Origin of the sequence: Aliisedimentitalea scapharcae (assembly GCF_045277565.1) — a bacterium.
GTDB classification, from domain to species: domain Bacteria; phylum Pseudomonadota; class Alphaproteobacteria; order Rhodobacterales; family Rhodobacteraceae; genus Aliisedimentitalea; species Aliisedimentitalea scapharcae.
The window spans coordinates 812,170-1,041,656 of sequence record NZ_CP123584.1; the positions used below are offsets into that span (position 1 = coordinate 812,170).

206 protein-coding genes, 3 tRNA genes, 1 other RNA gene, 3 pseudogenes and 1 riboswitch (1 of these 214 running past the window's edge) are annotated in these 229,487 nt (G+C 57.7%); of the genes and pseudogenes, 115 read left to right on the plus strand and 98 right to left on the minus strand.

The window, feature by feature from the left end; genetic code table 11:
• The 8 genes from aroA to trpB all read left to right on the plus strand — a co-directional run.
• A protein-coding gene (gene aroA, locus QEZ52_RS03800) for a 3-phosphoshikimate 1-carboxyvinyltransferase (RefSeq protein ID WP_406648098.1) crosses the window boundary here: on the plus strand, window positions 1-513 show its 3' end. It extends 837 nt beyond the left edge of the window; 513 of the gene's 1,350 nt are visible here — the last part of the coding sequence; its start codon lies off the left edge, out of view; it ends in the stop codon at window positions 511-513.
• Entirely contained in the window at window positions 510-1,124 is a 615-nt protein-coding gene (locus QEZ52_RS03805; RefSeq protein ID WP_406648099.1) for a (d)CMP kinase, read from the plus strand. Before aroA ends, QEZ52_RS03805 begins: the two co-directional genes overlap by 4 nt.
• Before the next feature lie 116 nt (window positions 1,125-1,240).
• Complete coding sequence (locus tag QEZ52_RS03810; protein WP_406648100.1) at window positions 1,241-1,774, plus strand: hypothetical protein; 534 nt, start codon at window positions 1,241-1,243, stop codon at window positions 1,772-1,774.
• Between the two features lie 794 nt (window positions 1,775-2,568).
• Complete coding sequence (rpsA, locus tag QEZ52_RS03815) at window positions 2,569-4,245, plus strand: 30S ribosomal protein S1 (protein ID WP_406648101.1); 1,677 nt, start codon at window positions 2,569-2,571, stop codon at window positions 4,243-4,245.
• 312 nt (window positions 4,246-4,557) lie between these two features.
• Window positions 4,558-4,839 (plus strand): integration host factor subunit beta, encoded by a 282-nt coding sequence (gene ihfB / locus QEZ52_RS03820; RefSeq protein WP_406648102.1) that lies wholly within the window; start codon window positions 4,558-4,560, stop codon window positions 4,837-4,839.
• A gap of 9 nt (window positions 4,840-4,848) precedes the next feature.
• Entirely contained in the window at window positions 4,849-5,199 is a 351-nt protein-coding gene (locus QEZ52_RS03825) for a lipopolysaccharide assembly protein LapA domain-containing protein (protein WP_406648104.1), read from the plus strand.
• Between the two features lie 5 nt (window positions 5,200-5,204).
• Window positions 5,205-5,852: a phosphoribosylanthranilate isomerase gene (locus tag QEZ52_RS03830; protein ID WP_406648107.1), complete on the plus strand. Its 648-nt coding sequence runs from the start codon at window positions 5,205-5,207 to the stop codon at window positions 5,850-5,852.
• A 414-nt stretch (window positions 5,853-6,266) separates the two neighbouring features.
• On the plus strand, window positions 6,267-7,520 hold the full coding sequence (trpB, locus tag QEZ52_RS03835) for a tryptophan synthase subunit beta (RefSeq protein WP_406648109.1): 1,254 nt from the start codon (window positions 6,267-6,269) through the stop codon (window positions 7,518-7,520).
• 103 nt (window positions 7,521-7,623) lie between these two features.
• Here the strand turns inward: trpB and QEZ52_RS03840 are convergent, their stop codons facing one another.
• From QEZ52_RS03840 to QEZ52_RS03860, 5 genes are all read right to left on the minus strand, one after another.
• Window positions 7,624-7,998, minus strand: coding sequence for a DUF2237 family protein (locus tag QEZ52_RS03840; RefSeq protein WP_406648110.1), 375 nt, complete (start codon window positions 7,996-7,998; stop codon window positions 7,624-7,626).
• A gap of 9 nt (window positions 7,999-8,007) precedes the next feature.
• Window positions 8,008-9,171, minus strand: a complete 1,164-nt coding sequence (locus tag QEZ52_RS03845; RefSeq protein ID WP_406648111.1) for a serine hydrolase domain-containing protein — start codon at window positions 9,169-9,171, stop codon at window positions 8,008-8,010.
• A gap of 103 nt (window positions 9,172-9,274) precedes the next feature.
• Window positions 9,275-10,012 (minus strand): aminoacyl-tRNA hydrolase, encoded by a 738-nt coding sequence (gene pth, locus QEZ52_RS03850; protein WP_406648113.1) that lies wholly within the window; start codon window positions 10,010-10,012, stop codon window positions 9,275-9,277.
• Window positions 10,013-10,150: 138 nt separating this feature from the next.
• The gene (locus tag QEZ52_RS03855; RefSeq protein WP_406648114.1) at window positions 10,151-10,789 is read right to left on the minus strand and encodes a 50S ribosomal protein L25/general stress protein Ctc; all 639 of its coding nucleotides are present in this window, start codon (window positions 10,787-10,789) and stop codon (window positions 10,151-10,153) included.
• A 249-nt stretch (window positions 10,790-11,038) separates the two neighbouring features.
• Window positions 11,039-12,202, minus strand: coding sequence for an L-lactate dehydrogenase (locus QEZ52_RS03860; protein WP_406648115.1), 1,164 nt, complete (start codon window positions 12,200-12,202; stop codon window positions 11,039-11,041).
• 635 nt (window positions 12,203-12,837) lie between these two features.
• Here QEZ52_RS03860 and QEZ52_RS03865 point away from each other — a divergent pair.
• Window positions 12,838-14,220, plus strand: a pseudogene (locus QEZ52_RS03865) (IS3 family transposase).
• A gap of 147 nt (window positions 14,221-14,367) precedes the next feature.
• On the opposite strand, the gene QEZ52_RS03870 reads toward QEZ52_RS03865, so the two are convergent.
• The 12 genes from QEZ52_RS03870 to QEZ52_RS03925 form a co-directional block, all read right to left on the minus strand.
• Window positions 14,368-15,753 (minus strand): FAD-binding oxidoreductase, encoded by a 1,386-nt coding sequence (locus QEZ52_RS03870; protein WP_406648118.1) that lies wholly within the window; start codon window positions 15,751-15,753, stop codon window positions 14,368-14,370.
• 51 nt (window positions 15,754-15,804) lie between these two features.
• Entirely contained in the window at window positions 15,805-17,328 is a 1,524-nt protein-coding gene (locus QEZ52_RS03875; RefSeq protein WP_406648120.1) for a malonate--CoA ligase, read from the minus strand.
• An 11-nt stretch (window positions 17,329-17,339) separates the two neighbouring features.
• Window positions 17,340-18,629 (minus strand): malonyl-CoA decarboxylase, encoded by a 1,290-nt coding sequence (locus QEZ52_RS03880; RefSeq protein WP_406648121.1) that lies wholly within the window; start codon window positions 18,627-18,629, stop codon window positions 17,340-17,342.
• Between the two features lie 99 nt (window positions 18,630-18,728).
• Entirely contained in the window at window positions 18,729-19,256 is a 528-nt protein-coding gene (locus QEZ52_RS03885) for a TRAP transporter small permease (protein ID WP_406648123.1), read from the minus strand.
• Window positions 19,257-19,313: 57 nt separating this feature from the next.
• The gene (locus QEZ52_RS03890) at window positions 19,314-20,288 is read right to left on the minus strand and encodes a TRAP transporter substrate-binding protein (RefSeq protein ID WP_406648124.1); all 975 of its coding nucleotides are present in this window, start codon (window positions 20,286-20,288) and stop codon (window positions 19,314-19,316) included.
• A 23-nt stretch (window positions 20,289-20,311) separates the two neighbouring features.
• Window positions 20,312-21,595: a TRAP transporter large permease gene (locus tag QEZ52_RS03895; protein ID WP_406648125.1), complete on the minus strand. Its 1,284-nt coding sequence runs from the start codon at window positions 21,593-21,595 to the stop codon at window positions 20,312-20,314.
• A gap of 4 nt (window positions 21,596-21,599) precedes the next feature.
• Window positions 21,600-23,132, minus strand: coding sequence for an amidase (locus QEZ52_RS03900; protein ID WP_406648126.1), 1,533 nt, complete (start codon window positions 23,130-23,132; stop codon window positions 21,600-21,602).
• A gap of 111 nt (window positions 23,133-23,243) precedes the next feature.
• Complete coding sequence (locus QEZ52_RS03905) at window positions 23,244-24,224, minus strand: LysR substrate-binding domain-containing protein (RefSeq protein ID WP_406648127.1); 981 nt, start codon at window positions 24,222-24,224, stop codon at window positions 23,244-23,246.
• 233 nt (window positions 24,225-24,457) lie between these two features.
• Window positions 24,458-25,063, minus strand: coding sequence for a sulfite oxidase heme-binding subunit YedZ (locus QEZ52_RS03910; RefSeq protein ID WP_406648128.1), 606 nt, complete (start codon window positions 25,061-25,063; stop codon window positions 24,458-24,460).
• 38 nt (window positions 25,064-25,101) lie between these two features.
• A complete protein-coding gene (locus QEZ52_RS03915; RefSeq protein WP_406648130.1) occupies window positions 25,102-25,602 on the minus strand; it encodes a cytochrome b in 501 nt (166 codons plus the stop codon).
• 9 nt (window positions 25,603-25,611) lie between these two features.
• Window positions 25,612-26,499: a VOC family protein gene (locus QEZ52_RS03920; protein ID WP_406648131.1), complete on the minus strand. Its 888-nt coding sequence runs from the start codon at window positions 26,497-26,499 to the stop codon at window positions 25,612-25,614.
• A gap of 66 nt (window positions 26,500-26,565) precedes the next feature.
• Window positions 26,566-26,994, minus strand: a complete 429-nt coding sequence (locus QEZ52_RS03925; RefSeq protein ID WP_406648132.1) for a DoxX family protein — start codon at window positions 26,992-26,994, stop codon at window positions 26,566-26,568.
• Window positions 26,995-27,111: 117 nt separating this feature from the next.
• Between QEZ52_RS03925 and QEZ52_RS03930 the strand changes: the two genes are divergently transcribed.
• From QEZ52_RS03930 to QEZ52_RS03940, 3 genes and pseudogenes are all read left to right on the plus strand, one after another.
• Entirely contained in the window at window positions 27,112-28,008 is an 897-nt protein-coding gene (locus QEZ52_RS03930) for a LysR family transcriptional regulator (RefSeq protein WP_406648134.1), read from the plus strand.
• Between the two features lie 523 nt (window positions 28,009-28,531).
• Window positions 28,532-28,648 (plus strand): annotated as a pseudogene (locus QEZ52_RS03935) (IS481 family transposase); the annotation flags it as partial.
• Window positions 28,649-29,738: 1,090 nt separating this feature from the next.
• Window positions 29,739-31,121, plus strand: a pseudogene (locus QEZ52_RS03940) (IS3 family transposase).
• 163 nt (window positions 31,122-31,284) lie between these two features.
• Here QEZ52_RS03940 and QEZ52_RS03945 read toward each other — a convergent pair.
• The 3 genes from QEZ52_RS03945 to ychF all read right to left on the minus strand — a co-directional run bounded on the left by QEZ52_RS03945 (window position 31,285) and on the right by ychF (window position 33,952).
• Window positions 31,285-31,374 (minus strand) — tRNA-Ser (locus QEZ52_RS03945).
• Window positions 31,375-31,924: 550 nt separating this feature from the next.
• Window positions 31,925-32,842: a nucleoside hydrolase gene (locus QEZ52_RS03950; RefSeq protein ID WP_406648136.1), complete on the minus strand. Its 918-nt coding sequence runs from the start codon at window positions 32,840-32,842 to the stop codon at window positions 31,925-31,927.
• Window positions 32,843-32,854: 12 nt separating this feature from the next.
• Complete coding sequence (ychF, locus tag QEZ52_RS03955; RefSeq protein ID WP_406648137.1) at window positions 32,855-33,952, minus strand: redox-regulated ATPase YchF; 1,098 nt, start codon at window positions 33,950-33,952, stop codon at window positions 32,855-32,857.
• 232 nt (window positions 33,953-34,184) lie between these two features.
• Here ychF and trpA point away from each other — a divergent pair, with 232 nt between their 5' ends.
• From trpA to QEZ52_RS03980, 5 genes are all read left to right on the plus strand, one after another.
• Entirely contained in the window at window positions 34,185-34,976 is a 792-nt protein-coding gene (trpA, locus tag QEZ52_RS03960) for a tryptophan synthase subunit alpha (RefSeq protein WP_406648138.1), read from the plus strand.
• A gap of 363 nt (window positions 34,977-35,339) precedes the next feature.
• The gene (gene gmd / locus QEZ52_RS03965) at window positions 35,340-36,461 is read left to right on the plus strand and encodes a GDP-mannose 4,6-dehydratase (RefSeq protein WP_406648139.1); all 1,122 of its coding nucleotides are present in this window, start codon (window positions 35,340-35,342) and stop codon (window positions 36,459-36,461) included.
• A 6-nt stretch (window positions 36,462-36,467) separates the two neighbouring features.
• Complete coding sequence (locus QEZ52_RS03970; RefSeq protein ID WP_406648141.1) at window positions 36,468-37,442, plus strand: GDP-L-fucose synthase family protein; 975 nt, start codon at window positions 36,468-36,470, stop codon at window positions 37,440-37,442.
• Between the two features lie 88 nt (window positions 37,443-37,530).
• Window positions 37,531-38,853, plus strand: coding sequence for a CoA transferase (locus QEZ52_RS03975; protein ID WP_406648142.1), 1,323 nt, complete (start codon window positions 37,531-37,533; stop codon window positions 38,851-38,853).
• A gap of 159 nt (window positions 38,854-39,012) precedes the next feature.
• On the plus strand, window positions 39,013-41,259 hold the full coding sequence (locus QEZ52_RS03980) for a heavy metal translocating P-type ATPase (protein WP_406648144.1): 2,247 nt from the start codon (window positions 39,013-39,015) through the stop codon (window positions 41,257-41,259).
• A 25-nt stretch (window positions 41,260-41,284) separates the two neighbouring features.
• On the opposite strand, the gene QEZ52_RS03985 is transcribed toward QEZ52_RS03980, so the two are convergent.
• Genes QEZ52_RS03985 through QEZ52_RS04005 form a run of 5 tightly spaced genes read right to left on the minus strand, consistent with a single transcriptional unit; the run spans window position 41,285 to window position 45,445 of the window.
• A complete protein-coding gene (locus QEZ52_RS03985; protein WP_406648146.1) occupies window positions 41,285-41,782 on the minus strand; it encodes a DUF2478 domain-containing protein in 498 nt (165 codons plus the stop codon).
• 12 nt (window positions 41,783-41,794) lie between these two features.
• The gene (locus tag QEZ52_RS03990; RefSeq protein ID WP_406648148.1) at window positions 41,795-43,018 is read right to left on the minus strand and encodes an NnrS family protein; all 1,224 of its coding nucleotides are present in this window, start codon (window positions 43,016-43,018) and stop codon (window positions 41,795-41,797) included.
• Between the two features lie 6 nt (window positions 43,019-43,024).
• A complete protein-coding gene (locus tag QEZ52_RS03995) occupies window positions 43,025-43,921 on the minus strand; it encodes a U32 family peptidase (RefSeq protein WP_406648149.1) in 897 nt (298 codons plus the stop codon).
• Window positions 43,922-43,925: 4 nt separating this feature from the next.
• Complete coding sequence (locus tag QEZ52_RS04000; RefSeq protein ID WP_406650298.1) at window positions 43,926-44,903, minus strand: peptidase U32 family protein; 978 nt, start codon at window positions 44,901-44,903, stop codon at window positions 43,926-43,928.
• Window positions 44,903-45,445, minus strand: coding sequence for an SCP2 domain-containing protein (locus tag QEZ52_RS04005; RefSeq protein ID WP_406648151.1), 543 nt, complete (start codon window positions 45,443-45,445; stop codon window positions 44,903-44,905). Before QEZ52_RS04005 ends, QEZ52_RS04000 begins: the two co-directional genes overlap by 1 nt.
• A 138-nt stretch (window positions 45,446-45,583) precedes the next feature.
• Here QEZ52_RS04005 and QEZ52_RS04010 point away from each other — a divergent pair, with 138 nt between their 5' ends.
• Window positions 45,584-47,092: a UbiD family decarboxylase gene (locus QEZ52_RS04010; RefSeq protein WP_406648152.1), complete on the plus strand. Its 1,509-nt coding sequence runs from the start codon at window positions 45,584-45,586 to the stop codon at window positions 47,090-47,092.
• A gap of 5 nt (window positions 47,093-47,097) precedes the next feature.
• Entirely contained in the window at window positions 47,098-47,655 is a 558-nt protein-coding gene (locus QEZ52_RS04015) for a UbiX family flavin prenyltransferase (protein ID WP_406650301.1), read from the plus strand.
• Here QEZ52_RS04015 and QEZ52_RS04020 read toward each other — a convergent pair.
• Window positions 47,650-48,540: a LysR substrate-binding domain-containing protein gene (locus QEZ52_RS04020; RefSeq protein ID WP_406648153.1), complete on the minus strand. Its 891-nt coding sequence runs from the start codon at window positions 48,538-48,540 to the stop codon at window positions 47,650-47,652. The two genes, QEZ52_RS04015 and QEZ52_RS04020, sit on opposite strands and share 6 nt — an antisense overlap.
• A gap of 121 nt (window positions 48,541-48,661) precedes the next feature.
• Here QEZ52_RS04020 and QEZ52_RS04025 point away from each other — a divergent pair, with 121 nt between their 5' ends.
• Together QEZ52_RS04025 and ltaE are read left to right on the plus strand one after the other, a co-directional pair.
• Window positions 48,662-49,339, plus strand: a complete 678-nt coding sequence (locus QEZ52_RS04025; RefSeq protein WP_406648154.1) for a hypothetical protein — start codon at window positions 48,662-48,664, stop codon at window positions 49,337-49,339.
• Window positions 49,336-50,388 carry a low-specificity L-threonine aldolase gene (gene ltaE / locus QEZ52_RS04030; protein WP_406648155.1) on the plus strand — a complete coding sequence of 351 codons (1,053 nt, stop codon included), beginning with the start codon at window positions 49,336-49,338 and terminating at the stop codon, window positions 50,386-50,388. Before QEZ52_RS04025 ends, ltaE begins: the two co-directional genes overlap by 4 nt.
• Window positions 50,389-50,678: 290 nt before the next feature.
• On the opposite strand, the gene recR is transcribed toward ltaE, so the two are convergent.
• The 4 genes from recR to QEZ52_RS04050 all read right to left on the minus strand — a co-directional run bounded on the left by recR (window position 50,679) and on the right by QEZ52_RS04050 (window position 55,052).
• Window positions 50,679-51,275, minus strand: a complete 597-nt coding sequence (gene recR, locus QEZ52_RS04035; protein ID WP_406648156.1) for a recombination mediator RecR — start codon at window positions 51,273-51,275, stop codon at window positions 50,679-50,681.
• A gap of 464 nt (window positions 51,276-51,739) precedes the next feature.
• Entirely contained in the window at window positions 51,740-52,084 is a 345-nt protein-coding gene (locus QEZ52_RS04040) for a YbaB/EbfC family nucleoid-associated protein (RefSeq protein WP_406648157.1), read from the minus strand.
• 208 nt (window positions 52,085-52,292) lie between these two features.
• Window positions 52,293-53,162, minus strand: a complete 870-nt coding sequence (locus QEZ52_RS04045; protein WP_406648158.1) for a TauD/TfdA dioxygenase family protein — start codon at window positions 53,160-53,162, stop codon at window positions 52,293-52,295.
• 108 nt (window positions 53,163-53,270) lie between these two features.
• Entirely contained in the window at window positions 53,271-55,052 is a 1,782-nt protein-coding gene (locus tag QEZ52_RS04050; RefSeq protein WP_406648159.1) for a DNA polymerase III subunit gamma/tau, read from the minus strand.
• 177 nt (window positions 55,053-55,229) lie between these two features.
• Between QEZ52_RS04050 and QEZ52_RS04055 the strand changes: the two genes are divergently transcribed.
• Window positions 55,230-55,778, plus strand: a complete 549-nt coding sequence (locus QEZ52_RS04055) for a protein-tyrosine phosphatase family protein (RefSeq protein WP_406648160.1) — start codon at window positions 55,230-55,232, stop codon at window positions 55,776-55,778.
• A gap of 6 nt (window positions 55,779-55,784) precedes the next feature.
• On the opposite strand, the gene QEZ52_RS04060 is transcribed toward QEZ52_RS04055, so the two are convergent.
• Together QEZ52_RS04060 and QEZ52_RS04065 are read right to left on the minus strand one after the other, a co-directional pair.
• The gene (locus QEZ52_RS04060; protein ID WP_406648162.1) at window positions 55,785-56,189 is read right to left on the minus strand and encodes a hypothetical protein; all 405 of its coding nucleotides are present in this window, start codon (window positions 56,187-56,189) and stop codon (window positions 55,785-55,787) included.
• Between the two features lie 102 nt (window positions 56,190-56,291).
• A riboswitch (cobalamin riboswitch) is annotated at window positions 56,292-56,508 on the minus strand.
• Between the two features lie 18 nt (window positions 56,509-56,526).
• Window positions 56,527-57,108, minus strand: coding sequence for a TetR/AcrR family transcriptional regulator (locus QEZ52_RS04065; RefSeq protein ID WP_406648164.1), 582 nt, complete (start codon window positions 57,106-57,108; stop codon window positions 56,527-56,529).
• Window positions 57,109-57,188: 80 nt separating this feature from the next.
• Here QEZ52_RS04065 and QEZ52_RS04070 point away from each other — a divergent pair, with 80 nt between their 5' ends.
• Window positions 57,189-58,055 carry an alpha/beta fold hydrolase gene (locus QEZ52_RS04070; protein ID WP_406648166.1) on the plus strand — a complete coding sequence of 289 codons (867 nt, stop codon included), beginning with the start codon at window positions 57,189-57,191 and terminating at the stop codon, window positions 58,053-58,055.
• A 568-nt stretch (window positions 58,056-58,623) separates the two neighbouring features.
• Here QEZ52_RS04070 and QEZ52_RS04075 read toward each other — a convergent pair.
• A complete protein-coding gene (locus tag QEZ52_RS04075; RefSeq protein WP_406648168.1) occupies window positions 58,624-59,094 on the minus strand; it encodes an Lrp/AsnC family transcriptional regulator in 471 nt (156 codons plus the stop codon).
• A gap of 90 nt (window positions 59,095-59,184) precedes the next feature.
• Here QEZ52_RS04075 and QEZ52_RS04080 point away from each other — a divergent pair, with 90 nt between their 5' ends.
• The 3 genes from QEZ52_RS04080 to QEZ52_RS04090 are packed head-to-tail and all read left to right on the plus strand — an operon-like array spanning window position 59,185 to window position 63,949.
• Complete coding sequence (locus tag QEZ52_RS04080) at window positions 59,185-60,381, plus strand: methionine gamma-lyase (RefSeq protein ID WP_406648169.1); 1,197 nt, start codon at window positions 59,185-59,187, stop codon at window positions 60,379-60,381.
• 52 nt (window positions 60,382-60,433) lie between these two features.
• The gene (locus QEZ52_RS04085; protein WP_406648171.1) at window positions 60,434-61,546 is read left to right on the plus strand and encodes a glycine cleavage T C-terminal barrel domain-containing protein; all 1,113 of its coding nucleotides are present in this window, start codon (window positions 60,434-60,436) and stop codon (window positions 61,544-61,546) included.
• Window positions 61,547-61,564: 18 nt separating this feature from the next.
• Window positions 61,565-63,949 (plus strand): transketolase-like TK C-terminal-containing protein, encoded by a 2,385-nt coding sequence (locus QEZ52_RS04090; RefSeq protein ID WP_406648173.1) that lies wholly within the window; start codon window positions 61,565-61,567, stop codon window positions 63,947-63,949.
• A gap of 214 nt (window positions 63,950-64,163) precedes the next feature.
• Here QEZ52_RS04090 and QEZ52_RS04095 read toward each other — a convergent pair whose 3' ends face one another.
• Both QEZ52_RS04095 and QEZ52_RS04100 read right to left on the minus strand, forming a co-directional pair.
• Window positions 64,164-66,749 (minus strand): ATP-binding protein, encoded by a 2,586-nt coding sequence (locus QEZ52_RS04095; RefSeq protein ID WP_406648175.1) that lies wholly within the window; start codon window positions 66,747-66,749, stop codon window positions 64,164-64,166.
• 38 nt (window positions 66,750-66,787) lie between these two features.
• Entirely contained in the window at window positions 66,788-67,279 is a 492-nt protein-coding gene (locus tag QEZ52_RS04100) for an oxidoreductase (RefSeq protein ID WP_406648177.1), read from the minus strand.
• 300 nt (window positions 67,280-67,579) lie between these two features.
• On the opposite strand from QEZ52_RS04100, the gene QEZ52_RS04105 reads away from it, so the two are divergent.
• The gene (locus tag QEZ52_RS04105; protein ID WP_406650304.1) at window positions 67,580-68,179 is read left to right on the plus strand and encodes a response regulator transcription factor; all 600 of its coding nucleotides are present in this window, start codon (window positions 67,580-67,582) and stop codon (window positions 68,177-68,179) included.
• A gap of 57 nt (window positions 68,180-68,236) precedes the next feature.
• Here QEZ52_RS04105 and QEZ52_RS04110 read toward each other — a convergent pair whose 3' ends face one another.
• From QEZ52_RS04110 to QEZ52_RS04170, 13 genes are all read right to left on the minus strand, one after another.
• The gene (locus tag QEZ52_RS04110; protein ID WP_406648179.1) at window positions 68,237-68,881 is read right to left on the minus strand and encodes a sugar transferase; all 645 of its coding nucleotides are present in this window, start codon (window positions 68,879-68,881) and stop codon (window positions 68,237-68,239) included.
• A gap of 25 nt (window positions 68,882-68,906) precedes the next feature.
• Entirely contained in the window at window positions 68,907-70,964 is a 2,058-nt protein-coding gene (locus QEZ52_RS04115) for a hypothetical protein (RefSeq protein ID WP_406648180.1), read from the minus strand.
• A gap of 4 nt (window positions 70,965-70,968) precedes the next feature.
• Window positions 70,969-71,814 carry a glycosyltransferase gene (locus QEZ52_RS04120; protein WP_406648181.1) on the minus strand — a complete coding sequence of 282 codons (846 nt, stop codon included), beginning with the start codon at window positions 71,812-71,814 and terminating at the stop codon, window positions 70,969-70,971.
• The gene (locus QEZ52_RS04125; protein ID WP_406648182.1) at window positions 71,811-72,353 is read right to left on the minus strand and encodes a glycosyltransferase; all 543 of its coding nucleotides are present in this window, start codon (window positions 72,351-72,353) and stop codon (window positions 71,811-71,813) included. Before QEZ52_RS04125 ends, QEZ52_RS04120 begins: the two co-directional genes overlap by 4 nt.
• A gap of 26 nt (window positions 72,354-72,379) precedes the next feature.
• Entirely contained in the window at window positions 72,380-72,778 is a 399-nt protein-coding gene (locus tag QEZ52_RS04130) for a UDP-N-acetylglucosamine--LPS N-acetylglucosamine transferase (protein WP_406648183.1), read from the minus strand.
• A 160-nt stretch (window positions 72,779-72,938) separates the two neighbouring features.
• A complete protein-coding gene (locus QEZ52_RS04135; RefSeq protein ID WP_406648184.1) occupies window positions 72,939-74,189 on the minus strand; it encodes a glycosyltransferase family 4 protein in 1,251 nt (416 codons plus the stop codon).
• Window positions 74,186-75,121, minus strand: a complete 936-nt coding sequence (locus tag QEZ52_RS04140) for a glycosyltransferase family 2 protein (RefSeq protein ID WP_406648185.1) — start codon at window positions 75,119-75,121, stop codon at window positions 74,186-74,188. Before QEZ52_RS04140 ends, QEZ52_RS04135 begins: the two co-directional genes overlap by 4 nt.
• 22 nt (window positions 75,122-75,143) lie before the next feature.
• Window positions 75,144-76,379 (minus strand): hypothetical protein, encoded by a 1,236-nt coding sequence (locus tag QEZ52_RS04145; RefSeq protein WP_406648186.1) that lies wholly within the window; start codon window positions 76,377-76,379, stop codon window positions 75,144-75,146.
• A gap of 75 nt (window positions 76,380-76,454) precedes the next feature.
• A complete protein-coding gene (locus QEZ52_RS04150; protein ID WP_406648187.1) occupies window positions 76,455-77,432 on the minus strand; it encodes an acyltransferase family protein in 978 nt (325 codons plus the stop codon).
• Window positions 77,429-78,688 (minus strand): Coenzyme F420 hydrogenase/dehydrogenase, beta subunit C-terminal domain, encoded by a 1,260-nt coding sequence (locus QEZ52_RS04155; protein ID WP_406648188.1) that lies wholly within the window; start codon window positions 78,686-78,688, stop codon window positions 77,429-77,431. Before QEZ52_RS04155 ends, QEZ52_RS04150 begins: the two co-directional genes overlap by 4 nt.
• Window positions 78,685-79,923: a lipopolysaccharide biosynthesis protein gene (locus QEZ52_RS04160; protein ID WP_406648189.1), complete on the minus strand. Its 1,239-nt coding sequence runs from the start codon at window positions 79,921-79,923 to the stop codon at window positions 78,685-78,687. The genes QEZ52_RS04155 and QEZ52_RS04160 overlap by 4 nt, the downstream gene beginning before the upstream one ends.
• Before the next feature lie 4 nt (window positions 79,924-79,927).
• The gene (locus tag QEZ52_RS04165) at window positions 79,928-81,175 is read right to left on the minus strand and encodes a polysaccharide pyruvyl transferase family protein (RefSeq protein WP_406648190.1); all 1,248 of its coding nucleotides are present in this window, start codon (window positions 81,173-81,175) and stop codon (window positions 79,928-79,930) included.
• A 145-nt stretch (window positions 81,176-81,320) separates the two neighbouring features.
• Window positions 81,321-84,311 carry a calcium-binding protein gene (locus tag QEZ52_RS04170; RefSeq protein WP_406648191.1) on the minus strand — a complete coding sequence of 997 codons (2,991 nt, stop codon included), beginning with the start codon at window positions 84,309-84,311 and terminating at the stop codon, window positions 81,321-81,323.
• Window positions 84,312-85,016: 705 nt separating this feature from the next.
• On the opposite strand from QEZ52_RS04170, the gene QEZ52_RS04175 reads away from it, so the two are divergent.
• The 6 genes from QEZ52_RS04175 (at window position 85,017) to QEZ52_RS04200 (ending at window position 91,910) form a co-directional block, all read left to right on the plus strand.
• On the plus strand, window positions 85,017-86,513 hold the full coding sequence (locus QEZ52_RS04175; protein ID WP_406648192.1) for an ABC transporter substrate-binding protein: 1,497 nt from the start codon (window positions 85,017-85,019) through the stop codon (window positions 86,511-86,513).
• Window positions 86,514-86,607: 94 nt separating this feature from the next.
• Window positions 86,608-87,558 carry an ABC transporter permease gene (locus QEZ52_RS04180; RefSeq protein ID WP_406648193.1) on the plus strand — a complete coding sequence of 317 codons (951 nt, stop codon included), beginning with the start codon at window positions 86,608-86,610 and terminating at the stop codon, window positions 87,556-87,558.
• A gap of 1 nt (window position 87,559) precedes the next feature.
• Window positions 87,560-88,402, plus strand: coding sequence for an ABC transporter permease (locus QEZ52_RS04185; RefSeq protein WP_406648194.1), 843 nt, complete (start codon window positions 87,560-87,562; stop codon window positions 88,400-88,402).
• A gap of 10 nt (window positions 88,403-88,412) precedes the next feature.
• Window positions 88,413-90,464, plus strand: a complete 2,052-nt coding sequence (locus QEZ52_RS04190) for a dipeptide ABC transporter ATP-binding protein (protein ID WP_406648195.1) — start codon at window positions 88,413-88,415, stop codon at window positions 90,462-90,464.
• A gap of 16 nt (window positions 90,465-90,480) precedes the next feature.
• Window positions 90,481-91,113, plus strand: coding sequence for an HAD family hydrolase (locus QEZ52_RS04195; protein ID WP_406648196.1), 633 nt, complete (start codon window positions 90,481-90,483; stop codon window positions 91,111-91,113).
• The gene (locus QEZ52_RS04200) at window positions 91,110-91,910 is read left to right on the plus strand and encodes a metallophosphoesterase (RefSeq protein ID WP_406648197.1); all 801 of its coding nucleotides are present in this window, start codon (window positions 91,110-91,112) and stop codon (window positions 91,908-91,910) included. Before QEZ52_RS04195 ends, QEZ52_RS04200 begins: the two co-directional genes overlap by 4 nt.
• A gap of 232 nt (window positions 91,911-92,142) precedes the next feature.
• Here the strand turns inward: QEZ52_RS04200 and ffs are convergent.
• Window positions 92,143-92,241: signal recognition particle sRNA small type (ffs, locus tag QEZ52_RS04205), an RNA gene on the minus strand.
• A 51-nt stretch (window positions 92,242-92,292) separates the two neighbouring features.
• Window positions 92,293-94,203 (minus strand): bifunctional 2',3'-cyclic-nucleotide 2'-phosphodiesterase/3'-nucleotidase, encoded by a 1,911-nt coding sequence (locus QEZ52_RS04210; RefSeq protein ID WP_406648198.1) that lies wholly within the window; start codon window positions 94,201-94,203, stop codon window positions 92,293-92,295.
• Window positions 94,204-94,423: 220 nt separating this feature from the next.
• Between QEZ52_RS04210 and nudC the strand changes: the two genes are divergently transcribed.
• Window positions 94,424-95,407, plus strand: coding sequence for an NAD(+) diphosphatase (gene nudC / locus QEZ52_RS04215; protein WP_406648199.1), 984 nt, complete (start codon window positions 94,424-94,426; stop codon window positions 95,405-95,407).
• 37 nt (window positions 95,408-95,444) lie between these two features.
• Window positions 95,445-95,912 carry an SRPBCC family protein gene (locus QEZ52_RS04220; protein ID WP_406648200.1) on the plus strand — a complete coding sequence of 156 codons (468 nt, stop codon included), beginning with the start codon at window positions 95,445-95,447 and terminating at the stop codon, window positions 95,910-95,912.
• 41 nt (window positions 95,913-95,953) lie between these two features.
• On the opposite strand, the gene QEZ52_RS04225 is transcribed toward QEZ52_RS04220, so the two are convergent.
• Window positions 95,954-96,787 carry a prephenate dehydratase gene (locus QEZ52_RS04225; RefSeq protein WP_406648202.1) on the minus strand — a complete coding sequence of 278 codons (834 nt, stop codon included), beginning with the start codon at window positions 96,785-96,787 and terminating at the stop codon, window positions 95,954-95,956.
• A gap of 121 nt (window positions 96,788-96,908) precedes the next feature.
• Here QEZ52_RS04225 and QEZ52_RS04230 point away from each other — a divergent pair, with 121 nt between their 5' ends.
• From QEZ52_RS04230 to QEZ52_RS04255, 6 genes are all read left to right on the plus strand, one after another.
• Window positions 96,909-97,412, plus strand: a complete 504-nt coding sequence (locus QEZ52_RS04230) for a cytochrome c family protein (protein ID WP_406648204.1) — start codon at window positions 96,909-96,911, stop codon at window positions 97,410-97,412.
• A gap of 318 nt (window positions 97,413-97,730) precedes the next feature.
• On the plus strand, window positions 97,731-99,656 hold the full coding sequence (locus QEZ52_RS04235) for an extracellular solute-binding protein (RefSeq protein ID WP_406648205.1): 1,926 nt from the start codon (window positions 97,731-97,733) through the stop codon (window positions 99,654-99,656).
• 9 nt (window positions 99,657-99,665) lie between these two features.
• Window positions 99,666-100,757 carry a microcin C ABC transporter permease YejB gene (locus tag QEZ52_RS04240; RefSeq protein ID WP_406648206.1) on the plus strand — a complete coding sequence of 364 codons (1,092 nt, stop codon included), beginning with the start codon at window positions 99,666-99,668 and terminating at the stop codon, window positions 100,755-100,757.
• Window positions 100,758-101,870 carry an ABC transporter permease gene (locus tag QEZ52_RS04245; protein WP_406648207.1) on the plus strand — a complete coding sequence of 371 codons (1,113 nt, stop codon included), beginning with the start codon at window positions 100,758-100,760 and terminating at the stop codon, window positions 101,868-101,870.
• Window positions 101,867-103,447, plus strand: coding sequence for an ABC transporter ATP-binding protein (locus QEZ52_RS04250; RefSeq protein ID WP_406648208.1), 1,581 nt, complete (start codon window positions 101,867-101,869; stop codon window positions 103,445-103,447). The genes QEZ52_RS04245 and QEZ52_RS04250 overlap by 4 nt, the downstream gene beginning before the upstream one ends.
• A 137-nt stretch (window positions 103,448-103,584) precedes the next feature.
• A complete protein-coding gene (locus QEZ52_RS04255; RefSeq protein WP_406648209.1) occupies window positions 103,585-104,325 on the plus strand; it encodes a LuxR family transcriptional regulator in 741 nt (246 codons plus the stop codon).
• Between the two features lie 219 nt (window positions 104,326-104,544).
• Here the strand turns inward: QEZ52_RS04255 and hemN are convergent, their stop codons facing one another.
• Complete coding sequence (hemN, locus tag QEZ52_RS04260; RefSeq protein WP_406648210.1) at window positions 104,545-105,900, minus strand: oxygen-independent coproporphyrinogen III oxidase; 1,356 nt, start codon at window positions 105,898-105,900, stop codon at window positions 104,545-104,547.
• 61 nt (window positions 105,901-105,961) lie between these two features.
• Between hemN and fnrL the strand changes: the two genes are divergently transcribed.
• On the plus strand, window positions 105,962-106,705 hold the full coding sequence (fnrL, locus tag QEZ52_RS04265) for a transcriptional regulator FnrL (protein ID WP_406648211.1): 744 nt from the start codon (window positions 105,962-105,964) through the stop codon (window positions 106,703-106,705).
• A 151-nt stretch (window positions 106,706-106,856) separates the two neighbouring features.
• Here the strand turns inward: fnrL and QEZ52_RS04270 are convergent, their stop codons facing one another.
• Window positions 106,857-107,462 (minus strand): cytochrome P460 family protein, encoded by a 606-nt coding sequence (locus QEZ52_RS04270; protein WP_406648212.1) that lies wholly within the window; start codon window positions 107,460-107,462, stop codon window positions 106,857-106,859.
• A 122-nt stretch (window positions 107,463-107,584) separates the two neighbouring features.
• Here QEZ52_RS04270 and QEZ52_RS04275 point away from each other — a divergent pair, with 122 nt between their 5' ends.
• The gene (locus tag QEZ52_RS04275) at window positions 107,585-108,472 is read left to right on the plus strand and encodes a LysR family transcriptional regulator (protein WP_406648213.1); all 888 of its coding nucleotides are present in this window, start codon (window positions 107,585-107,587) and stop codon (window positions 108,470-108,472) included.
• An 84-nt stretch (window positions 108,473-108,556) separates the two neighbouring features.
• Here the strand turns inward: QEZ52_RS04275 and QEZ52_RS04280 are convergent, their stop codons facing one another.
• Complete coding sequence (locus QEZ52_RS04280; RefSeq protein WP_406648214.1) at window positions 108,557-109,396, minus strand: universal stress protein; 840 nt, start codon at window positions 109,394-109,396, stop codon at window positions 108,557-108,559.
• Between the two features lie 195 nt (window positions 109,397-109,591).
• Here QEZ52_RS04280 and ccoN point away from each other — a divergent pair, with 195 nt between their 5' ends.
• The 8 genes from ccoN to ccoS all read left to right on the plus strand — a co-directional run bounded on the left by ccoN (window position 109,592) and on the right by ccoS (window position 118,369).
• Window positions 109,592-111,199, plus strand: coding sequence for a cbb3-type cytochrome c oxidase subunit I (gene ccoN, locus QEZ52_RS04285; protein ID WP_406648216.1), 1,608 nt, complete (start codon window positions 109,592-109,594; stop codon window positions 111,197-111,199).
• Window positions 111,200-111,213: 14 nt separating this feature from the next.
• The gene (gene ccoO, locus QEZ52_RS04290) at window positions 111,214-111,942 is read left to right on the plus strand and encodes a cytochrome-c oxidase, cbb3-type subunit II (protein ID WP_406648217.1); all 729 of its coding nucleotides are present in this window, start codon (window positions 111,214-111,216) and stop codon (window positions 111,940-111,942) included.
• An 11-nt stretch (window positions 111,943-111,953) separates the two neighbouring features.
• Window positions 111,954-112,139 (plus strand): cbb3-type cytochrome c oxidase subunit 3, encoded by a 186-nt coding sequence (locus tag QEZ52_RS04295; RefSeq protein ID WP_406648218.1) that lies wholly within the window; start codon window positions 111,954-111,956, stop codon window positions 112,137-112,139.
• Window positions 112,136-113,005: a cbb3-type cytochrome c oxidase subunit III gene (gene ccoP / locus QEZ52_RS04300; protein ID WP_406648219.1), complete on the plus strand. Its 870-nt coding sequence runs from the start codon at window positions 112,136-112,138 to the stop codon at window positions 113,003-113,005. Before QEZ52_RS04295 ends, ccoP begins: the two co-directional genes overlap by 4 nt.
• Window positions 113,006-114,115: 1,110 nt before the next feature.
• On the plus strand, window positions 114,116-115,546 hold the full coding sequence (gene ccoG, locus QEZ52_RS04305; RefSeq protein ID WP_406648220.1) for a cytochrome c oxidase accessory protein CcoG: 1,431 nt from the start codon (window positions 114,116-114,118) through the stop codon (window positions 115,544-115,546).
• 3 nt (window positions 115,547-115,549) lie between these two features.
• Window positions 115,550-116,020, plus strand: a complete 471-nt coding sequence (locus tag QEZ52_RS04310) for a FixH family protein (protein WP_406648221.1) — start codon at window positions 115,550-115,552, stop codon at window positions 116,018-116,020.
• Between the two features lie 6 nt (window positions 116,021-116,026).
• Window positions 116,027-118,204 carry a heavy metal translocating P-type ATPase gene (locus QEZ52_RS04315; protein ID WP_406648222.1) on the plus strand — a complete coding sequence of 726 codons (2,178 nt, stop codon included), beginning with the start codon at window positions 116,027-116,029 and terminating at the stop codon, window positions 118,202-118,204.
• A 6-nt stretch (window positions 118,205-118,210) separates the two neighbouring features.
• Window positions 118,211-118,369 (plus strand): cbb3-type cytochrome oxidase assembly protein, encoded by a 159-nt coding sequence (gene ccoS, locus QEZ52_RS04320; protein ID WP_406648223.1) that lies wholly within the window; start codon window positions 118,211-118,213, stop codon window positions 118,367-118,369.
• Here ccoS and QEZ52_RS04325 read toward each other — a convergent pair.
• The 4 genes from QEZ52_RS04325 to QEZ52_RS04340 all read right to left on the minus strand — a co-directional run bounded on the left by QEZ52_RS04325 (window position 118,335) and on the right by QEZ52_RS04340 (window position 121,842).
• The gene (locus QEZ52_RS04325; protein WP_406648224.1) at window positions 118,335-118,892 is read right to left on the minus strand and encodes an REP-associated tyrosine transposase; all 558 of its coding nucleotides are present in this window, start codon (window positions 118,890-118,892) and stop codon (window positions 118,335-118,337) included. The two genes, ccoS and QEZ52_RS04325, sit on opposite strands and share 35 nt — an antisense overlap.
• Before the next feature lie 59 nt (window positions 118,893-118,951).
• Complete coding sequence (locus QEZ52_RS04330; RefSeq protein ID WP_406648225.1) at window positions 118,952-120,310, minus strand: D-alanyl-D-alanine carboxypeptidase family protein; 1,359 nt, start codon at window positions 120,308-120,310, stop codon at window positions 118,952-118,954.
• Window positions 120,311-120,616: 306 nt separating this feature from the next.
• Window positions 120,617-120,949, minus strand: a complete 333-nt coding sequence (locus QEZ52_RS04335) for a hypothetical protein (RefSeq protein ID WP_406648226.1) — start codon at window positions 120,947-120,949, stop codon at window positions 120,617-120,619.
• Between the two features lie 179 nt (window positions 120,950-121,128).
• On the minus strand, window positions 121,129-121,842 hold the full coding sequence (locus QEZ52_RS04340; protein WP_406648227.1) for an HAD family hydrolase: 714 nt from the start codon (window positions 121,840-121,842) through the stop codon (window positions 121,129-121,131).
• A gap of 127 nt (window positions 121,843-121,969) precedes the next feature.
• On the opposite strand from QEZ52_RS04340, the gene clpS reads away from it, so the two are divergent.
• The 13 genes from clpS to QEZ52_RS04405 all read left to right on the plus strand — a co-directional run bounded on the left by clpS (window position 121,970) and on the right by QEZ52_RS04405 (window position 133,498).
• Window positions 121,970-122,293, plus strand: coding sequence for an ATP-dependent Clp protease adaptor ClpS (clpS, locus tag QEZ52_RS04345; protein ID WP_406650306.1), 324 nt, complete (start codon window positions 121,970-121,972; stop codon window positions 122,291-122,293).
• 113 nt (window positions 122,294-122,406) lie between these two features.
• Entirely contained in the window at window positions 122,407-123,393 is a 987-nt protein-coding gene (locus tag QEZ52_RS04350) for a class I SAM-dependent methyltransferase (protein WP_406648228.1), read from the plus strand.
• Between the two features lie 131 nt (window positions 123,394-123,524).
• The gene (locus QEZ52_RS04355; RefSeq protein WP_406648229.1) at window positions 123,525-124,334 is read left to right on the plus strand and encodes an SDR family NAD(P)-dependent oxidoreductase; all 810 of its coding nucleotides are present in this window, start codon (window positions 123,525-123,527) and stop codon (window positions 124,332-124,334) included.
• 23 nt (window positions 124,335-124,357) lie between these two features.
• Complete coding sequence (gene hemF / locus QEZ52_RS04360) at window positions 124,358-125,251, plus strand: oxygen-dependent coproporphyrinogen oxidase (protein WP_406648230.1); 894 nt, start codon at window positions 124,358-124,360, stop codon at window positions 125,249-125,251.
• A gap of 70 nt (window positions 125,252-125,321) precedes the next feature.
• Complete coding sequence (pheS, locus tag QEZ52_RS04365) at window positions 125,322-126,395, plus strand: phenylalanine--tRNA ligase subunit alpha (protein ID WP_406648231.1); 1,074 nt, start codon at window positions 125,322-125,324, stop codon at window positions 126,393-126,395.
• Window positions 126,392-126,913 (plus strand): hypothetical protein, encoded by a 522-nt coding sequence (locus QEZ52_RS04370; protein WP_406648232.1) that lies wholly within the window; start codon window positions 126,392-126,394, stop codon window positions 126,911-126,913. Before pheS ends, QEZ52_RS04370 begins: the two co-directional genes overlap by 4 nt.
• 316 nt (window positions 126,914-127,229) lie before the next feature.
• Window positions 127,230-128,036 carry an alpha/beta hydrolase family esterase gene (locus QEZ52_RS04375; RefSeq protein WP_406648234.1) on the plus strand — a complete coding sequence of 269 codons (807 nt, stop codon included), beginning with the start codon at window positions 127,230-127,232 and terminating at the stop codon, window positions 128,034-128,036.
• A gap of 88 nt (window positions 128,037-128,124) precedes the next feature.
• Window positions 128,125-130,521: a phenylalanine--tRNA ligase subunit beta gene (gene pheT / locus QEZ52_RS04380; RefSeq protein ID WP_406648236.1), complete on the plus strand. Its 2,397-nt coding sequence runs from the start codon at window positions 128,125-128,127 to the stop codon at window positions 130,519-130,521.
• 35 nt (window positions 130,522-130,556) lie between these two features.
• Window positions 130,557-130,964, plus strand: a complete 408-nt coding sequence (locus tag QEZ52_RS04385) for a GNAT family N-acetyltransferase (protein WP_406648238.1) — start codon at window positions 130,557-130,559, stop codon at window positions 130,962-130,964.
• Window positions 130,965-131,067: 103 nt separating this feature from the next.
• Complete coding sequence (locus tag QEZ52_RS04390) at window positions 131,068-131,700, plus strand: class I SAM-dependent methyltransferase (RefSeq protein WP_406648240.1); 633 nt, start codon at window positions 131,068-131,070, stop codon at window positions 131,698-131,700.
• A gap of 91 nt (window positions 131,701-131,791) precedes the next feature.
• The gene (locus QEZ52_RS04395) at window positions 131,792-132,241 is read left to right on the plus strand and encodes a YtoQ family protein (RefSeq protein WP_406648242.1); all 450 of its coding nucleotides are present in this window, start codon (window positions 131,792-131,794) and stop codon (window positions 132,239-132,241) included.
• 239 nt (window positions 132,242-132,480) lie between these two features.
• Window positions 132,481-133,281: a mechanosensitive ion channel family protein gene (locus QEZ52_RS04400; RefSeq protein ID WP_406648244.1), complete on the plus strand. Its 801-nt coding sequence runs from the start codon at window positions 132,481-132,483 to the stop codon at window positions 133,279-133,281.
• A 140-nt stretch (window positions 133,282-133,421) separates the two neighbouring features.
• Window positions 133,422-133,498, plus strand: a tRNA-Met gene (locus QEZ52_RS04405).
• Between the two features lie 163 nt (window positions 133,499-133,661).
• Here QEZ52_RS04405 and ald read toward each other — a convergent pair.
• Window positions 133,662-134,780, minus strand: a complete 1,119-nt coding sequence (gene ald / locus QEZ52_RS04410; protein WP_406648245.1) for an alanine dehydrogenase — start codon at window positions 134,778-134,780, stop codon at window positions 133,662-133,664.
• Window positions 134,781-134,918: 138 nt separating this feature from the next.
• Here ald and QEZ52_RS04415 point away from each other — a divergent pair, with 138 nt between their 5' ends.
• Window positions 134,919-135,377, plus strand: a complete 459-nt coding sequence (locus QEZ52_RS04415) for an Lrp/AsnC family transcriptional regulator (RefSeq protein ID WP_406648246.1) — start codon at window positions 134,919-134,921, stop codon at window positions 135,375-135,377.
• Between the two features lie 4 nt (window positions 135,378-135,381).
• Here the strand turns inward: QEZ52_RS04415 and QEZ52_RS04420 are convergent, their stop codons facing one another.
• Entirely contained in the window at window positions 135,382-136,224 is an 843-nt protein-coding gene (locus tag QEZ52_RS04420; RefSeq protein ID WP_406648247.1) for a lysostaphin resistance A-like protein, read from the minus strand.
• Window positions 136,225-136,553: 329 nt separating this feature from the next.
• Between QEZ52_RS04420 and ppk2 the strand changes: the two genes are divergently transcribed.
• Window positions 136,554-137,471 carry a polyphosphate kinase 2 gene (gene ppk2 / locus QEZ52_RS04425; RefSeq protein ID WP_406648248.1) on the plus strand — a complete coding sequence of 306 codons (918 nt, stop codon included), beginning with the start codon at window positions 136,554-136,556 and terminating at the stop codon, window positions 137,469-137,471.
• Between the two features lie 38 nt (window positions 137,472-137,509).
• Here ppk2 and QEZ52_RS04430 read toward each other — a convergent pair whose 3' ends face one another.
• On the minus strand, window positions 137,510-138,031 hold the full coding sequence (locus QEZ52_RS04430) for a MarR family winged helix-turn-helix transcriptional regulator (protein WP_406648249.1): 522 nt from the start codon (window positions 138,029-138,031) through the stop codon (window positions 137,510-137,512).
• A 108-nt stretch (window positions 138,032-138,139) separates the two neighbouring features.
• Here QEZ52_RS04430 and QEZ52_RS04435 point away from each other — a divergent pair, with 108 nt between their 5' ends.
• The gene (locus QEZ52_RS04435; protein WP_406648250.1) at window positions 138,140-139,321 is read left to right on the plus strand and encodes a cytochrome P450; all 1,182 of its coding nucleotides are present in this window, start codon (window positions 138,140-138,142) and stop codon (window positions 139,319-139,321) included.
• Window positions 139,322-139,463: 142 nt separating this feature from the next.
• Here QEZ52_RS04435 and rpsU read toward each other — a convergent pair whose 3' ends face one another.
• The gene (rpsU, locus tag QEZ52_RS04440) at window positions 139,464-139,670 is read right to left on the minus strand and encodes a 30S ribosomal protein S21 (protein WP_005614280.1); all 207 of its coding nucleotides are present in this window, start codon (window positions 139,668-139,670) and stop codon (window positions 139,464-139,466) included.
• A gap of 169 nt (window positions 139,671-139,839) precedes the next feature.
• Here rpsU and QEZ52_RS04445 point away from each other — a divergent pair, with 169 nt between their 5' ends.
• Together QEZ52_RS04445 and QEZ52_RS04450 are read left to right on the plus strand one after the other, a co-directional pair.
• The gene (locus QEZ52_RS04445; protein ID WP_406648252.1) at window positions 139,840-140,520 is read left to right on the plus strand and encodes a COQ9 family protein; all 681 of its coding nucleotides are present in this window, start codon (window positions 139,840-139,842) and stop codon (window positions 140,518-140,520) included.
• 118 nt (window positions 140,521-140,638) lie between these two features.
• Window positions 140,639-141,622, plus strand: coding sequence for an NAD(P)H-quinone oxidoreductase (locus tag QEZ52_RS04450; protein ID WP_406648253.1), 984 nt, complete (start codon window positions 140,639-140,641; stop codon window positions 141,620-141,622).
• A 62-nt stretch (window positions 141,623-141,684) separates the two neighbouring features.
• Here the strand turns inward: QEZ52_RS04450 and QEZ52_RS04455 are convergent, their stop codons facing one another.
• Both QEZ52_RS04455 and QEZ52_RS04460 read right to left on the minus strand, forming a co-directional pair.
• Window positions 141,685-142,542, minus strand: a complete 858-nt coding sequence (locus QEZ52_RS04455) for a DUF2189 domain-containing protein (RefSeq protein ID WP_406648254.1) — start codon at window positions 142,540-142,542, stop codon at window positions 141,685-141,687.
• Window positions 142,543-142,800: 258 nt separating this feature from the next.
• Window positions 142,801-143,445, minus strand: coding sequence for a ribonuclease T2 family protein (locus QEZ52_RS04460; protein WP_406648255.1), 645 nt, complete (start codon window positions 143,443-143,445; stop codon window positions 142,801-142,803).
• 142 nt (window positions 143,446-143,587) lie between these two features.
• Here QEZ52_RS04460 and QEZ52_RS04465 point away from each other — a divergent pair, with 142 nt between their 5' ends.
• The gene (locus QEZ52_RS04465; protein WP_406648256.1) at window positions 143,588-144,367 is read left to right on the plus strand and encodes a DUF1013 domain-containing protein; all 780 of its coding nucleotides are present in this window, start codon (window positions 143,588-143,590) and stop codon (window positions 144,365-144,367) included.
• A 209-nt stretch (window positions 144,368-144,576) separates the two neighbouring features.
• Here QEZ52_RS04465 and QEZ52_RS04470 read toward each other — a convergent pair whose 3' ends face one another.
• On the minus strand, window positions 144,577-146,826 hold the full coding sequence (locus QEZ52_RS04470; protein WP_406648258.1) for a molybdopterin guanine dinucleotide-containing S/N-oxide reductase: 2,250 nt from the start codon (window positions 146,824-146,826) through the stop codon (window positions 144,577-144,579).
• Window positions 146,827-147,321: 495 nt separating this feature from the next.
• On the opposite strand from QEZ52_RS04470, the gene QEZ52_RS04475 reads away from it, so the two are divergent.
• The 3 genes from QEZ52_RS04475 (at window position 147,322) to QEZ52_RS04485 (ending at window position 150,838) form a co-directional block, all read left to right on the plus strand.
• Window positions 147,322-148,593 carry an imelysin family protein gene (locus tag QEZ52_RS04475; protein ID WP_406648259.1) on the plus strand — a complete coding sequence of 424 codons (1,272 nt, stop codon included), beginning with the start codon at window positions 147,322-147,324 and terminating at the stop codon, window positions 148,591-148,593.
• A 126-nt stretch (window positions 148,594-148,719) separates the two neighbouring features.
• Entirely contained in the window at window positions 148,720-149,742 is a 1,023-nt protein-coding gene (locus tag QEZ52_RS04480) for an imelysin family protein (RefSeq protein WP_406648260.1), read from the plus strand.
• A gap of 1 nt (window position 149,743) precedes the next feature.
• Window positions 149,744-150,838: a DUF1513 domain-containing protein gene (locus tag QEZ52_RS04485; protein WP_406648261.1), complete on the plus strand. Its 1,095-nt coding sequence runs from the start codon at window positions 149,744-149,746 to the stop codon at window positions 150,836-150,838.
• A 291-nt stretch (window positions 150,839-151,129) separates the two neighbouring features.
• Here QEZ52_RS04485 and QEZ52_RS04490 read toward each other — a convergent pair whose 3' ends face one another.
• Together QEZ52_RS04490 and QEZ52_RS04495 are read right to left on the minus strand one after the other, a co-directional pair.
• The gene (locus QEZ52_RS04490; protein WP_406648262.1) at window positions 151,130-156,901 is read right to left on the minus strand and encodes a pre-peptidase C-terminal domain-containing protein; all 5,772 of its coding nucleotides are present in this window, start codon (window positions 156,899-156,901) and stop codon (window positions 151,130-151,132) included.
• A gap of 85 nt (window positions 156,902-156,986) precedes the next feature.
• Window positions 156,987-157,397: a peptidoglycan-binding protein gene (locus QEZ52_RS04495; protein WP_406648263.1), complete on the minus strand. Its 411-nt coding sequence runs from the start codon at window positions 157,395-157,397 to the stop codon at window positions 156,987-156,989.
• 269 nt (window positions 157,398-157,666) lie between these two features.
• Between QEZ52_RS04495 and QEZ52_RS04500 the strand changes: the two genes are divergently transcribed.
• The 4 genes from QEZ52_RS04500 (at window position 157,667) to QEZ52_RS04515 (ending at window position 163,527) form a co-directional block, all read left to right on the plus strand.
• Window positions 157,667-158,830 (plus strand): acyl-CoA dehydrogenase family protein, encoded by a 1,164-nt coding sequence (locus tag QEZ52_RS04500; RefSeq protein ID WP_406648264.1) that lies wholly within the window; start codon window positions 157,667-157,669, stop codon window positions 158,828-158,830.
• 253 nt (window positions 158,831-159,083) lie between these two features.
• Window positions 159,084-161,114, plus strand: coding sequence for an acetate--CoA ligase family protein (locus QEZ52_RS04505; RefSeq protein ID WP_406648265.1), 2,031 nt, complete (start codon window positions 159,084-159,086; stop codon window positions 161,112-161,114).
• 4 nt (window positions 161,115-161,118) lie between these two features.
• The gene (locus tag QEZ52_RS04510; RefSeq protein WP_406648266.1) at window positions 161,119-161,904 is read left to right on the plus strand and encodes a carnitinyl-CoA dehydratase; all 786 of its coding nucleotides are present in this window, start codon (window positions 161,119-161,121) and stop codon (window positions 161,902-161,904) included.
• Window positions 161,905-161,979: 75 nt separating this feature from the next.
• Window positions 161,980-163,527 carry a trimethylamine methyltransferase family protein gene (locus tag QEZ52_RS04515; RefSeq protein ID WP_406648267.1) on the plus strand — a complete coding sequence of 516 codons (1,548 nt, stop codon included), beginning with the start codon at window positions 161,980-161,982 and terminating at the stop codon, window positions 163,525-163,527.
• A gap of 149 nt (window positions 163,528-163,676) precedes the next feature.
• Here QEZ52_RS04515 and trpS read toward each other — a convergent pair whose 3' ends face one another.
• Window positions 163,677-164,705, minus strand: coding sequence for a tryptophan--tRNA ligase (trpS, locus tag QEZ52_RS04520; protein WP_406648269.1), 1,029 nt, complete (start codon window positions 164,703-164,705; stop codon window positions 163,677-163,679).
• An 88-nt stretch (window positions 164,706-164,793) separates the two neighbouring features.
• Here trpS and QEZ52_RS04525 point away from each other — a divergent pair, with 88 nt between their 5' ends.
• Entirely contained in the window at window positions 164,794-165,480 is a 687-nt protein-coding gene (locus tag QEZ52_RS04525) for a rhomboid family intramembrane serine protease (RefSeq protein WP_406648270.1), read from the plus strand.
• A 126-nt stretch (window positions 165,481-165,606) separates the two neighbouring features.
• Here the strand turns inward: QEZ52_RS04525 and murJ are convergent, their stop codons facing one another.
• The 3 genes from murJ to QEZ52_RS04540 are packed head-to-tail and all read right to left on the minus strand — an operon-like array spanning window position 165,607 to window position 171,081.
• The gene (gene murJ, locus QEZ52_RS04530) at window positions 165,607-167,145 is read right to left on the minus strand and encodes a murein biosynthesis integral membrane protein MurJ (RefSeq protein ID WP_406648272.1); all 1,539 of its coding nucleotides are present in this window, start codon (window positions 167,143-167,145) and stop codon (window positions 165,607-165,609) included.
• Window positions 167,142-169,946 (minus strand): [protein-PII] uridylyltransferase, encoded by a 2,805-nt coding sequence (locus QEZ52_RS04535; RefSeq protein ID WP_406648273.1) that lies wholly within the window; start codon window positions 169,944-169,946, stop codon window positions 167,142-167,144. Before QEZ52_RS04535 ends, murJ begins: the two co-directional genes overlap by 4 nt.
• A complete protein-coding gene (locus QEZ52_RS04540) occupies window positions 169,906-171,081 on the minus strand; it encodes a penicillin-binding protein activator (RefSeq protein WP_406648275.1) in 1,176 nt (391 codons plus the stop codon). The genes QEZ52_RS04535 and QEZ52_RS04540 overlap by 41 nt, the downstream gene beginning before the upstream one ends.
• A gap of 89 nt (window positions 171,082-171,170) precedes the next feature.
• On the opposite strand from QEZ52_RS04540, the gene rsmI reads away from it, so the two are divergent.
• From rsmI to gshB, 3 genes are all read left to right on the plus strand, one after another.
• Window positions 171,171-172,031 (plus strand): 16S rRNA (cytidine(1402)-2'-O)-methyltransferase, encoded by an 861-nt coding sequence (gene rsmI, locus QEZ52_RS04545; protein WP_406648277.1) that lies wholly within the window; start codon window positions 171,171-171,173, stop codon window positions 172,029-172,031.
• Between the two features lie 2 nt (window positions 172,032-172,033).
• Window positions 172,034-172,402 carry a YraN family protein gene (locus QEZ52_RS04550; protein ID WP_406648278.1) on the plus strand — a complete coding sequence of 123 codons (369 nt, stop codon included), beginning with the start codon at window positions 172,034-172,036 and terminating at the stop codon, window positions 172,400-172,402.
• 85 nt (window positions 172,403-172,487) lie between these two features.
• Window positions 172,488-173,420 carry a glutathione synthase gene (gshB, locus tag QEZ52_RS04555; RefSeq protein ID WP_406648279.1) on the plus strand — a complete coding sequence of 311 codons (933 nt, stop codon included), beginning with the start codon at window positions 172,488-172,490 and terminating at the stop codon, window positions 173,418-173,420.
• 63 nt (window positions 173,421-173,483) lie between these two features.
• Here the strand turns inward: gshB and QEZ52_RS04560 are convergent, their stop codons facing one another.
• The 4 genes from QEZ52_RS04560 to cobU all read right to left on the minus strand — a co-directional run bounded on the left by QEZ52_RS04560 (window position 173,484) and on the right by cobU (window position 176,966).
• Window positions 173,484-174,992 (minus strand): YifB family Mg chelatase-like AAA ATPase, encoded by a 1,509-nt coding sequence (locus QEZ52_RS04560; RefSeq protein ID WP_406648280.1) that lies wholly within the window; start codon window positions 174,990-174,992, stop codon window positions 173,484-173,486.
• Window positions 174,993-175,117: 125 nt separating this feature from the next.
• A complete protein-coding gene (locus tag QEZ52_RS04565) occupies window positions 175,118-175,804 on the minus strand; it encodes a glutathione S-transferase (RefSeq protein ID WP_406648281.1) in 687 nt (228 codons plus the stop codon).
• 59 nt (window positions 175,805-175,863) lie between these two features.
• Window positions 175,864-176,442, minus strand: coding sequence for a histidine phosphatase family protein (locus tag QEZ52_RS04570; RefSeq protein WP_406648282.1), 579 nt, complete (start codon window positions 176,440-176,442; stop codon window positions 175,864-175,866).
• On the minus strand, window positions 176,439-176,966 hold the full coding sequence (gene cobU, locus QEZ52_RS04575; protein WP_406648283.1) for a bifunctional adenosylcobinamide kinase/adenosylcobinamide-phosphate guanylyltransferase: 528 nt from the start codon (window positions 176,964-176,966) through the stop codon (window positions 176,439-176,441). The genes QEZ52_RS04570 and cobU overlap by 4 nt, the downstream gene beginning before the upstream one ends.
• 187 nt (window positions 176,967-177,153) lie before the next feature.
• On the opposite strand from cobU, the gene QEZ52_RS04580 reads away from it, so the two are divergent.
• The 3 genes from QEZ52_RS04580 (at window position 177,154) to coaBC (ending at window position 180,118) form a co-directional block, all read left to right on the plus strand.
• Complete coding sequence (locus QEZ52_RS04580) at window positions 177,154-178,032, plus strand: RNA polymerase factor sigma-32 (protein ID WP_406648284.1); 879 nt, start codon at window positions 177,154-177,156, stop codon at window positions 178,030-178,032.
• A 23-nt stretch (window positions 178,033-178,055) separates the two neighbouring features.
• Window positions 178,056-178,853 carry a ChaN family lipoprotein gene (locus QEZ52_RS04585; RefSeq protein ID WP_406648285.1) on the plus strand — a complete coding sequence of 266 codons (798 nt, stop codon included), beginning with the start codon at window positions 178,056-178,058 and terminating at the stop codon, window positions 178,851-178,853.
• 68 nt (window positions 178,854-178,921) lie between these two features.
• Window positions 178,922-180,118: a bifunctional phosphopantothenoylcysteine decarboxylase/phosphopantothenate--cysteine ligase CoaBC gene (gene coaBC / locus QEZ52_RS04590; protein ID WP_406648287.1), complete on the plus strand. Its 1,197-nt coding sequence runs from the start codon at window positions 178,922-178,924 to the stop codon at window positions 180,116-180,118.
• A gap of 851 nt (window positions 180,119-180,969) precedes the next feature.
• On the opposite strand, the gene QEZ52_RS04595 is transcribed toward coaBC, so the two are convergent.
• Both QEZ52_RS04595 and QEZ52_RS04600 read right to left on the minus strand, forming a co-directional pair.
• Window positions 180,970-181,045: transfer RNA gene (locus QEZ52_RS04595), tRNA-Ala, on the minus strand.
• A gap of 151 nt (window positions 181,046-181,196) precedes the next feature.
• On the minus strand, window positions 181,197-181,523 hold the full coding sequence (locus tag QEZ52_RS04600) for an FYDLN acid domain-containing protein (RefSeq protein WP_406648288.1): 327 nt from the start codon (window positions 181,521-181,523) through the stop codon (window positions 181,197-181,199).
• Window positions 181,524-181,621: 98 nt separating this feature from the next.
• Between QEZ52_RS04600 and QEZ52_RS04605 the strand changes: the two genes are divergently transcribed.
• The 3 genes from QEZ52_RS04605 (at window position 181,622) to QEZ52_RS04615 (ending at window position 184,586) form a co-directional block, all read left to right on the plus strand.
• A complete protein-coding gene (locus QEZ52_RS04605) occupies window positions 181,622-182,302 on the plus strand; it encodes a M48 family metallopeptidase (protein ID WP_406648290.1) in 681 nt (226 codons plus the stop codon).
• Between the two features lie 252 nt (window positions 182,303-182,554).
• Entirely contained in the window at window positions 182,555-183,202 is a 648-nt protein-coding gene (locus QEZ52_RS04610) for a GntR family transcriptional regulator (RefSeq protein ID WP_406648291.1), read from the plus strand.
• 136 nt (window positions 183,203-183,338) lie between these two features.
• Window positions 183,339-184,586, plus strand: coding sequence for a lytic murein transglycosylase (locus QEZ52_RS04615; protein WP_406648292.1), 1,248 nt, complete (start codon window positions 183,339-183,341; stop codon window positions 184,584-184,586).
• A gap of 6 nt (window positions 184,587-184,592) precedes the next feature.
• Here QEZ52_RS04615 and QEZ52_RS04620 read toward each other — a convergent pair whose 3' ends face one another.
• From QEZ52_RS04620 to QEZ52_RS04630, 3 genes are all read right to left on the minus strand, one after another.
• Window positions 184,593-185,567 (minus strand): helix-turn-helix transcriptional regulator, encoded by a 975-nt coding sequence (locus QEZ52_RS04620; protein WP_406648294.1) that lies wholly within the window; start codon window positions 185,565-185,567, stop codon window positions 184,593-184,595.
• Window positions 185,564-186,316, minus strand: coding sequence for a hypothetical protein (locus QEZ52_RS04625; RefSeq protein ID WP_406648296.1), 753 nt, complete (start codon window positions 186,314-186,316; stop codon window positions 185,564-185,566). The genes QEZ52_RS04620 and QEZ52_RS04625 overlap by 4 nt, the downstream gene beginning before the upstream one ends.
• A 497-nt stretch (window positions 186,317-186,813) precedes the next feature.
• Window positions 186,814-187,776, minus strand: a complete 963-nt coding sequence (locus QEZ52_RS04630; RefSeq protein ID WP_406648297.1) for an acetyl-CoA carboxylase carboxyltransferase subunit alpha — start codon at window positions 187,774-187,776, stop codon at window positions 186,814-186,816.
• Window positions 187,777-187,900: 124 nt separating this feature from the next.
• On the opposite strand from QEZ52_RS04630, the gene QEZ52_RS04635 reads away from it, so the two are divergent.
• A complete protein-coding gene (locus QEZ52_RS04635; RefSeq protein ID WP_406648299.1) occupies window positions 187,901-188,734 on the plus strand; it encodes a GyrI-like domain-containing protein in 834 nt (277 codons plus the stop codon).
• A 19-nt stretch (window positions 188,735-188,753) separates the two neighbouring features.
• Here the strand turns inward: QEZ52_RS04635 and QEZ52_RS04640 are convergent, their stop codons facing one another.
• A complete protein-coding gene (locus tag QEZ52_RS04640; protein WP_406648300.1) occupies window positions 188,754-189,347 on the minus strand; it encodes a LysE family translocator in 594 nt (197 codons plus the stop codon).
• A gap of 73 nt (window positions 189,348-189,420) precedes the next feature.
• Between QEZ52_RS04640 and QEZ52_RS04645 the strand changes: the two genes are divergently transcribed.
• A complete protein-coding gene (locus QEZ52_RS04645) occupies window positions 189,421-189,873 on the plus strand; it encodes an Lrp/AsnC family transcriptional regulator (RefSeq protein WP_406648301.1) in 453 nt (150 codons plus the stop codon).
• 31 nt (window positions 189,874-189,904) lie between these two features.
• Here QEZ52_RS04645 and QEZ52_RS04650 read toward each other — a convergent pair whose 3' ends face one another.
• Window positions 189,905-190,522: a hypothetical protein gene (locus QEZ52_RS04650; protein ID WP_406648302.1), complete on the minus strand. Its 618-nt coding sequence runs from the start codon at window positions 190,520-190,522 to the stop codon at window positions 189,905-189,907.
• Between the two features lie 78 nt (window positions 190,523-190,600).
• A complete protein-coding gene (locus QEZ52_RS04655) occupies window positions 190,601-191,560 on the minus strand; it encodes an L-malyl-CoA/beta-methylmalyl-CoA lyase (RefSeq protein WP_406648303.1) in 960 nt (319 codons plus the stop codon).
• 221 nt (window positions 191,561-191,781) lie between these two features.
• Here QEZ52_RS04655 and QEZ52_RS04660 point away from each other — a divergent pair, with 221 nt between their 5' ends.
• The 6 genes from QEZ52_RS04660 to QEZ52_RS04685 all read left to right on the plus strand — a co-directional run bounded on the left by QEZ52_RS04660 (window position 191,782) and on the right by QEZ52_RS04685 (window position 198,967).
• Window positions 191,782-193,065 (plus strand): alkene reductase, encoded by a 1,284-nt coding sequence (locus QEZ52_RS04660; protein ID WP_406648304.1) that lies wholly within the window; start codon window positions 191,782-191,784, stop codon window positions 193,063-193,065.
• Window positions 193,066-193,232: 167 nt separating this feature from the next.
• Entirely contained in the window at window positions 193,233-194,483 is a 1,251-nt protein-coding gene (locus QEZ52_RS04665; protein ID WP_406648305.1) for an MFS transporter, read from the plus strand.
• Window positions 194,484-194,618: 135 nt separating this feature from the next.
• Window positions 194,619-195,620 (plus strand): N-acetyltransferase DgcN, encoded by a 1,002-nt coding sequence (gene dgcN, locus QEZ52_RS04670; protein WP_406648307.1) that lies wholly within the window; start codon window positions 194,619-194,621, stop codon window positions 195,618-195,620.
• 142 nt (window positions 195,621-195,762) lie between these two features.
• Window positions 195,763-196,728, plus strand: coding sequence for a dipeptide epimerase (gene dgcA / locus QEZ52_RS04675; protein ID WP_406648308.1), 966 nt, complete (start codon window positions 195,763-195,765; stop codon window positions 196,726-196,728).
• A gap of 10 nt (window positions 196,729-196,738) precedes the next feature.
• Window positions 196,739-197,599, plus strand: coding sequence for a D-amino-acid transaminase (locus QEZ52_RS04680; protein WP_406648309.1), 861 nt, complete (start codon window positions 196,739-196,741; stop codon window positions 197,597-197,599).
• A 180-nt stretch (window positions 197,600-197,779) separates the two neighbouring features.
• Window positions 197,780-198,967, plus strand: a complete 1,188-nt coding sequence (locus QEZ52_RS04685; protein ID WP_406648310.1) for a CaiB/BaiF CoA transferase family protein — start codon at window positions 197,780-197,782, stop codon at window positions 198,965-198,967.
• A 14-nt stretch (window positions 198,968-198,981) separates the two neighbouring features.
• On the opposite strand, the gene QEZ52_RS04690 is transcribed toward QEZ52_RS04685, so the two are convergent.
• The 3 genes from QEZ52_RS04690 to QEZ52_RS04700 form a co-directional block, all read right to left on the minus strand.
• Complete coding sequence (locus QEZ52_RS04690; protein WP_406648311.1) at window positions 198,982-199,296, minus strand: DUF1244 domain-containing protein; 315 nt, start codon at window positions 199,294-199,296, stop codon at window positions 198,982-198,984.
• Between the two features lie 117 nt (window positions 199,297-199,413).
• Window positions 199,414-199,653 carry a DUF6868 family protein gene (locus QEZ52_RS04695; RefSeq protein ID WP_406648312.1) on the minus strand — a complete coding sequence of 80 codons (240 nt, stop codon included), beginning with the start codon at window positions 199,651-199,653 and terminating at the stop codon, window positions 199,414-199,416.
• Between the two features lie 113 nt (window positions 199,654-199,766).
• Window positions 199,767-200,504: an N-formylglutamate amidohydrolase gene (locus tag QEZ52_RS04700; RefSeq protein WP_406648313.1), complete on the minus strand. Its 738-nt coding sequence runs from the start codon at window positions 200,502-200,504 to the stop codon at window positions 199,767-199,769.
• A gap of 153 nt (window positions 200,505-200,657) precedes the next feature.
• Between QEZ52_RS04700 and pyk the strand changes: the two genes are divergently transcribed.
• The 4 genes from pyk (at window position 200,658) to rplT (ending at window position 203,055) form a co-directional block, all read left to right on the plus strand.
• A complete protein-coding gene (gene pyk / locus QEZ52_RS04705) occupies window positions 200,658-202,106 on the plus strand; it encodes a pyruvate kinase (RefSeq protein WP_406648314.1) in 1,449 nt (482 codons plus the stop codon).
• A gap of 30 nt (window positions 202,107-202,136) precedes the next feature.
• On the plus strand, window positions 202,137-202,361 hold the full coding sequence (locus QEZ52_RS04710; protein ID WP_406648315.1) for a hypothetical protein: 225 nt from the start codon (window positions 202,137-202,139) through the stop codon (window positions 202,359-202,361).
• 113 nt (window positions 202,362-202,474) lie between these two features.
• A complete protein-coding gene (gene rpmI, locus QEZ52_RS04715; RefSeq protein ID WP_406648316.1) occupies window positions 202,475-202,675 on the plus strand; it encodes a 50S ribosomal protein L35 in 201 nt (66 codons plus the stop codon).
• Between the two features lie 14 nt (window positions 202,676-202,689).
• A complete protein-coding gene (rplT, locus tag QEZ52_RS04720; RefSeq protein WP_406648317.1) occupies window positions 202,690-203,055 on the plus strand; it encodes a 50S ribosomal protein L20 in 366 nt (121 codons plus the stop codon).
• 104 nt (window positions 203,056-203,159) lie between these two features.
• Here rplT and QEZ52_RS04725 read toward each other — a convergent pair whose 3' ends face one another.
• From QEZ52_RS04725 to hemC, 3 genes are all read right to left on the minus strand, one after another.
• Window positions 203,160-204,380 carry an FAD-dependent oxidoreductase gene (locus tag QEZ52_RS04725; protein ID WP_406648318.1) on the minus strand — a complete coding sequence of 407 codons (1,221 nt, stop codon included), beginning with the start codon at window positions 204,378-204,380 and terminating at the stop codon, window positions 203,160-203,162.
• A gap of 128 nt (window positions 204,381-204,508) precedes the next feature.
• Entirely contained in the window at window positions 204,509-205,450 is a 942-nt protein-coding gene (locus QEZ52_RS04730) for a fatty acid desaturase family protein (RefSeq protein WP_406648319.1), read from the minus strand.
• A gap of 80 nt (window positions 205,451-205,530) precedes the next feature.
• Window positions 205,531-206,490 (minus strand): hydroxymethylbilane synthase, encoded by a 960-nt coding sequence (hemC, locus tag QEZ52_RS04735; RefSeq protein ID WP_406648320.1) that lies wholly within the window; start codon window positions 206,488-206,490, stop codon window positions 205,531-205,533.
• A 295-nt stretch (window positions 206,491-206,785) separates the two neighbouring features.
• Here hemC and hemE point away from each other — a divergent pair, with 295 nt between their 5' ends.
• The 3 genes from hemE to QEZ52_RS04750 all read left to right on the plus strand — a co-directional run bounded on the left by hemE (window position 206,786) and on the right by QEZ52_RS04750 (window position 208,583).
• Window positions 206,786-207,820 (plus strand): uroporphyrinogen decarboxylase, encoded by a 1,035-nt coding sequence (gene hemE / locus QEZ52_RS04740; protein WP_406650309.1) that lies wholly within the window; start codon window positions 206,786-206,788, stop codon window positions 207,818-207,820.
• Window positions 207,798-208,346: an N-acetyltransferase family protein gene (locus QEZ52_RS04745; protein ID WP_406648321.1), complete on the plus strand. Its 549-nt coding sequence runs from the start codon at window positions 207,798-207,800 to the stop codon at window positions 208,344-208,346. Before hemE ends, QEZ52_RS04745 begins: the two co-directional genes overlap by 23 nt.
• Before the next feature lie 69 nt (window positions 208,347-208,415).
• Window positions 208,416-208,583, plus strand: a complete 168-nt coding sequence (locus tag QEZ52_RS04750) for a hypothetical protein (RefSeq protein WP_406648322.1) — start codon at window positions 208,416-208,418, stop codon at window positions 208,581-208,583.
• Between the two features lie 9 nt (window positions 208,584-208,592).
• Here the strand turns inward: QEZ52_RS04750 and QEZ52_RS04755 are convergent, their stop codons facing one another.
• The 5 genes from QEZ52_RS04755 to QEZ52_RS04775 are packed head-to-tail and all read right to left on the minus strand — an operon-like array spanning window position 208,593 to window position 212,605.
• Window positions 208,593-209,687, minus strand: coding sequence for a CaiB/BaiF CoA transferase family protein (locus QEZ52_RS04755; RefSeq protein ID WP_406648323.1), 1,095 nt, complete (start codon window positions 209,685-209,687; stop codon window positions 208,593-208,595).
• A 42-nt stretch (window positions 209,688-209,729) separates the two neighbouring features.
• A complete protein-coding gene (locus QEZ52_RS04760) occupies window positions 209,730-210,554 on the minus strand; it encodes an SDR family NAD(P)-dependent oxidoreductase (protein ID WP_406648324.1) in 825 nt (274 codons plus the stop codon).
• An 18-nt stretch (window positions 210,555-210,572) separates the two neighbouring features.
• The gene (locus QEZ52_RS04765) at window positions 210,573-210,974 is read right to left on the minus strand and encodes a MaoC family dehydratase (RefSeq protein WP_406648325.1); all 402 of its coding nucleotides are present in this window, start codon (window positions 210,972-210,974) and stop codon (window positions 210,573-210,575) included.
• On the minus strand, window positions 210,971-211,417 hold the full coding sequence (locus QEZ52_RS04770) for a MaoC family dehydratase N-terminal domain-containing protein (RefSeq protein ID WP_406648326.1): 447 nt from the start codon (window positions 211,415-211,417) through the stop codon (window positions 210,971-210,973). The genes QEZ52_RS04765 and QEZ52_RS04770 overlap by 4 nt, the downstream gene beginning before the upstream one ends.
• Before the next feature lie 3 nt (window positions 211,418-211,420).
• Window positions 211,421-212,605: a lipid-transfer protein gene (locus QEZ52_RS04775; protein WP_406648327.1), complete on the minus strand. Its 1,185-nt coding sequence runs from the start codon at window positions 212,603-212,605 to the stop codon at window positions 211,421-211,423.
• 83 nt (window positions 212,606-212,688) lie between these two features.
• On the opposite strand from QEZ52_RS04775, the gene QEZ52_RS04780 reads away from it, so the two are divergent.
• Window positions 212,689-213,378 carry a TetR/AcrR family transcriptional regulator gene (locus QEZ52_RS04780; RefSeq protein ID WP_406648328.1) on the plus strand — a complete coding sequence of 230 codons (690 nt, stop codon included), beginning with the start codon at window positions 212,689-212,691 and terminating at the stop codon, window positions 213,376-213,378.
• 87 nt (window positions 213,379-213,465) lie between these two features.
• On the plus strand, window positions 213,466-214,326 hold the full coding sequence (locus tag QEZ52_RS04785) for a crotonase/enoyl-CoA hydratase family protein (RefSeq protein WP_406648329.1): 861 nt from the start codon (window positions 213,466-213,468) through the stop codon (window positions 214,324-214,326).
• A gap of 2 nt (window positions 214,327-214,328) precedes the next feature.
• On the opposite strand, the gene QEZ52_RS04790 is transcribed toward QEZ52_RS04785, so the two are convergent.
• Complete coding sequence (locus tag QEZ52_RS04790) at window positions 214,329-215,309, minus strand: DMT family transporter (protein ID WP_406648330.1); 981 nt, start codon at window positions 215,307-215,309, stop codon at window positions 214,329-214,331.
• A gap of 148 nt (window positions 215,310-215,457) precedes the next feature.
• On the opposite strand from QEZ52_RS04790, the gene QEZ52_RS04795 reads away from it, so the two are divergent.
• The 11 genes from QEZ52_RS04795 (at window position 215,458) to QEZ52_RS04845 (ending at window position 225,878) form a co-directional block, all read left to right on the plus strand.
• Entirely contained in the window at window positions 215,458-215,982 is a 525-nt protein-coding gene (locus QEZ52_RS04795; RefSeq protein ID WP_406648331.1) for a CoxG family protein, read from the plus strand.
• A gap of 103 nt (window positions 215,983-216,085) precedes the next feature.
• A complete protein-coding gene (locus QEZ52_RS04800; RefSeq protein ID WP_406648332.1) occupies window positions 216,086-217,036 on the plus strand; it encodes an ABC transporter ATP-binding protein in 951 nt (316 codons plus the stop codon).
• Entirely contained in the window at window positions 217,033-217,794 is a 762-nt protein-coding gene (locus QEZ52_RS04805) for an ABC transporter permease (RefSeq protein WP_406648333.1), read from the plus strand. The genes QEZ52_RS04800 and QEZ52_RS04805 overlap by 4 nt, the downstream gene beginning before the upstream one ends.
• A gap of 143 nt (window positions 217,795-217,937) precedes the next feature.
• On the plus strand, window positions 217,938-218,735 hold the full coding sequence (locus QEZ52_RS04810) for a S49 family peptidase (RefSeq protein ID WP_406648335.1): 798 nt from the start codon (window positions 217,938-217,940) through the stop codon (window positions 218,733-218,735).
• 171 nt (window positions 218,736-218,906) lie between these two features.
• On the plus strand, window positions 218,907-219,860 hold the full coding sequence (locus tag QEZ52_RS04815) for a calcium/sodium antiporter (protein WP_406650312.1): 954 nt from the start codon (window positions 218,907-218,909) through the stop codon (window positions 219,858-219,860).
• A gap of 449 nt (window positions 219,861-220,309) precedes the next feature.
• On the plus strand, window positions 220,310-222,184 hold the full coding sequence (gene uvrC / locus QEZ52_RS04820; RefSeq protein WP_406648336.1) for an excinuclease ABC subunit UvrC: 1,875 nt from the start codon (window positions 220,310-220,312) through the stop codon (window positions 222,182-222,184).
• 138 nt (window positions 222,185-222,322) lie between these two features.
• Window positions 222,323-222,994, plus strand: a complete 672-nt coding sequence (gene pgsA / locus QEZ52_RS04825; protein WP_406648338.1) for a CDP-alcohol phosphatidyltransferase family protein — start codon at window positions 222,323-222,325, stop codon at window positions 222,992-222,994.
• Entirely contained in the window at window positions 222,994-223,239 is a 246-nt protein-coding gene (gene moaD / locus QEZ52_RS04830) for a molybdopterin converting factor subunit 1 (protein WP_406650314.1), read from the plus strand. The genes pgsA and moaD overlap by 1 nt, the downstream gene beginning before the upstream one ends.
• Before the next feature lie 5 nt (window positions 223,240-223,244).
• On the plus strand, window positions 223,245-223,694 hold the full coding sequence (locus QEZ52_RS04835) for a molybdenum cofactor biosynthesis protein MoaE (protein WP_406648340.1): 450 nt from the start codon (window positions 223,245-223,247) through the stop codon (window positions 223,692-223,694).
• A gap of 468 nt (window positions 223,695-224,162) precedes the next feature.
• Complete coding sequence (locus QEZ52_RS04840) at window positions 224,163-224,990, plus strand: class I SAM-dependent methyltransferase (protein WP_406648342.1); 828 nt, start codon at window positions 224,163-224,165, stop codon at window positions 224,988-224,990.
• Between the two features lie 213 nt (window positions 224,991-225,203).
• On the plus strand, window positions 225,204-225,878 hold the full coding sequence (locus QEZ52_RS04845; RefSeq protein ID WP_406648344.1) for a class I SAM-dependent methyltransferase: 675 nt from the start codon (window positions 225,204-225,206) through the stop codon (window positions 225,876-225,878).
• 329 nt (window positions 225,879-226,207) lie between these two features.
• On the opposite strand, the gene QEZ52_RS04850 is transcribed toward QEZ52_RS04845, so the two are convergent.
• From QEZ52_RS04850 to ubiA, 3 genes are read right to left on the minus strand one after another with little or no spacing between them, the layout of a single operon-like run.
• Complete coding sequence (locus QEZ52_RS04850; protein WP_406648346.1) at window positions 226,208-226,522, minus strand: hypothetical protein; 315 nt, start codon at window positions 226,520-226,522, stop codon at window positions 226,208-226,210.
• Window positions 226,509-228,446, minus strand: a complete 1,938-nt coding sequence (locus QEZ52_RS04855; RefSeq protein WP_406648348.1) for an OmpA family protein — start codon at window positions 228,444-228,446, stop codon at window positions 226,509-226,511. Before QEZ52_RS04855 ends, QEZ52_RS04850 begins: the two co-directional genes overlap by 14 nt.
• A gap of 59 nt (window positions 228,447-228,505) precedes the next feature.
• The gene (ubiA, locus tag QEZ52_RS04860) at window positions 228,506-229,483 is read right to left on the minus strand and encodes a 4-hydroxybenzoate octaprenyltransferase (protein ID WP_406648349.1); all 978 of its coding nucleotides are present in this window, start codon (window positions 229,481-229,483) and stop codon (window positions 228,506-228,508) included.
• Window positions 229,484-229,487 lie beyond the last annotated feature (4 nt).

Here is a 229,487-nt window from a genome sequence, read left to right on the forward strand (position 1 = left end):
ACACTGCGGGATATGGGCGCTGACCTGACCTATGAAAACGAACGCATAGAAGGGGGTGAACCAGTGGCGGATCTTCGGGCCCGCTATTCGCCCAATATGAAGGGTTTTGTGGTGCCACCTGAACGGGCTGCATCCATGATCGACGAATATCCGATTTTGTCCGTCGTTGCCGCCCATGCAAGCGGGCAGACCATGATGGCCGGGGTCAAGGAACTGCGGGTCAAGGAATCCGATCGCATTGACGCGATGGCCGTGGGTCTGCGGGCCTGTGGCGTGACTGTCGATGAGGCGGAAGACTGGTGGGCCGTCACGGGATTGGGTCCAGAAGGTGTTCCCGGGGGCGCGATCTGCGAAAGCCATCTGGATCACCGTATTGCCATGTCCTTCATGGTTCTGGGGATGGCCGCGCAAAACCCCGTGACCGTAGATGATGGCAGTCCGATTGCGACTTCCTTCCCGATTTTCACGCCGTTGATGGCTGCTCTGGGTGCCAAGCTGGACACTCAAACATGAGGTTCACGATTGCCATCGACGGTCCGGCTGCTGCTGGAAAGGGAACCCTGTCCAAGGCGATTGCCGACAGGCTTGGATTTGCTTATCTGGACACAGGTTTGCTGTACCGTGCTGTGGGGGCCAAAACCCTGCAAGGTGTTGCGGCAATCGAGGCGGCGCAGGTTTTGGTGGCCGACGACCTGGACGGTGATGCTTTGCGTTCCCCAGATGTTGCCCAGGCAGCGAGCAAGGTAGCGGTTTTGCCCGAAGTGCGGGCCGCCTTGGTCGATTTTCAGCGCGCATTTGCGCGACGCGCGGGGGGGGCTGTTTTGGACGGGCGTGACATCGGGACGGTGATTTGCCCCAATGCCGAGGTCAAATTGTTCGTGACGGCCAGCGCAGACGTGCGCGCCCGCCGACGATTTCTGGAGTTGAGCGACAAGGGGCTGGTCACGTCGTTCGAAGATGTTCTGGCGGATGTGCGTGCCCGAGACGATCGTGATATGAACCGCGCTGAAGCTCCATTGAAGCCCGCCAAAGATGCTGTGATTCTGGATACCAGCACGTTGGACATTCCAGGTGCACTGCGTGTGGCGCTGGATGCCATTGAACAGCAGATGCCGACCTCTTGATCGCTCCAACCGGTCTTCTCCCGACCGCCAAATGGGTCACTTGATGTTCACCGATCTGTGCATCGCGCGGATGCCGCAGGTCAATTAGGCTGGTCCGGGTGAAGAGGAGAGCACATATGCCCCGTGTATTGTTGAGCCTGTTGAGTGTCATTTTGGCGGCCTTGGCCGGCGCGGCCTCGGCGCAGGAAGCGCCAGAGCCACCGATGAGCTATGAGCGATTGGGCAAGATTATTTTTGCCCTTGATCCCGAAGCGCAACCGCAGGGAACTGGGTTTCGCTTGACCATTGCGGATGTCGGTGTGCTGGTTGTCACCGATACACGGGCAGATCGGATGCGGGCCATGGTTCCCATACGCGATGCAGCCGGTATCAGCGCACAGGAATTGATGCGTATGATGCAGGCCAATTTTGATAGCGCGCTGGATGCACGTTATGCGGTGGCAAATGGAACCTTGTGGGCTGTCTTCATCCACCCGTTGTCGCCGTTGGAGAAGAATGAACTCATCTTGGGGCTGGGGCAGGCCGTGAATGTGGCCAAGACATATGGGACCTTGTATTCAGGCGGCGGTGTCCAATTTGGCGGCGGAGATAGCAATGATTTGCAGCGGCAGCTTATCGAAGACTTGTTGGAACGGGGCGAGGAAATTTGATCTGCGCCCCGCTTGCACATGTTGCGGTGCAATTTTCTTGAAAAGAAAATTGCCAAAAGTTTTTCCTAAAACTTTTGGCACACTGGGGTGATGTTTTTCGCAAAGGCGGGCTTTTGCGCAACCGGTCTGGTTCGGAGGATGTTGGTGTATCGGTGAACACGCACGCAGTTCGACTGGTGTCCACGCCTCCCAATTTGGCGATCCGGTGTTCTTGGTCGGAGCAGGCATGGGCCTTGACCGCATCGGGATTACAAATCGCACGTAGTCGTGTCTCCCTTTCTGATGGTATAGCGACGATGGCCAGATCCGTTCCGGCATCTCCGGCCCGGTCATCTTGTTCCTGCGGATCGTTGGCAAGGCCAAACAACTGATGGGCCTGGCCGACGTCGTGAGCAGACTTTCACGCCCCCAGACCGGCATGAAGCCCACTGTCTTTGATCCGCCATCGTTAAATTTACTGCCTCCGGTTCTGTCATGGTCTGACTTGTTCCCGTTTTCGAACCACAACAGTCCGGTTCCTTATCCTCGCCAACCATGGTCTGGCCGCGACGCCCGGCGTGTGGCTTTTCCCTTGCGAATGTGGGGTGGAATCGCTATAGAGCCCCGGTCGACAAGGCGATTTGAGCCATAAAATAAAGAGACGAGCAGGGTCGGACCACCGGCCCTCTTTGTTTTGCGGCACGATATCAGGTCGTCTGACCAACCTGTTCCGCTGTTTATGCGGGACGTCAAACAAGACCGGCGGAGACAACCGCACGGCCAGTTAAATGACTAAAAAAGGAAATGAACGCCAGATGGCTGATACAACTATGGAGGAATTCGAAGCCCTCCTGCAAGAAAGCTTCGAAATGGACACACCCGAAGAGGGTTCTGTTGTCAAAGGCAAGGTTCTCGCGATTGAAGCGGGCCAGGCCATCATCGACGTCGGCTATAAAATGGAAGGCCGCGTTGATCTGAAAGAATTCGCTAACCCCGGTGAAGCACCTGAAATCGCTGTTGGCGATGAGGTCGAAGTGTACCTGCGCGCGGCTGAAAATGCCCGCGGTGAAGCCGTCATCTCGCGCGAGATGGCCCGCCGCGAAGAAGCATGGGACCGCCTGGAAAAAGCATATGCCGACGACCAGCGCGTCGAAGGCGCGATCTTTGGCCGTGTCAAAGGTGGCTTCACCGTCGATCTGGGTGGCGCAGTTGCGTTCCTGCCCGGCTCGCAGGTTGATGTGCGCCCCGTGCGCGATGCTGGCCCATTGATGGGTCTGAAGCAGCCGTTCCAGATCCTGAAAATGGACCGTCGCCGTGGCAACATCGTTGTATCGCGTCGTGCCATCCTGGAAGAAAGCCGCGCCGAACAGCGCGCCGAAGTCATTGGCAACCTGTCCGAAGGTCAGGCCGTCGATGGTGTGGTCAAGAACATCACCGAATACGGTGCGTTTGTTGACTTGGGCGGCGTTGATGGTCTGTTGCACGTCACCGACATGGCATGGCGCCGTGTGAACCACCCATCCGAGATCCTGGCGATCGGCGAAACCGTCAAGGTTCAGGTCATCAAGATCAACAAAGAGACCCACCGTATCTCCTTGGGCATGAAGCAGCTGCAGGAAGATCCATGGGATCTGGTTGGCGCCAAGTACCCGCTGGAATCGGTACACAAAGGTCGCGTGACCAACATCACCGATTACGGTGCATTTGTTGAGCTGGAGCCCGGCGTTGAAGGTCTGGTTCACGTGTCCGAAATGTCCTGGACCAAAAAGAACGTTCACCCCGGCAAGATCGTTTCGACCAGCCAGGAAGTCGACGTCATGGTTCTGGAAATCGACGGTTCCAAGCGTCGCGTTTCCCTGGGCCTGAAGCAGACCATGCGCAACCCATGGGAAGTGTTTGCAGAAACACACCCCGAGGGCACTCAGGTCGAAGGCGAAGTCAAGAACATCACCGAATTCGGTCTGTTTGTTGGTCTCGACGGCGACATCGACGGCATGGTTCACCTGTCCGACCTGTCGTGGGACGAACGTGGCGAAGACGCGATCCAGAACTACCGCAAAGGCGACATGGTCTCGGCCGTTGTCTCCGAGGTGGATGTGGACAAAGAGCGCATCTCGCTGTCGATCAAAGCCGTTGGTGGTGACAAGTTCGCCGAAGCCGTTGGTGGCGTGAAGCGTGGGTCGATCGTGACCGTGAACGTGACCGCAATCGAAGACGGTGGCATCGAAGTCGAGTATGAAGGCATGAAATCCTTCATCCGTCGTTCGGACCTGTCGCGCGATCGTGCCGAACAGCGCCCTGAGCGGTTCAGCGTTGGCGACAAGGTCGACGTGCGCGTCACCAATGTCGACGGCAAGACCCGTCGTCTGGGCCTGTCGATCAAAGCACGGGAGATCGCCGAAGAGAAAGAAGCCGTGGAACAGTACGGTTCGTCGGACTCCGGTGCATCGCTGGGCGACATCTTGGGTGCAGCGCTGAAAACCGGCGACTGATCCAGTCTTCTGACTCACAAGAATTCAAAGGCGGCCTCGCATATTTGCGGGGCCGTTTTTGGTTGTGCGGGGCGATGTGGATCGGGTGCCGGGAGTGAAGTGAACCGAATCAATAGGTTATTGCGCCAATCCAATTCGAGTGAGTGGGGGCGGGAAATGACGCGCAGTTGGTGACCTGGACGGCAGAAACATGCCGGAGAGGGGAAATTTGCGGGTTCTAGCGCATACTCGCTGTTTCGGGATCGTCAAATTCTTCCTATAGTTCAGAAAATGGGCGCAATGCCGCCAGGTCTCTGGGGAGGGAACACGAAAATGATTCGATCCGAATTGATCCAAAAGATCGCAGACGAGAATCCGCATCTGTTTCAACGCGATGTCGAACGTATCGTGAATACGGTCTTCGAAGAAGTGACTGATGCAATGGCCCGGGGTGATCGGGTCGAATTGCGTGGGTTCGGCGCATTTTCGGTCAAACAACGGGACGCGCGCATTGGTCGCAATCCAAGAACCGGCGAAACGGTTCATGTAGAGGAAAAGCACGTGCCGTTCTTTAAGACCGGTAAGCTGCTGCGGGACCGATTAAACGGAAAGTAGAACGAAAACATGCGCTATATTCGCTATGCCTTTCTCGCCACGCTGGGAATTATTCTGATCTCGGTGTCGCTGGCCAATCGCGCCATGGTCGAGCTGAAGCTGATGCCTGATGCTGTCGCGGAATTGCTGGGTTTCAATCTCGGGATCACGCTGCCGTTGTTCGTGGTTGTTTTGGGCGGGATTGTTGTCGGGTTGATTGTTGGATTCATCTGGGAATGGTTCCGTGAACACAAACATCGCCGCGAAGCCGGGTCTCAGGCCCGTGAAGTGCGCAAGCTGTCTCGCGAAGTGAGTAAGCTCAAAAAGCAGAAGAACCAGGGCAAGGATGAAGTGCTGGCCATTCTGGACGAGGCAAGCTGAACACCATGTCCCAGGATGTCAGGGTCAAGATTTGCGGGCTGCGCACACAGGCCGACGTGACAGCTGCGGCACAAGCTGGCGCAGCCTATGTGGGTTTTGTGTTCTTTCCCAAATCTCCCCGACACTTGACGGTGACTGTGGCGGCAGAATTGGCTGCGGCAGTGCCCGCGGGGATCTGCAAGGTTGCCTTGACGGTGAATGCCACTGACGACGATCTGGATGCGATTGTTGCGGCTGTGCCGCTGGATATGCTGCAATTGCACGGCTCCGAGAGCCCGGATCGTGTGGCCGAGGTCAAGGCACGTTTTGGCTTGCCGGTGATGAAGGCGATTGGTGTTGCTACGGCCGAAGATCTGGGCAAAATTGACCTCTATTCTCAGGTGGCTGATCAGGTGTTGATCGATGCCAAACCGCCAAAAGGCTCTGATTTGCCAGGTGGTAACGGGCTCGCGTTTGACTGGCGGTTGCTGGCCGGGCGGAAATACTGGCAGAAACCCTGGATGCTGGCCGGTGGCCTGACCCCCGGCAATGTGGCCGAAGCGGTGCGGATGACTGGCGCGCGGCAAGTGGACGTTTCCTCCGGGGTGGAATCCGCTCCGGGTGTCAAAGACCCCGAAATGATTGCGGCTTTGGTGCGTGCGGCTCAAGCGTGACGAGACTTTGCCCACGCGCTGATGATGCTTGGGCATCTCACGTGTGTTTGACTATCTGACCCCGGAAACGTGGCTCCGCCAGGTCTTCAGGCCGACCAAAGCGATGCACGGTGGAATTGTGCAACGTCAGGTGGGGGCGTGGAACGTTTGTTTGACCGACAGGTTTTCGTGCGTGCGGCGGAAGGGCCTGGATTTCAAGCTGTGGAACACAGAAGGCATTTTGTGATTTTCTGCAATAAGTGTCCCATGCGTCGTGTGCGGTAGGGCCTGCGGGAACAGGGGTTTTGAAAGCGCTCGTGAACGTCGCTTGCGAGCGGCTTTGACGCGGTTTGCCAGGCATTTTGAAATGCCTTGGCTTGCCCTTGGCGGCTTTGCGCTCTAGGACATAAGCAAAGCCAACAGAGGGCGTGACATATGGCCGACGATCTTTTCAACAGCTTCATGAATGGTCCCGACGAACGGGGTCGCTTTGGCATTTTTGGGGGACGTTTCGTTAGCGAGACCTTGATGCCGCTGATCCTGAGCCTCGAAGAGGAGTACGACCGGGCCAAGGATGATCCGACCTTTTGGGCGGAAATGGATGATCTTTGGAAGCATTACGTCGGCCGTCCGAGCCCGCTGTATTTTGCGGAACGACTGACCGACCATCTGGGTGGTGCCAAGGTCTATATGAAGCGTGACGAGTTGAACCACACCGGCGCGCACAAGGTCAACAACGTGTTGGGCCAGATCATTCTGGCGCGTCGCATGGGCAAGACCCGTATCATCGCGGAAACCGGAGCAGGCCAGCATGGGGTGGCCACCGCCACGGTTTGTGCCAAATTCGGTTTGAAATGTATTGTCTATATGGGTGCTCATGACGTTCGGCGGCAGGCCCCCAACGTTTTCCGAATGCGTCTTCTGGGGGCCGAAGTCATCCCGGTGACCTCTGGCCGCGGAACGCTCAAGGATGCTATGAACGACGCCCTGCGCGATTGGGTGACCAATGTGCGCGACACCTTCTACTGCATTGGTACTGTTGCTGGTCCGCACCCTTATCCTGCGATGGTTCGTGATTTTCAGTCGATCATCGGCAAGGAAGTCCGCTGGCAGCTGGCGGAACAGGAAGGCGAGGGACGTCTACCGGATACAGTGATTGCGGCCATCGGCGGTGGCTCGAACGCCATGGGGCTGTTCCATCCGTTCCTCGATGACAAATCTGTCGGGATCATCGGTGTCGAAGCTGGCGGCAAAGGCGTGGACGAAAAAATGGAGCATTGTGCTTCGTTGACTGGCGGTCGACCGGGCGTGCTGCACGGCAATCGCACCTATCTGCTGCAGGATGAAGACGGTCAGATTCAGGAAGGCTTCTCGATCTCGGCTGGGCTCGACTATCCTGGTATCGGGCCGGAACATGCCTGGTTGCACGAAATTGGCCGCGCCGAATACGTGTCGATCACCGACAAAGAAGCGCTGGAAGCCTTTCAGGTCAGCTGTGCTCTGGAAGGGATCATTCCCGCGCTCGAACCGTCTCACGCCTTGGCGCATGTGATGAAGATCGCACCGAACCTGCCAAAGGATCACATCATCGTCATGAATATGTGTGGGCGGGGCGACAAGGACATCTTTACCGTTGCACGGCATTTGGGTTTTGACATGTCCGACACCGAAGGCCGCGATACGGATTGATTTTGCACTGACGGGTCAACCGCGACGAGTACAAGGGCGGCGCCTCCGGGGGGATGCGTCGCCCTTTTTTCGCCTGGAATGGTCGGGGCAGTGCCCCGGCGCATCAAACGTCAGTGCCGTGTCGCTTCAAAACGTCTAACGGCACAATTTCAAGCGCGCGTTGGTGAGTTCCCGCCAAATGGACCCCAGGGCCGCACCCCTCATCGGCCGCTTGCAGAAAGCGAGCGGCACACAAGCACCAACGGTCTCCTGGCTTTAGTCCGGCAAAGTGAAATTCCGGGCGTGGGGTGCTGAGGTCGTTGCCGACATATTTCGAGAATGCCAGGAATTCGGCCGTCATCACCGCACAGACGGTGTGGCTGCCCTGATCCTGTTCGCATGTGTTGCAGTGGCCGTCGCGAAAGAATCCGGTGATCGGATCAGTCGAGCAGGAGTGCAGCGGGCCTCCCAAAACGTTGATAGACGCATCTGGTTTCATGGGGGCAGCCTACAGGCTTTGGGCGATCTTGCGAAACATTTCCACGTTCTTGTCGCTTATTCCTGTGTCCCGAAACCGCCTGTCGGCACCGGTGGTCACGATCAGCACGTCATTGGCCCGGTCCACATACAAATACTGCCCATACACACCGTGGCCCATGAATTCGCCTTGGTGAGCGCCCTTGGGGATCCACCATTGATAGCCGTAGCCAAGCTTGCCTGGTTCTGTGGGGGCGGTAGCCGTTGTTGATGCTCTGATCCAGTCGGCGGGAACAATCTGTTGCCCGTTAAATTGACCATCTTGCAGGATCATCTGCCCAAAACGGGCATAGTCCCGTGTGGTGAAGTTCAAGCCGCCCAGAACAAAGGCGACGCTTGCACCATCGGTGACGTAATAGCCATCTTGTTCCAATCCGAGCGGGGCAATGATCTTTTCTGCCAGCAGATCGGAAATGTTGCGCCCAGTGGCACCGCGGATCACCATGCTCAGCACATGGGTGTCGATCGACACATACTCCCAGACTTTGCCTGGATCGGCAAAGCGGTCGGTAAAGCTGGCTGTGAAATCATCCAGGGTTCCGCCCAAAGCCACGACATATCCCATGCGATTGATATCCGACAGCTTGTCAAAGTAGTCTTCGTCGAATGTCACGCCGCTTGTCATGTTCAGCACATCGCGGATACTGGCACCGTCATAGGCCGACCCGACCAGTTTGGGCGCGTATTTGGTGACGGGATCCGTTATGGACGTCACGGTACCGTCGTCCAGCAGGACCCCGAACAACGCCGAAAGATAGCTTTTGGCAATGGACCAGGAAATGCGCCTGTCATCAGGGTTGGTGCCGAGGTAATAGGCCTCAAATCGCACCTCGCCGCCGTGCATCACCAGCATCGAGGTGACGCTTCTGTCTATTACCCACTGATCGACACCATCGGGCAATTCCATCTCGGCCCCCTGGAGTAGGGGAGAGACCGGCGCATTGCCGCGGGACACTGGCGTGCTGAGGAACGCGGAATCCATGTTGGAGAAGTTGTGAACAATCTTCTCCGGTGAAAACAGCGAGTTGACCGCGAGCAGGCGATTGACTTCTTCGCGTTTCCAGAACCCGACCAAGGCCGCGGCCAAAACCAACAAGACCAGGATACGCCCCAGCCATTTTCCGAATCTGCGCATGTGCGTTCCTCCCCGCAGGTCAAGGAAAGCGGTCTGGGCCTGACTTGGCAATCGGGACCTTGCGGCAACCGCCCTGATGCCCCCGCCTTGGGGTCACCGGGAGCTATCGAAATTTATCAACCAGTCGCTGCAAGGGGGATTTGGCGGATGCCGCATCTTCTTTGGCTTCGGGCCGCGGTTGTTGCTGTTGTGGCTGCTGGTGCGGGGCCGTTTGGTTCGGCTGGGGTGTTGCAGGTTTTGGGCCGGTAGACTTTTGCCCACCTGAGGAGCGCGGCGGTGCCGTGCGCAGCGAGACGGCATTCATGAACTTGCCACCGTCGCCTTTTGCCAACGCTCCAGCCCCATCAGAAATGCCACGCATCAGATCATCCAGCCAATCAGCATCCGCTTTGGCGAAATCGTTGAGCACGTAGCGCGCCACCTGGTCCTTGTGGCCGGGATGCCCGATTCCCAGCCGCACCCGGCCATAGTCCGCGCCGATGTGGGCGTGGATCGACCGCAATCCGTTGTGGCCGGCGTGGCCGCCGCCTTGTTTGACGCGGGCCTTGCCCGGTGCCAGATCCAATTCATCATGAAGGACGAAAACATCATCCGGTGTCAGTTTGTAAAACCGCATGGCTTCGCCGACCGACTGCCCGGACCTGTTCATGAAAGTCTGTGGCTTGAGCAGAAGCGTTTTCACACCTTGCAACGTTCCTTCGGTGATGAGGGCGTTGAATTTGGATTTCCAGGGACCGAACCCATGATCTGTTGCAATCTGGTCCAGCGCCATGAATCCGATGTTGTGGCGGTTCCCGCTGTATTTGGACCCTGGATTGCCCAGGCCGACAAACAATTTCATGGCAGAGTTCTCCGACAAACCTATGGGACGTCTAATGCCTGTAAACAGCTCGAAATTCCAGTGACAAGGCAGATTAACGAAAAACGGGACCCGACTGGGTCCCGTTCACAATCATCATGCCACAGGGGCAATGAGATCTTATTCTTCTGCAGCCACTTCGACTTCTGCTTCGCCTTCTTCGCTCTCTTCATCGTCAGCCGACCGCAGGCCCGACGGAGCCTGAAGGTTGCCGATGACAAAGTCACGGTCGATGGTCGGCTTGCTGCCCTGGGGCAACGTGATGGACGAGATCGTTACGGTGTCGCCGATTTCCAGACCTGTCAGATCGACGGTCAGTTTCTCGGGGATGTCGCCAGCGGTCACGACCAGCTCGACTTCGGGGCGAACAATAGTCAGAACGCCGCCCTTTTTGATGCCGGGCGCTTCTTCCTCGTTGATGAACTCAACCGGGATGAACAGGTTGATTTTCGAGGTGCGGCGCAGGCGCATCAGGTCCAGGTGGGTGGGCAGGTCTTTGACAACGTCACGCTGAACGTCGCGGCAGATCACACGCACATCGTCGTGGCCTTCAACCTTCAGGTTGAACAGGGTCGACTTGAAACGGCCTGCTTTCAGCTTCTTCAGCAGTTCGTTGAACGGGATGTTGATTGCCAGCGGGTCAACGTCACCACCAAAAACGATACCCGGAACCATGCCGTCGCGGCGTGCCTGACGAGCGGCGCCCTTGCCTGTCCCCGTCCGTTCCAGAGCTACGAGATCAGGAATCTCTCCAGCCATGATAATTCTCCAAATGTTAGGGCAGGGATCCTCCAAGGCTGTATCCCCGCGTGAAGCCGCGCATATAGACGGTTTTGCCGGGGTTGGGAAGGGGCAATCGCTGCAAATTCGGCGGCCTGTTCGTGTTCAGGTGACGCCGGGTTCGGGCCCCAGTTGAGGACTGGTTGTGCACCTCACCATTCAAGGGTGTTCCGCGCACGCTTTCCCGGGGCATGAAATCCACCCGGGAAAGCAAGTTTACCAATCTCCTCAGGCCCAACGACCGGCGAAATCTTCGGGGACCAGCATGTTGTCACGGCCAAGATCGGACACCTTGCGCACGCCGCACAGGCCCATCGAGGTGTCGAGTTCCTTGTGGATGACCTCCAGCGCCTTGGTGACGCCCTGTTCCCCCATCGCGCCCAGTCCGTAAACATAGGCACGTCCGATATAGGTGCCTTTGGCACCCAGCGACAGGGCCTTGAGCACGTCCTGGCCAGAGCGGATGCCGCTGTCCAGGTGGACCTCGATCTTGTCTCCCACCGCATCCATGATGGAGGGCAGGGCACGGATGGCGCTGAGTGCGCCGTCCAATTGGCGCCCCCCATGGTTGGAGACGATAATCGCATCCGCACCGACATTCAGCGCAGCCTTGGCGTCTTCGGCGTCCAGGATGCCCTTGATGATCAGCGGTCCGTCCCACATTTTGCGAAACTCGCGGATTCGATCCCAATCCAGGGCCTGATCAAAGGCTTCGGCGGTCCATGTGCTGAGCGACGAAGGATCTTTGACACCCTTGGCGTGGCCGACGATATTGCCAAAGAAGCGCCGTTTGGTTCCCAGCATTCCAAGGCCCCATCGGACCTTGGTCATCATGTTGGTGACAGATTTGACAGTGAGTTTGGGGGGAGCCGACAGGCCGTTTTTGAGATCCTTGTGGCGTTGACCCAAAAGCTGAAGGTCCACGGTGATCACTGCGGCGGAACATTTGGCGTCCTTGGCCCGGTCAAACAGCCGTTGCATGAAATCATCGTCCTTGAGGGTATATACCTGCATCCAGAACGGTTTTGACGTGTGTTCGGCGACATCTTCGATCGAGCAGATCGACATGGTGGACAGTGTGTAGGGAACCCCGAAATTCTCAGCAGCGCGGGCGGCTTTGATTTCGCCATCGGCGTGCTGCATACCGGTCAATCCAACAGGTGCCAATGCGACGGGCATAGAAACGTCCTGACCGATCATCTGGCTGGCCGTGCTGCGGCCGGTCATGTCTATTGCCACCCGTTGGCGCAGGCGCAGTAAGTCGAAGTCGGTGGTGTTCTCACGAAAGGTAAGCTCGCTCCAGCTGCCGCTTTCCGCGTAGTCATAGAACATCCGGGGGACCCGGCGCTGATAGATGCGTTTGAGATCATCAATATTCGTAATCACGGGCATAGAAGCGATTCCTCTCGAGGTGGTAAAGCTTTTTTACCAATATTGACTATAAGACGCAACGCACGAATGGTCGCGGCCGAATTGCGCGGGCCCCGACGACAGGCCGCGGACTCCCGTTTTCCCTTTTAGACACGAACAATAGTAGGGAACCCACCCCGGTTCGTTGGGAGGGGTGGTGCCTCGTTTTCACACACGGCCACTAAGGAAGCTGTCCATGGCCAGCGGTCATTGTGACCACTGCGAGAGGACGGTTCTTTCACCCATCGCCGGTCCTTCTCCGCAGTCGCCAAGCAATCAGGCAGCAATGCTGAAAGCTGATCTTCAATCAGTGAGGTTTCAGAGGGGCCTGCTGTGGCACCGCATGACAGTTCTGAGCTCAAACTGAAGAACGCTGTGCAGGGTATCAATGGTGGTTTGTGAGGTTTCGGCTTAAATTTGGGTCACCTTGGTAAAACGTATTCCTGGCAAACAGAATATGGATTTGAACGTTGGTATCAGCAGCGTGATGTTCCTGATGCTCAGCTGGCACTTACCTTAGAATGGTTCGATTGTCTGACGTCAGCGCTTATGGGTCCAAATAGGGTTATTTGCTAAGAGAGGGTTTGTTGCTCATCGTAGCCACCGAGGAGTGGACGATGAGAAAGACAACGAAGAGCCCTGGCGAGAAGATCGTCAAAGATATCAAACGCGGCACGCGCAAGCATTATTCCAGCGAAGAGAAGATCAGGATCGTACTGGATGGGCTGCGCGGCGAAGACAGCATTGCCGAGCTGTGCCGTCGTGAAGGGATATCGCAGGGCGTCTACTACAAATGGTCAAAAGACTTCATGGAAGCTGGCAAGAAGAGGCTTGCTGGCGACACAGCACGAGCAGCCAACACCGATGAGGTCAAGGCACTCCGCCGCGAGGCAAAGGATCTCAAGGAGGTCGTCGCAGAGCAGACGCTTGAACTGCGTCTTCTCAAAAAAGCATGCTCGGGGATGGGGACGACCACGAATGAGATATGCCGCATCAGAGAAGCTGGAGATCATTCGGCTGGTGGAAGAAAGCCACCTGTCAGCGCGTCGGACACTGGCCAAGCTGGGCATTCCCCGCACCACATTTTACCGCTGGTACGACCGGTATCTGCAGCGTGGTGAGGCTGGTTTGCAGGATCGATCTCCCAAGCCCAATCACGTTTGGAACCGCGTTCCCGTCGAAGTGAAGCGCAAGGTTGTCGACCTCGCCTTGAAAGAGACAGAGCTATCGCCCCGCGAGCTGGCCGTGACGTTCACCGATCAAGACCGTTATTTTGTCTCGGAATCTACGGTGTATCGCACCCTCAAAGCCCATGATCTCATCACCAGCCCGGCGTTCATCGTCTTGAAGGCGGCCCCCTCTCGGCAGATTGCTTTGCAATCGCCTGCCGGGCAATGGATGAGTTCCAGCATAAGACAACTGGTATCAACCAGCTTTGGCAGACAGACTTCACCTACATCAAGGTTCTGGGCTGGGGCTGGTTCTATCTCAGCACGGTCCTGGACGATTACAGTCGCTACATCGTCTCTTGGAAGCTCTGCACGAACATGCGGACAGAAGATGTAACGGACACACTGGAATTGGCGCTACAGGCGTCTGGCTGTGATCAAATCCACGTCGTTCATAAGCCGCGTCTTCTTAGCGACAACGGCTCCAGTTATGTCTCAGGCGACTTGGCCGAATGGCTAAAGGACAAAGGTATGAAGCACGCGCGCGGTGCGCCATATCATCCGCAAACGCAGGGCAAAATCGAACGATGGCATCAAACCCTTAAGAACCGCATCCTGCTGGAAAACTACTTCTTACCGGGTGACCTCGAAGCTCAGATCGAAGCCTTCGTCGACCACTACAATCACCAGCGCTTCCACGAGAGCATCAACAACGTCACACCCGCCGACGTCTACTTCGGGCGCGACAAAGCCATTCTAAAACAACGTGAAAGGATCAAACGGAAAACACGCGAAGCGCGACGCTTGCATCACCGCCAGCACGCCGCATAATCAAACCAAACAGATGAGCCAAACTCTCTCTTAGTTTAGGCAGCCACTGGTTCCAAAAACTCTGACGACGGACAAACCACCGAGGAGTGGACGATGAGAAAGACAACAAAGACACCCGGCGAGATCAACCACTTTCCCTATGATGTGTCAGTTGATGTCGACGGTTTTTCCCGGGTTCATGATATTCTCCGGATCCACCGCACGCTTCAACGTCGCCATTAGCGCATAGGCTGCGCCGTGTTCTTCGACCATGTATTTCTTCTTGCCCGTACCGACGCCATGCTCGCCGGTTACGGTCCCGCCAAAAGACAATGCGACTCGGTTTACATCAGATGCAAGCTGCTTGGCTTTTGTCAGTTCCTCGGGATCGTTGGGGTCAAACAGGATCAACAGGTGAAAATTGCCGTCCCCCACATGCCCAACGATTGGGGCGATCAAACCAGCCTCGTCGATAATCTCCTTGGTGCGAACGATGCAGTCCGCCAGTTCCGAGATGGGGACACAGCAATCAGTGACAACGCTCTCGCAGCCTTTGCGAAGGGACTTCCCCGCGTAATAGGCGTTATGCCGAGCCGCCCACAGGCGAGCGCGATCCTCGGCCTTTGTGGCCCACGCGAAGTCCGAAGCGCCGAATTCCTCACCGACACCTTCGAAAAGCTCCACCTGCTCCTTCACGCTGGCGTCTGAACCATGAAATTCCAGAAAAAGATGGGGTTTTTCTGGCAGATTCAGATCCTGATTGAAGATGTTCATCCCTTTCATCTGGACCTCATCCAGCAATTCGATCCTGGCCATTGGAATACCCATCTGGATGGCCATGATGACGCTATTAACGGCGGCGTCGACCGTTTCAAATCCGCAGGTGGCGGCAAGTATCGTCTCTGGTTGGCCGAACAGGCGCACTGTCAGCCGTGTAATGATCCCAAGCGTGCCTTCTGAGCCGACAAAGAGATGCGTAAGATCATAGCCGGCCGAGGATTTTCGCGCCCGCGATCCAGTTTCGATTATCGTGCCGTCGGGCAAAACAACTTCTAGCGCCAAGACATTCTCGCGCATCGTGCCGTAGCGAACCGTGTTCGTGCCTGATGCGCGTGTGGCAGCCATCCCGCCAAGCGTCGCATCGGCGCCAGGGTCGACGGTGAACATCAAACCGGTGGCGCGCAGCTCCTGGTTTAGCTGTGTGCGTGAAACCCCAGGCTGCACAACCGCGTCGAGATCGCTTTCATGGATTTCGAGAATCTTGTTCATCCGGCTGGTATCAACACTGATCCCGCCATGGGTCGGGATGACGTGACCCTCCAGTGATGTGCCGATACCGAACGGCACCACCGGCACCCTATGTTGTGCGCAAATCTTCACAATCGCCGAAACCTCTTGGGTGCTTTCCGGAAACGCGACTGCGTCTGGCAAAGCGGGTTCGGAATAGGCCTCATCCCTGCCGTGGATTTCCCGGATGGACTCGCCGGTGGACAGACGATCTCCTAGCAGGTCTTTCAAGGCGGCAATAGCCAAAGCCGTATTGTGCTGTGTCATACCAATTCCCTATTTCTCATTTGAATGTTCGATCAGCTTTGTCGGCGCGCTTTACTGGAAAACCCCGTCATAAGCCTCGCGCAGAACGTTTTTCTGCACTTTGCCCATGGCGTTGCGTGGCAGGGCTTGGACAAACTCGATGCGCTTGGGTTGTTTGAAGCGGGCCAGATTATCTTTGATCATGTTGGAGACGTCTTTCGCCGAAATCTCGACACCATCCTGGGCGACAATGACCGCCAAGACGGCTTCGCCAAAATCCTTGTGCGGGACACCAATGACCGCGCTTTCAACGACGCCCGGCAGATCGTCGATCACCAGTTCGATTTCTTTGGGATAAATGTTGTAGCCGCCCGATATGATCAGGTCTTTTCCGCGTCCAACGATGTGAACATAACCGTCTGTGTCGATGCGCCCAAGATCACCAGTGATGAAAAACCCATTGTCGCGCAACTCTTCCGCAGTTTTATCAGGCATCTTCCAATAGCCTGCAAATACGTTGGGCCCGCGCACTTCCAGCACGCCGATTTCACCCTGCGGCAAGGGCGCGCCAGTTGCCGGATCGGTGACGATCACCTCAACCCCTGGCAATGGGAACCCCACCGTTCCGGCGCGTCTATCGCCGTCATATGGGTTCGAGGTGTTCATGTTGGTTTCGGTCATCCCATAGCGCTCCAGAATCGCGTGTCCGGTCACATCGCGCCAGTGATCATGTGTTTCGGCCAGCAATGGAGCCGAGCCGGATACGAACAGACGCATGTTGACTGAAGCCTTGCCCAGCCCTTCGGTTTCAAGAAGGCGCACATAAAAGGTCGGCACGCCCATCAAAACCGTGGCGTCCGGCATGTAACCAAGGATGTCATCGGCATCGAACTTGGACATGAAGATGCAGGACGATCCGGCCAAAAGCGTGATATTTGTTGCAACGAATAAGCCGTGCGTGTGAAAAATCGGCAAGGCGTGGATCAGGACATCATCCGCGCTGAAGTGCCAGCTGTCTTTGAGTGTCTGCGCGTTCGACGCCAGCGCCCGATGCGTCAGCATGGCCCCTTTGGAGCGTCCCGTCGTGCCCGAGGTATAGAGGATTGCGGCCAGATCGTCGGGCCCGCGCGGGGCGGGCGTGAACCCGGGGGCTGCTGCATCGCGTCGCTCTGGCAGCGATCCGCCTTCATCAGCGCCAATGGTCAGAACTTGGGCCACACCTGCGTCTTTTGCGACAGTTGATAGCTCATCTTCGCACTTTGGATCGCAGACAAAAATCCACGGCTTCGCATCGGTCAGGAAATAGGTGATCTCGGAAGCAGTATAAGCTGTGTTGAGGGGCAGAAACACTCCCCCTGCCAGAACTGTTGCAACGTAAAGCTCTAACATTGCCTGCGTCTTTGGGGCCTGCACGGCCACGCGGTCGCCGGGCTTTACGCCTGCGTCCACCAAGGCCTGCGCCATACGTTCGGCGTTGGCGAAAAACGCCTTGTACGAGACCTCTTCGCCGGTCTGATGATTGTGCAGAAACAGGCTGTTTTCAGCGCCTAGGCTTGCTGCACGCAATTTCTCGGCCAAGTGGTTTGCGTGATACATGGAACGCCCTTTTACCCTTTGCTCAGTGCGGTGACGCGTGGTGATGCCGAGACATCGTGATCGCTTGCGTAGGCCTGATGGTTTTGTTCGATCGTCTCACCGTCATAAAGATAGTTGACCATCACGCCCCACGAATTTTCGGTGCCGCGCAGGCTTAGGTCCGCGCCCGGATGAATGCGCAACAGGGTGGCCCCGTTGCCGAGGTGAAAATGGGCCACCGGGTCGGCTACCGTGCCCGACGCCCTTTTGGCTTGCGTCAGAAAACGCGCTGCAAGCTGGGTGATGAAGTCATCTTGCGGCAGGTCGTGTTCGCCAAGCTCGCTTAGCGTCTCCTTGTCGGTATCGCTTAGCAAGGCGTCACCGTTCAGCAAGGATTGCTCGGCCCATTTCCTAAGGCCCGGCACCGGCGACAGCGTGACGAATGTCTTTAGGTTCGGGCGCAATTTTTGCAGCTCCGCGACCACCTGTTTGATCAGGAAGTTGCCGAATGACACGCCGCTCAGCCCCGCGTGGCAATTGGAGATCGAATAAAAGGTCGCAACCGTGGCGGTGTCGAGATCGGTCTGCTTGCGATCGATCGCAAGGATTGGCCCGATTGCATTCGGAACCTCGCTCAGCAAAGCGACTTCAACAAAGATCAGTGGATCGTCTGGCATCGCGGGGTGGAAAAAGGCGAAGAGCATCCGGTCAGGATCCCCGACGCGCTGGCGCAAATCATCCCAGTCAGCGATTTCGTGGACCGCCTCGTATGTGATGATCTTTTCCAGAATTTGCGCCGAGGTTGACCAATTGATCTGCCGCATCTCAAGAAAGCCGCGGTTGAACCAAGACGCAAAGAGGTGCTGAAAGTCCGAATCCAGCCCGCGCAGCTGTGGGTTCTGTTTCGCAAGCGCGAGCAAATCAGCCCTCATCGCGACCAATTCAGCAGTTGCCCCAGGAACGCGGTTGATGGTGCGGATCAACTCTTGGGTTTGCGGCTCTGCCACGAAATGCAGTGCGCGTGCAGCGTCGATGTCTCCGGGGGTCCAATCGGCGACGGCTGCGCTCAGCGCTGCATCATCGGGCCCGAATTCCTGGCTGACAGCGGAAAAGAAGGCCGCCTTTTCTGCGACGTCTGCCGCCGCGTAAATGTCGAGGATTTGGCGCGATATCTTCAGCCCCTCAGCCTCGCTTACGTCGCGGACCAGGGAATGACACAGCGATATCAGGCTGGCTGCGGTATCTTCTACTGCTTGTGTCCGGCTGCGACCCGCCCCCGCGATCCTTGCAAGGATCTCGCTTAAAAAGCTCTGCTGCGTCATCGAGATCAGTCCTCTGAATGAATCAAGTTCGGATCAAGGGTCCACATGGCACCCGACAATCACTCCAAACGTGTTCTCGTTCTTGATTAGTCAAATCGTTCAATCGAGCTGAGCGCCCGTTTCATCCAAAACGTCATCCCCAGCCCAACGGGCGAAAAGATGGATGAGAATGATGATCATGGACAGGGGCACGGCCACTGATATCCACACCATTGGTATCCCAAGGGTATCAGCTGTCAGCCCCGATTGGCGCGCAAGGTAGCCCTTTGCGAAACCGCCCCGCAGGCCGATGAAGCAGAAATAAACCACAGGCAAGACAAAGATCAGCACCGCCGCGCTTTGGATCACGTCCGCGAGATACCCCAGGTAGTTAGGGCGTTTTGGAAAGACGCTGTCCATCAGAACAGCATCCGAGCGTGTCTTGAAGGACAGGGTCGCGCCCAGCAATCCGGTCCAGACCATTGCATAGCGGGCGACATCTTCGGTCCAGACGGGAGGAGAAGAGAAGACATAACGCGCGATAATCTGCACGACGACCGTCAGGAACATCACACAGACCGCAAACACAGCCACGCGACGCATGATCAAGTGCAGGCGGTCGCTGGTGCTGATGATGAAATGTCGCATCTGGCGTCTCCGGTTAGGCAAGAGGCGGGCCACGTCATGCGGCCCGCCCATATCAGTTTAGCGATTCTCGTCAGAGAGTTTCTTCCACAGAGCCGTGTCTTCGGCCGACATCAGGTCGGAGTTGTAGACAGGCAAAGAGGCTTCACGGAAGACCGCGCGCTCTTCGTCGGTCAAGCGCTGGACGGTCACGCCTTTTTCTTCAAGCGCAGTCAGGCCATTCTCAGACGCTTCGGCAAGCCATGTACGGGTCGCCGCATCGGCTGTTTCAACGGCGGCATCCACTGCGGCGCGGTCGTCATCAGACAGACCGTCATACCACGTTTTGGACACGATCACAGCGCGCAGCGGCCAGATCACATCTGCCGTGGCGAAGTTCTTCACGAAGTCGGTTTGTCCAAACATCACGGGGATGAAGGGCGAGTTCAGGTAACCGTCGATCACGCCGGTTTGAAGACCTGCAGGTACTTCGCCCCACGGAACGATTGTGCCGCTGGATCCCCATGCCTGATACATCGCGATCTGTGCATCATCCAATGCGCGCATACGCAACTCGGACATATCAGCAGGCGAACGCACGGCTTGGGTCGTGGTGATTACGCCCGACGCAGGGCCAAGCGGCGCGAGCGCCAGAAGGATCGCGTCCTGCTCGGCCAGGTTTTCATTGACGCGTGTGTAAACATCACCAGCGGCCAATGCCCGGTCCATATGGTCAATGTTGGCAAAGATATAGGGCAAGCGGACGCCGTAGATAAACGGATCAACCTGCGCAACTGCGCGCACGTCCGAGAGCGAGACTTCAAGCAGACCGGTTGAGACCTGATCGAATTTTTCGGCTTCATTGCCCACAGAACCGCGCGGCATTTCCCGCACTTCCATGCCCGCCTCTTTCAGCGCATTGCCAAAGGCATATGCCCAGTTATACGAGCCAGAGGTTTCCAGGTCCGGCTTGCTGTCCAATGCGATTTTTACCTCTGCGGACGCAGTTGTGGCCATCGCTAGCAATACAGCGAGTGTGAATGTCCTGAGTTTCATTGGTAGTCCTCCCTTGGGTTTGATTAGTTCACAGAAAATCCGAACAAGCGCGGCAAGGTCAGGCTGAGCGCGGGCCAATAGACCAACGCCAGCAGAAGCAGCACCTGAACGAGAATGAAGGGCAGCACAGCGTAAGCCAGCCGCCAGTAGTTAAGATTTGTCAGCGCAGAGACGACAACAAGGCATTTGCCCAATGGGGGCGTGATCAGACCGATGCACAGATTGAAGCATAGTACGATACCAAGCTGGATCGGGCTGATGCCTTGCTCCATTGCCTGCGGAGCAAAGAGCGGGATCAGCAGAGTGAGGGCGACGGGCGTGTCCATGAACATGCCCGCGATCAGGAAGATGATCACAAGGAAAAACAGGTACTTCGTACCTGTCAGTCCGAAGGACTCCACCCAATTGGCCAGTGCGCTGGACCAGCCTAACTGGCCCGCAAGATACCCCAATACTGAAATCGCAGCGAGGATAATAAAGATCGTCCCGGTCATCTTTGCAGTGGCTTCGACCGCGTCAAAAATCATGCGCCAGTTCAGCCCCTTGTAGAACTGGCCGGCCATGAGCGCGAAAAACACAGCGATGGCAGAGCCTTCAGTCGGGGTGGCAAGCCCAAAGACCAGCGAGCCAAGGATCACTACAGGCAAGCACAAAGCAGGGGCTGCGTTCAGCAAGCTGGGCAGAAAGCGCGGCAGGTCGTCGGATGCACCGCCTGGATGCCCCTTCACATGCGCGATGACTGCGTTCAAGATCATCAGCGCAGCGGCAAGCATCAGGCCGGGGATCACGCCTGCAATGAACAAAGCTGCAACAGAAGCACCCGTCAGGCCGCCATAGATGATCATGATGATCGACGGAGGAATGATCGGGCCGATCATCGAAGACGCCGCCGTAATCGCGCCTGCATAATAAGGATCATAGCCGCGTGCCTTCATCTCGGGCACAAATGTGCGGGACAAGGCGGCACTATCGGCAATCGCAGAACCTGAAATGCCTGCGAAGAATACACTCGTGAGAATGTTCACATGACCCAGACCACCGCGAAAGCGTCCGACAATAGACATGGCGAAATCAATCAGGCTGCGGGTCACCCCTGCGCGGCTCATGATCTCTGCGGTCAGGATGAACAGAGGCATCGCCATAAAGGCAAAAACGTCCAACTGGGCAAAAATGCGCTGCGGCAGAACTGAAAGGAACTGGGTTTTATCAACGGCGACGAAGGTCAGAACCGACACCGCCCCCATGAGATAGGCAAAAGCCGTGCCACTGATCAGCAGGATGATGAAAACTATCGGAACATACCACATCACGCTACACCGCCGTTTGCAGGGACGCGCGCGCCGATTGCCCGGATTCGGCTAGGATCGGCGGGTGCGTCACGATCGACCGCAGATTGATCTTCGAAAGGGCAAGGGTCTTCATATCGGCCAAGGGGCGTTCCGTTTCTGTTTTTGCAGCAAAAAGACCTTCGAGGGCCTTGGCTGCGCTGAGAAGCCGTTCATCGCCTCGCACCGCTCCGAGCATCTGGAGCCCAAAGGGCATGCCAAAAGCGTCGCGTCCGCAAGGCAGCGTAATCGCAGGACCCCCGCTAAGCGATCCGCGATAGCACAGCGCCAGCCAGCGATAGTAGATGTCCATGTCCTGCCCGTCGATTTGGGTAGGGTGTGATTGGGTCCACGCAAAAGGTGACACCGGCGAAGTCGGCAGCACAATCACATCGACTTCGCGCATTAGGGCGTTGAAACGGCGCAGAATGCGAGTCTGCTCATTGTGCGCCCAACCGCGATCCGCCAAGGACATGGTCTGACCGAGCGCAACATTCTCTTTGATATGCGGGCCAAAGCCTTCGGGATCTTCTCGGACACCCGCGCCAAAGGCGACAGCAAAGCTTTCAGCACGCAGGATGTCAAAACAGCGATCCATGTCCCCGAGATCAAGGTCCACGGGGCGGCACTCTTTAACGTGCGGGCGCAGTGTTTCCACACGGGCTTTAAAAGTCTCGCGAATGGCCGGGTCGACGGGGGCACCGCCAAAGTCTTCGCTGTACCCGACACGCAAGTCTTGCAAAAGCACCTCGGGCAAGTCGTCGAAGCGAGCCGATACTGGAGCCGACAAAGGATCATCAAGGTCGTGCCCGCGGCACACCTCCAACATCAACGTCAGGTCATCGATTGTACGCGCCATCGGACCCAGTACAGAAATCCCTGACCACCCCAAGGGGCGCGTGGGGTGGGCGATCACACAAACTGACGGGCGATAGCCAACGATGCCGCAAAGGGCAGCGGGCATCCGGAGCGAGCCGCCCGTATCAGAACCTGTGCAAAGCGGCAGCAGGTTGGCCGCCAGCGCCGCGGCCGAGCCACCCGACGATCCACCCGCAACCAAATTGGCATCAAACGGGTTGCCTGTCGCACCCCAGACTGGATTACAACTGTTTCCTCCGGCCCCCACCTCGGGAACGTTTGTCTTGGCAAGAATAATGGCGCCCGCCGCGCGCAGACGTGCGACCATTGGCATATCCTCGTCAGGCACATGGCTTCGTGCGCGGATGCTGCCATGTGTGGTCAGCAGCCCCTTCGTGTCCTGCAAATCCTTGACGCCAATTGGCAGGCCGTCCAAAGGCCCCATCGGCGTGCCAGACCGCCAGCGCTTTGTCGCACCTTCGGCACGGGCAATAGCCCCTTTGACGTCCATCGCCGCCAAGGCATTAATTTTAGGATTGTACTGCGTTATCTGCTCTAGACAAGCTGTCAGGTATTCACTCGGAGTCAGGGTTTTGGCCGCAAAAGCAGCTAGAACCTCACACGCGGAGAGCGCGCAAAGCCTAGAGCCGCTCACGAGCACGCACGATGCATTGAGGTGAAACGAATAGACACAATAGCCCTCCCAAACCGTGTGTTTGGTTAAGGTAAGAGAGGATCCTGACAATTAAAAATGAAAAATTCGCCGGAAACCTTAACCAAATGGAATGGTTTCGATATCTTGCGTTGCTTGCTCCAGACACTTCAGGAACAAGACAAGCGCCGCATTCTGTGCGAAATGCTCCTTGCGCCAAAAGCACCGCGCCTCTGATAGCAAATCATGTGTATCCAGCGGCAGCGTGACGAGCTCGCCTCGCCTCGCCTGTGTGTGCGCCAGCCGCTGTGGCAGCAACCCAAGGGCAGGCATGACCCGCAATAGCTCGACATTCAGCGCCAGCGACAGGGATGAAATTGTATTCGTGGGTGGTGATAGCCCATTGGCGGCAAAAAGCGCGTCCACGGCCTGTCGGGCTACCGAGTTTGGTTTCGGGAGTATCCAAGGGAAATTTGCAACATCCGCCCACTTGACGGCCGTCTCTTGTGCTAGCGGGTGATTATGCCCTGCGACAACGACGACAGGCTCGGAGAACAAGGCCATTTGGTTAATACCAGCCACTTCCTGAGGCTGCCAAACCCGTGCTATCAACAGATCCAGGGCGCCAGCTTCAAGTTGCGGCAATAGTTCGACGAAATGTCCTTCGGAGACCGAAACGTTTGCCTGTGGTGTGCTGCGCTTGAACAAGGAAATCGTGCTGGGCAAGAGTGTCGGCGCAACGGAACTGACGACACCGACCGCAACAGAGCCCGACACACCGCTTGTCATCGCCTCGATATCAAAGGCGGCGCGATCAAGTTGCCCAAGCGCCTGACGCGCATGTTCAGCAAGCCTCGCGCCGATCGGCGTCAGGTAAAGCCTGTTGCGATCCCGGGTCACGACGGGCACGCCAACGATCTTTTCCAACTCGGCAATTTGTTTTGACACGGCTGGCTGCGTCACCCCAAGCGCTTCAGAAACCCGCGCGACCAGTTTCAGATCCGACAACGCAACAAGAGCACGCAAGTGCCGAAGTGTAATCCCCTGTTGAAAACCCTTACGCAAAACTTGCGCTACCTCCGCATCCATAATTTGTGCCAACGCCGCATCTATACTGCCATATGTTACCTTGGACAGGCAAATGATTGGCTTTCAAAACTCTGGAACCAACCATGTCTAATAGAACGGCGTTCAGCAGCACACATGCGTTGCCAGCGCTTGGTTCATAACTCTCCTTGCTACATCTTCTTTGGCGACAGCTGATGCAAGGCATCGTTTGTGGATTTTCCCCTTCGCTCTACATCATGCATTGGTTCAAGGTGTCGAGGCAGTCGCTATGCCACTGTGGGCCGTGGCCGAAGGTACCAATACCAAATACGGTAGGCTTCAAGCGCGATCAGGGGGCCAAAGTGGATGAGGGCGGGTGCCGCGCCGTTCCAATCGTTCAAAGCGGCCCAGTGCACGAGTGTCAGCACGGCTGCTGCATAGGTCCAGCGTTGCAACCACTTCCACCATGTTCCCATCTTGCGCACCAAGTAGTCCATTGATGTCAGGGCGAGCGGGACGAAGATGATAAACGCGACCCAGCCGGTCCAGATGTAGAGGCGTGGCAGTTCATCGACCACTATGGTCAGTGACGCCTTATCCAGCAGGTAGAAAATCGTGTGTAGCAACGCATAGCCAAAGGAGGCAACGCCCAGATAACGGCGGTTGCGTTTCAACCATTGCGGCCCTCGCCATCCTTTCAGCAGCATCGCCAAAGGGGTCGCCATCATCAGCACGATCAACAACCGTGCGGAGGTTTCGCCGGATGGGTGCACAAGCTGGTGGAAAACCCGCGGATCATCGGATGTCAGTGCGGTGAACGTCATCATGACCCCGAGGGAAGCCAGCACTGCCCATGTGAAGTAAGGTGAGGTTGCTTCAAAGAAACGTTTCATATCGGGGTCCAAACTCATTTGGGTTTCGGGGCGATATTTTACTTTTTGAGAGCGGGGATCATGCGCGCCAGCGTGCCGTCCTTGCGCACGAACTGGTTGAAAATGGCCGCAGCCGCATGGGCGGTAATCAGGGCAAAGAGCATAGTGTTCAAAAGCCAATGCACATAGCCCAGATCAGCGACGCCGTTCCATGTCATACCGCCTGTGATCACCATACCAATCAGTGTGCCGTAAAGCGCGCGGTGCACCCATGTCGCAATCTTCGCCTGCGTTTCGGATGTTCCAGGGGCATGGCCAGGCGCACCAAAGCGGTAGCGCAGATAAAGCCGTGCAAGCACTGCCAGCAGGATTGTCGATCCAAAGCCCACATGAACCAACGCCATTGTGGCGTCGCTGCCTTCGGGTGTAGCGCCGGTCTGCATGGCCTCAATGGTGCGTTTCATCGGCTCGTTGAAAAGCCATTGCACCCAGATGGCCGCAAAAACGACCCAGTGCAAAATGATCTGTGCGGGGCGGTAGGCTGTGGGGGTATCTGTCATAATGCTCTCCTATTTTGCTGGGCGCAGGGTCACTGCGACGCCTGCGGGATCGGTTCCGCGCAAGGCATTGCCGTCTTGCTGCAGATGGGGTGAGACGACGGCATCGCCATGTGTGAACAATTCGTAGTGCACCAACCCAGCAATATTTTGCGGCATGGGTGGGTTGTTGGGACCGGCCCAGATGTTCATGGCCAAACGGTGCGTGTTGGGGGCACCCGCGCCCATATCGGCAAAGCCCCAAGCGTCCAGCGTCAGGTGGCGTTCAAATCCAAGGGTTTCGAACCAGTCCAGGGCAGGCTCGAGGGCTGGCACTTTAAAGTGCAGATGCGCGAGGTAACTGTCGTCCGCCAACGGTGCCAACGGGTCTGTTCCCGCCGCATGTACCAACTCGGCCCTCACGTCCAGCGGTCCGCGCCCAGAATGGGCGTTGCCGTCAACATCGAACAAAGTCAGGCCCTTAGACATATCGCCAAAATGACTAAACCGTTCGGGTGTCTCATAGGTGATCTCAATCTCCAGCCCATCAGGATCATGGAAATATAGCGATTTCGCCATCAAGTGATCCGTCGGCCCGACCTGCACATCCAGTTGGATCAAACCGGCAAGCATCCGGGAAAATTCGGCCTGACTGCGGACGCCAATCGCGACGTGATACATGCCCGAAAAGGGCGCTTTGACAGGGGTTTCCGCGCCGGAGTGAAGGACGATTAGCGTGCGATCTCTTGTTCCAAGTCCAATACCGGGCGCTGAGTGATCGCGTTCGATCAAACCCAAGGCCGAGCTCCAGAACGCAACTGCGCGATCAAGTTCGGTCACCCGAAGTTCGACCTGGCCCCAAGACAGGCGGTCAGTTTGCGGGGAAAGGTTTGTGTTGGCGGCAAGCGCAGTATTGAACATGGGAAGGTACCCTATTGCAAAAGAAAGTGCGCCCTGGCGGGAGGAACCGGGGCGCGTCGGGGTGGATCAAGCGCGTGGTGCGATCGGCGCTTTATTTGTGCGCCCCCAGATCACAAAGGCGGCCAGTGCGAACAGGATCACGTTGACCGGCACCACTTCGAATTCGCCGCGTGTGATGTGCAGGCCAGCGGCCAGAACCATGATCACGGCAAGACCGGCTGCAGCCCATTTCGTCAGGTGCGGCATGATGCGTGTGGCAGCAGGTAGGATCAGACCCAGCCCGCCAGCGACCTCTGCAAGGCCAATGAATTTGATCAGTAAGAAGGGTGCGTTTTCTGCCCAGCCCATGCCCATCGCGACCAATTCGGCTGATCCGGAAATCAGCTTCGTCGCGCCTGCCATCAAGAACATTGCGGCCAAAGGGATCTGGGCGACCCATAGGCCAATCGTCCAGCCCTTGCCAGTTGGTACGGGGTTTGTGTCAATCGTTGTCATGTCGTTCTCTTTCTAAAAATCGCTTCTGCAGCGCGTTGTGATGAGAACAGGAATAAATCATTCCCATAGAGACATCATTAGGGTATTTGTTTATCCACTATTTACTGTGAGTTGATAATGGACACACTTCTAAGCCTGCGTGTTTTTGCCGAAGTTGCAGAACAAAAGAGCTTTTCTGCCGTAGCGGAACGACTTGGCCTCTCGCCCGCAATGACCAGCAAACACGTCAAACACGTCGAGGCGCGCGTCGGCGCCCGCCTGCTTAATCGAAACAGTCGGAACGTGAGTCTGACCGAGGCAGGCGCGCAGTACTTGCAAACGATCCGCCCCTTGCTTGATGGGCTGGCCGAAGCTGAAGCGCAGTTGACCGCAGACAGCCTGTCGCCGCGCGGTACACTCAGAATGTCGATGCCTGTTTGGATGGCAAATCCGGCCTTTGCGAGAATTCTGGCCGCCTACCATCATCAGAACCCGCATGTGACTTTTGATGTCGACTTAAGTGGCCGTAAGATAAACATGATTGAAGAGGGTATCGATCTGGCGCTGCGTGTTGCTTTCAAGTTGGACGAGGGTTTGATCGCGCGGAAACTGGCAGAGGTCACGTTCCAATTGGTGGCGGCGCCCGCGTTCCTAGACAGTTTTGGCCGCCCCAAAACCCCCGAAAATCTGATCAACGCCCCGATGCTTGCCTATTCTCAAGTGGCAGCAGACGGGCGCATAAAATTTGGTGGCGAGAAAGGCGTGGATCTCAAACTCAGGCCGATTTTGGTAAGCTCGAACGAAAGTATTCTTCATCAAGCTGCCGTTGCCGGCATGGGCTTTGCCATGCTTCCGACCTGGGCCGCTCAGGACGATGTGAAAGACGGCCGACTTGAGGTCGTGTTGCCCATGGTTGAATGGCCGAACTTGCATATTCAGGCTATTTACGCTGATCGTAGCTATCTACCTGCCAAGGTAAGAAGTTTCCTGGACTTTTTGGCTGGACCAGATGGGTTCACCGCCGTTTTGAAGTAGTGTCTCGACAACCAAACGTATGACCTGAGCGGCAAAACCTTTTAGCTTAACAAAATGGTGCCGCGCATCGCAGGCTACGGCGTTGGTCCTATTCTTGTCGTTGCTCTATTGCGACTGGCGAAAGGCGGAAGGCGAGGATAGCGGCCGTTTATACCAAAAGTTTCGACGACTGCTTCGTCCCGCTCACCGGTCTGTCAGACATCGCGCGGCAAAGGTCCGGAATGAGCCCGATCTACCAAGTCTCTGCGATGTGGCGAATGACGGCTTATCCAGTGGTTGTGATCGTCAATCAGGATGAGAACGTCTGTTACGGGTTTCTGTCGGAAAGCTTCAAGACCCTTGGAGTTCGCAGGTTTCTTCGAAAGGGCGATCCGTTGCCAGCATCGGCGACTCGGGAATTCAACACAGACGGAACGAATATCCGATCTGGCAAATCAGCATGTGCTGTAACTGACTTATCATGTTGGTTTCAGGGACCTTCGAGCGTTTTACTGGATGAAGAGATCGTCGGCCTTGGAAGCTATGGCTGCATCACTACAACCACCAACGCACTCATCAGGGCAAAATGTGTTGCGGCAGAACGCCGTTCCAGACCATGATCGAGGGCAAAGAAATCTGGAAGGAAAAGTTCGTGAACTGAACTTGGCCTGACAGACGCCGCCGGAAAAACGGCCAGCTGTCAGATCACATCTGAACCACTACAGGTAAAACGCCTATGCAGACCTTCCGGGAAACGATACACATCGCCGTGGACAAGACCATCAGGGCTTCCGAGCCATCAGACAGCCAACAACCCATTCTCAGCGCAGTTCGCTGAGGTGTCCGTCAGATCAAGTCTGAAGTTTTACACGTAACTATAGGAGGATCCTCCTCCAAGCGAAGAAAAGAAGTCGGCACGGCTCCAGGTCCCAAGCTCCTCTGGACGAACTGGCGAACACGAAATCCACCAGCCTGTGAATTCCAGGCCAACTGCCTCCTTGCTACAGGTCCAAGCCCCGCGACTGCTGTGCTCCGGCCGCGTCTACTTTCAAGCGCATAGCCCTTATGCATTTCCCAGCATCTCAGGTGCGTTGTGCGCGTTACTGAGCGTGATCCGCGACCTTTCCGCATCTCTTGCTCTTTGCGCTGTTTCCGGCTTCCTGTGCGCATTTCTGGTGCCCCGGTGTCAATGTTCTGTTCTAAAAGCCCCTTGTTTTCTTGGTCTGCTGGGTTCGTGATGTTTACATTTTACGGCAAAAAACCGTTTCCCGGCTCAGATTTGTCAACTTAATGTAAACATAGTGTAAACGTTGGGGCCCGAAATCGGGGTCAAATTACCCATTTTGGCGCCCAAAAGGTTTCCAACTATTTTACTCATGTAAACATTAGGCAACCGCATGTAAACGTCGTCCCGGGATCCGGCGAAGTGCTCCGATCCAGCCATTCCTCGCCGATAGGCCTTTCCCGGATTCCGTCACTTCCGCCGAGGTTCATAGATTCGTCTGAGAAGCTGCACACGACGTAACGTGGGTCGGGGATCACTGTTGTTGCTCACCTCGCGCAAAAAGCGCAGCTAGGCACGCTCATTGAGTGTCAGATCATCCTGCTCGTCTATCGTGATCACCTCCCGAAGATAGTCCTGATCGCCGACTGTGACCTACTGGTTGTCTGACGTCAGCGCTTATGGGTCCAAATAAGGTTATTTGCTAAGAGAGGGTTTGTTGCTCATCGTAGCCACCGAGGAGTGGACGATGAGAAAGACAACGAAGAGCCCTGGCGAGAAGATCGTCAAAGATATCAAACGCGGCACGCGCAAGCATTATTCCAGCGAAGAGAAGATCAGGATCGTACTGGATGGGCTACGCGGCGAAGACAGCATTGCCGAGCTGTGCCGTCGTGAAGGGATATCGCAGGGCGTCTACTACAAATGGTCAAAAGACTTCATGGAAGCTGGCAAGAAGAGGCTTGCTGGCGACACAGCACGAGCAGCCAACACCGATGAGGTCAAGGCACTCCGCCGCGAGGCAAAGGATCTCAAGGAGGTCGTCGCAGAGCAGACGCTTGAACTGCGTCTTCTCAAAAAAGCATGCTCGGGGATGGGGACGACCACGAATGAGATATGCCGCATCAGAGAAGCTGGAGATCATTCGGCTGGTGGAAGAAAGCCACCTGTCAGCGCGTCGGACACTGGCCAAGCTGGGCATTCCCCGCACCACATTTTACCGCTGGTACGACCGGTATCTGCAGCGTGGTGAGGCTGGTTTGCAGGATCGATCTCCCAAGCCCAATCACGTTTGGAACCGCGTTCCCGTCGAAGTGAAGCGCAAGGTTGTCGACCTCGCCTTGAAAGAGACAGAGCTATCGCCCCGCGAGCTGGCCGTGACGTTCACCGATCAAGACCGTTATTTTGTCTCGGAATCTACGGTGTATCGCACCCTCAAAGCCCATGATCTCATCACCAGCCCGGCGTTCATCGTCTTGAAGGCGGCCCCCTCTCGGCAGATTGCTTTGCAATCGCCTGCCGGGCAATGGATGAGTTCCAGCATAAGACAACTGGTATCAACCAGCTTTGGCAGACAGACTTCACCTACATCAAGGTTCTGGGCTGGGGCTGGTTCTATCTCAGCACGGTCCTGGACGATTACAGTCGCTACATCGTCTCTTGGAAGCTCTGCACGAACATGCGGACAGAAGATGTAACGGACACACTGGAATTGGCGCTACAGGCGTCTGGCTGTGATCAAATCCACGTCGTTCATAAGCCGCGTCTTCTTAGCGACAACGGCTCCAGTTATGTCTCAGGCGACTTGGCCGAATGGCTAAAGGACAAAGGTATGAAGCACGCGCGCGGTGCGCCATATCATCCGCAAACGCAGGGCAAAATCGAACGATGGCATCAAACCCTTAAGAACCGCATCCTGCTGGAAAACTACTTCTTACCGGGTGACCTCGAAGCTCAGATCGAAGCCTTCGTCGACCACTACAATCACCAGCGCTTCCACGAGAGCATCAACAACGTCACACCCGCCGACGTCTACTTCGGGCGCGACAAAGCCATTCTAAAACAACGTGAAAGGATCAAACGGAAAACACGCGAAGCGCGACGATTGCATCACCGCCAGCACGCCGCATAATCAAACCAAACAGATGAGCCAAACTCTCTCTTAGTTTAGGCAGCCACTGGTTCCAAAAACTCTGACGACGGACACAATAGAATGATCTATGGTGGCAATAATGGTGGCAAGAAAATCTCATCAAGTATTAATTTAAGCAAAATCAATATCTTGGTGAGATTTCTGGCGGAGCCGAAGGGATTCGAACCCTCGAGACGATTCCTCGCCTACTCCCTTAGCAGGGGAGCGCCTTCGACCACTCGGCCACAGCTCCGCTGACGGGTATATCCTCGCAAGCAACGGAAAGACAAGGTCGATTCTCTAGGGATTTTGATTTTTCTTTGAGAACGCAGAACCTCCTGAAATTACTCAAAACCGGATAGACAGAGAGCGATCCCGAATAAGTCACGGACATGTTTTTGCACCGACTTTGCACGCCGGGGGGCCTGCAATTACCGAGTCGCCTTTGTACAATGCAGGGACAGGATAGCTGGTCACACGTCGCCATTCAGACTTGCACGATGCCAGGCCCTTTCTGGCCGAAAGCCCGAGGTCCAGTGCCGAACCATCAATGCACACAGTCTTCCCAAAAGGCTTTCCTGCGATACTTCGCGAACATATCTCTGTGGGCTTGATGCTGTCGCACCACCCGTTGCCAGAGGAAGAGAAATTTTGCGGGGAAAACAAAAACGCCCAGGTTCTGGATCGCGTGCAGTTCCAGTCAGCGATCGAGGCAGGATGTAATTGGTGTGACCGGTGTGAGGCCGACGTCTTCGGAGCCATGGCGAAATGTGACCGTGGTCCTGAAGACACCAGTCGGACAGTCAGTCCAGCAACGCCAAACGGTCCAAAAAGAGCTGTTTGACCGCGTCAGATTTCACATCCATGCAAACCTGAATGGCGGATCGGTCCAGATTTTGTGCTGTGATCGTGCGGCCTGCGGTGGATCCCTCGCAATCCACTGAAATGACCATATCACGGATGTCGAACAATTCCGGATGGGTGCAGGCGATCACCGCGGCTGGATCATGCAATGAGCACCCATCGAATTTCCCGACGCTTTTGTAAAACGCAAGATAGAATTCGGCCATATCGCCCAACATCCCGCCGAGGCGAGGTGCACGATCCGCAATCGCAGCGAAATCGCGCGGCGTGCACAGAATCATATGCGTGACATCCAAACCTACGAGCACCACATTTGCGCCCGAAGCCATCACGACGTCTGCTGCATGGGGGTCGTGATAGATATTCGCCTCGGCATCGGGTGTAATATTACCGCCTTCTTCGATGGACCCGCCCATGATCACGATCTGGGATACGTTCCGCGTGAAATCCGGGTCCTTTTGCAGGACCATGGCGATATTTGTTAGCGGTCCAATGGCGCAAACCGTGATCTCGCCTGGGTGTTCTCGTGTTACCTGGCTGAGAAAGTCCACAGCATTTTGCGCATCAGGTGTTCCCCGAGGGTCAGCTGCGGGAATGGCACCAAACCCCTGATCCCCATGTACCTGAGAAGAAGGGGGAAACGGAGGGAGCATCAAAGGTTGATCTGCGCCTGCGGCAACCGGAATATTCAACCCAGCCGCTTCGACCAACCGCAACGCATTCCGGGTCGCGATTGGCGTCGTGACATTGCCGAACACTGTGGTCAGACCAATCAGGTCTATCTCCGGCGCGGCAGCGGCATAGAAAATGGCCATTGCATCGTCGATGCCGGGATCTGTATCAATGACCAGCTTCACGACGGCACTCGATCAGGTGTTGAACAGGAAGTGCAGAACATCACCGTCCTTGACCAGGTACGTTTTGCCTTCGGCGCGCATTTTACCCGCTTCTTTGGCCCCTTGTTCCCCATTGCACGCAATGTAGTCGTCATAGGCGATGGTTTCGGCCCGGATAAACCCCTTTTCGAAGTCACCGTGGATCACACCGGCAGCCTGTGGTGCTGCAGTGCCCTGGCGAATGGTCCAGGCGCGGGCTTCTTTGGGGCCAACCGTGAAGTAAGTCTCCAAGTGCAACAGCTCATAGCCAGCCTGGATCAACCGGTCGAGACCCGCTTCTTCCAACCCCATTTCAGAGAGAAACATTTCAGCCTCTTCGTCTTCCAGCTGGCTGATCTCTTCTTCTATCTGGGCTGAAATGATGACGTGGCTGTTGCCCTGGCTTGCGGCCATTTCCGCCACCTTGGCAGAATGCTCATTTCCGTCGGCAGCCTCGGCTTCGCCCACGTTGCAGACATAGAGGACAGGCTTGGTGCTCAGCAGTTGCAACAGCTTCCAGGCTTTGGCGTCTTCGTCATCGACTTCGACCAGACGTGCGGGTTTGCCATCTTCCAGCACCGCCTGCGCTGCTGCCAGCAAACGGTCCTGCTGTTGGGCTTCCTTGTCGTTGCCCTTGAGTTTGCGCACCAGGTTCGCACGTCGTTTTTCAATACTTTCCAGATCCGCCAGCATCAGCTCGGTTTCGATGGTTTCAGCATCTGCCACCGGGTCAACACGCCCATCGACATGGGTCACATCGCCATCTTCGAAACAGCGCAACACATGGGCAATGGCGTCGGTTTCGCGAATGTTGGCCAGGAACTGGTTGCCCAGCCCTTCGCCCTTGGAGGCACCTTTGACCAGACCGGCGATATCAACAAATGTCATCCGGGTGGGAATGATCTGTTTGGAGCTTGCAATCGCGGCCAGCTTGTCCAGACGCGCGTCCGGAACCCCGACTTCGCCCACATTGGGTTCGATCGTGCAGAACGGAAAATTCGCAGCCTGCGCAGCTGCGGTTCTGGTCAATGCGTTGAACAAGGTCGACTTACCCACATTGGGCAGGCCCACGATTCCCATTTTAAAGCCCATCTCGGCCTCCTGATGCCTATCAGAGGCCGCTTCTAGGCAGCAATTGCCGCTGACGCAAGCGCCGACACCGGTACTGACATGCCCTGCTGTGACGGGTCATGCGGTCTGGGGGTATCTTGCGAACGTGAAGAATCCCGAATTTTGCTGCAAAGACCCGATCCGCCGTTCGGCCGGGATTGATTTCCGGTCCAAGTTTCGGCACACCAAGGCGGATCACAGGAGAGACCCGACCATGACCCGTATCGATGCAAAGTTTGCCGAGTTGAAAGCAGCCAACAAAAAGGCATTTGTGTCCTATGTGATGGCCGGCGATCCGGATTTCGAAACCTCATTGGACATTGTCAAAGGTTTGCCCGCTGCCGGTGTCGACATTATCGAACTGGGGCTTCCGTTTACCGACCCAATGGCCGACGGTCCGACCATCCAGCTGGCCGGTCAGCGCGCGCTCGAAGCGGGGATGACGCTCAGCCGCACTTTGGAGCTGGCGACCGAATTTCGCAAAACCGATGACACGACCCCGATTGTGCTGATGGGCTATTACAATCCGATCTACAACCGTGGCGTAGAAACCTTCCTGTCGGATGCCAAGGCCGCCGGGATTGACGGGCTGATCGTCGTGGATCTGCCGCCCGAAGAAGATGATGAACTGTGCATTCCAGCCCAAAATGCGGGGTTGAATTTTATCCGCCTTGCGACCCCGACTACGGATGACAACCGCTTGCCGCGCGTGCTTCAGAACACGTCAGGCTTTGTTTATTATGTTTCGATCACAGGCATCACCGGCGCTGCCGAAGCGGAAGCCACCGATGTCGGCCCCGAAGTTTCCCGAATCAAATCGCAAACCGATCTGCCTGTCATCGTCGGATTTGGCATCAACACTCCCGAAAAATCCCGTGGCATCGCCAGCGTGGCCGATGGTGCCGTTGTCGGATCGGCCATCGTCGCCAAGATCGGCGCTGGGGATAGCGTCGCAGATGTGCTGAGCTTTGTGAAAACTCTGGCGGACGGTGCGCACTCCGCCTGAGGCCAGGTTTCAGACAACTGCAATTTCCGACCGGGCAGCCCAATGGCTGTCTGATGTCGTACCATGTGCCGAGATGGTGCCCACCCGTTCATCAGACCAGACATCCGGCACAGGGACCAGAACGCTGCCTTTGGGCCCGTGTCCGGGGCCATGCAAAGTTTGATCCCTTCTCCGGAACAAATGCCTTTGGCATGGCACACATCAGGATTTGCTGCGAGATGGCCCGCGCAATCTGGGCAAATGGCTGTGATGGGTCTATATCTGGGCCAACATGATACGAGTTTGAGCGAGTGGACGAAGCTCGAACGGGGCAGACCCTTTTTTCAAGAGGGGCGAATATTGGACAAGGATTAAAGCCTTAACATGACAAAGCGCGCATTGATCACCGGGGTGACCGGTCAGGATGGATCTTATCTGGCGGAATTTCTGCTGGAAAAGGGGTATGAGGTTCATGGTATCAAACGCCGGTCATCGCTGTTCAATACCCAGCGGGTGGACCATATTTACGAAGACCCGCACACCGACAATGCCCGGTTCAAGCTGCATTATGGGGATCTGACAGACAGTTCGAACCTGACCCGGATTATTCAGGAGGTTCAGCCAGACGAGGTCTATAACCTCGGTGCGCAATCCCATGTGGCGGTGAGCTTTGAGAGCCCGGAGTACACGGCGGATGTGGACGGGATGGGCACTCTGCGCCTGCTTGAAGCGATCCGGTTCCTGGGGCTGGAGAAAAAGACCCGTTTTTATCAGGCGTCAACATCCGAGCTTTATGGCCTGGTGCAGGAGACACCACAGAAGGAAACGACACCGTTTTACCCGCGTTCCCCCTATGCGGTGGCCAAGCTTTATTCCTATTGGATCACGGTGAACTATCGTGAAGCCTATGGAATTTATGCCTGCAACGGGATCCTGTTCAATCACGAAAGCCCACGCCGCGGCGAAACCTTCGTTACGCGCAAGATCACTCGGGGTCTGGCCAATATTGCCCTTGGGCTCGAGGATTGCCTGTATATGGGCAACATAGATGCCTTGCGCGATTGGGGCCACGCCAAGGACTATGTCCGTATGCAGTGGATGATGCTGCAACAAGACGCGGCCGAGGATTTCGTGATCGCGACCGGGGTGCAATATTCCGTTCGACAGTTCATCACCTGGTCGGCGGCAGAACTGGGTGTGACATTGGAATTCACCGGTGAAGGCGTGAACGAAATTGCCACCGTCGCCGCAATCGACGGGGACAAGGCCCCAGCGCTGAAGGTCGGCGACGTGGTTATGCGTATTGATACGCGCTATTTCCGCCCTGCCGAAGTGGAAACCCTGTTGGGGGATCCATCCAAAGCCAAGAACAAACTGGGTTGGACACCCGAGATCACTGTTCAGGAAATGTGTGCCGAAATGGTGATCGAGGATCTCAAGACAGCCAAACGCCATGCGCTGCTCAAGGATCACGGCATGGATTTACCGGTTTCGGTCGAAGGGTAACAGACGATGAAGATCTATGTGGCAGGTCATCGGGGCATGGTCGGCGGTGCTATCCTGCGCCAATTGCAGGCGCGCCGGGATGCGGGCGAGAATCTGGAGCTGATCACCAGAACCAGTGCCGAACTGGACCTGACCGACCAGACTGCGGTGCGGATGTTCATGCAGGCCGAACAGCCCGATCAGGTGATTCTGGCTGCGGCCAAAGTGGGTGGCATCATCGCCAATAACAGCTATCCGGCGCAGTTTATCTATGAAAACCTGATGATCGAATGCAATGTAATCCATCAGGCGTTTGACGCGGGTGTGCGGAAACTGCTGCAGCTGGGCAGTTCTTGCATCTATCCCAAGTTGGCGGACCAGCCGATGCGCGAAGACGCGCTGTTGACCGGCACGCTAGAGCCGACCAATGAACCCTATGCGGTGGCAAAAATTGCCGGGATCAAGCTGTGTGAAAGCTATAACCGGCAGTATGGCACCGACTATCGTTCGGTCATGCCGACCAACCTGTATGGGCCGGGAGATAACTTTCACCCGGAAAACAGCCACGTGTTGCCGGCGTTGATCCGCCGGTTCCATCAGGCAGTACAGGACGAAGTCTCCGAAGTGGTGATCTGGGGTACCGGTACGCCGATGCGCGAATTCCTGCATGTCGACGACATGGCGGCGGCATCGCTGTTTGTGCTGGGTCTGGATACCGAAACCTATCAACGCGAAACCCAGGAAATGCTGAGTCACATCAATGTCGGTTCGGGCACAGATGTCAGCATCCGCGAACTGGCTGAAATTGTGGCCCGTGTGACCGGCTACCAGGGAAAACTGTCTTTTGATGCCAGCAAGCCCGACGGAGCCCCGCGCAAATTGATGGACGTTTCGCGCCTCGCTCGCCTTGGCTGGACCGCCCAAACACCGCTCGAAACAGGTGTTCGTGAAACATACGAGTGGTTCAAGGCACAAAAATTGCAGGACCTCAGAGCGAAGTGACCGAGAGGCGCCGCATTTGCATTCGCGCCAGATTGTAGATTGCAAGACTGGTATAAATCACAAGCTGAGCGGGAAGAGGGGATCGCAAGTGAGAGTTGAAATCGACCAGAACTTGAGAGGCCCCGTACCGGATCGGATCGCAGTGCAGGTGCGGGGTGAAGCGGCATTCGCCTCCTGCTTTGCGACCGATGAACTCGCCCTCGAGTCGCTGTCTGCCGCCGCCCGCGCTTTGGCGGCTTTGAGCGGTGTATCCGGCGTCGAAATCGACAGACGGTTGGCGTTGAAATGGTTTGATATGACTTTGCGCCCGTCCGGGTGGACAATGCCAAGCGCGTGGGATCCGATTGCCGGGGACTATCAGGCAGCTGATGGCTGGGTTCGCCTGCACACGAATGCACCTCATCACCGGGATGCGGCCTTGGAGGTTTTGGGGTGCGCACCAGACCGGGATTCTGTGGCTCGGGCGGTATTGTGCTGGGACAAGGCTGATCTGGAACAGGCTGTGGCAGTTGCGGGCGGGTGCAGCGCGGCCATGCATACATTGGATCAGTGGATGGCCCATCCGCAGGGACAGGCCGTTGCCAGGGAACCTTTGGTTGCGTGGGAGACGCATGAACACGGACGGGCGGCCGTGGCCGACTTGTCAGATGTCAAAGTGCTCGATCTGACACGGGTGTTGGCAGGCCCGGTTGCCACCCGGTTTCTGGCCGGTTTTGGTGCGCAAGTGCTGAGAATTGATCCCCCGTCCTGGGGCGAACCAGGGGTTGAACCGGAAGTCACCTTGGGCAAGCGCTGCGCCGGACTGGAACTGCGGGACAGGAATGATCGCACGACGTTTGAAAGACTGCTGGGCCAGGCGGATATTTTGATCCACGGTTATCGTCCTGGTGCGCTCGCCCGGCTGGGCTATGATACGCTGGATTTGCAGCGGTTGTCGCCGGGGCTGATCGACGTCAGCCTGTGCGCCTATGGCTGGACCGGGCCAATGGCGGGGCGGCGTGGGTTTGATAGCCTGGTTCAGATGAGCAGTGGCATCGCAGCCGAAGGTATGATGCGAGCGGGTGCTGAGCGCCCTGTTCCGCTCCCTGTTCAGGCGCTTGACCACGCCACCGGGTATTTGATGGCCGCAGCCGGGTTAAGAGCGTTGAGCTGGCGCAATCACGGCCGGGGTGGCGCGTCGGCGCGGCTGTCACTGGCTCGGACGGCGGGTTTGTTGACCGGGACGGGCGCGCGAACGTTCAGCACGGATACGATTGGTGCAGAGATGGACGCCGATCTGAGCCAGGATGTCGAATACACCGGTTGGGGCACGGCATACCGGGTGAAATTTCCGCTGACGGTGGCGGGTGTGGGGCCAACATGGCGATATCCGGCCGGCCCGTTGCGCCGAGATGGCACAACCTGGGAATAAGAGCCCCCACTGGGGCCCTGAAAACAACGCCTTTTCGGTGGGCGCTTAAGGCGCAACAGGAGCTGAGCGTCTGGGTTGAAAAAAATCGAAAATACCTCTTGAAGCTACAGGAACTGTAGATCCTATCTTGGGCGTGTCTCAGAAATCGGAGCCCACGCAATGCCGCACGACACGAGTTTACAAACCCCGCCGCAGCCCCATGCAACCCAGTCGGCAGCTGGTGGGTGTTGTGGCACTGCTGCTCCGGTCACCAATCAGGCCCCGCCGCTTGGAACTGGCCGCAGCTTTCGGGTGAACGGGTTGGATTGCGCCGAAGAAGTCGCGGTTCTGAACAAGGTCCTGGCACCGCGATTGGGCGGAGAAGAACACCTGACTTTTGATGTTCTGAACGCCCGAATGACCATTCTCGACAGCGCTGAGCCAATGACGGATACAGACGTCTTGCGGTTGGTGGCGACAACCGGGCTGTCAGCCAAACTGTGGGATGCCACCAGCGCCGAGGCAGATCACGCCGCGCATTTGGCGCGTCAGAAACGGTTCACCGGACTGTCCGCCGCGTTTTGGGCGTTTGGATTTGGGTACCATGTTGTCGAAACCGGGGTGCCCGGGTTGGTGGGGATTTTTTCGGGCCATGGCAACAGCCCCATGCCTCTGCTCGAAATCGGAGCGTTCCTGTTGGCGGTTGTTTTTGGGGCCTGGTTGGTGGCACCCAAGGCGTGGTTTGCTGCGCGGCGTCTGTCGCCGGACATGAACCTGTTGATGATTGTCGCCGTGATCGGAGCCATTGTTCTGGGCGAATTTTTCGAGGCTGCAACCGTTGCGTTCTTCTTTGCACTGTCTCTGACACTCGAAAGCTGGAGTGTCGGGCGCGCGCGCACTGCTGTGTCGGCGTTATTGGATCTTGCCCCCCCGACGGCGCGTGTGATCGGACCGGACGACGCAGAACGGGATGTACCTGCTGTGCAGGTCGGTGTGGGGGATCGTTTCGTGGTGCGCGGTGGCGATCGTATTCCGCTGGACGGCCAGGTTGTTGACGGGGCAGGGGCCGTTGATCAGGCTCCGATCACAGGGGAAAGCGCGCTGGTCGCCAAAGAGCTTGGGGACGACGTGTTTGCTGGGACGATCAATGGAGAGGGAACCTTGATCGTTCGTGCAACCAAACCGTCAACCGATACGGTGCTGTCCCGCATCATCCGCATGGTCAGTGACGCCCATTCCCGCCGGGCCGAGGTTGAACAATGGGTAACACGGTTCGCCCGCATCTATACTCCGGCTATCATGGGATTGGCGATTTTGATCGCGGTGGTTCCCCCGATCCTGTTTGGGGGGGAATGGGCGAATTGGATCTATAACGCGCTGGTATTGCTGGTGATCGCCTGTCCCTGTGCGTTGGTTATCTCCACACCGGTTTCGATCGTGGCTGCCTTGGCGTCCTCTGCCCGCAATGGGGTGCTGATCAAAGGCGGGGCCTATGTCGAAATTCCAGGTCGGCTGACCGCTTTGGCCATGGATAAAACCGGCACGCTGACCGAAGGCGAGCCCGAAGTCGCAAACATTTTCCCGCTGGGGACCGACGAAAGTTCCCTGTTGACTGTGGCGGCAGCGCTGGAGGCGCGTTCCTCCCACCCGCTGGCGCGGGCCATCCTGGCCCGAGCAAGCCATGTTCCCGCAGCCAAGGAAACATGTATCGTTCCCGGTCGAGGGGTCGAGGGTCTGGTCGATGGTCAATCTGTCTGGCTGGGGTCGGATCGGTTTGCTACAGAAAAACGGGCGACTTTGCCGATCGATGTGCGCGACAGAATTGAAAAGGCGGGCAGCACCTTGGTTGCTGTTGGCACAGGGGACCGTCTGTTGGGAATTCTGGAGTTGCGGGACCGGGTCCGTCCAGACGCAAAAGCAGTCGTGGCTCGACTGCACGCGCAAGGCATCGACAAGATCGTTATGCTGACCGGCGACAATGCGCGCACGGCCCAGGCTGTTGCAGATCAGATCGGCATAGACGAGGTGCATGCCGAATTGCTGCCGCAGGATAAGGTCGTGGCCATTGAAGAGCTGACCGCCGGGCATGACGTGGTGGCGATGATCGGGGACGGAGTCAATGATGCCCCGGCGATGGCGCGGGCGCATTTTGCCATTGCCATGGGTGCAGTCGGGTCGGATGCGGCCATTGAAACTGCTGACATTGCGTTGATGAGCGATGACATCACCAAACTGCCGTGGCTGGTGAAACATTCGCGCCACACAATGGCGATCATTCACCAGAATATTGGTGTTGCCTTGGTGACCAAGGCCATCTTTGTTGGTCTGACGGCCTTGGGTATGGCGTCGATGTGGGGTGCGATCGCGGCTGATGTCGGTGTGTCATTGGCCGTGGTGGCCAATGCGCTGCGATTGCTCAGGGCCTGATGGAAACCGGGTGGACCTGTTCCGGTCAATCCCCGCGACACCAGGCGCGGATTGCATTCGGGTCGGCCGGTAGATCGGTGGCCAGTCCGCTGGCAAAACTGTCAAAATTCGCCCGGCTGGCACCGACGCCGACCAGAACAGGGATGCCGCGTTCCAAGGCCTTGCCGATGACTGCACAGAATCCGCGTCCTGCCGCCTCTTCAGGGCCGAATTTGTTCAGAATAAAAACGCTGGCTTCGTCCAGTTCGGCGTTCTCGACAGTGGAAACCGCCTGGGCAATTGCACCAGGGTCCAACCGACAGGCGTCAGACCCTTCTCCGAGGGACTGGGTGATCTTGATCTGAGGGCCGTCCGGCAGAACCCGCACCACCATGTCACAGCCATTGGCAAAGGCGCTTTCGTGGTCCAGAACCTTGACGATCCCAGATGTGCGGATCCCGTCCCGTTCGAGCAACGCAGCCGTTTGGGCCAGAATGCGGTCGGTTTCTCCGCGACCTTCGGCGCTGACACATGCGAGTTTCATGAGGATCTCCTTTCAAACTTTCGGGCGCAGAGTTTGGGCCGGATTTGTTTTGCGCCCACTCAGAACCGGACGCCGCGGTGGTCCGGTCAGGGCCGCGCGAAATCCAAAAATGAACACGGCCCAGCTGAGACACCAGAGCAATCCTGACAGAGCAATGAACGCCATGTATTGATCTGGAGCAAGCGGGGCCAGGAGCCGGACAACAAGCGAGGCCCACAGCGACGCAAAAGCAATCAAGAACCAGCGACCAACGCTCAGCCGATCGTCGCGCAGTGTTGCAGCGGCACGGGCCGAGATGGCCATGATCAAACCGGACATTGCACCAACGGTCAGAATATGCAGGCCATCGGCGATGGGGTATGGGGTTAGATCCAACAGGGCAAAGCCCACAATCGCGCACCCCAGCGGAACCCAGAAAAAGTTCACATGCAGCATGAGAAGCAAGGGGTCGTGAAGGGTTTCGCGGGTTCGCCATTGGCGAATCCCGCCCAGCATCAGGAGAGCAGCCAGGCCCAACAGAGCCCCGGCGCAGTTGGGCAACTCAAAAATCTGGAACGACAGCGATGCGGCCAACGAGACCTGTGCCGGCCGCCAACAGCGTGAGGTCAAGTCATCGTCAGAAAGACTGTTGCCCCGTTTCCGCAATGCGTTCCGAGTAAAGCCCGGAATGGCGCGGCTGGCAATGGTCGTGATCAGCAACGCAAAGGCAATTGCCCCTGCCTGTGCGGCGATCTTCCCTTCCCACAGATCCGCTTTGGCCATTCTGCTTAGAAATATTGCATCCCCCAGACCAAAAACCAGTATTGCTGCCACAAAACCCAGCTTGTGAAAGCTTCGGGCGGCCAGAATTGGCAGGCCGATGAGCATTGCAAGATAGAGGAAGAAAGCCGAGTTCACCGCGACTTGGAGCAAGGGTGGGATTGCGAGTGTCGTGGACAGGCGCCCCAACACCCAGAGGATCAAAAGGGCCTGCAAGGGGCGACCTTGCAACGGTTCTGTGCCGGTCCAATTGGGCAGCGCGGTCAACAGGTATCCGGCGACCGCGGCCCCGCCAAACCCGACGAGCATCTCGTGGGCGTGCCACAGCGATGGTGTCGCCAACCCGACGGGGGCTTGCAGCAAGGGCCACCAGATGATGGCGACCAGGGCCCAAATAATCCCGGCGAGAAACAAGGGGCGGTGCGGCGCAGCCCAAAAGTGTTTGAATGGACCGATTTGGGCAGGATCGCGTGTCATAACCGTTTAACTGGATCCAGAGAATTCCACACCGGTGGCACCCGTCAAAAACCCATCGCTCAATCGAATGCCTGGATCGACAGAGCGAACCGAGGCAATCAGGGCATCGGCCTCGATCTGACCATCGACCCGTTGCCGATAGAGCCGGCACAGGTCGGCGAACCCTTTTGACTGTGGTGACAGGCGCAAAGCACTGACCCCGGCTTGCTTCAGCGTCTCGATCTGGTGGGCGGTACAGGCGTAGGTGTCGGACAAGGTCTGCACCCCGTTCATGGTCAGAAATGGTTTGTGATCCAGCGTCTTGACGTCCAGTCCGTCTGGGTCATCTTCGCAGGCGAATTGGCAGTTGTCCTTGGTCCGCCCATGCAGGCGGGCGTGATAGCAACGGCCGGATATGGCCAGCGGCAATCGGCCATGTCCCCAAATCTCAACCGTCACACCCAGTTTCTGGGCCGCATCACACAACGCCTGAACCGAACCCAAGGGAAGTTCGGGCGGTAGACAGATCTGAGTTGCGCCACGTGATGCCAGCCAGGCGAGGGTGCCTTCGTTGTAGACATTGACCAATGGGCCGACGGCAAAATCGATCCCCTGCGGGATATAGGCCAGAGCAGTCAGGTCATTGACTTCGATCTCGATGCCCATGTCGACCAGATCGGCCATCAATTTGCGTTCACGTTTCAGGGTGATCAGGGCCAAGCTGGTCAGAGATACCTTCTTGCCCGCCTCAAACAGGATGGTGATCGCGTTTTCGATCCGGTCTTGAAAATAGGGTAGCCGCTTGGAGCAGACCAATTCGCCCAGGACGACGCGGTCAACCGGAGCCCCGGCAAGGCCCTGATAGAATTCAGACCAATGGTCCGCCTTCCAAAAGTATTGAATGGGTCCGACAGTCAATTCCATGCCGCTATCTCCAAGTCTTTTTATAAGCACCGGCCGTGGTGGCCTGGCCTTCGGACAGGCGTGCCAACATGCCTTCTGGCAGGGGCAGGCCCGCGTCCAGCGCATCCACAGCCTGACGGAAATTGCGCACAACCTGCGCCACATAGGACCGTGACCTTTGTCGGCCTTCGATTTTCAACGCTGTAACCCCTGCCTTTTGCAGTTGAGGGATCAGATGTTCGGCGTTCAGGCTGACCGGGTCTTCGAACAGGTGACCGGTCTTTTCGCCTGCACTGAAACAGCCCTTGCACAGTGTCGGGTAGGGCGCGGGTTCGTCTTTGCCGACACGGTGGATGGTGTATCCGCCAAGCTCGGCGTCCAGCACGCCGGCCTTTTCGTGGTATTCCACGTGGCTGGCAGGGGAACACACGCCATTCATGTTTGGGGACAACCCGGTGGCATAGGAGGACAAAGAACAACGCCCCTCGGCCATCACGCACAGCCCACCAAAGACAAAGACTTCGGTTTCGACTTTGGTTTCGGCATTGATGGCCTTGATTTCCTGTACTGACAAAACGCGGGGCAGGACCACCCGTTTGACGCCGAATGTGTCCGCGTAAAAGTTTATGATGTCAGCATTGGCCGCTGCTGCCTGAACCGACAGATGCCGTCGCAGGTTCGGATGATTGCGCGCAGCGTGATCCAACAGGCCCACATCGGCCAGGATCACGGCATCTGCATCGCAGGATTCGGCATCGGCGACGGCGGCGTGCCAGATCTGTTCGGCACCTGCGCGGGGGTAGGTGTTGATCGCCACCAACACCTTGGCCCCGTGCCCATGGGCAAAGGCCACCCCTTCGCGCATCTCGGCGCGATCAAAATTCAGTCCTGGAAAGTTGCGTGCATTGGTTTCATCCGCAAAGCCGCAATAGATTGTGTGTGCGCCTGCCTTGACCGCGGCGCGCAGGGCGGCTGGGGTTCCCGCCGGACAGACGATTTCCATCACCATGCCATACTCTCCTCGGGGCGGGACAGGCAAACGCCGGTGCGTCGTTCAGCAAGGGCCGCCAATTGTTTCAAAGGCTGGGCAAGGGGGCGGGGCAGATTGGACAGCTCCTGGGTCATGTCCAATTCTGCATCGTCGACCGCATTGCGCAGCGCCAACGCGGCAGCGGTATCGCCCTGGACCACGAGGTCCCGTGAAAAGAACAAAGCGTCCCCATCATAGGCCCCGTGGACCAACCCCAGCAGGGCCGCCATTGGCCCGGCGATCTTTGCATCCTCTCCCCCGGATTTCCGGGTTACGGTGACCTTGGGGCTGCCCTGTCGTGGTTCCAGCAAGATGGCAAAGGGCAGATCCGTTGGGTCCAGCAAAAACCGCGCGTTGGCGTGCTCTCCCAGACGGCGAAACAGACCGGGGTGATGTTTGGCCACAGATTTGGCATAGGCGGTCAGAGACAGGGACAGCGGGGCAAGCGGCAGCAATCGCAACACCCGGCTGGGCAATTGCGGAAAGACCGGAATCGGCATGGCGGGGTCTGGCAATACGAATCCTTTCGGGTCGCGGGAGCTGCGCGTTCCATCATTGGTCTTAAGCAGGTCCACACCATCCGGAATTGACGATCGTCAATTAGGCTGGCGGAAATTGCTGATAGGTGCTGGAAAACTTTTGGAGTGGTCTCTATGCGCGACTATCCTGCTTTTCCCAGCCTGCGCAGCTATCTCGACTGGTGTCGCGAGAGTGGGCAATTCTGCATGATTGATGAACCTGTTTCGGTGCGGCATCAGATGACAGCGGTGCATCGGGCGGTATTGGAAAAATCGGGCCCTGTTCTGGAATTCGCGCACCCGGTGCTGGACTGTGGGGCACGCGCCGACGTTCCGGTGATTGCCAACCTGTTTGGAACCAAGGAACGGGTGGCCGCCGGGTTGGGGGTGACATTTGACAGGCTGGAGGATCTTGGGGCCTTTCTGGCAGACCTGCGATCACCCTCTCCCCCCGAAGGCGTGCGGGATGCGCTGTCGCGCTGGCCGATGCTCAAGGCGGCATTAACCACCCGGCCCAAGATCGTTTCCAGCGCACCGGTGCAACAGGTGGTGCATGACGGTGATCAGGTCGACCTGAGCGCACTCCCGGTCCAGACTCATTGGCCTGGTGACGCAGGGCCGTTGATCACCTGGCCTGTTGTGATCACACGCCCGCATGGGACCCAGGCGCAAGATGTGGGGACTTATAATGCTGGTGTCTACCGGGCGCAGGTTTGGGACGAGAACCGGATCATCATGCGTTGGTTGCCGCATCGTGGTGGTGCCAAACACCATCACAGTTGGACCAGGGCGAATGAACCGACCCCGGTGGCCATCGTTTTGGGGGCTGATCCGGCAACCCTGCTGTCAGCGGCGTTGCCATTACCGGAAACCGTGTCGGAACTGTCCTTCAGTGGTGCGTTCAGCGGGTGTCGGCCCCGCCTGGTCCCGGCCAAGACGGTTCCGTTGCTGGTCCCGGCAGAGGCCGAGATCGTTTTGGAGGGCTGGGTTTCCCCCACGGAAACCGCCCCCGAAGGCCCCTTTGGCGATCATACCGGTTATTACAATCCGGCCGAACCTTTCCCGGTTATGCAGGTGACGGCAATCACGCACCGCAAGGACGCGTTATACCTGTCCACCTATACGGGGCGCCCGCCAGATGAACCCGCGATCATTGGCGAAGTGTTCAACACGTTGGCATTGCCCACCATACAGGCGCAGATCCCAGAGGTCCGCAAACTGTGGTTGCCGCCTGCTGCTTGTTCCTATCGCATGGCGATTGTCAGTATCGACAAACGATATCCCGGTCAGGCCCAACGGGTGATGATGGCGTTGTGGGGAATGTTGCCACAGTTCAGCTTTACCAAGATGATCATCGTGGTCGATGCAGACATCGACCCGACCGATTGGGAGGACGTGGCCTGGGCGTTGGCCACGCGGATGGATCCGGGACAGGATGTCACCCTGTTGGAGCGCACCCCTATGGATTACCTCGATTTTGCGTCTCCGCAGCCGGGGTTGGCCGGCAAGATGGGCATTGATGCCACGACCAAGATCGGCAGTGAAACCAACCGGGTCTGGGGCAGGGTAATGAAAACTGGCGATGCCGATGCGAATTTTGCTGCCGATTTGGTGGCGCGCGTTTTGCCGGGGATGGGATCATGACAGCAATACGGGTTGTTCTGGGCATTTCCGGTGCGTCGGGGGCGGCGCTGGGTCTCTCTGTTGCCCGACAACTGGCGGGGCTGGATGTAGAAACTGATCTGGTGATCAGTCCGGCTGGCAGGCGCACAATTGCTCTGGAATGTGGGGACGGCGGTTTTGAAAAATTGCGAGACTGCGTCGCCCGGCTGCATCCCGCGGGCGATGTAGGGGCGTCGATCGCCTCGGGTTCAGTTCCGGTCGCCGGGATGATCGTGGCCCCGTGTTCAATGCGCAGTCTGGCCGCCATTGCGAATGGGTTGGACGATAATCTTTTGACACGCGCCGCCGGGGTGCAACTGAAGGAGCGGCGTCGCCTGATCCTGTTGACACGCGAGGCACCGCTGACCCTGGCACATCTGCGCAACATGACGTCGGCAACCGAACTGGGGTCTATCATTCTGCCGCCGGTCCCGGCCTATTATCTGGGTCCGCTATCGGTGCAGGAGATAACGGACCAGATCGCAGCGCGTGCCATTGACCTGTTGGGGCTGGCCCCGCCTTTGGCGCGCAGCTGGGGCTCATGACGTTTCGGATCCCTGCGCCAGCAGCCAGCTCCGGGTCTTTTCGATCCGGTTGATCCCGACCTTGGCCTGTGGGGTCAATAGGTAATACGCGCTAGCGGGGTGGCTGACATGGGGGTGAACACGATGGAGCTGTCCGGTGTCCAACTCTCGCCGGACCAGGATTTCCGGCAGGATTGCGATACCATGCCCGTAACAGGCCGCGTCGATCAACATCTCGAACTGGCTGAACAGGGGGCCGGTCGGCGGAGCAGGCAATTCGGTTCCCTGGTCCCTGAACCAGATATCCCAGCTTAACGGGCGCGTGCGGTGCAACAGTGCCGGGAAATGCAAGAGATCAAAGGGGTCTTGTGCCGGGGCTGACAGCAGGCTGGGGGCGGCCACCGCAATCAGGCTTTCTGACATCAGGAAATCCACCCGGAACCCTGGCCAGGGCGGATCGCCCTGCACGATGGCAAGATCGACAACGCCTGCATCCACTCCGGCGTTGTTCAGATAAGTGATTGTGTTGACGGTCAGTCGTGGTTGAGTTTGTGCCAGACCAGCAAGGCGTGGCATCAACCAGCGGCTGCCCAGAGTCGGATAGGTGCCGATGTTCAATGCGCCGTCCGGGTTGTCCCGCGTGCGCAGTCGATAGAACGTGGCTTCCAAAGCTTCGAGCTGAGGCGACAATTCGCCCAGCAGCATTTGACCGGCATCTGTCAGGCTGACCCGCTGGCGCACCCTGTGAAACAGGGTTTGGCCCACCTGCGCCTCAAGCGACTGGATTTGTCGCCCCAGCGCGCTTTGCGACAGGTTCAACATCTGGGCTGCCTGGGTAAAGCTTTCCGTACGGGCCGCTGTTTCGAAACACAGCAACGCGGTGATAGGTGGGATTTTGCGTCGCATAGGAATTCGGTCAGTTGTTGCGTTTGTTGCAATAAGTTATGCAAATTCTCGACTTTTTTCCACATTATTTGTGAGTATTTTGTCGTGTAACGCAAAACCCAAAGGGCCGGAGCCTTTAAACATGACTTTTGTTCCCACAATTCGCGACGCTGATGTCGACATGATCGCCAGCCAAATGTCCACCATGCCGGAAACCCAATCGGTTGCCCATTTCAAACCGGGCCCCGGGATCGAGCGGCTGGAGCTGAAATTCGATATCGAAAAGTTGCGCGGTGCGCTGGAGGAATGCCAGAGGCGCGAGGCGATGATGGGGCATATGCAGGATCAGGGATTTGCTGCCCTGCCGCTGACCCAACGCCCGGGGCAGACCGAATGGACCACCAATGATTTGTCGGGGCGATACTGGCTGCGTGGAGACGATCGCTATGTCGAAGAGTCCCGTGAGGATCTGGTGCCCGAGATCGATTTTTCCGAGTTCAATCCAAAATTTGCGGGAACCTATTTCGAGCACATTCACCAGGAGCTGAGCAAACGCTTTCCTATCGGGCGGACCCGGATCCTGTCAAAGGGGTTGTACAACTGCAATTCCTGGCATCGAGACCCGGAACCGCGCCTCCACATCCCGATCATTTCGAACCCTGGATCGCTGTTCATCGTCAACCATCATGTGACGCATTTGCCAGCGGATGGGTCCGTGTATTTTACCGACACACGCGGCTATCATACCGCGCTGAATGGTGGTGAAACCCAGCGTGTGCATATCGTAGCGGCGTTGGCTTATGATCAGGTGACGGAATGAACCAATACGCAGGAATGACCCGAACAGACCGAGGCAACGCACCGGTCTGTGACTTGCGCAGTGATACGGTGACACAACCGGATGCAGGGATGCGTCAGGCCATGTACGAGGCCGAGCTCGGGGATGATGTCTATGGCGAAGATCCGCAGGTCAATCGGCTGGAAACCGAGTTGGCCGAAAGGCTGGGCAAGGAGGCCGGTCTGTTCCTGCCAACCGGGACGATGAGCAATCTGGTTGGATTGCTGGCCCATTGCGCACGGGGAGAGGAGATTATCGTCGGCACTGGGTACCACGTGTATGCCTACGAGGCCGCGGGGGCGTCGGTGCTGGGCGGGATTGCCCTTTGCCCGGTGCCGGTTCGGGCAGATGGGGCGTTGGATCCCGCGGTGATTTCCGGCGCAGTCCGGGATGATGATTCCCATCTGGCGGTCAGTCGCTTGGTGTCACTGGAAAACACGCACAATGGTTTGGTTGTCCCATTGGCCGACATGTCGGCGTCAGCCCGAACCGCACGGTCACATGGATTGTCAGTGCATTTGGATGGAGCTCGTTTCTTCAATGCGATTGCGCAGCTTGGGTGTCGTGAGACGGAATTGGCCGGGTTGGTTGATACCGTGTCAATCTGCCTCTCCAAAGGTCTGGGCACACCGGCGGGATCCGTTTTGGTTGGGCCTCAGGATCTGATTGCGCAAGCGCGTCGCTGGCGCAAGATGCTGGGTGGCGGGATGCGCCAAGCCGGTGTTCTGGCGGCAGCGGGGTTGTATGCATTGAAACACAATGTGGAAGGTTTGAGTGAGGATCACGCGCGGGCCGATCGCATTGCTCAAACGCTTCGAGAGTTGAAGGTCGGGACTGTGACACAGGCCACAAACATGGTGTTCTTCACCCCGACAGACGGTACGAACGACCTACTGCGTGCGCAGCTGGCCAAGCAGGGTGTTGTGTTGGGAGGTGGTTCAAACGGGGCAATTCGTATGGTTTTCCACAAGGATATTGACGACGTGGCAATGGAACGGGTCGAAGACGGCCTGCGGGTATTTTTTGCATAGGCGTGGATGCGCTGGTTGATGGCCAGTGTGAAAGATACGCATAAGTGGTGCCAGGCATCATTTGGACGGGAAATTTGGCAAACTGGGGCTCCCGCCCGTCGTCGGGTTCCTGTCGGAACCTCTCCTCCCGTTGGGCCGGGCGCTTTGCGGGGCAAGCCCCGCAAAGCGCCCGGCGTGGCCCAAGACCAGCGACGACGCATCTTTGATGCTGCGTCAGGGCGCGGGAGCGCGTTGGCGGGGGGCAGGTTACAGGTTTTCCGGCAATGGGTGCGCACCAAACCCAGCTGAGGTCAAATCTCTTTTCGGGCTCTGAGAGCTGCGGTGATTGTGCCATCGTCCAGATAGTCGAGCTCGCCGCCGATGGGCACGCCCTGAGCCAGAGATGTCAGGCGAACCTGGGATTGCAGTTGATCCGCGATGTAGTGTGCCGTGGTCTGTCCGTCGACGGTTGCATTCAGTGCCATGATCACTTCGGAGATATCTTCGGAGATGACCCGGTCGAGCAATCGAGGGATCCGCAGTTCGTTTGGTCCGACTGAATCCAGTGCCGACAGGGTCCCACCAAGCACGTGGTACCGACCTTTGAATACCCCGGACCGTTCCATGGCCCATAGGTCGGCCACATCTTCGACGACGCAGAGTTCGCCCGTTGCGCGTTTGGGGTCTTCGCAGATATCGCAAATTTCCGAAGTCCCGACGTTTCCACAATTCAGGCACTCGCGCGCGCTGATTGCGACCTGGCTCATGGTGTCTGCGAGCGGTGTTAGCAGCAAAGCGCGCTTTCGAATGAGATGAAGCACAGCACGCCGGGCTGATCGGGGGCCTAATCCGGGAAGCTTGGCCATCAGGGCAATCAGGTTTTCGATCTCGTCGGTCGAACCGCTCATCCAAAAGTCTCCTGCGGCATGACGATCACCGCACGTCGTGATCGGGTTGGGCTTTTTTGATCATGGCTTGATTGCGTGACAAAGGAAATGGGTTGCGCTGGATCATCGGGGGATACCACGCTTGTATCGCTGGCGGATATTGCCGCGCACCTGGGGAAGCGTCTGACGGATCAGATGAGCGATGCGCTTCTGCCCAAATGTTTTCCGGGATTTCCTGGGTCCGGCCTGGGTCCAGAAGGACCGCCAAAAACCGATCTGCACCTGCCTCTGAATGGGAAACATGCGTGGCAGGCTTGGCCCTCCCTAAGTCATCCAATCGCAATCCCGCGCAATTGGTCGACGCGGACATCGACATTGGCCAAAAACGCTAATCATGAAGACACGGGCGGTTGGCCTTCCAGGTTTCAGCCTGGCCCATCAGGGCCAGGGCCGTTCAATCCTGCCAATGCACAAGTCAGCCTTGATCAGAAGGGAAGCTTGATGTCCTTCGGCAGTCCCATGCTTTCGGTCAGGCGTGTCATTTCTTCCTGTGCTTTGTCTGCCGCTTTTGACTGTGCGTCTTTGATTGCGGCCAGGATCAGGTCTTCGACAACTTCCTTGTCGTCGCCGTTGAAGATCGAAGGATCAATGTCCAGACCTTTGAGCTCGCCTTTGGCGCTGGCTGTCGCTTTGACCAACCCCGCGCCGCTTTCGCCGACAACCATGACATTATGCAGTTCATCCTGCATCTGGGCCATTTTGGTTTGCAGCTCCTGGGCCGATTTCATCATCTTGGCCATGTCGCCAAGTCCACCGAGACCTTTTAGCATTGGGTCACTCCGTCAAAATTAGGTTGCCGATTAGATACGGGCAGGCGGCCTGATGTACAAGTGTTCTGCGCGTCCTCAGGCAGAACGTTGGCAAAGCTGGGCGGCGCTGGACTCCCGTCGGTCGTTCGATATCCGAGGAAGACAAAGCCGATTTTGTGCAGGGGTGAAAGTGGTTCGAGCCGCTCAACTTGGCCGCATACAAGCGCAGCTAGACTACTCGCACAGATGGGACACCGTCGGCGTCCGTGGCAGAGCAACAAAGGCTTTTGAGGCTGCGTTCCTGCGCGTAATCCCAGGGTCTGCCCCGATGCATCGTCGCGCGTTCGTCCCAGATCAGGACATCGCCGACCTGCCATTTGTGGCTGTAAACATAGTCGGCCTGAGTACAATGGGCGATGGCCCTGTCGATCAGCGCCTGCCCTTGTGCCAGTCCACAGCCTTCGATGGCAAAGGCGTGGCTCGCGATCAGCAGGGCTTCTTCGCCGGTCACCGGGTTTGGCCATACGGCACGCCAAGGGCGGTCAGGCCAACGTGTCATGCGGGGCAGGGTTGCCAGCTTTTCAGAGATGCGCGATCGGGAATGCGATAGGCGGTGCCAGATCACGGCGTCCCGCAATTGCGCTTTCAATTCTTCGGGCATCTCGGCCCAAGCAACCCGTGTCGAAGCGATTTCGGTCTCTCCACCGGTGTCCGGGACGACTTTGGCGGTGATGATATTGACCAGCGATGGGATCGGCAAAAAAGTGCTGTCGGTGTGCCACAACATGTTGGCCTGCAAATCCAGCAATCGTAGGTCGTCAGCTTCGCGCAAGCCTTTGGCCGTGCGGTTCGATAGCGCCGAGACCTCAAAAGCCACATCTGTACCCAAGGCCATCGACTCGCGGTTTTCCAGCGGGCCAAACAGGTGCCCCAACCGCGTGTGTTCCGCGTCTGACAGATCCTGCCCACGAAACAGCAGGGCCGAATGGGTTTCGAAGGCCTGGCGAATTTCTGGAAACAGGTGGTCGGCGGTAACGTCTGATAGATTGACGTCATGAAAAACCAACCCGAAACGGGGATGAAGCGGCGTGGTGTGCATGATTCTGAACCCTGTCTTTTCGAGAACTATTCGCCAGGACGTTGATTCGACCAAGCCCAAATTCGAGGCAAGGCCAGAATGGGCTGATCCAGAGGCGCGCGGGCGTGATTACCCGTCCTCGAAGGGGTCCCATTCGTCTTCGACTTCGGGCAGGGCTTCGGCTTCGACTTCAGCCAGAATGTCCTGTGCGGATCGAATTTCCTTGATCCGGGCCTTGGGGAAGTTGACCAGAACGGCCTGCACTAGCGGGTGTTCTTCAGCTTCTGCGCGCAATGCGTTTTCGGCGGCGTCTTCGCGTTCGCGAATGGTGTCACCACCGCCCTGATTGACCACGATGACAGCCCAGCGGTTTCCAGTCCATCGTTGCAACTGTGCCCCGAGCCTTTGTGACAGATCAGCAGGGGCATCTTCGGTAGGTTGAAATTCTACGCGGCCGGGCTGGTACGAGGCCAAACGCACATAGCTTTCGACTTGGGCCAGCAATACGCCATCTCGATGTTTGCGGATCAATTCGATGACATGTTCGAAGGTGGGATAGCGGGCCAGAGCCAAGGCCGGATCGCCCGCCAATTCCGCCATGGGTGCGCCCGATCCGGAAGCACCAGGTGTAACACTGCTTGCGGCGGGTCCGCCGGCCGGCAGGTTGCCCATAGCAGACTGGGAGGAATATCCGCCATTGCCCCCAGGTGCAGCCATGCCGCCACCTGGATTCGGGGGGGGCGGAGGCGTGTCCTGCAGTCGGCGGATCAGCTCTTCGGGGCTGGGCAGGTCGGCCACATGGGTCAGGCGGATCACTGCCATTTCAGCTGCCATCATGGCGTTAGGCGCAGCGGCGACTTCCTCTAGGGCCTTGAGCAGCATCTGCCACATCCGTGTAAGAACCCGCATGGGCAGAGCTTCGGCCATCTGGCCGCCCCGGGCGCGTTCGTCGGGAGAGATCGTGGGATCTTCGGCGGCATCTGGGGTGATTTTGACCACAGACACCCAATGGGTGATTTCGGCCAGATCCCGCAGCACTGCCAACGGGTCGGCCCCTTCGGCGTATTGCGACCCCAGTTCAGTAAGCGCCCCGGCAGCATCGCCGCGTAGGATCATATCCATCAGGTCCAACACCCGGCCCCGGTCGGCCAGCCCCAGCATGGCCCGGACCTGATCGGCAGAGGTTTCGCCAGCTCCATGTGAAATGGCCTGATCCAGAAGCGATGTCGCGTCTCGGGCCGAACCTTCGGCGGCCCGCGTGATCAACGCCAACGCATCTTCTGCGATCTCGGCGTTTTCTGCGGCGGCTATCTTGCGCATCAGGGCGATCATGTCTTCGGGTTCGATGCGACGCAGGTCGAACCGCTGACACCGCGAGAGCACCGTGACGGGGACTTTGCGGATTTCGGTGGTGGCAAAGATGAACTTCACATGCGCAGGGGGCTCTTCCAGCGTCTTGAGCAGCGCGTTGAACGCACTGGTCGACAGCATGTGAACTTCGTCGATAATATAGATTTTGTAGCGAGCCGAGGCCGCGCGATACCGCACCGAGTCGATGATCTCACGGATGTCGCCCACACCGGTGCGGCTGGCAGCGTCCATTTCCATGACGTCGACATGGCGTCCTTCCATGATCGCCGTGCAATGTTCGCATTGTCCGCAGGGTTCGGTTGTCGGGCCGCCGGTCCCATCGGGACCGATACAGTTCATTCCCTTGGCGATGATCCGTGCTGTCGTGGTTTTGCCGGTGCCCCGGATCCCGGTCATGATGAATGCCTGGGCAATCCGGTCCGCAGCAAAGGCATTCTTGAGTGTGCGCACCATCGCGCTTTGTCCGACCAGGTCGGCAAAGGTTTCAGGGCGGTATTTGCGGGCCAGCACTTGGTACTGGCTGGCGGTGTGATCAGTCATGCAATGCTCGCGCCGGGATTCGTGAGGTCAGGGTCGCCGCTCAGGGTACGGCGGTAGGCCCGTGACGTCCACCGGTCATAGGGGCCAAATGCCCGGTCTGCCGATTTCTCTTTGGGATCTCGCAAAGCTGCTGCACTATTGGCTCCCAAGGAGGCGATAGCAGGCTTGAGGCGACACATGCAGGCACAGGACAGTCAAGACGGTTCCCCGGATGCTGGCCACACAGGGCTGGTCATCCATGCGATTTCGGTCGCAGATGGGATTCTTGCGATCACCCAGCTGCCAGGGGCTTCGGGGTGTTACCAGACCGATATGAACCATATTCGTGAATGGAGACCGGGCCTGGTGATTTCAATGACCACTTATACGGAAATGGAGGCGGTCGGGGCGTCGGCCCTGGGGCAGGACGTGCAGCGTGCAGCCAGCCGCTGGGCGCATCTTCCGGTCGAAGATTTCGGTGCGCCGGGCCCCGGTTTTCTGGCCCGCTGGCCCGAGATCAGCCATATGGCCCGCAAGGCGCTGGTCGGTGGGGGGCGCGTGCTGGTGCATTGCAAGGGTGGGTGTGGCCGGTCCGGCATGGTTGCGCTGCGGTTGATGATTGAATCGGGAGAGGTCCCGGCCCATGCACTGGCCCGGCTGCGCGCAGTGCGCCCGTGTGCGGTGGAAACCACCGAGCAAATGAATTGGGCGTATGGGGAGCGCAGGTTGCCCCACGCTCCGACCTGACAGGCGTCAGGGAACCGCCACCGAGAGAGCGGGCGTTGCGGGTTGAGCCGGTCGGGTTCGCGCCTGAAGCATGGCGCAGGGTGTATGCGCCGCACCGGGGGAGGCCATCGCACCGGTCATGTCAAACAATGCATCGGCAATGCGATCAAGCGTGGCGTTCGCGGTATCGCCCGAGACCCCGCAAAACAACCGGATCTGGTCCTGTGTCGCCACAAAACGCGCCGTACAGACACGATCGCAGCCCTGGACATCCGCAGATCCGTCGATTTCAAAATCAGGCGATGTGGCTGCTCCGGCGCGATGTACCGCCTGGGTCAGTCGTTTGACGATCCGCGCAGCTGCCGGACAAGGGCGTCCGGTGTGCTGGCACAAGGTTGCAGCATAAGAATACGTTTTGTCAGTCCAGATCATAGCGCCCTCCGCGCAGTTGAACGGGTGGACCTGACAGGTGTTGCGATGTGGTATTGGCGCGTTGTGCCATCATCGAACCCTGCCCAGACACCCCGTCCAGGTACAAGTTTCAGTTCCGATGGCAGGTCTCCTGACTTGCGGGTCAAAACTTCCCCGATCCTTCCCACGCCGGATCTGGCGCAGTGGTGATCATTCGGGGTCGCTCGCCGCCTACAGTTGCGGGGGCAGTCGTGGACTGGGCCCTTTTCGGGGCCGCACCACATTCCCTTTTCATCCCGGCCACGTGAGCAACGCGGGAACCATCGGGTTCATCGCTAATGCCTGCGACCCCGCAGCGTCAAGCGGATTCGAAGTGGCACATCTGGTCTGGGAGGCGGCGCAGGATATCCGAATCGCGTTGGACCCGTGCCAATTGCCAGCCACCCTGCATCAGCAAATACAGGTTCTCGGCTGATCGGTGCGCCTGTTCGGGGGATTGTCCCAGACGCAGGGCGTGTTGTTCGACCTCGGTAATCCAGCCCTGAAACAGATGTGCTGCGTGGGTGTGAAAATCTTCGTTTTCCGGCCCTTCGAACAGGGTTGCAGAGACCGGGCAACCGCTCCACTTTCCGGCGCTATCAAACAATTTGGCGAGCTTGTGACACAGAGTCGTGGCCCCCGCTGCAAATGTATCCGCAGGGTCAAAACTGCTGGCGATCAACCGCAACATCTGGTCGGATGCCCAGGTGGCCGATGCCAACGCTAAGTCGGCCTTGCCGTTGGGAAAGTGGTGATACAGCGATCCTTTGGGTGCCTTTGCTTCGACCAGCAATTCATTCAATCCAACGCCATGATAGCCCCTGTTGCGGAACAGATTGGCCGCAGCTCGGATCAGGCGATCCTTGGTCGATAGCGGTTTTGGCGGCGTAACGTCAGTCATGGTGCCAGCTTGACAGAACTGGACCGATTGGTCCAGAGAGTGAATAGACCAAACGGTCTAGTTCGAAAGCGGGGTGGAAGATGCGAGATTTGCAACCTGATGTCACGGAACAAGATGTCAGTTTTGATGCCGGTTCAAAACGCCTGCACGGCACCTTGTTCCGCCCCAAGGGCGATCCTGTTGCCGCCGTTGTCCTGAACCCGGCGACCGGCGCACCGCATGGCTTTTATCGACATTTTGCCCGTTGGTTGGTTACGGACCGCAATATGGCCTGTCTGACATATGATTACTCGGATTTTGGGGCTTCGGCTACGCGGCACCCGCGAGATTCGGATGCGACGATGTCCGATTGGGCGTTGGTTGATCAACCCGCGGCGCGGAATGCCATGCGCGATCTGCTGCCTGGCGTGCCAATTTGGGTGGTGGGACATTCACTGGGGGCGATGCTGATGCCTTTGCAAGACGGGCTTGAGGATGTGCAGCGCATGATCGGTGTCGCCAGCGGCCTGGTGCGCCACACGGACCACCCCTGGCCTTATCAGCTGTTTGCCCGGTTGTTCTGGTTTGGACATGCGCCAATGCTGGTGAAGATGCTGGGGTACCTGCCGGGGCGGGTGGTCGGTTTCAACGTGGATCTTCCATCGGGTGTCTATTGGCAGTGGCGCAGGTGGTGCACGAAACCCAAGAGTTACTTGCCAGAAATGGGGCAAGGGTTGCCGGTCGCTGATTGGTCTCGGTCAGGTGCGCCGGTCTCGCTATTTGCCTTTGACGATGACGAAACGATTCCGCCGAAATGTGTTGCCCGTCTGCAGGATGTATATGGCCCCGAAAAAACCAAGTGTACGACCGTTGTGCCGTCGGATTTTGGTCTGTCCAAAATCGGCCATATGGGGGCTTTTGCTCGTGCTTCCGCTTCCCTGTGGCCCACGTTGATTCCGCAGGCGTGATAGATCGCCAGTTCGCAATGTCAGATCTCACACAACGGTAAAGTATTTTAAAACAATAGATTGGGCGGATATTTGTCGCCGTGTTTTCGGCCAAAGAATGGACCTTCTGATGTTGCGTTTCGACAAGTCTCCAAGAAGCTGTTCAACTGACCCCGGTTTTGAGAGCCTTGCTGCAATTTGGAGATGAGAGCCACGTCTTGAGATCGCTTGCTGCCATTTCGACTGGGAGGGGGCGCTCCCCCAGACCCAAGTAGACACGACCAGAGCGCTGAATTGCCTGCACGATTTTGAGAAAAGGCGGACTCCGGCCATTCGCCGTGATTTGAACCACAGCCTGCTATGCGAACAAAGCGGACTTGTGCATCTGCCGCGATCGCTAACGCAGCATATGGTCGTATGTGCAGAGTCACTGATGCTAAGCCAGAGATTATAACACTAAAGAGGTCGTTCTTTTTTGCGAGCCGACCTATCCTGCAAGACCATTGCGTTGCTCGTGTCACTTCATGAAATGCCGAGCCTTGCTGCAGTGGCATGGTAGATCAACAGCTACCTTATTCGGGAGCTTCATCTAAATCGGAAATGCGGCTGCTTCTTTTACAACGCCATAGGCAAATCGCGTATCGATAGAGGCCAGACCGCCAATACGCTGCAACCTGTCGCGGACGAAGTGCTCGTACCGCTCCAGATCGGCCACGGCGACGCGCAATTGATAATCCGCTTGGCCAGCCATAACATGGCAGTCGAGCACTTCATCCATTCGCATGACTTCGCCTTCAAAGCGATTAACGGTGTCCTCGTCGTGCCTTTCAAGCCGGACGTTCACAAAGGCCGTCACAGCAAGCCCATAGGCTTTGGCATCCACCCGGGCACTGTATCCCCGGATAATTCCAGCCTTTTCAAGGTTCTTCACCCGCCGCAGACAGGGCGATGGGGAGAGGCTGACCGCCTCGGCGAGATCTTGGTTCGTAATCCGGCCATTCCTTTGAAGGGCGCGGATGATCTGACGATCTTTGTTATCTAAATTGCCCATTCTTGGCATAATCTGCTAAAGATTGAGAAAAACAAGCCATATTTGGCGACTTTTGCTCTTTGCGTCTTGGTAAAGTCACCAGAACAAAGGAGAGCCAAAATGACTCAAGGATTTGCAACCCGTGCCATCCACCTGGGATATGATCCAAAAGATAACGAAGGTGCGCTGACCCCCCCATTGCATCTGGCCTCGACCTTTGCGTTCGAGACCGCCGAAGCAGGCGGCGAGATTTTCGCCGGAGCGCGTGAGGGGTATTTCTACTCCCGTATTTCGAACCCCACGCTTGACCTTTTGGAACAGCGCATCGCGTCGCTTGAAGGGGCCGAAGCGGGGCTTGCCTTGGCCTCGGGCATGGGTGCGATCACGGCAACGCTTTGGACGTTGCTCAGCCCCGGTGACGAATTGATCGTCGACAAGACGCTTTACGGTTGCACGTTTGCATTCATGAACCATGGGCTGGCCAAGTTCGGGATCAAGGTTACCCATGTGGATCTGAGCGACCCGGGGAACCTTACCAAGGCCATCAGCAGCAAAACCCGGATCGTTTATTTCGAGACGCCGGCCAACCCCAACATGCGGCTGGTGGACATTGAAACTGTTGCCAGAGTCGCGCATGCCAGCGGCGCCACCGTGATCGTCGACAATACCTATGCGACGCCCTACATCACGCGCCCGATTGATCACGGCGCGGATATTGTGCTGCATTCGGCAACCAAATATCTGGGCGGGCACGGAGATCTGGTGGCGGGACTTGTCGTGGGTACAGCAGAGCAGATTTCCGAGATCCGTTTGGTTGGCATGAAGGATATGACAGGGGCCGTCATGGCACCGTTTAATGCCTTGCTGGTCCAGCGCGGTCTCAAGACGCTGGCGCTGCGGATGGAACGGCATTCGGCTACGGCAATTCAGGTTGCCAATTGGCTCGAAAGCCACCCGGATGTGGGTGTGGTCAGCTACCCGGGCCTGCCGTCATTTGGGCAACATGACGTTGCTCAAAAACAGATGTCCTTGCCCGGTGGCATGATCGCTTTTGAGATGAAAGGCGGGATCGAAGCGGGGCGGGCCCTGATGAATGGTCTCACAATGATCCAGAGGGCGGTATCTTTGGGGGATGCCGAGACATTGATCCAGCATCCGGCATCAATGACACACTCGACCTACTCACCAGAAGAACGCAGCGCTCATGGAATCAGTGACGGATTGGTGCGTCTGTCCATTGGGTTGGAAGACCCCGAGGATATTCTCGACGATCTGGATCAGGCCTTGTCATTGCGGCGCGTGGCCAAGGCAGTCTGATACTGCCCTTCGTCATAATTACCGAGAAATACACCCTTGCGGGAGGACCCCTATGACACATCACATCGGCATCGGCCCGAACCTGCGCAAATCAGCGTATTTTGACGCGACCGTGCGCGACGGCGTGCGCAGCTTTTCGGTCTACAACCACATGCTCATTCCGGGTCACTTTGGTGATCCGGAAGCGGAATATGACCGCCTGTTGAACGGCGTCGCCATGTGGGATGTCGCGGCACAACGGCAGGTGCAACTTCAGGGGCCTGATGCGGGTAAACTGGCGCAATTTTTGACGCCGCGCAACCTGAGCAAGACAAAGATCGGTCAGGGTCGCTATGTGCCGCTTTGCGACCATGATGGGTGGTTGATCAACGACCCGGTCCTGCTGAAACTGAAGGAAGATCGGTATTGGTTTTCTGTGGCAGACAGCGACATTCATCTCTGGACCGCCGCCATCGGGCGGGAGCGCGGATGGGATGTCGACGTGAGCGAGCCCGATGTTTCACCGCTCGCGATACAGGGACCACGGGCCGAGGATGTGACCGCCAAGCTTTTTGGCCCACACATCCGGGATTTCAAATATTTCGGCTTTGCCCAGACAGTGCTGGACGGCATCCCGCTGGTTCTGGCACGCTCTGGGTGGTCGAAACAGGGCGGGTTCGAACTGTATCTGCAAGACAGCCGGCACGGTAACGCCCTTTGGGACAGGGTCAAAGAGGCGGGTCGGGAATTCGACATCGGCCCAGGAGCCCCGAATGACACCGAGCGTCTGGAAAGCGGTCTGATTTCCTATGGTGCAGATATGCGTTTGCAGACACACCGTGCCAATCCGTTCGAGATGGGGATGGGCGCGTTGGTTGATCTGACTGGCGGTCACGATTTTGTCGGCAAGGCCGCGCTGGCGCGGATTACAGAAGAAGGTGTTGTCCGCGCCCGAATAGGGCTGGTCATCGACGGCCATCCGACACCGCCGGGCCATCAAGTGCCCCTCCGGCTGAACGGGGATGAGGTCGGTTACGTCAGTGAGTTTGCCTTTTCCAAGCGGCTTGGCGCGACTATCGGCGTGGGCCTGATGCGCGCGGATCTGGTAGGCACCGACCAACCGCTCTGCGTTGGCGTGGGGTCGATGGAATACTCCGCCAAACTCTCCGAACTCCCCTTCGTCTGAGCGGAAAGGTCCAGCAACATGACACATATTCAGGCACAACACCTTAAAACGATCGAACAGCGGCTGCTTTGGCTGTCGCACTGGATGATCCACAATGCCAACCACATCCGCCCCAAGGCAGATGGCATCAAGGTGGGGGGACATCAGGCCAGTTCTGCGTCGATGGTATCGATCATGACGGCGCTGTATTTCTCGGCTCTCAAACCCCAGGATCGTGTGGCGGTCAAACCCCATGCAAGCCCGGTGTTCCATGCGATCCAATACCTGATGGGCAATATGGATCGCGAGCGAATGGAGAATTTCCGTGGGTTTGGCGGAGTTCAGAGCTATCCAAGCCGCACCAAGGATGTTGACGATGTGGATTTCTCCACCGGCTCTGTCGGGCTGGGCGTGGCAATCACCTCGCTCGCTTCTCTGGTGCAGGACTATATCGCAGCCAAGGCGTGGGGCAGGGATATCATCCAAGGCCGCATGGTCGCGCTTGTTGGGGATGCCGAACTTGACGAAGGCAATATCTACGAGGCCCTGCAGGAAGGGTGGAAAAATGATCTGCGCAATTGCTGGTGGATCATTGACTACAACCGTCAATCCCTTGATGGGATCGTGCGCGGAGGCCTGTTCGAGCGGGTAGAGAAGATCTTTGACGCCTTCGGCTGGCAGGTTGTGCGGGTCAAACATGGCACCTTGCAACGTGCGGCCTTTAATGAGCCTGGCGGTGATGCCTTGCGCAGTTGGATCGATGATTGCCCCAATCAGGATTATTCTGCGCTGACCTATCAAGGCGGTGCCGTTTGGCGGCAACGGCTGATGGATGATCTGGGCGATCAGGGTTCTGTGACTGCGCTTTTGGACAAACGCAGCGATGATGAGCTTGCCGCGCTGATGGAAAACCTCGGTGGCAACTGTGTTGAGACGATGGCTGAGACATTTGCCAGCATCGACCATGATCAGCCGGTTTGTTTTCTTGCCTATACCGTCAAGGGTTGGGGCACGCCGATTGCCGGACACAAAGACAACCACGGTGGTCTGATGACCAAGGCGCAGATGGCGGGATGGCAGGCCCAAATGGGCGTGCCCGAAGGTCAGGAATGGGAACCGTTTGCGGCGGTGAAAGACACATCCGCTTTGCAATCCTTTTTGGACAAGACCCCCTTCTTTGCCAAAGGAACGCGGCGATATGCGGACGCAAAACTACCGGTTCCAACGATCGACTTTGCCGCTGATCGAGAGATTTCGACCCAAGCCGCGTTCGGAAAAATCCTAAATGATTTGGGCAAAGTGGACAGTGCGCTGGCCGCCCGCATCATGACCACATCGCCGGATGTCACGGGCACAACGGGTCTGGGGGCTTGGGTGAATCGGCGCAAGCTCTTCTCACGTTCGGAAGAGGCAGACGCCTTCATTGAACACCGCATCCCATCGACCGCGAAATGGAACTTTGCGCCCGACGGCCAACATGTGGAGCTGGGCATCGCAGAGATGAACCTCTTTCTGTTGCTTGGGGCTGCGGGCCTGTCCCATTCTCTGTTTGGCAAGCGGATCATACCCATTGGTACCGTCTATGACCCCTTTGTTCACCGTGGCCTCGATGCGCTAAATTATGCTTGTTATCAGGATGCACGGTTCATGATCGTCGGTACGCCATCGGGCGTGACCCTGGCACCAGAGGGTGGCGCGCACCAATCCATCGGCACGGCTCTGACAGGCATGGCCCAAGATGGGTTGGCCAGTTTCGAGCCTGCGTTTGCCGATGAACTGGCGGTCATCATGGAATGGGCATTCGATTACATGCAGCGGGATGGTGACGGCGATCCCGATGAGCGCACATGGCTGCGCGATGAAACGGGCGGCTCTGTCTATCTGCGTTTGACGACCGCACCGCTTGAACAACCTGGAAAACGCGTGGATGACTCGTTTCGGCAGGGGGCAGTTGATGGGGCCTATTGGCTTCGCAGGCCGGGGCCGAGTTGCGATGTTGTTATCGCCTATCAAGGGGCTGTGGCCCAAGAGGCGATCGCAGCTGCTGGACAATTGTCTGAAGCGCGCCGTGATGTAGGTGTGCTGGCCGTGACGTCTGCGGACCGGCTGAACGCGGGTTGGACGGCGGCGCAGCGAGACCGGGCGCGTGGTAACGCGTCTGCGCAATCCCATATCGAAACCTTGCTGGGGGATTTGCCGAACTCCTGCTCGATTGTCACAGTGATGGACGGTCACCCTGCCACGCTCGGTTGGCTGGGGTCTGTTGCAGGTCACCGCGCCATCTCACTCGGGGTAGAACACTTCGGCCAGACCGGGTCGATCCAAGATCTCTATCGCCACTACGGCATCGATCGGCGGGGCATCCTGACTGCTGTGGAGGGGCTTACGGTGGGACGGCGTGTTCCCTTGCAGTCTGTCGTCTGATCAGTTGAAAGGACACGGCATGGTTTTTTTGGGGGACGTTTGCGCGGCGGATGTCGCCGCGATCGCCAATGAAACTCTGCTCTACCCCTTCATCAGAAGGTGGAGCTGACCCCTGTCGCAGCAGGATATAACCGCATAGCGCGACAACGGACAAGATCGCAAAAACCTATTTCGGGTGGCAGGGGCCGGCGGCAAAGTCGTCGGTTTCCAAGCCTTAGGTCAAATCCGTTTTTCCAGGAGCAGCCAAATGTTGTTCTAACCGCATTTTTTCACTTGCCCATTCGAAATCCAATTCCTGGCCCAGCTGGCTGAGGTCAGATGATCCCGACTGCACGCCGTCCTCCAGTTGACCAAGTATTTGTGAGACTGTTTCGCATCCAAGAACTGCGGCAGAGCCGGCACATTTATGTATGAGCGACGCGAGTTCAGGGTGCTCTGGCGATGTCAGCGTCGGGTTTGAAATCCTCGAAAGCACAAGGTCCATACTGGCGATAAATTCTGTGACAAGTGCGCGGGCTGCCTCTGGTCCCTTATTCGCCGAAAGGACGTCTAATACCGCTTTCAACTCATGCGTAGATCGCGCATTCGACGTGGATGCGGCACCAGCATGTGTTTGGATTGCCCGCATTAACACGTCGGAGGTCAGCGGTTTGACAACGGTTTCCGAAATACCCGCACTCCTAAACCGGTCTTTATCTTGTGGGAGCGCGTGGGCCGTTAAGGCGAGTATGGGGGTGCCGCGATTAGGCCCCGAACCGCTGCGAATTATTCCAGTTGCCTCTAATCCATCCAACTCCGGCATACTGATGTCCATCAAGATAAGGTCATAGGCGCGTGTGTTTGCCATGCGCACGCCCTCGGCCCCGTCTACGGCAACTTTGGGAAAATGCCCAATTTTCTCAAGCATATCCATAACGACCAATCGATTTATCTCGTTATCCTCTACAACCAGAATTTGCAGCGGAGAAAAGTCGGTATCTGATTGCGAGGCTTCTGAAACATCTTCCTGATCGGTTCTCTGATCCGCTTCTTTGGACATCGGGTGTCCAACCGGCAATCTGATCCAAAAGATGCTGCCGACCCCTTCTTCACTTTCCAGCCCAATGGTGCCGCCCATCGCGGTGACAATTCGCCGTGCGATCCCAAGGCCAAGACCGCTGCCTTCTGCAATCCGGCCATAGCTGGAATCCAGAGTCCGAAAATCTTCGAATATGGTGTCGTGATACTCTGACGCGATTCCAATGCCGGTGTCAGACACGCGGAACTCGATGGTTTCACCGTCAGACATCTGATCACAATCGACCGAGATTTCTCCGTTTTTTGTGAACTTGTTCGCGTTGGCAACAAGGTTCAGGACAATTTGCAAGAGCTTGACCCGATCGACCCAAATTCGACGGGGCGCATGTTTGGCGTCGTATCTGATCGTGTTGCCATTTGCCTCAAATGCAGGGCGCTGGCTCTCGACCAGCTCTTCCAAAAAGGCCCTGGGTTCAAGTTCTGTATTTTCGATTTCCATGAGCCCGGAGTCAGCACGTGAAATGCTCAGCACGCCATTGACGTGGTGCAATAGCAGGTTGGCCGATGTCTCCATTCCCGACAGGTATTTGCTTTGAGAGGCATCCAGACGCGTGCCGCCCATTAGCTCCATCGTTCCGACAAGCCCATTCAGCGGCGTGCGCATTTCATGGCTCATCACCGCGATCAGGTCGGCCTTGGCTTTCTCTCCGGCTATCGCCTTGTCCCGCGCCTCAATCAATTCCTGTTCGACCTCAAAACGCTTGGATATATCGCGCAGGTAGGACACAAAAATCGTTTTTCCATTTACCGTTGCTGACGAAATGGACAATTCCACGGGAAAAACGGTGCCGTCCTTTCGTTTGGCCTCCAGCAGCAAGAGACCTTGCCCAACTACGCGATGTTCTCCGGTTTCACGATAGCGTGCCATTCCTGCTTCGTGGGCGACTTGCAAATGTTCGGGAACAACAAGCCTGCTCATCAGCTGACCAATGGCTTCTTGGCGGGTGTAGCCAAAGATCCGCTCGGCGGCCCCGTTATAGTCAATGATACACCCCTCTGTGTCGATGGTTAGAATGCCATCGATCGACGTGGAGATGACTTCCTGAATGAGATTGCGGGACTCTGCGGCCGAATTCTCAGCCAATGAACTCCGTTGAACGAGCTTGAGTAGGAAAAGGACCACCACAAAAAAGATCGTCACCAGCGCCAAGGTCAAAAATGCGATCTGCCCCAGCAGGGCACCAACGGAGTTTCTGTGTGCATCGGCACCGGCTGCGAATTCGCCCATGCCGGTCAGGGAAAACTGCCGTGCTTTTGGTGCGATATCCATCAAGGTCGCTTCGATGTCAGGCAATCGTTGGCGCAGTTGCGCATCGTCGCCATCAAATACGGGTGCAAAACTGTCCAAAAAATCGGTCAGTGCGTCCAACGCGGCCTGTGCATCCGACTTTTTGCGAATGTCCTGGAATTGCTGGCCATCAGAGATTGTGAGGACCCGGCTGTAAAAGATATCGAAACGGTTGCGTAGGTTCTGTAGCCCGGTGTTTTCATCACGCGATGCCACCAAAACGGCGTTTTGAAGCCGCTGCAGGTCAACTTCGGTTTGGGCAAGCGACCATTGCGTCGTATCCGCAGTGGCGGTCGTCTGATCGTCGATTTCCTGTCTCAGGCTTCCCGCAACAACAAATATCATGATCCCAATGACCGCAATAGCAACGGTCGACGCAAACGGACCTGCGCCTTGGATGCCGCGAATTGGAAGAGTGGAAAGGGTGTTTTTCAAATTTCAATGCGCCTTTGACCAGGGGGCGGCAAATGTGCCTATTCGCTCACCACAATCCGATCAAGCTGCCAAATACTGCGGGAATACACAATCTCGGTGCGAAATTTGGCGTTGGAATCGTAGGGGTATACAATCCAGAGAGGTCCCTTTTCGCGCACTGACATGCGTTCGTCGTTTCTCAGGAACGCGATAATCGGTCCTTCCAATAGAGCATCGGAGATCGGGATCTCGACCGAGTAGTCGTTGACGGCCGTCGCCCTCAACTTACCCGTCTTGATGCCGAGCGAGGATACAAACGATGACAAGGGGACGCCCGTGAATGTCTGTTCCCCTTCGGTCCACGGTGTCGTCGTGGTAAAAGTTACCTCGCCGTCACCCCGAAGGTCCGAAAATGCGTACTCATACGTGGCTGTGGTCTCAGTGGATGTTGAAACCCCGGACACTGTCAAAACGGTGTCGCTTGCCATTGCAGGAATGGTGGAAAAGAACAGGAGCGCGACGGCTGCTGTAAATTGCGTTAGATATCCCATTGTTCACCTCTTGGGCCATTTTTTGATGGCCCTGAAAATGCCATGGACATCTGTGCAGGTCACAGGCGCATAGGTCGGTTCACACTCTACTTTGGTATAGGAGCTAGAGCAAAATCGCCGAAATCGCCGCCTTTTGATCGGGAGAATGCGAAAATCACATCTGTTACACCTTGGGTGAGAAAAATTTCTAAAAAAAACCTCAATTGAGTGCAAATTGGCAGAGGACTGGTTATGCATAATTTACAAATTCAAAACCCTCCACGCGTACAGTCTCAAGCCCGCCAATCAGGTAAATTGACGATGCGGGTACTTATTGCCGATGATCACGATCTCGTTCGAGAAGCGATTGCGTCTTTGTTGATGCAGGAAGGATTCGAAGCTGTCGAAACAGTCTCGGATCTGGGGGAAGCGATTGCACAAGTCGAACAAAGCGGCGCATTCGATCTGGTCCTCCTTGATTACAAAATGCCCGGCATGAATGGTCTGGAAGGGTTAGCCAGAATGAAGGCTGCCAACGACGGGAAACCTGTTGCGCTTTTGTCGGGCAACATGTCCCGTGCTGCGGTTCAGGATGCTATCAACCAGGGCGCGGCCGGTTTCGTTCCCAAAACCATCGCCTCGATATCTTTGAGCAATGCGGTGAAATTCATGATCGCGGGGGAGATTTTTGCGCCCTACAATTTCATGCAAGAACCGGATTCCGCAGCTGGCAACCTAAGCACGCGCGAAACCGAAGTGTTGCGCGGTTTATGTGATGGGCTGTCGAACAAGGAGATCGCACGCAATCTGGATTTGCAGGAGGCGACGATCAAGCTTCACGTGAAGACGTTGTGCGGGAAACTCGAGGCGCGCAACCGTACCCATGCGGCCATGATCGCGCGGGATCAGAACCTGCTTTGACGTGAACACGCCAGAATCGGTGCCCTAATTTGCTTTGCTCCATAGCGGCCATGGCTCTCAGTATGCGCCCTGGCCGCCCATCACCACACGCACTGTTCGAAATAGGATGCGCAGGTCAATCCACAGCGAAATCTGCCGAACATACTCCAAATCCAGCTCGATCATTTCGTCAAATCCAATCTCAGCGCGACCCGAAACCTGCCACAACCCAGTAATTCCCGGCAATACATCGTGACGCTGATGCGCCGCCTCTGGATATTGCGCCACCTCGCAGGGTAACCCCGGCCGCGGCCCCACAAACGACATGTCTCCCGTGAGGACGTTGATCACCTGCGGTAGTTCGTCCAAAGACCAGCGGCGCAGGAAGCGACCAATGGGCGTGATCCGAGGGTCGTGCTTCACTTTTAGGCAAATGCCCTGACGGTCGCTGAGGTGCCCAACCTCGTTACGACGGCTTTCCGCATCCACGTACATCGATCTGAATTTCAACATTTCAAAGGTATCGCCCGCCAGCCCCACCCGCGTTTGCACAAAAAACGCAGGTCCTCGCGATGTGACCATCACCGCAAGGCCGATGAAAAACAGAACCGGAACCAAGGCCGGTAGGGCGATCGCGCACAACACGAGGTCCAACAGTCGCTTGTGTCGCCAACCGCGTGTTTTGGGTTTCGAGCAGACAGAATTCACGGTCATCATGGTCATTGGGAAACCTCCGTACGGGAAAAACTCAGGTGCGCACCGCCAGCCAGGGATCACCTGGCAAGGCGTGACGCATCACCGCAATGCTGCCGTTGGCAGGTAAATGGTCGAGCTGGTCGACCAGGTTCAGAACAGTTGCGCGGGTGACGTCGGGCGTGACGAAAAGAACGCCAACATCGGCATTTGACAGGACGAACCGGGCGGACAGGCAATCCTGCATTCCGCCGGTCGAGACAACGACAACGTCAAACGGTTTTGCTGCCCGGGTTAAAGCGGACCGAACCATTGTGACCGACACGGCTGTGTCGTCCAACTGATCGGCAAACCCCTTGCCAATAGACACCAGACCTGGCTTGTCGTCGGTCCTGTGCAGTTTGATCTTGGAACCTAATAACAGGTCACGCCATCCTGTTGTTCCATCTCCCCTGCTTGCATTTGCAATATCCGCATCGATGAACAAAACCTTCATCCGAGCGCGCGCAAAGCTTTCCGCAAGTGCGCGTGCACAGTCCGTCGACGGGCCTGACTGAACACTGGTGACCGCGATGACAGGTGCCGATCCCACCAACCGTGGTTTTCTCAGGCATTGCACCTGCAATTCGTTGCGCAGCAGATCGGCGGCATGGGAGTCATCGGCACCCGCATCCGACACTTGACGAACCGGTAGCTGCTTTTTGACAGGCAAGAGGTTCTCGGCGAACCGCACGCCTCGATCGCTGAACCCAAGCACCAGCATAACAGCCAGCGCCACCCCAATGCCGCCGGCAAACCCGGTGGCCATCATCATCTTTTGGGTGTCTTCTGCGGGCTCCAAAGTGCGCGATGGCGGAGACATCACAACTGCATACCCCGGTAGGGCACGGCCGGATTCAAGCCGGATCACCTCCAGCGCTCGACGGGTTTCTTCCAAAAGCCGTTCGGCGGCGGTGATCTCTGTTTCGATCCCGTCCAGGTCGATACGGCGTCGATTGAGGTCTCTGGCTTCCCGACGGGCGTTGTCCAATTGTTTGGATACTTTTACGAGCAGGGATCTGATTTCGGCAAGCGTGGTGTCTTCGCCAGTGTTGCTGGCTGCGGTCAGGGCTCCGGTTTGGCCCAGAACACGGATCTGGTCGCGGCGATTTGACATCGCCAGTTCAATGACCGCGATCTCGTCGATTTTTGACGCGATCTTGCGCTGGAACCGCAGGTTGCTCTTGTCGCCATAGCCCGCGCGAAATCCGGCCAAGTGGCTTTTGAGCTTTGCGCGCTCAAAGCTGAGGTCGGCCATGGCCCGGTCCAACAGGGTCGCGCGCATGATTTCCTGGTCCGACGTATCCGCCGATGAAGATATGTCTTCGGTCTCAAGCGCTGCAAGCGTGGCGGTCACTTCCGACTTGCGGGCGGCCAGTGCATCGACCTGTGCGATCTTTTCAATATGCGCTTTGGCCAAGGCGTTCAGCCCAAACTCTCCGCCGGTTTCCAGTTGGTTCGCGCGCAATGCCGCAAGCCGTTCGATTAGATCCATTTCCCGCGCGTGCAGTTCGGACAACCGCACCGTCGAGCGTGCCTCTTCGGCCTCGGATTTCAGGGCCAGATACGAGGCAATCACCGCGTCCAGCTTCTGGGCCGCAAACACACGGTCCTTGCTGAGCGTCTTGAGTACAATCAGGCTGTCGGATCGTCTGATGTTCACCGAGCGTGCCATATCGGTTGCCGTCAACCCGTCAGCCAAATCGGGGCGGGTGACCGACAGCTTTTGAACCGACCGCTCCATGACCGGATGCGAGGCCACATAGGTCGTTTCGGCCTTTACGAAGCTGGAAAAAATCTTCAGGACCGAGTCTTCTCCAGTCGCATAGAGGATGTTGGATTCTTGCGGGTAGACACGCAAAATCGCTTGAGATTCAAAGAGTTGCGTGCCGGAAATGTAGCCAATAATTGCAACGGCAGGCGACAGGAACGCGCCGAGCGCAACTGTCTTGATCCACCGTCCACGCATTGCGCGCGCGACAGCTGCGAAGGGATTTGCCTGCACCGGCTCTTCGGCTACAGCGGCCTGAGCTTCGAACACCTCATCAGAGTTTATTGCGGCGACGCTGACCATTACATCACCCCGCTGAACGGGTTGTCAGATCCCGCTCCCACTGTTCTGCACCGGGTCTTGCTCTGCCCCATGACATGGATACCCGAGACCAGACATTGACACAGGCATAGACAGAGAGCGGCAACGCCAATGCAGGATTCCGAATTGCCCGCTTGATCACTGTGCCGGGGCTTCCGGTCTCGGGGCTTGGCAGGCCCATGGATGTCACCGCGCGGGCACCGCGCAGGCTGCGCCGCCGAACGGCGATCAGGCTGCGGACAGTCTTCGGCGCGCGCGCCGTAAACCGGCATTCCGGCACAAAAGCGATGTTTTGTTTGGGGATACTGCGACGAATGTATTCGTCATCGGCCGTGATGTGGGGCAAGGGGAATATCTGTGCTGCGGCTTGTGATGAAAGTGCAAACAGACCACCGAATTTCCCATTGTCAAAATAGGGGTTCGTCCGCCACCCTTTGTAGTAGGCGCGCACGACCGCAGAGGCTTCGGTGGCCTGAACATCCATTTGTCCGCAGGCTGCCTGGATCGCATCACCGTTCAATGCGGTGATCAGTGCCTTCAGGCTTTCCGAGGTCACGTCCAGATCGGCGTCCAGGCAGACAACCGGTATGTCCTTGGCGGCAACTTGGTAGCCAAGATTGAGCGCGTTGCATTTACCCGGCGTATCGGTTTCAAGAACGGTTGCTTGTGGTTGGGCTGACAAGGCTCGACCCACAGTGCCGTCAGTACAAGCATTTGCAATGACGACAATACGAAACCTGTCCAGTGGCAAACCACGCGACAGGTGCTGCAAGGTGCGCCAGATGACCGCCGCCTCGTTATGGGCTGGGATAAGGATGGTTGCTTCGGTCACGCCGCTGACCTCCTTCGCTGAGAGGTGTCCACCGCCTTCTCCGAGGCGTCCGCCCACACAAATTCTCGAATGACCTCGATCAGAGGGGCGAGTTCGGCCGCTTGAGGTACCCCGGCGCAGTGAGCGCCGCCTGTTTGCCCTGACATGGCGAGATCCAAGGCGTTGTGTAGCCCGTCCTGATCCTGAACAACCGTGACATTGGACAACCGCGACATCTCGCGTGCGGTGTCTTGCTGATGGTTGTTGCGATGTTCGCCAAAACGCGCGCGTCGAGGCATAAGGATCACCGGTTTGCCAAGCTCTGCCGCTGTCAGGATGGTACCCATCCCGGCGTGGGCAACGATCAGAGAGGCGGCTTGAAAACGTCGGTGAAATTCGGACATGCCCAGCATGCTGGCCGTTTCGATGCTCGTGACCTTGGCCGCGCTCTCCCCGCATTGGGCAAACACCGGCACATGAGAGTTGTGCTTTGCCCAACGGTCCAGACCAGTTAGCAGTCGATCAAAAGGTAGCTGTGTTCCGACAGTGGCGAAGATCATGGCATTCCCCCAGGTTTGCGTGAAAATCAGATCACCGCACCGCGATACTCGGCCCCGGCCTTTGACGCGACGCCAGGCCATTGGGACAGCACACGATCGGCAACGTTCAGGGCCAATCGCGCCGAAGCCGACAGGCTGCGCGCATTCGCGATCGAGTCGATAAACATGGTGCGTGCACCGAGAAGCCGCCCGATCCTGATCGCGAGAAATCCACCCGCAGCACCCGTTGAAACGATCACGTCCGGGCGCACACGCACAACGATCCATGCCAGCGAAAGTGCACACAGAAGCAGGCGCACCGGCGTGTCCTTGTTGGCATCCGGAAAAACATGGAAGTTTCGCCCGGCAACCTGCTCGGACGCAGACGCGTCAGTTGTGGCATAATGGATCTGGGCCCCGGAAAACGCTGGTGCCAAACGTTGCATTTGTGTCCAGTGACCACCGCCCGACGAAACGGCAAGGACAACGGGTTCAGTTCTTTTTTGGGAGGGCATAATGGATGTTCCACTTTCAGACGACTGGTTCTGAAAACAGAATACCCCCACTTAAATGTTTGATGTTAATGTGTAAAAGTGTTGATTGAGGTCACAAAGGGAATGCGTAGCTATCCTTAAGTGGTAGACCTGTGACCCTTGGGCGATGCACAACCGACCCATAGAGCGCGACCAGCTTGTCTGCCTTGTTGTTCCACAGCCCGTCGCGCAGAACCTTGCGGCGCGCACCCTCGCCCAGCTGAATTCGAAGCGCGGGGTTTTCTGCCAAAGTACGCAGCGATTCTGCGATGTCCTGCGCGAACATATCTGGTGTTTTCACTGGAATTCGGATGCCCGTCGCATCATCAATGATCCACCCAGGTCCGCCCCGATTTGCGGTGACGGTGGGCAATCCGTGCCGCATGGCTTCATACAGCACGCCACCGGCAGGTTCGCGGAATGAAGGGAAACAAAAAACATCGTGAGAGGCATAGAGTGCCTCAACCTCACTGCGCGGGATCCTGCCAAGAAAACGTACACGGTCTGCAACACCCAAACGCGCCGCCTCGGCACGGCAAAGGTTGATTTCTTCGCCAGCCCCTGCGCTGGTCAACGTGATGCCTGGCATTTCCTTGAGCTGCCCCAGTGCCCGCACCGCATCGCGAAGGCCTTTGGTGCGCACCCCCCGTCCAACGTGCAATACGCGCAAATGCCCGGTTTTTATGGGGCGATGATGAACCGGTGCAACATCATCGATGCCCAGTTCCAGAACCGGTTCAAATCGTTGCAAAGGAATATCCCCCAGAACGTCCTGTACATACGGGGCCACCCCCAGAACACAGGCCGCGCGTTGATAGGTATCACGCAAGAAGGGGTCATATTTGAACCGCAGTCGATCCAACTGTCGTAAACGGGTAAAAACTGGCGCGCTGGCAGCTTCGGATCGAAAGCTCGCAGGCGTTTCCAAAGCCCCCCCGAGAGGACCTATCAGGTATGGTATGGCAAAGCGACGCAGCGGTGATGCATAACGCGCGGCCTGCGGCATCAATTGATGTGCCAGATCAAAATGCGCGCCCCTGTTCAACGCTGATCGAAGCCAATGCCCAACGCAGCGCGCAAAATACGGCCAGGCCGGTTTCAGCATGGCATTCAGCCGCTCGTGCTTGCGGACCCAGGCTGGTTCAGCCCAGGTCACGACCCGTGCCTTGGGCAGTTGCGTGGCCAGATCCGGTCGTCCGGGACGCTGGAACGCCAGAACCGTCAGATCCACCCGTTCGGACAATGCGTTGGCCCATTTAAAAGCCACGAATGCTTCGCCTACGTCGGTTGCGTCAATGTTGGGTGCGATCAACAGGATTTTCAAGAACGTACCTCCCGGTTTGCTGTTGGCCACGCCTTCGGCAGATCGCCGACCACCCGCAAAAAGTGTCGGGCACGTTGACGGGCCCCGGGCCTATCCAATACCCCCAGCGCTGCCCAGAAGACGGCGCGCGAGACATTGTGTGCCGCCAGCATCACAAAGCAAATCATGGCTGCCGCCAGGCCGCCATGTTTCAGATGCAACCGGGTTGTGCCCTCTGTCATGAGCACGTCACGCCGGTGGTTCAGTTTGTTGGCAGATCCGTTTCCGAAATGTGTAACCTCGGGAATGGGCGCAAACACCACGTCCCAACCTTCGTGCCGAAACCGCCGGCACCAATCGGTTTCTTCGCCGTAAAAGAAGAACGCTTCGTCCAACAGGCCAACATTTTGCACTGCCGACCTGCGCACGAACATCGCCGCCCCGGAAATCACGTCGACCTGACGTTCTTGGCACCGGTCCCATCCCGTCATCCGATACCCGTCAAATTGGCGAAACCGCGTCAGACCCGCCGTTTGCATTGCGAGGTTTCGCAAGCTGGGAAAGGCACTGCACGAGGGCTGGACGCTGCCGTCGGCGTTCAGAACCCGCGGCCCCATGATGCCCGCGTTGGGATGTGCATCCATCCATGCAACAGCGTTTTCCAAGACAGTCCCATGCACCAAAGTGTCGGTGTTCAACAGCATTACATAGCGCCCGCTCGCGCTTCGCAGTGCCGCGTTGTTGCCGCCCGCAAAGCCCATGTTCCGGCTGCTTTCGATCAGCTGCACCCATGGAAATTCGGTCCTCACCATCCGGGGCGAGCCGTCTGTCGAAGCATTGTCGACCACGAGAACCTCGGCGTGCAATTGTCCCAATCCCCGCTCTACTGTGCATAGGCAGTCGCGCAACAGGTCCTTGGTGTTCCAGTTTACGATGATAATCGACAGGTCCACGGGATTTCCCCCTTGTGAGTGGTCAAAACAGCCGTACCGGGCGGATGGCGTGCAAAAATGCGGGCGTTCGCCGCAGGGTGCGGCTCCGGGTGGGTGATGCGTCCAGCATCCAGGCACCTGTCCCGATCAGAAAGAAAAACAAAACAAACAGGGCGTTCCAAAGATGCACGGTGGCGGCAGCGACGCAAATGCCAAACAGCGTAAAGGCCCATGCGTGTCGCGCCCGCCGCCACGCGGGCGGGAAACCCTGCCTTTGACCCACAGCCCAGACGATCCCAAGCACCAGCCCGACCTGAAGAAAAAAAGCGGGCAGCCCATACCGCACGGCCGTCACCAGCCAAAAGTTATCTATGCTGTCAGACATCCAGACCGGGCGAACCCAGTCACCCAGCCCGATACCAAAAAGGGGATGGCGTGCGACTTCGGCGGACCCGTATTCAAAGACCAAGATCCGGTTGTAAGCGGACTGTTTGGAGAAGGTCAGATATTCGACGAACACGTGAAATGGTGTCCGGTTCGACAGAAGATCGATGGCCAGATAGGCGATTGCGAACAATGTAAACAACGCCGCCCACCGTCCCTGAACAGCGCCCAGAATCCGCTCCCATGCGCAGACAAACATCTGCACCATGAGCACCACATAAGGGCCGCCGGACGCTGACATGAACGTCGCCATCCCGACACCTGCAACCTTGGAAAAATTGCCGAATTTACCCAGCTGACGCTCGGCCAGAACGAAATAGGCCAGCGAAAAGGCGGACGCGCTGAACACGCCATAAAGGATCGGATGATCAAACGGACCAAAGGTGCGTTCGATCCCCATGCGTGGCTCGATATAGGCGGCCTTTGGCCCCCCGAAAGCGCTGGCAAGACTGTCGTGCAGAAAATGGATACCCGTCAGCGCCTCGGGCACGGTGAACACCAAGGTTGCCAGAACAAGCCCGACATAGACCCGCGCCATGGCCACAAAGTCTTCGCACGACCGGATGTAGAGCCGCCCCACCAAATAGGCCCCCGCGCATTCGACCACATAAATCCCGCCGGACTCGATCCCCTGCACAAGGCCACCCCATTTGATCAAGGCCAGCAATGCCCAGAAGCAATGGACCAGAACCAATGCGTCAAACAGGTGCAGGCGACCTCGCTGGTTGGTCAAAAGCTGAAACAGCATTGGCAGGAACAGGGCCAGCAAAACCAATCGACATGCCGACAATCGCAACCCGCCCAGGTTCAGGGACACCGCTGTTGGCAGCATCATTGCGAACAATAGGCAAACCACAGGCAAAGGTGTGCCCCAAATCGATCTGGATATCGAACGCACGCCAGCCAATGTTCAGACCTCCACCCTGCGCCACGTCAGGCCTGGGCTCTCGGCGTATGTCCAGCTGATCCAAGCCAATGGATAGGTGGCAAATACGCTGATGATGGCCAGCGCTTCGGGGGAAAGCCCCGGCAAAAGCGCGACGACAGTCTGTGCCACGGGCCAGCCATAGATGTACAGTCCGTAGGAGACGTCTTTCATTGGCGGAAAAATGGGGCAGCGCAGGGCGAAAATTACCAGGCCGCCTGCTACAACTCCGGTCACAATGGTCCAGGGGAGAACAAGTGCCAGCGTCATTCCAGCCAGCGCCAGAAACAGGTTCACCCTGATCCGATCCCGAAACACATATGCTGCCATCCCCCAACAGAACGCGGCAAACAGCGGCGCGAAAGTTGCAAGACGCCCCGGTAGAACATCATGACCCCACGCCAACGCAGTCGTCACAACGACCAAGGCGATGACCAAGGTGGTCCGACGTGTCCCACCTGCCAAAACAAACGCAGCGCAAAGCGCATAGGCGACCACCTCGTGAAAAAGGCTCCATAGCGGCCCGTTGACGACCTCGGGATACGGGTTCAGTGCAAAGGCACCCGCTATGCGGTGTTCAATTGAAACAAGGGTGATCGCCCGCAGATACCATTCGGTGAGCTGTTGTAAGTTCGTACTCGCGCCGCTGGCCAATGCAAGGCTTGCCGTCACTATCAGTGCCACCGCCAGCCCCGGAAAAATTCGGCATACCCTGGCTTGCCAAAATCGTGCAACGTCGTTGCGCTCAGCGCTCCCTGTGATGAGCAGGCCCGACAGAAAGAAGAACACGCCCACGGCCCACCCACCAAGCGAGCGCCCGGTCAGATACTCCAGCGGCTCTCCCGTTCCCGCACCCAGCGCAAGTGGCCATGCGTGGCTGACGATTACCGCAACCGCCAGCACGATGCGCAAGAGAGTCAGATTTTCACTGCTTGGGGATCGCAGCGCCCGTCCCAAAGTCATCGGATACGATCCGAGATCGAAACGACCCGCCAAAGCCGTTCTCTGACCACGCGCTTCCATGTGCCCAGCAGGGACTGGGCTTTTTGCCTGGTCGACAGTTTCATCCAAAACGGAAACAGCTTCTGGCCTTTGTCATTTGGCGTACTCATGCCAACCATCCGCATCGCCGCCCGGCGCCCCCAGACCGCGCCATTCGTCGCCAACAGGTTGGGTTGCGCGCGCGCTATCACGTCACGTTTCGCAGGGGCGGCAATCAACGCCCCCTCGCGGATCGCCGCCTCGACAATGCGCCGACCACGCGCCGTCCGCGCCACGATCAGCGAACGCCCGGCGTCGGTATCTCCGCCGGGTGGCGTGTGCCAGGGGTCGCCGACGGAAATATCTGCAAACGCACCGGTGTGATCGGCGCAAATCCGGCATCGCCAGCGACGGCTCGCTTGCAGGATTGTGCCCCAGCCTTCGCCATACGAAATACCATCGCTGGTGTGCTGTTCACCGCGCGGCGTTTTCCACTTGGCTTGCATAAGACCCGGCCAGCCGTTTCCGCGATACCTGAGGTCCGTGAGTGTGTGTTGTTTGGGAACTCCGAGACGTGTCAGCAACCGATCCGTTGCGGCCAGATTAGGTGCCCCAGCACAGAAGATCGCGATGGTCAGCGGAATGCGACCTGCCAGCTCTTGGTCCTGTGATACAGCCTTGTGAACCGACGCGACATCGCAGGGTTTCCCAACAAAGACCACCGGCTCCGGGCGCGTGGAAATCTCACTCAGCGCCTCGGCGGGACTGGCTTGTGCATATCGCGACCCGGCCCCGCGCAGCAGCCCGGCCCGATCCCGACTGATCACCGTTTCATTCAGGCGCGGGTCATCTTTTTGACCGACGATGTGGACGACACCTGCCGCCAGACCGGTTTCAACCGCATGTGTTGCCAGGGCCGTGACAGCACCACCAGAAGAGCCGCGATGCCGGATCTCGGGATCCTGGGCGCAGCCCTCCCAGACCGCCAGAACGGGGCCCCATGCCATATCGATACTGTCCTGGATCTCCAGTTGCCCCCAATCCGTTCCGATACCGGCGCAGCGTTTCACTGCCGCGTGCGATGCACGCACGCCTTCGGGAGATGGATCTACAACAGGGCGACGACCGTTTTCAGGGTCGTCCAACATTTTGATGAACTTGTCATTGCCGGTCGCGCAGGCGCCGCAGCCCGTGCACAGGTTGCGTTGAACGATGGAGGTGATTGGATCCGTGTTCATACCAGAACCTCGTGTGATGTTGTGGGACGCCGTGCTTCGGTTGCCAGGAAATACGCGCGCAATGTTGCCCCGGCTTCGCCCAGTGCCGCCGAAGCGGCAATCATGACCAATGGCCACCCTGCCGCCGCAAAAATTGTTGCCGGAATTAGTGCCAAAACCCGCACGATGTTGGCCCGTGCCGGATCCGCGGTGCGGCCAACCGCGATCGCCAATTGTGAATACGGGGTGCGCAGGATGCGAAATGCGCCGGCCATTGCGAGCGCCAAAGCCAGGCCTGGACCCGGGCGAAAATCACCGCCGTAAACCAGCGCGATGAGAGTTGGTGCAAAGGCTGTAAAGCCAACCACCATGCAAATCGCAATGGCGACATGTGCCGCTAGTGCTTGGGGCCAAATCCGCGCAAAGGTATCAGCCGCGAGCGCGTCCCGCAGTCGTGGCAAAACCAGGGAACCCGCTGCGCGGCCAACGATCTGGGCGGGCAGCATCGCCAGTTGAAGCGCGACGCCGTAAAGCGCCAGCACACTCCAGTCAAAGCTGTGCGCAACGATCAGGCGGTCCGCGTAAAAGGTCAGGAACATCAATCCCGCATTCAGGATCAAGGGCGCACCAAAGGTCCAGGCCCGGCGTAGGAAACGGAAACAAAAACGAACTTGATAAACCCGCGTTGCCACCAAGTGGGACAGCACCGAAAACGCCATTGCATGCGCGATCAGGACGGCGGCCATCGCCCGGTGATCTTCGTAAATCCAGAGAGCCGGAACAAGGCAGAGAACCATCACAACCGTCGCGCCGCATTCGACATATGCCATACGCGCATAAGAAAACCACCGTTCCGTGCGCCTGAAGTCAAGATGCACCAGACCGCGAAACACCGGGATAATCGCCAGCGTTGCATAGGTGCCCGCGTCGGGACCGTCGGGAAAGGCAGCTGCCAGCAGCGATGCCAAAGCCAACAAGACTGCTCCGCCAATCAGACCACGTAAAACCGCAACACCGTGCAAGGCAGATTGAAACTGATACCCATCTCCGTCCGGGGCCTGCAGGATCAGGCGATCCACACCAACGTCGCTGATCATTTCGACCAGTCGAACAGTCAGTACCAGCATCATGGCGCGTCCCAGCTCGTCCGCTCCAATCGCCCAAGCAAAGGCGACCGAGCGCACCAGCGCAGCCGCCTCTGCCGCGATTGGCACGGCCCACGCCAGGGATCGGCCGGTCAACGACACGCGCTGCATTGGCTCAGACCCCGGACTGGGCTGCGATGCAGTCCATCTCGCGTGTGGCACGCGCGTGAATGCTTCCAAGCCGCATCGAGAGCTGTTCCCGGACCACGTGGCGACCAGCAAACGAGGCCACGGCACGGTCGGCCAAGGCACCGGGTGTCAAGCGCCGCAGGTCGGCGACATTTTGGCCTATGCCGCACTCGTCAAAAACACCTTGCGCCTTGTCGGTGTAGCCGAGACTTAACGTCGGCACGCCGGATGAAAACGCACCGATACTTGCGTGCATCCGTGCACCGGCGAACCAGTCCAATTGCGCCAGAACCCATTTCAGCTCCATCGCGTTCAGGCGTTCTTCGACGATACGCACCCGTCCCGTGGCAAGAGGTCCCAGCCTTTGAACCAGCATGCGGGCAGCGGCGAGATCGCTTTCCATCTCTGTTTCCGGCTTGTGGACATGCGATATCAAGAGAAGCCGCGGATTAGGGTCACTGTTCAACAAGGCCCGCGCGAGGGTTTCGACCTGATCGCTGTGCGAAGCTGCAAGGCCAAACGCAGTGCGCGCATTTTCGACGTCATGGCACAAGAGACCCGACACGTTCAGCCCTGCGAGGGGAAAGGACCGTGTTGGGGTCAGCCAAGCCCACAGATCTTGCGCCAGTTTGGCAGGCTTGCTTGCGGGCAAAGTCACGGCGACATCAACACCAAGCTTGTGTTTTGACGGATCAAAATCCGCACCCAGTTGGGTTTGAAGATACTCAAAGCTTTGCGCATCCCTGACCCAAACGGCCGTGGACCGGCGCAGGATTTCCGCGGCCTGCTTGGCCAATTTTGGCGATTGAAACGGCCCCAGCTTCTGGGGCAGCAGGATCAACGGAACGCCTGCATCCAGCGCCATCTTTTTGGTCAGGACCATCGCTTCAAAGCGTTTGGGGCCGTAAATATCCGTAAAGCTGTCGCCGCCCGAAATATCCAGCACTGCGCGTGCGCGCGAAACCGCCCGGGCCGAGGCGCTGAAACCGCCACCTGAACGCACCAATGCATGTGCAGTGCGAAGGCTATCCCCACGCCAGAACCGCCGATTGTGCGTCAAACCCACGAGATCAACCGATGCGTAGCCCCAATCAGCGCGCCGCCGACCACGCCCGTGATCGGCAACGGTCACAGATGTTGCGCCTCTTTGCGTCAAACCGGATACGACCGAATGGCACAGGGCGCTCACACCTTGGTTTCCGGTGTCTGGGGCCGCGTTCAATAACGTAATCATAATAGACCTCACTCTCTTAAACTGGTTTTACCGGGTTCTTTCAGGGCGAGGGTGCGCGCATAGGCCGAAAGCAGATTGCGAAAGCACAGCACGCGCTATCCAAAAGTATGGCGGGCAGATGCAACAGGGGCAATTTTGCCCGACTTCAAAGGAAAACGATGTTGGCGGTTTCCAATTCTTGAGCCGTCACGCCCAAAAACAGCACACTGTTTTCGGCATCAAACGTCAGGCGAACGCTCTGGCTTTCTTCAGAGAAGGAAAGCGAATCCGCCTGAATGCCAATGAAATGGAGGATGTCCTCGGAAACGTCAAAGGCGCGGATTTCGTCGTGTCCATGATTTGCGCTGAACTCAAAAGTATCAGCCCCTGAATCACCGCAGATAAGGTCGTCTCCGGCCCCGCCGGACAAGACGTCGTCACCGTCACCCCCGGCAAGGGTGTCGTTGCCTGCGCCACCTGCCAGGATATCGTTGCCGCTGCGCCCCAACAGCTTGTCCACACCGGCACCGCCGGAGATCTCGTCGTGGCCTGTCCCCCCATCAAGGTGATCGTTGCCGGCGTTCCCGGCCAAGACGTTGTTGTTGGAATTGCCGGTTATCCGGTTCGCGCCGTCATTCCCAGTTCCATGGAAATCACCTGAGCCAAGCAGAACCAGATCTTCGACGTTGGCGGAAAGTGAAAAACTCGCGAATGCATGAACAACGTCGTGGCCTTCGTCGGCGTATTCGATAATCGTGTCCAAGGCGTCGGTCACCTTGTAGGTGTCGTCACCAAGCCCACCATAAGCTGTATCCGCCCCCGCATTCCCGGAAAGCAGGTCACGGCCATCGCCCCCATACATCACGTCATCGCCATCACCGGGGCAAAGGACGTCGTTTCCGTCGCCACCAAATGCGGTATCGTTGCCCTGACCACCGTGCAGTTTGTCATTTCCGGAGCCGCCGTAAAGCATATCCGCACCGTCGCCACCATGCAGCTTGTCGTGGTCGCCGCCGCCGTACAGGGTATCGTCGCCATCACCGCCTATCATGTTGTCATTGCCTGACAAACCGCGCAGGAGATTGTCGTTTTGATTGCCGACGATCATATTCCGGGCCGCATTTCCCGTCCCATTTGTTGCGTCTGACCCTTTGGCCAGCCACAGATGCTCCAGCCCGTCACCCAGGACAAAATCCACTTTGGACTTTACGGTATCGGTTCCGTCTCCCCCCTGTTCCGAGACCTGATCCCCAATGCTATCTACAAAGTAGATGTCATTTCCCGTGCCGCCGAACATCCGGTCATGTCCTGCGCCACCGTCCAAAACATCGCGGCCAGCCTCACCATAGATAAGGTCATCTCCTGCCGCTGCGCGAATAAAGTCATTCCCTTCACCGCCATAGATGTCATCATTTCCCGATCTGGCAAAGATCTTGTCGTTTCCCCCATACCCAAGGATCACATCATCCAGCCCATCCGGCCCGTCGATATGGGTGCCGTCAGCATCGACAAACCCCACCATATGGTCATTTCCGGCCGTGCCCTGCACCGGCGACGTTTGTATCGTCAGCGTTGCGGTATCCGTGATCCCGCTCTGGTTCACGATGCTATACGTCAGTTCGGCTGAAACATCTCTGGGCGTGCTGCCCGGCGTCACCGACACCTGGCCATTGCCGAGGTATGTCACGACCTCACCGTTCGCCAGAACCACCTCGTCCCCAATCTCGACAACCTGACCATTCAGATGCGTCAATGTCAGGGTCTCACCCTGTGACACATCATCATTGGCCAGCAAATCTATGGTGACGCCATCGCCTTTTGCGGCAAGTTGAACCAGATCGTCTTCGGCAACGGCCACGGACAGGACGGGTGCGCGAAGCAGCACGGTAGAAGAGCTGTCGATCCCCAGAAATGGGTCGACGCCACGGGTATCCATTGCGCCATCGTTGCTGCTGACGCGCGGCGCGTCAGCAAGCAGCTGCAAATAAAGACCCCCATCATCGCCGGTGACAACGCGATAGAACCCGCCGGAGGCAGGTGTTGAACTGTCCAGATCGTGATCGGTGTTGTTGGCACCGATATAGACGTTGCCGTCCCCGTCGACGATTGTGGCACCAAATGCGCCGGTTGGAATACCGGGGCGCATTTCGCCGTCAACAAGTGTGCCCGAAATCGTCTGTGTCGTAACGGACGGCACGCTGCCCACGGCCACTTCGGTGACATCGATGGCCACCAGCAGGCCGGGTTCCCCAAGAGCCCCGGAATGAGCCACCCCATAAAAAGTCTGGGTAGGAGCATGGAATGCCAGGTCGGCCAGACCGCTAGTCGCAAATCCGATTGATGGCAAATCGATCTGCTGATGCGGCAGGGACCCGTCCGTGTTTGCACCTGAAAGGTCATAGACCACGGCCCGGCTTAGGTTGCCGCTAAAAGTCCAGAGGTTTCCCTGATCATCAAGATCGCCGATATAGGAGCCCATGACGTCATCCGAGACCACATAGGTCGCCCCCCTTGCATCAATTGCGACAACGTCGTTTCGCGCAATGGCGGCACCGGCCGCATCAACACCGTTCGATCTTGCAATCCCGTAAATCAGGTTGTCTTCGGTGGAAAAGCCGATGGCGTTCACATTCACCGCGGCGGGGGTTTCCGCCTGGGTATAACTGTTGGTCTCCAAATCGAATTTTACGAGTTGCCCATTCAGGACCTGATACACGAAATTCTGCCCCGGTGCGAAGGCGTCCACTGTCACGTCTGCACCCATGAAAGTCATGACCACAGAGTAACTGGGCACCACACCGGATGTGTCGATGGTGTCAGGTCCGCTTTGCGAACTGCTGGAGATATGGAAGGAGAGTTCGGCCGTACCGCCCGTCCCGGTCAAGTCAAAGACATAGGTCTGGAAAATACCCCCTGTGTGCACAAATTCACCGACGTTCAGGCCACCGAAAAAGACGTCAACGGTAACGCTTTCCACGTCTGCCGAAAGGTTGGCCGCCAGATTGAATTCAAGCTCGTATGGAACGCCAGCGACAGTTTCGACTGATGTTGACAATGTGGCGACTCCGTCGTCTCCAGTTCCGCCAACCCAATGATCTGAAACGGCATACTGGTCAAAGGTCAGCCGCTCTTCCACGTCTTGTAACAAATTATCCATCGTCGAACGCTTTCTCTAATACGGTACATACGCTGTGGTCGGGCGAATAGGACATCGCCCCTCACACATCCAAGCCGCCTTAGGCTGCCCGCATTACGAACAGCGCGCACCGGCGCAAACGGTCCATGGCTGGTAAATTTGGACTCTCGGTGCTTTCAAATTTGAAGCGGGATGCGCCTTTTGATTAGGAAGGACGATCTTTGGAAGCTCTTGTTTTCAATCAGTCGAGTATTTTCTTACTGAAAGTGAACCAGTCTACGTGCGCCGATGCAGTAGCGAAACGCTATGCTAATTGGTCGATTCCAGGACGATCGAGCTATGCAAGGTTTCAATTCTGAGACGAACACTCTTCAAAGTGGCGACCGCTGCCCAAAGCACGACAGCGCAACTTTTAAAAATCCACTCGGCTGCAGATATTGCCCATGAGATCCCGCGCCGTCATTTCGTCTGGGAGGGGGCCACCTTCAGATCCGAGTAGACAGGAACAAGGCGCTGAATTGCGTGCACGATTTTGAAGGTGAGCGGTGAGCCGTCATTCACCGCTACCGCGAAGAGGGTTTGCTCCCGAAGTTGGTGCGAATGGGTTCTGTCATCTGAGTTTCATCTGGCTGACATCTTGCGTTTACCATGAGTCAATAGTGGGGCCGAGACGAGTGGATCGATCCATTCGGAACTTCTCTCAGACTTTCACCTGAAGGTATCAAAATGAAAAAGTCTCTCCTGCTTTCGGCAGCCGTTGCACTGTTGGGTTCTGCAGCCTCCGCCGAAACGCTGCGTATTCCACATGAATTGGGGTATGGCGGATCTGAGTCGATCGACCCGATTTCGCCTCAGCGTTTTTACGAGGCTATCCAGAACGTATATTCGCGTTTGGTACGTCAGGGCGATGATGGTCACCCTTCTGCCGATCTGGCGCTGAGCTGGGAGCCAACACCAGACGCCAAAGAGTGGACCTTTAAACTGCGCCCCGATGTGACGTTCCATAATGGCAACGCTTTTACAGCCGAAGACGTGGCATTTTCTCTGATGCGCACCCAGTCTGAGACGATCGACAGCCCCACCAAAGGCGTGATGGAGGTCATCGACCACGTTGAGGTCATCGACGCGCTGACCGCCAAAGTGGTTCTGAAACAAACCCACGCCGATTTCCCGCTGTTGGTCATGGATTACCGGATCAAGATGCTGGACGCCGAGACCTGTGGCAATGATCTGGATGCATTGTGCGAAAGCGGTATCGGCACTGGTCCCTATGCGATGGTGAGCTATGATCCGCTGGGCACAACGACGCTGAAGCGTTTTGACAACTACTATGGCGGCACTGTTGGTACCGAGAACATGGAACTGATCGCGATTGCAGATCAGGATGCCCGTGTTGCGGCGCTGCAAGCGGGGCAGATTGACTTTATCTACGCATTGTCGGCCGAACAGGTTCCGCTGTTTGCAAACAACCCGAATTTCACGGTTCAATCTGTTCCGACCGGCCGTTGGGTTGGGCTGGTGATGAACACCCAAGAAGCGCCGTTCGACGATCCACGTGTCCGCAAGGCGATTCGCATGACCGCTGATCGCGATGCTTTGGGCAAACTGGTTTATGGCAAGGGTGGCTATATCACATCTTGTGACCATCCTGTCTGGTCTGGCGACCAGTACCGCGCCGAAATCGAATGCGCCCGCGACATCGAAGGCGCCAAAGCGTTGCTGGCCGAAGCCGGGTATGCCGATGGTCTGACCGTTGAGCTGTTCGTGTCGGATATTTCCGAAGGGGCCGTGAAGATGGCCGAGGTTTTGCAAAACCAGGCCAAAGACGCCGGTATCATCATCGAACTGGTCCCCGCTCCGTCAGATGGATACTGGGGCGATGTCTGGATGAAAGAGCCATTCTTTGCCACAGGCTGGTCCCAGCGCCCAACCGATCAGATCCTCAATGAGGCCTATCGGTCAACCGCAACCTGGAACGAGACCGGGTGGAACAGTGCCGAGTTTGACGCCAAGCTGGACGCCGCGCGCGGCGAGCTGGATTTTGACAAGCGCAAGGCGCTGTATGGTGAGCTGCAGAACGAACTGTGGGAAACCGGCGGATCCTTCATCCCTGTCCACTTGAACACTGTGCGGGCCTTTAGTGCCAAACTGTCGGGCATCCAGCCGGTCGAAGACTTCTCGATCCGGTACGAAGACGTTGTGAAATCGGCGTCCGGTTCCTGATCGGGATCAGCATTTCCGACATACTTCCCTGCGTGGCCTGCTTTGCAAAAAACAGGCCACGTTGGCTTTTCAATATCCTGAACAGGGCCTGCTCATGCCAACCCTCATTCTGCGCCGCTTTGGTTTTGCGGCGTTCACCGTTGCATTTGTCTCGATCATCATGTTTCTCGCCGTCGAGGCGCTGCCCGGCAACGTGTGTACCTCTTTCCTGCAACGGTTCGCACAGGGCCCCCGGTTAGAGCGCTGTATTGAACAACAGGGCCTGAACCGCCCGGCTGTGGTGCGCTATGGCGAATGGGTGGCAGGGGCCGCACAGGGGGATTTCGGCTATTCCCTGAAGAAACGCAAACCCATCAACGAGCTGATCTGGGAGCGGTTCCGCAATACAGCCTTGTTGGGCGGATTTGCCGCGCTGCTGGCGATTCCGCTGGCGATCATATTGGGGATTGCTGCAGGGGTCCGACGCGATAGACCGCTGGATCTATCGTTGTCTGGGGCTGCAATGCTGGCAATGACAGTTCCCGAATTCGTGACCGCGACCGCTCTGATCTATGTTTTTGCCATCACGCTACAATGGTTTCCGGCTGTAACCATCATCTCGCCCGGGGCGGGTTTGATGCAGATGCTGCCCAATATCGTGCTGCCCGTGATCGTTCTGAGCGCGGTTTTGATCGCCCATATCATGCGGATGATGCGGGCCAGCGTGATTGATGTGATGACCAGCGACTACGTGCAGATGGCGCGTTTGAAAGGGGTGCCTGAACGCCAAATCATCTGGAAACACGTTGTCCCGAACGCGATGATCCCGGCCCTAAATGTGATTGCTCTGACCATCGCCTGGTTGTTGGTCGGAGTCGTGGTGGTCGAAAAAGTCTTTAATTACCCCGGCCTTGGTACCTTGATGATCCAGGCCATTTTCGACCGCGATTTGCCAATGGTGCAGGCCATCGCACTGATTTTTTCGGTTATTTACGTGGGTGTGAACCTGCTGGCTGATCTTGCCGCGGTGGCCTTGGATCCCCGTTTGCGCCGCAAAGGACATTGATATGCTGAGCCTCATTCAAAACGTGGCCGCGCGCCCGTCGGGGGCCATTGGCCTGATCCTGACCCTGTTTCATGTGGGTATGGCGCTGTTGGCACCTGTTCTGGCCCCGTATGGTCCCACCATGCAGGATGCGGATGCAATTCTGTTGGCCCCTTCAACGGCCCATTGGATGGGCACCGATACGCTGGGCCGGGATGTGTTTTCCCGTGTGATCTATGGTGGGCGACTCGCGATTTCCGTGACCTTTGCGGCGGCTGTCATTGCAACGCTCTGGGGCGGGTTCGCCGGTATCTTTTTTGGCACCGTTGGCGGGCGCGTAGATGAATACTCGATGCGGATTGTCGATGCATTTTTGTCGATGCCATGGCTGCTGTTTTTGTTGCTGATCATCTCGATTGGTGGCGCAGGGCCGGTGACCATCATCCCGACACTGGGGTTCTTCTATGGCGTTGCGGTTTTGCGCGTGGTGCGCGGGGCGGCGATGCAAGTGGCGGCGCGGGATTTTGTCACCGCGGCCAAGGCGCGGGGCGAAAAACTGTGGCCCATTATCACCCGCGAGATGTTCCCGAACTTGTCCGACATCCTGCTGGTCGAGGGAGCAATGCGGTGGAGCTGGATGTTGCTGGCGTTCTCGTCCCTGTCGTTTCTGGGATTTGGCGCCACGCCGCCCACGCCTGATTGGGGGCTGATGGTTGCACAGGAACGCGGACTTTTGTCGACGGCTCCGTGGGGGGTGTTCTGGCCCTGCCTGGCCCTGTCGTCGTTGATAATCGGGATCAATCTGCTGGCTGATGCTGTTGGCAAGGCGCTGGGCCTTGACCGTGCAACCGCCAATGCTGTGTGAGGGATGTGATATGACAAAATCATTGATCCAAATCGAGGATCTGTCGCTGGGGTTCGTTGCCAAAGGCGGTCGCGAAGCCCCCATTCTACGCGGTGTGTCGCTGGAACTGGCAGCTGGGGAAACCCTTGGGATTGTGGGGGAAAGCGGATCGGGGAAGTCGACTGTGGCGCTGGCGATGATGGGGTATCTGAAACCCGGCCTGTCCGTGTTTCGCGGTCGTGCCGTGTTTGACGGCCATGATATGTTTGCCCTGCCAGAAAAAGAGCGTGCCAAATTGCGCGGCGGAGCGATCGCGTTGATCCCACAAAACGCAGGACAGGCGCTGACGCCAACGCTGAAGATTGGTCAGCAAATTGACGAGGCCCTGAGGCTGCATTCCGATCTGGACGCAACGGGACGCGCAGACCGCGTGGTTGAATTGCTGGCCCGTGTGCGCCTGCCCAGCCCCGCAGATATGGCGCGGCGGTACCCGCACGAATTGTCCGGTGGGCAACAACAGCGCGCGGCCGTTGCCATGGCGCTGGCGGGCAATGCCAAGGCGTTGTTGCTGGACGAGCCGACCACGGGATTGGACGTGACAACCCAGGCGCATATCCTCGAATTTCTACGCACATTGGCCCAAGAGATGGGCGTGGCGATGATTTACGTCAGTCACGACATGGGCGTGATTGCCCGCGTCGCGGATCGTGTCGCGGTGATGTATGCGGGGCAATTGGCTGAAGAAGGGCCCACGCGTGATGTTTTGCGCGCGCCAAAGCATCCTTACACGCGCGGTCTGCTGGCCTCGATCCCCCGATTGGGTGATCCCGGAATTCCTGCCTCAATGCCGGGCACACCGCCTGCAGTTGGATCCGCATTGACGCAATGTGCCTTTGCAGACCGCTGTGCGTTGGTGCGTGATGATTGCCGGCAACGCGTGCCGGATCTGCAAAAGATGGGGTCGTCTCAGGCCCGCTGTCTGCATTCCGACAAACCAGATTGGCCACGTCCGCAGACCCACCGGGAACCAGATGTGCAAGACGCGTCAGCGTTGCAGCTTCGGGATGTAGCGATCAGCTACAGCAAGCCAGGTCTGCTGGATCGGGTATTCAAACGCCCACATAAAACGCCGACCGTCGAGCGCGTGGATTTTGTCCTCAAAAAGGGCGAAACCCTTGGGTTAGTTGGTGAAAGTGGTTCTGGTAAATCCACCATCCTGCGCGCAATCGCCGGTCTGGTCGGGACCCAGGCGGGATCGGTGACGCTGGGCGATGACCAGGATCTGACGTCATCAGTCTCCAAAAGAGATCGCGAAACTCTGCGGCGGGTTCAGATGATTTTCCAGAACGCGGATGCATCCTTGAACCCACGCCAGACCATTGGGGAAATCCTTGGGGCGCCGTTGCGGTTGTACCACGGCGTAAAAGGGTCAGAGGCGCAGGCACGGACCAAATCGCTTCTGGAAGCCGTACGCCTGCCGGCACGGTATATATCACGGTTTCCCGGACAATTGTCCGGGGGCGAAAAACAGCGTGTTGGTGTGGCCCGGGCCTTTGCTGCCAATCCAGAGGTAACCCTGTGTGACGAAGTGACCTCGGCTCTGGATGTGTCGGTACAGGCTGCTGCATTGGCGCTGTTGACCCGATTGCAAAAAGAAAACGGATCCTCCTACATTTTTGTCAGCCATGATCTGGCGGTGGTGCGGGCCGTGTCGGATCGGGTGGCTGTGCTGTATCAGGGACGGATCTGTGAAATTGGCCCCGCTGCCGACGTCTATGCTCCCCCCTACCATCCCTATACGCAAACGCTGATGGGCGCTGTGCTAGAGCCCGATCCAGATGCAGCGCCTGCGTTGCTGGCAGATGACGTGACTGAAAAATCTCCTCCGGCGACGGGTTGCCCGTTCAAACGGCGGTGTCCACGCCATGTTGGATCAATCTGTGACACCACCGTGCCGCCCCGGCGCGAGATGACGGCTGGGCATGTGATCCACTGCCATTTGGAAACACGAGACCTGATGCCTCAACCCGATGTGCCAGACCGCACACATGTTTTGGCGCAGCCCGAGCCGGTATGCGGATAGCGTAAGAAGAAGATTGATGATTATTTTTGACTTTGACGGCGTGCTTGCGGATTCACTGACCACTTGTCTGGCTGCTTGCACCAAAGCCGCACATGCCCAAGGCGTGGATCTGAAACTGACAAGGGACGCCTTTGCCACACTGGATCCGTTGACCTTCGAGGCGCTGGCCGAGCGACACAACCTTGAACCGGTACAATTTGCACAGGACGTCGCGCAAACAGTATCTGGCTGTGCGCAGCCGTCGCCGTTATTTGGCGGGGTTGCGCAATCGTTGACCACCCTGGCCAAGGATCACGATCTTGCTGTGGTCAGTGCCAGCCACAGTGATGTCATCCGCACGGTCCTTGCGACACAGGGATTGGACCTCCTGATGTTTCGTATCATTGGCGGCGATACACCCGGCCAGAAGTCCGAGAAGATCTCTGGGCTAATCGCGCTGCGATCAGATGGTCCGCATATCATGGTTGGCGATGCGAGCAGCGATATTCAAGCGGCGCGTACCGCCGGCATTAGTGTCATAGCGGTTGCTTGGGGTTGGCAGACGCCAGAGCATCTAAGGTCCTTTGCGCCTGATGCAATGGCTGAAACTCCGGCGGAACTCTGTCGGGTGTGTTTGGAACTCTTGAACCCGCAAGGGGAACAATCATGAAATTCATACATTTGACGGATCTGCATATCTGTGTGGGCGCGCAGGAAAAGCCCCTTGCCCGTGCTGTCGAACAGACCCGCGCGGCGATCGCAGAAATCAACCGAATGCATAGCGATGCCGAGCTGTGTGTCATAACCGGCGACATTGTCGCCGACCCTGACCCGGCGGCATACCGTCTGGCCGAAGAGCTCCTTTCAACGCTGCGGATGCCGACCTATTGCCTGCTGGGCAATCACGACGACAGGGACATGGCCGGTCATGCGCTGTCGACCGTTTCCATGGACGAAAACGGGTTTCTCCAAAGCGCAATTCGCACGTCCCAAGGTCTGTTCCTGACGTTGGACACCAAAGCAGGCTTCGGCCACGGTGGAGAGCTGTGCATGCGTCGCTTGGACTGGATTGCCGATCGGCTTGCGTCCAATCCCGGTCCGGTATGGGTGTTCATGCACCATGCGCCTTTTGCGACAGGCTTGGCGGCTATGGATACAATCGGGTTGGAGGCAAAAAGCGCAGAGGCTCTTGGGCAACTCATTGACGCTCACGGAAACATCCAGCATCTGTTCTTTGGGCATTATCACAGGCCCATGTCCGGGGTTTGGCGGGGGGTCCCATTCTCGTCGCACAGATCGATGATGTTGCAATGCGCGTTGAATTTATCTGAAATTGACCTTGTTTCCGCGATTTACGAAGAACCTCAATTCGCCGTTGTTCTGGCCCACAAAGATCGGACAATTGTGCATTACCACGACTTTGCGGCAGCGGTGGAGGGCGCAAACATGGGACCAGCTTCTGGGTAGTTCCGTACAGCAGATCTGCCACTGCTCAGAAAATTGCACAGTTCATTTTTCCGACGATTCTACGTAAGTCTTTAGGCACAACTGGCTGGGCATGATACCGCCCTTTGCGGTTGGCCATGTTTGCTTTGCTTGTCATGGCAAACCCGCTTGAAACCAGAGTTGTTACCTCGAAACGGGCAAAGAGCCTGTGATGCAAGGGAATTATTTTGTTTCAGCGGGTCAGGGAGGATGAAGGTGAGAGGCTGGACAACGACCCAAGCGGGGCTCGTTACGGCTGCTTCCTTCCGGATCTGACCGGGTTGGCGAGGCGCTTACCCGCGCCAACCTCTCACCGGTGGATATAGTGCGGGCAGGCGGGCTTGGCAAGTCCTGGAAATCCGGCTCAGAGCGTCAGGATCAGGGACAGAAACCCGTCACCGGTGATCCCTTCAACCACGACGTCCTGGCTGTCCAGTTCGGACAGATATTTCTGAGCACCCGGCCCGGTCAGAACACGGGCACGCGCGCGGGCATTGAGAGAAGGAAAAAATCGCCACCCCTTTTCGGTTGCCTTCAGCCTGTCCCGATGGGGGGCTGCGGCGATATGTGCGCGAATGACGTCCGACAACGCGAGATTTGGCAATGGCAGAATGCGCATGTTCCCCAAGATGGGAAAGCAGCCTCCACCGGCCAATCTGTAACTGTTGGTTGCGACAACGAACTCCTGGTCCGCCGAAATGGGCCGACCGTTCCATGTGATGTCACGCACGCGGCGGGCGTCTGATGCGCAAACGCCGCCATCTGCGGCGAATCGAGCCGGCTTGGACAAATCAATGGCATAGGACAGCCCGTGGAGAACGTCGAAATTGTGCCCGGCCCGTTGGTTGCACAGCAGATCAATAGGGGGCATCTCTTCGGCGGCTGCTGTGGCCGGGATTTGGTTGAATACACTGGCCGACATTTCGAGCCAATCCATAACAACCTGCCCGGAAACAACAACCGCTTTGAGCTGGTTGGGATAGACGTGCAGGTCCGCAACATTTCTCAGCCGCATTGGACCTGGGGAAATATCGGTGAAATTATCAGGTCCGGCACGTCCCCCGAATTTCCCCGGTGCAACGGCCGACAGCAACGGCAGCGCGGCTTCGGGTTTCCCTGCCAAGGTCTTTTGCACAGCAGCAGACTGAGCAGTGGCAACCAGTGCCATCGCCCTGTCGGATGCAAAGAAAGTGAAATATGAATGCAGGGAGGCATCGGTTTGCCCGACCGGCTCCTGCATCCGGGCCTTGGTGGCGGTATGGGCTGGGGCCAACGTTTGGGTCAATGCGTTGTCTTCAGGGGCAACATAAACCAACTCTCCCTGCTTGGATCGACGCAGAATTGGGCGTAAACTCGCCTGCGACTGGTCTATTGCCCAGCCCGTATTGGCAGCCCAGGTCAGATCCAGGTCGATTATGCCAAGATGTGACCCACCAACGCCAGGCAAAACCGTGGCCGCCGCCCCGGGAGCCATGTCATCTCCGGATGCGCTGAACGGCAAATGGGTGTGCCCGCCAATCACGACATCGACGCTGCCGGACTGTGCCAAAGGGTGGACAATATTCTCCATTCCGGTGTCCGCAGTTTTTGGGCCAAGCCCGCTGTGAGCCAGCGCAATCACGACATCGCAGCCAGCATCGCGCAGTTCGAGAGATACCTGTCGGGCAGTGTCGAGCATGTCGTGAAACGCGACTTTGCCAGCGATCAGATGGGCGTCCCATTGCAGGGTCTGCGGTGGCAACACTGACAGCACACCGATTCGGACAGAGCGGGAACTCCCTGTCGTGGAGGGAACCGCGCGCTCCAGAATGAACGACCTGTGAACCGGCAGGGGGGGAGCCGTTGCGAAAAGTTCGAGATTCGAGGCCACAACCGGACAAGGTGCGTCTCTGAGAATTCGATCCAGAGTTTCCAAACCGAAATTAAAGTCATGATTGCCCAGCCCGATAGCATCGTAATTCAAACTTCGCATGGCCTGCATCAGCGGGTGCGGGCGGGTGCCAAGAGAAATTGCCAGATCCCCCATCGGCGTCCCTTGCATTCCGTCTCCGTTGTCGAACAACAGGCATTGACCACCCCGTTCGGCGGTTTCGGCGCGGGCCTCGCGGATCAAAGATGCGGTGCGGGTCAAACCAACGGCGGGGTTAGAACGGTCTGCATAATAATCAAACCCGCACAAGTTCATATGCAGATCGGTTGTCGAAAGTATGCGGAGCCTGGCTGAGGATCGGGATGTGATCGGTGCGCGCTGGGCCTGTGCGTTCTTGCTGGGCATCCTGTTCCGGTTTTTTGTTTTTCTTGCTGTCGGGGTTTCGGACGAATAACGCGAAAAGAACTCTTAAGTCGCAAGGTTTAACCGTCAGACCGGATCGGTAATGATGCGCGTCCTGCGGCGGTCTACCTGTGATTGCCATACGTTGGCTCTTGCAACTTGGACATTGGCAACCGATGTTCCTCCACGCAAGCGGCGTAGACGTAAAACCGGGAACTGTAACATGAAAACAGCAGAGCAAGTCACCTTTGGTGGTGCAGGTTTGGACCGGGCCGCCCATTTGCGGGAACAGCCGGAGATGCTTGCCAGCATGTTGGCCGAGGGAAATGCGCAATGCCTGATCCTGTGGCGCGGCAAGATACTGGTGCGCGGAGAACGGCTGGACCGTTTGGCACCGCTTGCGGCACATCACGACATTGTCGTGAATGGTCCGGCGGGACCTGTTTCATCGCCGCTTTTTCTGGGGATTGCCGCCGATGGTCTGCCCTGGTTTGTGCGCGATATTTCTGCCTGGGCACCAGGCGATCTGGAGACCGCCGCACTGGACAGTTTTCTGGACCAAAGCGAACAACAGCATCCCGATCTTCCGACAGGCCATGTTTTCGCTGAATTGCGGCGGATCATGACCCGCCTGTCTGCGGAGGAGGCCGAATTGGCCGCAACGGCCAAGGCAATTTTGGGTTGGCATCATACGCACAAGTTCTGCGCAAAATGTGGCGAACCCAGCGAGAGCACCATGGCAGGCTGGCAACGTATCTGTCCCAGCTGCGGGGGCGCACATTTCCCGCGCACAGACCCCGTTGTCATCATGTTGATCACACATGGCAACAAGGTTTTGATGGGCCGGTCGCCGGGTTGGCCGGAAGGGATGTACTCCCTATTGGCTGGTTTTGTAGAGCCAGGCGAAACGCTCGAGGCGGCAGTTCGGCGCGAGGTTTTCGAGGAAGCAGGTGTGCAAGTCGGGGCCGTGACTTATCTGGCAAGCCAACCTTGGCCCTTCCCTGCATCATTGATGTTTGGTTGTGCTGGGGAGGCATTGAGTTCCGATCTCAACATCGACCCGGTGGAAATTGAAGATGCGCTGTGGGTGACTCGCGAAGAAATGATGACGGCCTTTGCGGGAGAGCATCCCGTACTGTTGCCTGCGCGGAAAGGTGCAATTGCACATTTCCTGTTGCAGAACTGGCTTGCGGATACGCTGGATTGAGGGGACAATCGCGTCAAACAAGAGGCGCAGTCAAACCATGGAATTCATCAGCAAGGAAGATATCGAAGCTCCGATCGGTGATGTGTTTGCCGCATTGAGCGAATTCGAAACTTTTGAGCGTCAGGCGATTCGTCGTGGCGTGGAATTGCAACGGCAGGGGGATCTGCACCACCCCGTTCCCGGATTGTCGTGGGACGCTGAATTCACGATGCGGGGAAAGCTACGCAAGATACGGGTGCTTTTGACCGAATATGAGCCGGACACGTCTATTCAGCTGGAAGGCGAAGGATCGGGCCTGAAGGGTCATTTTGATCTGGACCTGATGGCGCTGTCGCCAAAACGTACGCGCATGACCGTGACCCTGACGGTGGATGCCAAAAGCCTGTCTGCACGCCTGTTTCTGCAATCGCTGAAACTGGCGCGCGGGAATTTGACAAAGCGGTTCAAGTTGAAAGTGGCCGACTATGCCAAAACGATGGAAGACCGGTTAAGTCGTCTGGCTTGAAACGGGCCAATTGGTTTTATTTGCGTCAGGATAGCCTGGGATCAATCGCGGGCTTGATGCACAGGATAAACCCCCAGGATTTCGACATTCGTCGTGAAATACCCCAGTTCATCCATAGCCAGCTGCACATTGTGATCGTCGGGATGGCCTTCGATTTCCGCATAGAACTGGGTCGCGGTAAAGGAGCCATCGACCATATAGCTTTCCAGCTTTGTCATGTTGACGCCATTGGTCGCAAACCCACCCATTGCCTTGTACAGGGCAGCGGGAATGTTGCGGACCTGAAAGACAAAGCTTGTAACCATGCCGCGATCACCACGCCGGGAATGGTCGGCTTTTGGGGACATGACCAGAAAGCGAGTGGTATTGTTGTCCTCATCTTCGATATGACGGGCCAGAACACTCAACCCATAGATTTCTCCAGCCAGCTCACTGGCCAGAGCAGCGGAATGGATGTCGCCCGCTTCGGCCACTTCGCGTGCTGCGCGGGCATTGTCCGGGCTGACCCGTCCACGAATTCCGTGATGGCGCAGGAACCCGGCGCATTGTGGCAACAGGACCAGATGGGAATGAGCTTCGCGAACATCTTGAATCGTCGCACCCGGAACAGCCAGCAGGTTGATGTGGACCCGGACAAATTCTTCGTCGATGATATGCAGCCCGCTCTGGGGCAAAAGCCGATGAATATCGGCGACGCGCCCGTAGGTTGTGTTTTCAACCGGTAGCATCGCCAGATCAGCATTGCCTTCCTTGACCGCGTGAATCACATCCTCGAACGTGCGGCAGGGCAAGGCCTCCATATTGGGCCGCGCCTTGGCGCAGGCTTCGTGACTATAGGCTCCGGGTTCCCCCTGAAAGGCGATACGATTGGTCATTTGCCGCTTTTCCCTGCAAAATTGTTACACCGGGCGTTTGGTCGCGCTGTCTATACCTTGCCTAAGCCAAGGGGAAGCCTTAGACACTCCCGCAAACAGATCTAATGGAACAGCGATCACGATGGACACGATGACCCTTACCAAAGCCGCTGCAGCTCTTTGTGGCGCGTTGCTGGTGCTCCTGCTGGGCAAATGGGCCGCAGAGGGGCTGTATCACATGGAGAGCCACGGTGAGGCTGCCTATGTGATCGAAGTCGAAGAGACAGCCAGTTCTGAAGAAGTTGAAGAAGTTTCGTTCGACGAACTTTATGCGCAGGCCGATGTTGGCAAAGGTGCCAAGGTCTTCAAGAAATGCGGTGCCTGCCACAAGGTCGAAGACGGCGTGAATGCCACTGGACCGTCTCTGTACGGTGTTGTGGGCCGGACCATGGGTGGCTTGGACGGCTTTGGCTATTCCGGCACCATGGCGGGCATGAGCGACGGCACTTGGACCCCCGAAGAGCTGGATGCCTTCCTGACCAAACCGTCGGCCTATGCAGCAGGTACCTCGATGAGCTTCTCGGGCCTCAAGAAGCAAAAGGACCGGGTGAACCTGATTGCTTATCTGGATAGCCTGGACGACTGATCCGGTTTCTTGTGAATGCTAAAAAAGCCACGGCAATTTGCCGTGGCTTTTTTTGTCTCGCCCAAAGTCGCTCGAACGATGTCGTTACACAAGTTGCAACGTCTTTGGGCCGCTTCCCCCCAAAGATTGTTATCAAAGTCTTCGAAGCGCCCTGTTGCGCGCAGGTTTGCCTGTTGCGGGCTCTCAAATGGGCGCGCGCGGTCAATTCACGGCTTGTTCATGGAAACGGAACTTGAATATCCCTACTGCGGACCATTAGCTTGGCCATGACACAATGCGCGCCCGATCCAAGAGGTGCGTCCAAGGAGGAAGAGCCTGATGACAGCCCCCCGCACCGCTGTGCGTGTTCGCGTAATGGACCCGAACCCTGCTCAGAGGGTCCTGATGAATGCTCTGGCCGTTCTGGGGCTGGCACTGATCGTCCTGTTCAGCGTGACCTCGCTCAGCTGGGCCGATGACAAGATCATCAAGAGCCACGGGTTTTCGGAATTTGGAGATTTGAAATACCCGGAAGGGTTTGCAAATTTTGACTATGTCAATCCTGATGCGCCGCGCGGTGGAGAATTGTCCTATGCGGCCGAGGGGACTTTCAGCAGTTTCAACCCCTTTACTCGCAAGGGGCGTGCCGGTGCCCGGTCCGCCGATCAATATGAATCCCTCCTGACTCCTTCCTATGATGAACCCGCCGCCTATTACGGGCTGCTGGCCGAAAGCCTGGAATATCCTGAAAGCCAGGATTGGGTGATCTTCAACATGCGTCCCGAAGCGCGGTTCTCAGATGGCACACCGGTAACTGCCGAGGATGTCGTGTTTTCGCATAACATCCTGCTGGACCAGGGGTTGAAGTCCTATGCCGATGCAGTGCGTGCCCGAATCCCAAAGGCCGAGGCACTGGGTCCGCTTAGGGTCAAGTTCTACTTCTCCCCCGACTTTCCGCGCCGCGCGATGATCAGCCAGGTGGGGGGAACTCCGGTGTTCTCCAAGGCCTGGTTCGAAGAGGATGCGGAAAACCGGCGTTTGGATGAACCTCGACTGCAGCCCGGCGTCGGTTCAGCACCCTATGTGTTGGACAGCTATGACATCAATCGTCGTGTCGTTTACAAACGTAATCCCGATTATTGGGGCGATCATGTGAACGTCAACGTGGGCCGCAATAACTATGACAGCATCCGCATCGAATATTTCAGCGATTCCATTGCCGCGATGGAAGCGTTCAAGGCCGGGGAATTCACCCTGCGACAGGAAAACAATTCCAAAAGCTGGGCCACCGCCTATGACTTCCCCGCCATTTCCAGCGGGCAGGTGATCAAGGGCGATTTTCGCGATGGTGACGTTCCGCCTGCCAGCGGCTTTGTCATGAACATGGGACGTCCACAGTTCCAGGACATCCGCGTGCGCGAAGCGGTTCAGCTGGCCTATAACTTTGAGTGGACCAACGAGAGCCTGCAATACGGACTTTTTCAACAACGCAGTTCGTTCTGGGAAGGCACTGATCTAGAGGCAACGGGCCTGCCGGAGGGGCGCGAACGCCAAGTTCTGGACGCCATTGGCGATGCGTTGGATCCTGCTGTGTTGACCGAAGAGCCGGTCGTGGCGCACAGTTCGAAACCCAATCGCCAAACCGACCGGCGCAATCTGCGCCGGGCGATGAAGCTTCTGGATGAGGCCGGGTGGATGGTTGGCGATGACGGGGTGCGCCGCAACGCGCAGGGTGAAACGCTGAAAATCGAATTCCTGGCAGATCGCCCATCTCTGGACCGCTTGATTCAACCGTTTGTCGACAACCTGAAATCCATGGGCATCAACGCTGTCTACAGCCGCGTGGACAGTGCCCAGTTCACTCTGCGTCGTCGCGAACGTGATTATGACATGATGATGGGCAGCTATCCGATGTCCCTGCAGCCCTCGACTGGGCTGTATCAAAGATTCGGGACCAAGGATGCCGAGTATTCAGTGTTCAACACCGCCGGTGTGCATGGTCCCGATATTGAGCCTCTGATTGACAATATTGTCGCCGCTAAGACAACCGAGGACCTGACCGCCAATGTGCGCGCGCTGGATCGGGTGCTGCGCGCGAAGCGGTTCATGGTGCCGACGTGGTATTTGGGTAAGTACTGGGTGGCCTATTGGGATCAATACGCGTTCCCTGACAACCTGCCGCCGTTTGCCCTGGGGATCGAAGACCTGTGGTGGGTGGATGCCGACAGGGCTGCAGCCTTGAAGTCCTCTGGCGCGTTGCGGTAACCCGCGATCATGGGAGCATATATCCTCAGACGCCTGTTGTTGGTGATCCCGACGCTGATCGGGATCATGATCATCAACTTTGCCCTGGTGCAATTTGTCCCCGGTGGCCCGGTGGATCAGGCCATCGCACAGCTTCAGGGCGGCGGAGATGTTTTTGAAGGCTTCGCCGGGCAGGGCAATGATGTCCAGTTGGACACCCAGACCACCGCGGCCAGCGAACGCTATATCGGTGCCCGAGGCTTGCCGCCCGAGTTCATCAAAGAGCTTGAAGAACTCTATGGGCTCGACAAACCTGCGCATGAACGGTTTTTCGCCATGATGGGCAATTACATGCGTCTCGATTTTGGCGAAAGCTATTTCCGCAAGATCGAAGTACTGGATCTGGTGTTGGAAAAAATGCCGGTGTCGATCACGCTGGGCCTGTGGTCCACGCTGATCGCCTATATCATTTCTATCCCCTTGGGCATTCGCAAGGCCGTACGCGACGGATCGCGGTTTGACACCTGGACCAGCGGCATCATCATCGCGGCGTATGCCATCCCGGGGTTTCTGTTTGCGGTGATGTTGCTGGTGCTGTTTGCTGGCGGATCCTATTGGCAAATCTTCCCGTTGCGGGGGCTGACATCGGATAATTTCGAAACGCTGTCGCTGTGGGGAAAGATCGTCGATTACCTGTGGCACATCACCCTGCCTGTTGTGGCCTCGACCATATCGGCCTTTGCCACGCTGACGCTGTTGACCAAGAATTCGTTCCTGGACGAGATCAAGAAGCAATATGTGATCACCGCACGTGCCAAGGGTTTGAGCGAGAGCAGGGTGCTGTATGGCCATGTATTCCGCAATGCGATGTTGATCGTGATTGCCGGGTTTCCGTCTGTGTTCATTGGTTTGTTCTTTGGCGGGTCGGTGATTATCGAAACGCTGTTCTCTCTGGATGGTCTGGGGCGGCTCGGGTTCGAAGCGGCTGTGGCGCGGGATTACCCAGTGGTCTTTGGCACGCTGTTCATGTTCGGGATCATCGGGTTGGTTGCTGGGATTCTGTCGGATCTGATGTATGTGCTGGTCGACCCGCGCATCGACTTTGAAAAGAGGGAGGGGTAAATGGCGCTCTCTCCGATTGCCAAACGCCGCTGGCGCAATTTCCGACGCAATGGGCGGGCGTATTGGTCGCTGATCATATTCACCGTGCTGTTCACCATTTCGCTGTTTGCCGAATTCATCGCCAACGACAAACCGATCCTGGTCAGCTATCGCGGTGAGTTGCGAATGCCGGTGTTCAACTTTTACCCTGAAACGGCCTTTGGCGGTGATTTCCAGACCGAAGCGAAATACAGCGACCCCGAGGTGAAATGCCTGATCGCAACCGGTGGGGTTGAGGAATGTTTGTACGAACCCGAAGAGGTCATGCAGGGCGTCACCGATGGGACCTATTCCGACGGCGTCCAAGGCTATCAAAAGGGTTGGGCCATCTGGCCGGTCATTCCGTATTCCTACAAAACCTCCGTAGATCGACCCGGCGCAGCGCCTTTGCCACCCAATGGGCAGAACTGGTTGGGCACGGATGACACCAAACGCGACGTGTTGGCGCGGGTGATCTATGGGTTCAGGCTCTCGATCTTCTTCACGCTCATCGTGACCACAGTGGCCAGCGTGATCGGCATCCTTGCCGGTGCGGTTCAGGGGTATTTCGGTGGATGGCTGGACTTGATCTTTCAACGCGTGATCGAAGTCTGGTCGGGCACGCCACAGCTTTATGTGATCATCATCATGTTCGCGGTGTTCGGGCGCAGTTTCTGGCTGCTGATCATCCTGATGATCGCCTTTGGCTGGATGTCGCTGGTCAGCGTGGTGCGGGCCGAATTCCTGCGCGCGCGCAATCTGGAATACGTTCGTGCAGCCAAGGCGCTGGGCGTGGGCAACTGGACCATCATGTTCCGCCATATGTTGCCCAATGCAATGGTCGCCACGGTGACCTTTCTGCCGTTCATCGTGACTGGCACCATCGGATCTCTGGCGGGATTGGATTTTCTGGGTTTTGGTCTGCCGCCGTCGTCACCGTCGCTGGGCCAATTGGCGCTCCAGGCGAAACAGAACCTTCAGGCACCCTGGCTGGGCTTCACCGCGTTTTTCACCTTTGCCATCATGCTGTCGCTGCTTGTCTTTGTCTTTGAAGGTGTGCGCGACGCCTTTGACCCAAGAAAGACTTTTTCATGAGCGCGCTGTTAGAGGTTAAGGACTTGCGGGTTTCGTTCCGCCAGGACGGCAGAATCACCCAGGCGGTGCGAGGCGTGTCGTTTACCGTGGGGCGGGGGGAAACCGTGGCACTGGTGGGGGAATCCGGATCAGGCAAATCGGTATCTGCCCTGTCCACTGTGTCCCTGCTGGGCGACAGTGCCATCGTTGAAGGATCGGTGACCTATGACGGTGACCAGATGATCGGAGCCAGCGAACATCGCCTGATGGAGGTGCGGGGCAATGACATCAGCTTTATCTTTCAGGAGCCGATGACATCGTTGAATCCGCTGCACACGATTGAAAAGCAGTTGGCAGAATCGCTGGCGCTGCATCAGAGTCTGGAAGGCCAGGCCGCCCGCGCACGCATTTTGGACTTGTTGACACAGGTTGGAATTCGCGACCCGGAAACCCGGCTGGGCGCTTATCCGCATCAGCTGTCGGGGGGGCAACGCCAACGCGTGATGATTGCCATGGCGTTGGCCAACAAACCTGACATCCTGATTGCGGATGAGCCGACAACAGCGTTGGATGTCACCATTCAGGCGCAGATTCTGGACCTGCTGGCGGATCTGAAAAAACAGGAAGACATGGGCCTGCTGTTCATCACCCATGACTTGGGCATCGTGCGGCGCATCGCCGATCGGGTCTGTGTGATGAAGGACGGTGAAATCGTCGAAGCCGGCCCCACCGAAGAGATTTTCAATAACCCGCAACACGCCTATACCCGCAAGCTGTTGGAGGCCGAACCCGGCGGTCGTCCTGATCCGGTGGCCGAATCCGCGCAGGAGATCGTGGCGACCAGGGATCTCAAGGTCTGGTTCCCAATTCAGAAGGGGTTCCTGAAGAAAACCGTCGGCCATGTAAAGGCAGTCAACCCCAGCTCAATCTCTGTGCGCCAGGGTGAAACCCTTGGCATTGTTGGAGAATCCGGATCTGGAAAAACCACCATGGCCTTGGCGATCATGCGATTGATTGCATCAGAGGGGGCGGTCACCTTTCAGGGAGATGATCTGCGTAAATGGTCCACCCGCGATCTGCGCCGTTTGCGCAAGGATATGCAGATCGTGTTCCAGGATCCGTTCGGGTCATTGTCACCACGTATGACATGTGCACAGATCATTGCCGAAGGACTGCCGATCCATAATGTGGCCCGGGATCGCGCCCCGCGTGATTTGGTTGCCGAAGTGATGACTGAAGTTGGCTTGGATCCGGCGGCGATGGACCGCTATCCGCATGAATTCTCGGGAGGGCAGCGCCAGCGTATTGCCATTGCGCGGGCCATGATCTTGCGGCCCAAGCTGGTGGTGTTGGATGAACCGACCAGCGCGCTGGACATGACGGTGCAGGTGCAGATCGTCGATCTGTTGCGCGACCTGCAACGCCGCTATGGGTTGGCCTATCTGTTCATCAGCCATGATTTGAACGTGGTGCGGGCGATGTCGCACCAGGTGATTGTGATGAAACAGGGGGATGTTGTCGAACATGGCGACGCCGAGACCTTGTTCAAATCTCCCCGGACGGATTATACGAGAACGCTGTTGCAGGCTCTGGTGTAGCCGCGGATCCCAATGCTCGGTCTTCGAGAGGGCATTGCGATTCCATACCTCAAACCAGTCGGTTATCGTTTCCAAGCGATGAAGAAGTAGGCTTCTCCTTACTGTCTTCGCACCGCCCCGTTGTCTAGGGTAGGGGCATGTTGAATACGTCAATTGACCTTCTGGACAGATTCTCTGCGGTGCAAACGCCGGAAGACCGCTGGAAAATCGCCAACGAAGTTTTCGCGGAATTGGGTGGATGCGGGTTGACCTATGCCATGGTTGATGTTCGCAATCTGATCCCTCATTGGGTGCAAAGTTCACTGAGCGAGGAATGGTTGTCGGAATATGTCGAACAGGACTACCATAGGGTGGATCCGTTTCTTTTGGACATGCGCCGCGAACCTATTGGCAGTCTGGCTATCGGAGGCAGCCTGAGCCGCGACACCGCACCATCGGAAAAGGCGTTGCAGCTGAATTGGGGGTTTCGCGACGCGGGGTATACGTTGATGCGATCGAACCTATTTGCTGGCGATGCCAGCCATAGCCGAAAATGCGTGACCTTTTGCACGACCGAAGATGTGTCACATTTTGGCGAAGATCAGGTCAGAAAGATTCGCCAAGCTTCTACAATGGTTGCTGCTTTTGTTACGCCACTGGCAAGTTCCAAGGATGATGTGATTTCCAAAGGAATCCGCCACAAGAAGCTGAGCGGGCGAGAGCGTCAAATTCTGGCCGAGCTGGCCAATGGAAATCAGAATACCCAGATCGCGCACGACCTGGGCATTGCCGAGGTGACAGTGCGCAAGACGCTATTGTCGGCACGGGAGAAGTTGGGAGCAAGTACCCGCGAAGAAGCTTTGGCGATCGCAGTGCGTCTGGGAATATTAAGCCTCTAGGCGGATCAAAAAAGTGACCGGAGCTCACGGACCCCGGCCACTCTGATCAAAAGTGATTGTTTGCTAAATCCAAGACGATCCGGTGTTTATTGCCCCAATTGGGATGGCGGAACGTACAACCGAGTGGTCTTTCGCGCTCAAGGATAATCCTGAACTTGAACAAGAAAAGCCACCTATCGAATTCGATAGGTGGCTTTGAGATTTCGTTGCTATGCAGCCTTAGATCGCCGAACTGTGACCGGCCTTGCTTAGGTCATAGGCATCAAAGGACCGTGCGATCATCCGCGTCAAGGGACGAGACGACATCGGTACGGACAATCCTTCAGGCGTGACCCGCAGCATGTTCGGGAATTCACGGTCTACATTGCTGAACATCGCGGCCAGCTTTTCGGCGGAGATGTCAAAGGTGCTCAGAATTTCCTGCGAATCAATCCGGAAATCACACATCAGCGCTTCGATCAGGCGGGACCGCAGTTTGTCTTCGCCTTGAAAAACATGACCACGAGAGGTCGAAAAACGGCCTTCGCGGATGGCTTTGGTGTGGGCCGATGTCGCCGGGGCGTTCTGCGCGTATCCTTGGGGGAATCGTGCGATCGAGGATGCGCCAACTGCCAGCAGGACGTCGGACTGATCGTCTGTGTACCCCTGAAAATTGCGCTTTAGATTGCCCGCCTTTTGCGCAATGGTCAGGCCGTCTTCCTGGGTTGCAAAGTGGTCGATGCCAATTTCGGCATACCCATCCCAGGTGAACAACTTGCGGGCGGTTTCAAACAGATCCAGACGCGCTTCGGGCGTAGGGAGCGCCTCGGACGGGATCATGGTCTGGCGCCTGGCCATCCACGGCACATGCGCGTAGCCGTACAGGGCGACACGATCCGGATTCAGCGACAAAAGCTTTTGGACGCTTTCTGTCATCCGGGCCTGTGTCTGATGCGGCAGGCCGAACAGGATGTCGGCGTTCAGGCTGTAAATCCCGCGGGCGCGGATTTTTTCGACGGCCTCGCGGGTGATGTCGAATCCTTGAATGCGGCCAATGGTCTGCTGGATCTCGTCGTCGAAGTCCTGCACCCCGATAGAGGCACGGTTCATCCCCGCTGCGGCCAACGCATCCAGGCGGGCGTCGTCGATTTCATTGGGATCGATTTCAACGGAAAACTCGGCGTCAGGAGCAAGTGGAGCGACTTCTCTGATAGCCTGCGCCAAATCTGTCATCATGTCCGGGGCCAGCAGGGTCGGTGTACCTCCCCCCCAGTGCAGTCTGGACAATGAGACGTCTTCGGGCAGATGTTGCCCCAACAAGGTCAGTTCGGCTTTCAGCACTTCCAGATATGCCCGCACCGGAGCGTCGCTTTGGGTGCCTTGGGTCCGGCAGGCGCAGAACCAGCACAAACGCCGACAAAACGGGACGTGAACATATAGCGAAACCTGGGAGCCAGGAGTGATCTGGCTGATCCAGTCGGCATACAGGTCGGGACCCACATCGTTGTGGAAATGCGGTGCCGTTGGGTAACTTGTGTACCGCGGCACTTTGGCATCGAATAAACCGAGCTTGGCCAATTGTGATTTCTGTGTCATGGCGCTACCCTATAAAGCGCCTTCTCGGCTTATCCTTGACCCAGATCAATTGGGACCGCTAATGAACGCCCCTAGTTTTAATGTGCACATCAAATGTGGGGATTGTCCCATTCGTCATCGCGCCGTTTGTGCCCGATGCGATACGGATGAACTCGAAGCATTGGAAGAGATCAAGTACTACCGTACGTATGAGGCGGGGCAGACTGTTATCTGGTCTGGAGACAAAATGAACTTTGTCGGTTCTGTCGTATCCGGAATCGCAACTTTGACCCAAACCATGGAAGATGGTCGGACGCAGATGGTCGGCCTGTTGCTGCCATCGGATTTTGTGGGCCGACCTGGACGTGACGGTGCAGCATATGATGTTGTTGCCAAAACAGACCTGACCATGTGTTGCTTTCGCAAGAAGCCGTTCGAAGATCTGATGGGCCGCACCCCACACATCGCGCATCGTCTTCTGGAAATGACGTTGGACGAATTGGATGCAGCGCGGGAATGGATGCTGGTTCTGGGACGCAAAACGGCCCGGGAAAAAATCGCATCCTTGCTGGCGATCGTCGCACGGCGTGACGCATCGCTCAGCCCCGGTGGACCGACGGATCGGATCGTGTTTGATTTGCCACTGACACGCGAAGCCATGGCAGACTACCTGGGTCTGACCCTTGAGACGGTCAGTCGACAGATGTCGGCATTGAAAAAGGACGGCGTGATCCAGCTGGAAGGCAAACGTCACGTCACCGTGCCCGATATGAGTATTCTAATGGATGAGGCGGGCGATGACAGCGACGGCGGCTATCTCGTTTAAGTCGTCTGCATTGCCTGTTCTTTCTTCTTGTCGACAGATTGTGCCAAACAATGCCCGCGGAGCTCCCGTCCGTAGCCGCTGCTTTTAAAAAGCAACGGCTACAGTTGGGCCGGGCATTGCCCGGGCAGTGCCCGGACAATGCAGCGGTTGATCAGTTGGGGTTTGCCGCGCTCAAAACCGGGTAAAATTGGGTAAAGACAAAATCAGTGTCGGCGTTGGCTTCGTGGCAGGCATTGCAACTGTCTGTGGGAAAGGCCTGTGCTATCGTTGCATAGGGTTCGCCGTCGTGGCCAAACGAGAAATATGCCCAACCTCCGGGTTCCTCAGCATAGCGAACGGTGTCTTTGACGGTCAGCTCCAGCCCGACGAAGTCCCCTTGAAAATAGCCGACCCCGGACACTTCCGAACTCGCTCCTGTCGCGGGGTCAGTCGTGTCGTTTGTGCGGATTGTCACCAGTTCCTTGGCAATTTGGGTGCCATCCGCCCATGTCCCGGTCGCGGACCAGTGTTCAAAAGCGCTGGGTTCAACGTAAACATTGTGAAATTCCGGAAACGGTGCAGAGCCTCCATTCAGCGTGTTGGGCGTGAGCGGTGCGCCGACAAAAACCCACGTGCGATAATCCTGGGGGACATGGACCGCGCCATCCGCTTGGAAGGTCGCCGTGTTGATCGACGGGCTCTGTGCAACCACAGCGCCGACGGTCAATGCGGTCAGGGCCAATCCAGCCAGAACATGGGTCGAGGTTTTGATAATCATGACGTCATCCTTGCGTGTTTGGGTGTTCCAAGTAGCTAGGTAGCTGGCATCCCGCTTTGTGTTATGGTTTCCATAACGCAGGCGGGCAGGGAACCGGTATAGACACCGCCCAGGAGGCCCATATGGACATACGACGCGTTCGCCAGTTCCTGATGCTGGTCGAAACTCTGAACTTCTCCGAAGCGGCCCGCCGCTGTGGGGTGTCTCAACCTGCGCTGAGCAAATCAGTGCAAAAGCTGGAAGAGGAATTCGGAGGCACCTTGGTGCGCCGAGAGGGGCGTCTGACGCATCTGACCCATCTGGGGCACACCATGGCGCAACATCTCGCCGAAGTAGAGCGCGCGTCAGCTGCCGCCGAGTCGGCGGCCAAACGGTTGAGCAGCGGACAGGTTCAACCGCTGGCGATCGCGGTGATGTGTACGGTCGGGCCGTATCAGCTTTCTCCCTTTTTTCATGAGTTCCAAGTTTCGCATCCGGATGTGGAAGTGTCGCTGCATGATGTGTCCGCAGGCCGGATTGGGGATGATCTGCTGAGCGGTCGGGTTGACCTGGCAATTCTGGGTGCGCCCGTAGCGGAATCCGATAGATTGCGCCACACGCCGCTCTATTCCGAGAACATGGTCATGGCGTGTGCGGATGATCATCCTTATGCAAATCGGACGTCGGTGACGCTTCAGGATCTGTCACGCCAGCCGTACCTGGATCGTCTGCACTGTGAATTTCGCGACACATTCATGGCCGCTGCGTTGCGCGAGAACGTACCGCTGCAGGTTTCTCTGCGCAGTGAACGGGAAGACTGGATTCAGTTTTTGGTCAAGACAGGCAGGGGCGTTACGATACTGCCTGAACATTCCGTCGTGCTAGGCGGGATTTCGACGGTGCCGTTGGACCGTGAAGACGCGCGGCGCAATGTGATGTTGGCGGTCGCGACCGGGCGGGAAGACAACCCGGCGGTACGCGATGCGGTGGCCATGGCCCGGCGTCGCGATTGGATTGCCGGGAGCAGCTGAAACGGACTTTTGAGCCCATCGCCGATCAAGCCGCTTTCAAGCGGCTTGAAGCGTGCGCGGGTAGGACGGCAGTTACGATGCCGATCAGTGGGCCATAAAGACTGGAACTTTGGCCTGTTCCAGCATGTTGCGGGTCGCACCGCCCAGAATGGCTTCGCGGAATCGCGAATGCCCATAGGCCCCCATCACGATCATTTCCGAACTGGTATCGGTGGCGTGACGGTTCAGTATGTCTGACACTCGGGTCATGGTTTTACTGAGCACATCAATCTCGCAATTCACCCCGTGACGGGCCAGCAGTTGGCTCAACAGGCCGCCCGGGTCCGACCGTTCGGGGCCGTGTTGGGGTGGATCGATGATGACAACCCGCACCAATTCTGCCTGCCGCAGGAAGGGCAGCGATCTACGGATCGCGGCCATGGCTTCGACGCTCTCGTTCCATGCAACCATCACGGTTTTGGGTTTTGAGATCGGGGCCGCATCGTCGGGCAACACCAGAACTGGGGCGCGGCCTTCGAACAGGGCAGCTTCCACAATTGGCTCAGCTTCGGCCCCGCGGTCCTTGCCATAAGGTTTGGCCAGAACAACCAGGTCCGAGAACCGGGCATGCTGCGCGACATGGCGCCCGAGATCGGCAATCTGTGCCACACCATCCTCTGCTGACCAGCGGATATTCGTTTTCCCCAATTCGTCCTGAGCGTATTTCAGAAGGTCACTGGCTTCGGCCTGGGCACGGGACAAGGTTTCTTGCAGGACCATCGCGTTGGCCCCGGCGTAGTAATATCCCGTCTGGGTTCTATCCACCCCAAGGCACAGGGCGTCTGCATGAGCATCCTGCGCTTCGGCCAGCGCAACCATTTGTGCCAATGTTGCCTTGGCCGTGTCTGAATTGGTTAGAACCGTCAGCAGGGATTTATAAGCCATATTGCCCTCATACATTCTGTTGCACCCATGTCACGGGCGGTACATTATCATCTGATAATTTCCTTCTCACAGAATGCCGCATCATGTCTTGATGCAGATCAAAGCAACTTTGTCACCTGTTTTGCATCAAACGCACAGTCTAAATCCGTCTGGCGCGGCGTGAGAATCGCGCGGGACAAGGCAAAGGGACGCACAATGTCAAATTACCTCAAGCTTATCGTGCTTGGTCTGGTCGTCATCTTCGCGATGATTGCGGCCGGAAACGCACGCGATATAGCTTATCAGGTGCACGCCATCCTTGTGATGCTCGTGTCTGGTGGGCTTTTCATCTACACCTTGCGCCACACTGACGAACCTGTTTCGACCCGGTCCGTGGCAAATGAATATATGGATGGCGTTGTTCGCGCCGGCGTGATCGCAACGGCCTTTTGGGGTGTTGTCGGTTTCCTGGCGGGTACATTCATCGCATTTCAGCTGGCCTTCCCAGCCCTCAACTTCGATTGGGCGCAGGGGTATGCCAACTTTGGCCGGTTGCGTCCGTTGCACACTTCGGCTGTGATTTTTGCCTTTGGTGGCAACGCGTTGATTGCGACGTCCTTCTTTGTGGTCCAGCGGACTTCGGCCGCGCGTTTGTGGGGCGGCAACCTCGCATGGTTCGTGTTCTGGGGGTATCAACTGTTCATCGTGCTGGCGGCAACCGGCTATCTGCTGGGTGGAACCCAGTCCAAGGAATACGCAGAACCCGAATGGTATGTTGACCTGTGGTTGACTGTTGTCTGGGTGGCGTATCTGGCCGTGTTCTTGGGCACCGTGATCAAGCGTAAGGAACCCCACATCTACGTGGCCAACTGGTTCTACCTGTCGTTCATCGTGACCGTTGCCATGTTGCACCTGGTCAACAACGCGTCCATTCCGGTCAGCATCTGGGGATCCAAATCCGTGATCCTGTGGGCTGGTGTTCAGGATGCAATGATTCAGTGGTGGTACGGTCACAACGCTGTGGGCTTCTTCCTGACTGCGGGTTTCCTGGGCATGATGTACTACTTCATTCCGAAACAGGCCGAACGTCCCGTGTTCTCGTACAAGCTGTCGATCATCCACTTCTGGGCTCTGATCTTCCTGTATATCTGGGCTGGCCCGCACCACCTGCACTATACCGCGTTGCCGGATTGGGCATCGACCCTGGGTATGGTGATGTCGGTTATCCTGTGGATGCCGTCGTGGGGTGGCATGATCAACGGTCTGATGACTCTGTCGGGGGCCTGGGACAAGCTGCGCACCGACCCGGTTATCCGGATGATGGTGATTTCGGTTGGCTTCTACGGCATGTCCACATTTGAAGGTCCGATGATGTCGATCCGTGCGGTGAACTCGCTGTCGCACTACACTGACTGGACTATTGGTCACGTGCACTCTGGGGCGCTGGGTTGGAACGGCATGATCACCTTTGGTGCGCTGTACTATCTGGTTCCGGTCCTGTGGAAGCGCGAACGCCTGTACTCGCTCAGCCTCGTGTCCTGGCACTTCTGGCTGGCCACTATCGGCATCGTTCTCTATGCCGCTTCGATGTGGGTGACCGGTATCATGGAAGGCCTGATGTGGCGCGAAGTTGACGCCAACGGCTTCCTGGTGAACTCGTTCGCTGACACCGTGGCTGCCAAGTTCCCGATGTATGTGGTCCGTGGTCTGGGTGGGGTTATGTTCCTCGCTGGTGCCGTGATCATGTGCTACAACCTGTGGATGACTGTACGTAAGGCACCGGCCAAAGAGGCCAGCCTGTCCGTCGCAGTTCCTGCTGAATAAGGAGGGCCCGAGCAATGGGAATTCTCGACAAACACAAGATCCTCGAGACCAACGCGACCCTCCTGCTGGTATTCAGCTTTCTGGTCGTGACCATCGGTGGCATCGTGCAAATCGCACCGCTGTTCTATCTGGAAAACACCATCGAGAAGGTGGAGGGCATGCGCCCTTACACCCCTCTCGAAATGGCCGGTCGCGAAATCTATATTCGTGAAGGGTGCTATGTGTGCCACAGCCAGATGATCCGCCCCATGCGGGACGAGGTTGAGCGCTATGGTCACTATTCGCTGGCGGCGGAGTCGATGTACGATCACCCGTTCCAGTGGGGCTCAAAGCGGACCGGACCAGACCTGGCCCGTGTCGGTGGTCGCTATTCGGATGATTGGCATGTCGACCACCTGCGTGATCCGCAATCGGTGGTTCCGGAATCGGTGATGCCAAAATATGGCTTCCTCGAAGACAAGAAGATCGATGGTAAGTATATGGGTGACTTGATGGCGACCAATGCCATGCTTGGCACACCGTATTCGGACGAGATGATCGAAAATGCCATGGCAGACTTTGCTGCACAGGCCGATCCGGACAGCGATTACGATGGTCTGTTGGAGCGGTATGGTGACAACGTCAATGTGCGCAACTTTGATGGTCAACCTGAACTGACCGAAGCTGATGCGCTCGTGGCTTATCTGCAAATGATGGGGACTTTGGTTGACTTCTCGACCTTTACCCCGGTCGCAAGCCGTTAAGGGAGGGTCAAATGGAAATTTACACTCTCCTGCGGCAATTTGCAGACAGCTGGATGCTGTTGGTATTGTTCCTGTTCTTTATTGGTGTCGTGGTCTGGGCGTTTCGCCCAGGCAGCACCAAGGTCTACAAAGACACGGCCAATATCCCGTTCCGGCATGACGACAAACCCGCCACATCCGAGGAGGCGAGGACATGAGCAAAAAATCGAAAAAGTTCGATGGTGATCCGAATACCACCGGTCACAGCTGGGATGGTATCGAAGAATTCGATAACCCCATGCCGCGTTGGTGGCTTTGGACTTTCTATCTCTGCATTATCTGGGGCATTGGTTATACGATTGCCTATCCGGCCTGGCCGATGATCAATTCGGCCACTGCCGGTGTGTTGGGCTGGTCGACTCGTGCGAATGTTGCGGCTGATATCGCAGCCGTTGACGAAGCCAACGCTCCGATCAATGCCAAGCTGGAAGCGGCAGAATTGACCGCGATTTCGGGCAATACCGAGCTGAACACATACGCCGCGTCTGCCGGTTCTGCTGTGTTCAAGACCTGGTGTGCCCAGTGTCATGGATCCGGTGCCGCCGGTGCCAAGGGATATCCTAACCTGTTGGACGACAGCTGGCTGTGGGGTGGTGACATCGAAGCCATCCACGGCACGATCACCCATGGGATCCGGAATGAAGAAAGCGACGATGCGCGCTATTCCGAAATGCCTGCTTTTGGACGTGATGAGCTGTTGGAAAAGGACGAAATCGACCAGGTCGTGAACTTTGTCATGTCGCTGTCAGGTGATCCAATGGATGCATCCAAGGTCGACGCCGGCAAGGTCGTGTTCGAAGACAATTGTTCGTCGTGCCACGCCGAAGACGGCACTGGTGACCAGTCTCAGGGTGCGCCGAACCTTGCGGATGCGTTGTGGCTCTATGGTGGGGACTATGAAACCATCAGCGAGACCGTCAACAACAGCCGCTATGGTGTTATGCCAGCTTGGAATACACGTCTGACAGAAGCGGAAATCCGCGCTGTGTCGGTCTATGTTCACCAGCTGGGCGGCGGGCAGTAAGCCAGGTTCAAGAATTGAAGCGAGGGGGCCGTGTTCTGCGGCCCCTTTTTTGTGTTTGGGTGCGTGTTCAAGAAACTTCGAACTTGCTTGCGGCCACAAACTGAACGCTCGGCCGCCGCGTGGGCCCAGTGAACCATCCGGCGCAGTGAACTGACCATGCTGCCGACTTTGATTTGGTGCCTCAAAGCGTTTTGAAACACCTTGGGCCTTGGGTCTGTTGCACACGTGCCAAACCTGCGACGGGATTTCAGTTTTATCTTCGGCGAGGGTCAAAAAAGTCAGGAGTTTGATCTTGGTCAAACACGGCCCGCCCAAAAGGTGATTGTGTAGCGGTGTGGCAGGTTCCGGTTCGGATGGTCCCCCCCAAACGGGCCGGTATGTGTCAAAGAAATCCTGTGTTGATCCTTCGGGGTTTTCACGAGGAGCAGGCGTCGGTTTTTCGATCTGTTCGCGCGTTTCCTGGAAAACCGACGCCCATTTTCTCCTTCGGTTCCGCCCTTGGCGGTCCGATCACTTGAATCAGAATCTCTGAGTGTTCCTCGCCGTTCTGGGCATGAGCATGTTCGGTTGTCTGGTTATTGGCCCCTGTACCCAATAAGATCCATGTCCCAACTCTTGGACTGGGAGACGCTGTCAGCGTCGGTCACACAATTTTCCAACTGTGTCTGAACCCACCGCTGACCAAATCAATTCCGGGGTCTTTCTTGCAAAAAGACGGTTTTGATCCGATGCCTCCAACGGTGACGTCTCGTCGAAGTCGTGCTCCAATGGTCAGGGGCCCGTCTGGAAAGAAACTATGTGTCGCGCCCTGGCGCAGAACGTTTCCCACATCGTTCAAAGGGCGTTCCAGGTTGCCTTTGAAATGAGTGTCCGCCATGCCGCCAGGGTCCCCGAAATTTCTGAAATCAATGCATTAATTGTCCGCGACGCAAAAATTCTCGCGCAATTGCGGGGTCATTGGGAACCTTCTTGGACTGGATGTTTTGATCAACGCTGATATGAATTGGATAAAACGTGCTTCCTAGATACGCTTTTTGACCCATATCAAAGTTTGAAGCCCGCCCATCTGTGACAACCCGCGGGAGTGAGCCACTAACCCGGAGTGATTCCGTGAGCGATTCCAATCCAGCCCCCAGCCTTTATGCCGCCAGGGAGCCTGTCTTCCCAAAACGTGTGTCAGGGAAATTCCGCAACCTAAAATGGATCATCATGGCGGTGACGTTGGGGATTTATTACCTGACGCCATGGATCCGCTGGGACAGGGGGCCTTCCCTGCCGGATCAGGCGGTGCTGCTGGACTTGGCCAACCGCCGGTTTTACTTCTTCTGGATTGAGATCTGGCCCCATGAATTCTACTTCGTGGCTGGCCTGCTGATCATGGCCGGTCTGGGGCTGTTCCTGTTTACGTCGGCTTTGGGTCGGGTGTGGTGTGGATATGCGTGTCCCCAAACAGTGTGGACCGATCTATATATTCTTGTGGAACGATGGGTCGAAGGCGATCGAAACGCCCGTTTGCGTCTGCATCGTCAGAAGAAATGGGATTTTCGCAAATTTCGACTGCGGGCAACCAAAACAATCCTGTGGCTGCTGATCGGTCTGGCAACCGGCGGGGCCTGGGTGTTCTATTTTGCCGACGCGCCGACGTTGTTGGTGGATCTGGTGACTCTGAACGCCCACCCCATCGCCTATACGACGATGGCGGTGCTGACTGGCACAACTTTCTTTTTCGGTGGCTATGCGCGGGAACAGATCTGTATCTATGCCTGTCCCTGGCCGCGTATTCAGGCCGCAATGATGGACGAAGACACATTGGTGGTCGGTTATCGCGACTGGCGCGGAGAACCGCGCAAGGCGTCCGAAGAGGTCAAGGCTGGTGAACCGCAGGGTGACTGCATCAATTGTATGGCTTGTGTGAACGTCTGTCCTGTCGGCATTGATATTCGTGACGGGCAACAGCTGGAATGTATCACCTGTGCGCTGTGCATCGATGCCTGTGACGACATCATGGAAAAGATCGGCAAGCCGCGTGGTCTGATCGACTATATGGCAGTCAGTGACGAAACCAATGAACGTGCAGGCAAACAACCGGTCGATGTCTGGAAGCACATCCTGCGGCCACGTACCATGCTGTATACCGGATTGTGGACATTGGTCGGTGTGGGCTTGGTCTTTGCGTTGTTCATCCGTTCTGATATCGACTTGACCGTCGCCCCGGTACGTAACCCGACCTATGTAACGCTGTCTGATGGGTCGATCCGTAACACCTATGACGTGCGACTGCGGAACAAACATGGCGAAGCTCGCCCGTTCAAACTGTCGCTCAAAGGGGACCCGACGATGCGGGTTCAGATCGAAGGGACACCTTATGACTCGGTGAGCGTGCCTGCTGACACGGCCCTGTTTCAGCGGGTATATATCGTAACACCCAAAGGTGCGGCGGCATCCAACGCCAAGGCTACGGATGTGCGGATCTGGGTCGAAGATCTGACCAATGGCGAACGCGCCCACAAGGACACGACATTCAATGGCAGGGGGAACTGAGCCATGACAAATGACAAACCCGAGCGCCAATTCACTGGTCGCCATGCTTTGATGGTGTTCGGAGGCGCATTTGCCGTGATCATCGGCGTCAACATCGCACTGGCGGTCAGTGCGGTCAAAACCTTCCCCGGCCTCGAAGTCAAAAGCTCTTATGTGGCAGGGCAGGAGTTTAATTCCCGCCGCTCGGCGCAAGAGGCCCTGGGCTGGTCGGTGCTTGCGTCATCCGGTGGCGGTTTGGTCGTTTTGGAAATAACCGATGAAAACGGCCATCCGGTCGAGGTTGCATCCCTGGATGCGACCCTGGGCCGGGCAACGCAGATCAAGGATGACATGCGTCCCGATTTCAAATTTGACGGATCAGCCTATGTGGCCCCCGCCGAGCTGGCACCCGGCAACTGGAACATCCGGATGAAAGCGACCGCTAACGATGGGACTGAATTTACCCAACGTGTTGTCCTGTATGTAAAGGGCTGATTGCGCATGACCGCCCAACTCCGTCCCTCTGTTGCTGTCTGTCCCGGATGCGTGGCTGGCCCCGACGGTCCAGTACAAGACGCGCCGAAAGAGGCGCGCATCGCACTGTCTCTGCCAAGCATCCATTGCCAGGCCTGCATTTCGGCGGTGGAGCGGGGGTTGAGCGCGACGCCGGGTGTGCATTCGGCGCGGGTGAATCTGACATTGAAACGCGCCATGATCGAGGCCGACCCGGAGGTGCGGGCGGTTGACCTGATTCCGGTGGTCGAAGGGTTGGGGTATGAAGCGCATGAACTGGACGCCACTGCGCTGAGCGCGACACAGAATGACAAGGCGGGCCGTGATCTGCTGATGCGTTTGGCGGTTGCAGGATTTGCGTCGATGAACGTTATGTTGCTGTCGGTGTCGGTCTGGTCCGGTGCGACGGATGCCACGCGGGACATGTTCCATTGGATTTCCGCCGCGATTGCCCTGCCTGCCATCGCCTTTTCGGCGCAGCCGTTTTTCGTGAATGCCTGGTCGGCCCTGCGCGTGCGACGCCTGAACATGGATGTGCCGATTGTTCTGGCCATCGTCCTGGCGCTGACCACGTCGCTGTGGGAAACGTCGCTGTCTGGGGAACATGCGTATTTTGATGCTGCGCTGACTTTGACTTTCTTTTTGCTGGCCGGGCGTTATTTGGACTACCGCACTCGTGCAGTGGCGCGATCGGCAGCCGAAGAGCTGACCGCATTGGAAGTGCCCCGAGCGCTCCGGGTGATAGATGGCGATGAGTACGAAGTGCCGGTCGCGGATCTTGCCATTGGGGATCTTGTTCTGGTGCGCCCAGGTGGTCGCATGCCGGTGGATGGAGAGATTGTTGAAGGTCAGTCCGAGTTGGATCGCTCGCTGTTGACCGGCGAAACATTACCGGTCTTTGCTGCGCCGGGCACGTGTGTGTCCGCGGGCGAAGTGAATCTCACAGGCCCGCTGATCATTCGCGCGACCGCTGTGGGCGAAGATACATCGCTGCATCGCATGGCGGATCTGGTTGCCATCGCAGAATCCGGGCGGTCTCGGTATACTTCTTTGGCGGATTCTGCAGCCAAGCTGTATGCGCCGGGCGTTCACATTCTGTCGGCGCTCAGCTTTTTGGGCTGGCTGGCCTATTCCGGAGACATGCGCACTGCGCTGAACATTGCGGCTGCAGTTTTGATCATCACCTGTCCCTGTGCGCTGGGGCTCGCAGTGCCTGCGGTCACCACCGCTGCGTCAGGGAGATTGTTCAAAAAAGGCATGCTGATCAAACATCCCACAGCTTTGGAACGCCTGGCCGAAGTAGACACTGTGGTGTTCGACAAGACCGGAACATTGACTGCTGGGACTCCCGAAGTGACGAATCTGGGTGATCATGGCCGGGGAGATCTGCAAATTGCCCTGGCCCTGGCCGAGGCATCTTCCCATCCGTTGTCCCTGTCCTTGGTCCGGGCGGCCCGCGATGCAGGGATCAAGCCGGCGAAGCTGGTGGATGTGACCGAAGTTCCCGGATTTGGAACCGAGGCGACATACCGGGGAAATCGGGTGCGTCTGGGGCGGGCTGCCTGGGTCGGCGCACAGCAAGGCAGTCAGACGGCGGCCTGGTTGGATACGGGGGCAGGGGACCCTGTTGGGTTCCTGTTCGTCGATGCCCTGCGACCCGGAGCCGAAGACGCGGTCAAGATGCTGCGTGCCTCGGGCAAGGACGTGCTGTTGATATCGGGCGACACCACCGGAGCAGTCGAGGATTTGGCGCAGAGATTGGGACTATCCAAATGGGTGGCCGAGGCGCTGCCTCAGGACAAGGTACAGAGGGTTCAGGCGCTGACAGATGACGGGTGCAAGGTGTTGATGGTCGGGGATGGGTTGAATGACACTGCGGCGCTTGCGGCGGCCCATGTGTCGATCTCGCCGGCTTCGGCGTTGGATGCGGCCCGGGTGGCTTCGGATATTGTGCTGCTGGGACAGGATTTGGCTCCAATAGCCGATGCGGTTGATACAGCGCAAAGGGCGACGCGTCGCATTCGGGAGAACTTTCGAATTGCAACAGTCTATAATCTGATTGCCGTGCCCTTGGCTGTTGTCGGTTTGGCAACGCCGCTGATCGCGGCCTTGGCCATGTCCAGTTCCTCTATTACAGTGTCGCTGAACGCGTTGCGGCTGAGGTGAAGTGCCATGGAAGTATTGTCTTACTTGATTCCGATTTCCCTGATCCTCGGTTCGATCGGTTTGGCAGGGTTCGTCTATACCGTGCGGTCCAACCAATACGATGATCCCGAAGGCGATGCACGGCGCATTCTCAGTGATGATTGGGACGACCATCCCAAGCCTTGAGCTCGTGGGGCGAGGGAACGGTGCGTGCAAGCACACACCCTACAGCCTGGCGATGGAAGGAACTGTAGGGCCAGTCGGCGGGGTGATCGCACAGGCCGCGCCGGGTTGGGAGAGTACGACAGATTTCCATATGGGTGCGATAGTCGGATTGGGAGGCAATATGGTGTTCCCAATACCGACGCTGCCAGATTCCGCGTTCACGACGCGCTAGCTGGCTAGCCGTTCGCGGGGCACGCGGGAGCTCGCGTGAAAAGCGTGATTTGATTTGTCGCCATCGGGTTGGATAATCAAAATCCCCTTCCGGCAACGTCCATATCGCATGCATCTGGTCAGGAAGTACGACCCAGGCGTCGACATGAAACGGCCGTGTCCTGCGCGTGAGCCCCACGGCCGAGCGCAGTTGATCGATTTCATCCGTCAACAAGGTTGATTGGGGGTCCTGCAGACAGACTTCGAAATAGATGGTTGCGCCTGGGCGACGTGGTCTGAGATAATTGGGCATGACACCAATGTTGGCGATCATGGTTAAGATTTAGTGAAGGGCGTGTAGGGTGCGTGCTGGCACGCACCTTTGCTTTCAGGTCAGGATTTGGGGCCGATCATCGAGCAGGTGACGTTGCGGGCCTTGAGGCGTCTGCAGGCCAGATCTGCGCGTTCCTGACTCATCCCCAGAAAATTCGCCTCATATCCCTTGTTGGACTGCACGACTTTTCGCAAGGACCCATCCAAGGTTGCCATTTCCGCGAGGGCGGTGCGCAGCAAAACCTTTTCAGCCTGGTACCGGTTGGAATAGCGCCCGACATTGATCCCCCAATACTGCCCACCCGAAGTGGATAGACGGGTCACAACTTCCTGAACCGTTTCTTCTTTGACGCTGACGTTTGATGCCAGAACGGCCGTTTCTACAGCCTCTGCGGCCACCTGTGGGCGCTGCGCGGGTCGTGTGCCAGGGGTCACCGCCGCGACATCCTTGGCTTCGGCCAATGCGGCGTCGATGCTGGCTTGAATGGCTGCCCGCTGTTCGTCCGTTGTATTTGCATTGGCGAGTTGAACGGTTCCCTGATCGCCTGGACGGACCATGGGGCGTAAACTTTTGTCGACGGCGGTCGTGACACGCACGGTCTTCGCTCCAGTGCCGACCTCATTGCCGACATAGGCCGGCCGCTGGGGCTTGCGCAGCGGTGCGCGCGACGGAGACCGGCGGAAACCCATATCCAGAAGCTCGGCGACCTTGGCATTGCGCGCGGTCGATGATTTACCGCCAAAGACAGTCGCAATCACGCGTTCATTGCCGCGTTGGGCCGACGCCACGAGATTGAACCCGGCCGCCCGTGTGTATCCGGTCTTGATGCCGTCAGCGCCCTTATAGGCAGCCAGAAGACGCCTGTTTGTATTGTTGACGGTCTTGATCCCGGCGTTGGTCGAAGTCCGTGAAAACAGGTTGTAATACTGCGGGAAGTCATACAGCAGATGCCGCCCCAAGGTGGTCATGTCCCGGGCTGTCGACAAATGTCCGCTTTCCGTCAAACCATGGGCGTTCTTGAATGTCGTCCGGGTCATCCCCAAAGCTTTGGCCGTTCGGGTCATGCGGCGCGCAAAGGCGGCTTCGGACCCGGCGACAGCTTCACCCAGCGCGGTTGCCGCGTCATTGGCCGATTTGACGGCCGCCGCACGGATCAAATAGCGCAGCGCAATTTTCTGCCCGGCCCGCAACCCCAGTTTGGACGGAGGCTCGGATGCGGCATGTTTGGAAATACGCACTTTGGTATCCAGGGTGAGCTCCCCGTTGCGCACGGCTTCAAAGGTGACGTAAAGCGTCATCATCTTTGTCAGCGATGCGGGGTGGAGACGGGTATCCGCGTTGCGGGAATGCAGCACCTCTCCGGTGCGTGCGTCAATCACCATTGCAGCATAGGGTGCCGCCCAAGCACCCAAGGGCATGATCAAACACACCCACACAATAGCGAATACATAAAGACCCCAACGGGTCGGACTCAGATGCCGAACCTGCACGATCGCTGCCTTTTTCTGCCTCACGCCGCTGCATTTTTGCAGCTGACTTTTGATTATTACCAAAAGCGTAACACAGCATTTCTCTGAAATAAACCAAAAGCTTTTATGACGTTCCTCAGCTAATTATGAGACAGGAGGCAACATGTTGTGGCCGTGTTTCACGAAACCTCTACACCCGGCGCAAGGCACAGGATCTGTCCCTGTCCCCAGAGTGTCGGCAGGTCGTAACGTCAATTAGGTGTGACCAGAATGCATGTTTGTGACATAGGCTGGCCCGCTGAAAGTCAGCTCCAGGGAAAATGCACAAGGCTGAGCGATTCGCGCCTTTATCTTACGCTCCAGGTCATCTAGCAGATCCTGAAGAAATGCTGCGTCGCGATGTGCCTTTGGCAACAACGACACGTTGATGATGATATGCGTGTGATGGAACTGCTCGACGGGCCAGGCGCGACCTTTGCAGGCACCGGCGCTATTGTCATGGTTCAGAATTGTGGCCTCGATATCGGCCAGAATGGCTGGGGCGTTGATGTTCAAATCCGACGAATATTTGATTTCGGCGTGGGGCATGGTCCGGGTTCCCTGAAATGACGCTGCTGTCAGGCGTGTTTACCGGGAAAAATCCAAAAGAGAAGGGCCCGCCAATGGTTCGCGCCGGTGTCGGCAAACCAAAAGGCCCCAAAACCATAGGCCCTTGGATATCTGTTCAAACGACTCCCAGTGATCGCTAGGTGCGCCGGGGCATACCTCTACGTATTGCGGGGGTCGATCTGTGCAACCAGTTGCGGCAGGTCCGCGAGGGTGGAAACCTTGTGGTACCGCAGGGCGGAACGCGGTTCCTCGGCGTGTTCGATTTCCCAAACCATCCCGTGGGGCACGTAGATTCCCCATCCGCCAGCTTGCACGACGGGAACGACATCAGAGCGCATTGAATTGCCCACCATCATGGCCCGATCCGGTCCTTCGCCATGGCGCGTAAAGATGTCGATATAGATATCCGTCGTCTTTTCTGACACGATTTCCACCCCGTCGAACAGATCGCCCAACCCGGACTGGGCCAGCTTGCGTTCCTGGTCCAGCAGATCGCCTTTTGTGATCAACAGCACCCGGTAATCCTGGGCCACCGTTTCAACGGCCCGCTGGGCGTGGGGCAGCAACTCGATCGGGTGGCGCAGCATCTCCTGACCGGCCTCGATCAATTCGCGGATCACTCGGGCAGGGACCCGGTCTTCTGTCACTTCGATAGCTGTTTCGATCATCGACAGTGTGAACCCTTTGATCCCGTACCCATAGTGGCCGATATTGCGTTTTTCGGCCGCCAGAAGCCGATTGGCCAAATCGTCGGCGTCGGCGTAATCGCATAGCAATCCGGCGAACCTGTCCTGGGTCAGGCGAAAGAAGCGTTCGTTGTGCCAAAGCGTATCATCAGCATCAAAGGCGATGGTGGTCAGCGGACTCTTCATTTTTGACTGTTCGCTTTCTCTTTTCTAAACTGATTGCGAGGCTATATAAGCATAGAAACAAAAACCACGGGCCGCTTGGCCCAAAAACCGGATAGACCCTGACGTGACCTTGCAGCCTTTGCCCCTGATGATGTCGGACAACGCGGACGATGACACCGAAAGCGGCCTGATGACCAAAACGCGGGCCAAGACCAAACGCCCGCCGCGTTACAAGGTGCTGTTGTTGAACGATGACTATACACCGATGGAATTTGTCGTGCATGTTCTCGAACGGTTCTTTGGTTTGAACCATGCGCAGGCCTTTGAAATCATGTTGACTGTCCACAAGAAGGGATTGGCGGTGGTTGGAGTGTTCAGCCACGAGATCGCTGAAACCAAAGTCGGGCAGGTTATGGATTTTGCCCGCAGGCACCAGCATCCGCTGCAGTGTACGATGGAAAAAGAAGAATAAATCTGCCGCAGTCCTGAATGTATTGCTCTCGCGGGTTGGCACGTGTGATCGCTTGTTCTTGGCCGTAACACCGCCTAAGAAGCGCGGATCTGTCAGCGCGAGAGGGCCTGCCTATGTCTCCCCGTCTTTCCCTAGCCATCCAGGCCGGTGTCCCGATTCCTGATGAGGGCCGCATAGCGGTCTTCCATCCTCGTGGGGATGCGGACCTGTCGGTGCTGCCTGCCGACCGCGTTTTAGCTATTCAACCTATGCGACCCGATCATGATGCGCTGGTCGCACGCGGATTTGCCTGTGCAGCGACCCTGCCCGAAGGTGAGCGGTTTGCGGCATCGGTTGTGTTCGCGACACGGGCCAAGGGGTTGGGACGGGATCTGGTGGCGCGGGCCAGTGCCTGCACAGAGGGTCCGGTTCTGGTGGATGGGGCCAAAACCGATGGAATCGATTCTCTGATCAAACCGCTGTTGAAACAGGCCCAGGCCCATGCGCCGATTTCCAAGGCCCACGGCAAGATCTGCTGGTTTTCCGGTGGCGTGGAGATGCCGGATTGGCGGGCTGCGGACTTTACCGATATCGGCGGATATGTAACCGCACCCGGCGTGTTTTCGGCAGATGGAATTGACCCGGCCTCGGCATTGCTGGCTCAGAGTTTACCAGTCAAACTGGGCCGTAGGGTTGCCGATTTGGGGGCCGGGTGGGGCTATCTGTCTGCTCAGATCCTGACACATGACGCAGTAGAGGTTCTGCACATGATCGAAGCGGATCATGCGGCCCTGGATTGTGCCCGTCGCAATGTAACGGATGCGCGCGCGCAGATGCATTGGGCCGATGCCTGTGGATGGGCTGCGCCCGAACCGCTGGATACCGTTGTGATGAACCCGCCATTCCACACGGGTCGCGCGGCCGAACCGGCGCTGGGACAGTCCTTTATTGATACAGCGGCCCGCGTGTTGACGCCGTCGGGGCAGCTGTGGCTGGTTGCCAATCGGCACTTGCCGTATGAAACCCGTCTGAGCGAAAAATTTGCCCAAGTCGAGGAAATCGCCGGCGACAACCGGTTCAAGGTCCTGCACGCCAGCCGACCGAAACGACAACGTCGCTGAGCCGAATAGCAACACCGGCAGAAATGCGCTGGCCTCATCGGTGTGGAAACTGCAACGACAAAAACCGGTTTCAACCTTGGACCAACCTGATTAGCCTGCCCTCTCGAGACCCACAGACGGAGCGTTGCCCCATGTCCTTTTCCATCTCAGGAAAAACCGCAATCGTCACCGGTGCCTCCAGCGGCATTGGTTTGGCAATCGGCAAGCAATTCGCCGAACAAGGTGCCAATGTGATGTTCGCCGATCACAGCGAAAAGGATCTGATCAGCGAGTTGGACAAATATGCGGACGATGACAATGTCGCATATTTTGCGGGGGACCTGCGCGAACGTCTGACCATCGCCAATCTGTTGTCGGCAACGATTGATACGTTCGATCAGATCGACATTTTGGTGAATGGCGCGCGCCAGGTTGTGCCGTCGGATCCGTTGGACCCAAACGATACGTCAACGGAAATTCTGTTGGGGCAAACTCTGTTGCCGACATTGCGCCTGTCTCAACAAGTGGCGCGCCGCATGATGAAGCAGGCCGAAGATCGTGACGAAGACGACAACACACCCGCCGGGTCAATTATCAATCTGTCCTCGATTGCGGCACGCCGCACCCATCCCGAACTGCTGGCCTATTCGGTGACTTCGGCGGCCTTGGATCAGGTGACCCGGTCACTGGCCGTGGCGCTGGCCCCGCACAAGATCCGGGTGAATTCCGTTGCCTTCGGGTCGGTCATGAGCGCGTCAATGAAGACAATTCTCAAGGAAAACCGATCCTTCCGACAGGACATCGAACAACACACCCCGTTGGGTCGGATTGCATCGCCAACGGAATTGGCGGATGCGGCGCAATTCCTGGCTTCGGATGCAGCAGGTTTCATGACCGGACAGATCGTGACGCTGGATGGCGGGCGCACTCTGCTCGACCCGGTTGCTGCGCCGGTACACTGATATTTCGACACAAAGGACGACCTATGACCGCTTCGATGGACATTGAAAAAGCCACCGCCTCTGCCTGGTTCCGCCAGCTGCGTGACGACATCGTTGCCGCATTCGAAGAGCTGGAAGACAACCACGCTACCGGCCCCTTGTCCGACGCAGCGCCGGGGCGGTTCGACGTCAGTGAAACCAAACGTGCCTCGGAGGATGGATCTGATGCGGGCGGCGGATTGATGAGCGTCATGCGGGGCGGGCGTGTGTTCGAAAAGGTCGGGGTCAATATCTCGACTGTCTATGGCACCTTGGGGGAGCGGGCACAAAACGCAATGGCCGCGCGCAAAGGCATCCCGGGAATGAAGGATGATCCGCGGTTCTGGGCCTCGGGCATCAGTCTGGTTGCGCATATGCAGAACCCGCATGCGCCCGCCGTTCACATGAATACCCGCATGTTCTGGACCCCGCACGCCTGGTGGTTTGGTGGCGGATCTGACCTGAATCCGTGCATCGAATATGACGAAGACACCGCGCATTTTCATGCCACGCAGAAATCGCATCTCGACCCGCATGGCCCCGGCCACTATCCCCGGCTCAAGGAATGGGCGGATGAGTATTTCTATATCCCGCACCGCAATCGCGCCCGTGGCGTGGGCGGCATTTTCATGGATGACTATTGCAGCGACGACTGGCAGGGTGATTTCGCTCTGACCCAGGACATTGGCCGTGCCTTCCTGCCCGCCTTTCTTCCGCTGGTGGAAAAACGTCGGGCGCAGGATTGGTCTGACGCCGACAAGGACGCGCAACTTGTGCATCGCGGGCTCTATGCCGAATACAACCTGGTCTATGACAGGGGCACCAAATTCGGCCTGGAAACCGGCCATGATGCCAATGCGGTGCTGATGAGCCTGCCGCCGATGGCCAAATGGGTCTGATCCGCGACGCCTGACTTGCATTCATCGCAATTGGCCGATAGCAGGTTCACGATTAATTCGGGGACCGGTCATGGACGATCTTAAGGCAAAATACCTGGCACAGATTGCAGATGCCGCGGACGAAGCCGCGCTGGAGGCGATCCGCGTGGCCGCTGTCGGCAAAAAGGGCGAAGTCGCGTTGAAGATGCGCGAGCTGGGCAAGATGACCCCGGAAGAGCGTCAGGTTATGGGCCCGGCGCTGAACGCGCTCAAGGATGAGATCAATTCGGCCCTGGCCGCGAAAAAGGCCGGGTTGGCCGATGCGGCACTGGACGAACGGCTGCGCACCGAATGGTTGGATGTGACCCTGCCATCGCGCCCGTCGCGTCAGGGATCGTTGCACCCGATCAGCCAGGTTCAGGAAGAGATCACTGCGATCTTTGCCGAGATGGGGTTTTCGGTTGCCGAAGGGCCGCGGATCGACACCGATTGGTATAACTTTGATGCGCTGAACATCCCCGGTCACCACCCCGCACGGGCCGAGATGGACACGTTTTACATGCACCGCGCGACAGGCGACGATCGCCCGCCGCATGTGCTGCGCACACACACCTCGCCAGTCCAGATCCGGTCGATGGAGAAGATGGGCGCGCCGCTGCGCATCATCTGCCCGGGCGGTGTATATCGCGCCGATTATGACCAGACCCACACGCCGATGTTCCATCAGGTCGAAGGTCTGGCGCTGGACAAGAACATTTCGATGGCGAACCTGAAATGGGTGCTCGAAGAGTTCGTGAAGAGCTTCTTTGAGGTCGACGATGTTGAGCTGCGCTTCCGCGCCTCGCACTTCCCGTTCACAGAACCATCCGCCGAAGTCGACATCCGATGTTCCTGGGAAGGTGGCGCGCTAAAGATCGGCGAGGGCGACGACTGGATGGAGATCCTCGGCTCGGGCATGGTCCACCCCAAGGTCATCGCCGCCGGTGGTATCGACCCCGATGTCTATCAGGGCTTTGCCTTTGGCATCGGCATCGACCGTCTGGCGATGCTAAAGTACGGCATCCCCGACCTGCGCGCCTTCTTTGACAGCGACCTGCGCTGGCTGCGCCACTACGGCTTTGCCGCGCTGGACATGCCAAACCTGCATGGTGGCCTGTCGCGTTGAGCGACGTTGAAGTAATCACGGCATGCGAGAATGTGTGCCGTGATTTCTCTTGGCTAGAAAATTTTATTCCTCAGTTAGCCAGTGCGGCACCGATCTTTGCTGTGATTTGGGGGATTTTCGTATTTTACGAACAACGTAAGCGGGACCGCAATGATGCGCTTAGAAAAACTAGGCAAGAATTGTATCTCGCCTTTTTAGAAATTGCTGACCAAAAACACTCAAGCACACCTGACGGAATTCTTGGTCAAATGTTGTTGCTAACAAAATTTCAGGGCAAATTTACTTTAAACTGCCCAAAGGAGGTTTTGGTTAAATCAGCGGAATATATAAAGTTAGTTGGTCGAGAACATCTTGATGGCGTTGCACTTGATGGGTTGAAGAGAAAGCCTAGCAGAAGCGAGTTTGATAAGTATTTTGCATATCAACAAAAAATTGCGCATTCGCGTAAGGAACTACTGGACGCAATGAGGCGAGATGCACTGCAAGGTAGTGATGTTGAGCTTGAGCTGAACTACTAGCTATCACTGCATAGAAGCAAGGTTTTGCCTTTTGGATTTGCTTTCATCTTGCGTGGAGGGTGAAAAAGGCGAGCGCGGAATCAAGGCCGATAGGCCGTCGCGCAATCGCCAGACCGCCCGCACGGGCTGGCGATTTTGTGGGGGCAGTGACACGCTCAGGTGTCTTTCGGACTTGGTAAGATAAACTGCCCCGTACCAGCCTGGGATCGCCACCCCGCGGTCTGGCGATGGGGCGGCTTGTGCCTTTGAGCGTCGTTCACCTCTTGCCCACAGACATGTGAGATGACTCCGCCGGTACGGACGCTATCGTTCGGGAATGACGCGACTTCTCCTGATTATCGCTGCGCTATGGGCGCTTCCTGCCGCCGCTATGGGGCCGTGGCAGAACCGCTGCCACGGTGACACCCCCTGTGAAATCGACGGGCGGTCTTATCACATCCGCGAACCGGATGGTTGGGACGGCAAAACCCCGTTGCCGGTGTTGATGCATTTCCACGGTTGGATGCGGCAGGGCAGTTTGATCGTCAAGCACCAGCGTATTTCTGGCGCGACGCGGCGGCGGGATGTGTTGCTGGTGGCACCCAATGGTCAGGATCGCAGCTGGGATTTCTGGGCCTCGGGGACGGCGGATGTCGAATTTGCCCGTGCCGTGCTGGAAGATGTCAAACAGCGGTACCCTGTCGACCCTGACCGCATTTATGTGTCGGGGTATTCCTGGGGCAGCAATATGGCCTGGCGGTTTGTTTGCGAGGATGGCACCGACATTGCCGCGCTGCTGGCGATCTCGGGCACGTTGGATCAGAACGAAGTCTGTACCACCGCCCCGCGTGAGGTGCGCCAGGTCTATGGGTTGAACGACGATGTGCTGCGGTTCCCCTATGGCCCCGGTGGCGACACCACTTATCCGGTGCAGCTGTGGCGCGCGGCCTATGACTGTGGCACCGGCATCGATGCCGGGGCGTGGAACGCCGTCTCCTTTCTCACGCTGCACCGTACCACATGGGACGATTGCGACCAGGGGCGGGTCAGCCTGGACATTCATCCCGGTGGTCATTTCATCCCGCATGGCTGGATCGCGCGCCAGTTGGACGAACTTTTGGGTCGCACTCCCAGCTATCCGTGAGCTTGGCCGCGTGCCAAGGCTTGAACCTTGGGCCATTCTTTGTCATTGCCTCTGGCAACCGCTAGTTTCTGCCAAAGGGCGCTGACCGATGAAATTCACTCTCTCCTGGCTCAAGGATCACCTGGACACCGACGCATCGGTGGCCGAAATCGCTGACACGCTGACCGATCTGGGCCTTGAGGTCGAAGAGATCGTGAACCCGGCCGAGCGGCTGAAGGAATTCACCATCGGCAAAGTGGTGCACGCCGAGAAACACCCGGACGCGGACAAGTTGCGCGTATGCAAGGTGGAAACCGATGAGGGCGAGATGCAGATCATCTGTGGCGCTCCCAATGCACGCGAAGGTATCACGGTCGTGGTCTGCAAACCGGGCATGTATGTGCCAGGGTTGGATATCACCATCGGTGTCGGCAAAATCCGCGGCGTCGAGAGCTATGGCATGATGGCGTCCGAGCGCGAGCTGGAACTGTCGGACGAACATGACGGCATTATCGAACTCCCGTCGGGCGCGGTGGGTGACAAGTTCATCGACTGGCTGGCCGAAAATGACCCCTCCAAAGTCGACACGATGATCGACATCGCGATCACGCCGAACCGTCCCGATGCGCTGGGCGTCTTTGGCATTGCCCGCGATCTGGCAGCCCGGGGTCTGGGCACGCTGAAAACCCATGACCACACTCCGGTGCCAGGTGATTTCCCGTGCCCGATCAATGTGACAATTGACCAAGACACAGCCGATGGCTGTCCGCTGTTCACAGGGCGGATGATCCGGGGGGTGAAAAACGGTCCCAGCCCACAATGGTTGCAGGACCAGCTCAAGGCGATTGGGCTGCGCCCGATTTCGGCGCTGGTGGATGTGACGAATTACTTCACTTACGATCAGAACCGCCCGTTGCACGTGTTTGACATGGCCAAGGTGCAGGGTGACCTGAGGGTGCACCGCGCCGCTGGCGGTGAGAAGCTGGTGGCGCTGGACGACAAGGAATACACACTGGGCGCGGGGCAGATGGTGATTTCGGACGACAATGGTCCCGAAAGCATCGCAGGCATCATGGGGGGCGTGGCCACCGGCTGTACCGAAGAAACCGTGGATGTCTTCCTGGAAAGCGCCTTTTGGGATCACGTGCAGATTGCCATGACTGGCCGTGCGCTGAAAATCAACTCGGACGCGCGGTATCGTTTTGAACGTGGCGTGGACCCCGAGTTCACTATCGAAGGGTTGGAGCGCGCCACGCAGATGATCCTGGATCTGTGCGGGGGGGAGCCGTCCGACGTGGTCATTGCTGGTGACGTGCCCAGCCATCACCGTGCCTACAAGCTGGACACAGATCGGGTGCAGTCGTTGGTGGGGATGGATATTCCCGAAAGCGAACAGCGCCAGACGCTGACTCGTCTGGGATTTCGGCTCGAAGGCAGCATGGCGCATGTGCCGTCTTGGCGTCCGGACGTGCAGGGCGAAGCCGATCTGGTCGAGGAAGTCGCCCGGATCGCATCGTTGACCAAACTAAAAGGCAAACCGCTGTCGCGACTGACCGATGGCATCACATCAGCTGTCATGACCCCGATGCAACGCCGTCAGCAGATGGCGCGCCGTACCGTGGCTGCGTTGGGTTACAATGAATGTGTCACCTACAGCTTCATCGACCAGCCTTCGGCGGCGTTGTTCGGCGGCGGCGATGACGCCAGCATGTTGGCCAATCCGATCAGTTCGGAAATGTCGCATATGCGTCCCGATCTTCTGCCTGGCCTGTTGCAGGCCGCCGCCCGCAATCAGGCGCGCGGTTTTATGGATCTGGCGTTGTTCGAGGTCGGTCCGGCCTTTACCGGTGGTGAGCCGGGCGAACAGGTCACTCAGATTTCCGGGATTTTGATCGGACGCACCGGCCCCAAGGACACCCATGGCGCATCGCGCCCGGTGGACCTGTTTGATGCCAAGGCCGACGCCGAAGCGGTTCTGAGCGCTATCGGGGCCCCGGCCAAAGTGCAGATTCTACGCGATGGGGCGGCATGGTGGCATCCGGGGCGTCATGGTCGGATTTGTCTGGGTCCGAAAAAGATGCTGGGCGTCTTTGGCGAATTGCACCCCAAGGTGCTGGCCGAGATGGACATCAAAGGGCCTGCCGTTGGCTTTACCATTTGGCCCGAAGAAATTCCGTTGCCGCGCAAGGGCAAAACCACCCGCGCTGCTCTGAACCAGAGCGATCTTCAGGCGGTTGAACGGGACTTTGCCTTTGTCGTCGATGCATCTGTTGAAGCGTTGACGTTGGTCAATGCCGCTGCCGGTGCTGACAAGGCGCTGATCGAAGACGTGCGTGTGTTCGATGAATTTATTGGTGGCAGCCTGGGTGAGGGTAAGAAATCCCTGGCCATCACTGTGCGATTGCAGCCCAAGGACAAGACGTTGAAGGAACAGGACATCGAGGCCGTGAGCGACAAAATCATTGCCAAGGTGACCAAGGCCACCGGCGGCGTGCTGCGGGGCTGATGGAACGGGGCATTCACATCCGGCCGGCAACGCCTGTGGATGCTCCAACTTTGACCCGCTGCATTGATGCGGCCTATGCCAGCTATATCGCCGAGGGGCTTGATCTGCCCCCGGTGTCTGATGGTGTTGCACAGGACATTCAGGATCACGTCGTTTTGGTGGCCCAAGCAGATGGCGCGGTTGTGGGCGGTGCGATCCTGTCGGTGACGGGCGGAACGGCGCACCTGATGAATCTGTTTGTCGACCCCGAACACACCGGCCGCAAAATCGGCTCGCTTCTTCTGCAATCGGTCGCTGACGTTGCCCGCGCTGCCGGGCACACCCGCATGCGGCTAGCCACCCATCGGGATATGCCGCGCAATGTCAGCTACTACCAACGCAGGGGGTGGCAGGTTTCGGGATCCGAAGATGTGCGAATATTCATGGAAATTGATCTGACCTGAGCCCGGTCATACCCTGACGAAGCGTCAAGTCACAGGTCTTTGCAGTCGCGGTAATTTCAATTGTGCGGTGAGGTGCTTATCTGCCTTTCAAAGGAGAGCACAAATGCAAGCAAGCGCAAAATTCTGGGACGGTATTGCCGAAAAATACGCCCGCAACCCGATCAGTGACATGGCTTCCTATCAGCACACCTTGGACCGGACGGCGTCCTATCTGGGCGCAGAAGACACGGTGCTGGAGCTGGGGTGCGGCACTGGTTCGACCGCCTTGGAGCTGGCGTCTGGTGTGCGACAGTTCGTGGCCAGCGATGTGGCAGAGGGCATGTTGACCATTGGCAAGAACCGCGCATCTGAACAGGGGGTTGGCAACGTTGATTTCGTTCAGGCGGATGTCATGGTGCCCCCCAAAGGACCGTTTGATGCGGTGCTGGCGTTCAACGTACTGCATCTTCTTGACGATCTTGATACGGCGCTGATCAGCATTCGCGACAGCGTCAAGCCGAATGGCTTTTTCATCTCCAAAACATTCTGCACGCCTCAGGATGGTGGCAGTTGGAAGTACAAGCTGTTGCGTATGGGCCTGCCGATTCTGCAGCTGGTGGGTAAAGCACCCTATGTACGGTTCTTGCAGGTGGAGGAATTGGATAGTGCACTGGAACGCGCCGGATTCGAGATCGTAGAGCAGGACAGCTTCCCGGCACGAAACGCGCGCCGGTTTCTTGTCGCCCGCAGGCTTTGACTGGAAATTCCAAAGACACTTCCTTGTTCCCCGGGGCTTGGTCCCGGGGCAGTCCCGCAGTAGGTAGGGGACAGCGAACAAGGAGATGAACATGGGACTGAAGGTATACCTGTCGGGCGAGATTCACACGGATTGGCGCGAACAGATCATCACGGGTGCCGATGGGTTGGATGTCACGTTTGACAGCCCGGTTACCGATCATGGTGCTAGCGATGATTGCGGCGTGCGTATTCTGGGCGCGGAGCCGAATAAATATTGGCATGACCACAAGGGAGCGATGGTCAACGCGATCCGAACCCGCAAGGGGATCGCCGATGCAGATGTCGTGGTTGTCCGTTTTGGGGACAAATACAAACAGTGGAACGCCGCCTTTGACGCAGGATACGCTGCGGCGCTGGGAAAATCCCTGATTGTTCTGCATGGTCCGGACCATCAGCACGCGCTCAAAGAGGTCGATGCAGCTGCGCTGGCTGTGGCCGAAGAGCCCGGACAAGTCGTTGAAATCTTGCGATACGTTCTGACAGGTGCCTTGCCCGCCTGATCGCAACATTTGGTCAATCAGAACACCCATTCCCCTGGTGACCCTGGGGAATGGAACCAAACCCCACCATTTTCCCCCTGAAACTGACGCTGTTTACGCTCATTGAGCGGCGAACTATCGTGAACACGCGAACTGAAAACACAAAGAGCCTGCGTTGAGATCCGAATGCTGATTGGGGCTTTGACTGCCTGATCGGGGACGGTTTCTGTAGGGGCGAATACAGAAAAGAGAGACGGGAAATGGAACAGATTATGGAACAGGCTGGTGCCTACTGGCCACTGATGGTCAATGGTGCCAAGGCGTTGGCAGTTCTGATCGTTGGGTGGATTGTTGCTGGGATGATTGCTGGCGCGGTCCGCCGGCGGATTGCGGCAAACCCCGAGATTGATCAGACTTTGGGTAATTTTGCAGCCAGCCTTGTACGCTGGGTCATCCTTGCGATGGTCTTGATTGCGGTGCTGAACCTGTTTGGTATCGAAGCAACTAGCCTGGTTGCGATGATGGGCGCGGCGACGCTGGCCATCGGTCTGGCGCTTCAGGGAACGCTTAGCGACCTGGCGGCCGGATTCATGTTGGTTCTGTTTCGCCCATACAAGATTGGCCAATATGTGGATATCGGCGGCACAGCGGGAACTGTGAAAGACCTGAACCTTTTTGTGACCGAACTGGCGACGCCGGACAATGTGCAGATCATTGTTCCAAATGGTCAGGCCTGGGGCGCGATCATTACCAACTACTCGCATCATGATACCCGTCGCGTGGATTTTGTCTTTGGTATCGACTATGGCGATAACGCGGACAAAGCCATGCAGATCATTACAGAGCTGGCAGAGGCGGATGCACGGGTTCTGGACGACCCTGCGCCCTGGGTCCGAGTGACCAATCTGGGCGATAGCTCGGTCGATCTGACTGCGCGCATTTGGTGTCAGGCGGCAGACTATTGGGATATCAAGTTTGAATTGACCAAAGCTGTCAAAGAAGCCTTTGACGCCCAAGGAATTTCGATTCCCTATCCGCACCGGGTCGAAATCCGCAGATAACCCGGTTCTGGCGACCTCTTGCTGGCAAGGGGTCGTCGACCATTGTTTGGCGCGGTATTTTCCTGCGCAGGAGAGCGAAAAAGTTGCGTTTTCCGTTTGACACCTGCGCGCGCTTTGGATACCTCACGCCTCGTGGTCACGGCGTGATAGCTCAGTTGGTTAGAGCACAGCACTCATAATGCTGGGGTCGGCGGTTCAAGTCCGCCTCACGCTACCACCCTCCCTGTATGTATCCGATTTTGTGGCCAAGCCGCTGTGATGAGCTGCACCGACCTTGGCAAACGCCTTGGCGGGTGGGGAGAACAAGCGCCGTTTGCCAGACATGAAAAAGCCCGATCAAATGATCGGGCTTTTCCTGGCAGTGGTGTTGTTGGTACGGATCAGCCTTGGACCAGCGAAGAAGCCGAGACGACATCCAATCCAAGCGCCGCGCCAACCGCATCATACGTCAGCTTGCCTGCGTGCACATTCAAGCCATTCAGCAAATGCACATCATCGGCACAGGCTTGCTTCCAGCCTTTGTTGGCCAGGTTCAGCATGAAGGGCAGGGTGGCATTGCCAAGCGCTTGGGTCGATGTCCGTGCCACGGCTCCGGGCATGTTGGCCACACAATAGTGCATGACACCATCGACTTCATAGATAGGATCGGCGTGAGTGGTCGCCTTGGAGGTCTCAAAGCAGCCGCCCTGGTCAATAGCAACATCCACCAACGCCGCGCCGGGCTTCATGTCGCTCAGTTGTGCACGAGATATCAGCTTTGGCGCTGCGGCGCCGGGGATCAGAACCGCGCCGATCACCATGTCAGCGTCACGTACCAGCTCGGCGGTGGCACCTGCGGTCGAATACTGGTTCTTGAATTCACGGCCGAAGACATCATCCAGATACTTGAGGCGCGTCAGTGAGCGGTCCAGGATGGTGACATCCGCGCCCATACCGGCCGCGATTTTGGCTGCGTGGGTGCCAACAACGCCGCCGCCGATGACAACGACCTTGGCAGGCGCAACACCGGGAACGCCGCCCATAAGAACGCCACGACCGCCATTGGCCTTTTGCAGGGTCCAGGCCCCAACCTGAGGCGCCAGACGACCGGCCACTTCGGACATCGGTGCCAACAGTGGCAAGCCGCCGCGGGCGTCTGTCACGGTTTCATAGGCAATTGCAGTACAACCGCTTTCGAGCAGGTCATGCGTCTGGTCCGGGTCGGGGGCAAGGTGCAGATACGTAAACAGCAGTTGGCCTTCGCGCAGCATCTTGCGTTCGACAGCCTGAGGTTCCTTGACTTTGACGATCATGTCGGCGGTGGCAAAGATTTCTTCGGCTGTATCGATGATTGTAGCGCCCGCAGCGACATAATCTTCGTCACTGAATCCAGCACCGGTTCCGGCACCCTTTTGGATCAGGGCCGAATGGCCGTGGTTGACGGCTTCGCGCGCGGCGTCAGGCGTCATGCCGACCCGAAATTCCTGTGGTTTGATTTCTGTAGGGCAACCGATTTTCATTTTGTGTCTCCTCCGGGGCTTGTTGGATCCAATCTGGGGGAGCTCACGGAAAATGTGCTGCTTTTTTGAGCAGAATAAAAACGTGCGTTTCGAAGAATCTTCGAATATTTTGACCGTGTCAGCAAGGAGCTTCGCAAAATGTCGTTGGACGAAACAGATCGTCGCATTCTATCGGTACTACAAAAACAAGGGCGGATTTCCAATGCCGACCTGTCCGAGCGGGTGAATCTCTCTCCGTCGGCCTGTCACAGGCGGGTGCAAAGGTTGGAGAAGGATGGGTTCATTCGAGATTATGTTGCGTTGCTGGATGCCCGAAAAATGAGCGTTCCAACCACGGTTTTTGTCGAGATCACACTATCAGGGCAGGCGGATGAGGTTCTGGATGCCTTTGAAAGGGCAGTGGCACGCATTCCCGATGTGCTGGAATGCCACTTGATGGCCGGAACCGCAGATTATGTGCTCAAGGTGGTTGCGGAGAACACCGAAGATTTTGCCCGCATCCACCGCCAGCATTTGTCCCGGCTGCCCGGTGTCGCCCAGATGCAGTCCAGTTTTGCCTTACGCACGGTGTTCAAGACCACGGCGCTGCCGGTTTGACTGATCATCCCAACGGCGCAGGGTAAGTGAAGAAAATCAGGTGAACCGCGTTGAATGCAAAATGCATCAGCACCGCAACCCACAATCGCCCACTGAACCACAGTCCCAGGCCACAGGCCGCACCCAGCAAGGTGGCTAAACCGGCGATCAGCGGCCCCCCGGCCAGATGCGCCGCTCCAAAAAGAAGGCTTGCTGACACAATGGCACCAAATGGCCCTATTCGATCAGTCAGGAATTTCTGCAGGTACCCGCGAAAGAAGGCTTCTTCGACGAGACAGGTTTGAACAAGATTGGCAAACAGGAACAGTCCCGCCCAATGCGGCCAAGACAGGTCTGAATGGATGACACCGAGACCTGTGGCCAGGGGGAAAAGCCCGGCCAGAACAAGGAAACTGACCAGCAAGGGGCCCCATCGCACTGCACAATCCCGGGCCAGTAACGCAGGCCAGGCCAGCAGCAACATCAGAAAGATCTGCGGCTTGTCCAGGTTCAAATGAAGCGAATAGGGAATGGCAAAAGGGCTGGATTGCACGGCGTCCAGACCCACGGCGTTGGTGAAGCCGGGAACCATGTGCAGAGCAAGCGCCATGGCCCAGCCAATCAAGACCATATGACCAGCAAACGCGATGGCCCCCTTTTGGGTTCGCAAGATCCAAGCCGCCAGAAGCCCACCGCCGCTCAGAGCGACCGCAGTCGGTGTCATGGCGCCGAATGCCAAGGCCGCACCGCCGGCCAGCATGGCGAGCATGATACTGCTGCGTGTCATTGCAAAAAAGCCGGTGATCAGGCTGCCCATCAAAAGAAGCCAAGGCAAGGGCAAAGCGGCAATAGCGAATGGGTCAGACATGATGGGACTCAAATCGCACAGGCAGGCACCTGTCTGTTTCTGGTGAAAGGGTTGTGGGGGTCTGCCCTGGTATCAAGACTGTGTCCTTTGTCTGTGCGCCCGAGATGGGGGGGGTGATCGCAGTCGAATTATTTGCGGCAGATCAAGGTATGAGGGGTGCAATAGATCAATAATGGATGCGTGTTCTTGGATTCATGTATCGCAAGGGCGTATTTTCTGGTAGCAATCGCATCTTTGGGCCATAGCGTCAGTGTTGGCATGTTTGTGTGACATTGATCGTTTACAAGGTTGCATTATGTGGTGCGAAAAAGTTGAAAAGGAAGCAACAGGTGACAGACGAATTCGAGACCACGACCTTTGACTGGCTTGAGGCCGAGCTTCAAGACACGCTGGACGAAGATTTCGAAATCGAATTTGCCGAGCCGATGTTGTCGATGGAGCTGCGCAAGATTTATCGGGCTCAACATCCTGAAATGCTGGATCGCAAGGTCTATTTCCGCAACTTGTTGCGGTTGCAGGCCGAATTGATCAAGCTCCAGGATTGGGTTATCGAAACTGGCGCCAAGGTTCTGGTGATCATGGAAGGGCGGGATTCGGCAGGCAAAGGCGGTGTGATCAAACGGATCACCCAGCGTCTGAACCCCCGTGTAGCCCGGGTCGTTGCCCTGCCGGCACCCAACCGGCGCGAACAAAGCCAGTGGTATTTTCAGCGCTATGTGCCGCATCTGCCAGCAGGCGGCGAGATCGTTCTGTTCGACCGGTCCTGGTACAATCGCGCCGGGGTCGAACGCGTGATGGGATTTGCTGACGACACTCAGGTCGAGCAGTTTTTCGAAGATGTTCCCGAATTTGAACGCATGTTGGTGCGGTCGGGGATCATTGTTCTTAAATACTGGTTCTCGATCACCGACGAAGAACAGCAGTTGCGGTTCCTGATGCGGATCCATGATCCGATGAAGCAGTGGAAACTGAGCCCGATGGATCTGGAAAGCCGTGTGCGTTGGGAGCAATACACCAAGGCCAAGGAAGAGATGTTTTCGCGCACCAATATTCCCGAGGCACCGTGGTACATCGTTGAAGGCAACGACAAGAAGCGGGAGCGTTTGAATTGCATCGAGCATTTGCTGACGCAGATTCCCTATACAGACGTTGCCAGCGAACGGGTGGCGCTGCCGGACCGGGAGTATAATCCCGACTACGAGCGTCGGGTGCTGCCTGACGAGTTATATGTCCCCAAGATCTATTGACCTGGAGCTGCGCGCAGCGGTGCGTGCAAGCACGCACCCTACGGTGTGGGAGCCTCGGACTCTGAATCGAGGTTTTGTAGCATACGGCTGAGGAAGCCAGTCAGGGTGACAACGTCTTGGGCGCTGAACCCCTCTAGAAGAGCGCGCTGTCTGGCCAGGGCTCCTGGCAGGACGCGAGCGTGCAGCTGAGTGCCGCTGGGGGTCAGCGACCAGACCTTGCGCCGGTCGTCGTCTCCCCGCACCTCGGCCAGAACCAGACCGGAAAGCTGGAGCCGTCGCAGCGAACGGCTGACGGCTGCCTTGTCAATGCCTATGGTGCGGGCCGCGTGGCTGACCGAGCTGCTTGGTTCGCGGGTCAGCATGACCAACATGCGCCAATCCATGGCCCCCAGGCCGAATTCCTCCTGATAGAAGCGGGCAGCAGAGCGGGTGAACCGGTTTCCTGCAAAATTCAACAGAACCGTGGGGCTTCGGGAAAAGCTGAGCGTTGACGCCGCGGGGCCTGCTTCACCCTCTGTCGGGTGAACGAGAAACATGTCATCGGGCAGATCGTCAGTCATGGTGCCCCCTGTAGGTGAGTTTGAGGGATCGTAAATCAAATGTGTTGACATGACAACACGTCAGCGGCGATGCTCTCACATGTTGTCATGTCAACACGTGGAGTTCTTATGTCAGATGCCCCGATCTTTGAAATTGATGTGCCCTGTTTCTGGCAGGATCCCTATCCAGACCTGGCGCGGATGCGTGCAGAAGCTCCGATTGCTTATGTGCCTCAGCTGGGGGCAATATTGTTAACCCGCCGCGATGATATCTTTATTAACGAGAAGAAAGTCGAAGTTTTCTCCTCGGATCAGCCAAATGGTTTGATGACTGTCCTGATGGGCCAAAACATGATGCGCAAGGACGGGGCGGCACATATGGCCGAACGCAAGGCAATCTTTCCCGCGGTTTCGCCAAAGACGGTGAATCGTGTTTGGGCCGAACAATTTCGCGCTGCAGCGCAACGGGTTCTGGATGACCTGAAAGACAGCCACAGCGGAGATCTTGTGCGCGATTTTGCCCTGCCAGTCTCGGCCGAAGCGCTCAAATGCATTACTGGATTGACCAACATGACGGCGGTCCAGATGGACAGGGTCAGCCAGGGCATGATTGACGGGTGTTCCAATTATTCGGGCGACCCGGTTGTAACGGCGCATTGCAACGACTGTACGGCCGTAATTGATGCTCATATTGATGCAATGATCCCGATTCTGGAGCCCCGCCCGGATCATTCCCTGCTGTCTGTTCAGCGGCAGGCCGGCCTGTCGGATGCACAGACACGGGCGAATATCAAATTGGCCATCTCAGGTGGACAAAATGAACCACGCGATGCAATCGCTGGAACAGCCTGGGCGCTGCTGAAACACCCAGACCAATTGTCTGATGTTCTGAGAGGGCGGGCCACCTGGCTGCAGGCCTTTGAAGAATACGCCCGGTGGATATCCCCCATCGGGATGTCGCCCCGGCGCGTTGTGCAGGCATATGACTTTGGTGGCGTGACCTTTTCCCCCGAAGACAGGGTGTTCCTGATGTTTGGGTCGGGAAACCGGGACGAGGCCGTGTTCGACAGCCCCGAAAGGTTCAATATTCACCAGAACTGTAGTGCAGCGATTTCCTTTGGGGCGGGGCCGCATTTTTGTGCTGGTGCCTGGATCTCGCGGGTGCTGATCGCCGATGTGGCGTTGCCGATGCTGTTTGCACAGTTCCCGAACCTGACGCTAGATGGGGAAACCAGCTTTGGCGGGTGGGCATTTCGCGGGCCCTTGAGCATGCCCGTTGTGTGGGGAAAGCACGTAAGACCGTCCATGTGAATGTGGGCTGCAAAGGCCGGGGGAAAGACCGGGGATGCGAAACACCGGGTCCACAACAGCATAGGGATCAAAAAAACAAACCCCCGGGCAAAGCCACGGGGGTCGGTAATTCTTGTGTGTCCAAAGCTGGAAAAGGGCTCTCTTAGAGCAAACCTTCGCGCTGTGCTTTCTTACGTGCCAGTTTACGGGCACGACGGATCGCTTCAGCTTTCTCGCGCGCTTTTTTCTCGGACGGCTTTTCGAAATGTTGCTTGAGCTTCATTTCGCGGAAGACGCCTTCACGCTGCAGCTTTTTCTTCAGGGCGCGGAGCGCCTGATCGACGTTGTTGTCGCGAACACTAACCTGCATGTGGTTTTCACCACCTTTCTAATTTGAAGTTGCAAGGATTTGCAGGAGCCCGCCCTATAGCAAGTCAGCCCTGACTTGTCTATACCGTTTCATGGACCCGTCTGGACAGACGCAGAGCTGTTTTTGGGGGCGACACGCCGTTGTTCAGGCCGCTTATGAGGAGCCATTTATGTCTTATCACGAAATTCGCGACCAGTTGGTGAATGCGGCGCTGGTGCATGTGGCCTTTGACGGTTGGACGGATGCCACGTTTGACGCAGCGGTCCAGGATGCCGGGCTCGACGCAAATTTGGCCCGCGCGATTTGTCCCCGAGGTGGGGTCGATCTGGCGCTGGCGTTTCATGCGCGCGGCGATCAGCTGATGTTGGAACGCCTTCGGGCGGCGGATCTCAGCCCGTTGCGGTTTCGTGACCGGATTGCCTTGGCGGTGCGGCTTCGGCTTGAAGTGGTGGATGACAAGGAAGCAGTACGGCGTGGAACGACCTTGTTTGCGCTGCCGGGTTATGCAGCGGATGGTGCCCGGGCGATCTGGGGCACCTGTGATCTGATCTGGAACGAGCTGGGTGACGGCTCGGACGATCTGAATTGGTACACCAAACGTGGCACCTTGTCGGCGGTATATTCATCGACGGTGTTGTTTTGGCTGGGCGACGACAGCCCGGACCATCACGCAACCTGGGAGTTCCTGGACCGGCGTATTGATAACGTGATGCAGTTTGAAAAACTGAAGTCTCAGGCGCGTAAGAACCCGCTTCTGAAACCGTTTCTGGCGGGCCCGGAATGGCTGGCCAGCCAGATCCGTCGACCTCGATCGCATGATGATCTGCCAGGATCTGTGCGATCGGATTGAATCGGGGCCGCGTGCGGGCGCTGGCCGGAATGTCGGTTTTCGCGCCTCGTGTGGCGGCGAACCTGTTCAAATTGCGGGCGACCGGTGCTAGGCAGTATCCAAACAAAAGGATCCAGCCATGACACAAATGATGCGCGCCGTGGAAATTTCACAACCCGGCGGACCCGATGTTCTGAAACTGACCGAACGCCCGATACCAACAGCGGAACAGGGCCAGATCGTGATCAAGGTCGCCTATGCCGGTGTGAACCGCCCGGATGCCTTGCAGCGGGCCGGCGCTTATGCCCCACCTCCCGGAGCCAGTGATCTGCCAGGGCTTGAGGCATCGGGCGAAGTTGTGGCTGTTGGGCCGGGCGTTAGCGACTTTGTCATTGGCGATCAGGTTTGTGGCCTGTTGCCGGGTGGTGGATATGCCGAATTTGTTGCAACGCCGGCCGCGCATTGCCTGCCAATTCCTGCGGGCTTGGGCCTGAAGCAGGCTGCATGCTTGCCTGAGACGTGTTTTACGGTCTGGTCGAATGTGTTCTCACGCGGGGGGTTGACCGCCGGCGAGCGGTTTCTGGTCCATGGTGGGTCTTCAGGGATCGGGACGACGGCGATTCAGCTGGCCAACCAGCTGGGCGCGCGGGTGTTTGCCACAGCTGGGTCGGATGAAAAATGCCAGGCCTGCCTGGATTTGGGGGCGGAACGGGCAATCAACTATAAAGAAGAGGATTTTGTTGCCGTACTGAAGGCTGAAGGTGGGGCCAACCTGATTCTTGATATGGTTGGTGGGGATTATATTCCGCGCAATATCAAAACATTGGCGAACGATGGTCGGTTGGTTCAGATCGCCTTTCTGTCAGGTCCCAAGGTCGAACTCAACTTTGCTCAGATCATGACGCGTCGCCTGACCGTCACCGGATCGACCTTGCGCCCACAGAGCGACCAGGCCAAAGCTGCGATTGCTCAGGATTTGCGCGACGTGGTCTGGCCGTTGATTGAAGCGGGCAAAGTTGCGCCAGTCATGGACAGCGAGTTCGATTTGAAGGATGCAGCAGCTGCGCATTCACGGATGGAAAGCTCGGGCCATATCGGTAAAATTGTTCTGAAAGTCGCCTGACATCACACGCCCCGGATTACGCCTCGGCGGGCGATCCGGGGCGTGATCGGATGTTGGTAAGGTCAGACAACCGCTTTGCGGTACAGGTGCCATGTTGCGTGACCCAGAACAGGAAGCACCACAATGAGCCCCAACAGGATTGGGAGCGATCCCGCTGCCAGCAATACGCCGACAATCAGCCCCCAGCTCACGGTGACCAATGGGCTTTTGCGCAGCACGCGAAAGGAAGTCACCACGGCGATTGGCAATCCAATCTGGCGATCCAGAAGCAAAGGGAATGATACGAGGCTGGTGGCCAAGGCGACAATTGCAAAAATAACACCTGTTCCTGTGCCCAGAATAATCATGGCCCACCCCTGAGATGTTGTGAAAACATCATGAGCAAACATGGCGATGGAAACCGGCGGCTCCGGCCCCAGTGTCGAGGCGTATACAAATTGCGCAACGATCATCCAGATGATGAACAAGAGAGCCAGGAATAGACCCAGAACAACGATGCCGCCAAAAGATGGAGTGCGAATGATCCCAAACGCGTCCAGCCAATCCGGGTTCTCGCCAGCCTCGCGCAAGCGGCTGATCTCGTACAATCCGACGGCGGCAACCGGCCCGAGCAATGCAAATCCCATGATCATCGGTACAACCAGTGGGATCAGGTTCATGCTGAGCCCCATGGTGATCATGACCAACCCGGCCAGCGGATAGATCAGAGCGATAAAGATTACGTCAGCCCGGGCTGCCATGAAGTCTTCAAACCCGGCTCTTAACGCGTTGGTCAGGTCCTCAAACTCCAGTTTCCGGACAAGCGGGGCCGTGGTTTGATCTTTGCTGCCGATCCCTTCCATTGACGCCCCCACATGCGAGCCCGTTTCGCGCATGGCATGCGCGGTCCAGCTTGCCGGATTTCCGATCGTCTTTGCCATGTCGTGTCCTCCGTATCTGCTTGAATAAGCTGAGCCGGAATGGCCTGTCGTGGCCACGAGGCCAGCGTTCTATATATTACTATAACAGAATTTGGGGGATTTGACTTTCACTGTTTCGCGACGCCGTCCAAAGGGCGGAGGAATTTTCTTAGCTTAAGAAAATTTGCCAGAAAATTACGTAATTTTCTGGCGCGTTGGATGCTGTCCCGCGTTTGAGAGGCGTCGGCTTTTTTTGGGGGGGAATGTTCGTGAACAGGGTCAGCGCACGGGATCGAACCGAGCGTTTCCTGATCTGCAATCGCGAATGGCATCACGCCCGCAGGGAGCCGGTATCAAATCTCGGGTCAAGCAAATGCGAACTTCTTGAATGAAATTGTCTTTGCAGGTCACGGTCACCATGTCCTTCTCCATTTCCGGATTGGCCTTCAGGAACGCTTCTTCAACGACTTGAACTGGTAGGGACACCGGCTGGGTGAGCTTGCGGAATATGGGGGGGCGTTTCACCAGGCCATAGGCGTGTCGCGACAGGTTGAAATAGCTCTCGGCCGACAGCCCTGAACAGGTTCCGTGCTTTTTCCACTGATGCCAGGCCAGTCCAGAGGAGCCCATGATGTCAACCATTTCTGCGGTCATGCGCCGCGATGGGGCGGGTTCGTTGCTGCGGCAATAGCTGGGCCAGCCACGATGATATTGCGGCCACAACCCGTGCAGGATCCATCCGTAATCGTGGCGTGGATGGCATTGGTCCGCATTCCTTTGGTCCCCGTCTGTTGCACACCAATTGGGCGACCAGCTGAGCGCCAGAACGTAGTAATCAAAATCTCCGGGCTTTTCTTCCTGTGCATTTGCCGGCAGGGTCAGGCCCGCCCAGACTGCTAGAACCGTTATAAACAACCTGTGCATTCGCCTCTTTCCTTATTTGCTCGGGCCTACTATATAGGCGGGAAGTTCCCCGACAACGGAATCCAGACCCCAAGCCGGGGCAGCCTGTTTCAGGCGACAGGAAAGATGTGTTCGGGATGATGTGTATTAAGGAGATGAGCGCATGGCAAAACCGTTGATGGCCAAGGCGACCGCCGTGTGGCTGGTGGACAATACCACGATCAGCTTCAAGCAGATCGCCGATTTCGTGGGGATGCACGAGCTGGAGATTCAAGGCATTGCTGATGGCGAAGTTGCTGTTGGTGTAAAAGGCTTTGATCCGGTTGCGAACAACCAATTGACCCAGGATGAAATCGACGCTGCGCAGAGCAGCCCCCTGCACAAGCTCAAGCTGAAGTTCAATGCGGCTGCGGCTGGTGAAGAAAAGCGCCGCGGCCCGCGTTATACCCCGCTCAGCAAACGGCAGGACCGTCCGAATTCGATCTTGTGGCTGGTCAAATTCCACCCGGAACTGGCTGACGGGCAAATCGCCAAACTGGTTGGCACGACCAAGCCGACCATTCAGTCGATTCGCGAACGCACCCACTGGAACATTTCCAACATGCAGCCGATCGACCCGGTTGCATTGGGGCTGTGCAAACAATCCGAGCTGGACGCCGCCGTCCAAAAGGCCGCTGCCAAGAAGGCGGCCGAAGGTGGTGTGATGAGCGACGATGAACGCCGCAAGCTGGTGAGTACGGAGCAGTCACTGGACATGCCCGCCGAACCCAAGATCCCGACAGCGATCGAAGGTCTGGAAACCTTCTCGTTGGGCGGTGGTGCGCAGGATGACGATCAGCCCAGCCACGAACCGATTCTGGACGCGGACAGCTTCTTCAACCTTCCTGCCGGCGACGACGACGAAGACGAAGAGGAAGGCAACGGAATCGACCCACGGTTCTGATCGCGTTCCAAGCGATTTTGCCCTGAGTGTATGGGCTATTTCCAACCGAGGCCGCAATGTTTGTATTGCGGCCTTTTTTGTTCGAACGGCGCTCTTCGCTCTGCCCCGCGAAGCTTTGGGACCAGAACCAAGGTGTCGCTGAAACGTTGACACCCAGGGCCTGGCAGCGACCGGTCGCGGGGCGTGGTGAAGCCGCCCCTCAACTCCGATTACTCAAGACGTTCAATGCGCACCAGACAGGAATGCGCCGTGGGTCCCTGACCCAATTTGGACGTTCCCTTGTCCGCGCACAGCACATTTGGGTTGCCGTTTCGGCACAGGTTGGTCTCCTCATCCGGGCGATACCACGCACCGGTGCTCACCTGAACCACGCCGGGACGGATTGCATCTGACAGGATCGCACCGCACAGGCACGCACCACGATCATTGAAGACCCGGATAACATCGCCGTCTTGAATGCCCCGGTCGGCTGCGTCAGATGGATGGATCATTGCTGGCTCGTGGTGGGCGACACGGTCCGCCTGAGAAAGTGGGCCGTGATCAAGCTGGCTATGCAATTTGTTTTTGGGTTGGTTCGAAATCAGGTGGAGTTGATCGCTTTGCGCGGCACCCAACCATTCCAACGGGTCCATCCAGGTCGGATGTCCAGGGCAATCTGCGTAACCAAAACTGGCAATCTTCTCCGAGACTATTTCGATTTTGCCGCTGGGTGTTCGCAGGGGGTGCAATTCGGGATCTGCCCGGAATTTTGACAGCATGACATGGGGGGCTTGTGGCACTGGCATCTTGTGCCACCCTGTCTGGCGCAACGTGTCAAACGGCGGCAATTCGATATCGGCTCGGGTCGCTGATTGTCTGGATTTTTCGTACAGCCACCGAATCCAACTGTCTGTGTCTCGATCTTGGGAATAGGCGCTTTCTATACCCAGGTGCCGGGCAATTCCCCTGAAGATATCATAGTCGTCGCGGGCTTGGCCGGCCGGGTCCACGACCTTTTCCATCATCAACACATAAGGGTCACGGGGTGACAGCGTGATGTCGTTTCGTTCCAGTGGCGTGGTACAGGGCAGCACGATATCGGCATGTTGGGCCAGGCTGTTCCAGCACCAGTCATTGACAATCACAGTCTCAGGGCGGGCCCAGGCGCGGCGCAGACGGTTCAGGTCCTGATGATGATGAAAGGGGTTTCCACCCGCCCACCAGATCAATCTGGTGTCAGGAAAGTTGTAGCGTTTTCCGTTGTAGTCAAAATATCCACCGGGGTTTTCCAGCATGTCAGTGATCCGGGCGACGGGAATAAAGGTTTTAACCTTGTTTCGTCCCTGTGGCAGCGCCTGAAAACGGGGGGAGGGTCTTTCTAAACCTACGGTGTTGACCGCGCCATATCCAAACCCGACACCACCGCCCGGCAACCCGATTTGGCCGAGCATGGCGGCCAGAACCGTTCCCAGCCAAAAGTTCTGCTCGCCATGATCCTGACGGGTCAGCGCCCAGGCCAAAGAGATCATCGTGCGCCCCTGGGCCATGCGCCGGGCAAGATCCCGGATCGTTTCGGCGGGAAGGCCACAGATGTCCGAGGCCCAATCGGCGGTCTTTGGTATTCCGTCGGTTTCGCCGGTCAGATACGCGGCAAAGTGATCAAAGCCGACAGTGTAGCGATCCAAGAATGCCCGATCGATCAAACCTTCGCCCAGCAACACATGAGCCAGCCCGATCATCAGCGCGGCATCGGTAGATGGTCGCGGTGCCAACCAGTCGGCCCCCAAGGTTTCCATGACATCGGATCGCAAGGGCGACACATTGACGAATTCGACACCTGCCGCCTTGGCTTCCAACAGGGCAGGGCCGGTGCGATGGGCACCCAGCCCGCCTTGGCCGATCATGGCATTTTTAACGGGCAAGCCGCCAAAGGCGACCATCAGGTCACAATTTTCGATGATCGACTGCCAACTGGTTGCGTCATAGATGAATTCGGCCCCACCCAACACATGGGGCAGGATCACTTCCCCCGCGGCGAGACTGTAAGTGTTCACTGATTTGGTGAATCCGCCCAGCACATTCAGAAAACGTTTGAGATGACCCTGTGCATGGTGAAACCTCCCGGCGCTTGCCCAGCCATATGAGCCTGCGAAAATGCTTTCATTGCCGTGGGTTTTGGTGACTCTGGTCAACTCGGCGGCAACCAGTTGCTCGGCTTCTTCCCAACTGATCTCGACAAAACCATCCCTGCCACGCAAATCGCCGGCTGTTCCCGGGCCGCCATCCAGCCAACTTTTGCGTACCATCGGGGCCGTGATCCGGTCTGGTCCGTTGAGAACGCCGACATACCCCTGACCAATAGGTGACGGATCTGGATCCTCTTCAAACGGATGCAGCGCCGTTACTTCTCCATCTTGGGTCTCGACCCGGTAACAGCCCCAGTGAAAGCTGGTCAGGGGAAGGTCGGTAATGTCGGTCATTTGTCGATCCTCGGCTGGGTCTTCATGGCGGTCCCGCCCGCCTTCGATAGCGGGTTCGTGTCCATTTCGACAAGACCTGCGCGGGCAAATGGTCGGCGGGCGGGATGTGTGCGGTTGGTTCGACCGTGATGCGGTGGCCTGTCGGATGTCTCAGTAGACGCGAAAAACCGCGGGACAAAAAGTGGATTGACAATCCTGACAGATTCACTCAGTTAATGCGCATTACCTAGCCACCCCGACTGCAAAATGGGGAAGCCCTGACCTTGAAACGGAGCGGAGACATGCAGTTGGGAACGCCAATTTATCGGGTAGAGCGGGACGCGCCGCCTCTTCCGGACCCAAGAAACGCGATCCTTCGAGAGCTGATGTCCACTGTGGAAACTGCTTGTGGGCTTAATTTTGAATGGCTGTTTGATCGGCTCGAAACCCCCTCTGAGTGATCTGTATCACGCCGCAGACGCGGCAATGGACGAGAATTGAAAGGAAAGATCTGAAATGAAACGCGCCCTTTTGGCAAGCTGCGTAATACCTCTTTCGATGGCGGGGCACGCGGCCCTGGCTGAAGAGATCACCAAGGTGGCTGTTCTGGAAAACTATGCCGATATTGCGCAGGCCGGATATGCCGACAGCGCAATCACTGTGGACAATTTGCGCCGGGCCATTGCGGCGCTGGTCGATCAGCCGAATGGGATCAATCTGGCCGCTGCGCGGTCCGCCTGGATTGCGGCACGGGTGCCGTATCAACAGACCGAAGCGTTCCGGTTTGGCAATCCGATTGTCGACGAGTGGGAGGGCAAGGTAAACGCCTGGCCGCTGGACGAAGGGTTGATTGATTATGTCGCAGACGCCTATGGCGGCCCGACAGATGACAATCAACTGGCTGTGCTGAACGTGATTGCCAACCCGCGCTTCAGCCTATCGGGAACAGAGATTGATGCATCCGTGATCACGCCAGAGCTGTTGGCAACAACCCTGCACGAAGCGGATGGTGTCGAGGCCAATGTCGCCACGGGCTATCATGCCATCGAATTTCTTTTGTGGGGGCAGGACAACAATGGCCATGCTCCGGGCGCAGGGGATCGTCCCTGGACGGATTTTGCCGCTGGTGATGACTGTACGGGCGGGAATTGCGACCGCCGTGCCGATTACCTGATGGCTGCAACTGATCTGTTGGTGTCGGATCTGAACTGGATGGCCGAACAATGGGCTCAGGGGGGGGCGGCACGCACGCATCTGACCCAGACACCGGACGCCGGGATTGTTGCGATCCTGACCGGCATGGGGTCGCTGTCCTATGGCGAGCAGGCAGGTGAGCGGATGCGGCTCGGGCTGATGCTGAACGATCCGGAAGAAGAACATGACTGCTTCTCGGACAACACGCACAACAGCCACTATTACGACGGCCTGGGGATTCAGAATGTGTATCTGGGCGAATATGTCCGGGTGGACGGAACCCTGGTGTCCGGTCCTGCGGTCAGTGATTTGGTGGCTTTGGCGGACGCGGATGCGGACGCCGAATTGAAAACCAAACTGTCGGATACGATGCAGGCCCTGGCCCGGATCAAGACAGCCGCCGAATCCGGCTTTGCATATGACCAGATGCTGGAACGCGGCAATGCCGGGGGAGAGGCGTTGATCATGGGTGGGGTCAACGGGTTGACCGATCAGACCCGGTCAATTGAACGTGCGGTGACAGCCCTTGGGCTGAACCAGATCGCGGTCGAAGGGTCGGACAGCCTTGATAACCCGTCGGCTGTGTTCCAGTAGACAGCTGAGCGATCAATCCCCCGGTTTTGTGCCGGGGGACTTGCTCATTTGGTGCCGGTTTCAATGCCCTGAAAACCAGAGCCGGCTATCTGTCCTTTTCAAGGTTGAACGTCCCAAAGGTGCCTGATGCGTGAATTTCTCAAAACTGCGGCCCTGATCGTGTTGCTACCTGTTGGGTTGTGCGCCGCTGAACCAGAAGAAACCGTGCGTAACGTTGTTGAACAGCACGTACTGCCCGGGTTTTCCACACTGAGGGACCGTGCCAATGATCTGATGCGCGCCACGGACACGGGCTGTTCGGCAAAGCCTGACGGGATCAAAGCCGCCTATCATCACGCAGCGGACGCCTGGATCTCGGTCAGCCATTTGCGATTTGGCCCCAGTGAAATTGATGATCGCGCGTTTGCCATCGCCTTTTGGCCTGACACCAAAGGGTTCACCCCAAAGGTCTTGGCCAAATTGCTGGGCGCTGAGGACCCGATCGTGACAGACCCGCAGAAGTTTGCCACCCTTTCGGTTGCCGGGCGGGGGCTCTATGCGCTGGAGTATCTGCTGTATGATGAACAGCTCAGTCAGACCGGCACACCCGAGTACCGTTGTGACCTGATCCGCGCCATCGCCCACGACGTTCAACAAAACGCCACGTCCATTCAACAGGGTTGGGAATTGGAATTTGCGCGGACTTTGCTGGAACCCGGAATGGGGCAGGGACGGTACGAGACAACCGAAGACTCGTTGCAGGAACTGTTCAAGGCACTGGATACCGGCCTGCAGATAACCTCTGACATGCGGCTGGGTCGCCCGCTGGGCAGCTTTGATCGCCCCCGTCCCAAACGGGCCGAAAACTGGAGATCAGGACGGTCGCTGCAAAATGTTGTCGTTGCTTTGCAGGCCCTGCGCAATCTGGCGGGGCTTTTGGCGGCTGAGGATCCGGCGTTGGCTCTGGATCTGGGTCAAGGTTTCGCTGCGGCGATTTTGGCTGCTGAGCGGTTGAATGATCCGATATTCGCGTCGGTTGCGGATCCACAGGGACGGTTTCGGGTCGAATCCCTGAAGCAGCGCATAGACGATGTTCGCGTGGTTGTAACAACCCGATTGGGTCCGGCGCTGGGCGTTGCGGCGGGGTTCAACTCTCTGGATGGAGATTGATTTGACATCGCGCCGTGCGTTCATGATCGGAATGATGGCGACAGGACTGTGTCCAGTGCCATCCTGGGCCGAGGCTGGCAATCCCAACTATCTGGCGGCTGCGCGCCGCCCGGACGGCGGGTTTGAATTGGCCGGATTGGACGCCGCGGGAAATCGGGTGTTTCGTGTGCGGTTGCCCGACCGTGGCCATGCTGCCGCGGCACATCCCGTCCGACCAGAAGCCGTTGCCTTTGCCCGTCGGCCGGGAACCTTTGCCATCGTGCTGGATTGCCGAACCGGGCGCGAGATTGCCCGGCTAGAAACCCCAGGAGGACGGCATTTTTACGGTCACGGCAGCTTTTCCACCGACGGGCGGGTGTTGTTCACCACCGAGAATGACTTTGAGGCTGGTCAAGGTGTGATCAGCCTGTGGGATGTGACGAAAGGGTACGGACGGATCGGAGAATACCCCTCTGCCGGGGTCGGGCCGCATGACATCTGCGTGATGTCGGAAGGGGACGTCATGGTGGTGGCCAATGGCGGGATCGAAACCCATCCCGATATGGGGCGTGCCAAGTTGAACTTGCCGCTGATGCGGCCCAACCTGACCTATCTTTCGCTGGATGGAGTGGTGTTGGATCAGCTGGAATTGGCCCCGGCGTTGCACAGGAACTCGATCCGCCATCTTGCCGTGCGCGCAGACGGGTTGGTCGGCTTTGCGTTGCAATGGCAGGGGGAGGGAGGTGAATCGCCGCCGGTGTTGGCAGTGCACCACCGTCTGGGTGGCTTGGCACTGCGCCTGTTTGAGGCACCGATGCCTGAACAGCGCCGGACCAAGGGATACGCCGGGAGTATCGCATTTTCCGAAGGTGGCGATCTGGTGGGCTTTACCTCGCCACGCGGCGGGGTCCTGCATGTTTTCAATGTCACGAGCGGCGCACTGGCGGGCGCACACAGGATCCATGATGTCTGTGGGCTGAGCAGTGCCCCAAACGGGTTTCGGTATACGTCGGGGACAGGCGACATCGGCCGTGCGGGGGCGGGTGCAAAGACGCTGACCGTTGTGGCAACCCATGACTGTCAATGGGACAACCATTTGGTCCCAGTGCCCGTATGATGTTTCGCGTTTGGGAAAGAAAAGGCGCGCCAGAGGGAACCTGGCGTTGTTCGACAACCCAATGGTGACGGTCAAAGATCAGCCATAACACCCCGCCGTGCCAGACAAGGGCGCTGGCAATCCGACAGGACCGCGACCGGGCATGTGCCGCGAATTCATGGTCCTGCACCTTTCTCAATACCCAGACGCATGAACAAACGTGCTGCGGCGCACGGGTTCTGCCCCTAGGTTGCCGCCTGGACGAGACAGGGTTTTCCCAACATCTCGTCCAATTGGTCAGGTCTCGCTTGCTCAGGCCAGCAGGTCGAACACCGCGCCGCCGATCTGGATGTTGATCGAACTTTGACCGCCGCCGTCAACCAGGGCCCACATGATCTGTTCGGTGGGTTTGTAGATGACAAAGGCTTCTTGGACCGCGTCATCGCCCGACCGTTCCCCAGCGTCATTGGCGGTATGGGCAAGGTTGACCTGGAAGTCGCTGGCCGTGGCAGGTGCGCCACCCCACAAAAGGACGTCGCCTTCGGTGGACAGATAATCCTGCACCCAGTCCGACCCGTGACCTTCGACACCGACGTGAAAGAACTTGTCCGCGCCGGATCCGCCGTTGATGCGGTCATGGCCAAAGCCGCCGTTGACGAAATCATTTCCGGCCCCGCCGAATACCAGGTCGCTGAAGTTCGAACCGGTTATGACGTCATTGCCATCCTGACCCTGCAGTTCATCCACGCCCGCACCTCCGGCGATCGTGTCATTGCCGCCCTGGCCGAACACCAGATCATTGCCCGCGCCTGCGTCGATGTTGTCATTGCCGTCGCCGGCATAAACCACATCGCGCAGATCATCGTCTCCGGGGCCGCCGATGATGATGTCATCGCCGGTGCCACCATTCAGCGTATCTGCGCCAGGCCCACCATCGAGCCGGTCATTGCCCGCGTTGCCCAACAGCCGGTCGTTGTCGCCAAGCCCAAGCAGCGTGTCATTGCCATCTTCTCCAACCAGCACATCCGGATTGGGTGTGCCCGTCAGTGTCAGATCTCCGCCACCAGCCAGCGCGGTCATTTCCGCAAGAGTCAGTATGCGGTCGCTGAACTGGAATTGCTCAAAACCGGTGGCTTGATCTGTGCCTTGGGTCGATACGATGGTGAAGACGCCGTCGCTGAGCGAAACGGTTGCATCACCTGAAGCAACGTCAATACCAACCGTGTCGTTTCCGGTCCCGCCATCAAGCGTATCGTCACCCAACCCGCCAATGATAAAGTCATCGCCACCCAGACCATTCAGCACATCATTCTGCGCCGTTGCAGATCTGTTTTCCAAGAGGTTGTTCCCGGAAAGATCAAAGCTGCGCCAGGCATCCAGAACTCCGGTCACGTCTGCGGGTGTGGCCAAAATATGCCGGGCGACCAGCATGCCATCACTGAAAAAGGCGATTTCGGAGACGGTGCCTTTGACATCTCCGGCATTGGCCGGATCATTTTTGTCAAAGGTGCCGGTCAACTCGACCAGATGGTCGTTGCCGGTGCCGTTTTCAAAGAACAAGACCGTGGTTTCATCAGCGCTGGAAACTGGCCCGTTCAATTTGACCGGATCCGGGGTCGCCGTGATGGACAGGAACTTGTCTTGGAAATTGATGAAGCTGTGCCCTGCGAACCCGTCTGTAGCAATCGCTGATGCAACCATCATTGTCGGTGCTGCTGCGCCGGCACCGCTATCAACACCAGGGCCGGATACCAATGCGCCCGTAGACGGCAACGTATACGGCTCTGCGGCGTTATAGTTGACCGCATACCCCATGTCCTCGAGCGAGCCGATGGTCAACCGGCTCAGCGGCATCGGCGGGCTGTTCTCGGCATAGCCGGTCATCAGTTCCGTCCGAAAGATGTTTTCGGCCCAGTGACCGCCTGCGGTACCTGGTCCGCCCGTGGTCTCCAGCGGAACCGAGGTGGCTGACGTGCCCAGAAGCGTGCTGTATTCGCGTATTGCGTTTGCCCCAGTGTAATTGAACCCGGACTTGAGCCCCAACGTGGACCAGAGTGTGCCAAGACCCAGCACATGCCCCATTTCGTGCTCGATCACATCCTGGAGAATTCCTTTGGAAACCATGCCAGCAAGATCGGCCGAGTCGAATTGCATCATGCCGTTGAAAGGCAGGCTTGATCCGGAGCGGACGTCGCGCGGGCCTGCCTGACCCAGGATTCGACCGGGGCCGTCAATTTCAACAACCGAGGCATCAATCCGCAAGTCGTCAATCAGGCCATAGCGCGCGCTTGCCACATCCGGCAAATCGCCGGTGATGACGTCCTCCCAAACTGCAGCGGCATTCTCAAAATAGGACCGATAGGTGCTGTCTCCGGAATAGTCGATGGTGATTTCAAAGCCGGAGGTGGGCGGCGCAACTGTCGTTTCCGCGACGGACACCTTGTATGTACCGGTTCCGCTATAGGCCCCAGCTTCGACATAGTAGGTGCCCGACGTGGTCGGCGTGAATTCGATCCGGGCGTTTTGTCCCGTCCCGCCATCATCGTTGAACACGCCCGGGATCGTGGCACCGGATGCATCGTACAGACCCCGGATATAGGGATCGGTCAGCGTGCCGCCGCCTGTCGCGGTGCCTTCCAGGTCAACAACATAGGTGCGACCAGCCGTCAGGTTCATGCCGAACCAGTCCTGGTCCCCTACCGTTTCAATCGACCCGTTCGCAGTTCCGCCCGGCGAGACAGTGCCAGCGGATGTCGTGGTTTGACCAAAGTCATCTCCGGGTGTCCCGGTGCTGGTCTGGGCCAGCGACACTTTGTATGTGCCGGTGCCGTTTCCAAAGGACGCAGCAGAGACATAGTAGGTTCCGGAAGCGGTCGGTGTGAATTCTGTGAGGCTGTTACGGCCGGTGCCTCCGTCATCATTGCTGGTTCCGCCGATCAGGGCACCCGTACCGTCATAGATGCCTTGGATCAGGGGATCGGCCAATGTCCCGCCCGAGGTTGCAGCGCCTTCGAGAGAGATTTGGTATGTGTTTCCGGCAACCAGGCTGACCGCGAACCAATCTGCGTCACCTGCGGTTTCAATGTTGCCGGTCGTCGATCCACCGATCGGCAGAGCACCGCTGCCACCAGCAGTTTGTGCATAGTCGTCGGTCGTGCCCTCTTGCGAGACGGACACTTTGTAGGTGCCCGTGTTGTTCCCGAACCCGCCGGCGGCGACGAAAAAGGTTCCGCTGCTGGTCGCCGTGAACGTCAGACTGCTGTTCAGGCCGGTTCCACCATCGTCATTGGTGGTCCCTCCGATCAGGGTGCCGGCGTTGTCATGCAATCCACGGATGTATGTATCCGACAATGTGCCGCCACCGGTTGGGCTACCTTCGAGGTCGAATTGGTAGAGGCGGCCGGACACCAGGTTCACTGCAAACCAATCGACGTCACCGTCAGTTTCGATATTCCCGGTCGAAGATCCACCGACCGAGACCGCGCCGGTTGTGCCAGTAGTGCTGGCGAAATCATCCAGTGGCGATGTATCCGCGGTCACGGACAGGGAATAGGTGCCTTCGTTGCTGGAGAACGCACCGACATCAATAAAATATGTGCCCGCAGCGGTCGGTGTAAAGTCCAGTTGGCTGTTCAGGCCGATCCCGCCATCGTCATTGGCGGTCCCGCCGATCAGGTTGCCAGCACTGTCACGCAGCCCATACAGAAGGGTATCGGACAATGTGCCCATATCCGTCGGCGCACCTTCCAGATCAAAGCGGTACTCGCGCCCGGCTTCCAGTGTGACCGAGAACCAATCATGATCGCCCGAGTCTTCGATTGCGCCCGTCACGGAGCCATTGACCGCGACCGAACCTGTTGTCCCGGTGTTATCCGCGAAATCGTCGGATGCCCCCAGATCTTCGACCTGGAGCCGATAACTGCCCGTGCTCGTGCCAAACGCAGAAGCGGCAATAAAGAACTGGCCGGTTGTGTCAGGGGTGAATTCCAACAAGCTGTCGAGGCCGCTGCCGCCGTCATCATTGCTGGTGCCCGGCAGCTTGACGCCGGATGCGTCAAATATCCCATCCAGCAGCGGATCCCCCAAGGTCCCTCCGCCCGAATATGCCCCTTCCAGGGCGATCCGATAGGTATGCCCCGCCACCATATCCGCGACAAACCAATCGGTGTCGCCGGATTCTTCTATGACGCCATGGGTCACACCGGTATCCGGAATTGTCCCGGCCGATCCAGCGTCAGAGCCGAAGTCATCGGCGCTGCCATTGTCGGCGACGGAGAGCGAATAGGTTCCGGTTGCCGACCCAAAGGCACCGGCGGCAATGAAATACGTCCCATCGCTGTCCGGAACAAAAGTGACCTGACTGTTCAGGCCGCTGCCGCTGTCATCATTGCTGGTCGATGGGATCAGCGATCCGTCGGACGTATGGATCCCGCGCAGGAACGGGTCAGGCAGTGTGCCGTCTCCCGTTGGATTGCCCTGAAGATCAATGACGTATTCCCGACCTGCCTGAAGATCGACCGCGAACCAATCGGTGTCCGAACCTTCTTCGATCACCCCGGTCACGCTTCCTCCGACCACGGCCGCCCCGGCAGTACCAGTTGTGTCGCCAAAGTCGTCGGTGGACCCCAAGTTTGTCACTTCAACTGTATATGTGCCCGTGTTGCTGCCGAACGCGCCCGCAGCAATGTAATAGGTACCTGCCGATGGGGCGGTGAATTCCAGAAGACTGTTGAGGTTTTCTCCTCCGTCATCGTTCGCCGAGGACGGAATGAGGGTTTCGGACGCATCATAAACACCGCGTAGATACGGGTCGCTAAGAGTCCCGTCGCTGGTCGGTGCGCCGCGCACCTCGATGCGGTATTCTTGGCCGGCTGCCAGATCAACGGAGAACCAGTCCGTATCATTGGCATCTTCGATGTTTCCTGTCGCCGTTCCATCAACTGCGACTGCACCTGCCGAAGCGGCGGAGTCGGAATAGTCGTCGAGGCTGCCCAAATCGTCTACCGACACCGTGTAGCTTCCGGTATTTCCCCCAAACGCACCTGCTGAGACAAAGAATGTGCCAGTCTCCGTCGCGGTGAAGGTCAGGCTGCTGTTGAGGCCATCGCCACCGTCGTCATTGGTTGATCCCGGTAGCAGCGCGCCGCTGGAGTCATGAATGCCCCGCAAATAGGGATCTGGCAAAGATCCATCATCGGTCGGCGTCCCCCGTACTTCCACGCGGTAATCCCGGCCTGCAACCATTTCGACCGCAAACCAATCCTGATCACCGCCGTCTTCGATCGTGCCCACTGCTGTTCCGCCAATGGGGATAATGGCGGTTGTTTCGGGCGTCGCCGGGTGGTCATCTAGCGACCCGATGTCTTCGACCAGAACCGTGTAAGTGCCTATGTTGCCGCCAAAAGCACCGGCGGACACATAGTATGTTCCGGTTTCTGTCGCGGTGAATTCCAACAGGCTGTTCAGGCCATCGCCACCGTCATCATTTGTCGTTGACGGCAACAGCTCGCCCGTTTGCGAATGAACACCACGCAGATACGGATCAGACAGAGTGCCATTGTCGGTCGGCGCGCCGCGCACCTCGATCCGGACGCTGCGCCCAGCCTCCAATTCGACGGCGAACCAGTCCAGGTCACCAACTTCGTCGATTTGACCCGTCGCCGTACCGCCGACAGTCACTGTTCCTGTGGTTCCGGTATTGTCGCTGAAATCATCGAGGCTTCCCAAATCGGTCAAGGACAGATTGTAGGTGCCGATCGAATTTCCAAAACCGCCGGCTGACAGGAAATACTGTCCGCTGCTGGGGGCGGTGAATTCAAGCAGGCTGTTCAGTCCAGGTCCACCGTCATCATTGGTTGTTCCGGGCAGCAGGCTACCCGATGAATTGTATATGCCTCGAAAATAGGGATCACTGAGCGTACCGGACAATCCCGAACCGTTCAGTTCGATCTGATATGTACGTCCACCCACCAGGTTGGCAGAGAACCAATCCTGGTCACCCGAGGTTTCGATGTTCCCGGGAGCGGTTCCGCCAATGGAAACGGACCCAGATGTCGCAATTGATGCAGGAAAGTCGTCAGGCATAATATTCTTCTCCCTTGATATTCAGATGCCCTGTGGGGCGCGTGTATTCCAACCTTGCAAGCCCAATTCGCCAAAAGGCTTTCGTTCAATGAATGATGCCAATTGCCAGCAGTCGACCAAAGGTAACATCATCTATGTATCCGGTTACAGGAAACATCGAATCCTCCTGAAATGCCCGAATGGCGTTTCGCGTGTCTTGATCGAACTGCCCATCCACCGTGCCAACACGAAGCCCAAGCCCAGCAAGCGTTTGTTCAATGCCTGCGCGGGTGTTTTCTTCCAGTTTCAGATCGCGCTCTTGGCGCTTTGCTTGGGTTGTTTGGTTTTGTGCTTTGCTCATGGCGGGCACCAGATTGTTCGATTTTGCAGTGTCGGTTGGTTGAAACCACCCAGATTGACAAAAACTGTGAACGGAGGGACGTGGCGTGACCAAATGATCGGGCGGCAAATGAGTGCAGCTTATCGAAAGACTGATTGCCGAAATCCAGTTGATCACGCGCTGCTCCTTTTCAAAGGGCGCTTTCATATTCCAATATTGTTATAATATGTAATTGCCGCTTTGATCCAGATCATTCTAGTTTTTCCAAGGGTGTCAGCCGCGCATAGGTGGCCTGGGCTAAAGCGGGGCCACGAGGCCCTGTCCCGGCATCGCTGCAATGCAGCAGAAGAAATTCACCAACTCTGCATGAAATCGTCTGAACGTGCATGATATTTGGTGATCGGATTAGTATCGGTTGTAAAACGCCAACACCGGAGCCGACGCCCATGCATTTTGGTTTGACTGAAGAACAGGAGATGATCATCTCCACCACGCGCAGCTTTGTCGAAAAAGAGCTGTATCCGCATGAAGCTGAAATCGAGCGGACAGGGCATCTGGACATGGATGTTGTGCGCGAGATTCAGGCCAAGGCCATGGAGGCGGGCCTGTATGCTGCCAACATGCCAGAGGACGTCGGGGGGGCCGGGCTCGATACGCTCAGCTGGCTGATGTATGAAAAGGAACTGGGCCGCGCGAACTATGCGCTGCATTGGACCGCGGTGGCGCGCCCATCGAATATTCTGATGGCCGGTACGGACGAGCAGAAAGAAAAATACCTGTACCCCTGTATGAAGGGCGAAAAATGGGATTGTCTGGCCATGACCGAGCCGGGTGCCGGATCGGATTTGCGCGGCATGACGGCCACGGCGCGCCAGGACGGCGATGATTTCATCCTGAACGGCACCAAACATTTCATCAGTCACGCCGATATTGCCGATTTCTCGATCGTGTTCATGGCGACCGGCGAAGAGGACACCCCGCGCGGAAAGAAGAAGCTGATCACCGCGTTTTTTGTCGACAAAGGTACGCCTGGATTCTCGGTGCGCGATGGGTATCAGAATGTCAGCCATCGCGGTTACACCAACGCGGTGTTGGAATTTGACGACTGCCGGATCCCGAGATCGCAGATGCTGGGCGAAGTGCACAAAGGGTTCGACGTGGCGAACACCTGGCTTGGCGCTACGCGCCTGCAGGTGGCGGCGACCTGTCTGGGGCGGGCCGAGCGCGCCTTGCAGCACGCGGTCGAATATTCCGCCGAGCGCAAGCAATTTGGTCAACAGATCGGCAAATTCCAGGGCGTCTCCTTCAAACTCGCCGACATGGCTCTGGAACTGAAGGCCGCCAACCTGCTGACATGGGACGCGGGTTGGAAGTTCGATCAGGGCACGGTCACCGAATCTGATATGTCGATGGCGAAACTCAAGGCGACCGAGATGCTGGCATTTGTCGCGGACGAAGCCATTCAGATCCACGGCGGTATGGGATTGATGGACGAATTGCCATTGGAGCGGATCTGGCGTGATGCACGGGTGGAACGGATCTGGGAAGGCACCAGCGAGATCCAGCGCCACATCATCAGTCGCGAATTGTTGCGGCCGCTGGGTGGATGAATGGGGGTCATAGCCGCGTCAGGGCGCGACGCCTTCGGTGGGGAATTTTGGAACTCAAAGAAGGGGGATGGTCAGATCCAGCCCCCGGAGTTTCAAACTGCAACCAAAGGCCCGTTCCTGGTGCAGCCATCGGCATCCCCACCCGTTCCGCCCACACATCGTGGCCGATCTTGGTCAAGAACATCTTACCTCTACTGGTCAAAAATATCCCCGTCTGAGGTATCCCTGCATTCGGCTTTGCGGAGGTTTTAAAATGACGCATGACCTGTCTCGACTGTTCCGGCCCGAAACCATCGCCGTCATCGGTGGCGGTGCCTGGTGCCGTCTGGTGATCGAGCAATGCCGCAAGATGGGGTTTCAGGGCGATATCTGGCCTGTTCATCCCAAGGCCGAGGAAATGGCTGGCCTGCCGGTTTATGCCCACATCGAAGACTTGCCCGCTGCACCGGATGCCTCCTTTATTGGAGTGAACCGCTTTGTCACTGTCGAGGCGGTTCGCCTGCTGTCTGAGCGAGGAGCCGGGGGGGCGGTGTGTTTCGCTTCGGGATTCCTGGAAGCTCAAGCCGAAGACGCCGAAGGCGCAGACCTGCAGCAACAGTTGCTGACTGCGGCCGGTGATATGCCCATCCTGGGGCCAAACTGCTATGGGTTTGTGAATTACCTGGACGGGGCGCTGCTTTGGCCGGATCAGCACGGCGGGCATCGTACCGACAAAGGTGTCGCGCTGGTCACGCAAAGCTCGAATATTGCCATTAACCTGACCATGCAAAGCCGTGGCTTGCCGGTGGCCTATGTGGTCACGGCGGGAAATCAGGCGCAATCCGGGATGGCTGCGATCGGCGAGGCGTTGTTGGCAGATGACAGGGTGACGGCGCTGGGTCTGCACATCGAGGGCTTTGGTGACCTGCGTGCGTTCGAGGCACTGGCCGTGCGGGCGCGGGAGCTGGGCAAATCCATCGTGGCGCTCAAAGTTGGCCGCTCGGCCGAAGCTCGGGCCGCAACGGTCTCCCATACCGCTTCACTCGCGGGGGGGGATGCGGGGGCCGAGGCCCTGCTCGCGCGTCTCGGGATCCCGCGAGTGGATGACTTACCGACGTTTCTGGAAACGTTGAAGCTGTTGCATGTGGTGGGCCGTTTGCCGTCGCACCGCATTGCCACGATCAGCTGTTCTGGGGGCGAGGCCAGCCTGGCCGCGGACACCGGGCATATGCGAGACGTCGAATTTCCGGCGCTGAATGATCGGCAGAAGACGGATTTGCGGGCGGCATTGGGACCGATGGTGGCCCTGGCGAACCCGCTGGATTATCATACCTATATCTGGCGCGACACGGATGCGATGACCCGGGCCTTTTCGGCCATGGTCGATCCGCAATTGGCCATGACCATGTTGATCGTCGATTTCCCGCGCGCAGACAGGTGCGATCCCGATGATTGGGAATGTACCATTCAGTCGGCGATTCGGACCCGGCAGGACACAGGCGGCAATCTGGCAATGGTCGCCAGCCTGCCTGAATTGATGCCCGAAGCGGTGGCAGACCGGTTGATCGGCGCCGGCGTTGTGCCTTTTTCTGGCTTGACCGAGGCGATCTCTGCCTGTGCCGTGGCAAGCCAACAGCCCCCTCCCAATCCCGAACCGCTGTTGCTGCCGACCCCAACGATTGATCCCGATCTGATCCCTGAAGCCGAAGCAAAGAAGCGTCTGGCCTGGCATGGGCTGCGCACTCCGAACTTTCGGCGTGTGACGTCTCCTGGTGCTGCACGCGCGGCGGCGGCAGACATCGGTTTCCCGGTTGTGCTCAAGGGCGAAGGGGTCGCGCACAAAACCGAAGCCGGGGCCGTTGCCTTGAACCTGATGTCAGGACAGGCGGTGCGTGACGCCGCTGATGCGATGCCTGCCGACAGCTTTCTGATCGAAGAGATGGTGACGGGCGCAGTGGCCGAAGTGTTGATTGGCGTGGTCAAGGACCCCGCGCATGGGTTTGTGATGACGTTGGCGGCGGGTGGCACCCTTACCGAACTGATGGACGACAGCGCGTCGTTCCTGTTGCCCGCGTCGGATCTGGACATCGACACAGCCCTGAACAGTCTGCGCATGTCCAGGCTTCTTGACGGATACCGCGGGGCTCCGGCGGCGGACAGGCCTGCCATTTTGCGCGCGATCCGGGCGGTCGAGGCCTATGTGCTGGCAAATGCGCAAGGATTGGAAGAAATTGAAATCAACCCGCTGCTGTGTACGCCAACCGATGCGGTGGCAGCGGATGCCCTGATGCGACGGAAGGATTGAAATCATGACCGACAGCCCAGTGAAAACGCGCCGTGAGGGCGCAATTCTAGAGGTGACGCTGGACCGACCCAAAGCCAACGCCATTGATCTGGCCACCAGCCGTGTGCTGGGCGAAGTCTTTCGCGAGTTCCGCGATGACCCAGAGCTGCGGGTCGCGATCCTCACAGGTGGGGGAGAGAAGTTCTTTTGTCCCGGTTGGGATCTCAAGGCGGCAGCCGATGGTGACGCGGTGGATGGTGATTATGGTGTCGGCGGTTTTGGTGGCCTGCAAGAGTTGCGGGACATGAACAAGCCGGTGATTGCGGCCGTGAACGGGATTGCCTGTGGCGGCGGGTTGGAGCTGATGATTTCGGCTGATATCATCATAGCCGCCGATCACGCGTCCTTTGCCCTGCCGGAAATCCGGTCCGGTACCATTGCGGATGCGGCCAGCGTCAAGCTGCCCAAACGCATCCCCTATCACGTTGCGATGGAGCTGTTGCTGACCGGCCGTTGGTTTGATGCGCCCGAAGCCAAACATTGGGGTATCGTGAACGAAGTGGTTCCAGGCGATCAGCTGATGGATCGGGCCTGGGAACAGGCGCGTCTGCTGGCCTCGGGTCCGCCGCTGGTCTATGCGGCGATCAAGGAAATCGTGCGCGACGCTGAAGACGCCAAATTCCAGGATGCCATGAACCGTATCACACAGCGTCAATTGCGCAGCGTCGATGTTCTCTATGGCTCCGAGGACAATCTGGAAGGGGCCAAGGCATTTGCCGAGAAACGCGACCCGGTCTGGAAGGGCCGCTAAGCTGCGGATTTCCCGGATTGCCCGACTGACAGCTTTGCGGCAAGCTCATCTTCGGTAGATCACCGGAGGTGCGGCGTGAACACGTCATCTGGGACAACGCGGCGTGGCCGCAGAGGGCGGCGGGCACAGGGCCCAGGCGTTGACGATGCACGTGCTGTGGTCGCGTCCGTTTCAGGAGGCGGCCTGTCGCCACTGACTGACCGGGATGTTGCGGCCATTGACCATGCCGTGCGACATATCCTGTTGGAGATCGGTATGGCGGAGGCTCCAGCCGATGTTGCGTCTCTGATCTGTTCGGTTGGAGGGGCAATCGGGACAGATGGACGATTGGTCTTTCCGCCTGATCTGGTAGATCGCGCGCTTGGTGGGGTTCGCCGAGATGTCACCCTGTTTGGACAAATGGCTGGGCATGATCTGGCGCTGACAGGAACACGGGTCTACGCGGGTTCTGGCGGTGCCGCGCCGATGGTCGTGGATCTGGAGACCGGGGATTATCGTCCATCGACCCTGGAGGATCTGTATGATGCGGCGCGTCTGGTCGATCAGCTCGACCATATCCGGTTTTTCAGCCGATCGATGGTGGCGCGGGATATGCCCGACGAATATGCGCTGGACATCAACACTGCCTACGCCTGCCTAGTGGGCACATCGAAACATGTGATGGTCAGCGCAGCAACGCCGCAGGCCGTGCGCGACATTGCCGAAATGTGCTGGATCATCGCCGGATCACGCAGAACCTTTGAGGCCCGCCCGTTTCTGTCGTTGAACATCAATCATGTGGTTCCACCTTTGCGGTTCTCGAGCGAGGCCTGCGCCGTTCTACTCCAGGCCGCGCAGTTGGGAATTCCGTTTCATGTCAATACATTTGGGCAAATGGGGGCCTCCAGCCCGGTGACGATTGCGGGCTGTGTGGCCCAGACAATGGCAGAGACGCTGGCCGGGATGATCGTGGCCTGGGCCGCCAACCCGCAGGCGTGTATCGTCTTTGGGCCACGTCCCATGATCACGGATCTGCGGACAGGCGGCATGGCCGGGGGCAGTGGCGAACAGGCTCTTTTGACAGCGGCGGCGGTTCAGATGGCGCGCCACTATGGTTTGCCCAATTCAACCATTGCAGGGGCGACTGACAGCAAGGTTGTCGATGCCCAATCCGGTTCGGAAAAGTCACTGGCGGTGACGCTGGCGGCACAGACCGGGGCGAACCTGATCACGCAGGCGGCGGGTATGCTGGGTGGGCTGATGGCCTGTTCATACGAGGCCTATGTGGCCGACAATGACATGCTGGGGGCAATCATGCGCACCCTGAACAAACCACAGGTGGATGCGCAGACACTTGCGTTGGATACGATTGCGGACGTGGCGCGGGAGGAGGGGCATTTTCTGGGTCAGTCGGAGACCTATCGCAGGATGCAAAGCGATTTCCTGTACCCGCAGATTTCTGATCGACGCAGCCCCGAGGACTGGATTGCGGACGGTGGTCGAAACATCCGCGACGTTGCCCGAAGCCGGGCGAGGGAGATTCTGGAGACCCATTATCCGGCGCATATTCCGACCCTGACAGATGCGTCGCTGCGGCAGCGGTTTGATATCCGATTGCCTCCTGTGCTGACCAACAGAGGCTGAGAGCGATCAGGGCGCTGCCCCTCTTGGCCTTTTTGACCAATTCAATCTGGAGTTATTGCGAGATGAAACGGGGGGCCAGGCCCCCGCTTTTAGCGCATACATTTGGCGCGGCGCGTGATTTAGGATCCGCGCGCCGGGGGCGTGGACGCTTACACCGTGACCGGGGGCACCATTCCGACGATATCGTACGTCTGGCGCAGGATCGGCGCGGTAATTGCGCGGGCGCGTTGCGAGCCGCGGGTCAGGATACGGTCGATTTCGGTATGATCGTCCATCAGGCGGGACATTTCTGTCGAGATCGGAGCCAACTTTTCCACCGCGAGTTCGGCGAGCATCGGTTTGAATTCCGAAAATTGTTTGCCACCCACATCCGCCAGAACCTGATCAACGCTATGTTCCATCAGGGCGGCGTAGATATTGACCAGATTGCGCGCCTCGGGACGCTCTTCCAGGCCTTTGGCCTCTGACGGTAGCCCATCGGGGTCGGTCTTGGCCTTGCGGATTTTCTTGGCAATGGTGTCAGCGTCGTCGGTCATGTTGATGCGGCTGGCATCAGATGCATCCGATTTCGACATCTTTTTCGACCCGTCACGCAGGGACATGACGCGGGTGGCGGCCCCTTCGATGACCGGCTGGGTTTCCGGAAAGAAATCCACGCCGTAGTCATGGTTGAATTTGATCGCGATGTCGCGGGTCAGTTCGAGGTGCTGTTTCTGATCCTCGCCCACCGGCACGTGGGTGGCGTGATAGACCAGAATGTCGGCCGCCATCAGCGCCGGATAAGCAAACAGGCCCAGCGAAGCGTTCTGCTGGTTCTTGCCGGCCTTGTCCTTCCACTGGGTCATCCGCTGCATCCAGCCCATGCGGGCGACGCAATTGAAGATCCAGGCCAGCTGAGCGTGTTCCGGCACCTGGGACTGGTTGATCAGGATGGATTTCTCGGGGTCCAGACCGGCGGCGATAAAGCCGGCACAGAGTTCACGGGTGGACTTTTGCAGATCCTTGGGGTCCTGCCAGACCGTGATCGCATGCAGATCCACCATGCAATAGATGGTCTCCATGTCCTTGGCTTGCCAGTCCACGAACCGCTTGAGCGCGCCCAGGTAGTTGCCCAGGTGCAGGTTGCCCGAAGGCTGGATCCCGGAAAACACGCGCGGGGTGAAGCTGGATTCGCTCATACTGGAAAACTCCCGTCTGGAAATATCGACCACAGTCGCTTACCCATGGCTTGAGCTATCGTCAACAGGCGCTGAAGAGGCAATCCCCATGAGCGACACCGAGAATACAGCCCCCGTGAACCCATTGCCGCCCGCTGTGGTGGCGTTGGTGTTGATCATCATGGGGGTAGAAGCTGCGTTTTCGCTGGGCGCCCGCGGCATTGTCGGAGGCCCGGGAGCGATCGGGTGGCGTTTGGATGCGGTGCAATCCTATGCGTTTTCCAGTGAGATTTTGTCCTGGATGTGGGAGACCGGGCGCTGGCCACCGGAGCATTTGCTGCGGTTTATCAGCTACATCTTTGTCCATGGGGCGTTTACCCAGGCGCTATTTGTCTGTGTGTTTGTGCTGGCCATGGGCAAGATGGTCGGTGAAGTGATGGGCGATCTGGCGATGGTGCTGCTCTTTGTCGTTTCCGGCATTGGGGGGGCCTTGGGCTATGGGCTGTTGGTTGGTGGACCTGTTCCACTGATCGGCGGGTTTCCGGCAGTCTACGGGTTGATTGGCGGGTTCACCTTTATTTTGTGGCGATCCCTGGCGCTGGTGGGGGCACAGCAGAGCCGGGCCTTTACCTTGATTGCGTTTCTGATGGGAATTCAGTTGGTGTTCGGCCTGTTGTTTGGCGGGCAGAAGGATTGGGTGGCCGACCTGTGCGGGTTTGCCACCGGTTTCGGGTTGAGCTTCTTTGTCGCGCCGGGGGGCTGGGTGCGCATTCGTGATCGTATTCGTCACGATTGACCCAGAGTTTTGCCCGACGGGGGGCTCCCGCCCCTTTGTCGCCCCATCAAGATGGAGCGCAAAGCGTTGGGCCAAGCGCCGCGCCCCTGGGCGCGGCGCGGATCGTGGCAGGCGTTGGCGATTGGATCAGGTGGTGCGATTGCGGCGGAAGTCTGAGAGGCGGAAGGCACGGATGCCCAGGCCGATGGCAAAATAGGTCACGATGCCAGACAGCACCAACACAGTCAGCGCCAAATAACGCCAGCCCGCCATCGTGAACATCTGTCCCAACAGATGATGCATCAGAACAAGAACACCCCCCATCAGGACCGAGGCCAGCATGATGCGCCATATTCGGCTGTGAAAGCGGGCGTCAAATCGTGCGACGTCCCCCATCTGTCGGGCACCAAAGTGCAGCAAGCCAACCATGACCCAGGCCGCCAGAGTGGTGGCGACAGCGGGCGCAATCCAGCCCAGCACCGGCGACAGACCGATTGCAACAACCGCATTGATAACCATGGCCCAAACCGCATAGCGGAACGGGCTGCGGGTGTCTTCGCGGGCAAAAAACAATGGTTGTTGCAGTTTCTGCAAAACAAAAGCGGGCAGGCCAAGGCCATAGATCGCGACCGCCAGGGCAATGGCGGCGCTGTCGGTTGCTGTTGTGGCGCCACGCTCGAACAATACGGACACCAGTGGCAGCGGGATCACCAGCAGCGCGACGGCGCAGGGCAGGGTCAGCGCCAAGGCGATCTCTCCGGCGCGGGAGAAGGCGTCGCGTGCGCCGGTGTCATCCCGCGCCTTGAGACGGCGAGACAAGTCCGGCAGCAATACAACACCGACCGCGATACCGACCACACCCAAGGGCAGCTGATACAGGCGGTCCGCGGCAAACAACCAGCCCACGGCGCGGTCAAAATAGGACGCGACCTGTTGGCCAACCAACAGATTGACCTGTACCACGCCGCCAGCCAATGCAGCCGGGACAGCAATGCGGATCAGACGCCGCAGATCCGGGGTCAATCGCGGGCGGCGCAGGCGCATCGGAAAGCCGGCTCGCGCTGCGGCATGGGCCACCAGCGCCAATTGTGCGACACCCGCCACAGGAACGGCCCAGATCAACGCGCGGGCCACGTCCTGCCCCATCCAATGAGCCCATGCCATTGCGGCAACCAACAGGATGTTCAGCAGCACCGGAGCAGCGGCAGCGGCTGCAAATCGGCCCGTGGCGTTCAATACCCCTGACAACAGGGCCGCCAGGGAGATGAACAGGATATAGGGAAAGGCGATGCGCCCGAAATCAACCGACAGGGCGAATTGTTCCTGCCCGGAGAAGCCGGATGCCAATCCCCAGATCAGCCAGGGCATCGAGATCTGCGCCAGTAATGTCAGAACAATCAGCACGCTGGCCAAGCCGGCAAAAGCTTCTTGTGCGAACCGCTGGGGATCTTCGCCGCCCTCCAGTTTCTTGGAGAACATCGGGATGAAGGCCATATTGAACGCGCCTTCGGCAAAGAAGCGGCGGAACATGTTGGGCAGGCGAAAGGCGACGACATAGGCCTCGTACAAAGGGCCTGTCCCCAGAAACGCCAGGATCATCGCATCGCGCAGGAACCCCAGAACGCGGCTTGCCATGGTCCAGCCGCCCACGGTCAGGAACCCTCTGAGCAGCCGGATCGGCTTCATGCATGGGCCCTTTCACTGCCTTTGGTGATGGCCTCGCGCAGCTTTTTCTCGAGCGTTTTCTGTTTGGCCTCGGAATGGAACTTTAGCCCGAACATGTCTTTGACGTAAAAGCTGTCTACCACTTGTTCGCCATAGGTGGCGATGACTGCCGAAGAGATATTGACGTTGGTATTGGCCAATGTGCGGGTCAGATCAAACAGCAACCCGGGACGGTCACGGGTGTCGACCTCGATGATGGTGTAGATTTCAGATCCCTCATTATCAAAGGTGATGGTCGTTGGTACCCGAAAGGCGCGTTCGCGTTTCTTGATCTTGTCCTTGTCGCGGATCGCTTCGGTCGCGATGACTTCGCCTTTTAGGGTCTTGTCGATCATCTGGCTGAGCCGTTTCAACCGGTTGGCCTCATACGGGGACCCATCGGCGTCCTGCACCCAGAAAGCGGCTGTGGCATACCCGTCGCGCGAGGTATAGGTGCGGGCGTCCACCACATTGGCCCCAACCAACGCCAAGGCACCTGCCAGGCGCGAGAAGATCCCCGGATGGTCAGCGATGGCAAAGCACACCCTTGTGGCATCACGGTCCGTGTCGGGTTCAAGATCGATGCGAACTTCATCGTCACCGATATTTCTGAGGAGATTGGCAAAGATCACATGGGCAGCCAGGGGCATGCCCTGCCAATAGGGGTCATAGTGGCGACCTGTTTCATGCTTGAGCGCCTTGGCCTCCCAATCGGGAAGCGCATTGCGCAACGCCTTTTTGGCGGCAGCGCCGCGGTTGACCTTGTTTATCGCTTCCATGCCCTGCTCCAGCGCCTGCAACGTCTGTGAATGCAGGTTCCGGATCAGCGTGGCCTTCCAGTTGTTCCAAGTGTCGGGGCCAACGCCCCGGATATCACAGACGGTCAGCACGGTTAGCAGATTCAACCGCTTTACGGTTTGCACAGCCTTGGCAAAGTCACGGATGGTGCGTGGGTCGGAGATGTCGCGTTTCTGTGCCATGTCCGACATCACGAGGTGGTAGCGTACCAGCCATTCCACGGTCTCGCAATCGGCCTTGGACAGGCCCAGCCGCGGGGCGACCTTGCGCGCGATCTGAGCCCCCAGGATCGAATGATCCATTTCGCGCCCTTTGCCGATGTCATGCAGCAGCATGGCCACCATCAGAACCTTGCGGTTGACCCCGGTTTTCAGGATTTCCGAGCTGAGCGGCAGTTCTTCTTCCAGTTCGTGTTTTTCGATCTGGGTGAAATTCGAAATGACCTGAATGGTGTGTTCGTCGACCGTGTAGGAATGATACATGTTGAATTGCATCATCGCGACGATCGGTTCAAATTCAGGGATGAATGCCGACAGAACTCCCAGTTCGTTCATCCGACGCAGCGCGCGTTCCGGGTTGCCGTGTTTGACGAGCAGGTCGAGAAATATCCGTTGCGCTTCCTTGTTGTTCCGCATGTCGTCGTCGATCAGGGCCAGATTGGCAGTGACCAGACGCATGGCGTCCGGGTGGATCAACAACCCGGTGCGCAGCGCTTCTTCGAACAGGCGCAGCAGGTTCAGCTTGTCAGCCAGGAAGCTTTCAGGATCGGCCACGTCCAGTCGGTTGTGCACCACCTTGTAGCCGGGTTTGGTGCGTCGCCGCCGCCGTAGGATGCGCTCCAACAAAGGGGCGTTTTTCTGGTGGGCTGCTTCCAGTTTGGTCAGGAAAATCCGTGTCAGTTCGCCCACTGTCGTGGCATGACGAAAGAACTCCTGCATAAAGATTTCAACCGCCCTGCGCCCTGCGCGATCCTCGTACCCCATGCGTTCGGCTACCACGACCTGGATGTCGAAATTCAACTGTTCCGTGGCGCGTCGGGTGACCAGATGCAGATGAGAGCGAACCGCCCAAAGGAAGGTTTCAGCCTCGCGGAACCGGTCGTATTCCTCAGGGCGGAACAGCCCCAAAGGCACCAATTCTGCGGCTCGTTGAACACCATACAAGTATTTGGCAATCCAGAACAGCGATTGCAGATCGCGCAGCCCGCCTTTGCCTTCTTTGACGTTGGGCTCCACCATGTACCGCTGGCCCTGCTTTCGATGCCGGGCTTCGCGTTCCTCCAGTTTGGCTTCGATGAATTCCCGGCCGGTGTTCTTGAACAATTCGGTTTTCAACCGGGTGTCCAATTCCTCGGCCAGAGGAGCATGGCCAACCAGAAAGCGATGCTCCAGCATGGCGGTACGGATGGTGAAATCTTCCTCGCCCAAGCGCAGGCAATCGCGAATCGTCCGGCTGGAGTGTCCCACTTTGAGCCGCAGATCCCAGAGGATATACAGCATCGATTCAATGACGCTTTCGGCCCAGGCAGTGATTTTGTAGGGGGTCAGGAACAAGAGGTCGACATCCGACGCCGGTGCCATTTCTCCACGTCCATACCCACCCACCGCAATCACCGCGATGCGTTCACCCTGTGTGGGATTGGCCAGCGGGTGCAGCAGATCTGTGGCCACATGAAATGCTGTCTTGATCAATCCGTCGGTCAGATAGGTGTAGGACCGCGTCAGCGAGCGGGCCGCAAATGGGGCCGCTTCAAAGGCCGTAGCGATTGCGGCCCGTCCGGAAGTGTTGGCGTCACGCAACACTGCTACTGCAGCAGCGCGCAGGGCCGCGTTGTCCTGTGCGCCCTTAACTGCGCAATCCAGCCGATCCCGAATATCTTCGGGATCGAAAATGGACGCGGAATCGCAGATCAGAGGATCGAGCGGCAGGGCCGGTGCGACCGGATTAGAATCCGGCACCGGTGAAGCTTGTAGGGGCTGGGTCAATGATGACGACCTGTTTATCTTGAATGGTTGCCACGGCCAGGCCGCGCTCGTTGGTACCATCAGAACGCAGGCGGAAAATGCCGCCTACACCCTGGAACCCGGCACCTTGGGTCAATGCAGCGCCGGTCAGGGCGTCGGATTTGCCCGCGCCGACCAATGCCCCGATAGCGGCGATTCCGTCATATGCCAGACCACCGATGGGGTGAGGTCCACCGCCATAAGCACCTTCATAGCGGCTGCGGAACCGTTGGGCCATGATCGGGTCCGGCAACGCGAACCATCCGCCCTGTACCCCGGGCAGAGCCAAGGTTTGCGCTGGAATATCCCAACGGGTCAACCCAATATACTGTGTGGTGGCCGGGTCGACACCGGCTTCGGGCAACAGCTGGGTCAGAAGCGGCAGCGCACCCGCAGTTGTCGACGTCAGGAACAACGCGTTGGATCCGGTCGAATCGATCTGGGCCCGGATGGTCGGAACAGTGTCGATGACGCTTTGCTGGGACAGGTCGTAGGCGACGGTGCCTGTGATCGTCGCCGCGGTTTTGCCAGCGGCCTGCTGTATGGCATTGCGCCCGACCTGGCCGGCGACATCGCTGCTGTGCACAACCAGCATATTGCCCTTGCCCTGACGGGAGGCAAAATTGGCCAGACGATCAGCAGTGTTGTTGAACGTGTGCCCCAGAATGAACAGGTTGCCACCTGCAATCGTGGCATTGTTGGAGAAGCTCAGAACATTGATATTGCGATTGGCAACAGCAAGCCCAACCGCATTTGCGGCCTCACCATAGACTGGGCCAAGAATGATCCGTGCGCCTTCGTTTACGGCCTGTGTGGCCACTGTGGCCGCAGTGCCTGCATTGCCTGCCGTGTCGTAAACGCGCAGGTCAATCTGGACGTTGGTCAAATCGGCAATGGCCAGTCGCGCTGCGTTCTCCAGGCTCTGTGCAAGCGCCGCGTCGCCGGATTGGGCAGACCCGCGGGGCACAAGAAGAGCGACCGGAACTGGCTTTGAGGTATTGATGGTTGGGCCGCCACTGCTTATCCCGGTGGGGTTGCAGGCACTTAGTGCCACAGCAGAAACAACACTGATAGCGGCAAGCGCCACCTTGCGGGCGGGTTTGAAAACAGCAAACATAATGAACCTGACTCTCCCTGATCCGGCGCCGATACCGCCGTGTTCTTGTCGGGCTTTGATCATAAACGACGAAAAAGGCGGGTCCAGCGTTGAATCACCAAAAGGTCAGATTGTCACCGGGGCTGTATTTTGTTGCCACCCCGATCGGAACCGCCCGCGACATCACGCTTAGGGCGTTGGATGTGTTGGCGTCGGCTGATGTGATTGCCGCCGAAGACACCCGTAGTTTGCGCCGTCTGATGGAAATCCACGGTGTGCCGCTAGAAGGCCGTATGGTGTTGTCCTACCATGATCACAGCGGTGCCGGGTCCCGTGAACGCCTGTTAAACGCGCTGTCCGAAGGCAAATCGGTGGCCTACGCCTCTGAAGCTGGCATGCCGTTGATTGCCGACCCCGGTTATGATCTCAGCCGTCAGGCGGCTCAGGCGGGGCATACGGTGACCTGTGCTCCGGGAGCGACAGCAGGCATCACGGCTTTGACGTTGGCTGGCCTGCCGACCGATGCCTTTTTCTTTGGCGGGTTTTTGCCAAATGCAACCGGAGCACGCCGAACGCGACTGGAAGAGCTGAAGGCGATTCCCGGAACCCTGGTATTTTACGAATCCCCCAAACGCGTTGCAGCAAGCCTGCAAGACATGGCCGATGTCCTGGGAGATCGGCCTGCCGCATTATGCCGGGAACTGACCAAGAAGTTCGAGGAGATCCGGCGCAGCACCTTGACCGAATTAGCCGCAGAGCTGGCCGGCACCAACGTCAAAGGTGAAATCGTGCTGCTGGTGGATCGGGGGCGTTCAGAAACTGTTAGCCAAGTTGATCTAGAATCGGACCTGAAGGCGGCTCTGAAAGGGAATTCTGTCAAGGATGCGGCAGATATCGTGTCCCAAATGCACGACCTGCCACGCCGCAAAATCTACCAGATGGCCTTGCAAATTGGCCGGGAAGGGGACTGAACATGTCGCGGCACGCGCGTGGCCAGATGGCATATCATTCGGGCGAGGCAGCGGAACATTCCATCGCCCAAGACTATGAACGGCGGGGTTTTTCCATTGCGAAACGAAGATGGCGCGGACCGGGGGGCGAGATCGATCTGATCACCCGCAACGCCGACGGGGTGGTTTTTGTAGAAGTCAAAAAGGGGCCTACACTGGCCCGGGCCGCCGAACGGATCACGCAACACCAGATGGCGCGAATCTATGCCAGCGCTGCACAATTCCTGGAGAACGAACCCCAGGGACAACTGACCAATGTGCGGTTTGACGTGGCGCTGGTGGATGGTCAGGGACAATACGAAATTCTCGAAAACGCCTATGGGTTGGGGTGACCCCCATTGAACCCTTTGTCGGTCTGGGCCATGTATTCTGCTGAACGCAGAATAGGCCGCGGGACGCGGGCAAAGGGGAACGCCGATGAAGATCGCTTTTCAGATGGACCCGATTGGGGCCGTGGATATCAACGCCGACAGCAGCTTTCGTCTGGCGGAAGAAGCACAGGCCCGTGGTCACGAGCTGTTCTACTACGCACCTGACCAACTGGCCTATCAGGAAGGGCGCATTACCGCACGTGGCCACGACATGACCGTGCAGCGGGTGGCTGGGGATCCAGCCGTTCTGGGGCCGGAACGCGAAGTCGATCTGGCCGGTTTCGATGTCGTCTGGTTGCGCCAGGATCCGCCGTTTGACATGCACTATATCACCTCCACCCATTTGCTGGACCGCCTGAAAGGGCAGGCCCTCGTGGTGAATGACCCGTTTTGGGTGCGCAATTATCCCGAGAAACTGTTGGTTTTGGATTTCCCCGATCTGACACCGCCCACGACTGTGGCCCGTGATCTGGAAACCATCAAGGCATTCAAGGCCAAACATGGTGACGTGATCCTGAAGCCTCTGTATGGCAATGGGGGTGCTGGCGTGTTCCGTTTGGACGCCAACGACCGGAATCTGACGTCCTTGCATGAATTGTTCACTGGGTTCTCGCGCGAACCGCTGATCGTACAGAAATTCCTGCCTGATGTCCGAAATGGTGACAAGCGTATCATCTTGGTAGACGGCGACCCTGTTGGTGCCATCAATCGGGTTCCGGCCGAGGGGGAAACCCGGTCCAACATGCATGTGGGCGGACGGCCCGAGAAAATCGGGCTGAGCGAACGTGATCAGGAAATCTGTGCGGCGATCGGGCCCCTGTTGAAAGAAAAAGGCCAGGTTTTTGTCGGCATCGACGTGATCGGTGACTATCTGACCGAAATCAACGTGACGTCTCCCACCGGTATCCAAGAGCTGGAGCGGTTCAACGGGGTCAATATCGCCGAGAAAGTATGGCAGGCGATCGAGGCCAAGGTGTGAGCCGACCCTGATTGGACATGATTTGCGCCGGTGGGTCAGACACCTGACAGGCCGGCGCAGCGCTCACCCGGACGTACCGACGCGAAAGCTGAGCGCTTCGGCCACATGAGGCCGACGGATGTCGCATTCTCCGGCGAGATCGGCAATCGTGCGCGCCACCCGCAAAACCCTGTGATAGCCGCGTGCCGACAGGCCGAACCGATCAGCCGCACGTAACAGAAGATCGCGCCCTTCGGCGTCAGGGCAGGCCAGGTCGTCGAGTGTTTTGCCTTCGAGATCCGCATTTTGATACATCCCGTCCTGAGCTGAAAAACGGTGTTCTTGCAATTGGCGGGCCGTGTTGACGCGTTGGGCGACAGTTGCCGAAGATTCTCCGTCCGGGGGCTGGTCCAGGTCCGTAAAGGCCACGGGGGGCACATCCACGCGCAGATCTATTCGATCCATCAGGGGGCCGGAAATGCGGCCCAGATAATCTTCGCCGCAAACCGGTGCCCGCGAACAGGCGCGCGAGGCATCGGCCAGATAGCCACATTTACAAGGATTGGCCGCAGCAACCAGCATGAACCGGCTGGGATACTTTACATGGGCATTGGCGCGCGCCACCATGACTTCGCCGGTTTCGATGGGTTGGCGCAAGGTTTCCAGAACTGTCCGGTTGAATTCGGGAAGTTCGTCGAGAAACAGAACGCCATTGTGAGCAAGGCTGATTTCACCGGGTTTGGCACCACGGCCTCCTCCGACGATGGCCGCCATGGATGCTGTGTGATGAGGTTCGCGAAAAGGGCGGGTCAGATCAATGCCTCCCTGATCCAGCAACCCGCAGAGCGAGTGGATCATCGAGGTTTGAAGCGCTTCGGTCGGGGACATGGGTGGCAGGATTGTGGGTATGCGCGCCGCCAACATGGATTTTCCGGATCCGGGTGCGCCAACCATCATCAAATGATGGCGCCCTGCTGCCGCGATTTCCAACGCACGTTTGGCCCGTTCCTGTCCTTTGACATCGCGCAAGCAGCGCAGGCTGGGTGCGGTGGCGACCTCGCCCGAGGTGGCGGGGGTGATCGGATGTTGACCGGTATAGTGGCGGACCACATCCGCCAGGCTGTCCGCACCAATCACGGTGGCCGCGTCCACCCAGGCCGCTTCGGGACCCGACGCACCGGGGCACAGCAGGGTTCGGTCCTCGGTCGCTGCGGTCATGGCGGCCGGCAACGCACCGACAACCGGGACCAGCGAGCCGTCCAGCGACAATTCACCCAGTGCTATCGTGCCTTCCGAGGCGTCCTTGGGGATGATTTCAAGCGCAGCCAACAAGGCCAGGGCAATGGGCAGATCAAAATGGCTGCCTTCCTTGGGAAGATCGGCAGGCGAGAGGTTGATGGTGATGCGTTTGGAGGGCAGGGCGATGGCCATCGAACTGAGTGCAGACCGGACCCGGTCGCGGGCCTCGGACACGGCTTTGTTCGGGAGGCCGACGACGGAAAAGGCCGGCAGCCCCGGAGACACCGCACATTGCACTTCGACCAGGCGGGCTTCGACACCCTGAAAGGCGACGGTATAGGCGCGGGCGGTCATGCAGCCTCCGATCTTGGTTACCTATTGGTTAATCGGTAGGCGTGAGGCGTTTAAGAATGGTTAATTCTCCAAAAAAATGGGGGCCACGCCTGGCCCCCTTCAGGTTGTCTTTGCGTCCCCCTGGATCAGGAGGGCAGGGTCCAGTCACGGCGCGACAACGGTTGAACGTAGGGTTCCGGGTCATATGTCACGGTTCGGGCCTGGTCCTGCCAGCGCAGCACAGCCGGATCGCTCAGAAGGCGGGCGCAATAGGCGCGGCTGGATCGGGACACTGGCAGGTCATAGCCGATAATCCGGGCCGCGACGGGTGTGTAAAACACATCCGCCAGAGAATAGTCGCCAAACAGATATCCGTCAGAAGAACCGGAGATTTGACGGGCATGGGCCCATAGGGTTTCGATCCGGTTCAAATCCGCCCGAACAGATTCCGAGGGAACGAAACCCTCCCAGATATGGCTCAGCTGCATCGGGCAATCACCGCGCAATGCCGAGAACCCGGCCGCCATTTCGGAACACAGCCAGCGTGCGGTGGCGCGATGGGTCGGATCAAAGGGCCATAACCCTGCCGTCGGGTGGCGTTCAGCCAAGGTTTCGGCCATGGCCAGAGATTCGCCAACCACGGTCCCCTCCGGGCACCGCATGGCTGGGACCAAACGGGCCGGGGCCAGATCCCCAAGGTCCTGCGCCATGGTGCCGGAATACAGCCCCACCATATGCACCCGATGCGGGATGTCGAATTTTTCCATCATCAGCCAACCCCGCAGGGACCAGCTGGAATACATGCGATCGCCGATATACAAATCATAAGTCATGTGGGCAGGTTAAAAGACCCACAGCGGGTGGGTAAAACAGCAATTTGTGACGGGGGCCATCACGGCAGGTGATTGATCCGCCCGGTTTCCCATCCAGACTGTGTTCGGGTGATCTCGGTCACTGACAAATTGTCGATGCGATGCGAAAAAGCCTCTTCTGCTGTCAGGCATTCCGCCCGCTGCACCTGTGTCAGGATCATCCCGAAATGACCAACAATGATCAGATTGCGTCCGTAATGGGCGGTGATCAGGTCATCAATCACCGCGTCGACCCGGGCCCGCACTTCGTTCCAGCTTTCGCCGTTTGGTGGGCGCACATCTCCGGGCGTTTCCCAATAGGCCCGGATATGGTCAGGGTCTTCGGCGTCTATTTCGGCCCAACTGCGCAATTCCCAGGCGCCAAAGTGGATTTCGCGCAGCTCTCGCTGATGAGGCAGGCGGTGCCGGTCCCGTTGGATCGCGGTTGCTGTGTCTGCAGCGCGGGACAGGTCGGACGAAATGACCAACGCATCCTTCGGCAAAAAATCAGAAAGGCGGGACAATTGCGCAGTGTCTGACAGATCGGCAGGCAGATCAGACCATCCCACCATGGTTTTTGCGTGCGTTGGCCCGTGGCGCACCAGAAACAACTGGGTCATGGCAATTTCCCTTTCAGAACCTGTGGCAGACCGACAACAACCTGCACGACCAGATCCGCTTGACCCGCGAGAAGGATGTTCAACCGTCCCTGCGCTTCGCGAAATTGGCGGGCGAGCTTGTTTTCTGGCACGATGCCTTGTCCGGTTTCGTTCGAGACAATCACCAGATCGCCCTTGCAACGCGCGATGGTCTCCTGCAACCGGATCTGCTGCGCGCCCAGATCATGTTCGGCCAGCAGGTGATTGGTCAGCCACATGGTGGCACAATCCAGCAGACAGATGTCCTGATCGGTCAGTGCATCCAGCACGGGTGTGACGTCGAACGGGGCTTCGTGAGTGATCCACCCGGTGCCGCGTTGCGTGATATGTTTGTCTACTTTGGCCTGCATTTCATTATCAAAGACTTGTGAAGTGGCCAGATAATGTCTTTTTTTTCCGGTATTTAGGCAAAAATCTTCGGCGTATTCGGACTTGCCCGAGGCCGCGCCGCCAAGAATGAATGTGACTCTGGAATGCAAGTTCATTACCCTTTTAGTCAGAAACTGCCATATACGTGGGTACCTGCAGCGCGTCTTTTTCTCAATCCCTGCCTCAAAGGTTCGGATTTAAGACGGCAAGAGCAACCCTGAAAAAAATCTTGTGGCCGGATTGATCCAAAGCGACCGCAGCTGCGTATCCATTGATATAGAGCCATTAAGCAGGGGGAAGCCCATGCCGCTTGACCGACAAAATAGTGATATCCTGCCCCGGCAGGCGATGAAGGCAGAATTGCTGGATGCAGAGACCGAGTCAGCGCTGGCGTATGCGTGGCGAGATGACCGGGATGAAGCCGCGCTGCACCGACTGATCACGGCCTACATGCGCTTGGCGATTTCGATGGCGTCGAAATATCGTCGCTATGGCGCACCAATGAATGACCTGATCCAGGAGGCGGGTCTCGGGTTGATGAAAGCGGCGGATAAATTCGATCCGGATCGCGGCGTGCGTTTTTCGACCTATGCTGTCTGGTGGATCAAGGCGTCAATCCAGGACTATGTGATGCGCAACTGGTCGATGGTGCGCACCGGGTCGACGTCCAGCCAGAAATCGCTGTTCTTCAATATGCGACGTGTTCAGGCTCAATTCGAACGCGAAGCGGCTGCAGACGGGATGCGTCTGGATCGGCACCAAATGCACGAAAAAATCGCGTCTGAAATCGGTGTGCCCATGCGGGATGTCGAAATGATGGACGGGCGATTGGCAGGCAGCGATTTCTCGCTGAATGCGGTGCAATCGGCGGACGAAGAAGGGCGGGAGTGGATCGAAGCGCTGGAAGACGACAGTCAGCAGGCCGCTGAACTGGTCGAGGAACGTCATGATCGCGAACAGCTGCGGACTTGGTTGGTCATGGCAATGGATATTTTGACCGACCGGGAGCGCTTTATTGTGCGCGAACGCAAGCTGCGGGATCCTGCCCGTACCCTGGAAAGCCTGGGGAATGAGCTGAAGCTGTCCAAGGAAAGGGTGCGACAGCTCGAAGCAGCTGCCTTTCAAAAGATGCGCAAGAGCCTTGAAAGCCAGAGTGCCGAGGTGCAGAACTTTCTGTTATGAACAGATTTTGCATTTCAGGTCTCATGAGCGTCCAGTGTGTGCTGGGCGCTTTGGTTTTTGCGGCAACAGAGCTGACCGCAGCCCCTCTGGTGGAAGGTATGGCGCAGGCGGATGTGGTGATACTGGGCGAGGTACACGATAACCCCGAACATCACAAAACGCAGGCCCGGATGGTCCAGGCCCTGACGCCAAGGGCCGTTGTGTGGGAAATGCTGACGCCTGAACGGGCAGATGTGTTGGACAAAGGCGTTACAGCCGACCCCGATCAATTGGCCAGGGACTTGCAGTGGTCGGACACTGGCTGGCCGGAATTTTCCTTTTACGCACCGATCTTTGCCGCGAGCCAGGGGGCTGCACACTATGGCGGGCAGGTTCCCAGGTCGCAGGCGGGCGACGTGATGCAAAATGGCGCGGCCGCATTCTTTGGCGCTGAGGCCGCGCAATATGGTTTGAAAGACCCGCTGCCCGCTGCCGAACAATCATCACGCGAAGCTAATCAGCTTGCCAATCACTGTGATGCAATGCCCAAAGACATGCTGCCCCTGTTGGTTGAATTTCAACGACTGAGGGATGCGGTTTTGGCCCGCGCGGTGGTGCGGGCCTTTCGCGAAACCGGCGGACCTGTGGTGGTGATCACCGGCAATGGCCACGCCAGAACAGATCGCGGCATCCCGGTCTATCTTGCTCAGGCGATGCCCGGGCTGGTGTCCTTTTCGCTGGGACAGTCCGAGGACGGGCAAATCAGCGGCGCGTTCGATGCTGTTGTCGATGCTGCTGCTGTCGATCGTCCGGACCCCTGTCTGGCGTTTCAAAGCGACTGAGCCAAAACCGTTTCCATTCCCGGCACGCGCGCAATAATGTCAAAGAGATTGCAGGTAAGGACGGGCAAATGCTGGCTGACAAACATATCCTTCTGATCATTGGTGGCGGCATTGCGGCCTACAAATCTCTCGATCTGATCCGGCGGTTGCAGGATCAGGGTGCGCGCGTCACCCCTGTGCTGACCCGCGCTGGCGAAGAATTCGTAACCCCGCTGTCGGTGTCTGCATTGGCCGGGGCCGGCGTGCATCGGGATCTGTTCGATCTGACATCCGAGGCCGAAATGGGCCATATTCAACTTTCCCGCAGCGCTGATCTGTTGGTTGTGGCTCCGGCAACCGCCGATCTGATGGCCAAGATGGCGCAGGGGTTGGCGAATGATTTGGCGTCCACCCTGTTGCTTGCCACTGACACGCCCGTTTTGGTTGCACCTGCCATGAATGTGCGGATGTGGGAACATCCCGCAACCCAACGCAACATCAAAACGCTAAAGTCTGACGGGGTTACCTTTGTTGGCCCGAACGCAGGTGCCATGGCCTGTGGTGAATTCGGCCCCGGTCGGATGGCCGAACCTGACGAGATTGTCGCCGCGATCGGGGCTGCGTTGAAGGACGGTCCATTGAACGGCAAGCGTATCCTTGTCACTTCGGGTCCGACGCATGAACCCATTGATCCGGTGCGCTATATTGCCAACCGATCATCTGGCGCGCAGGGGGCTGCGCTGGCTGCGGCTCTGCGGGATCTGGGGGCCGAGGTGGTATTTGTCACGGGCCCAGCGGATGTGCCGCCGCCGTCGGGTGTTGACGTGGTGCCTGTTCAAAGCGCCCAGCAGATGTCGGACGCGGTCGAGGCTGCGTTGCCTGTGGATGTTGGCGTTTTTGCTGCGGCGGTTGCCGATTGGCGGGTGGCCAGCGCGTCAGACAAAAAGCTGAAGAAAAGCCGGGACGGATTGCCAACGCTGGCATTTGCGGAGAACCCGGATATTCTCAAACGCGTGTCCCACATGACCCAAGGACGGCCGGGGCTGGTCGTGGGGTTTGCGGCAGAAACCGATGATGTGATCAATCACGCCACGGCCAAACGTTTGCGAAAGGGGTGTGATTGGATCGTGGCCAATGACGTGTCGCCCGCAACAGGCATTATGGGTGGGAGCGAGAATGCAGTGGTTCTGATCTCCGAAGACGGGGCCGAAGAATGGCCTCGTATGGGGAAAACCCAGGTGGCGCGGCAACTGGCTGACCGGATTGCAGCGGCCTTGGTTGGGTGATCCCACCTTTGGCGAGAGTGAGCTGTGCGATAGGCCCAAGAGTAGGTCCGCATAGTATTGCGCCATGTGAAGTGCGCCATGTGACCTGTAAAGTTTGGTCGGACCGTGAAGCGGTGCCACCGGTTCAAAAACCAATGGCCGATCGGGATGCATGGATCGACGCTGAAACATCGCAGCACCCAGCCAAAAACGCTGGAGGTGATCGCAGACCTATTTGGATTGGAGGGAACGGTGATGTGATGTGCCTGGCTGAAGGCACCTGGGGGTCTCTGGTGCGTAGGTCATGCCGTTTTGTCGATTTTCCGAGGCAGTGCCGGACACAGGATTTTCGCACCTACAGTCGGATGAAGGCGACAGTGTGCCAGGTGAGAACTTGCACGCCTTTTTGGGTTCCAAGGTCGGGTATGCCATGGGCGCGAGCAGTATGACCTGGTGTGACGTGGGACTGGGTTGCCCAAGTCAAAGCCATTGATAGTCTTCTGCCCAGACCGCTCGGTTTCAGGTTTTTGGGCGGCACTCCATCTGCCAAGGAATAGTGCGACGGGCGTTCAGTGGTATGAGCGCGATTGCCGTTGAATTTGCCCTTTCACCCGAAGTGAGATGTACACGACGGTTGAACTGCCGGTTTCCATTTTGATGCCGCGTAAACTGGGGATTCATTGAGTTTGAAAGGAGACTAACGGCGGTTACGGCGAGGGCAGTTTGGAAAGTTATTGATCATTTGGCTTGCAGGGCCGCCACATCTCAGATCAGGAGTGATTGTCGTTCATGGTCGGGAAAAGGGCATTGAACCTTGGAACACCCGAGGCGTTTCAAACCCTTGCGATATATTCATTCATAGACAAGGAAATTGGTGGAGCCTAGGGGGATCGAACCCCTGACCTCTTGCATGCCATGCAAGCGCTCTCCCAGCTGAGCTAAGGCCCCGTGCCACATCCGCGTATTTCGCGGTGTGAGCGTCGTTTAAGCGACGATGGCGCAGGCTGCAAGGGCAAAATGCACCAACTTCTGATAATTTTTGACACCCGATTTTAGGGGGTATCGGTCGTGCCCGGGCCTTGTCGGCCCAGGCCCGAAATCAGCTTTCGTCGTTCTCCGAAGGCATGTCGGCGATTTCGTCGAGCGAGACATTATCGTCGTCGTCATCGTCGTCCAGAACGTCATCACCCAGATCCACATCGATGGTTTCTTCATCGTCCAGGACCAGATCTTCGGTTTCAGAGCTTTCCTTTGCCTTCAGCGTTGCCGCATCTTCGGAATCAGCGGCGATCATGCGGCTTTTGCCGAGCTCCTGCTGGACCACTTCGCCCGTATAGGGGCTAACGATTGGGTTCTTGTTCAGGTCGTAAAACCGTTTACCGGTGGTCGGGCAAACGCGCTTTACCCCCCATTCTTCCTTGGGCATGTGTATCCCCTCGATTATCTGATGAGTCGTATCGACGATTCCGGTCTCCTGCCATATGAGGTGGGGACTGTCAAAGCCTTTGGAAACAGGGGGCCGCCATGACGCAGTATCATTTGCCCGGAAATCCGCCTGTGCCGCTGGCCTTGCGGCGGTCCGGGCGTGCCCGTCGGATTAGTCTGCGGGTGTCGCAATTGGACGGTCGGGTCACGTTGACGGTGCCAAAAGGCGTGGCGGATCGCGAGGCATTGGAGTTTGCCGAGAGCAAATCCGACTGGATTCGTGGGCATCTGGCGAAACACCCTGGAATTGAGGTCCTGGGTTACGGCAGCCAACTTCCAATCGAAGGGGACATGCGGACCGTTGTGCCCATAGCGGGGCGTCGTGTCGTCTTGTCTGAGACCACCGTGGGTGTGCCGGGGCAGGAGCCGGGCATTCGGCTGCAGGCCTTTTTGAAGCAGGCGGCGCGGGATCGGCTGGCCGGAGCATCTGACCGCTATGCTGCCCGATTGGGCGCGACGTATTCCAGGATCACATTGCGCGACACACGGTCCAGATGGGGGTCGTGTTCCAGTCAGGGCGCGCTGATGTATTCTTGGCGTTTGATTTTGGCACCTCCTGAGGTTCTGGATTACGTTGCGGCGCATGAGGTGGCGCATTTGAGCGAAATGAATCACTCGGCCGCCTTTTGGGCAAAGCTCGAAAGTTTGTATGGGGATTATCGGCCCGCCCGCGATTGGTTGCGCCGCGAAGGCGGAGCATTGCATCGGTTCCAATTCTGACACCGCTGATTCTGCATTTGGCGGCGGTGGGCTCCCGCCCCAATTGCATGTTCCGGCTGTCGCCGGAAAACCCATTTGAGTTGGGCGTGGCAGCGTGCGTGCCGCACGCTGCCATCACATCGAACCGGCGTGGCACTGCGCGCATTGACGCGCAGTGCCACGCCCAACGGAAGGTGCGGCATTTTCATGCCGCGCCGACGGGCGGGAGGGCTTGTGGTTGACCCGACCTCTGGATGTGATCACAAAGGGTTCATGATAGCCCCAAGACCATCTGACGCCGAACTGTCTGCTCATGACAGGGTGTATCGCACCTTGCGAACCCGGATCATGCATGGCGAAATCGCCCCCGGTGCGGCGCTGACGTTGCGGGGGATTGGCAAAGAATTTGATGTCTCCATGACACCTGCCCGCGAGGCCGTGCGCAGGTTGGTGGCCGAAGGTGCTCTATTCCTGTCCAGTTCAGGCCGTGTTTCGACACCGGAGCTGAGTCATGATCGGATTGAAGAGCTGGCTGCGCTGCGCGCTTTGCTGGAGGTTGAGCTGGCCAGCCGGGCGTTGCCGCGTGCGCATATTGCATTGATCGACCGATTGCATTCGATCAATGTCACCGTGGCCGAAATGGTGTCCAAACGCGATGCAGTGGGCTATATCCGCTCGAACCTCGAATTTCATCGCACCCTGTATCTGCGTGCGCAGGCTCCGGCGATGCTGGCCATGGCCGAAACCGTATGGTTACAGCTGGGGCCGACGATGCGGGCGTTGTATGGGCGGCTGCGCCGGACGGAACCGCCGTATAACCACAAGCTGATCATTGCCGCGCTCAAGGCCGGTGACGAACCGGGATTGCGCCTGGCGGTCCGGTCGGACGTGACACAGGGGCTCAAACTGCTCGCGGGATAAGCTCCGCGTTGGGTCAGAGTGGCAGAGCCACGCCGGAAGCGGCGATATGGTATCTGATGGCTTGGCCCGGAGGAGAGATCCGGGCTAGGCTGGTGGCAAAACCAAATCACAAACCAAATTTGAGCAGGACATCACCATGAAACAGAGCGGATTGGGCAGGCGCAGCTTTTCACTTGGGTTGGGAGCAGCCTTTTTGTCGGCCTGTACCGATGGGGTCCCAACCACGCCGGTGGCACCGACACGCATGAAATCGGTTCCCAATGCTGGGTATGACGCCTGGTTGGCCAGTTTCCGGGCGCGCGCGCTGTCCCAGGGGATTTCACAACCGGTCCTGGATCGCGCGTTTCAAAGTGCAGGGTACCTGCCGGGAGTGATTGAACGGGACCGCAACCAGACCGAATTCACGCGCACGCTCGAGGACTACCTGGCGATTGCCGCGTCGGATGAACGCATATCCGTCGGACGCCAGATGCTCCAGCGTCACCGAAATGTCCTGCTGGAGATCCAGAACCGATATCAGGTGGAACCACAGGTCGTGACGGCCATTTGGGGGCTAGAGAGCCGCTATGGCGCGCGCAGGGGCGATATTCCGGTGGTCTCGGCGCTGTCCACGCTGGCTTATGACGGGCGGCGCGGTTCGTTTTTTGAAAGCCAGCTGGTCGCTGCGCTCAAGATTCTGCAAAATGGCGATATCAGCTCGGACCGCATGACCGGGAGCTGGGCGGGCGCTATGGGCCACACCCAATTTATCCCGACCTCTTATTTGGCGTATGCGGTGGATTTCCGCGGCGACGGGCGGCGTGACATCTGGTCGGATGACCCGACCGATGCCCTGGCCTCGGCAGCGGCCTATCTAAAGCGATCCGGTTGGAAGCAGGGGCAGCCCTGGGGTGTCGAAGTGCGATTGCCCAGCGGGTTTGATACAGGTTTGACGGGGCGCGACACAAAACGCGCACCCAGCAGTTGGGCCGCCTTGGGCGTGCGTGATATGTCCGGGCGTGCAGTGCCGGATCATGGAGCCGCGTCGATCATCATTCCATCGGGGGCGTCCGGGCCTGCTTTTATGGTCTTCAATAATTTCAAGGTAATCACCCGGTATAACAACTCTACCAGCTATGTGATCGGGATTGGTCACCTGTCCGATCGCCTGGTGGGTGGCCCGGCGATCAAGGGGAAGTTCCCCCCAGACAAGACCGGCATGACGTTGGATGACCGCAAGGAGATGCAGGAGCGTTTGACCCGGGCGGGATTTGACACCCAAGGTGCCGATGGGGTCATCGGATCCAACACAAAGAGCGCGATTTCAGGTTATCAGAAATCCCGCGGTCTGACCGTGACGGGCGAACCTTCGCTGGACTTGTTGCAACGACTGCGCAAAGGGTAATCAGCATCAGCTCTGGACTGTCAGCGCGGCAAAGAACAGCAGGAACAACTCACGTTCGCTGGTGATGTCCAGCTTGCCATAGATCCGGCGTTTGTGGTTCTTGATGTTGCCCACTGACAGATCCAGCGTCTGGGCGATTCCAGCCGTGCTGTGGCCTTGGAGCGTCAGCCTGACAATGTCGCGTTCACGCGGTGTCAGATCGATCCGGGACACCCATTGATCGATCTCCAACATCGCCGGGGTAGCATCAGCACCGGAATAGATCGTCCAGACAAACCGATTTCCGACGTTGAAGTCCTGGGCGATCGAGGTGCGTATCGGGACCGCCTGAGGCGTGTTCTGCTGATGCCATTCATTGGTCATCCAGATCGTTGTGCCCAGGGCGTTTGTCGTGCGCCAGGGCCGCCCCAAAGACGGAGAAGCGGAGTATTCATCGGCCAGGATCAGGGCCCGTATGTGCTGCCGATAGAGCGCGGCGATGGTGGGGTAAAGCCTATCCAGCGTATCCACGTCGGTTTGATGGAATTGGCCCCTTCGCTTGTTGAAAAAGAAGGCCACGGAATCAGTGTCCACCGCTGGTGCAAAAACGCCAATCTCGTCAGTCACATCGATCTGGGGCAGGAACTCATCCGTGTAGCGTGAAAACGCACCATTGCGTGTCAGCTCTTGCAGCCAAACCACGCCTGATGTGCGCCCTTGGCGCCAGAAGGGGACATAGGGGTCGCTGCTGACGTATTTCTTTAGGTACAGTTCGGCCAGGTGTGACGGGAAAGTGTGCGAATGGATCAGGAATCTGGGATCATCGCGGGTGGAGTAGCGGGCCATGGTAATAAAATCATGGTCGATTGCGGCCCCCACCGCATCGGCGAGCAGTTTTTCGAAATCCGATGTGCCTATGGCGTCGATGGCCGTGGGCAAAACATGAAACAACGACAGGTTTTCGACCAAGTCTGCGGTGGATTTCCCTGTGTCCGTGCTCACTCCAATGCCGCTCCCTTAAGACGCAGATAATAGGGCAGGTGGTGTTCGAGATAGGTCTGTGCCTTGGGTTCTCGGCGGGCGAGGGCAAAAAACATGCGCTCCTGTTCGGATATATCGGCCAGTGTCAGGGGGCGGATGGACTTGGAGGCGCTGACGTCGCCGTGCCAGCCATCCACCTGCTGCCAGTCGGTGGGTTTTTCGTCCTGCCAGTCAAAGGCGGCTTCGGAAAACGGCAATCCAATGCGATCCCACATGTTTGCCAATGCAGCACGGGTGTCCTGTCGCACGGTTTCAGCCTCGATCACCACGGGCACTTGACCGGCCGCCTTGAGCGCCGAGTAATGCCGCCATTGCGCCTCTAATCCGATTTCTTCTTGGGTCACCTCGGCATCCAGTTTGAAATAAGAGGGAATCGACGCCATCGGATTGCGGATCAGAAAGCAGTTGATCAGCCGACCCTGAAATGCCTGGTCCGCCAGAATATGCGGCATGACGTAATAGCTCATGTCCTTGAAGAACACGGGCCGGGTTTCGGCGCGGTGTATCAAGGTGTTGCGGATGTCCTGGTAGGCGACGGGGTGGCCAGGTTGCACATCGAAGTGGGGCATCTCGCGCACCTTTCGATTGACATAATAGTCATACATGAAGGGTTCATGCGCACAGTCCAAATCGCCGCGTTCGCGCATCACACGTTCCATCGCTGTGGACATGGAGCGCGGATGGGACCAAAGGGCAATGATCGGGTGCATCTTGTAAGTCTCCTGTTGCCTGCTCCGGTATTGTTCATCGCCGGATGGCACGTGGGAAGAGTGTCAACAGACACTGTTGAGCGAAAACGCGGTGCTGGCTAGAGTCAAGCTCCGCAGCCAAGCCATCTGGGTGGTGCCTGATAACACCTCTGTCGCAGGCTCAGTTGCCCCACTGCCCCAGCCCCCGTGTTTCCGGGGCCGTCCCTGTGAGGAAACAATGCCGGGCGTTGGTCTGCAATGATGATGGATACAGGGGAGAGGGGGCTTCACCCTCTGGTCGAGGCCGTCCGGCAGAGCGACCGCGTTTTTCCGGCGACTGCGGGTGCGCCGGTGGACTGCGCCCACATCGGGCTTAACGGGGTGTTTTCGGAGCGCAGTGAACGATTGTGATACGCGCCATGCTTTGCACCGGAATGTCACCGGTGCAAAGCATGGCGCGTCGAGAATAACATTTTGACCAGCAAGTCAGAAGGGCCGGTTGACCCTTCCAAAACGGGTTAAGCTGCCAGCCCTTTGGACCCTATATCGAGGAACTTTTTGCGCCGATCCTGCACCAGGGCCTTGGCGTCCATGTCCTGCATGTCCCCCAGCAACGCAGTGATCGCGTCGCCAACGGCCTGGATTGCGGTCGCCTTGTCGCGGTGCGCGCCGCCTTTGGGCTCGGGGATCACACGGTCTACCACGCCAAGGTCGAACAGATTCTGCGCAGTCAGGCGCAGCGCCTCTGCGGCTTCGCGCATCTTTTCGGCGTCTTTCCACAGGATCGACGCACAGCCTTCGGGGCTGATCACCGAATAGATCGAATGTTCCAGCATCGCCACTCGGTTGGCGGTGGCAAAGGCCACGGCACCACCGGATCCACCTTCGCCTATCACCACGCTGACCAACGGCACGCCGATCTGCAGGCAGGCTTCGGTGGCGCGGGCGATGGCTTCGGACTGGCCGCGCTCTTCGGCCCCTTTGCCGGGGTAGGCACCGGGGGTGTCAACCAGAGTGATCACCGGCAGACCAAATTTCCCGGCCATCTGCATCAGCCGGATTGCCTTGCGATAGCCTTCGGGGCGTGCCATGCCGAAATTGCGCTCGATCCGGGATTTGGTGTCGGTGCCCTTTTCGTGACCGATCACCATGACCGGTTGGTCGTTGAACCGGGCCAGGCCACCCATGACCGCATGGTCATCGGCAAAATTCCGATCACCTGCCAAAGGTGTGTATTCAGAAAACAGCGCCTGGATGTAGTCCTTGCAATGGGGGCGTTCAGGGTGCCGAGCCACCTGGCATTTGCGCCAGGGTGTCAGATCCTTGTAGAGATCGTCGAGCAATTGGACAGCCTTGGCGTCCAGCGCCTTGGCCTCGCTCTCTACATCCATTTCCTCGTTGGCCCGGGCGAGAGCGCGCAGCTCTTCGGCCTTGCCTTCGATTTCAGCCAGGGGTTTTTCGAAATCCATATACTGGGTCATGACGCCTCACTCGCGGTGTTCCCCGTTATATGGCCTCAGTTGCCGTCGGATGCAACTCAGCAAGATTTGTGGTTTCGTCCCATGGCATTCAACAGGGGCAACGGACGACAAGAGGATCACCAAGATGACGACCAGCTACGAAGACAGGGTGCTGCGGGTATTGGCCTATATTCACGACAATCCCGCTGGCGATCTGTCGCTGGACAATCTGGCCGACGTGGCGGCGATGTCGCGGTTTCACTGGCATCGGGTGTTTCGTGTCCTGACCGGGGAAACCTGTGCCCAGGCGGTGCGGCGTTTGCGGCTGCATCGGGCAGCCAGCTGGCTGGTGACAGGTGATCGTCCGGTTGATCGGATTGCCCGTGATGTGGGCTATCCCAACCTCAAATCCTTTGCGCGGGCCTTTGCCGAGGCCTATGGCGCTAGCCCCACTGCCTTTCGCAAGGCGGGACGGGCGACGTTAGCCAACCCAACCCTGAAAATCGGAGACTATCCCATGCATCCCGTATCCCTTCGCAATGAACCAGCCCGCCGCCTGATCGGCCTGCCACACACTGGTGCCTACATGGAGATCGGCAAAAGCTTTGAGGCCTTTGGTGCCATGTGCGAATCCCGTCAGCTCTGGCCGCATATGGGGCCTGCCGCGGCGGTTTACTATGACAATCCTGAATGTGTGGCCGAGGCCGAACTGCGCAGCTTTGCCGGAGGCGAATATCGGGGCGAGGGTATTCCGCAAGGCTTGGAAGAACGGCGGCTGGAGGGCGGTAAAACCGCTGTTCTCACTTACAAAGGGCCGTATTCCGGTATTTCCGGTGCCTATCAGAGCCTCTATGGGAATTGGTTGCCGACCTCGGGCGAAGAACCTGCCGATGCCCCCTGTTTCGAGATCTACATGAACAATCCTCGCGACACCGCGCCCGAAGATCTGGTGACAGAAATCTGTATGCCGCTCAAATAGGACACCGGGTCTGAGCGCTTTATCCTATGACCACCGGATAAAGCGACCCAACCAACAGGGCCGCCATGGTCCAGTTGAATACTACCAGGCGGCGCGGGTTTGTCAGGATCCGCGCCATCTGTTGGCCCAAAACGGTCCAGCTGCTGACACACGGCAGGTTGATGGCACCAAACACCATGGCCACAATGATCACGGATCGGGTGGATTGGTCCGGTGTATAGGCGCTGAGCGCGGTCAGCGCCATGGTCCAGGCCTTGGGATTGACCCACTGAAACCCAGCGGCTTGCAGGAACGACATTGGGCGACCGACCGCTTCGCCGGCGTTGACGGGTGCCGCATTGGCGATTTTCCAGGCGAGATACAGCAGATAGGCAACCGAGCCGTATTTCAGGATGTCATAGGCCACCGGGTAGGCGTCAAACAGCTGTACCAGCCCCGCACCGACACACAGGATCATAAATGTGAACCCCAACCCGATTCCCAGCATATGGGCGACGGTGCGGCGAAATCCGAAATTCGCGCCAGAGGCCATCAACATCAAGTTGTTAGGCCCCGGCGTGATCGACGAAACAAAGGCAAAGAGCGCAAGCGCCAGAAGGAGATCATAAGTCATGTGGTGAATGATTGCTTGAAAACCGCAAAATGAAATTGCGTTTTGGGCGGGGTGGCGGTTATTTGTGCAACTTATGTCAAAGAAAGATCAAATAAACGATCAGATATTGCGTGAATTGACGCGCGATGGTCGAATTTCGAACCTCGAACTGGCTGACCGGGTGGGGCTGTCTGCCTCGGCCTGCCTGCGTCGGGTTCAAGAGCTTGAGCGCTCGGGGGTGATCATAGGATATCGGGCGGTGTTGGACCGTCAGGCACAGGGCGTTGGTTTTGTTACCTATATCGGTGTCGGTCTCAGCGAACACACCAAGGCGGCACAATTGGCCTTTGAACAGGCCATGCAGGCGGCGCGCGAAGTTGTGGAATGCCATAACATCACGGGTACCATCGAATACCTACTGCGCGTCGAATGCGCGGACCTGCCCAGCTACAAAAGATTCCACACCGAAGTGTTGGGAACGTCACCGCATGTGAGCGCGATTACGTCCTATGTGGTGATGGGATCGCCCAAGGATCAGCGCGGTTAAGGCGTTTGCAAGCGCCTTTGGTCACACGGTTTCAAAACCGCTTGGTCGCGCGAACGGGCAGGAGCGCCTTGATCGCCAGATCGGGAGAGCTCAGAACCGGCGTGTGACGGGTGCAGTGTGCAAGCCCGGCGGCTTGTGCCATTGAGGCTTGAGCCAGAACAACACAGCCGTTCGAACGGTCGTGCACCGCCTCGTCAACCGCCTGTGCAATGGCCACAGCAAAGTCCGTGGTTTGCCCCGCAACGAACATGCCCCAGAGATGCGACAGGTCCAGAAGGCTCAGGTGCGGGTCTCGCTGGCCAAACGCGCGCTGTAGCAGCGCCTGTGAGGGGGCCAGCGTGCTGTCCAGGCAATAGGCCATCAGAACCGGAGCGCCGATCTGGGCAGCGCGTTGCATCATCGGCCAGTCGATCCGCGTAGCCCCCGCGGCTTCGGCCACTTCTCCAATGGTGGTGCAACTGCACAACACGGGGCCCTTGGCTGTGGTCACAGCCTTGGTGACTTCATTCCTGAGCGCGGTATCTATCTGCGTTTGCGCTCGTGTCAGCCAGTCAGGCCGTACGATGTGGTGCAGATCGGCCGTCGGGGCGAGCCTGTCAAAGGTCGCACAATGCACATCGGCCGTGTGCAGCAGGGTCAGGTCGGGCATTGGCGCAAGGTCCATGAATGACGAAAAAAGGGCGCCCCAGTCAGGACGCCCCCATATTGCAGTGAAAACGAACCGGCGTCAGCTGTTCGCAATCAGTTCCGATTGGGCGACGATCACCTCGGCCTGTTTGATCGATGCGATATCGACCAAGCGGCCTTTGTAGACGGTCGCGCCTTCGCCGTTGGCCTTGGCCTGCTCCATTGCAGCCAGGATTTCGCGGGCTTCAGCCACAGCCTCGTCCGATGGGGTGAAGACTTCGTTGGCCAAGGCGATCTGCTTTGGGTGGATGGCCCATTTGCCTACCATGCCCAAGGTCGCCGAGCGCAATGCCTGAGCGCGGAAACCGTCGTCATCGCTGAAATCACCGAACGGGCCGTCGACCGGCAGCACGCCATGGGTGCGGCAGGCGGCGACGATGGCAGCCTGGGCCCAATGCCACGGGTCTGACCAATGCTTCTGACCTTCGCGAATCATGTAATAGTTTTCCTGGGTGCCACCGATGCCGGTGGTTTGCATGCCCATTGATGCGGCAAAATCTGCCGCGCCCAGGGACATGGCGACCATGCGGGGAGAGGCGGCAGCAATCTCTTCCACATGGGCGATACCGGCCGCGGATTCGATGATGACCTCGAAATTGATCGGTTTGGTGCGGCCCATCGCGGCCTCGACCGCGGTGACCAGCGCGTCCACGGCATAGATGTCACCGGCACAGCCGACCTTGGGGATCATGATCTGGTCCAGACGGTCGCCGCCCTTTTCCAGCAGGTCCACCACGTCACGATACCAGAACGGGGTGTCGAGCCCGTTGATGCGCACCGATAGGGTCTTGGTGCCCCAATCCACGTCGGAAATCGCGTTGATAACGTTCTCGCGCGCGGTGTCTTTGTCCGTCGGTGCCACCGAATCCTCAAGATCCAGGTTGATCACATCCGCAGCACTGGCGGCCATCTTTTCAAACAGCGCCGGACGCGAGCCGGGGCCAAACAGCTGGCAGCGGTTGGGACGGGCCGGGGCGGCAGGTTGTAGGCGAAAGCTCATAGATATTCCCTCCGGGGTAAGGAAATTGCGTTTCAGTTGTGTCAGGGGTTATTAAATTGCGCGCCGGCGTGCAAGTCGTATTTTGCATCTGCGGCATTGGGAACGCCGCGTTGCGGCACGCGATTGGTGGGCTGTGAACCGACGCGCGAATGTCGCAGATGCATTGGAAACCCGCAATGTGATGCGCAAAGGTTGGGCTTGCAAGGACATGAGGGATTCCCATGATTAACGCCGCATTGTTCCACCCTATCACGACGGGGCGTATCGCCCTGCAACACCGTGTGGTGCTGGCCCCGATGACCCGCATTCGTGCAGACGAATTAACACTGGCTCCGACGGAGCAAACTGCCACGTATTATGAACAACGCGCCAGTGCCGGAGGTTTGCTGATCACTGAAGCGGTGCATATTTCGCCCGAGGCGACGCCGATATGGACGATCTACCAACGGGTAACGGAAAAGGGCGGACAGGTGCCCGGGATCTGGACAGAAACCCAAATGGAGGCCTGGCGCGCGGTGGTCGCGCGGGTCCACGCCAAGGGAGGGCGGATAATTTGTCAGCTCTTGCACACAGGCCGCGTCGCACAGCCCGAGATTGCTCAACACCCACTGGTGAAGGGGACAGATGCGCCATTGCCGCCGGTGTCATCATCCGCCACCGCGATCGAAGCCAGCAATGAGACGGGGAACCAATACAATTGGGACAAGGGGGCTACCCTGCCACGCGCCCTTCCGATCGACGAAATCCCGCGTCTGATCGCGGATTACCGCCATGCCGCGTCTTTGGCGCGACGGGCTGGATTCGATGGGGTGGAACTGCATGCGGCGCACGGATATCTGATCGAGCAGTTTATGAATGACGGGGTGAACCAGCGTAGTGATCGCTATGGTGGACGTCTCGAGAACAGATGCCGCCTGTTGTTCGACGTGGTGGCTGCGCTGGTTGACGAAATGGGGCCCGGTCGGGTCGGTGTCCGTTTGTCCCCCACGCATCTGGATCCAGAAACAGGGCACTCGCGGCAGGTCTATTTTGGGGTCCGTGATGGTGATCCGTTGGCGTTGTATACCCATGCGGTGGAGGGGCTGAATGCCTTTCCGTTGGCTTATCTGATGTTGACGGAACCCAGAGTGGGCGGTTTGTCTCAATCCCCCGAAGCCGAGGACGCCTATCGCCACCCGATGCGCAATCGGGGCTATCGCGATCTGTACGACGGTGTGCTGGTCGGGGCCGGTGGGTTCACCCCGTCGACCGCGACCGCCGCTGTTGCCGATGGCAGCTATGACCTGATCGCTTTCGGCCGATGGTTCCTGTCAAACCCGGATTTACCCGAGCGGCTGCGGCAGGGGGCTGACCTGACGGTTTATGAGCGTGAAACATTTTATGGGGCAGGGGCAGAAGGGTACATCGACTATCCCAATCTCGAACAGGGACCGGGGCGTTTCACCACCATGCCACAGTCCCTGATCGGAGGTTCGTTGCGCGGCAACCGGCCCGTAACCACATAACGATGAAATGGCCAATTGGCCCGAGAGAGACATGACCCAAGAACGGCAGGGTCTGAATGTGGCCAGAAAGTTCTGTTGGCGAAAAAGGTCGGCACAGGTTGATTGGCGACTTTGACCATGCCGCAAATGAAACAGTTCCGGCGACGATGCTGTGACACACAGGTCGCATGAAGCGCGCATTGATGGAAAACTGGGCCCTGTTTCTGGGCATGATGATGCTGATGGTCGCGAACGGGCTGTTGGCGACCCTTCTGACCATTCGGGGCAATGAGCTTGGGTTCTCGGACTTCACGATCTCGATGATGCAGGCCTGCTATCCGTTTGGAGCGTTGGCCGGGACGATCATCGCTCCACGATTGGTGGAAAAGGTCGGTCATATCCGGGTGTTTTCCGCCTTGGCATCTCTGGTGTCGATCGCGGCGATCATCCACCTGCTGACCAAGGATGCCTACAGTTGGAGCGCCATGCGCTTCCTGTCGGGCTTTTGCTACCCCGGGCTTTATGTGATCACGGAAAGCTGGTTGAACGCCAAGGCGGAAAACCGCATCCGCGCCCAGATCCTGTCGGTCTATTTCGTGATCCAGCTGGTTGGTCCGGCGGGGGGGACGGCCTTGGTCGGTTTCCCTGATCCGTCCGGCAATCTGCTGTTTGGGGTTGTGTCGATCCTGATCTCGCTCTCGATTGTGCCGCTGCTGCTGTCGAACAACAAGGCACCAGATTATACCGCGCCCGAACGGATGCCGGTTCAGCGCCTATACCGGGTGTCACCCCTGGCGGTGGTGGGGATCGTGATGATGAGCATCGGTATGTCGGCGCAGTTTATTTCGCTGCCGCTTTATGCCTTGCAACAGGGGTTTACGGCGGCACAGGCATCGGGTGCCTTGGTGGTTTCGTTGATTGCGGGGGCGTTGGTTCAATATCCGGTGGGGTGGATTTCGGACAAAACTGACCGACGGTATGTGGTGATCGGGCTTGGTATTCTGACGGCGCTTTCTGGTTTGTGGATGGTGTTCGACACCTCTCCGTCGCGTTTGGTGTTTGGCTTTGCGGCCATCGCTATGGGGACCTATCCGACTTATTCGATACTGGCAGCGCATGCCAATGACCAACTGCGCCCGGGGCAGGTGGTTCCGGCCAGTGGCACCATGGTGTTCCTGTTGAATCTTGGCTTGTTGATCGGCACGGTTCTGGGGCCCAATGCCATAGCGCTGTTTGACGGGCGCGGGTTGCAGTTGCTGTTTGTTATGGTCGGTCTTGGCGGCGCGGCAGTTGCATTGGTGCGCCGCGTTCAGGAGGCTCCGCCAGAAGAAACCGGTGAAGCCCAAGCGATGGGCATCATCGGCATGGCCCAACCTGGGGTGCTGCAGGCTGATTCATGGATCGAGGAAGAGGAACAGGGAACTCAAGCTGACCTATAGAGGAAATCTTGCTCAAAACCCCAAAAGGTTCGAAGATTCTTCTAATAATTGGTGTCCAAAACTGAACTTCGAGAGAAATTTGCGCACGAACCGAAGGAATATAGCCAGAAATTACTTCTGGGGAAAGTTAGCGCAATGATCGAAACACCGTATCTGTTGTTCCTGGGCGACGCGCCCGACATGTTGGCGGCCAAAGTGGCCATTGGAATTCGTGACTGGCGTCCGGATCACGCTGTGGGTCAAATCAGCCTGCCCGGATGCGGTGCGGATCTGGGTCTGACTGAAATGACCCTGGCCGAGGCCAAGGAAGCCGGTGCCAAGACGCTGGTGATTGGCGTGGCCAACCGTGGTGGCCTGATCTCTCCTGCGTGGAAAGAGGTGCTGATCGCGGCGCTGGAGATGGGATACGATCTGGCATCCGGCCTGCACAACCTGCTGCGTGACGAAGGCGATCTGGTGGCTGCGGCCCAGACCCATGGGGGCACGTTGCATGACGTCCGGGTTCCGACCGTGGGATATCCGATTGCCAACGGAAAGAACCGAACCGGCAAACGTTGCCTGGCCGTGGGCACCGACTGTTCCGTCGGCAAAATGTATACTGCGTTGGCGATGGACGCTGAAATGCATGAACGCGGGATGAAATCAACCTTTCGTGCGACGGGCCAGACGGGCATCCTGATCACGGGGCATGGTGTGCCGCTGGATGCGGTTATCGCCGACTTCATGGCCGGGTCGATTGAATATCTGACACCGGACAATGAAGACGATCATTGGGACCTGATCGAAGGTCAGGGGTCGCTGTTCCACGTGTCCTATTCCGGTGTGACAATGGCGTTGGTGCATGGCGGTCAGCCGGACGCGCTGATCCTGTGCCACGAACCGACCCGTGAACATATGCGCGGCCTGCCCGAGTATTCGGTGCCGTCGCTGGAGGAACTGCGGGACGTGGCATTGCCTTTGGCCCAGCGGGCAAATGCAGATTGCAAAATCGTTGGCATTTCCGTCAACACCCAGCACCTGAACGAAGACGAAGCCGTAGCCTATCTGGCGCAGGTTGAAGAGCGCATGGGGCTGCCCGCAGTTGATCCCTATCGCCATGGTGCCGGTCGCCTGGTGGACGCGCTGGCTGCGGTCTGATCTAACGACGCCCGGCGGAGGGTCCTAGCGTTTGCTGCGGGAGCCTCCGGCGGGAGTTTTTTTGGCAAGATGAAGGAGCGGCGGTGCGCACAGCCCGTTCGTTCGGGCAGGGGTGACACCTTGCGAAAGAGAGGGATGGCCCATGCGGATTTCCGTGACATCGGATGTGTTCAAGCTGGCACAGGTATTTACCATTTCGCGCGGTTCGCGGACCGAGGCGAAAGTGCTGACCGTCAAGGTCGAGAAAGATGGCGTGACCGGTTGGGGCGAATGCGTGCCTTATGCGCGTTACAACGAAACGTTGGAGAGCGTGACTGCGGAAATTGAAGGTTTGCCCGCCGATTTTAATCGTGATGAGCTGCAAGGATTGTTGCCAGCGGGTGCCGCCCGCAATGCAGTGGATTGCGCCCTGTGGGATCTGGAGGCCAAACAGGCCGGCAAGCGCGTATGGGAACTGGCTGGATTGCCTGAACCCAAGCCGGAAATTACCGCCTATACGCTGTCGCTGGACACGCCCGAGAACATGCAGGCGCAGGCGGCGGAAAACGCACATCGCCCGCTGCTGAAGATCAAATTGGGCACCCCCGATGACATGCCGCGTTTGCAGGCTGTGCGCGCGGGTGCGCCGGATGCCAAGATCATTGTCGACGCCAATGAAGGCTGGTCCGCCGAGGTCTATGCCGATCTGGCACCGCATCTGGTTGAACTGGGGGTTGAGCTGGTCGAACAGCCGTTGCCCGCTGGTGAAGACGAGGCCCTGATCGGCATGGATCGCCCCGTTCCGGTCTGCGCCGATGAGAGCTGTCATGACCGCTCAAGCCTGCCGAAACTGGTCGGGAAATACGACGTGGTGAACATCAAGCTGGACAAGACCGGCGGTCTGACCGAAGCGCTGAAGCTGCGCGACGAAGCGCTGGCACAGGGGTATGACGTCATGGTTGGCTGTATGGTCGGTTCTTCGTTGGCGATGGCACCTGCGACGATTGTTGCCCAGGGCGCGTCGGTTACGGACCTTGACGGGCCGCTGCTGTTGGCCGAAGACCGTGCGGAGCCTTTGAATTTTGACGCCGCCGGGGTGCACCCGCCCAAACCGGCACTCTGGGGTTGAGGAGACCAACATGACCCGTACCGTATATGTAAATGGCGAATATCTGCCCGAAACCGAAGCCAAAGTGTCGATCTTTGACCGTGGTTTCCTGATGGCCGATGCCGTTTATGAGGTGACCAGCGTGCTGGATGGCAAGCTGATCGATTTTGACGGCCACGCCGTCCGCCTGAAGCGGTCGCTGGACGAACTGGAGATGGCCGAGCCGTGCTCCAAGGAAGAGCTGCTGGAAATCCACCGCAAACTGGTTGAAGTGAACGAGATCAACGAGGGGCTGGTGTATTTGCAAGTGTCGCGCGGGTCCGATGGTGATCGCGATTTTGTGTTCCCATCGGCTGATACCAAGCCGACAATCGTTCTGTTTACTCAGAACAAGCCGGGACTGGCTGACAGCCCTGCCGCCCGCAAAGGGGCCAAGATCATTTCGATCGAGGATATCCGCTGGGGCCGTCGCGACATCAAGACTGTTCAGCTGTTGTATCCGTCGATGGGCAAGATGATGGCGAAAAAGGCAGGTGCCGACGATGCATGGCTGATCGAAGACGGTCATGTCACCGAAGGCACGTCGAACAACGCCTATTTTGTTAAGAACGGCAAGATCGTGACCCGCCCGCTGTCGACCGACATCCTGCACGGCATCACCCGCGCCGCCGTTCTGCGTCTGGCCGAAGAGGCCCAGATGGAAATTGAAGAGCGGCTGTTCACCATTGATGAAGCAAAGGAAGCTGATGAGGCCTTTACGACTTCGGCCAGCGCCTTTGTGATGCCGGTTGTGGAAATTGACGGTGTTCAGCTGGGGGACGGCACGCCGGGCCCAATTGCCAAACGTTTGCGTGAAATCTATCTGGATGAAAGCCGCAAACAGGCAATCTGAATTCGAGTGGAATTCATTCCAAGTGGGGAGCGGGCTGATGTATCAGCCCGTTTTTCGTTTTCCACCCTTTTTCCGTTTGCGGCCTGTGCAAGAGATTGAAAACGACTCTTGCGGTGCCGCAAAGGGATAAGTTCTGGTCTCTTGGCTTACCTAGCTTTTGAGAAACGCGGAGGTTATCACATGCGACCATTCGAGGGACTTCGGGTGCTGGACCTGACCCATGTCTTTGCTGGTCCATTCAGCGCCTATCAGTTGGGCGTTCTTGGGGCAGAAGTGATCAAGATCGAAGCCCCGGGCGCGCCGGACATGACGCGCGATGATGGCGCAATTGCAGATCTGAATGATCAGGGTATGGGGCTGTTCTTTCAGGCCCAGGGCGGGGGCAAACGCGCATTGGCGTTGGACCTGAAAGCGCCAGAAGGGCGCGCCGTCTTTGACGATCTGGTGCGTGGTGCCGATGTGGTTGTTCAGAATGATACCCGCCCGGCGGCGCGACGTCTGGGGTTAGAGTACGAGCGGTTAAAAGCGTTGAACCCGGGTTTGATTTTCTGTTCGATCAGTGGCTTTGGGCAGACAGGACCAAAGCAGGACCACCCGGCCTATGATATCGTGATTCAGGCCTTTGCCGGGGTGATGACCAGCAATGGCACACCCGACACCACGCCTGTTCGCGTAGGACCGGCGATGATCGACTATGGGACTGGATCGCAGGCCGCGCTGGCGATTTCCGCCGCTTTGTATGGGCGCCAGGTGACGGGGCTGGGGCGTGAGATTGACGTATCCATGGCTGATTGCGCGCTGATGTTGATGAATTCACACACCAAGACAACGCTGGCGACAGGAACGGGGCCGCGCCCCAACGGCAATCAGGATCCGACGCTGGCGGGGTACAGTTGTTATGACACGGCCGACGGTCAGGTGATGCTGGGAGCATTTACCAATCGCCAGATGGCCAATTTGATGCGCGCGCTGGGCAATGACAGCGCCGCAGATGAGATTGAGAACACCCCCCGGTCAGAAATCGGGGGGCGCCGGGCGCAGGATGCCGCGTTCCTGAGCGAAGTTCTGGCCACCGAAACCGCACAGCATTGGGAAGACGTGTTGAACGCTCATCACGTGCCTGCGGCACGGGTGCGTCGATTGGAAGAGTCGCTGAACGAAGAACAGTTCCGTTCCCGCGCCGTGATTCAGGATCTGGGCGGCGCCGGGTTTGCCGTGGCCGGGTACAGCTATGATCACGGTAGCCCGCGGCTGGATGCGTCGCCGCGCCCGCACGGGGCGGACACGGATGCCATTCTGAGCGATATGGGGCTGTCACCGCAACAGATTCAGACGCTTAGGAACAGAGGCGTGATTGGCGCTGCTTAAGACAGAGTTGGATGTCAGGATTTGTCGGTCACGTTTTCCTTGAACGCGACTTCGAAAGCGGCCTGTTTTTCGGGATTGGCATCGGTTTGATACTTGGACTTCCAATCGTCCATCGTCATCCCATAGTATTTCTCGCGCGCTTCGATTTTGCCCAACTCGATACCTTGTTCGGCCGCGGCCTCCTGATACCAGCGGGCCAGGCAATTCCTGCAGAACCCGGCCAGATTCATCAGGTCGATGTTTTGCACATCGGTGCGGTCCTTCATCAGGTGTTCCTGAAGGCGGCGAAAGGCAGCGGCCTGAATTTCGATTTCGGTTTGCTGGTCCATTGTCCGTGTCCGATGCTGTAAATTGGGCGTTTGAATCCTGATCTAGCAATCAAGGCGCAATTTCACAATAATCAGGCACCCGAATCCGATTTCTATGTGGTGTCGCGCCTTTGTTATTCAGACCATCTTCAACGCGAAATAGGGAACCACGGCAAAGACAATGGTCAGGATTTTGAGCTTGGCCAGATAATCGAAATACGCTTTGCGTACATCGGCTTCCTGCATCTTGAACATACGGGCATGAACGCCGGCTATCCAATCCTGCATTGCCCAAAGCATGCAGGTGGCTATTGCCAGAAATCCAATATTCAGGACAGCCATCCAGCCAAAGGCCGCTGTCAGCGTTTCTTGAGTCATGATCTCTCCTTGCGGAATGCCGTGTCCGTCTCAGGATACATGGGGTTTGCGTTGGTCTCCAGCAAAACCCTGTCCCTGAGCACCAGAGAGGCAGGCAAAAGGCGCACCCGCCGTCACAGGCCGCTTTTTTCCAACGCAGGGGGCAGGAGCGAGGCCAACCGTTCGGCCCAGGCAAGTTGGCCAGTATGATCTGCAATCAGATCATTGCGCAATTCGATCAGCGTGTTGGGGCGGTTGTGCTGCGTGGCATGTTTGTCGATGGCATCGCCAGGCAGATGGCCGGTATAAGGTTCGTTCTCACCGACGCACAGATCGCCTTCGGCCCTGAGTATGTTGATCAGCGCGGGGGAGAAACGTTCGCCGGGGGGGTAGAGAACACCGATTTCCCACGGACGCGGTGCGCGACCGCGCAATTGCCGGGTAAAGGAGTGGACCGAAACGATCACCACATGGGGCAGGGCGGCCAACCGGGCCAGCGCCTGATGATAGGGCCGATAGCACATCTCCAGTCGCCGATCGCGTTCGGCAGCATCCGCGTGACGATTGCCGGGAATGATTGATCCGTCATACAGTTTCATCAACAGCGTCGGGTCTTCCTCACCTCGGTTCGGGTCAATAACCAAACGCGAGAAATTCGATGCGATCACCGGAGCATCCAGCAGATGCCCCAGGTGTTTGGCCACCTCATAGGCACCTACGTCATATGCTATGTGACGTTCCATGTCCTCGCGGGCCATTCCCAGATCCCCACCGTTGACTTCAGGAGGAACGGTGTTGGTCGCGTGATCGCAGGTGATCAGCCAGCGGGCAGGGCGGTCTTCGCCGTGAATATAGAAGGGTGTGTATGTCATGTAGGTGTCATGTGCCTGTCATCGGATGTGATGCAGGTTTAGGGGAGTTGCCCGGGAAAGGGAATTGCGCCATAAGCACCGTAGCGATGTTTGCGGTAACGGAATCGTAACGTAAACGCAAACCACAACGGAATACAGCAAGGAGATCGGGACATGCGGCGCCTGCGGAATGTGAAGATCGTAGCGACATTGGGGCCTGCCTCAGAAACATACGAGACCATCCGAGCCCTGCATGAAGCAGGGGCCGATGTGTTTCGTCTGAACATGTCGCACGGGACCCACGACGAGATTCGGGAAAAACACAAGATCATTCGTCAGGTGGAAAAGGACCTGGATAGCCCTATCGCCATTCTGGCCGACCTGCAGGGGCCCAAATTGCGGGTGGGTGTTTTTGCCGGGGACGAAGGTCAGGATCTAAGCGTAGGTCAGGATTTTCGCATGGATCTGGACGAAACGCCGGGGGATTCGAACCGGGTCTGCCTGCCCCACCCGGAAATCTTTCAGGCGCTGGAACCTGGCGCACATCTGTTAGTCAATGACGGCAAGATCCGTCTGAAGGTCAACGATTGTGGCGCGGATTTTGCGGATTGCACCGTGGTGATTGGCGGCGTGATCTCGAATCGCAAGGGTGTGAATGTGCCGGACGTCGAACTGCCTGTGGCGGCCCTGTCGGACAAGGACCGCGAAGACCTGGAGTTTGCCTGTACGTTGGGAGTCGACTGGTTGGCATTGTCGTTTGTGCAACGGGCCCGGGATGTCTACGAGGCCCGCGCCTTGGCCGAAGGGCGGGCGGCGGTTCTGTCGAAAATCGAAAAGCCGACTGCCGTGGAGCAATTTGACGAAATCCTGGATGCGTCAGACGGTATCATGGTGGCGCGCGGAGATCTGGGTGTGGAATTGCCCGTTGCTGCCGTGCCGCCCATTCAAAAACGGTTGGTGCGCAAATGCCGAGCTGCGGCGAAACCGGTGATCGTGGCCACCCAGATGCTGGAAAGCATGATCGAAAGCCCGATGCCGACACGTGCCGAAGTATCCGACGTCGCCACCGCGATCTACGAAGGCACCGATGCCATCATGCTCAGTGCGGAATCGGCGGCAGGACAATATCCGATCGAGGCAGTGCAAACCATGGACCGGGTTGCCATCGAGGTCGAAGCCGACCCGACCTATATCCAGATCATCGCCGCATCGCGCAGCGCCAAGGGCACCACTGTGGCCGATGGCATCGTTGCCGCTGCCCGAGAGATTGCCGAGAAAACCGAAATCAAAGCCATCTGCTGTTTCACCCAAAGCGGGACCACAGCGTTGCTGACGGCCCGCGAACGCCCTGCTGTCCCTATCATTGCCATGACGTCGCTCAAGGGTACGGCCCGTCGGCTGTGTCTCAGTTGGGGATGTAATTGCGTGATGACGCCGGAATTGTTGCGGTTCAAAGGGGCTGTGGCAAATGCAGCTCGCGCTGCACGGGCCGGGGGCTTTGCTGACGACACCGACCAGATCGTTGTAACAGCCGGTGTGCCGTTCAATGTGCCGGGCACCACGAACATTCTGCGTGTGGCACCCTGTGATGAACGTTTGATCTACAGCACTGATCCAGAGTAGGCTGACGGGAGCAGGCAGAGGAACGCTCTCTTGGATTCAGATCTGGCGCTGATTGTTGGTTTGGTCGTGGCCGCCCTTGCTGTGCCATCGACCGTATCCGCGCTGAGCGATGGTCGCAGACCTGTCGCCGGAATGCTGACATTTCTCATTGCAGCGGGCCTGATTCTTGTTGCGATGGTGTCGAATTCGGGCGGTTATCGATTTTCCGAGATTCCGGACGTGTTTTTTGGTGTTTTGGCACGATATCTGCCCTGATCCCTCTTGCTGTCTGCCCCAAGTTTGCCTAAAGCAGCGGCTCTGACCGCGCGACCGGCCTAAGTGGCATGCCGAGTCGCGTTTCGACCGAACCCGAATGATAGGAGACGGAAATGCCCAAGATGAAGACCAAATCGAGCGCTAAAAAGCGCTTCAAGGTGACAGCAACCGGAAAGGTCCTTGGCGGCCAGGCCGGTAAGCGCCACGGCATGATCAAGCGTACCCGCAAGTTCATCCGCAACGCACGCGGCACCACCACACTTTCTGCCCCCGACGCCAAGATCGTCAAGGGCTTCATGCCCTACGATCGCTAAGAGGAGATTGAGATATGTCCCGCGTTAAAGGTGGAACCACAACCCACGCCCGTCACAAGAAGGTCATCAAGGCAGCCAAAGGTTACTATGGCCGTCGCAAGAATACCTTCAAGGTCGCCCGCCAGGCGGTCGACAAGGCCAACCAGTACGCAACCCGTGACCGTAAGAACCGCAAGCGGAATTTCCGCGCTCTGTGGATTCAGCGGATCAATGCTGCTGTACGGAGCCACGACGAGGCCCTGACCTATTCCCGCTTCATTAACGGCCTGACCATGGCCGGTATCGAAGTGGACCGCAAAGTTCTGGCCGACCTGGCCGTGCACGAGCCCGAAGCCTTCGGTGCCATCGTGGAAAAAGCACAGGCCGCTCTGGCCGCCTGATCAACGTATCAGCGACAGTGAAAAACAGGGCCGTTCCCAAATTGGGGACGGCCTTTTTTGTTGCGGTGTGTCTTGGGTACAGTTGGCACTGGTTGCTTCGCGGCTCAGCGGGGGTAGGCCAAATTCAACGTCTGCACCGCCTGCCCAACGATGTCCCGATCTGACAGAGCGCTCAGGGCAATGGCTGGGGGACCCCCATTAAAGCCTACGATCACCGGCTTGCGGATGTATTTGTAGAGATTGAGCCATCCATTGAAATGTCCACGATGCAGACCATTTTCAGGTGTGGCGATCCAGGTTACTTCCTTGTCCCAAAAGACCTGATCGAATTGCAGGTAAACCTTGTCCAGCGTCCCCATTCCAATCCGCCGGATTGCTTCGCGTTTTTGTTTTGGCAAAGGCGGGTCAAATTGAATGGTCTCGCGTTTGAGAACTCCCAAAGGCACAGTCACAATCACGGCGTCGAACCGTTGCGATGCGCCTGTTTTCAGGGTCAGGGTGACGCTGGTCGTGTCATACGATATCCGTTTGACGGGCCGGGACAGATGCACATCATAGTTTCCTGCCAAAGCGCCAAAAATTTGAGCGTAACCGTTCGGAAATATGACTTCTGCCCCGTCATATTCATCTTGCTGCATAGCGGCCCAGACATTGATCTGGCTGTAGTCCGCCGCCGCGTCATGTTGGATGGAAACGACATTTTCCAGCCAGTCCGGGGCGTCTCGGTCCGCGATGATTGTGCCGTTCTTCCCCCGAATGAGATAGCTGTCATCCGTCGCGATCCGGGGCAGGTTGCGAGCATCTGACAGTTTGGACAGCGGGTTGCCACGGGTACCGTGAATCCAGCTGGCTCCCATATCCAGAGGGATGCCCAGCGACTGATCGGTCCAGATGCGCCCTCCGATGCGGCCCCTGGCCTCAAAGACCTGGACCCGAACGCCACGTGCTGCCAGAAAATGAGCGGCAGACAGGCCGCTCATTCCTGCGCCGACAATCGCAACATTCGTTTGACCTTGATGCAACACATCCTGTGCGGCGCGTTGCCCGGTTTCAAACGCAGCATGGACCGTTGCATGTTGTCTTGGGTCGGTTGCCTCGCCAGCAAAGAAAACCCGGGTACCCAGAGCGTCCCTGAGATGACGGCGATCCGATCGTTTGGCCCCTTTGGCAGCGAATGAATATGATCCCATTGCAAAAGGGTCCCGGGACCAGTTTGTTCGCAGGTATCCTTTTAACCGGTGGTTGCCGGCCGTCGCGCCGCGCCAGGGAATGAACCCTGCGATCACCCCGGTTGCCACCCCCCCAAGGACCTCGCGACGCTTCATGTCTGTACTCGGCGCATGGCTCACCTGCTCGGCTGCTTGAAAGAAACCCCTTTAGTATGCGGTCAGCGTCTGGTGTTCGTCAATTTCAGCGGCATGACAGGAATCGCACAGCGCACGGTGCGCATCTGTCAGCGCTGCCATCCGGCTTCGGCCAGGGCGTGACCATATCCGGGCGCGACACGCATCTGCGCGCCCAATCCCTTGGACATCAGCAGCCTGTGCATAGGCTTCAGCTTCCAGCAGGGCACGTGCATGACCATGTGGTGTTCCAGGTGATAGTTGACCCAATAAGGGGCGACGAACAGTCGGGCGATGGGGTTGGCGAGTGTCGTGCGCACGTTTTGCAAAGGGTTTTCGGATTGTTCGGTTGCGCCATGTTCGGCGATGTTACGCACCCGCAGAACGAATTGAAACCAGGTCAGATAGGGCAGCAGCCAGAATGCCAGACCCCACCACCAATCCCCGATGATCCCCATGCCAACCATGACCCCGACGAATATCGGGAGTGATTGCCACAGGTGGGGTGCCTTGAAGCTTTGGGCGAAATCCGACGCGGCGGCCTGAATGGCGTCCTGATCCCCGGCGAACCGCAACGACATCATCACCTGACCCAACAGCTGTTTCACCCCGGTTTGCCCTGTCAGGTCGCGGGTGAATTTGCGGCGCAGCGAGGCGCGGGAGGTGGGGAATTTCGAACTCAGAACCAGATCCGGGTCCTTGTCAGTCTGTGTGAACCGATGGTGGGTCAGGTGGTAATGGCGATACGCTGCCAGTTCCGCAAGGATCGGGCGGCCGCACAGCCATTCGCCGGCGATGTCGTTCCACCGGCGGGATTTGAACAGCGCGTTATGGGCGGCCTCATGCATCAGAATCGCCAGACCCAATTGGCGTGATCCGATGATCATGACCGCCAGGACAAATGTCACGGGGTTGGGCCAGATCCCGAACAGCACCACGGCCAATGCAATGGTGCCCCAGCAATGAAGCACCAGCCAGCCCCCCATCAGGTTCGACCGTTCCGCCAGGGGGCGGATCTCTTCGCTCGTCAGATAACTTTTGCCCGGTGTCATTTCATGTCCTCCCGGGCTCTATCATCGGGGAGGGCGCAAATTGCGTCAAATCGGGCGCGGCGTCACGAACGTCTGCGACGTTACGACCGCCAGTCAAAAAAGCCGGGGCCGGCCTTGGACAGCAGAGATTGCGCCATCTCACGGCCCAGTTCGGCCCCGTCTTCGATGGCGCAGGTCCGATCTTCTGCCAGCGATTCCGATCCGTCTGGACGCAGCACTTCGCCGCGCAGGCGCAGGGTGCCTCCGTCCAGTTCGGCCAACCCGGCAATCGGGGTCTCGCATGATCCGTCCAGCGCGGCCAGAAACGCGCGTTCGGCCGCCAGCCGTTGACCGGTTTCACCATCGTGAATGGCGGCCAGCATGTCGGCGACGCGACTGTCGTTGGCGCGCCGTTCGATGCCGATGGCTCCCTGGGCGACAGCAGGCAGCATATCATCGGTGGAAATGGCCGTGGCGGGCACATCGTCCATGTTTAGACGTTTCAGCCCGGCCATGGCCAAAAAGGTGCATTCAGCCACGCCATCGTTCAGCTTTTTCAGTCGGGTTTGCACGTTGCCGCGGAATTCCACCACATTCAGATCCGGGCGGCGGTTCAACAGCTGGGCCCGGCGGCGCAGCGATGAGGTGCCAACCACAGCGCCCTGGGCCAGACCCTGCAGAGACGACACGGACGGCGAAACAAACGCATCCCGGGTGTCTTCGCGCGGCAGATAGGTCTCCAGCAGCAGCCCGTCTGGTTGCAGCACCGGCATGTCCTTCATCGAATGCACCGCGATGTCGATAGTGCCAGACAGCAGGTCCTCTTCGATTTCCTTGGTGAACAGCCCCTTTCCGCCCAACTCCTTGAGCGGCTTGTCGGCAGCGATCAGCGCCCGGTCATCGCCGGTGGTCTTGATCACCACGATTTCGAAGGCCTCTTCGGGCAAGTCAAAGGCCGCGCTCAGCCGACGGCGGGTCTCATAAGCCTGAGCCAGCGCCAGCGGCGATCCACGGGTGCCGATTTTCAGGGGCGAAGCGGGGGAGGGCAGGGTCTGTGTCATGGTTCGAGCCTTATCGCGTTTCGGTAAAAACCGGTATCCCTTAATCGCGGCCTCTCCCTTCGGTCGAACGCGAAAAGCGATACATGGTTTAACAAGGATTTCCAGAAACGCAGTAATTCAGTTTGCGCCCCGGTGGAAACCGGTTTTTGCCTGTTCCCACAGCTCAAAGCCCGAAGCCTTGACATAGGACAAGGCGGAGAGAGCCAGAGCGCGGCACATCGCCCCTGCTCTTGACATTTTGCCCCGCAGGCGTGACCTCAGAGGCGATACATAGCGAGGATGACCGAGGATGACCGTGGCCGGACAAAAGAAGCTGTTGCGCGCACTGGCGGGTGAAACACAGGAAGTGCCCCCGATCTGGATGATGCGGCAGGCCGGGCGCTATCTGCCCGAATATCGCGCGACCCGTGCACAGGCCGGAGATTTCCTGTCGCTGTGTTATAACTCCGAGCTGGCCGCCGAAGTCACGTTGCAACCGATCCGACGCTATGGGTTTGACGCGGCGATCCTGTTTGCCGATATTCTGTTGATCCCCCAGGCGCTGGGCGCGGATCTGTGGTTTGTCACCGGCGAAGGGCCGCGGCTGTCCACCATCACGTCCGAAGCAGATTTTGCCAAGCTGAAACCGGCGGATGCGATTCACGAAACGCTGAACCCGATCTATGAAACCGTGCGCATCCTGTCGCGCGAACTGCCCAGCGAGACAGCGTTGATCGGCTTTGCCGGGGCACCTTGGACTGTGGCGACTTATATGATCGCGGGTCGCGGCACCCCTGATCAGGGGCCGGCGCACGCGCTGCGCGAAGGCAATGTGGCGCTGTTCGAAGCTCTGTTGGACCGGATTACAGTCGCAACCATCGACTATCTGTCGATGCAGATCGACGCGGGTGCCGAATGTGTCAAGATCTTTGACAGCTGGGCCGGGTCGCTCAAGGGCGACGCCTTTGAAAAATACGCGCTGGAACCTGCTCGTGTCATTACACAAGCGCTGAAAGAACGGCATCCCGGCGTCCCGATCATTGGATTCCCACGCGAAGCAGGTGAAAAATACGTCGGTTTCGCCAAGGCGACCGGTGTGGATTGTGTCGCGTTGGACAATTCGGTGGACCCGGTTTGGGCTGCTGAAAACGTACAAGTGGATGGTTGCGTGCAGGGCAATCTGGCGTCCTCCCATATGGTGACAGGTGGTCAGGCGCTGGTCGATGAAACCCGAGCGATTGTTCAGGCGTTCTCCAATGGGCCGCATATCTTTAACCTGGGCCACGGCATCACGCCGGATGCGGACCCGGAAAACGTGCAGCTGATGATTGACACGGTACGCGGTGGCTGACGCCGCCCGCCCGGGAATGAATTTGCGTCCGGCAACCCTGTCGGACGCTTCCAGCCTTGCCGCCTTGTCCATCGAGGTCTGGGTTGGCACATATCTGCGACGCGGCGTGAACGGGTTCTTTGCGGATTTCGTGCTGTCGGACCTGACCCCGACCAAATTCGAAACCCTGTTGGCCGATCCTAACGAGCATTTTGTTGTCTCACAAAATATCGACGGGATCGACGGCTATGTGCGCCTTACCTCCGGGCGGGCGCACCCAGACGGGGTTGGATCAGACACTGAAGTCACCACGCTTTATGTCCAGCCGCGCCATCATGGCGTCGGGATCGGCGCGGGCCTGTTGCACCGCGCATTGACAATTTGCGACGAACGGGGTGTTGGCCAACCCTGGCTGATGGTGAATGCGGAAAACGACCGGGCCATCGCATTCTATCGACGTCACGGGTTCGTCGAAACCGGGCAGACCCATTTTCGGATCAACGATCAGGGCTATCTGAACTGTGTCATGAGCTATGGTATCCGCTAGAGTCGCTTGCCATTGGACCGCAACTGCGTCATGTGCCACGCTTTGGCAGGATACGAAAGGGATCATGCAATGGATTACACCAAGACGAGTGGACCAAGAATGGGCAAGAACAAACCGCGTCACGCCGAGCACAATGCCAAGGGGACCCGTAAGAACCCGTTTGGCAAGGCTCCGACCAAAGCAGAACTTTTGGAGCGCATGAAAGCTGCCACGCAAAAGGACAAGGACGACGCCTGAACCGTTGTTTCAGGTGGTCGAACTTTGTTTCAGCTCTCGCATGATTTCATCTGAATGCTCGCCACGCTCCGGGCTTTGTGGTGGGGTCCAGGCGGATTGATTGCCAAATCGTGGGGCCGGGGCGGCGTGCAGGATACCATCTGCTTCGACCCAGGTGCCTCGGGTGTTCATCTTGTGGGCCATCGCCTCTTCGGGGTTCAGGACAGGGGCGACACAGGCATCGGTTGCGTCAAACAGAGCGGCCCAGTGATCGCGCGGATGGCTGGCAAACAGGCCGGTCAGCCGGTCGGTCAGCGTCGGCCACAGGGATTTGTCGAACTGGCGTTGGAAGTCCAGGTCATCAGACAGGTCCATCAATTCCAGAAACTGTGCATAAAATTTGGGTTCCAGACATTGCACCGTGACAAAGCCACCGTCCCCGCACCGATAGGTGCGGCTCCAATGTGGGCCGTCCAACAGGCTTTGACCGCGGGTGACACCAAAGTTCCCGCCTTGCCGGATCGACAACAGCAGGTTCATCATATGGGCGGATCCGTCATAGATGGCCGCATCGACCACGGTGCCCTTGCCCGTCGTGCGGGCGTTCAAAATACCTGCCAGCAGCCCCACGGCCAGATACATAGACCCACCGCCAATGTCGCCGACCAAAGTGGCAGGCGTTTGCGGCACATCACCGGGGGCCGAACCGTACCAGAGCGCCCCTGACAAAGAGATATAGTTCAGGTCATGCCCAGCCGTGTGGGACAATGCGCTGTCCTGTCCCCAGCCGGTCATACGTCCAAAAACCAGCTTTGGGTTGATCGCCTGACAGACATCGGGCCCGATGCCCAGTTTCTCCATCACGCCGGGGCGAAACCCTTCGATCAGACCATCCGCCGTGGCCACCAGCGCCTTGAACGTTTCGATGTCGCTGGGGTCTTTGAGATCCAGCGCAATAGAACGTTTTCCGCGATCCAGCAGTGATTTTTCTGGCATGCCGGGGGTCACGGCACCGCCCTTGCGGTGAACGGTGATCACATCCGCGCCTAGATCGGCCAACAGCATGGCGGCAAAGGGGCCCGGGCCCAGGCCTTCGACCTCGATAATGCGAATCCCGTTCAGCATGGTGTCTCCTTATGGGTTTTGGCGCACTCTAACCGGTGGGGATCAGATGGTAAGCCCGCCACCCACGATCAGGGTCTGACCCGAGACATAATTGCTCTCGGGGATACAGAACAGATAGACGCCACCGGCGGCTTCATCCACGGTTCCGGCGCGACCCACGGGGATCATTGCCTCCATCCCAGCGACCAGCTTTTTGGGAATGCCGACGCCCACGGTGTTGCCTTCGACCTTGATGGATTTCTTTTCATCCGTGGCTTCGGTCAGGCGGGTTGCGATCATGCCGAATGCCACCGCGTTTACGTTGACTTTGAACCGGCCCCATTCCTTGGCCATGGTTTTGGTCAACCCGACCACGCCGGCCTTGGCCGATGAATAATTGGCCTGACCCGCATTTCCTCCTGTGCCTGCGATAGACGAGATATTGACCACCTTGCGGAACACTTCGCGCCCCTCTGCGGCCTCCTGCGCGGCCTGGGCGCTGACAAACGGCGCGGCGGCGCGCATGATCTGAAATGGCGCCTTGAGATGCACATCGATCATGGCGTCAAATTGCTGATCGCTCATCTTGCCGATAAAGCTGTCCCACGTGTAGCCAGCATTGTTGACGATAATGTCGACGCCGCCGAATTTGTCGAGGCCCGCGCCGATGAACCCGTCGGCAAAGCCTTCGGCCGTGACTGATCCGGGAATGGCAAGTGCCCTGGCGCCCATGGCTTCGATCTCGGCGGCGACCGATTGCGCTGGCTCGACGTCCAGGTCGTTCAGCACCACATTGGCCCCGTCAGCGGCCAGTTTCAGCGCAATCGCACGGCCAATGCCGCGACCCGCGCCGGTGACATAGGCGGTTTTGCCTGCAAGTTTTGTCATGTCATTTTCCTTTGAACATCAGGGCAGGACGATAATCGCGCCACCGGCCAGTTTTACATCACCGTTTTGATCCGCGGCCTGGATCTCCAGCCGCACCCGGTTGCCATCCAGCTTTTCCGCGATCTGGCCAGTGCAGGTGATGATTGCGTGAACCTGGGTAATCGCCACAAAGCGGGTCGAAAATTCCCGGATCGCAGATGGTGGCACCCACCCGGTCAACAGGCGGCCCAGAAAGGCCATGCTCAACATCCCATGCGCAAACACATCCGGCATTCCCGCCTTTCTCGCGAAATCAATGTCTATGTGGATCGGGTTGTGATCGCCGGACGCCCCGGCGAACAACGCCAACGTGGTGCGCGAAATCGGTTTGGTTACGATCGGGGGCAGGGCGTCCCCGACATTGACGACATCATACCTCATGTTGGATGCCTCACCACAATGGTCCGGGTCATGCCGCCCACGTCTTCGTCAAACTGGTTGGTGGCCGTGGTGTTCAGGATCACGAATTCCATGGCACCGCCCTTTTTGTCAAAGATGTCCTGAACCGTTGAGGTCAGAGTGATCGTGTCGCCTGCACAGATCGGTTCGCCATAGGTGAAATGTTGTTCCCCATGCAGGACGCGACCCAGATCGATCTTCATCAGGTTGATGAAATAGAATGGGTCTTCGCGTTCGAGATCCAGCGAGAACAGGAATGTCGGGGGCGCAGGCAGCGAACGATAGCCCGCAGATTTTGCCGCCTGAACGTCTGTATAAATCGGATCGGTCTGTCCCGTGGCGCGGGCAAAGGCACGCAGACGGCCCTTTTCGACCTCGACCGAGAGGGGGGCAAAGCTCTGCCCAATGAAAGTCCGGTCAATCATGGGTCATTGCGCCTGATACATAGTGACCACACAGGCCCCGCCCAGGCCCAGGTTGTGCTGCAACGCGGTCCGTGCGCCTTCGACCTGGGTCGTTCCAGCCGTGCCGCGCAATTGACGGGTCAGTTCGTAACATTGTGCCAGCCCGGTGGCTCCCAGAGGATGTCCTTTGGACAGCAGCCCGCCCGATGGATTGGTCACCACCTGCCCGCCATAGGAATTGTCTCCCTCGGCAATAAATTTGGGCGCGCCGCCTTCGGGGCACAGACCCAAGCCTTCGTAGGTGATCATTTCGTTATGAGCGAAACAATCGTGCAGCTCGACAACATCCATATCTGCCGCGCCGATTCCGGTCTGTTCATAAACCTGTGCCGCCGCCGCTGCGGTCATGTCATAACCCACCACCCGCATCATGTCGTGGCTGTCGAATGTGCTGGGGGTGTCGGTGGTCATCGACTGGCCGATCACACGCACGGTGGTGTCCAACCCGTGTTTCTTGGCGTAACGCTCGCTCACTACGATGGCGGCTGCAGCGCCGCAGGTGGGCGGGCAGGCCATCAGCCGCGTCATGACCCCGTCCCACATCACCGGGGCGTCCAACACGTCCTGTGGCGAGACTTCCTTGCGGAACAGCGCCAGAGGGTTGTTCACTGCGTGGCGGGATGCCTTGGCCCGGATCCGCGCCAGATCGGTGAGGGTGGAGCCGTATTTTTCCATGTGGGCCATGCCCGCGCCGCCGAAATAGCGCAGCGCCAAGGGGACTTCCGCGTGCCCGACCAATGCATCGGTTTCCGTGTCAAACAGCTCGAACGGATCCTTGCGATCGGTGAAATTCGATCCCAGCGCACCGGGGCGCATTTCCTCAAACCCCAGAGCCAGAGCGACGTCGACGATACCGGCCTCGACCGCCTGGCGGGCCAGATACAGCGCGGTGGACCCAGTGGAACAGTTGTTGTTGACGTTGATCACAGGGATTCCGGTCATGCCCACGTCATAGATGACGCGCTGCCCGCAGGTGCTGTCGCCATAGACATAGCCAGCATAGGCCTGTTGCACGGCGTCATAGCCGATCCCTGCATCGTTCAGCGCGTCACGGATCGCATTTGCACCCATGACGGGATAGGGTTCGTTGGCACCCGGCTTGGCGAATTTGGTCATGCCGACTCCGGCGATGATGACAGTCTCGGACATGGGGGACTCTCCTGCGGTCAATGAATTACACTTATCGGTTACTTTTGATTGGGGCTGGTGTCGCGTCAAGAAATGTGTAACTCATGAGTGTAATTACGGCGCGTCACATCGGTTTTGCGGGCATCGAGGAGGGCAGTTTGGGTAATAAGACTTGGGCAGATCCTGGTGCCTCCCGTGCGGAGAAACGCGACGCCAAACGCCGGGCTGTGCTGATGGCGGGGGCCCGGCTGTTCAATGATCAGGGGTACGAACAGACCTCGCTTGAAGACATTGCCAAGGCGCTGAGCATCACCAAACGCACGATTTATTACTATGTGCAAAGCAAGGAAGAGATCCTGTTTGGCTGTCAGCAGCTGGGGCTGGAATTCCTGGGGGAGACCTTGGAGCGTTGTTATGACAAACGCCTTCCGGTGCTGGATCGGATTCGTCTGTTGATCTCGCGATATTGCGCCTGGGTCTGTACCGATCTGGGTGCCTGTGCGCCGCTGGTGCGCGAGGTCAGCCTGTCCTCTGACCGTCGCCGTGAATTGCGCGCGGGGCGGGCGCGTCTGGACCATCTTTTGCGTGATATGATCCGCGAGGGGATGGAGACAGGGGAGATCCGCGAATGTGATCCGCGTCTGATGGCATCGGCCATCTTTGGCGCGCTGAATTGGATCCCCTATTGGAACCGGTCTGACGCCCCCTCCGCTCCTGATCAGATCGCTGAGGCCTATGTGATGATGATCACTTCGGGTCTGGTTCCCGGCGCCGACTGCGCGCAGGGGCATTAGGCACCGCGAGGAGGGTGTGACGCTGCGTTGACACTGTGCGCGGTGCAAAACCCATGCGACGCTTCTCCCACAATCCGGGAGGAAGTCATGTCCACAATCCACTATGAAAAAGACGGCCGTATCGCCCGTATCACCCTGAACCGTCCTGACGTGCGCAATGCCATCAACGATGAAATGCCGGTGGAAATTGCCGCCGCTGTTGCCCGTGCCGATGCCGACCCGGATGTCCATGTCATGATCCTGTCCGGCGCGGGAGACGCCTTTTGCGCCGGATATGATCTGACTTATTACGCCGAGGGCAATGGGGCGGGCGAAGTGACCCAGCCAATGCCCTGGGATCCGATCAAGGACTACAGCTTCATGTGGCAAAACACCCAGCACTTTATGTCGCTGTGGCGCGCGATGAAGCCGGTGATCTGCAAGGTGCATGGGTTCGCTGTGGCGGGTGGGTCGGATATTGCGCTGTGCGCTGATCTCACCATCATGGCGGATGATGCGTTGATTGGGTATATGCCCGCCCGGGTCTGGGGCTGCCCGACCACGGCGATGTGGGTGTATCGTCTGGGGGCAGAGCGGGCGAAACGGATGCTGTTTACCGGTGACAAGATCACAGGACGCGAAGCCGCGGACATGGGGTTGGTGGTCGAAGCGGTCCATGCCGATGCGCTGGACGACAGGGTCGAAGCGCTGGCGGCGCGTATGGCATCTGTGCCGATCAACCAGTTGGCGATGCAGAAAATGGTGATCAATCAGGCAATCGAGCAGACCGGCATGATGCAGACGCAACGGTTGGCCACCATTTTTGACGGCATTACCCGGCATTCGCCCGAAGGGATCAACTTTAAAACCCGATCCGAAGACGTCGGTTGGAAACAGGCGGTGCAGGAACGGGATCAGGGAACGTATGATTGGACCGCCAATCAGGAAATCCCCAAACCCAACCGTTAGGGTCAATAGCGTCCCTTGATTTCGGTGCGGGCAATGGCCCGCGCCTTTTGCTGTTCACGCAGGAATACGAACAGACCGGCCCCGGCAATCAACACCATGCCAACCCAGACCTCCCAGACCGGTAGTTCAGCCCAGATAAACCAGCCCCACATCACCGACAGCGGTAGTCCGATGTATTCGAACGGCGCAACCGTGGCAGCGTCGGCCATCCGATAGGCCTGGCTGAGCGCATAGCCGACAACGCCGGAATTTAGCCCCAATGCGATAAACCAGATCCAGTCGCCGTCCTGTGGCCATGTCCAGGCGCGCAACAGGAACTGCAGGCTGGGATTGCTGGTGTCTTCGGCAAACCGTCCGTCGCCCGCCACGACATAGAACCCCAGCGACACGATAATGAACATGCCCTGGATATAGGCCGCCAGGGCCGAAGCCTTGGTCACGGCACCGAGTTTGCGGGTGAACACCTGATTAAAGGCATAGGTCAGCGCCGCTATGACGGGCAGCAACAAGACCAACCGATCCGCCCCCAAGGTGTCACTTCCTTCCCAGAACCGCTGCATGATCAACACGCCGATAAATCCAACGACAACAGCCCCCATGCGCATTGGGCCAGTTTTTTCACCCAAAATCGGGATCGACAGCAACGTGATGAACAGCGGGGCCACAAAGAACAACGCCGTGGCATCCGCTAGCGGCAAGATCGACAGCGCCACGAAAAAGCTCATGTTGGAAACGACCACCATCAGGCAGCGGATCAGATGCAGCCCCGGGTTACGGGTCTTCAGGATCGAAACACCGCCTTCGTATTGCACGATCAACAAGGTGATCGACAATCCGATACTAGAACGCAGAAACACGATCTGATGCAGAGGGTAACCGCCCGACAATTGCTTGATCAGCATGTCGTTGATGGAAATGGCCGTCATCGCGATCAGGATAAAGGCAATTCCCAAACCGGCGCGATTGTGAGGCATCTGGGACATCGGTTTGGTTTCCTTTCCCCAGATGGCTATCTGTACTGTGCAGACCTGTCCATGAGTTTCTTGGAACAGGGGGGCGACCTTTACACTATTGGCAGCCCCTGTCCGGGTCGGTTAGATGTTTGAAAAACCAAACACAGGGAGCGTTCTCATGCATATGACCGACCAAAAAGAGATCGCCGCAGATCCAGCCACCGTTTATGCGGCGCTTCTGAATCCCGATGTGCTCAAGGCCTGTGTGCCCGGTGCCAGCGAAGTCGCCGGGGACCCGGACGCAGGCTATAGTGCGACTGTGACCCAAAAGGTCGGCCCGGTTAAGGCGACGTTCAAAGGCCAGGTTACGATGTCGGATCTGGTTGAAAACGAAAAACTGACGATCACTGGCGAAGGTAAAGGCGGGGCTGCCGGGTTTGCCAAAGGCGGGGCCCAAGTCTCTCTGGCGGCGACGGAGACGGGGACCATGTTGTCCTATGAGGTGGACGCCAAGGTTGGAGGCAAGTTGGCGCAATTGGGCAGCCGATTGATTGACGGATTCGCAAAAAAGATGGCCGACCAGTTCTTTGTCAATCTTCAAACCCATCTGGCCCCGGTCCAAGAAGATACATCCGAACCCGATGCGGGCGGCGAGGGCGATGAGAAAAAGGGGTGGTTCAAGAAAGTCACCGGCCGCGGCTGACCCTGCGCAATTGCACAGCAGGTTGCGCATTAGCTTTGCTGGCAGATCACGGATTACCTCGTTAAGTTGAGCCGAACTGATCAGTTCACTTCAGCGAGGTTTCATGTCGACTATTTTGTCCATTCGCGATTTACGCAAGTCTTACGAAGGCGGTTTCGAAGCGCTCAAGGGCGTGACGCTGAATATCGAACAGGGCGAAATTCTTGCGCTGCTTGGCCCCAATGGCGCGGGAAAGACAACCCTGATTTCAACCATCTGCGGGATCACCACGCCAACGTCGGGATCTGTAACTGTCGATGGGCATGATATTTTGACGGACTTTCGGGCGGCGCGGGGGCTGATCGGATTGGTGCCACAGGAAATCAACCTGGAACCGTTCGAGACAGTCTGGAACACCGTACGGTTTTCGCGTGGATTGTTTGGCAAGCCTCGCAATGACGCATTGCTCGAGGATATTCTGAAAAAACTGTCTCTCTGGGACAAACGCAAATCCCGGATAATGGAACTGTCCGGCGGGATGAAGCGCCGGGTCCTGATCGCCAAGGCATTGTCACACGAACCGCAGGTGCTGTTTCTGGATGAACCCACTGCGGGCGTCGATGTCGAACTGCGCAAGGACATGTGGGACATTGTGGGCGAGCTCAAATCCAGCGGCGTGACCATCATCCTGACCACGCACTACATCGAAGAAGCCGAAGCAATTTCCGACCGCGTCGGTGTGATCCGCAACGGAGAGCTGTTGCTGGTAGAGGAAAAGGATCAGCTGATGGCGCGGATGGGGCAAAAGGAACTCGAAGTACAGCTGACTGAACCTGTTGCAGCGATTCCTGCTGAGCTGGCTCATCTCAACCTGGGTCTCAGCCCCGAAGGGGCGTTGATCTATACCTATGACACCCGCGCCGAACGCACCGGTATTACCGGGCTTTTGAACGATGTTTCTCAGGCCGGGCTGGTGCTGGCGGATGTGGTCACGCGGCAAAGCAGCCTCGAAGATATTTTTGTCGGCCTCGTGTCCGATCAGAACGCCAACACCCCATCGGAGGACGCGGCATGAACTGGACTGCTATCGCTGCCATTTACCGGTTTGAAATGGCCCGTTTCTTTCGCACCCTGTTGCAAAGCTTTCTGTCCCCTGTGTTGTCAACATCGCTATATTTTGTGGTCTTCGGTGCCGCCATCGGCAGCCGGATTGATCAGGTCGAAGGTGTTCCCTATGGGGCCTTTATCGTGCCGGGGTTGATCATGTTGTCAGTGATGACACAGGCGATATCCAACGCGTCATTCGGGATCTACTTTCCGAAATTCATCGGCACCATCTATGAGCTTTTGTCAGCTCCGATCAATTTCCTGGAAATCGTGTTGGGATATGTCGGGGCGGCCGCGACCAAGGCGTTGTTCATCGGGGTCGTCATTCTGATCACAGCTTCCCTGTTCGTGGATCTGACGATCGCTCATCCATTCGCTATGGTGTTGTTCCTGCTGTTGACCTGTCTCAGTTTTGCGCTTTTGGGGTTCATCATCGGCATCTGGGCGCGCAATTTCGAACAATTGCAACTGGTTCCTCTATTGGTGGTGACCCCATTGGTCTTTTTGGGTGGATCCTTTTATTCGATCACGATGTTGCCGCCGATTTGGCAAAAGATCACGCTGTTCAATCCGGTCGTCTATTTGATTTCCGGCTTTCGCTGGTCGTTCTTTGGGACCGCTGACGTGCCCGTGGGGCTGAGCCTGTTGGCCATTGGTGGCTTTACCGCCCTGTGTTTGGTCGTGATTGGGCTTATCTTTAAGACCGGATGGCGCATTCGGTCCTGACCGGAAATGGGGGGGCTTCGGCCAACCCAATGCAGGCCAAGGCGTTGCAAAATTACCCGCCCATGTGTGATTTTTGCCTGCCGTAGCGTTTCGTGAAGGGGGGGTGCCTTGTTTCGGGGCACCCGGCATTCTACATCGCCTTCATGAAGCTTCGGTTGCCCTTCCTTAAAAACCCGCCGCTGGTTTCGGTTGTCCGCCTACAAGGCGCAATCGGAATGGGTGGTCGTGGAGCATTGAATGATCAGGCGCTCGCGCCTGTTCTGGAACGCGCCTTTCGCAAAGGCAAACCCGCTGCGGTGGCGCTCGAGATTAATTCACCCGGCGGATCACCTGTGCAAAGCGCGCTGATCGGGGCCCGAATTCGACGCCTGTCCAAGGAAACTGAGACACCCGTCATCGCCTTTGTCGAAGACGTAGCAGCGTCTGGAGGCTATTGGCTGGCGGCGTCCGCAGACGAGATCTGGGCGGATGACAGTTCGATCATCGGATCAATTGGTGTGATTTCAGCTAGCTTTGGTGCGCATGTGTTTCTGGCACGCCAGGGCATCGAACGACGGGTCTATACCGCAGGTAAATCCAAATCCATGCTGGACCCGTTCCGCCCCGAAAACCCCAGAGACGTCGAACGGCTCAAGGGGTTGCTGGGCGATATCCACGAAAATTTCATCGCCCATGTCAAAGACCGGCGCGGCAGCAACCTGACGTCGGACACGGACCTGTTTACGGGCGATATCTGGCTGGCTGGTCGCGCGGCCGAGTTGGGTTTGATTGACGGTATCGGGCATCTGACACCAAAGCTGAAAGAACGGTTCGGCGACAAGGTGCAATTGCGCCGCTACGGGCTGCGCCGGTCAATTCTGTCGCGTTTCGGTGCCCAGGTCACGCAGGACGCGTTGGCCGGGATAGAGGAACGGGCCGAGTTCGCCCGCTTTGGCCTGTGACGTGATATTCAAGATCGTAACCCTCTTTCTGGTGGTGATGGCGGTTCTGGCCATGTTCGGTAAGCTGAAGGTTCCGGGCCTGAAACGGCTACAATCTGCGCGCTGTCCGAAATGCAAGCGATTCAGGATCGGTAAAGGCCCCTGTGCCTGCTCAAAAGGAGGGCGCGGTTGATGATGCCATGGGTGTTGTCGGGGCTGGGCCTCGTGATCCTGTTGCTGGCGGGCGACGCTTTGGTGCGTGGCGCAGTCAATCTGAGCCTACGGGTCGGTGTCCCGGCCTTGATCGTCAGCTTGACCATCGTCGCATTCGGGACTTCGGCCCCTGAATTGCTGATCGCCATCAGCGCGCTCAGGGACAATGCGCCCGGAATCGCATTGGGCAACGTCGTTGGCTCCAACACTGCCAATATTTTGCTCGTACTCGGGATACCGGCGATTTTGTCGACCTTGCACACCAGCGAATGCAACACGCGCAAGACCTATGTCTTTATGCTGCTGGCGTCGTTCCTGTTCATCGGTTTGGCGATGTGTGGCGTTTTCACTATCTGGTCGGGCCTGATCTTGCTGGCCGGCCTGGCGTTGGTTCTGGGCGATACCTTTTGCGAGGCCCGCGCCCATCGCCGCGCCGGATGTGCCTGTGACGACGATCTAGAAGAGATCGAGGAAGCCGACCCGAACATGCCCTATTGGCGGATTGGCGTCTATCTCGTGCTGGGGTTGATTGGTCTGCCCCTGGGGGCGGATTTGCTGGTGGACAACGCCACAGTGATCGCCCGGACCTATGGGATCAGCGAAACGGTCATTGGGCTGACATTGATTGCGGTCGGGACGTCCTTGCCGGAGTTGGCGACAACCGTCATGGCGGCCCTCCGTCGTCAGGCTGATGTCGCGCTGGGCAATGTCATTGGCTCAAACATGTTCAATCTGTTGGCCATCATCGGTGTTGCAACCTTCTTTGGTGACATTCCGGTGGACGATGCGTTCCTGGAGTTTGATCTGTGGGTGATGTTGGGGGCGTCGCTGATGCTGATTCCGTTTGTCTTCCTCAAGAAGGATATCACCAAGGTGTGGGGTGTGGCGCTAACCTCCCTGTACGTGGTTTATGTGATGAGCATTCTGCACTAACAGAAGCGGGCCCCAGACGATCAACGCTGTTGAAGCGGCGTGGTTTGGCTGCTTTGAAGATTTTCCCGAGCTGCCCCAACGTCATCAAAGGGCCATTTTGCGCCCTTTGGGATCGGGGAAGTAGCAGAGCTTTCACGGGATCGCGATGTGGTTGAACCAAGGTCTGCGATGTAAGTTTTGCACGTCGTCATAAAACCTTAACAATGCGTTACAAAATTGTCTTTGTTTTCAAAATCTTGCTTACTAATAAATAAATTACCTCATTATTTCAATAAGTTGCATAACTGCCTAATTTTTGTGCAATTGCAGGAAGCCCCTGTTTTTCAAGGGTTACGCGCATCTCACCAAAAGATATCTCCACAGTTATCCACAGGATCGGTGGATTTGTTTTCTATTGATTCAGGCGGCTTGAGATTGCAGCGCCCGGCGGAGAATCATATCTCTGTGACATGACTGACTCGGTTGATCCTTCCGCCTCTACGCCCCACACCGGTTACGGTGTCGTTCAGGACTATCTCAAGACGCTGGACAGCTCGCCCGGCGTGTACCGAATGCTCGATTCGGAAAGCCGGGTTTTATATGTCGGAAAGGCGCGAAACCTGCGGGCGCGTGTGTCCAACTATGCCCGACCGGGTCACTCAGGCCGTATCGAACGCATGATCGCGGCCACTGCGTCGATGATGTTCCTGACCACCCGCACCGAAACCGAAGCGTTGCTGCTCGAGCAGAACCTGATCAAGCAGCTCAAGCCCAAGTACAACGTGCTGCTGCGTGACGACAAAAGCTTTCCCAATATTCTGGTGGCCAAGGATCATGAATTCCCTCAGATCAAGAAACACCGCGGTGCCCGCAAGCAGAAGGGCACTTATTTCGGCCCCTTTGCCAGTGCCGGAGCGGTCAACCGGACCCTGAACCAGCTGCAAAAGGCGTTTCTGCTGCGCAATTGTTCGGACGCCATGTTTTCCGGTCGGACACGGGCATGCCTGTTGCACCAGATCAAACGCTGTTCGGCCCCTTGCGTGGGGAAAATCTCAGAAGAGGATTACGCCAACAGCGTGCGCGATGCCGAACAGTTCCTGTCGGGGCGGTCGACACGGATCCAGGAGGATCTGGCAGCGCAGATGCAACAGGCCTCTGACGCGATGGAATTCGAACGCGCGGCCGCCATTCGCGACCGGATCCGTGCGTTGACCCAGGTACAGACAAACCAGGGCATCAACCCGCGCGGCGTCGCCGAAGCCGACATTGTCGCCTTGCATATGGAAAGCGGGCAAGCCTGTGTTCAGGTGTTCTTTATCCGGGCAAATCAGAACTGGGGTAACCAGGATTTCTATCCCCGGGTCGGTGCCGACATCAGCCCCGCCGAGGCGATGGAAGCCTTTCTGGGTCAGTTCTATGATAACAAGGAGCCGCCCCGGCAGTTGATCCTGTCTGATGGAATCGAAAACACAGACCTGATGGAGCGGGCGCTCAGCGAAAAATCCGGTCGCAAGGTTGAAATCCTGGTGCCGCAGCGGGGCGAAAAGGCAGAATTGGTGTCCGGGGCATTACGCAATGCACGCGAATCTCTTGCTCGGCGCATGTCCGAAAGCGCAACCCAGGCCAAGTTGCTCCGTGGGATGGCGGATGCTTTTGACCTCGAAGGGCCCCCCCAACGGATCGAAGTTTATGACAACTCACATATCCAGGGTACAAATGCCGTAGGGGGAATGATCGTGGCTGGACCCGAAGGGCTCATGAAAAACGCGTACCGCAAATTCAATATCCGTGGTGATGACCTGACCCCGGGGGATGACTTTGGCATGATGAAAGAGGTCCTGACCCGGCGTTTTTCGCGCCTGCTCAAGGAAGACCCTGATCGCGACAAGGGACATTGGCCCGACCTTCTGCTCATTGATGGCGGTGCCGGTCAGGTCAGCGCCGTGGCCGAGATCATGGCCGAACATGGTGTCGAAGACATCCCTATGGTCGGCGTGGCCAAGGGGATCGACCGAGATCACGGCAAGGAAGAATTTCATCGGATTGGCAAACGTCCATTCGCCTTGCAGCGCAACGACCCCGTACTCTACTTTGTCCAGCGCCTACGGGACGAGGCGCACCGCTTTGCCATCGGGACGCACCGCGCGAAACGCGCCAAAACGATCGGGGCCACGCCGCTCGATGAAATAGCAGGGGTCGGTGCCTCTCGGAAACGCGCGTTGTTGGCCCACTTCGGCAGCGCCAAGGCGGTCAGCCGTGCCAATCTGGCCGACCTCAAGGCCGTCGATGGGATTTCTGCGGCTCTTGCGGAAAAGATATATGACTTTTTTCACGACCGCGGTTAGGCGCACCAACTGCCGGGTTGGCTTGGTTTTTGTTTCTTCCGCTTTAAAATATCCCCGCCGGAGGCATCTGCCTGAAACGAGCAGATTTTCCGCGCTCCCCGCTTCCAAGCCCGTCTTGCGCAATATATGGTCCGCTTCATGAAATGGAACCTGCCCAATATCCTGACTGTCCTGCGCCTGCTTGCTGCGCCCGGGGTGGCTATCATGTTTCTCTATTTTTCTCGCCCGCATGCGGATTGGCTGGCGCTGTTGCTGTTCCTGTCCGCGGCTATCACGGACTTTTTTGACGGCTATCTGGCGCGGGCCTGGCGGCAGGAAACCAAGATCGGTGCCATGCTGGATCCAATCGCCGACAAGGCCATGGTGGTCATCGCCTTGATGGTCATCGTGGGCTATTCTGCCAGCCATTGGATGCCCTGGCTGGTGTTGCCTGCAACGGTTATCCTGTTTCGCGAAGTGTTTGTGTCGGGTCTGCGGGAATACCTCGGCGATACGGCTGGGACGCTCAAGGTGACAAACCTGGCCAAATGGAAGACAACCGCGCAGATGACGGCCATTTCGGTCCTGTTTGGTCAGGGTATTTTTGAGCACTATCTTGTGATGTCGTCGTTTGGCATGGATCAAGGGATCGTTGATCAGATCATGGCGGGAGAGATCGAAGACACTCAGGGCTTGCGCTGGAAATTTGAGGGCATGATCTGGACTGGACGGTTGGGATTGTGGCTCTTGTGGATTGCGGCGGCCCTTACATTGATCACTGGGGCGGATTATCTGCGTAAGGCGATGCCGCACCTCAAGGAGACTCGATGATGGACATTCTCTATTTTGCATGGGTGCGCGAACGCATTGGGTTGCCGCGTGAAACGGTGAAGACATCTGCCGAGACCGTGATGGACCTGGTGACTGAATTGCGCGGCCGTGAACAACGCTATGAGGCAGCCTTTGCCGATTTGTCTGCTTTGCGTGTCGCATTGGATCAGGATCTCAGCGATTTTGACGCGCCATTGGCCGGGGTACGCGAAGTTGCGTTTTTTCCGCCAATGACCGGAGGGTGACCATTATGCGTATCTCGGTTCAGGAAGCGCCGTTTGACCTGGGTGTCGAAAGCGAGGCCTTTGCTCGGAACGCTGAACAGATTGGCGCAATCGTTACCTTTACCGGAGTGGTGCGCGACAGCGATGCCGGTCGCTTGCAGGTCATGGAAATCGAACACTATCCGGGCATGACCGAAAAGGCGTTGGCAGCCATCGCGAATGAAGCTGTAGAGCGCTGGGACCTGGGAGATGTTCTGGTGATCCATCGTTTCGGCCGTCTGGCCCCAGGCGAACGTATCATGATGGTCGCGACAGCCGCCCGGCATCGTGTCGCGGCGTTTGAAGCAGCCGAATTTCTAATGGATTATCTAAAGTCTCGGGCTCCCTTCTGGAAGAAGGAACTCTCTGCAACACAAAGCACATGGGTTGCCGCCAAAGACGAGGATGAAGATGCATTGAACCGATGGGCGCGCTGACAGGCTGGTCCTGAAAGGCGCGCCTTTGGCGCTCAGGTTGTCTCGTTGTCGCCCTGCGGGCTCCGCCTCGGATTGGTGATAGGTTCGCCGGGAATCGAGGTCCCATTTTTGGCGTGATGTACTCGCGTGATCACTCAAGAGTGAAACTTGGAATCTCCCTCGGTGCGGGACACATACCCAATAAACGACGCGTGTAGTGCTGTTGGTCCACCTCAATTGTGTCAGTAATTGTGTCAGTGGCCGAGACGCCTGCGAGCACGCGGTCCCAGCGGCGTTCAAGACGCCTGTCGCCTTCCAGCAATCGCACCCAACCTACATAAACGGGACAAACAGAAGCCAGGGGTATCAGCCACAGAAAACAATGCGGAGAAGCCCTGTTTTGCCGATGCAGACAGGGCGGGATCCCCGTTGTTGTCCACATACGATCAAAAGTATGCTATTTTTCCTGGTGAGACAGGAGGACAGGACATGCACGACAGCAAATCCGTTTCGGATCATTGGGGAACCGGGGACGTCTATTCCCGAATTGTTGACGCCATGCATGCCGCCGGGATCGACCCCGAAACCGTAACGGTGGAACAACTGGCACCGGTTGACCACTTTCACGCCCGTGGATTTCCGGCCACAATCGAACTGGCCGATGAACTACCGATCGAGGCCGGTCAGCGGATCGTGGATATTGGCTGTGGAATTGGCGGTCCGGCAAGATATCTGGCGCAAAGGTTCGGGTGCCAAGTGGATGGTTTGGACATCACCGCTCCATTCGTTGATGCGGGCAATCGATTGAGCGCGCTTGTCGGGATGCAAGACGCGGTTACAATTGTGCTGGGTGATGGACAAAAGCTACCCTATGACGATGGCTCTTTTGACGGCGGGTACTCTCAACACGTGACAATGAACGTGCGTGATCGCAGCGCCTTTTTCAATGAGGCGTATCGAGTGCTCAAGCCCGGTGCATTTTTTGCTTTGACCGAGCATGGGTTAGGCAAAGTCGGTGATCCCCACCACCCGTTGCCGTGGTCTGAAGATGGGAGTGGAGCATATTTGATGCGGCCAGCGGACACCATTGCGGCGCTCGAACAATCGGGGTTCTCAGATATCCAAGTCAGCGATACAGGGGCGAAATACTTGCAAGGTTACCTGCGCGCCATAGAGATGGCAGAGAAGGGTGAAGCGCCGGTTTTTGGCGTTCACATTCTGCTCGGCAGGCTGGCACCTCAGATTGTGAGAAACGCAGCTCGAAATATTGAGGAAAAAAGAACACACCCAATTCAGGTCATATGCCGCAAAATGTAATCAGCCATGTGCCGTTCGTCGCAAGACTGCGCAACACTCGGTTTGGCCCCAATTGTGTGAGCTCACACGCTCTTTGGCCGAGGGCGGTTCATTCCAGACCGGCTGTTCGCCGCAAAGGCACAGAACGACCGGATCGCGCCTAAAGCGGACAGGAGATGGCTGGTGTGCTATATTGATGCCGCACATTCGCCCCGACGTTTTGGAAAATAGAGAATGGCTCATATCGAACATCTGAAATCACTCTGTCCTCTTGAAGGGCTTGATGTTGTTGATGTCGGAGCAGGTGACGGTGTTTATTCACGCCAATTGGACGCCGCAGGGGCCAAGGTCACGGCGATCGAAATTGATCCCGAAAAAGTTGAGAGAGCGAAAGAAAATCTACCCGGAAGCATAGACGTGAAGCTGGGAGCGGCTGAAAACCTGCCTCTGACTTTTGGGTCACAGGATCTGGTGTGTCTGTTTTTCTCGCTTCACCACGTGCCAATTGCCGCTCAACCCGCTGCCTTCGACGAATTTCGACGTGTTCTGGGGACCAACGGACGCCTGCACATTGTAGAACCCTATCCATATGGAACAATGTTCGATGTTGTCCGATTGGTTGAAGATGAAACGATTGTGCGTACCATTTCGCATCAATTATTGAATCACATGGATCGTGATCAAAGGTTCGCGTTGGAAAACAAGCGGGAGTATGTGTTGACCCGCGAATACCCCTCATTTGAGTTCTTCCTGGAAAAGATAGTCCTTCCGGATCCCGCGCGTGCCAAGACCTACGAAGCGGTTGCTCCTGAGATGGCGGACACTTTCAATCGTGCGGTAGAATATCTTGATGGGCGGTTCGTGTTGCACCAACCATGCGCCGCCTACCATTTTTCAGTCACGGGTTAGTCACGGCACCAACGCCATACGAATTCAGAAGTCCAGTTTGTCCACAAGTCGACGGACAAGGCGCGCGCGGCCGGTTAGACAGCAGCGATATGGTTCCCCTGTGGTCTACTTGCTGGCCACGCCCCGAATCTCAGTCTCTTTGGTATGAATCAGAAGGATATGTTCACGGATCAACAAGAGCCCGAAACCTGACCACAGCGAGCAAAAAATAGCGGGTCCAAAGGGGGCCGGCCATGGGGTTTGCTGCGCCGCGTACGGCGCGGTGCCAGTCCCTCAGCCGCAATTCTGCATCTTTGATGCAGAGCCAGGACGCGGCAGCATTTCGGGGGTCAGCCGTTCAGTTGGCTACGCAGTTCTTCAGCCTCTTGGCGGGCGTCACGCAGCCCATCCATGGCCGCCCTCAGTTCGGCTTCGGTTTGGGTCAGTTGATTGCTCAACTCGGCTTCGCGTTGCTGCAGATACGTGATGGCCTGATCGCGTGTTTCTTCGGCTTCGTGCAGCTCCTGGCTCATACGGTCCAGGTCAGCAACGTCGCTTTGGCGCACGCGTGTAAACCGGTGCACCAGCCAATTGGCGAACCATCCCAGGGCAAAGGCCACGAACAGGATGGCGGCCGTCGTGATGATGAACTTAATTCTGTCCATTGCTGGTCTCCTGTTCGGCTTCCTCGGGGGGGGCTGTTTCGTCGGTTAGGGTTGTGGTCATCGGTGTCTCGGCTGCCGTTGCATCCAGCGTGGTTTGCTGCTCGGCGGCAGTTGAATCAGGGCGGATCAACCAGAATTCGATCCGGCGGTTTGCCTCGCGCCCGTCTTCGGTGTCATTGGAAGCAATCGGGCGGCTTTCTCCATAGCCGACTGCGGCCAGAGACGCAGTGCGCACACGGCGTGCACGCAATTCGTTCAACACAGATTGCGCCCGGGACTGGCTAAGCTGCTGGTTCATCGACTCGCGGCCCTGGCTATCGGTGTGTCCTTGGATTTCCATGCGCACGGGGCCGCAGATCAGCAGGATTTCTGCAATTTGGTCCATGGTTCCCGCCGACGCGCCGGCCACCGTGGCCGATCCTGGTTCAAAGGCGATTTTGTTCGACGCCTGGACGGCTGCAATCAATTGCTCGCATTCTTCGGGTTCGGGCACTTTGTCTTCCGGTTCGGGTGGTGCGCGATAGGTGATGTTCAGCGTGAATGTCTGGGCATCGCCCAGCTTGTCAGAAAGAAGACGGGAAACTTCGCCTTTGGTGTCTTCAAGATGGCTCACCCCCCGCAGTGTCAACTGATCGGGCGTTACACTGACAAATCCATTGCCCAGATGCGACAGTGCTTCCAGACCGGCCAGCACGCGAACGGGCCAATTGGACGGCAGGTCAGGGACGATCCGGGTTGCAGTATAGACATTGTCGGACCCAAAACGCGCCTTGGCATAGCTGTCAACCATACGCCGCAATTGCGGATCCGAAATTCGTCCGCGCAATTGCACCAGACCTTCGGGACTGAGAGTGGCGGAGAATTCCGGGATCGTATCATCGGTGTCCTCGGCGGGCATAGGTCGCACCGCATGCAGGGCAAAGACTTGAGGCAGGGCAGCTTCCAGATCGCCGACAACACGCTCGAACATGGCTTCATCCACCGTGGGCGTTGCAATCAGGGTGATGTCAGCGTTGGAAATTGTCACGGACCCACCGCCCAGTTCGGCCAAAGCCTCGAGGCTGGTTTCAGCGGCGTTCGCCCATTTGGGAGAGGGCACGCCCATGCCGATCACGCAGGTTTCGGGCCCGGTCAGCTTGGCCTGTTTCGCAGCCTGGATGATCCGATCCCGTGATACCTTGCTTTCGGCGGAACAGGCATCAAATTGGCCGCCTGTGTCGTCCAGAACATAGCGCAGCGTAAATGGGGTGATCACCGGGCGCGGCGCAGCAATGTCCAACGCCAAACGCAGGCCAGGAGGCGCTGTGCGGGTCAATTTGGTCGTCAGATCTTTCTTTTCTTCTGCACTATTGGTGATCGCGGTGATCGAAACCTGTCCCGCCACGACCGAAATCTTGGCGCGTGGCAGGTCACGCAGTGCCACTACGGCAAAACCGATGGCGTCTTCCCACCCGCGCGGCACCGGATAGGAGGCGTTTTCAATCAGATTGGCAAAGCTGCTGCCACCGGCGATCTCTGCCAGATCCCTGGAGAGTTGATCACGGTTCGACGCCGTGGGAATCAGACCAATCACCGTGATACCCGCGTCATTGCGCAGGATCTCGGCCGAAAACTCGGGAGCGGCCAGCCCACTGCTGGGGGTTATCTGCATTTCGTCGATGATCCGGGCGGCATCTACCACGCTGCCGGTCACGGAAATGGCTGTAAATCGTCTGGCTTCGTCGGGTGCAATCCCGGACAGGGTCACTTGCAGCCCATCGGCCGCAACCTCGGCCCAATCATGCCCGGTTTCATCCAGAACCCGACGTACGGCAGTTTCCGAACTGCGCTCGATTCCGGTTACCGCAAAGCTGGCGGTGACCAGGCTAAGCCCTGCAGCAAAGACAAAGCAAACAACGGCGGTCAAAAGGTAAGAAAGGCGCATAGGCGGTGGTCGTCCGTGAGTGATCCCCCTGTCATACAGAGACAGGGGCAAGGGTTCAATCAGGCGAACAACGCCGCACCAAAGAAGATAAGCGGAATCAAGCCGGTGTCTCGATTGACGCGGAACAGCTGCAACAACGAGTCATTGTTGTCCGTGTTCAGCGCCCTAAGCTGCCAGGTCAAATGCCATCCCATGGCCCAGGGCCCGGACAATGCGATGACCAGCGCCAGAACCGATGCATTTGGCATCAGGGCCAGGATAACCGCAAACCCCATAAGGCAGGTCGTGACGACCAAAAACCGCCGCATCCATCGCGGGGTATCCGAACCGAATAGCCGAGCGGTTGATTTGACCCCGATCAGAGCATCGTCTTCGGTGTCCTGATGGGCATAGATTGTGTCGTAAAACAATGTCCAGGCAATCCCGGCAAGGTACAGAAACACGGCTGGCCAGTGCAGCGCGCCCGCATGCGCCGTCCAGGCCAGCAGGGCACCCCAGTTGAACGCCAATCCCAGAAACACCTGTGGCCACCAAGTAAACCGTTTGGCAAAGGGATAGATGGCAACAGGCAATAGCGACAACACCCCCAGAGCGATGGTGGCTGGATTGAACGTCAACAGGATAGCCAGTGAAATCAGCGCCTGAATCGCCATCCAAACCAGCGCCTGTTTGACACTGACCTGGCCCGATGGGATGGGGCGCGACCGGGTGCGTTCGACCTTGTCGTCAATATCCCGGTCGGTGATGTCATTCCACGTGCATCCTGCGCCGCGCATCAACCAGGCCCCCATGGCACAGCCCAACGCGATCCACAGATCCTCCCAGCGCGGCGACTGGTCCCACAGCATGGCCAGCACCAGCCCCCACCAGCAGGGGATCAGCAGCAGCCAGGTGCCAATGGGGCGGTCTGCCCGACTGAGCCGCAAATAGGGCCGGGTCCAGGCCGGGGCCCGTGTGTCGACCCAATTGCCTTTGACTGCGTCTGAAACCTGATCTTTGCGGTCAGGGGCATCTGGTGTTGGTGCATCGCCTTGCATATGT

What these genes read in the sequence shown, in the direction of transcription:
- QEZ52_RS03805 (WP_406648099.1), top strand. Translation starts at nt 510, where the DNA reads ATGAGGTTCACGATTGCCATCGACGGTCCGGCTGCTGCTGGAAAGGGA.
- QEZ52_RS03810 (WP_406648100.1), top strand. Translation starts at nt 1,241, where the DNA reads ATGCCCCGTGTATTGTTGAGCCTGTTGAGTGTCATTTTGGCGGCCTTG.
- rpsA (WP_406648101.1), top strand. Translation starts at nt 2,569, where the DNA reads ATGGCTGATACAACTATGGAGGAATTCGAAGCCCTCCTGCAAGAAAGC.
- ihfB (WP_406648102.1), top strand. Translation starts at nt 4,558, where the DNA reads ATGATTCGATCCGAATTGATCCAAAAGATCGCAGACGAGAATCCGCAT.
- QEZ52_RS03825 (WP_406648104.1), top strand. Translation starts at nt 4,849, where the DNA reads ATGCGCTATATTCGCTATGCCTTTCTCGCCACGCTGGGAATTATTCTG.
- QEZ52_RS03830 (WP_406648107.1), top strand. Translation starts at nt 5,205, where the DNA reads ATGTCCCAGGATGTCAGGGTCAAGATTTGCGGGCTGCGCACACAGGCC.
- trpB (WP_406648109.1), top strand. Translation starts at nt 6,267, where the DNA reads ATGGCCGACGATCTTTTCAACAGCTTCATGAATGGTCCCGACGAACGG.
- QEZ52_RS03840 (WP_406648110.1), bottom strand. Translation starts at nt 7,998, where the DNA reads ATGAAACCAGATGCGTCTATCAACGTTTTGGGAGGCCCGCTGCACTCC.
- QEZ52_RS03845 (WP_406648111.1), bottom strand. Translation starts at nt 9,171, where the DNA reads ATGCGCAGATTCGGAAAATGGCTGGGGCGTATCCTGGTCTTGTTGGTT.
- pth (WP_406648113.1), bottom strand. Translation starts at nt 10,012, where the DNA reads ATGAAATTGTTTGTCGGCCTGGGCAATCCAGGGTCCAAATACAGCGGG.
- QEZ52_RS03855 (WP_406648114.1), bottom strand. Translation starts at nt 10,789, where the DNA reads ATGGCTGGAGAGATTCCTGATCTCGTAGCTCTGGAACGGACGGGGACA.
- QEZ52_RS03860 (WP_406648115.1), bottom strand. Translation starts at nt 12,202, where the DNA reads ATGCCCGTGATTACGAATATTGATGATCTCAAACGCATCTATCAGCGC.
- QEZ52_RS03870 (WP_406648118.1), bottom strand. Translation starts at nt 15,753, where the DNA reads ATGACACAGCACAATACGGCTTTGGCTATTGCCGCCTTGAAAGACCTG.
- QEZ52_RS03875 (WP_406648120.1), bottom strand. Translation starts at nt 17,328, where the DNA reads ATGTATCACGCAAACCACTTGGCCGAGAAATTGCGTGCAGCAAGCCTA.
- QEZ52_RS03880 (WP_406648121.1), bottom strand. Translation starts at nt 18,629, where the DNA reads ATGACGCAGCAGAGCTTTTTAAGCGAGATCCTTGCAAGGATCGCGGGG.
- QEZ52_RS03885 (WP_406648123.1), bottom strand. Translation starts at nt 19,256, where the DNA reads ATGCGACATTTCATCATCAGCACCAGCGACCGCCTGCACTTGATCATG.
- QEZ52_RS03890 (WP_406648124.1), bottom strand. Translation starts at nt 20,288, where the DNA reads ATGAAACTCAGGACATTCACACTCGCTGTATTGCTAGCGATGGCCACA.
- QEZ52_RS03895 (WP_406648125.1), bottom strand. Translation starts at nt 21,595, where the DNA reads ATGTGGTATGTTCCGATAGTTTTCATCATCCTGCTGATCAGTGGCACG.
- QEZ52_RS03910 (WP_406648128.1), bottom strand. Translation starts at nt 25,063, where the DNA reads ATGAAACGTTTCTTTGAAGCAACCTCACCTTACTTCACATGGGCAGTG.
- QEZ52_RS03915 (WP_406648130.1), bottom strand. Translation starts at nt 25,602, where the DNA reads ATGACAGATACCCCCACAGCCTACCGCCCCGCACAGATCATTTTGCAC.
- QEZ52_RS03920 (WP_406648131.1), bottom strand. Translation starts at nt 26,499, where the DNA reads ATGTTCAATACTGCGCTTGCCGCCAACACAAACCTTTCCCCGCAAACT.
- QEZ52_RS03925 (WP_406648132.1), bottom strand. Translation starts at nt 26,994, where the DNA reads ATGACAACGATTGACACAAACCCCGTACCAACTGGCAAGGGCTGGACG.
- QEZ52_RS03930 (WP_406648134.1), top strand. Translation starts at nt 27,112, where the DNA reads ATGGACACACTTCTAAGCCTGCGTGTTTTTGCCGAAGTTGCAGAACAA.
- ychF (WP_406648137.1), bottom strand. Translation starts at nt 33,952, where the DNA reads ATGGGCTTTAAAATGGGAATCGTGGGCCTGCCCAATGTGGGTAAGTCG.
- trpA (WP_406648138.1), top strand. Translation starts at nt 34,185, where the DNA reads ATGACCCGTATCGATGCAAAGTTTGCCGAGTTGAAAGCAGCCAACAAA.
- gmd (WP_406648139.1), top strand. Translation starts at nt 35,340, where the DNA reads ATGACAAAGCGCGCATTGATCACCGGGGTGACCGGTCAGGATGGATCT.
- QEZ52_RS03970 (WP_406648141.1), top strand. Translation starts at nt 36,468, where the DNA reads ATGAAGATCTATGTGGCAGGTCATCGGGGCATGGTCGGCGGTGCTATC.
- QEZ52_RS03980 (WP_406648144.1), top strand. Translation starts at nt 39,013, where the DNA reads ATGCCGCACGACACGAGTTTACAAACCCCGCCGCAGCCCCATGCAACC.
- QEZ52_RS03985 (WP_406648146.1), bottom strand. Translation starts at nt 41,782, where the DNA reads ATGAAACTCGCATGTGTCAGCGCCGAAGGTCGCGGAGAAACCGACCGC.
- QEZ52_RS03990 (WP_406648148.1), bottom strand. Translation starts at nt 43,018, where the DNA reads ATGACACGCGATCCTGCCCAAATCGGTCCATTCAAACACTTTTGGGCT.
- QEZ52_RS03995 (WP_406648149.1), bottom strand. Translation starts at nt 43,921, where the DNA reads ATGGAATTGACTGTCGGACCCATTCAATACTTTTGGAAGGCGGACCAT.
- QEZ52_RS04000 (WP_406650298.1), bottom strand. Translation starts at nt 44,903, where the DNA reads ATGGAAATCGTCTGTCCGGCGGGAACCCCAGCCGCCCTGCGCGCCGCG.
- QEZ52_RS04010 (WP_406648152.1), top strand. Translation starts at nt 45,584, where the DNA reads ATGCGCGACTATCCTGCTTTTCCCAGCCTGCGCAGCTATCTCGACTGG.
- QEZ52_RS04020 (WP_406648153.1), bottom strand. Translation starts at nt 48,540, where the DNA reads ATGCGACGCAAAATCCCACCTATCACCGCGTTGCTGTGTTTCGAAACA.
- QEZ52_RS04025 (WP_406648154.1), top strand. Translation starts at nt 48,662, where the DNA reads ATGACTTTTGTTCCCACAATTCGCGACGCTGATGTCGACATGATCGCC.
- ltaE (WP_406648155.1), top strand. Translation starts at nt 49,336, where the DNA reads ATGAACCAATACGCAGGAATGACCCGAACAGACCGAGGCAACGCACCG.
- recR (WP_406648156.1), bottom strand. Translation starts at nt 51,275, where the DNA reads ATGAGCGGTTCGACCGACGAGATCGAAAACCTGATTGCCCTGATGGCC.
- QEZ52_RS04040 (WP_406648157.1), bottom strand. Translation starts at nt 52,084, where the DNA reads ATGCTAAAAGGTCTCGGTGGACTTGGCGACATGGCCAAGATGATGAAA.
- QEZ52_RS04045 (WP_406648158.1), bottom strand. Translation starts at nt 53,162, where the DNA reads ATGCACACCACGCCGCTTCATCCCCGTTTCGGGTTGGTTTTTCATGAC.
- QEZ52_RS04050 (WP_406648159.1), bottom strand. Translation starts at nt 55,052, where the DNA reads ATGACTGATCACACCGCCAGCCAGTACCAAGTGCTGGCCCGCAAATAC.
- QEZ52_RS04055 (WP_406648160.1), top strand. Translation starts at nt 55,230, where the DNA reads ATGCAGGCACAGGACAGTCAAGACGGTTCCCCGGATGCTGGCCACACA.
- QEZ52_RS04060 (WP_406648162.1), bottom strand. Translation starts at nt 56,189, where the DNA reads ATGATCTGGACTGACAAAACGTATTCTTATGCTGCAACCTTGTGCCAG.
- QEZ52_RS04065 (WP_406648164.1), bottom strand. Translation starts at nt 57,108, where the DNA reads ATGACTGACGTTACGCCGCCAAAACCGCTATCGACCAAGGATCGCCTG.
- QEZ52_RS04070 (WP_406648166.1), top strand. Translation starts at nt 57,189, where the DNA reads ATGCGAGATTTGCAACCTGATGTCACGGAACAAGATGTCAGTTTTGAT.
- QEZ52_RS04075 (WP_406648168.1), bottom strand. Translation starts at nt 59,094, where the DNA reads ATGCCAAGAATGGGCAATTTAGATAACAAAGATCGTCAGATCATCCGC.
- QEZ52_RS04080 (WP_406648169.1), top strand. Translation starts at nt 59,185, where the DNA reads ATGACTCAAGGATTTGCAACCCGTGCCATCCACCTGGGATATGATCCA.
- QEZ52_RS04085 (WP_406648171.1), top strand. Translation starts at nt 60,434, where the DNA reads ATGACACATCACATCGGCATCGGCCCGAACCTGCGCAAATCAGCGTAT.
- QEZ52_RS04090 (WP_406648173.1), top strand. Translation starts at nt 61,565, where the DNA reads ATGACACATATTCAGGCACAACACCTTAAAACGATCGAACAGCGGCTG.
- QEZ52_RS04100 (WP_406648177.1), bottom strand. Translation starts at nt 67,279, where the DNA reads ATGGGATATCTAACGCAATTTACAGCAGCCGTCGCGCTCCTGTTCTTT.
- QEZ52_RS04105 (WP_406650304.1), top strand. Translation starts at nt 67,580, where the DNA reads ATGCGGGTACTTATTGCCGATGATCACGATCTCGTTCGAGAAGCGATT.
- QEZ52_RS04110 (WP_406648179.1), bottom strand. Translation starts at nt 68,881, where the DNA reads ATGACCATGATGACCGTGAATTCTGTCTGCTCGAAACCCAAAACACGC.
- QEZ52_RS04115 (WP_406648180.1), bottom strand. Translation starts at nt 70,964, where the DNA reads ATGGTCAGCGTCGCCGCAATAAACTCTGATGAGGTGTTCGAAGCTCAG.
- QEZ52_RS04125 (WP_406648182.1), bottom strand. Translation starts at nt 72,353, where the DNA reads ATGATCTTCGCCACTGTCGGAACACAGCTACCTTTTGATCGACTGCTA.
- QEZ52_RS04130 (WP_406648183.1), bottom strand. Translation starts at nt 72,778, where the DNA reads ATGCAACGTTTGGCACCAGCGTTTTCCGGGGCCCAGATCCATTATGCC.
- QEZ52_RS04145 (WP_406648186.1), bottom strand. Translation starts at nt 76,379, where the DNA reads ATGATGCTGCCAACAGCGGTGTCCCTGAACCTGGGCGGGTTGCGATTG.
- QEZ52_RS04150 (WP_406648187.1), bottom strand. Translation starts at nt 77,432, where the DNA reads ATGACTTTGGGACGGGCGCTGCGATCCCCAAGCAGTGAAAATCTGACT.
- QEZ52_RS04155 (WP_406648188.1), bottom strand. Translation starts at nt 78,688, where the DNA reads ATGAACACGGATCCAATCACCTCCATCGTTCAACGCAACCTGTGCACG.
- QEZ52_RS04160 (WP_406648189.1), bottom strand. Translation starts at nt 79,923, where the DNA reads ATGCAGCGCGTGTCGTTGACCGGCCGATCCCTGGCGTGGGCCGTGCCA.
- QEZ52_RS04165 (WP_406648190.1), bottom strand. Translation starts at nt 81,175, where the DNA reads ATGATTACGTTATTGAACGCGGCCCCAGACACCGGAAACCAAGGTGTG.
- QEZ52_RS04170 (WP_406648191.1), bottom strand. Translation starts at nt 84,311, where the DNA reads ATGGATAATTTGTTACAAGACGTGGAAGAGCGGCTGACCTTTGACCAG.
- QEZ52_RS04175 (WP_406648192.1), top strand. Translation starts at nt 85,017, where the DNA reads ATGAAAAAGTCTCTCCTGCTTTCGGCAGCCGTTGCACTGTTGGGTTCT.
- QEZ52_RS04180 (WP_406648193.1), top strand. Translation starts at nt 86,608, where the DNA reads ATGCCAACCCTCATTCTGCGCCGCTTTGGTTTTGCGGCGTTCACCGTT.
- QEZ52_RS04185 (WP_406648194.1), top strand. Translation starts at nt 87,560, where the DNA reads ATGCTGAGCCTCATTCAAAACGTGGCCGCGCGCCCGTCGGGGGCCATT.
- QEZ52_RS04190 (WP_406648195.1), top strand. Translation starts at nt 88,413, where the DNA reads ATGACAAAATCATTGATCCAAATCGAGGATCTGTCGCTGGGGTTCGTT.
- QEZ52_RS04195 (WP_406648196.1), top strand. Translation starts at nt 90,481, where the DNA reads ATGATTATTTTTGACTTTGACGGCGTGCTTGCGGATTCACTGACCACT.
- QEZ52_RS04200 (WP_406648197.1), top strand. Translation starts at nt 91,110, where the DNA reads ATGAAATTCATACATTTGACGGATCTGCATATCTGTGTGGGCGCGCAG.
- QEZ52_RS04210 (WP_406648198.1), bottom strand. Translation starts at nt 94,203, where the DNA reads ATGCCCAGCAAGAACGCACAGGCCCAGCGCGCACCGATCACATCCCGA.
- nudC (WP_406648199.1), top strand. Translation starts at nt 94,424, where the DNA reads ATGAAAACAGCAGAGCAAGTCACCTTTGGTGGTGCAGGTTTGGACCGG.
- QEZ52_RS04220 (WP_406648200.1), top strand. Translation starts at nt 95,445, where the DNA reads ATGGAATTCATCAGCAAGGAAGATATCGAAGCTCCGATCGGTGATGTG.
- QEZ52_RS04225 (WP_406648202.1), bottom strand. Translation starts at nt 96,787, where the DNA reads ATGACCAATCGTATCGCCTTTCAGGGGGAACCCGGAGCCTATAGTCAC.
- QEZ52_RS04230 (WP_406648204.1), top strand. Translation starts at nt 96,909, where the DNA reads ATGGACACGATGACCCTTACCAAAGCCGCTGCAGCTCTTTGTGGCGCG.
- QEZ52_RS04235 (WP_406648205.1), top strand. Translation starts at nt 97,731, where the DNA reads ATGACAGCCCCCCGCACCGCTGTGCGTGTTCGCGTAATGGACCCGAAC.
- QEZ52_RS04240 (WP_406648206.1), top strand. Translation starts at nt 99,666, where the DNA reads ATGGGAGCATATATCCTCAGACGCCTGTTGTTGGTGATCCCGACGCTG.
- QEZ52_RS04245 (WP_406648207.1), top strand. Translation starts at nt 100,758, where the DNA reads ATGGCGCTCTCTCCGATTGCCAAACGCCGCTGGCGCAATTTCCGACGC.
- QEZ52_RS04250 (WP_406648208.1), top strand. Translation starts at nt 101,867, where the DNA reads ATGAGCGCGCTGTTAGAGGTTAAGGACTTGCGGGTTTCGTTCCGCCAG.
- QEZ52_RS04255 (WP_406648209.1), top strand. Translation starts at nt 103,585, where the DNA reads ATGTTGAATACGTCAATTGACCTTCTGGACAGATTCTCTGCGGTGCAA.
- hemN (WP_406648210.1), bottom strand. Translation starts at nt 105,900, where the DNA reads ATGACACAGAAATCACAATTGGCCAAGCTCGGTTTATTCGATGCCAAA.
- fnrL (WP_406648211.1), top strand. Translation starts at nt 105,962, where the DNA reads ATGAACGCCCCTAGTTTTAATGTGCACATCAAATGTGGGGATTGTCCC.
- QEZ52_RS04270 (WP_406648212.1), bottom strand. Translation starts at nt 107,462, where the DNA reads ATGATTATCAAAACCTCGACCCATGTTCTGGCTGGATTGGCCCTGACC.
- QEZ52_RS04275 (WP_406648213.1), top strand. Translation starts at nt 107,585, where the DNA reads ATGGACATACGACGCGTTCGCCAGTTCCTGATGCTGGTCGAAACTCTG.
- QEZ52_RS04280 (WP_406648214.1), bottom strand. Translation starts at nt 109,396, where the DNA reads ATGGCTTATAAATCCCTGCTGACGGTTCTAACCAATTCAGACACGGCC.
- ccoN (WP_406648216.1), top strand. Translation starts at nt 109,592, where the DNA reads ATGTCAAATTACCTCAAGCTTATCGTGCTTGGTCTGGTCGTCATCTTC.
- ccoO (WP_406648217.1), top strand. Translation starts at nt 111,214, where the DNA reads ATGGGAATTCTCGACAAACACAAGATCCTCGAGACCAACGCGACCCTC.
- QEZ52_RS04295 (WP_406648218.1), top strand. Translation starts at nt 111,954, where the DNA reads ATGGAAATTTACACTCTCCTGCGGCAATTTGCAGACAGCTGGATGCTG.
- ccoP (WP_406648219.1), top strand. Translation starts at nt 112,136, where the DNA reads ATGAGCAAAAAATCGAAAAAGTTCGATGGTGATCCGAATACCACCGGT.
- QEZ52_RS04310 (WP_406648221.1), top strand. Translation starts at nt 115,550, where the DNA reads ATGACAAATGACAAACCCGAGCGCCAATTCACTGGTCGCCATGCTTTG.
- QEZ52_RS04315 (WP_406648222.1), top strand. Translation starts at nt 116,027, where the DNA reads ATGACCGCCCAACTCCGTCCCTCTGTTGCTGTCTGTCCCGGATGCGTG.
- ccoS (WP_406648223.1), top strand. Translation starts at nt 118,211, where the DNA reads ATGGAAGTATTGTCTTACTTGATTCCGATTTCCCTGATCCTCGGTTCG.
- QEZ52_RS04325 (WP_406648224.1), bottom strand. Translation starts at nt 118,892, where the DNA reads ATGATCGCCAACATTGGTGTCATGCCCAATTATCTCAGACCACGTCGC.
- QEZ52_RS04330 (WP_406648225.1), bottom strand. Translation starts at nt 120,310, where the DNA reads ATGCCCTTGGGTGCTTGGGCGGCACCCTATGCTGCAATGGTGATTGAC.
- QEZ52_RS04335 (WP_406648226.1), bottom strand. Translation starts at nt 120,949, where the DNA reads ATGCCCCACGCCGAAATCAAATATTCGTCGGATTTGAACATCAACGCC.
- QEZ52_RS04340 (WP_406648227.1), bottom strand. Translation starts at nt 121,842, where the DNA reads ATGAAGAGTCCGCTGACCACCATCGCCTTTGATGCTGATGATACGCTT.
- clpS (WP_406650306.1), top strand. Translation starts at nt 121,970, where the DNA reads ATGATGTCGGACAACGCGGACGATGACACCGAAAGCGGCCTGATGACC.
- QEZ52_RS04350 (WP_406648228.1), top strand. Translation starts at nt 122,407, where the DNA reads ATGTCTCCCCGTCTTTCCCTAGCCATCCAGGCCGGTGTCCCGATTCCT.
- QEZ52_RS04355 (WP_406648229.1), top strand. Translation starts at nt 123,525, where the DNA reads ATGTCCTTTTCCATCTCAGGAAAAACCGCAATCGTCACCGGTGCCTCC.
- hemF (WP_406648230.1), top strand. Translation starts at nt 124,358, where the DNA reads ATGACCGCTTCGATGGACATTGAAAAAGCCACCGCCTCTGCCTGGTTC.
- pheS (WP_406648231.1), top strand. Translation starts at nt 125,322, where the DNA reads ATGGACGATCTTAAGGCAAAATACCTGGCACAGATTGCAGATGCCGCG.
- QEZ52_RS04375 (WP_406648234.1), top strand. Translation starts at nt 127,230, where the DNA reads ATGACGCGACTTCTCCTGATTATCGCTGCGCTATGGGCGCTTCCTGCC.
- pheT (WP_406648236.1), top strand. Translation starts at nt 128,125, where the DNA reads ATGAAATTCACTCTCTCCTGGCTCAAGGATCACCTGGACACCGACGCA.
- QEZ52_RS04390 (WP_406648240.1), top strand. Translation starts at nt 131,068, where the DNA reads ATGCAAGCAAGCGCAAAATTCTGGGACGGTATTGCCGAAAAATACGCC.
- QEZ52_RS04395 (WP_406648242.1), top strand. Translation starts at nt 131,792, where the DNA reads ATGGGACTGAAGGTATACCTGTCGGGCGAGATTCACACGGATTGGCGC.
- QEZ52_RS04400 (WP_406648244.1), top strand. Translation starts at nt 132,481, where the DNA reads ATGGAACAGATTATGGAACAGGCTGGTGCCTACTGGCCACTGATGGTC.
- ald (WP_406648245.1), bottom strand. Translation starts at nt 134,780, where the DNA reads ATGAAAATCGGTTGCCCTACAGAAATCAAACCACAGGAATTTCGGGTC.
- QEZ52_RS04415 (WP_406648246.1), top strand. Translation starts at nt 134,919, where the DNA reads ATGTCGTTGGACGAAACAGATCGTCGCATTCTATCGGTACTACAAAAA.
- QEZ52_RS04420 (WP_406648247.1), bottom strand. Translation starts at nt 136,224, where the DNA reads ATGTCTGACCCATTCGCTATTGCCGCTTTGCCCTTGCCTTGGCTTCTT.
- QEZ52_RS04430 (WP_406648249.1), bottom strand. Translation starts at nt 138,031, where the DNA reads ATGACTGACGATCTGCCCGATGACATGTTTCTCGTTCACCCGACAGAG.
- QEZ52_RS04435 (WP_406648250.1), top strand. Translation starts at nt 138,140, where the DNA reads ATGTCAGATGCCCCGATCTTTGAAATTGATGTGCCCTGTTTCTGGCAG.
- rpsU (WP_005614280.1), bottom strand. Translation starts at nt 139,670, where the DNA reads ATGCAGGTTAGTGTTCGCGACAACAACGTCGATCAGGCGCTCCGCGCC.
- QEZ52_RS04445 (WP_406648252.1), top strand. Translation starts at nt 139,840, where the DNA reads ATGTCTTATCACGAAATTCGCGACCAGTTGGTGAATGCGGCGCTGGTG.
- QEZ52_RS04450 (WP_406648253.1), top strand. Translation starts at nt 140,639, where the DNA reads ATGACACAAATGATGCGCGCCGTGGAAATTTCACAACCCGGCGGACCC.
- QEZ52_RS04455 (WP_406648254.1), bottom strand. Translation starts at nt 142,542, where the DNA reads ATGGCAAAGACGATCGGAAATCCGGCAAGCTGGACCGCGCATGCCATG.
- QEZ52_RS04460 (WP_406648255.1), bottom strand. Translation starts at nt 143,445, where the DNA reads ATGCACAGGTTGTTTATAACGGTTCTAGCAGTCTGGGCGGGCCTGACC.
- QEZ52_RS04465 (WP_406648256.1), top strand. Translation starts at nt 143,588, where the DNA reads ATGGCAAAACCGTTGATGGCCAAGGCGACCGCCGTGTGGCTGGTGGAC.
- QEZ52_RS04470 (WP_406648258.1), bottom strand. Translation starts at nt 146,826, where the DNA reads ATGACCGACATTACCGACCTTCCCCTGACCAGCTTTCACTGGGGCTGT.
- QEZ52_RS04475 (WP_406648259.1), top strand. Translation starts at nt 147,322, where the DNA reads ATGAAACGCGCCCTTTTGGCAAGCTGCGTAATACCTCTTTCGATGGCG.
- QEZ52_RS04480 (WP_406648260.1), top strand. Translation starts at nt 148,720, where the DNA reads ATGCGTGAATTTCTCAAAACTGCGGCCCTGATCGTGTTGCTACCTGTT.
- QEZ52_RS04490 (WP_406648262.1), bottom strand. Translation starts at nt 156,901, where the DNA reads ATGCCTGACGACTTTCCTGCATCAATTGCGACATCTGGGTCCGTTTCC.
- QEZ52_RS04500 (WP_406648264.1), top strand. Translation starts at nt 157,667, where the DNA reads ATGCATTTTGGTTTGACTGAAGAACAGGAGATGATCATCTCCACCACG.
- QEZ52_RS04505 (WP_406648265.1), top strand. Translation starts at nt 159,084, where the DNA reads ATGACGCATGACCTGTCTCGACTGTTCCGGCCCGAAACCATCGCCGTC.
- QEZ52_RS04510 (WP_406648266.1), top strand. Translation starts at nt 161,119, where the DNA reads ATGACCGACAGCCCAGTGAAAACGCGCCGTGAGGGCGCAATTCTAGAG.
- trpS (WP_406648269.1), bottom strand. Translation starts at nt 164,705, where the DNA reads ATGAGCGAATCCAGCTTCACCCCGCGCGTGTTTTCCGGGATCCAGCCT.
- QEZ52_RS04525 (WP_406648270.1), top strand. Translation starts at nt 164,794, where the DNA reads ATGAGCGACACCGAGAATACAGCCCCCGTGAACCCATTGCCGCCCGCT.
- murJ (WP_406648272.1), bottom strand. Translation starts at nt 167,145, where the DNA reads ATGAAGCCGATCCGGCTGCTCAGAGGGTTCCTGACCGTGGGCGGCTGG.
- QEZ52_RS04540 (WP_406648275.1), bottom strand. Translation starts at nt 171,081, where the DNA reads ATGTTTGCTGTTTTCAAACCCGCCCGCAAGGTGGCGCTTGCCGCTATC.
- QEZ52_RS04550 (WP_406648278.1), top strand. Translation starts at nt 172,034, where the DNA reads ATGTCGCGGCACGCGCGTGGCCAGATGGCATATCATTCGGGCGAGGCA.
- gshB (WP_406648279.1), top strand. Translation starts at nt 172,488, where the DNA reads ATGAAGATCGCTTTTCAGATGGACCCGATTGGGGCCGTGGATATCAAC.
- QEZ52_RS04560 (WP_406648280.1), bottom strand. Translation starts at nt 174,992, where the DNA reads ATGACCGCCCGCGCCTATACCGTCGCCTTTCAGGGTGTCGAAGCCCGC.
- QEZ52_RS04565 (WP_406648281.1), bottom strand. Translation starts at nt 175,804, where the DNA reads ATGACTTATGATTTGTATATCGGCGATCGCATGTATTCCAGCTGGTCC.
- QEZ52_RS04570 (WP_406648282.1), bottom strand. Translation starts at nt 176,442, where the DNA reads ATGACCCAGTTGTTTCTGGTGCGCCACGGGCCAACGCACGCAAAAACC.
- cobU (WP_406648283.1), bottom strand. Translation starts at nt 176,966, where the DNA reads ATGAACTTGCATTCCAGAGTCACATTCATTCTTGGCGGCGCGGCCTCG.
- QEZ52_RS04580 (WP_406648284.1), top strand. Translation starts at nt 177,154, where the DNA reads ATGCCGCTTGACCGACAAAATAGTGATATCCTGCCCCGGCAGGCGATG.
- QEZ52_RS04585 (WP_406648285.1), top strand. Translation starts at nt 178,056, where the DNA reads ATGAGCGTCCAGTGTGTGCTGGGCGCTTTGGTTTTTGCGGCAACAGAG.
- coaBC (WP_406648287.1), top strand. Translation starts at nt 178,922, where the DNA reads ATGCTGGCTGACAAACATATCCTTCTGATCATTGGTGGCGGCATTGCG.
- QEZ52_RS04600 (WP_406648288.1), bottom strand. Translation starts at nt 181,523, where the DNA reads ATGCCCAAGGAAGAATGGGGGGTAAAGCGCGTTTGCCCGACCACCGGT.
- QEZ52_RS04605 (WP_406648290.1), top strand. Translation starts at nt 181,622, where the DNA reads ATGACGCAGTATCATTTGCCCGGAAATCCGCCTGTGCCGCTGGCCTTG.
- QEZ52_RS04610 (WP_406648291.1), top strand. Translation starts at nt 182,555, where the DNA reads ATGATAGCCCCAAGACCATCTGACGCCGAACTGTCTGCTCATGACAGG.
- QEZ52_RS04615 (WP_406648292.1), top strand. Translation starts at nt 183,339, where the DNA reads ATGAAACAGAGCGGATTGGGCAGGCGCAGCTTTTCACTTGGGTTGGGA.
- QEZ52_RS04625 (WP_406648296.1), bottom strand. Translation starts at nt 186,316, where the DNA reads ATGCACCCGATCATTGCCCTTTGGTCCCATCCGCGCTCCATGTCCACA.
- QEZ52_RS04630 (WP_406648297.1), bottom strand. Translation starts at nt 187,776, where the DNA reads ATGACCCAGTATATGGATTTCGAAAAACCCCTGGCTGAAATCGAAGGC.
- QEZ52_RS04635 (WP_406648299.1), top strand. Translation starts at nt 187,901, where the DNA reads ATGACGACCAGCTACGAAGACAGGGTGCTGCGGGTATTGGCCTATATT.
- QEZ52_RS04640 (WP_406648300.1), bottom strand. Translation starts at nt 189,347, where the DNA reads ATGACTTATGATCTCCTTCTGGCGCTTGCGCTCTTTGCCTTTGTTTCG.
- QEZ52_RS04645 (WP_406648301.1), top strand. Translation starts at nt 189,421, where the DNA reads ATGTCAAAGAAAGATCAAATAAACGATCAGATATTGCGTGAATTGACG.
- QEZ52_RS04650 (WP_406648302.1), bottom strand. Translation starts at nt 190,522, where the DNA reads ATGCCCGACCTGACCCTGCTGCACACGGCCGATGTGCATTGTGCGACC.
- QEZ52_RS04655 (WP_406648303.1), bottom strand. Translation starts at nt 191,560, where the DNA reads ATGAGCTTTCGCCTACAACCTGCCGCCCCGGCCCGTCCCAACCGCTGC.
- QEZ52_RS04660 (WP_406648304.1), top strand. Translation starts at nt 191,782, where the DNA reads ATGATTAACGCCGCATTGTTCCACCCTATCACGACGGGGCGTATCGCC.
- QEZ52_RS04665 (WP_406648305.1), top strand. Translation starts at nt 193,233, where the DNA reads ATGAAGCGCGCATTGATGGAAAACTGGGCCCTGTTTCTGGGCATGATG.
- dgcN (WP_406648307.1), top strand. Translation starts at nt 194,619, where the DNA reads ATGATCGAAACACCGTATCTGTTGTTCCTGGGCGACGCGCCCGACATG.
- dgcA (WP_406648308.1), top strand. Translation starts at nt 195,763, where the DNA reads ATGCGGATTTCCGTGACATCGGATGTGTTCAAGCTGGCACAGGTATTT.
- QEZ52_RS04680 (WP_406648309.1), top strand. Translation starts at nt 196,739, where the DNA reads ATGACCCGTACCGTATATGTAAATGGCGAATATCTGCCCGAAACCGAA.
- QEZ52_RS04685 (WP_406648310.1), top strand. Translation starts at nt 197,780, where the DNA reads ATGCGACCATTCGAGGGACTTCGGGTGCTGGACCTGACCCATGTCTTT.
- QEZ52_RS04690 (WP_406648311.1), bottom strand. Translation starts at nt 199,296, where the DNA reads ATGGACCAGCAAACCGAAATCGAAATTCAGGCCGCTGCCTTTCGCCGC.
- QEZ52_RS04695 (WP_406648312.1), bottom strand. Translation starts at nt 199,653, where the DNA reads ATGACTCAAGAAACGCTGACAGCGGCCTTTGGCTGGATGGCTGTCCTG.
- QEZ52_RS04700 (WP_406648313.1), bottom strand. Translation starts at nt 200,504, where the DNA reads ATGACATACACACCCTTCTATATTCACGGCGAAGACCGCCCTGCCCGC.
- pyk (WP_406648314.1), top strand. Translation starts at nt 200,658, where the DNA reads ATGCGGCGCCTGCGGAATGTGAAGATCGTAGCGACATTGGGGCCTGCC.
- rpmI (WP_406648316.1), top strand. Translation starts at nt 202,475, where the DNA reads ATGCCCAAGATGAAGACCAAATCGAGCGCTAAAAAGCGCTTCAAGGTG.
- rplT (WP_406648317.1), top strand. Translation starts at nt 202,690, where the DNA reads ATGTCCCGCGTTAAAGGTGGAACCACAACCCACGCCCGTCACAAGAAG.
- QEZ52_RS04725 (WP_406648318.1), bottom strand. Translation starts at nt 204,380, where the DNA reads ATGAAGCGTCGCGAGGTCCTTGGGGGGGTGGCAACCGGGGTGATCGCA.
- QEZ52_RS04730 (WP_406648319.1), bottom strand. Translation starts at nt 205,450, where the DNA reads ATGACACCGGGCAAAAGTTATCTGACGAGCGAAGAGATCCGCCCCCTG.
- hemC (WP_406648320.1), bottom strand. Translation starts at nt 206,490, where the DNA reads ATGACACAGACCCTGCCCTCCCCCGCTTCGCCCCTGAAAATCGGCACC.
- QEZ52_RS04750 (WP_406648322.1), top strand. Translation starts at nt 208,416, where the DNA reads ATGGATTACACCAAGACGAGTGGACCAAGAATGGGCAAGAACAAACCG.
- QEZ52_RS04755 (WP_406648323.1), bottom strand. Translation starts at nt 209,687, where the DNA reads ATGCTGAACGGGATTCGCATTATCGAGGTCGAAGGCCTGGGCCCGGGC.
- QEZ52_RS04760 (WP_406648324.1), bottom strand. Translation starts at nt 210,554, where the DNA reads ATGACAAAACTTGCAGGCAAAACCGCCTATGTCACCGGCGCGGGTCGC.
- QEZ52_RS04765 (WP_406648325.1), bottom strand. Translation starts at nt 210,974, where the DNA reads ATGAGGTATGATGTCGTCAATGTCGGGGACGCCCTGCCCCCGATCGTA.
- QEZ52_RS04770 (WP_406648326.1), bottom strand. Translation starts at nt 211,417, where the DNA reads ATGATTGACCGGACTTTCATTGGGCAGAGCTTTGCCCCCCTCTCGGTC.
- QEZ52_RS04775 (WP_406648327.1), bottom strand. Translation starts at nt 212,605, where the DNA reads ATGTCCGAGACTGTCATCATCGCCGGAGTCGGCATGACCAAATTCGCC.
- QEZ52_RS04780 (WP_406648328.1), top strand. Translation starts at nt 212,689, where the DNA reads ATGAGTGTAATTACGGCGCGTCACATCGGTTTTGCGGGCATCGAGGAG.
- QEZ52_RS04785 (WP_406648329.1), top strand. Translation starts at nt 213,466, where the DNA reads ATGTCCACAATCCACTATGAAAAAGACGGCCGTATCGCCCGTATCACC.
- QEZ52_RS04790 (WP_406648330.1), bottom strand. Translation starts at nt 215,309, where the DNA reads ATGTCCCAGATGCCTCACAATCGCGCCGGTTTGGGAATTGCCTTTATC.
- QEZ52_RS04795 (WP_406648331.1), top strand. Translation starts at nt 215,458, where the DNA reads ATGCATATGACCGACCAAAAAGAGATCGCCGCAGATCCAGCCACCGTT.
- QEZ52_RS04800 (WP_406648332.1), top strand. Translation starts at nt 216,086, where the DNA reads ATGTCGACTATTTTGTCCATTCGCGATTTACGCAAGTCTTACGAAGGC.
- QEZ52_RS04805 (WP_406648333.1), top strand. Translation starts at nt 217,033, where the DNA reads ATGAACTGGACTGCTATCGCTGCCATTTACCGGTTTGAAATGGCCCGT.
- QEZ52_RS04810 (WP_406648335.1), top strand. Translation starts at nt 217,938, where the DNA reads ATGAAGCTTCGGTTGCCCTTCCTTAAAAACCCGCCGCTGGTTTCGGTT.
- QEZ52_RS04815 (WP_406650312.1), top strand. Translation starts at nt 218,907, where the DNA reads ATGATGCCATGGGTGTTGTCGGGGCTGGGCCTCGTGATCCTGTTGCTG.
- uvrC (WP_406648336.1), top strand. Translation starts at nt 220,310, where the DNA reads ATGACTGACTCGGTTGATCCTTCCGCCTCTACGCCCCACACCGGTTAC.
- pgsA (WP_406648338.1), top strand. Translation starts at nt 222,323, where the DNA reads ATGAAATGGAACCTGCCCAATATCCTGACTGTCCTGCGCCTGCTTGCT.
- moaD (WP_406650314.1), top strand. Translation starts at nt 222,994, where the DNA reads ATGGACATTCTCTATTTTGCATGGGTGCGCGAACGCATTGGGTTGCCG.
- QEZ52_RS04835 (WP_406648340.1), top strand. Translation starts at nt 223,245, where the DNA reads ATGCGTATCTCGGTTCAGGAAGCGCCGTTTGACCTGGGTGTCGAAAGC.
- QEZ52_RS04840 (WP_406648342.1), top strand. Translation starts at nt 224,163, where the DNA reads ATGCACGACAGCAAATCCGTTTCGGATCATTGGGGAACCGGGGACGTC.
- QEZ52_RS04845 (WP_406648344.1), top strand. Translation starts at nt 225,204, where the DNA reads ATGGCTCATATCGAACATCTGAAATCACTCTGTCCTCTTGAAGGGCTT.
- QEZ52_RS04850 (WP_406648346.1), bottom strand. Translation starts at nt 226,522, where the DNA reads ATGGACAGAATTAAGTTCATCATCACGACGGCCGCCATCCTGTTCGTG.
- QEZ52_RS04855 (WP_406648348.1), bottom strand. Translation starts at nt 228,446, where the DNA reads ATGCGCCTTTCTTACCTTTTGACCGCCGTTGTTTGCTTTGTCTTTGCT.
- ubiA (WP_406648349.1), bottom strand. Translation starts at nt 229,483, where the DNA reads ATGCAAGGCGATGCACCAACACCAGATGCCCCTGACCGCAAAGATCAG.